Origin of the sequence: Pseudomonas sp. NY15463 (genome assembly GCF_048068415.1) — a bacterium.
GTDB classification, from domain to species: domain Bacteria; phylum Pseudomonadota; class Gammaproteobacteria; order Pseudomonadales; family Pseudomonadaceae; genus Aquipseudomonas; species Aquipseudomonas mosselii_C.
On record NZ_JBLUQD010000001.1, the window covers coordinates 55,535 to 275,970 of the forward strand.

The 220,436-nt window shown below is 62.6% G+C and carries 219 protein-coding genes, 4 tRNA genes and 1 pseudogene (2 of these 224 running past the window's edge); 109 read left to right on the top strand and 115 right to left on the bottom strand.

What is annotated here, in order from left to right:
* The 3 genes from uvrC to ACNFIC_RS00285 form a co-directional block, all read left to right on the top strand.
* On the top strand, window positions 1-479 hold the 3' portion of the coding sequence (gene uvrC / locus ACNFIC_RS00275; protein WP_416779206.1) for an excinuclease ABC subunit UvrC. It extends 1,345 nt beyond the left edge of the window; only the last 479 of its 1,824 coding nucleotides appear in the window; its start codon lies off the left edge, out of view; its stop codon occupies window positions 477-479.
* Between the two features lie 32 nt (window positions 480-511).
* Window positions 512-1,072 carry a CDP-diacylglycerol--glycerol-3-phosphate 3-phosphatidyltransferase gene (pgsA, locus tag ACNFIC_RS00280; protein ID WP_011534581.1) on the top strand — a complete coding sequence of 187 codons (561 nt, stop codon included), beginning with the start codon at window positions 512-514 and terminating at the stop codon, window positions 1,070-1,072.
* Window positions 1,073-1,134: 62 nt separating this feature from the next.
* Window positions 1,135-1,210: transfer RNA gene (locus tag ACNFIC_RS00285), tRNA-Gly, on the top strand.
* Between the two features lie 103 nt (window positions 1,211-1,313).
* Here ACNFIC_RS00285 and ACNFIC_RS00290 read toward each other — a convergent pair.
* The 4 genes from ACNFIC_RS00290 to ACNFIC_RS00305 are packed head-to-tail and all read right to left on the bottom strand — an operon-like array spanning window position 1,314 to window position 4,511.
* Complete coding sequence (locus tag ACNFIC_RS00290) at window positions 1,314-1,571, bottom strand: PAAR domain-containing protein (RefSeq protein ID WP_416779208.1); 258 nt, start codon at window positions 1,569-1,571, stop codon at window positions 1,314-1,316.
* Window positions 1,568-2,461: a DUF6708 domain-containing protein gene (locus ACNFIC_RS00295; RefSeq protein WP_416779210.1), complete on the bottom strand. Its 894-nt coding sequence runs from the start codon at window positions 2,459-2,461 to the stop codon at window positions 1,568-1,570. The genes ACNFIC_RS00290 and ACNFIC_RS00295 overlap by 4 nt, the downstream gene beginning before the upstream one ends.
* Window positions 2,462-2,463: 2 nt before the next feature.
* The gene (locus ACNFIC_RS00300; protein WP_416779211.1) at window positions 2,464-4,350 is read right to left on the bottom strand and encodes a T6SS effector BTH_I2691 family protein; all 1,887 of its coding nucleotides are present in this window, start codon (window positions 4,348-4,350) and stop codon (window positions 2,464-2,466) included.
* Window positions 4,347-4,511 (bottom strand): bacteriophage T4 gp5 trimerisation domain-containing protein, encoded by a 165-nt coding sequence (locus tag ACNFIC_RS00305; RefSeq protein WP_416779213.1) that lies wholly within the window; start codon window positions 4,509-4,511, stop codon window positions 4,347-4,349. The genes ACNFIC_RS00300 and ACNFIC_RS00305 overlap by 4 nt, the downstream gene beginning before the upstream one ends.
* Between ACNFIC_RS00305 and tssM the strand changes: the two genes are divergently transcribed.
* Complete coding sequence (gene tssM / locus ACNFIC_RS00310; RefSeq protein ID WP_416779214.1) at window positions 4,504-8,391, top strand: type VI secretion system membrane subunit TssM; 3,888 nt, start codon at window positions 4,504-4,506, stop codon at window positions 8,389-8,391. The genes ACNFIC_RS00305 and tssM overlap by 8 nt on opposite strands.
* A gap of 264 nt (window positions 8,392-8,655) precedes the next feature.
* Here the strand turns inward: tssM and ACNFIC_RS00315 are convergent.
* Window positions 8,656-9,168 (bottom strand): annotated as a pseudogene (locus ACNFIC_RS00315) (chloride channel protein); the annotation flags it as partial.
* Between the two features lie 317 nt (window positions 9,169-9,485).
* Here ACNFIC_RS00315 and ACNFIC_RS00320 point away from each other — a divergent pair.
* From ACNFIC_RS00320 to tcuB, 4 genes are all read left to right on the top strand, one after another.
* Entirely contained in the window at window positions 9,486-10,205 is a 720-nt protein-coding gene (locus ACNFIC_RS00320; protein WP_138218142.1) for a TorF family putative porin, read from the top strand.
* A gap of 238 nt (window positions 10,206-10,443) precedes the next feature.
* Entirely contained in the window at window positions 10,444-11,364 is a 921-nt protein-coding gene (locus tag ACNFIC_RS00325) for a LysR substrate-binding domain-containing protein (protein WP_416779217.1), read from the top strand.
* Window positions 11,365-11,504: 140 nt separating this feature from the next.
* The gene (tcuA, locus tag ACNFIC_RS00330; protein ID WP_138217254.1) at window positions 11,505-12,959 is read left to right on the top strand and encodes an FAD-dependent tricarballylate dehydrogenase TcuA; all 1,455 of its coding nucleotides are present in this window, start codon (window positions 11,505-11,507) and stop codon (window positions 12,957-12,959) included.
* Window positions 12,940-14,118: a tricarballylate utilization 4Fe-4S protein TcuB gene (tcuB, locus tag ACNFIC_RS00335; protein WP_138217255.1), complete on the top strand. Its 1,179-nt coding sequence runs from the start codon at window positions 12,940-12,942 to the stop codon at window positions 14,116-14,118. The genes tcuA and tcuB overlap by 20 nt, the downstream gene beginning before the upstream one ends.
* Before the next feature lie 42 nt (window positions 14,119-14,160).
* On the opposite strand, the gene ACNFIC_RS00340 is transcribed toward tcuB, so the two are convergent.
* Window positions 14,161-15,054 (bottom strand): LysR family transcriptional regulator, encoded by an 894-nt coding sequence (locus tag ACNFIC_RS00340; RefSeq protein ID WP_138217256.1) that lies wholly within the window; start codon window positions 15,052-15,054, stop codon window positions 14,161-14,163.
* Window positions 15,055-15,201: 147 nt separating this feature from the next.
* Between ACNFIC_RS00340 and ACNFIC_RS00345 the strand changes: the two genes are divergently transcribed.
* From ACNFIC_RS00345 to ACNFIC_RS00365, 5 genes are all read left to right on the top strand, one after another.
* On the top strand, window positions 15,202-16,281 hold the full coding sequence (locus tag ACNFIC_RS00345) for a 4-oxalomesaconate tautomerase (RefSeq protein WP_138217257.1): 1,080 nt from the start codon (window positions 15,202-15,204) through the stop codon (window positions 16,279-16,281).
* 75 nt (window positions 16,282-16,356) lie between these two features.
* Window positions 16,357-17,691: a C4-dicarboxylate transporter DctA gene (dctA, locus tag ACNFIC_RS00350; RefSeq protein WP_138217258.1), complete on the top strand. Its 1,335-nt coding sequence runs from the start codon at window positions 16,357-16,359 to the stop codon at window positions 17,689-17,691.
* 117 nt (window positions 17,692-17,808) lie between these two features.
* Window positions 17,809-19,113, top strand: a complete 1,305-nt coding sequence (locus ACNFIC_RS00355; RefSeq protein WP_138217259.1) for a CitMHS family transporter — start codon at window positions 17,809-17,811, stop codon at window positions 19,111-19,113.
* Window positions 19,114-19,194: 81 nt separating this feature from the next.
* Window positions 19,195-20,448, top strand: coding sequence for an OprD family porin (locus tag ACNFIC_RS00360; RefSeq protein WP_138217260.1), 1,254 nt, complete (start codon window positions 19,195-19,197; stop codon window positions 20,446-20,448).
* A gap of 24 nt (window positions 20,449-20,472) precedes the next feature.
* On the top strand, window positions 20,473-22,395 hold the full coding sequence (locus ACNFIC_RS00365) for a methyl-accepting chemotaxis protein (RefSeq protein WP_416779221.1): 1,923 nt from the start codon (window positions 20,473-20,475) through the stop codon (window positions 22,393-22,395).
* Window positions 22,396-22,445: 50 nt separating this feature from the next.
* Here the strand turns inward: ACNFIC_RS00365 and nhaA are convergent, their stop codons facing one another.
* From nhaA to dkgB, 3 genes are all read right to left on the bottom strand, one after another.
* Window positions 22,446-23,648: a Na+/H+ antiporter NhaA gene (gene nhaA / locus ACNFIC_RS00370; protein ID WP_416779222.1), complete on the bottom strand. Its 1,203-nt coding sequence runs from the start codon at window positions 23,646-23,648 to the stop codon at window positions 22,446-22,448.
* A 401-nt stretch (window positions 23,649-24,049) separates the two neighbouring features.
* Window positions 24,050-25,219, bottom strand: coding sequence for an MFS transporter (locus ACNFIC_RS00375; RefSeq protein WP_138217263.1), 1,170 nt, complete (start codon window positions 25,217-25,219; stop codon window positions 24,050-24,052).
* A 93-nt stretch (window positions 25,220-25,312) separates the two neighbouring features.
* Complete coding sequence (dkgB, locus tag ACNFIC_RS00380) at window positions 25,313-26,116, bottom strand: 2,5-didehydrogluconate reductase DkgB (RefSeq protein WP_416779223.1); 804 nt, start codon at window positions 26,114-26,116, stop codon at window positions 25,313-25,315.
* A 265-nt stretch (window positions 26,117-26,381) separates the two neighbouring features.
* Here dkgB and ACNFIC_RS00385 point away from each other — a divergent pair, with 265 nt between their 5' ends.
* The 6 genes from ACNFIC_RS00385 to ACNFIC_RS00410 all read left to right on the top strand — a co-directional run bounded on the left by ACNFIC_RS00385 (window position 26,382) and on the right by ACNFIC_RS00410 (window position 33,065).
* Window positions 26,382-27,743 carry a UDP-glucose dehydrogenase family protein gene (locus ACNFIC_RS00385; protein WP_416779225.1) on the top strand — a complete coding sequence of 454 codons (1,362 nt, stop codon included), beginning with the start codon at window positions 26,382-26,384 and terminating at the stop codon, window positions 27,741-27,743.
* 49 nt (window positions 27,744-27,792) lie between these two features.
* Window positions 27,793-28,632 (top strand): UTP--glucose-1-phosphate uridylyltransferase GalU, encoded by an 840-nt coding sequence (gene galU / locus ACNFIC_RS00390; protein WP_138217266.1) that lies wholly within the window; start codon window positions 27,793-27,795, stop codon window positions 28,630-28,632.
* A 98-nt stretch (window positions 28,633-28,730) separates the two neighbouring features.
* Window positions 28,731-30,086, top strand: a complete 1,356-nt coding sequence (gene gorA / locus ACNFIC_RS00395) for a glutathione-disulfide reductase (protein WP_416779227.1) — start codon at window positions 28,731-28,733, stop codon at window positions 30,084-30,086.
* Window positions 30,087-30,516: 430 nt separating this feature from the next.
* Entirely contained in the window at window positions 30,517-31,080 is a 564-nt protein-coding gene (ahpC, locus tag ACNFIC_RS00400) for an alkyl hydroperoxide reductase subunit C (RefSeq protein ID WP_004375926.1), read from the top strand.
* Window positions 31,081-31,205: 125 nt separating this feature from the next.
* The gene (ahpF, locus tag ACNFIC_RS00405; protein ID WP_416779229.1) at window positions 31,206-32,768 is read left to right on the top strand and encodes an alkyl hydroperoxide reductase subunit F; all 1,563 of its coding nucleotides are present in this window, start codon (window positions 31,206-31,208) and stop codon (window positions 32,766-32,768) included.
* A 105-nt stretch (window positions 32,769-32,873) separates the two neighbouring features.
* Entirely contained in the window at window positions 32,874-33,065 is a 192-nt protein-coding gene (locus ACNFIC_RS00410) for a hypothetical protein (protein ID WP_138217269.1), read from the top strand.
* A gap of 1 nt (window position 33,066) precedes the next feature.
* Here the strand turns inward: ACNFIC_RS00410 and ACNFIC_RS00415 are convergent, their stop codons facing one another.
* From ACNFIC_RS00415 to nhaR, 3 genes are all read right to left on the bottom strand, one after another.
* Entirely contained in the window at window positions 33,067-33,714 is a 648-nt protein-coding gene (locus tag ACNFIC_RS00415) for a YceH family protein (RefSeq protein ID WP_138217270.1), read from the bottom strand.
* Window positions 33,715-33,807: 93 nt separating this feature from the next.
* Window positions 33,808-35,019, bottom strand: coding sequence for a serine/threonine transporter SstT (gene sstT, locus ACNFIC_RS00420; RefSeq protein ID WP_138217271.1), 1,212 nt, complete (start codon window positions 35,017-35,019; stop codon window positions 33,808-33,810).
* Between the two features lie 117 nt (window positions 35,020-35,136).
* Complete coding sequence (gene nhaR / locus ACNFIC_RS00425; protein ID WP_416779231.1) at window positions 35,137-36,030, bottom strand: transcriptional activator NhaR; 894 nt, start codon at window positions 36,028-36,030, stop codon at window positions 35,137-35,139.
* 132 nt (window positions 36,031-36,162) lie between these two features.
* Here nhaR and ACNFIC_RS00430 point away from each other — a divergent pair, with 132 nt between their 5' ends.
* Window positions 36,163-36,399, top strand: a complete 237-nt coding sequence (locus tag ACNFIC_RS00430) for a hypothetical protein (protein WP_138217273.1) — start codon at window positions 36,163-36,165, stop codon at window positions 36,397-36,399.
* A 19-nt stretch (window positions 36,400-36,418) separates the two neighbouring features.
* On the top strand, window positions 36,419-37,171 hold the full coding sequence (locus ACNFIC_RS00435) for a TerC family protein (protein WP_138217274.1): 753 nt from the start codon (window positions 36,419-36,421) through the stop codon (window positions 37,169-37,171).
* 86 nt (window positions 37,172-37,257) lie between these two features.
* On the opposite strand, the gene ACNFIC_RS00440 is transcribed toward ACNFIC_RS00435, so the two are convergent.
* Entirely contained in the window at window positions 37,258-37,410 is a 153-nt protein-coding gene (locus ACNFIC_RS00440; protein ID WP_171030877.1) for a hypothetical protein, read from the bottom strand.
* 209 nt (window positions 37,411-37,619) lie between these two features.
* Between ACNFIC_RS00440 and ACNFIC_RS00445 the strand changes: the two genes are divergently transcribed.
* The gene (locus ACNFIC_RS00445) at window positions 37,620-38,306 is read left to right on the top strand and encodes a peptidase C39 family protein (protein ID WP_416779234.1); all 687 of its coding nucleotides are present in this window, start codon (window positions 37,620-37,622) and stop codon (window positions 38,304-38,306) included.
* 58 nt (window positions 38,307-38,364) lie between these two features.
* On the opposite strand, the gene ACNFIC_RS00450 is transcribed toward ACNFIC_RS00445, so the two are convergent.
* Window positions 38,365-39,648: an NAD(P)/FAD-dependent oxidoreductase gene (locus ACNFIC_RS00450; protein WP_138217276.1), complete on the bottom strand. Its 1,284-nt coding sequence runs from the start codon at window positions 39,646-39,648 to the stop codon at window positions 38,365-38,367.
* A 203-nt stretch (window positions 39,649-39,851) separates the two neighbouring features.
* Between ACNFIC_RS00450 and ACNFIC_RS00455 the strand changes: the two genes are divergently transcribed.
* From ACNFIC_RS00455 to ACNFIC_RS00480, 6 genes are all read left to right on the top strand, one after another.
* Window positions 39,852-39,928, top strand: a tRNA-Val gene (locus ACNFIC_RS00455).
* Between the two features lie 425 nt (window positions 39,929-40,353).
* Window positions 40,354-41,256: a DMT family transporter gene (locus ACNFIC_RS00460; RefSeq protein ID WP_138217277.1), complete on the top strand. Its 903-nt coding sequence runs from the start codon at window positions 40,354-40,356 to the stop codon at window positions 41,254-41,256.
* A gap of 273 nt (window positions 41,257-41,529) precedes the next feature.
* On the top strand, window positions 41,530-42,321 hold the full coding sequence (locus tag ACNFIC_RS00465) for a hypothetical protein (RefSeq protein WP_138217278.1): 792 nt from the start codon (window positions 41,530-41,532) through the stop codon (window positions 42,319-42,321).
* A gap of 160 nt (window positions 42,322-42,481) precedes the next feature.
* Window positions 42,482-43,210, top strand: coding sequence for a hypothetical protein (locus tag ACNFIC_RS00470; protein ID WP_416779237.1), 729 nt, complete (start codon window positions 42,482-42,484; stop codon window positions 43,208-43,210).
* Window positions 43,211-43,289: 79 nt separating this feature from the next.
* Window positions 43,290-44,072: a hypothetical protein gene (locus ACNFIC_RS00475; protein ID WP_416779239.1), complete on the top strand. Its 783-nt coding sequence runs from the start codon at window positions 43,290-43,292 to the stop codon at window positions 44,070-44,072.
* A 116-nt stretch (window positions 44,073-44,188) separates the two neighbouring features.
* Window positions 44,189-44,413, top strand: a complete 225-nt coding sequence (locus ACNFIC_RS00480) for a hypothetical protein (protein WP_138217281.1) — start codon at window positions 44,189-44,191, stop codon at window positions 44,411-44,413.
* A 36-nt stretch (window positions 44,414-44,449) separates the two neighbouring features.
* Here ACNFIC_RS00480 and ACNFIC_RS00485 read toward each other — a convergent pair whose 3' ends face one another.
* From ACNFIC_RS00485 to ACNFIC_RS00495, 3 genes are all read right to left on the bottom strand, one after another.
* Entirely contained in the window at window positions 44,450-45,979 is a 1,530-nt protein-coding gene (locus tag ACNFIC_RS00485; protein WP_416779240.1) for an MDR family MFS transporter, read from the bottom strand.
* On the bottom strand, window positions 45,966-46,619 hold the full coding sequence (locus ACNFIC_RS00490; RefSeq protein WP_416779242.1) for a TetR/AcrR family transcriptional regulator: 654 nt from the start codon (window positions 46,617-46,619) through the stop codon (window positions 45,966-45,968). The genes ACNFIC_RS00485 and ACNFIC_RS00490 overlap by 14 nt, the downstream gene beginning before the upstream one ends.
* 90 nt (window positions 46,620-46,709) lie before the next feature.
* Window positions 46,710-47,189, bottom strand: coding sequence for a cysteine hydrolase family protein (locus ACNFIC_RS00495; RefSeq protein ID WP_138217283.1), 480 nt, complete (start codon window positions 47,187-47,189; stop codon window positions 46,710-46,712).
* A 98-nt stretch (window positions 47,190-47,287) separates the two neighbouring features.
* On the opposite strand from ACNFIC_RS00495, the gene ACNFIC_RS00500 reads away from it, so the two are divergent.
* Window positions 47,288-47,806 (top strand): AAA family ATPase, encoded by a 519-nt coding sequence (locus ACNFIC_RS00500; protein WP_138217284.1) that lies wholly within the window; start codon window positions 47,288-47,290, stop codon window positions 47,804-47,806.
* Window positions 47,807-47,924: 118 nt separating this feature from the next.
* On the opposite strand, the gene ACNFIC_RS00505 is transcribed toward ACNFIC_RS00500, so the two are convergent.
* Together ACNFIC_RS00505 and ACNFIC_RS00510 are read right to left on the bottom strand one after the other, a co-directional pair.
* Complete coding sequence (locus tag ACNFIC_RS00505; RefSeq protein WP_416779244.1) at window positions 47,925-48,167, bottom strand: hypothetical protein; 243 nt, start codon at window positions 48,165-48,167, stop codon at window positions 47,925-47,927.
* A 119-nt stretch (window positions 48,168-48,286) separates the two neighbouring features.
* Window positions 48,287-48,766 (bottom strand): GNAT family N-acetyltransferase, encoded by a 480-nt coding sequence (locus ACNFIC_RS00510; protein ID WP_138217286.1) that lies wholly within the window; start codon window positions 48,764-48,766, stop codon window positions 48,287-48,289.
* 170 nt (window positions 48,767-48,936) lie between these two features.
* Here ACNFIC_RS00510 and ACNFIC_RS00515 point away from each other — a divergent pair, with 170 nt between their 5' ends.
* Window positions 48,937-49,677, top strand: a complete 741-nt coding sequence (locus ACNFIC_RS00515; RefSeq protein WP_416779247.1) for an alpha/beta fold hydrolase — start codon at window positions 48,937-48,939, stop codon at window positions 49,675-49,677.
* On the opposite strand, the gene ACNFIC_RS00520 is transcribed toward ACNFIC_RS00515, so the two are convergent.
* Window positions 49,678-50,298, bottom strand: coding sequence for a dihydrofolate reductase family protein (locus ACNFIC_RS00520; RefSeq protein ID WP_138217288.1), 621 nt, complete (start codon window positions 50,296-50,298; stop codon window positions 49,678-49,680). It abuts the gene before it with no gap.
* A gap of 90 nt (window positions 50,299-50,388) precedes the next feature.
* Window positions 50,389-51,252 (bottom strand): sensor domain-containing diguanylate cyclase, encoded by an 864-nt coding sequence (locus tag ACNFIC_RS00525; protein WP_138217289.1) that lies wholly within the window; start codon window positions 51,250-51,252, stop codon window positions 50,389-50,391.
* Window positions 51,253-51,494: 242 nt separating this feature from the next.
* On the opposite strand from ACNFIC_RS00525, the gene ACNFIC_RS00530 reads away from it, so the two are divergent.
* Window positions 51,495-52,001, top strand: coding sequence for a DMT family transporter (locus ACNFIC_RS00530; protein WP_138217290.1), 507 nt, complete (start codon window positions 51,495-51,497; stop codon window positions 51,999-52,001).
* 3 nt (window positions 52,002-52,004) lie between these two features.
* Here the strand turns inward: ACNFIC_RS00530 and ACNFIC_RS00535 are convergent, their stop codons facing one another.
* The 4 genes from ACNFIC_RS00535 to ACNFIC_RS00550 form a co-directional block, all read right to left on the bottom strand.
* Window positions 52,005-52,913: a LysR family transcriptional regulator gene (locus ACNFIC_RS00535; RefSeq protein WP_416779249.1), complete on the bottom strand. Its 909-nt coding sequence runs from the start codon at window positions 52,911-52,913 to the stop codon at window positions 52,005-52,007.
* A 14-nt stretch (window positions 52,914-52,927) separates the two neighbouring features.
* A complete protein-coding gene (locus tag ACNFIC_RS00540) occupies window positions 52,928-53,710 on the bottom strand; it encodes a hypothetical protein (protein ID WP_416779251.1) in 783 nt (260 codons plus the stop codon).
* Window positions 53,711-53,819: 109 nt separating this feature from the next.
* A complete protein-coding gene (locus ACNFIC_RS00545) occupies window positions 53,820-54,803 on the bottom strand; it encodes a D-2-hydroxyacid dehydrogenase family protein (RefSeq protein ID WP_138217293.1) in 984 nt (327 codons plus the stop codon).
* Window positions 54,804-55,171: 368 nt separating this feature from the next.
* Window positions 55,172-55,861 (bottom strand): YoaK family protein, encoded by a 690-nt coding sequence (locus ACNFIC_RS00550; protein WP_416779253.1) that lies wholly within the window; start codon window positions 55,859-55,861, stop codon window positions 55,172-55,174.
* A 359-nt stretch (window positions 55,862-56,220) separates the two neighbouring features.
* Here ACNFIC_RS00550 and ACNFIC_RS00555 point away from each other — a divergent pair, with 359 nt between their 5' ends.
* From ACNFIC_RS00555 to chrA, 3 genes are all read left to right on the top strand, one after another.
* Window positions 56,221-56,883: a helix-turn-helix transcriptional regulator gene (locus ACNFIC_RS00555; RefSeq protein WP_416779255.1), complete on the top strand. Its 663-nt coding sequence runs from the start codon at window positions 56,221-56,223 to the stop codon at window positions 56,881-56,883.
* Window positions 56,884-57,017: 134 nt separating this feature from the next.
* Entirely contained in the window at window positions 57,018-57,836 is an 819-nt protein-coding gene (locus ACNFIC_RS00560) for a molybdenum cofactor biosynthesis F family protein (RefSeq protein ID WP_138217296.1), read from the top strand.
* A gap of 157 nt (window positions 57,837-57,993) precedes the next feature.
* Window positions 57,994-59,361 carry a chromate efflux transporter gene (gene chrA / locus ACNFIC_RS00565; RefSeq protein WP_416779257.1) on the top strand — a complete coding sequence of 456 codons (1,368 nt, stop codon included), beginning with the start codon at window positions 57,994-57,996 and terminating at the stop codon, window positions 59,359-59,361.
* 33 nt (window positions 59,362-59,394) lie between these two features.
* On the opposite strand, the gene ACNFIC_RS00570 is transcribed toward chrA, so the two are convergent.
* Entirely contained in the window at window positions 59,395-60,666 is a 1,272-nt protein-coding gene (locus tag ACNFIC_RS00570) for a diguanylate cyclase domain-containing protein (protein WP_416779259.1), read from the bottom strand.
* Window positions 60,667-60,892: 226 nt separating this feature from the next.
* On the opposite strand from ACNFIC_RS00570, the gene ACNFIC_RS00575 reads away from it, so the two are divergent.
* Window positions 60,893-61,297, top strand: coding sequence for a DUF2946 family protein (locus tag ACNFIC_RS00575; RefSeq protein ID WP_138217298.1), 405 nt, complete (start codon window positions 60,893-60,895; stop codon window positions 61,295-61,297).
* 78 nt (window positions 61,298-61,375) lie between these two features.
* Complete coding sequence (locus ACNFIC_RS00580) at window positions 61,376-63,436, top strand: TonB-dependent receptor (RefSeq protein ID WP_416779262.1); 2,061 nt, start codon at window positions 61,376-61,378, stop codon at window positions 63,434-63,436.
* 248 nt (window positions 63,437-63,684) lie between these two features.
* Here ACNFIC_RS00580 and ACNFIC_RS00585 read toward each other — a convergent pair whose 3' ends face one another.
* Window positions 63,685-63,867 (bottom strand): hypothetical protein, encoded by a 183-nt coding sequence (locus ACNFIC_RS00585; protein ID WP_416779264.1) that lies wholly within the window; start codon window positions 63,865-63,867, stop codon window positions 63,685-63,687.
* Window positions 63,868-64,876: 1,009 nt separating this feature from the next.
* On the opposite strand from ACNFIC_RS00585, the gene ACNFIC_RS00590 reads away from it, so the two are divergent.
* Window positions 64,877-65,068: a hypothetical protein gene (locus ACNFIC_RS00590; RefSeq protein ID WP_138217300.1), complete on the top strand. Its 192-nt coding sequence runs from the start codon at window positions 64,877-64,879 to the stop codon at window positions 65,066-65,068.
* Between the two features lie 121 nt (window positions 65,069-65,189).
* On the opposite strand, the gene ACNFIC_RS00595 is transcribed toward ACNFIC_RS00590, so the two are convergent.
* Window positions 65,190-66,107 carry a LysR family transcriptional regulator gene (locus tag ACNFIC_RS00595; RefSeq protein ID WP_138217301.1) on the bottom strand — a complete coding sequence of 306 codons (918 nt, stop codon included), beginning with the start codon at window positions 66,105-66,107 and terminating at the stop codon, window positions 65,190-65,192.
* Window positions 66,108-66,206: 99 nt separating this feature from the next.
* Here ACNFIC_RS00595 and ACNFIC_RS00600 point away from each other — a divergent pair, with 99 nt between their 5' ends.
* Window positions 66,207-66,968: a sulfite exporter TauE/SafE family protein gene (locus tag ACNFIC_RS00600; protein ID WP_416779265.1), complete on the top strand. Its 762-nt coding sequence runs from the start codon at window positions 66,207-66,209 to the stop codon at window positions 66,966-66,968.
* A gap of 1 nt (window position 66,969) precedes the next feature.
* Here the strand turns inward: ACNFIC_RS00600 and ACNFIC_RS00605 are convergent, their stop codons facing one another.
* From ACNFIC_RS00605 to ACNFIC_RS00630, 6 genes are all read right to left on the bottom strand, one after another.
* Window positions 66,970-68,394, bottom strand: a complete 1,425-nt coding sequence (locus ACNFIC_RS00605; protein ID WP_416780022.1) for a diguanylate cyclase — start codon at window positions 68,392-68,394, stop codon at window positions 66,970-66,972.
* A 143-nt stretch (window positions 68,395-68,537) separates the two neighbouring features.
* The gene (locus tag ACNFIC_RS00610) at window positions 68,538-70,367 is read right to left on the bottom strand and encodes an SLC13 family permease (RefSeq protein ID WP_416779267.1); all 1,830 of its coding nucleotides are present in this window, start codon (window positions 70,365-70,367) and stop codon (window positions 68,538-68,540) included.
* A 142-nt stretch (window positions 70,368-70,509) separates the two neighbouring features.
* A complete protein-coding gene (locus ACNFIC_RS00615) occupies window positions 70,510-70,905 on the bottom strand; it encodes a glycine zipper domain-containing protein (protein ID WP_416779269.1) in 396 nt (131 codons plus the stop codon).
* A 71-nt stretch (window positions 70,906-70,976) separates the two neighbouring features.
* On the bottom strand, window positions 70,977-71,147 hold the full coding sequence (locus tag ACNFIC_RS00620) for a hypothetical protein (protein WP_416779271.1): 171 nt from the start codon (window positions 71,145-71,147) through the stop codon (window positions 70,977-70,979).
* 141 nt (window positions 71,148-71,288) lie between these two features.
* Window positions 71,289-71,435 carry a hypothetical protein gene (locus tag ACNFIC_RS00625; RefSeq protein WP_171030881.1) on the bottom strand — a complete coding sequence of 49 codons (147 nt, stop codon included), beginning with the start codon at window positions 71,433-71,435 and terminating at the stop codon, window positions 71,289-71,291.
* A gap of 140 nt (window positions 71,436-71,575) precedes the next feature.
* On the bottom strand, window positions 71,576-71,872 hold the full coding sequence (locus ACNFIC_RS00630; RefSeq protein WP_416779273.1) for an RcnB family protein: 297 nt from the start codon (window positions 71,870-71,872) through the stop codon (window positions 71,576-71,578).
* A 117-nt stretch (window positions 71,873-71,989) separates the two neighbouring features.
* On the opposite strand from ACNFIC_RS00630, the gene ACNFIC_RS00635 reads away from it, so the two are divergent.
* Complete coding sequence (locus ACNFIC_RS00635) at window positions 71,990-72,340, top strand: hypothetical protein (RefSeq protein WP_416779275.1); 351 nt, start codon at window positions 71,990-71,992, stop codon at window positions 72,338-72,340.
* Between the two features lie 51 nt (window positions 72,341-72,391).
* On the opposite strand, the gene ACNFIC_RS00640 is transcribed toward ACNFIC_RS00635, so the two are convergent.
* The 4 genes from ACNFIC_RS00640 to ACNFIC_RS00655 all read right to left on the bottom strand — a co-directional run bounded on the left by ACNFIC_RS00640 (window position 72,392) and on the right by ACNFIC_RS00655 (window position 75,545).
* Window positions 72,392-73,159 (bottom strand): SDR family oxidoreductase, encoded by a 768-nt coding sequence (locus ACNFIC_RS00640; RefSeq protein ID WP_138217308.1) that lies wholly within the window; start codon window positions 73,157-73,159, stop codon window positions 72,392-72,394.
* A gap of 32 nt (window positions 73,160-73,191) precedes the next feature.
* Window positions 73,192-74,259: a phosphotransferase family protein gene (locus ACNFIC_RS00645; RefSeq protein WP_138217309.1), complete on the bottom strand. Its 1,068-nt coding sequence runs from the start codon at window positions 74,257-74,259 to the stop codon at window positions 73,192-73,194.
* Between the two features lie 201 nt (window positions 74,260-74,460).
* Entirely contained in the window at window positions 74,461-74,778 is a 318-nt protein-coding gene (locus tag ACNFIC_RS00650) for an SCP2 sterol-binding domain-containing protein (RefSeq protein ID WP_003257405.1), read from the bottom strand.
* 56 nt (window positions 74,779-74,834) lie between these two features.
* The gene (locus tag ACNFIC_RS00655; RefSeq protein WP_416779278.1) at window positions 74,835-75,545 is read right to left on the bottom strand and encodes a histidine phosphatase family protein; all 711 of its coding nucleotides are present in this window, start codon (window positions 75,543-75,545) and stop codon (window positions 74,835-74,837) included.
* Between the two features lie 414 nt (window positions 75,546-75,959).
* On the opposite strand from ACNFIC_RS00655, the gene ACNFIC_RS00660 reads away from it, so the two are divergent.
* From ACNFIC_RS00660 to ACNFIC_RS00735, 16 genes are all read left to right on the top strand, one after another.
* Window positions 75,960-77,366 (top strand): tyrosine-type recombinase/integrase, encoded by a 1,407-nt coding sequence (locus ACNFIC_RS00660; RefSeq protein WP_416779280.1) that lies wholly within the window; start codon window positions 75,960-75,962, stop codon window positions 77,364-77,366.
* 95 nt (window positions 77,367-77,461) lie between these two features.
* Window positions 77,462-77,893 carry a hypothetical protein gene (locus ACNFIC_RS00665; RefSeq protein WP_416779282.1) on the top strand — a complete coding sequence of 144 codons (432 nt, stop codon included), beginning with the start codon at window positions 77,462-77,464 and terminating at the stop codon, window positions 77,891-77,893.
* 274 nt (window positions 77,894-78,167) lie between these two features.
* Complete coding sequence (locus ACNFIC_RS00670; protein ID WP_416779284.1) at window positions 78,168-78,491, top strand: hypothetical protein; 324 nt, start codon at window positions 78,168-78,170, stop codon at window positions 78,489-78,491.
* Between the two features lie 91 nt (window positions 78,492-78,582).
* On the top strand, window positions 78,583-78,960 hold the full coding sequence (locus ACNFIC_RS00675; protein WP_416779286.1) for a hypothetical protein: 378 nt from the start codon (window positions 78,583-78,585) through the stop codon (window positions 78,958-78,960).
* Between the two features lie 433 nt (window positions 78,961-79,393).
* Complete coding sequence (locus ACNFIC_RS00680) at window positions 79,394-79,951, top strand: hypothetical protein (RefSeq protein WP_416779288.1); 558 nt, start codon at window positions 79,394-79,396, stop codon at window positions 79,949-79,951.
* A gap of 325 nt (window positions 79,952-80,276) precedes the next feature.
* Window positions 80,277-80,792, top strand: coding sequence for a KilA-N domain-containing protein (locus tag ACNFIC_RS00685; RefSeq protein ID WP_416779290.1), 516 nt, complete (start codon window positions 80,277-80,279; stop codon window positions 80,790-80,792).
* 337 nt (window positions 80,793-81,129) lie between these two features.
* The gene (locus ACNFIC_RS00690; RefSeq protein ID WP_416779291.1) at window positions 81,130-82,047 is read left to right on the top strand and encodes a Rha family transcriptional regulator; all 918 of its coding nucleotides are present in this window, start codon (window positions 81,130-81,132) and stop codon (window positions 82,045-82,047) included.
* Window positions 82,048-82,239: 192 nt separating this feature from the next.
* The gene (locus ACNFIC_RS00695; protein ID WP_416779293.1) at window positions 82,240-82,458 is read left to right on the top strand and encodes a hypothetical protein; all 219 of its coding nucleotides are present in this window, start codon (window positions 82,240-82,242) and stop codon (window positions 82,456-82,458) included.
* Window positions 82,458-82,688 (top strand): hypothetical protein, encoded by a 231-nt coding sequence (locus ACNFIC_RS00700; RefSeq protein ID WP_416779295.1) that lies wholly within the window; start codon window positions 82,458-82,460, stop codon window positions 82,686-82,688. Before ACNFIC_RS00695 ends, ACNFIC_RS00700 begins: the two co-directional genes overlap by 1 nt.
* 232 nt (window positions 82,689-82,920) lie before the next feature.
* Window positions 82,921-83,964, top strand: coding sequence for a hypothetical protein (locus tag ACNFIC_RS00705; RefSeq protein ID WP_416779297.1), 1,044 nt, complete (start codon window positions 82,921-82,923; stop codon window positions 83,962-83,964).
* A 70-nt stretch (window positions 83,965-84,034) separates the two neighbouring features.
* Entirely contained in the window at window positions 84,035-84,358 is a 324-nt protein-coding gene (locus ACNFIC_RS00710; protein ID WP_416779299.1) for a hypothetical protein, read from the top strand.
* Window positions 84,359-84,530: 172 nt separating this feature from the next.
* The gene (locus ACNFIC_RS00715; protein ID WP_416779301.1) at window positions 84,531-84,983 is read left to right on the top strand and encodes a hypothetical protein; all 453 of its coding nucleotides are present in this window, start codon (window positions 84,531-84,533) and stop codon (window positions 84,981-84,983) included.
* A 174-nt stretch (window positions 84,984-85,157) separates the two neighbouring features.
* Window positions 85,158-86,249 carry a hypothetical protein gene (locus ACNFIC_RS00720; protein ID WP_416779303.1) on the top strand — a complete coding sequence of 364 codons (1,092 nt, stop codon included), beginning with the start codon at window positions 85,158-85,160 and terminating at the stop codon, window positions 86,247-86,249.
* 1,001 nt (window positions 86,250-87,250) lie between these two features.
* Window positions 87,251-87,481: a hypothetical protein gene (locus ACNFIC_RS00725; RefSeq protein ID WP_416779305.1), complete on the top strand. Its 231-nt coding sequence runs from the start codon at window positions 87,251-87,253 to the stop codon at window positions 87,479-87,481.
* A 1,144-nt stretch (window positions 87,482-88,625) separates the two neighbouring features.
* Entirely contained in the window at window positions 88,626-89,645 is a 1,020-nt protein-coding gene (gene sohB, locus ACNFIC_RS00730) for a protease SohB (RefSeq protein ID WP_138217311.1), read from the top strand.
* A gap of 144 nt (window positions 89,646-89,789) precedes the next feature.
* Window positions 89,790-89,863, top strand: a tRNA-Cys gene (locus ACNFIC_RS00735).
* Window positions 89,864-90,064: 201 nt separating this feature from the next.
* On the opposite strand, the gene ACNFIC_RS00740 is transcribed toward ACNFIC_RS00735, so the two are convergent.
* A complete protein-coding gene (locus ACNFIC_RS00740; protein ID WP_138217312.1) occupies window positions 90,065-90,487 on the bottom strand; it encodes a hypothetical protein in 423 nt (140 codons plus the stop codon).
* 62 nt (window positions 90,488-90,549) lie between these two features.
* Here ACNFIC_RS00740 and ACNFIC_RS00745 point away from each other — a divergent pair, with 62 nt between their 5' ends.
* Together ACNFIC_RS00745 and ACNFIC_RS00750 are read left to right on the top strand one after the other, a co-directional pair.
* Window positions 90,550-90,693 carry a hypothetical protein gene (locus ACNFIC_RS00745; protein WP_416779307.1) on the top strand — a complete coding sequence of 48 codons (144 nt, stop codon included), beginning with the start codon at window positions 90,550-90,552 and terminating at the stop codon, window positions 90,691-90,693.
* Window positions 90,694-91,002: 309 nt separating this feature from the next.
* A complete protein-coding gene (locus tag ACNFIC_RS00750) occupies window positions 91,003-91,191 on the top strand; it encodes a hypothetical protein (protein WP_138217313.1) in 189 nt (62 codons plus the stop codon).
* A gap of 27 nt (window positions 91,192-91,218) precedes the next feature.
* Here ACNFIC_RS00750 and ACNFIC_RS00755 read toward each other — a convergent pair whose 3' ends face one another.
* The 3 genes from ACNFIC_RS00755 to ACNFIC_RS00765 form a co-directional block, all read right to left on the bottom strand.
* Entirely contained in the window at window positions 91,219-91,632 is a 414-nt protein-coding gene (locus ACNFIC_RS00755) for a DoxX family protein (RefSeq protein WP_416779310.1), read from the bottom strand.
* A gap of 163 nt (window positions 91,633-91,795) precedes the next feature.
* Window positions 91,796-91,880: transfer RNA gene (locus tag ACNFIC_RS00760), tRNA-Leu, on the bottom strand.
* A 134-nt stretch (window positions 91,881-92,014) separates the two neighbouring features.
* Window positions 92,015-92,227 carry a hypothetical protein gene (locus tag ACNFIC_RS00765; RefSeq protein ID WP_138217315.1) on the bottom strand — a complete coding sequence of 71 codons (213 nt, stop codon included), beginning with the start codon at window positions 92,225-92,227 and terminating at the stop codon, window positions 92,015-92,017.
* 242 nt (window positions 92,228-92,469) lie between these two features.
* Between ACNFIC_RS00765 and ACNFIC_RS00770 the strand changes: the two genes are divergently transcribed.
* From ACNFIC_RS00770 to ACNFIC_RS00780, 3 genes are read left to right on the top strand one after another with little or no spacing between them, the layout of a single operon-like run.
* On the top strand, window positions 92,470-93,630 hold the full coding sequence (locus tag ACNFIC_RS00770; protein ID WP_416779312.1) for a two-component system sensor histidine kinase NtrB: 1,161 nt from the start codon (window positions 92,470-92,472) through the stop codon (window positions 93,628-93,630).
* Window positions 93,631-93,636: 6 nt separating this feature from the next.
* Complete coding sequence (locus tag ACNFIC_RS00775) at window positions 93,637-95,082, top strand: ATPase domain-containing protein (protein WP_138217316.1); 1,446 nt, start codon at window positions 93,637-93,639, stop codon at window positions 95,080-95,082.
* A gap of 12 nt (window positions 95,083-95,094) precedes the next feature.
* Window positions 95,095-95,454, top strand: a complete 360-nt coding sequence (locus tag ACNFIC_RS00780; protein ID WP_138217317.1) for a response regulator — start codon at window positions 95,095-95,097, stop codon at window positions 95,452-95,454.
* A gap of 77 nt (window positions 95,455-95,531) precedes the next feature.
* On the opposite strand, the gene csrA is transcribed toward ACNFIC_RS00780, so the two are convergent.
* From csrA to ACNFIC_RS00820, 8 genes are all read right to left on the bottom strand, one after another.
* Window positions 95,532-95,726, bottom strand: a complete 195-nt coding sequence (gene csrA / locus ACNFIC_RS00785) for a carbon storage regulator CsrA (protein ID WP_138217318.1) — start codon at window positions 95,724-95,726, stop codon at window positions 95,532-95,534.
* A gap of 257 nt (window positions 95,727-95,983) precedes the next feature.
* A complete protein-coding gene (locus ACNFIC_RS00790; RefSeq protein WP_138217319.1) occupies window positions 95,984-96,994 on the bottom strand; it encodes a DNA topoisomerase IB in 1,011 nt (336 codons plus the stop codon).
* 55 nt (window positions 96,995-97,049) lie between these two features.
* Entirely contained in the window at window positions 97,050-98,141 is a 1,092-nt protein-coding gene (modC, locus tag ACNFIC_RS00795; RefSeq protein WP_138217320.1) for a molybdenum ABC transporter ATP-binding protein, read from the bottom strand.
* Window position 98,142: 1 nt separating this feature from the next.
* A complete protein-coding gene (gene modB / locus ACNFIC_RS00800) occupies window positions 98,143-98,823 on the bottom strand; it encodes a molybdate ABC transporter permease subunit (RefSeq protein ID WP_416779316.1) in 681 nt (226 codons plus the stop codon).
* A complete protein-coding gene (gene modA, locus ACNFIC_RS00805; protein WP_416779318.1) occupies window positions 98,823-99,581 on the bottom strand; it encodes a molybdate ABC transporter substrate-binding protein in 759 nt (252 codons plus the stop codon). The genes modB and modA overlap by 1 nt, the downstream gene beginning before the upstream one ends.
* Window positions 99,582-99,682: 101 nt before the next feature.
* Entirely contained in the window at window positions 99,683-100,747 is a 1,065-nt protein-coding gene (locus ACNFIC_RS00810) for an NAD(P)H-dependent flavin oxidoreductase (protein ID WP_416779320.1), read from the bottom strand.
* Window positions 100,748-100,770: 23 nt separating this feature from the next.
* Window positions 100,771-100,941: a hypothetical protein gene (locus ACNFIC_RS00815; RefSeq protein ID WP_171030883.1), complete on the bottom strand. Its 171-nt coding sequence runs from the start codon at window positions 100,939-100,941 to the stop codon at window positions 100,771-100,773.
* Between the two features lie 7 nt (window positions 100,942-100,948).
* Window positions 100,949-101,251: a DUF1883 domain-containing protein gene (locus ACNFIC_RS00820; protein WP_138217324.1), complete on the bottom strand. Its 303-nt coding sequence runs from the start codon at window positions 101,249-101,251 to the stop codon at window positions 100,949-100,951.
* A 155-nt stretch (window positions 101,252-101,406) separates the two neighbouring features.
* On the opposite strand from ACNFIC_RS00820, the gene ACNFIC_RS00825 reads away from it, so the two are divergent.
* The 3 genes from ACNFIC_RS00825 to ACNFIC_RS00835 all read left to right on the top strand — a co-directional run bounded on the left by ACNFIC_RS00825 (window position 101,407) and on the right by ACNFIC_RS00835 (window position 103,460).
* The gene (locus ACNFIC_RS00825; protein WP_416779322.1) at window positions 101,407-101,769 is read left to right on the top strand and encodes a hypothetical protein; all 363 of its coding nucleotides are present in this window, start codon (window positions 101,407-101,409) and stop codon (window positions 101,767-101,769) included.
* A gap of 123 nt (window positions 101,770-101,892) precedes the next feature.
* On the top strand, window positions 101,893-102,552 hold the full coding sequence (locus ACNFIC_RS00830; protein ID WP_416779324.1) for a c-type cytochrome: 660 nt from the start codon (window positions 101,893-101,895) through the stop codon (window positions 102,550-102,552).
* Window positions 102,549-103,460 carry a c-type cytochrome gene (locus tag ACNFIC_RS00835; RefSeq protein ID WP_138217327.1) on the top strand — a complete coding sequence of 304 codons (912 nt, stop codon included), beginning with the start codon at window positions 102,549-102,551 and terminating at the stop codon, window positions 103,458-103,460. Before ACNFIC_RS00830 ends, ACNFIC_RS00835 begins: the two co-directional genes overlap by 4 nt.
* 106 nt (window positions 103,461-103,566) lie before the next feature.
* On the opposite strand, the gene ACNFIC_RS00840 is transcribed toward ACNFIC_RS00835, so the two are convergent.
* From ACNFIC_RS00840 to ACNFIC_RS00850, 3 genes are all read right to left on the bottom strand, one after another.
* Entirely contained in the window at window positions 103,567-105,144 is a 1,578-nt protein-coding gene (locus ACNFIC_RS00840) for a hypothetical protein (protein ID WP_416779325.1), read from the bottom strand.
* Window positions 105,145-105,295: 151 nt separating this feature from the next.
* Window positions 105,296-105,790, bottom strand: a complete 495-nt coding sequence (locus tag ACNFIC_RS00845; protein WP_138217329.1) for a DUF934 domain-containing protein — start codon at window positions 105,788-105,790, stop codon at window positions 105,296-105,298.
* Window positions 105,774-107,426: a nitrite/sulfite reductase gene (locus ACNFIC_RS00850; RefSeq protein ID WP_138217330.1), complete on the bottom strand. Its 1,653-nt coding sequence runs from the start codon at window positions 107,424-107,426 to the stop codon at window positions 105,774-105,776. The genes ACNFIC_RS00845 and ACNFIC_RS00850 overlap by 17 nt, the downstream gene beginning before the upstream one ends.
* Before the next feature lie 215 nt (window positions 107,427-107,641).
* On the opposite strand from ACNFIC_RS00850, the gene ACNFIC_RS00855 reads away from it, so the two are divergent.
* Window positions 107,642-108,718: an ABC transporter substrate-binding protein gene (locus tag ACNFIC_RS00855; RefSeq protein ID WP_416779328.1), complete on the top strand. Its 1,077-nt coding sequence runs from the start codon at window positions 107,642-107,644 to the stop codon at window positions 108,716-108,718.
* A 280-nt stretch (window positions 108,719-108,998) separates the two neighbouring features.
* On the opposite strand, the gene ACNFIC_RS00860 is transcribed toward ACNFIC_RS00855, so the two are convergent.
* The 3 genes from ACNFIC_RS00860 to ACNFIC_RS00870 all read right to left on the bottom strand — a co-directional run bounded on the left by ACNFIC_RS00860 (window position 108,999) and on the right by ACNFIC_RS00870 (window position 110,542).
* Complete coding sequence (locus tag ACNFIC_RS00860; RefSeq protein ID WP_138217332.1) at window positions 108,999-109,217, bottom strand: DUF2970 domain-containing protein; 219 nt, start codon at window positions 109,215-109,217, stop codon at window positions 108,999-109,001.
* Window positions 109,218-109,322: 105 nt separating this feature from the next.
* Window positions 109,323-110,045, bottom strand: a complete 723-nt coding sequence (locus tag ACNFIC_RS00865) for a UDP-2,3-diacylglucosamine diphosphatase (protein ID WP_138217333.1) — start codon at window positions 110,043-110,045, stop codon at window positions 109,323-109,325.
* A complete protein-coding gene (locus ACNFIC_RS00870; RefSeq protein WP_416779330.1) occupies window positions 110,042-110,542 on the bottom strand; it encodes a peptidylprolyl isomerase in 501 nt (166 codons plus the stop codon). Before ACNFIC_RS00870 ends, ACNFIC_RS00865 begins: the two co-directional genes overlap by 4 nt.
* Window positions 110,543-110,753: 211 nt before the next feature.
* Here ACNFIC_RS00870 and ACNFIC_RS00875 point away from each other — a divergent pair, with 211 nt between their 5' ends.
* Both ACNFIC_RS00875 and cysS read left to right on the top strand, forming a co-directional pair.
* Complete coding sequence (locus ACNFIC_RS00875) at window positions 110,754-112,457, top strand: glutamine--tRNA ligase/YqeY domain fusion protein (RefSeq protein WP_138217335.1); 1,704 nt, start codon at window positions 110,754-110,756, stop codon at window positions 112,455-112,457.
* Between the two features lie 9 nt (window positions 112,458-112,466).
* Window positions 112,467-113,849 carry a cysteine--tRNA ligase gene (gene cysS, locus ACNFIC_RS00880; RefSeq protein WP_416779332.1) on the top strand — a complete coding sequence of 461 codons (1,383 nt, stop codon included), beginning with the start codon at window positions 112,467-112,469 and terminating at the stop codon, window positions 113,847-113,849.
* A 155-nt stretch (window positions 113,850-114,004) separates the two neighbouring features.
* On the opposite strand, the gene ACNFIC_RS00885 is transcribed toward cysS, so the two are convergent.
* The 4 genes from ACNFIC_RS00885 to ACNFIC_RS00900 all read right to left on the bottom strand — a co-directional run bounded on the left by ACNFIC_RS00885 (window position 114,005) and on the right by ACNFIC_RS00900 (window position 119,377).
* Window positions 114,005-115,396: a sensor histidine kinase gene (locus ACNFIC_RS00885; protein ID WP_138217337.1), complete on the bottom strand. Its 1,392-nt coding sequence runs from the start codon at window positions 115,394-115,396 to the stop codon at window positions 114,005-114,007.
* Entirely contained in the window at window positions 115,374-116,054 is a 681-nt protein-coding gene (locus tag ACNFIC_RS00890; protein ID WP_138217338.1) for a response regulator transcription factor, read from the bottom strand. Before ACNFIC_RS00890 ends, ACNFIC_RS00885 begins: the two co-directional genes overlap by 23 nt.
* Before the next feature lie 227 nt (window positions 116,055-116,281).
* Entirely contained in the window at window positions 116,282-117,655 is a 1,374-nt protein-coding gene (gene ppnN, locus ACNFIC_RS00895; protein ID WP_138217339.1) for a nucleotide 5'-monophosphate nucleosidase PpnN, read from the bottom strand.
* Window positions 117,656-118,003: 348 nt separating this feature from the next.
* Window positions 118,004-119,377, bottom strand: coding sequence for an MFS transporter (locus tag ACNFIC_RS00900; protein WP_138217340.1), 1,374 nt, complete (start codon window positions 119,375-119,377; stop codon window positions 118,004-118,006).
* Between the two features lie 461 nt (window positions 119,378-119,838).
* Here ACNFIC_RS00900 and quiC point away from each other — a divergent pair, with 461 nt between their 5' ends.
* The gene (gene quiC / locus ACNFIC_RS00905) at window positions 119,839-121,746 is read left to right on the top strand and encodes a 3-dehydroshikimate dehydratase QuiC (RefSeq protein WP_138217341.1); all 1,908 of its coding nucleotides are present in this window, start codon (window positions 119,839-119,841) and stop codon (window positions 121,744-121,746) included.
* Window positions 121,747-121,810: 64 nt separating this feature from the next.
* Here the strand turns inward: quiC and ACNFIC_RS00910 are convergent, their stop codons facing one another.
* The 3 genes from ACNFIC_RS00910 to ACNFIC_RS00920 form a co-directional block, all read right to left on the bottom strand.
* Window positions 121,811-122,461 carry a TIGR04211 family SH3 domain-containing protein gene (locus ACNFIC_RS00910; protein WP_416779336.1) on the bottom strand — a complete coding sequence of 217 codons (651 nt, stop codon included), beginning with the start codon at window positions 122,459-122,461 and terminating at the stop codon, window positions 121,811-121,813.
* Between the two features lie 222 nt (window positions 122,462-122,683).
* Complete coding sequence (locus ACNFIC_RS00915; protein ID WP_138217343.1) at window positions 122,684-123,703, bottom strand: branched-chain amino acid aminotransferase; 1,020 nt, start codon at window positions 123,701-123,703, stop codon at window positions 122,684-122,686.
* Between the two features lie 238 nt (window positions 123,704-123,941).
* Entirely contained in the window at window positions 123,942-124,292 is a 351-nt protein-coding gene (locus ACNFIC_RS00920; protein ID WP_138217344.1) for a hypothetical protein, read from the bottom strand.
* Between the two features lie 368 nt (window positions 124,293-124,660).
* Here ACNFIC_RS00920 and ACNFIC_RS00925 point away from each other — a divergent pair, with 368 nt between their 5' ends.
* The 12 genes from ACNFIC_RS00925 to ACNFIC_RS00980 all read left to right on the top strand — a co-directional run bounded on the left by ACNFIC_RS00925 (window position 124,661) and on the right by ACNFIC_RS00980 (window position 134,600).
* Window positions 124,661-125,407 (top strand): urease accessory protein UreD, encoded by a 747-nt coding sequence (locus ACNFIC_RS00925; RefSeq protein ID WP_240791714.1) that lies wholly within the window; start codon window positions 124,661-124,663, stop codon window positions 125,405-125,407.
* Between the two features lie 10 nt (window positions 125,408-125,417).
* The gene (locus ACNFIC_RS00930) at window positions 125,418-125,720 is read left to right on the top strand and encodes an urease subunit gamma (RefSeq protein WP_138217346.1); all 303 of its coding nucleotides are present in this window, start codon (window positions 125,418-125,420) and stop codon (window positions 125,718-125,720) included.
* Between the two features lie 10 nt (window positions 125,721-125,730).
* Entirely contained in the window at window positions 125,731-126,048 is a 318-nt protein-coding gene (locus ACNFIC_RS00935; protein WP_138217347.1) for an urease subunit beta, read from the top strand.
* Window positions 126,045-127,748, top strand: coding sequence for an urease subunit alpha (ureC, locus tag ACNFIC_RS00940; RefSeq protein WP_138217348.1), 1,704 nt, complete (start codon window positions 126,045-126,047; stop codon window positions 127,746-127,748). The genes ACNFIC_RS00935 and ureC overlap by 4 nt, the downstream gene beginning before the upstream one ends.
* A gap of 45 nt (window positions 127,749-127,793) precedes the next feature.
* Window positions 127,794-128,285, top strand: a complete 492-nt coding sequence (gene ureE, locus ACNFIC_RS00945; RefSeq protein WP_138217349.1) for an urease accessory protein UreE — start codon at window positions 127,794-127,796, stop codon at window positions 128,283-128,285.
* Between the two features lie 17 nt (window positions 128,286-128,302).
* Complete coding sequence (locus tag ACNFIC_RS00950; RefSeq protein WP_138217350.1) at window positions 128,303-128,848, top strand: HupE/UreJ family protein; 546 nt, start codon at window positions 128,303-128,305, stop codon at window positions 128,846-128,848.
* The gene (locus tag ACNFIC_RS00955) at window positions 128,848-129,522 is read left to right on the top strand and encodes an urease accessory protein UreF (RefSeq protein ID WP_416779340.1); all 675 of its coding nucleotides are present in this window, start codon (window positions 128,848-128,850) and stop codon (window positions 129,520-129,522) included. Before ACNFIC_RS00950 ends, ACNFIC_RS00955 begins: the two co-directional genes overlap by 1 nt.
* Window positions 129,523-129,533: 11 nt before the next feature.
* Complete coding sequence (gene ureG, locus ACNFIC_RS00960; protein WP_138217352.1) at window positions 129,534-130,157, top strand: urease accessory protein UreG; 624 nt, start codon at window positions 129,534-129,536, stop codon at window positions 130,155-130,157.
* A 148-nt stretch (window positions 130,158-130,305) separates the two neighbouring features.
* Entirely contained in the window at window positions 130,306-130,545 is a 240-nt protein-coding gene (locus tag ACNFIC_RS00965) for a hypothetical protein (RefSeq protein WP_416779343.1), read from the top strand.
* Window positions 130,546-130,655: 110 nt separating this feature from the next.
* Complete coding sequence (locus ACNFIC_RS00970) at window positions 130,656-131,171, top strand: sigma-70 family RNA polymerase sigma factor (protein ID WP_138217354.1); 516 nt, start codon at window positions 130,656-130,658, stop codon at window positions 131,169-131,171.
* Window positions 131,168-132,109, top strand: coding sequence for a FecR domain-containing protein (locus ACNFIC_RS00975; protein WP_416779345.1), 942 nt, complete (start codon window positions 131,168-131,170; stop codon window positions 132,107-132,109). The genes ACNFIC_RS00970 and ACNFIC_RS00975 overlap by 4 nt, the downstream gene beginning before the upstream one ends.
* A 115-nt stretch (window positions 132,110-132,224) precedes the next feature.
* Window positions 132,225-134,600 carry a TonB-dependent siderophore receptor gene (locus ACNFIC_RS00980; RefSeq protein WP_416779347.1) on the top strand — a complete coding sequence of 792 codons (2,376 nt, stop codon included), beginning with the start codon at window positions 132,225-132,227 and terminating at the stop codon, window positions 134,598-134,600.
* A 383-nt stretch (window positions 134,601-134,983) separates the two neighbouring features.
* On the opposite strand, the gene ACNFIC_RS00985 is transcribed toward ACNFIC_RS00980, so the two are convergent.
* From ACNFIC_RS00985 to ACNFIC_RS01000, 4 genes are all read right to left on the bottom strand, one after another.
* A complete protein-coding gene (locus tag ACNFIC_RS00985; protein ID WP_416779349.1) occupies window positions 134,984-135,286 on the bottom strand; it encodes a bacteriocin immunity protein in 303 nt (100 codons plus the stop codon).
* 164 nt (window positions 135,287-135,450) lie between these two features.
* Window positions 135,451-135,702 carry a bacteriocin immunity protein gene (locus ACNFIC_RS00990; RefSeq protein ID WP_416779351.1) on the bottom strand — a complete coding sequence of 84 codons (252 nt, stop codon included), beginning with the start codon at window positions 135,700-135,702 and terminating at the stop codon, window positions 135,451-135,453.
* On the bottom strand, window positions 135,674-137,404 hold the full coding sequence (locus tag ACNFIC_RS00995) for an S-type pyocin domain-containing protein (protein WP_416779353.1): 1,731 nt from the start codon (window positions 137,402-137,404) through the stop codon (window positions 135,674-135,676). The genes ACNFIC_RS00990 and ACNFIC_RS00995 overlap by 29 nt, the downstream gene beginning before the upstream one ends.
* Window positions 137,405-137,849: 445 nt before the next feature.
* Complete coding sequence (locus tag ACNFIC_RS01000) at window positions 137,850-139,274, bottom strand: PLP-dependent aminotransferase family protein (protein ID WP_416779354.1); 1,425 nt, start codon at window positions 139,272-139,274, stop codon at window positions 137,850-137,852.
* 429 nt (window positions 139,275-139,703) lie between these two features.
* Here ACNFIC_RS01000 and ACNFIC_RS01005 point away from each other — a divergent pair, with 429 nt between their 5' ends.
* On the top strand, window positions 139,704-141,113 hold the full coding sequence (locus ACNFIC_RS01005; protein WP_416779356.1) for an amino acid permease: 1,410 nt from the start codon (window positions 139,704-139,706) through the stop codon (window positions 141,111-141,113).
* A 171-nt stretch (window positions 141,114-141,284) separates the two neighbouring features.
* Entirely contained in the window at window positions 141,285-142,061 is a 777-nt protein-coding gene (gene tam / locus ACNFIC_RS01010; RefSeq protein WP_138217364.1) for a trans-aconitate 2-methyltransferase, read from the top strand.
* A 115-nt stretch (window positions 142,062-142,176) separates the two neighbouring features.
* On the opposite strand, the gene ACNFIC_RS01015 is transcribed toward tam, so the two are convergent.
* From ACNFIC_RS01015 to ACNFIC_RS01055, 9 genes are all read right to left on the bottom strand, one after another.
* Window positions 142,177-142,740: an NUDIX hydrolase gene (locus ACNFIC_RS01015; RefSeq protein WP_416779358.1), complete on the bottom strand. Its 564-nt coding sequence runs from the start codon at window positions 142,738-142,740 to the stop codon at window positions 142,177-142,179.
* Between the two features lie 2 nt (window positions 142,741-142,742).
* Window positions 142,743-143,495, bottom strand: a complete 753-nt coding sequence (locus ACNFIC_RS01020) for a GntR family transcriptional regulator (protein WP_138217366.1) — start codon at window positions 143,493-143,495, stop codon at window positions 142,743-142,745.
* Between the two features lie 89 nt (window positions 143,496-143,584).
* Window positions 143,585-143,974 carry a carboxymuconolactone decarboxylase family protein gene (locus ACNFIC_RS01025; RefSeq protein ID WP_138217367.1) on the bottom strand — a complete coding sequence of 130 codons (390 nt, stop codon included), beginning with the start codon at window positions 143,972-143,974 and terminating at the stop codon, window positions 143,585-143,587.
* A 151-nt stretch (window positions 143,975-144,125) separates the two neighbouring features.
* Complete coding sequence (locus ACNFIC_RS01030) at window positions 144,126-144,611, bottom strand: flavin reductase family protein (protein ID WP_416779361.1); 486 nt, start codon at window positions 144,609-144,611, stop codon at window positions 144,126-144,128.
* 14 nt (window positions 144,612-144,625) lie between these two features.
* On the bottom strand, window positions 144,626-146,107 hold the full coding sequence (locus ACNFIC_RS01035; protein ID WP_416779363.1) for an aldehyde dehydrogenase: 1,482 nt from the start codon (window positions 146,105-146,107) through the stop codon (window positions 144,626-144,628).
* Complete coding sequence (locus tag ACNFIC_RS01040) at window positions 146,104-146,937, bottom strand: alpha/beta fold hydrolase (protein ID WP_138217370.1); 834 nt, start codon at window positions 146,935-146,937, stop codon at window positions 146,104-146,106. The genes ACNFIC_RS01035 and ACNFIC_RS01040 overlap by 4 nt, the downstream gene beginning before the upstream one ends.
* Window positions 146,938-147,005: 68 nt before the next feature.
* Window positions 147,006-147,602 (bottom strand): amino acid synthesis family protein, encoded by a 597-nt coding sequence (locus tag ACNFIC_RS01045; RefSeq protein WP_133327025.1) that lies wholly within the window; start codon window positions 147,600-147,602, stop codon window positions 147,006-147,008.
* Window positions 147,603-147,870: 268 nt separating this feature from the next.
* On the bottom strand, window positions 147,871-148,911 hold the full coding sequence (locus ACNFIC_RS01050) for an LLM class flavin-dependent oxidoreductase (protein ID WP_138217371.1): 1,041 nt from the start codon (window positions 148,909-148,911) through the stop codon (window positions 147,871-147,873).
* 69 nt (window positions 148,912-148,980) lie between these two features.
* Entirely contained in the window at window positions 148,981-149,466 is a 486-nt protein-coding gene (locus ACNFIC_RS01055) for a flavin reductase family protein (RefSeq protein WP_138217372.1), read from the bottom strand.
* A 318-nt stretch (window positions 149,467-149,784) separates the two neighbouring features.
* Here ACNFIC_RS01055 and ACNFIC_RS01060 point away from each other — a divergent pair, with 318 nt between their 5' ends.
* Entirely contained in the window at window positions 149,785-151,188 is a 1,404-nt protein-coding gene (locus ACNFIC_RS01060) for a purine-cytosine permease family protein (RefSeq protein ID WP_138217373.1), read from the top strand.
* A 120-nt stretch (window positions 151,189-151,308) separates the two neighbouring features.
* Here ACNFIC_RS01060 and ACNFIC_RS01065 read toward each other — a convergent pair whose 3' ends face one another.
* From ACNFIC_RS01065 to argC, 3 genes are all read right to left on the bottom strand, one after another.
* Entirely contained in the window at window positions 151,309-152,934 is a 1,626-nt protein-coding gene (locus ACNFIC_RS01065) for a methyl-accepting chemotaxis protein (RefSeq protein ID WP_416779367.1), read from the bottom strand.
* Window positions 152,935-153,258: 324 nt separating this feature from the next.
* A complete protein-coding gene (locus tag ACNFIC_RS01070) occupies window positions 153,259-153,945 on the bottom strand; it encodes a GNAT family N-acetyltransferase (protein ID WP_416779369.1) in 687 nt (228 codons plus the stop codon).
* A gap of 73 nt (window positions 153,946-154,018) precedes the next feature.
* Complete coding sequence (argC, locus tag ACNFIC_RS01075) at window positions 154,019-154,948, bottom strand: N-acetyl-gamma-glutamyl-phosphate reductase (protein WP_138217376.1); 930 nt, start codon at window positions 154,946-154,948, stop codon at window positions 154,019-154,021.
* Between the two features lie 106 nt (window positions 154,949-155,054).
* On the opposite strand from argC, the gene ACNFIC_RS01080 reads away from it, so the two are divergent.
* The 3 genes from ACNFIC_RS01080 (at window position 155,055) to ACNFIC_RS01090 (ending at window position 157,742) form a co-directional block, all read left to right on the top strand.
* Window positions 155,055-155,936, top strand: a complete 882-nt coding sequence (locus ACNFIC_RS01080; RefSeq protein WP_416779372.1) for a LysR family transcriptional regulator — start codon at window positions 155,055-155,057, stop codon at window positions 155,934-155,936.
* Between the two features lie 116 nt (window positions 155,937-156,052).
* On the top strand, window positions 156,053-156,994 hold the full coding sequence (locus ACNFIC_RS01085) for a 5'-nucleotidase (RefSeq protein ID WP_138217378.1): 942 nt from the start codon (window positions 156,053-156,055) through the stop codon (window positions 156,992-156,994).
* 85 nt (window positions 156,995-157,079) lie between these two features.
* The gene (locus tag ACNFIC_RS01090) at window positions 157,080-157,742 is read left to right on the top strand and encodes a TetR/AcrR family transcriptional regulator (RefSeq protein ID WP_138217379.1); all 663 of its coding nucleotides are present in this window, start codon (window positions 157,080-157,082) and stop codon (window positions 157,740-157,742) included.
* A 15-nt stretch (window positions 157,743-157,757) separates the two neighbouring features.
* On the opposite strand, the gene ACNFIC_RS01095 is transcribed toward ACNFIC_RS01090, so the two are convergent.
* Complete coding sequence (locus tag ACNFIC_RS01095) at window positions 157,758-158,456, bottom strand: FadR/GntR family transcriptional regulator (RefSeq protein WP_138217380.1); 699 nt, start codon at window positions 158,454-158,456, stop codon at window positions 157,758-157,760.
* 264 nt (window positions 158,457-158,720) lie between these two features.
* Between ACNFIC_RS01095 and ACNFIC_RS01100 the strand changes: the two genes are divergently transcribed.
* The 4 genes from ACNFIC_RS01100 to ACNFIC_RS01115 are packed head-to-tail and all read left to right on the top strand — an operon-like array spanning window position 158,721 to window position 161,546.
* Window positions 158,721-159,506 (top strand): transporter substrate-binding domain-containing protein, encoded by a 786-nt coding sequence (locus tag ACNFIC_RS01100; RefSeq protein ID WP_138217381.1) that lies wholly within the window; start codon window positions 158,721-158,723, stop codon window positions 159,504-159,506.
* An 11-nt stretch (window positions 159,507-159,517) separates the two neighbouring features.
* Window positions 159,518-160,183: an amino acid ABC transporter permease gene (locus tag ACNFIC_RS01105; RefSeq protein ID WP_416779375.1), complete on the top strand. Its 666-nt coding sequence runs from the start codon at window positions 159,518-159,520 to the stop codon at window positions 160,181-160,183.
* On the top strand, window positions 160,184-160,831 hold the full coding sequence (locus ACNFIC_RS01110) for an amino acid ABC transporter permease (RefSeq protein ID WP_138217383.1): 648 nt from the start codon (window positions 160,184-160,186) through the stop codon (window positions 160,829-160,831). It abuts the gene before it with no gap.
* Window positions 160,818-161,546 carry an amino acid ABC transporter ATP-binding protein gene (locus tag ACNFIC_RS01115; RefSeq protein ID WP_138217384.1) on the top strand — a complete coding sequence of 243 codons (729 nt, stop codon included), beginning with the start codon at window positions 160,818-160,820 and terminating at the stop codon, window positions 161,544-161,546. The genes ACNFIC_RS01110 and ACNFIC_RS01115 overlap by 14 nt, the downstream gene beginning before the upstream one ends.
* A gap of 48 nt (window positions 161,547-161,594) precedes the next feature.
* Here ACNFIC_RS01115 and ACNFIC_RS01120 read toward each other — a convergent pair whose 3' ends face one another.
* Entirely contained in the window at window positions 161,595-162,443 is an 849-nt protein-coding gene (locus ACNFIC_RS01120) for a shikimate dehydrogenase (protein ID WP_138217385.1), read from the bottom strand.
* Complete coding sequence (gene aroQ / locus ACNFIC_RS01125) at window positions 162,440-162,889, bottom strand: type II 3-dehydroquinate dehydratase (protein ID WP_138217386.1); 450 nt, start codon at window positions 162,887-162,889, stop codon at window positions 162,440-162,442. The genes ACNFIC_RS01120 and aroQ overlap by 4 nt, the downstream gene beginning before the upstream one ends.
* Before the next feature lie 188 nt (window positions 162,890-163,077).
* Between aroQ and ACNFIC_RS01130 the strand changes: the two genes are divergently transcribed.
* Genes ACNFIC_RS01130 through ACNFIC_RS01140 form a run of 3 tightly spaced genes read left to right on the top strand, consistent with a single transcriptional unit; the run spans window position 163,078 to window position 168,698 of the window.
* Window positions 163,078-164,280 carry a TolC family protein gene (locus ACNFIC_RS01130; protein ID WP_416779378.1) on the top strand — a complete coding sequence of 401 codons (1,203 nt, stop codon included), beginning with the start codon at window positions 163,078-163,080 and terminating at the stop codon, window positions 164,278-164,280.
* Window positions 164,281-164,328: 48 nt separating this feature from the next.
* Window positions 164,329-165,537, top strand: a complete 1,209-nt coding sequence (locus tag ACNFIC_RS01135) for an efflux RND transporter periplasmic adaptor subunit (RefSeq protein WP_416779380.1) — start codon at window positions 164,329-164,331, stop codon at window positions 165,535-165,537.
* Window positions 165,538-165,551: 14 nt separating this feature from the next.
* The gene (locus ACNFIC_RS01140) at window positions 165,552-168,698 is read left to right on the top strand and encodes an efflux RND transporter permease subunit (protein ID WP_416779382.1); all 3,147 of its coding nucleotides are present in this window, start codon (window positions 165,552-165,554) and stop codon (window positions 168,696-168,698) included.
* Between the two features lie 163 nt (window positions 168,699-168,861).
* Here the strand turns inward: ACNFIC_RS01140 and ACNFIC_RS01145 are convergent, their stop codons facing one another.
* The 17 genes from ACNFIC_RS01145 to ACNFIC_RS01225 form a co-directional block, all read right to left on the bottom strand.
* Entirely contained in the window at window positions 168,862-169,437 is a 576-nt protein-coding gene (locus ACNFIC_RS01145) for a TadE/TadG family type IV pilus assembly protein (protein WP_416779384.1), read from the bottom strand.
* 2 nt (window positions 169,438-169,439) lie between these two features.
* Window positions 169,440-169,949, bottom strand: coding sequence for a TadE/TadG family type IV pilus assembly protein (locus ACNFIC_RS01150; RefSeq protein WP_138217391.1), 510 nt, complete (start codon window positions 169,947-169,949; stop codon window positions 169,440-169,442).
* A gap of 4 nt (window positions 169,950-169,953) precedes the next feature.
* Window positions 169,954-170,805 carry a tetratricopeptide repeat protein gene (locus ACNFIC_RS01155; RefSeq protein WP_171030885.1) on the bottom strand — a complete coding sequence of 284 codons (852 nt, stop codon included), beginning with the start codon at window positions 170,803-170,805 and terminating at the stop codon, window positions 169,954-169,956.
* 14 nt (window positions 170,806-170,819) lie between these two features.
* The gene (locus ACNFIC_RS01160; RefSeq protein WP_138217393.1) at window positions 170,820-171,782 is read right to left on the bottom strand and encodes a type II secretion system F family protein; all 963 of its coding nucleotides are present in this window, start codon (window positions 171,780-171,782) and stop codon (window positions 170,820-170,822) included.
* Window positions 171,782-172,771 (bottom strand): type II secretion system F family protein, encoded by a 990-nt coding sequence (locus ACNFIC_RS01165; RefSeq protein ID WP_416779387.1) that lies wholly within the window; start codon window positions 172,769-172,771, stop codon window positions 171,782-171,784. The genes ACNFIC_RS01160 and ACNFIC_RS01165 overlap by 1 nt, the downstream gene beginning before the upstream one ends.
* Window positions 172,771-174,144: a CpaF family protein gene (locus ACNFIC_RS01170; protein ID WP_416779389.1), complete on the bottom strand. Its 1,374-nt coding sequence runs from the start codon at window positions 174,142-174,144 to the stop codon at window positions 172,771-172,773. Before ACNFIC_RS01170 ends, ACNFIC_RS01165 begins: the two co-directional genes overlap by 1 nt.
* An 11-nt stretch (window positions 174,145-174,155) precedes the next feature.
* Entirely contained in the window at window positions 174,156-175,364 is a 1,209-nt protein-coding gene (locus tag ACNFIC_RS01175) for an AAA family ATPase (protein ID WP_138217396.1), read from the bottom strand.
* Window positions 175,365-175,396: 32 nt separating this feature from the next.
* Window positions 175,397-176,041, bottom strand: coding sequence for a CpaD family pilus assembly lipoprotein (locus ACNFIC_RS01180; protein ID WP_138217397.1), 645 nt, complete (start codon window positions 176,039-176,041; stop codon window positions 175,397-175,399).
* Between the two features lie 11 nt (window positions 176,042-176,052).
* A complete protein-coding gene (locus tag ACNFIC_RS01185; RefSeq protein ID WP_138217398.1) occupies window positions 176,053-177,585 on the bottom strand; it encodes a type II and III secretion system protein family protein in 1,533 nt (510 codons plus the stop codon).
* 54 nt (window positions 177,586-177,639) lie between these two features.
* Window positions 177,640-178,536, bottom strand: a complete 897-nt coding sequence (cpaB, locus tag ACNFIC_RS01190; protein ID WP_138217399.1) for a Flp pilus assembly protein CpaB — start codon at window positions 178,534-178,536, stop codon at window positions 177,640-177,642.
* 15 nt (window positions 178,537-178,551) lie between these two features.
* Window positions 178,552-179,112 (bottom strand): prepilin peptidase, encoded by a 561-nt coding sequence (locus tag ACNFIC_RS01195; protein ID WP_138217400.1) that lies wholly within the window; start codon window positions 179,110-179,112, stop codon window positions 178,552-178,554.
* A gap of 20 nt (window positions 179,113-179,132) precedes the next feature.
* On the bottom strand, window positions 179,133-179,327 hold the full coding sequence (locus ACNFIC_RS01200) for a Flp family type IVb pilin (protein WP_138217401.1): 195 nt from the start codon (window positions 179,325-179,327) through the stop codon (window positions 179,133-179,135).
* A 200-nt stretch (window positions 179,328-179,527) separates the two neighbouring features.
* The gene (locus ACNFIC_RS01205) at window positions 179,528-180,919 is read right to left on the bottom strand and encodes a sensor histidine kinase (RefSeq protein WP_416779393.1); all 1,392 of its coding nucleotides are present in this window, start codon (window positions 180,917-180,919) and stop codon (window positions 179,528-179,530) included.
* Window positions 180,906-181,571, bottom strand: a complete 666-nt coding sequence (locus ACNFIC_RS01210) for a response regulator transcription factor (protein WP_138217403.1) — start codon at window positions 181,569-181,571, stop codon at window positions 180,906-180,908. Before ACNFIC_RS01210 ends, ACNFIC_RS01205 begins: the two co-directional genes overlap by 14 nt.
* Before the next feature lie 303 nt (window positions 181,572-181,874).
* Window positions 181,875-182,330 (bottom strand): VOC family protein, encoded by a 456-nt coding sequence (locus ACNFIC_RS01215; protein WP_138217404.1) that lies wholly within the window; start codon window positions 182,328-182,330, stop codon window positions 181,875-181,877.
* A 138-nt stretch (window positions 182,331-182,468) separates the two neighbouring features.
* A complete protein-coding gene (locus ACNFIC_RS01220; protein WP_416779395.1) occupies window positions 182,469-182,780 on the bottom strand; it encodes a hypothetical protein in 312 nt (103 codons plus the stop codon).
* Window positions 182,738-183,862 (bottom strand): XAC2610-related protein, encoded by a 1,125-nt coding sequence (locus tag ACNFIC_RS01225; RefSeq protein WP_416779397.1) that lies wholly within the window; start codon window positions 183,860-183,862, stop codon window positions 182,738-182,740. Before ACNFIC_RS01225 ends, ACNFIC_RS01220 begins: the two co-directional genes overlap by 43 nt.
* Window positions 183,863-183,934: 72 nt before the next feature.
* Here ACNFIC_RS01225 and ACNFIC_RS01230 point away from each other — a divergent pair, with 72 nt between their 5' ends.
* The gene (locus ACNFIC_RS01230) at window positions 183,935-184,102 is read left to right on the top strand and encodes a hypothetical protein (protein ID WP_171030886.1); all 168 of its coding nucleotides are present in this window, start codon (window positions 183,935-183,937) and stop codon (window positions 184,100-184,102) included.
* 34 nt (window positions 184,103-184,136) lie between these two features.
* Window positions 184,137-184,337 (top strand): DUF1289 domain-containing protein, encoded by a 201-nt coding sequence (locus ACNFIC_RS01235; protein ID WP_138217406.1) that lies wholly within the window; start codon window positions 184,137-184,139, stop codon window positions 184,335-184,337.
* A gap of 72 nt (window positions 184,338-184,409) precedes the next feature.
* Here ACNFIC_RS01235 and ACNFIC_RS01240 read toward each other — a convergent pair whose 3' ends face one another.
* Together ACNFIC_RS01240 and xthA are read right to left on the bottom strand one after the other, a co-directional pair.
* Window positions 184,410-184,727 carry a DUF2388 domain-containing protein gene (locus tag ACNFIC_RS01240; protein WP_138217407.1) on the bottom strand — a complete coding sequence of 106 codons (318 nt, stop codon included), beginning with the start codon at window positions 184,725-184,727 and terminating at the stop codon, window positions 184,410-184,412.
* 140 nt (window positions 184,728-184,867) lie between these two features.
* Complete coding sequence (gene xthA / locus ACNFIC_RS01245; RefSeq protein ID WP_138217408.1) at window positions 184,868-185,680, bottom strand: exodeoxyribonuclease III; 813 nt, start codon at window positions 185,678-185,680, stop codon at window positions 184,868-184,870.
* A gap of 164 nt (window positions 185,681-185,844) precedes the next feature.
* Between xthA and ACNFIC_RS01250 the strand changes: the two genes are divergently transcribed.
* Genes ACNFIC_RS01250 through ACNFIC_RS01260 form a run of 3 tightly spaced genes read left to right on the top strand, consistent with a single transcriptional unit; the run spans window position 185,845 to window position 191,961 of the window.
* The gene (locus ACNFIC_RS01250) at window positions 185,845-186,495 is read left to right on the top strand and encodes a GNAT family N-acetyltransferase (RefSeq protein WP_138217409.1); all 651 of its coding nucleotides are present in this window, start codon (window positions 185,845-185,847) and stop codon (window positions 186,493-186,495) included.
* A 52-nt stretch (window positions 186,496-186,547) separates the two neighbouring features.
* A complete protein-coding gene (locus tag ACNFIC_RS01255; protein ID WP_416779401.1) occupies window positions 186,548-188,290 on the top strand; it encodes an autotransporter assembly complex protein TamA in 1,743 nt (580 codons plus the stop codon).
* Window positions 188,287-191,961 carry a translocation/assembly module TamB domain-containing protein gene (locus ACNFIC_RS01260; protein WP_416779403.1) on the top strand — a complete coding sequence of 1,225 codons (3,675 nt, stop codon included), beginning with the start codon at window positions 188,287-188,289 and terminating at the stop codon, window positions 191,959-191,961. The genes ACNFIC_RS01255 and ACNFIC_RS01260 overlap by 4 nt, the downstream gene beginning before the upstream one ends.
* Window positions 191,962-192,050: 89 nt before the next feature.
* Here the strand turns inward: ACNFIC_RS01260 and ACNFIC_RS01265 are convergent, their stop codons facing one another.
* Window positions 192,051-192,431: a Mor transcription activator family protein gene (locus ACNFIC_RS01265; protein WP_416779405.1), complete on the bottom strand. Its 381-nt coding sequence runs from the start codon at window positions 192,429-192,431 to the stop codon at window positions 192,051-192,053.
* A 405-nt stretch (window positions 192,432-192,836) separates the two neighbouring features.
* Here ACNFIC_RS01265 and ACNFIC_RS01270 point away from each other — a divergent pair, with 405 nt between their 5' ends.
* The gene (locus ACNFIC_RS01270; RefSeq protein WP_138217413.1) at window positions 192,837-193,025 is read left to right on the top strand and encodes a hypothetical protein; all 189 of its coding nucleotides are present in this window, start codon (window positions 192,837-192,839) and stop codon (window positions 193,023-193,025) included.
* 36 nt (window positions 193,026-193,061) lie between these two features.
* On the opposite strand, the gene ACNFIC_RS01275 is transcribed toward ACNFIC_RS01270, so the two are convergent.
* Window positions 193,062-193,424 (bottom strand): fe2+ zn2+ uptake regulation protein, encoded by a 363-nt coding sequence (locus tag ACNFIC_RS01275; RefSeq protein WP_138217414.1) that lies wholly within the window; start codon window positions 193,422-193,424, stop codon window positions 193,062-193,064.
* A gap of 202 nt (window positions 193,425-193,626) precedes the next feature.
* Between ACNFIC_RS01275 and ACNFIC_RS01280 the strand changes: the two genes are divergently transcribed.
* Window positions 193,627-195,939 (top strand): acylase, encoded by a 2,313-nt coding sequence (locus ACNFIC_RS01280; RefSeq protein WP_138217415.1) that lies wholly within the window; start codon window positions 193,627-193,629, stop codon window positions 195,937-195,939.
* A 344-nt stretch (window positions 195,940-196,283) separates the two neighbouring features.
* Here ACNFIC_RS01280 and metH read toward each other — a convergent pair whose 3' ends face one another.
* Entirely contained in the window at window positions 196,284-199,991 is a 3,708-nt protein-coding gene (gene metH / locus ACNFIC_RS01285; protein WP_416779408.1) for a methionine synthase, read from the bottom strand.
* Window positions 199,992-200,164: 173 nt separating this feature from the next.
* Between metH and ACNFIC_RS01290 the strand changes: the two genes are divergently transcribed.
* The 5 genes from ACNFIC_RS01290 (at window position 200,165) to ACNFIC_RS01310 (ending at window position 205,663) form a co-directional block, all read left to right on the top strand.
* Window positions 200,165-202,465: a fatty acid cis/trans isomerase gene (locus ACNFIC_RS01290; protein WP_138217417.1), complete on the top strand. Its 2,301-nt coding sequence runs from the start codon at window positions 200,165-200,167 to the stop codon at window positions 202,463-202,465.
* A 162-nt stretch (window positions 202,466-202,627) separates the two neighbouring features.
* Window positions 202,628-203,662, top strand: a complete 1,035-nt coding sequence (locus ACNFIC_RS01295; RefSeq protein WP_138217418.1) for an acyltransferase family protein — start codon at window positions 202,628-202,630, stop codon at window positions 203,660-203,662.
* A 57-nt stretch (window positions 203,663-203,719) separates the two neighbouring features.
* Entirely contained in the window at window positions 203,720-204,304 is a 585-nt protein-coding gene (gene nfuA / locus ACNFIC_RS01300; protein ID WP_138217419.1) for a Fe-S biogenesis protein NfuA, read from the top strand.
* Window positions 204,305-204,580: 276 nt separating this feature from the next.
* A complete protein-coding gene (locus ACNFIC_RS01305; RefSeq protein ID WP_138217420.1) occupies window positions 204,581-205,189 on the top strand; it encodes an SCO family protein in 609 nt (202 codons plus the stop codon).
* Window positions 205,190-205,663 carry a copper chaperone PCu(A)C gene (locus ACNFIC_RS01310; protein WP_416779411.1) on the top strand — a complete coding sequence of 158 codons (474 nt, stop codon included), beginning with the start codon at window positions 205,190-205,192 and terminating at the stop codon, window positions 205,661-205,663.
* A 35-nt stretch (window positions 205,664-205,698) separates the two neighbouring features.
* Here ACNFIC_RS01310 and ACNFIC_RS01315 read toward each other — a convergent pair whose 3' ends face one another.
* Window positions 205,699-206,682, bottom strand: a complete 984-nt coding sequence (locus ACNFIC_RS01315; RefSeq protein WP_138217422.1) for an AraC family transcriptional regulator — start codon at window positions 206,680-206,682, stop codon at window positions 205,699-205,701.
* Window positions 206,683-206,892: 210 nt separating this feature from the next.
* Between ACNFIC_RS01315 and ACNFIC_RS01320 the strand changes: the two genes are divergently transcribed.
* Window positions 206,893-207,681: an EAL domain-containing protein gene (locus tag ACNFIC_RS01320; protein WP_416779414.1), complete on the top strand. Its 789-nt coding sequence runs from the start codon at window positions 206,893-206,895 to the stop codon at window positions 207,679-207,681.
* Between the two features lie 153 nt (window positions 207,682-207,834).
* On the opposite strand, the gene ACNFIC_RS01325 is transcribed toward ACNFIC_RS01320, so the two are convergent.
* The 8 genes from ACNFIC_RS01325 to ACNFIC_RS01360 form a co-directional block, all read right to left on the bottom strand.
* Window positions 207,835-208,059 (bottom strand): hypothetical protein, encoded by a 225-nt coding sequence (locus ACNFIC_RS01325; RefSeq protein ID WP_416779416.1) that lies wholly within the window; start codon window positions 208,057-208,059, stop codon window positions 207,835-207,837.
* Window positions 208,060-208,135: 76 nt separating this feature from the next.
* Window positions 208,136-209,017: an AraC family transcriptional regulator gene (locus tag ACNFIC_RS01330; RefSeq protein ID WP_138217424.1), complete on the bottom strand. Its 882-nt coding sequence runs from the start codon at window positions 209,015-209,017 to the stop codon at window positions 208,136-208,138.
* Window positions 209,014-209,328, bottom strand: a complete 315-nt coding sequence (locus ACNFIC_RS01335) for an AzlD domain-containing protein (RefSeq protein WP_138217425.1) — start codon at window positions 209,326-209,328, stop codon at window positions 209,014-209,016. The genes ACNFIC_RS01330 and ACNFIC_RS01335 overlap by 4 nt, the downstream gene beginning before the upstream one ends.
* Window positions 209,325-210,023: an AzlC family ABC transporter permease gene (locus ACNFIC_RS01340; RefSeq protein ID WP_138217426.1), complete on the bottom strand. Its 699-nt coding sequence runs from the start codon at window positions 210,021-210,023 to the stop codon at window positions 209,325-209,327. Before ACNFIC_RS01340 ends, ACNFIC_RS01335 begins: the two co-directional genes overlap by 4 nt.
* A 92-nt stretch (window positions 210,024-210,115) precedes the next feature.
* Entirely contained in the window at window positions 210,116-210,844 is a 729-nt protein-coding gene (locus ACNFIC_RS01345) for a sel1 repeat family protein (RefSeq protein WP_240791696.1), read from the bottom strand.
* Between the two features lie 103 nt (window positions 210,845-210,947).
* Window positions 210,948-212,048, bottom strand: a complete 1,101-nt coding sequence (locus ACNFIC_RS01350; RefSeq protein ID WP_416779419.1) for a hypothetical protein — start codon at window positions 212,046-212,048, stop codon at window positions 210,948-210,950.
* A gap of 19 nt (window positions 212,049-212,067) precedes the next feature.
* Window positions 212,068-212,700, bottom strand: a complete 633-nt coding sequence (locus ACNFIC_RS01355; RefSeq protein WP_138217428.1) for a LysE family translocator — start codon at window positions 212,698-212,700, stop codon at window positions 212,068-212,070.
* 2 nt (window positions 212,701-212,702) lie between these two features.
* On the bottom strand, window positions 212,703-213,479 hold the full coding sequence (locus tag ACNFIC_RS01360; protein ID WP_138217429.1) for a YqcI/YcgG family protein: 777 nt from the start codon (window positions 213,477-213,479) through the stop codon (window positions 212,703-212,705).
* A 163-nt stretch (window positions 213,480-213,642) separates the two neighbouring features.
* Between ACNFIC_RS01360 and ACNFIC_RS01365 the strand changes: the two genes are divergently transcribed.
* The 4 genes from ACNFIC_RS01365 to ACNFIC_RS01380 all read left to right on the top strand — a co-directional run bounded on the left by ACNFIC_RS01365 (window position 213,643) and on the right by ACNFIC_RS01380 (window position 219,363).
* Window positions 213,643-214,563, top strand: coding sequence for a LysR substrate-binding domain-containing protein (locus ACNFIC_RS01365; protein WP_138217430.1), 921 nt, complete (start codon window positions 213,643-213,645; stop codon window positions 214,561-214,563).
* 96 nt (window positions 214,564-214,659) lie between these two features.
* The gene (locus ACNFIC_RS01370; RefSeq protein ID WP_416779421.1) at window positions 214,660-217,020 is read left to right on the top strand and encodes a DNA polymerase II; all 2,361 of its coding nucleotides are present in this window, start codon (window positions 214,660-214,662) and stop codon (window positions 217,018-217,020) included.
* A gap of 344 nt (window positions 217,021-217,364) precedes the next feature.
* A complete protein-coding gene (locus tag ACNFIC_RS01375) occupies window positions 217,365-217,919 on the top strand; it encodes a DUF4174 domain-containing protein (RefSeq protein ID WP_138217432.1) in 555 nt (184 codons plus the stop codon).
* 265 nt (window positions 217,920-218,184) lie between these two features.
* Window positions 218,185-219,363: a sensor domain-containing diguanylate cyclase gene (locus ACNFIC_RS01380; protein WP_138217433.1), complete on the top strand. Its 1,179-nt coding sequence runs from the start codon at window positions 218,185-218,187 to the stop codon at window positions 219,361-219,363.
* A 41-nt stretch (window positions 219,364-219,404) separates the two neighbouring features.
* Here the strand turns inward: ACNFIC_RS01380 and ACNFIC_RS01385 are convergent, their stop codons facing one another.
* Together ACNFIC_RS01385 and ACNFIC_RS01390 are read right to left on the bottom strand one after the other, a co-directional pair.
* Entirely contained in the window at window positions 219,405-220,403 is a 999-nt protein-coding gene (locus ACNFIC_RS01385) for a transketolase family protein (RefSeq protein ID WP_138217434.1), read from the bottom strand.
* A protein-coding gene (locus ACNFIC_RS01390) for a transketolase (RefSeq protein ID WP_138217435.1) crosses the window boundary here: on the bottom strand, window positions 220,400-220,436 show its 3' portion. Its footprint extends 812 nt past the window's final position; 37 of the gene's 849 nt are visible here — the last part of the coding sequence; its start codon lies off the right edge, out of view — the gene reads right to left on this strand; its stop codon occupies window positions 220,400-220,402. The genes ACNFIC_RS01385 and ACNFIC_RS01390 overlap by 4 nt, the downstream gene beginning before the upstream one ends.

Consider the following 220,436-nt stretch of genomic DNA (forward strand, 5'->3'; position numbering starts at 1 on the left):
ACGGACGCATCAAGGACGGTGAGGGCAAGCTGCCAGATGTGCTGTTGGTGGACGGCGGCAAGGGCCAGTTGAACATGGCCCGTGAGGTCATGCAGGCGCTGGGTTTCGCGGACCTTACATTGCTGGGCGTGGCCAAGGGCGTAACGCGCAAGGCCGGTTTCGAGACGCTGTACCTGAACGATGTTGCCCATGAATTCACTCTCAAGGGCGACAACCCCGCGCTGCACCTGATCCAGCAGATCCGCGACGAGGCTCACCGCTTTGCTATCACCGGCCACCGCGCTCGACGTGGCAAGGCCCGTCGTACGTCAAGTCTGGAGGATGTAGCTGGGATAGGGCCCAAGCGTCGGCGTGACTTGCTGAAACACTTCGGCGGGTTGCAAGAGCTCAACCGCGCCAGTATCGACGAAATCGCCAAAGCGCCGGGCATCAGTAAAAAGCTTGCCGAGTCGATTTATGCGAGCCTGCATAGCGAGTAGAATGCCTGTTCAACTCGCAGCCAGTCGTACCGATGAATATTCCAAACCTGCTCACCGTTCTACGCGTCCTGCTCATCCCGATCTTCATCCTGCTGTTCTATGTGCCCTATCACTGGAGCTACATGGCCGCCAGCACGGTGTTCGCCATCGCCGCCGCCACGGATTGGCTGGACGGCTACCTGGCCCGTCGGTTGCAGCAGAGCACGCCGTTCGGCGCCTTCCTCGATCCCGTAGCGGACAAGCTGATGGTTGCCGTGGCCTTGGTGTTGCTGGTGCAAGTGCACGCCAACTTCTGGCTCACGTTGCCCGCAGCGGTGATCATTGGCCGTGAGATCGTGGTTTCGGCGCTGCGCGAGTGGATGGCCGAACTCGGCGCGCGTGCGCACGTGGCGGTGTCCAACCTGGGCAAGTGGAAGACTGCGGCGCAGATGCTGGCGCTGGTGATCCTGCTGGCCAACCCGCCGGTGCTGACGTTCTGGGTGGTGCTGGGCTATGGCCTGCTGCTGGTGGCGGCGGGGCTGACGCTGGTGTCAATGGTGCACTACCTGCTGGCTGCCTGGCCGCACCTGCGCGAAGGCTCGGAGCAGAAATAAAAGTTTTTGAATCAAGGGGTTGACGCCATTGCGCAATGCTTTAAAATGGCGCCCATCACGACGCGGGAATAGCTCAGTTGGTAGAGCACGACCTTGCCAAGGTCGGGGTCGCGAGTTCGAGTCTCGTTTCCCGCTCCAAATATTGGCTCACAGATTTCTACGAAATTCTTTGAGCCCTCGAAAAAAGACGCTTCGGCGTCTTTTTTCGTTCTCGTGTCAAAGTCGTTTGCCGGTTTTGCTGTCAATCAATCAGCCAACCCGAGTCGCCCTCGACCAAGGTTCCGCCATGGCTGGTGGTGTCTCCCTCCCTTGCCGCCGGTTGGCCCTCGATGATCGTGCCGCCAGCACCGGCTTCGATGACAGCGTCACAACTGATCCGGTCGCCGACGCGTGCTATTGCCCTGCCATCCACGAATGCTGCGCTTGCGCCCGTTTCTACTGTGCCTTCGCCATGGATAGGGCAAGTATGACGATGGCCTACGAGTACGATGGGCTTCATTTGCGCTTTCCTTTTTTGGGTTGAATAGGGGCTTGCTCGAAGGCCTCTGGCGGCGGCGGTGCTGCCCGGACATTGAAGAGTCGACATACGCCATACCAGCAGAGGGCGAGGCCGAGGTTGTAAGGGAACAACACGGCCCAGAACGGCAGTTGCCAGTTTTTTTTGCCCTGCATTTCTCCGGGCTCGCCGGTTCGCCAGGGGGCGTAATGGCGCCAGGCTTCTGCCGGGGTCAGGCAAATGGCATGAAGCGGCCGGTGCCACCAGTTGGGTTCGCCGGGAGGAGGAAGTTTGGCTGGGCCGTGGTTCATGAAGTGGCGAAGGTATTCCCAGACTTCGGCGACGTGTTTGATGCCGGGTTCGGTGGGTTCGTTGCTGTCGGTCCAGAGGCAATCTTTTTGATGGAGGCTGCCGTCTTCTCGACGGGGGGCGAATGCGAGTGCATAGGAGGTGCTGAAGGATGAGCCACCAAACTCTGTGCGCTTGAAAAGCCCCCCTCCGGTATTGTGCCATTCGAAGACGAATACCCTTCTGAAACGTTGGTAGTAGATTTTTTTTGTTGAGCGGTTGAAGCAAACGCTTGATAAGCCTTTGATGAGAAATATTCGATAAATGAGAAATGGGAGAAATATGAAAGGTCCTAGTGCTGTGCCGATGATCAATATCGGATTGAGAGTATAAGGATTCCAGGCTTCTTCGGACAACAAAATAGGATAGAGGCCAATCATCAAAGTGACAATTGCTGCACAGTACAGCTTTCCCATAAATATGGAGTCTGTTACCCAAGGGTTATGCAGGTGCAGAGTGTTTTCGGATACGCTCAATAGCTGGCCACCAATTGCGGGTTTATACCCTGAGCATAAGTTTGAGTTGAATAGCCATATAGTTGCCATGATCAGCGCTCTAGATGAAAGTTAGAATGAATCTCAGCACCTTCGGTAAGTCCTCGGTTGGAGCTGTAGGCGAGATGAAGTGAGACATGGTTTTGGTGGTGCAGCGTGAGCTTTATATGAAGGATCAAGCCGGCGTCTACAACGTAGGCAGCAGGATTGATTGGAAATACGTCGATTCCTCCATCGTCACGAAGGCTGCTCGAACCTCCTGACCATTGGCTGGCGCCTATAGCGAAGCCCGGCAGCAGTACTGTGAACTCAGCCGTGGTTTCAGACGTGATCGCATACTTATATTTTATAGCTGACCAATTTGGCTGATTCCAGTGAGTGTGTTGGTGCCATTGAGTATCGACATTAGTTACGCCAAGTGATTGCGCTTCCTTGGCTGATAATAGTCTTGGCCTATAGTGCTCATCATGCCAAGCTTTGATTTCTGCGTGCAAGGAGTGAAATGGAGGAAGTTTTTTGTAATGATCCAGAATGATTTCAGAACGAATCTCTCCATCATTGATGCGATTGCCAAAGATGCTACGTGCTGTCCATAGCTCAATCGGACTGTGAAGGCGCTCATGTGCTTTGGCGTGAAGATACAGGCCCCCAGCAAGGATCGCTGCTCCCGCGAGCACCAATGCTGCTGCGGCCCACCCGGCGAAGGGGACGAATACCGTGGGCCCTGCTATTGCAAGCCCGGCCTCAAGAATGACCGCAGAACCAATGGCCGTGGTTACCCCGCCCGTGAATGTGTATGCGGCGGCAGCTGAGTTTCCGTTTTCGTTTTGGCGCCAAGCTTTAAAGGCGTCCGAGGAAAAGCCAAAAATTATTGCAGGATAGCCTGCCAATCGCGCAAAAAGATTACTGCTCAGGAACTTGACCACGCCATTACCAAACCCCATCCCCGGTGCCGTCGAACTCAATCTCAGCATCACGGCCTTCTGCGTAGCCCGCACGCTGACCAATGTCGCCGCGGCCGCTCCAATTACACCGAAAATCGACGCCGCAAACCCCAACGTATATTCCGGCGCACTGCTTTTTTGCAGGCTGTTGTAAGCCGTCTTCAGCGAGATCACGTTGAACCACAGCATTCCGGCGTTCGCACCACCGCCCATCAGATCGCGCAGTTGGTGCTGATAGGCCGAGACCGACAGGCTCAGGTCCAGGGCTATCCCTTCAGCATCGGCCAGCGCCACTACCACCGGTATTTTCGGCTGGGTGCTGGGGTAATCCCGGGCAATGGCGTTGAGTCTGCCGACGGACAAGATGCCGGTGGACGCGTGGCTGCTCCAGGTCAGGGACATCCGCCGGCTTGCCGGTTTGTAGTCTTCGACCCAATTTTGCAGGGCGCTGAGCGGCAGGACATGGGGCTGGGTGGAGGGTGCTTGGTTACCGGCAATCAGCTCGGCCATGTCCAGCTTGCGCATGTGCCGTTTGCGCAGGGCTGCCGAAGCGGTGATGCGGGCAGTCGTGGCGTTGGTCCAAAGGTGAGGGCTGTAGCCGATCCACACTTCCTTGGCTGTGTCCTGGCAGGTATCGGCCCATACCCAGCCCATGCTCTGGCTGGACAGGTAGCGTTGGCGCAGGTGATAGCCTTCGAGCCCTTGATAGCGCAGCTCCTGATAGCGTCCTTCGCCGTCGTACTCATGAATGACCAGCTTTTCGCCCTGAGGACCTTTCATGAACACGTAGATGTAGCCTGGGCGCAGTGCGCGCAGGGTGTAGGACGAGTGCAGCAGTGGGGCGAAGCCGTGTTCGAGATTGAAGCCTGCGTCTGCGTAGCGGCAGGCAGGGGCATCGCCGGTACGCGGCACGATGGCATAGCGCACCGGCAGGATGGGCACGCGCGGGCTGCAGGCAGGGCCGGCTGTGGCGCTGTCGACGGCGGCGTCAGTCATGGGTGGATTCCTTGATTTGGACCAGTGCGTGCAGCTCGCGAAGACGGGCCTGGGGCGACTCGTTGAGGTTGGTGGATAAACACTTCCTGACGATCCAGCTCGTCCTCGAACCGCAGCTCGTTGAAGCCATCGCCCTTGTGCGTCTGGCTCTTGATGGTCAAGCGTCAGGGCATCGATCAATATGAGCTTCGCGCAAGCATGGACCATCAGGTGCGCGAGTTCTGTGTGCAAGCGGGCGAGACTGACCTCGACTTCATCGCCCGCTTGGCGGCTGAAGAGGGCTTCGTCTATCGCTTCGAGCACAGCGAAAAACGGCATAAGTTGATCATCACGGATCAATTGCTATCCCTTGGGCTGATCAGCCATGGCGTGCTCAAGACCAAAAACGATGACGAGAATTGCTTCGAAGGCGAAGACGCTATCGACCCCAACACGGTCTTATATCAATCCAACAGTGGTGGCGATCAGGCCACAGCTTGCCTTCGGCGCTTGCGCTATAGCGAGCAGGTACGAACCTCTCGTCAGGTCCAGCGCGACTACACCTTCACCCATCCGGCGTATCGCCAGGAACACCGTGCTTCAGGCCCCTTCCTGGAACACCAGTCCAGTGACTACGAGCGCTTCGATTACCCCGGCCGCTACAAGCGCGATGCCGCGGGCAAGCCGTTCACTGAAAACCTTATCACTGCCCTGCGCCATGATGCGCGCATCGCAGAAGTGCAAGGAGATGACGTCAGGCTGCAGCCTGGCCTCAGCTTCACGCTCACAGGCCACCCACGTGACGACCTGAATGTTCATTGGCGCGTGAACAGTGTCGTTCACAAAGGCAGCCAGTTCACCAGCTTGCAGGAAGAAGCCTCCGGCGCCGACCAGAGCACGCGCTACGAGCAAACCGCTCAGCTCGTTCCCGGCAGAACCGAATGGCGCCCTGCTCCGCTGGCAAAGCCCCGCGTCGACGGCCCTCACATGGCCACCGTCGTCGGACCGCCTGGTGAGGAGATTTATTGCGACGAATGGGGACGGGTCAAAGTCAGCTTCCCCTGGGACCGGGAGAGCAATAACAACGAGTTCAGCTCCTGCTGGGTGCGGGTATCCCAAGGCTGGGCAGGTGGTAGCTGGGGATCGATGGCCATCCCGCGCATCGGCCAGGACGTGATCATCCAGTACGTCAATGGCGACCCTGACCAGCCGATGATCACAGGGCGCACCTATTGCGGCGACCAGTTACCGCCCTACGACCTGCCCGACCACAAGACCCGCATGCCGCTGTACGTGGTGCTGACCAAGTTCGACCTGTTGGACGGATTCGACCAACTCTATGCCGGTCTTTCCGTCGCCATGCGGGAAAGAATGCTCGGTTTCACGTTCAAGCTGGATGCGATAGGCACATTCGACGCTTGGCTGGAGGAGTATGGCGACCACTACGAGCAGTTGATCAGCCAGCTGTTTGAGCAGGTGGTGGATCGGCTCGATGCGCTGGACAGCGCTGCCCAGCGCGCGCGCTTGTTCTCATTGCATGCGCAGTTGATCGGCTTGCGCCCAATATTGCTGGGATTCCTGAAAGAAGCGCTGGCCAGTGATCGCTACACCACGCCGGCCTTGGTACGCGGTGTGTACTGGTCCTCGGTCATCCAGCAAGGTGAGATGTTCAATGCGTTCGTGCGCGAGGCCGCGCAGCCCTACAAGACGAAGCTCCCTTTGCTCGAGGGCAAGGTACAAGGCAAGGCGCTACCGTACTTCATCCAGCATGCTTTCGGGCGGGTCATCTATAAGGAAGCCGGACTTGCCGGGGACAACATCAAGGTGGCGCGCAGCAAGCGTCAACTCCTATGGGTCGGCTCTGGGGTGGGCATACTGGCTTTTTGTGTTGCCATCGCCAGTTGGCAGCGCTTCTTCGATATCAATGGCGCCAAAGCCACCAACGTGCTTGCCAAAAGCCGGGAATACAGCCATCACGAGGTTGATCAGCGCCTGGATCCTACCGGACGCAATCTGCTGGAGCCGCTGGACCAGATTCGTGATGCGGTATCGGTATTTGGCGATTATCGCTCTGCATGGCCGGGTGTTTCCGATTTTGGCCTGTATCAGGGGCGCGCTATCGGCCCGCGTGTCGATGAGGCATATCTCAGCTTGCTCTCCAGGCGGTTCCTGCCGGCCTTGGCCAGTGGAGTGATCGATGCCATGGATGCTGCGCCCCCGGGCAGTGAGCAGCAAATGGCTGCCCTCAGGGTTTACCGCATGCTGGAAGACCGCCACAACCGCCGCGCCGAATGGGTCGAAGCGTGGATGGCCCGACAATGGCAGCAGAAATTCCCGGGCCAGGGGCAACTGCAGCGCGACCTCATGCGGCACCTCAAGTACGCCTTGACCTACGCCGATACCGACCTGCCGCAGTACAGCCAACGTGTCGCCGCAGTGCAGGACGCGTTGCGCAAGGTGCCGCTACCCGAGCGGGTTTACGTTGGCCTCAAACAACAGGCGGCGGAGCAGTTGCACACCGGGCTGGACTTGCGTCATCAGGTTGGGCCGGCCTTCGACGTGGTGTATCAGCCGTCCATGAGCGCCAGGCAGGGCGATGATGTGCTGTTAGCGCCGATGCTCACTGCCAAAGGTTTCAAGGAGTACTTCGAACCACGCAGTCAGAGCTTCGCCGATTTGGCGATGATCGACCAATGGGCGCTGGGCGAGCGTAGTCAGCTCGATTATTCGGATGCCGACCGGGAGGTGTTGAGCGAACGGCTACGCAACTTATACAGCGCCGATTACATTGACAGTTGGCGCCGTGCCCTCAACGCGTTCAGCGTGGCAGACTTCCGTGACCTGGACCATGGTGTCGCGATCCTGCAGCAGTTGACGGGGCCTGCGGCGCCGCTGCATCGATTGCTCGACACGGTCCGGGAGAACACTTCGCTCTCAGCGGCCGGCGTTGTTGAGGTAACAGATCAGACCAAGACAGTGCTGCCGATAAGTAGTAAGCCTGAGCATCAGCAGGCGTGGACTATTCAAAGGGCCTTTGCCGGGCTGAGTGCGATGCTGCAGGGAGCCGCAGAGAAGCCTAGCTACTACGATGAAACCCTGGTTGCTCTCACAGCCGTACACGACTATGCCAAGGCGGTGCAGGACAGCCCGGACCGAGGCAGGGCAGCACTGCAGGCCGTGCATCAGCGTTTCTCGATGACTGGGCATGACCCCATCGGCACCTTGCAACGGGTATCGACCGGCTTGCCTGAACCTATCAACCGCCAGGTGCGAAAGGTGGCTGATCAAACGGCGCAGGTATTGAATGTTGAAGCACTGCGCGAGTTGGAGCGGCGCTGGGATGCTGAGGTGTATAGTTTCTTTCAGCAGCGCCTGGCAGGCCGATACCCCTTCGTGGCCAGGGCGCCGGACGCGTCGCTGGATGACTTCGAGGCGTTCTTCGGGCCGAAGGGCCGGCTGCAGCAGTTCAATGAGCAATATCTGAAGGTGTTCCTGAAGGACAACCTCGAAGCCCTGCAAACCGGCCAGCAGGGGCAGTCCCTGATCCGTAGCGATGTGATCGAGCAGTTGGAGCTGGCGGACCGCATTCGCGAAACGTTCTTCGATCAGCGCGGCAACTTGAGTGTGCAGTTCAGTATCGAGCCGTTAGGGCTGAGTGCGAACCAGCGCACGAGTTTGCTGGATCTGGACGGTCAGTTGATTTCCTACACCCATGGCACGAGTCAGATCACCGGTGTCATCTGGCCCAATACGCTTGGGCAGCATGTGCGTAGCAACCTGACGCTGCTCAGGCAGAGCGGCAATAGCAGCAGCCTGGAGTATCGAGGCCCCTGGTCCATGTTCCGCCTGCTCAGTCGTGGTTCGCTCAATGGGCGGACGGCGACCAGTGTGGACTTGAGCTTCAGGACCGGTGATGGCGTGATGCGCTACCGGCTGAGCGCGCAGAAGGCTTTCAATCCCATTACCCAACAACCGTTCAAAGGCTTCCGCTTGCCACGCGGGTTGCTGCAACAGCCATCCAGGATGGTTCAGGCCGGGCAGACGGGCGCACCTGTCATGTAAATCTATGAAAAGCCGAAAGGCTAATGCCTGTCAGTTAATCCTTCGTTGCAGTAGTTTGGGCCGTTCCAAGACCGTGCAAGCCGGCATTCAGAGTGCTCACGCGGACTTTGAGCGGCCTTGTGCCGCGAAAGGGCCGCAAAGCGGCCCCATTGGCTTAACTGGCCTGCATTAGCCAAAAGGCTCTTTTTTCGTTCCGGCGAAAGCCACCACAAAGACCGCTTGAGCTTCAACTGAGCGCCGCCAGGGCTGGTAGTGTCGAGTGATTCATTTGTCGATAGCGTCAACTCTGGAAACGGACGGCGCTGGAGTATGAAGCTTGTCGATAATCTGCTTGGCCAAGGCATGGTAAAGAGAGACCGGAGACACCCATCCCGAGATGGCTGCTGCCATGAGTGTTGCGGCCAGCATGGGAATGGCCAGATCCGGGCTGTGTGTAAGCTCAAGCACGATGACCGAGGCGGTCAGCGGCGAGCGTGTAACACCGGCCAGGTACGCGCCCATTCCGAGTAATGCGCATGCTTGAGGATCAACATCGGGTAGCACGCTCAACACAGGCGCAAAGGCAGCACCGATGCTCAGAGAGGGCGAAAAGAGACCGCCCGGAATCCCGGAGAGATAAGAAACGACACTGGCCAGAAACTTCCACAGCAGAAAGCTTTGGTCCGTGATTGGCTGACCCTCCAGCAAGGCACGCGTTTCTTCATATCCGGTGCCGAATACATGATTGCCGGAGACGAGCCCCAACGTGCCCAGCAGCAGCCCACACATGGCTGACTTGGAAAGTCGTGAGTATGGCGTGCTTTACCGGGCAGGCCTATCCGACACAGGTGGTAGTGGTGCCAGATGTGGCGATCTACTTGCCCAATTGCAATGGGTCGCCAGCGCGAGATCGTTGCCAGGTGGTCCAGCGTGCTTTGGTGGCAGCAAGGTGTCTTGTCGTCAGGCGCATGCGCGGGGTCGCTACCTACCGCAGAGTAATGGCATCACGCCTGCAACTCACCCAACCACGGGTAGCGTTGATGGCGTAGGGTTTTCCTCGTCAATCGATGCCGTTATGCTTCTCGTTCCAGAGCGGGTTTACCAGGATTGTGCACATGGTCAGACACCTGCTAATGCTGACGGCGGCCTTGCTGTTCTGTGCGCCGGTGTCCGCCAAGCAGATTCAACGTCAATTGGGTGATTTTGCCTTCAAGCTCAGTACCCAAGGCTCCCGCTCGATGGCACAGGGGTTGATTTCGCCCAGCGCCGTCGGCGCATTCCATGGCGGCGTGGATGTCAGTCACTCCAGCGGTTTGTACATGGGGCAGTTCGCACCCAGCCTGGGTCTTTCACCCAACTCGACTCTCAAACTCGACAGTTATTTCGGCTACAAGCGCCGATTCGATGAAAGCCTGGGCTTCGAGGCCGGGCTTATTCATTACAGTCAGCCAAACCTTTCCAACAGTGAAAGCTATGCCCTGTATGGTGGTTTTTCGACGTTGGACAGTCGCTTCGCAGGTGCCTGGAGAAACGATCCAGACAACCGCACGGGGACGTTATTCGTCGATGTGGGCCGCCTTCCGTTGTTCGAAATGGACCTGACGCTGAAGGTCGCTCACCACCGCCTGGGCACGCCTTTCACGATCGGCGATGGCAGCCAAGTGGATCATTTCAATGATTGGTCGGTGGCGCTGTCTCGCCCTTGGCTGGGGGTCGACCTGGACCTCATCTACAGCAGTTCCGACCTGCAAGGCGCCGGTTGTGTCGTGTATGCAGGCATGAACAACTACTGCGAGAGCATGCTGATGTTGAAGGCGCAGCGAAGCTTTTTCTAACGCTCAGCCAGCGTCGCTCATGTGCATGTGGTGGTTTTTCATAGGCACTTGCGAGGGTGGACGATCTCTGCGCGCCTGATCGCCATCCAGGTGTCGCCGATGCCCGTGGAGGGAGACCCCTCATGAGCAGCACTTCAGATAAAGTAAAAGGCTTGGCTAACGGAGCGCTCGGCAGGGCCAAGCAAGCTGCTGTGACTCCGGTTAAGCCGTCGACATTGCTGAATGGGAGGGGGCTTCGATGGAGCTACGCCAGCTACGTTATTTTCTGAGTGTGCTGGAATGCGGCAGCCTCGGCAGGGCTGCGCTCGAAACGGGCGTTGGAGTCTCTGCGTTGAGCCAGCAACTGACGAAGCTCGAATGTGAGTTGAGTACCCGTTTGCTGACACGCTCAAGCGTTGGCGTCACGCCTACCGCAGCAGGCTTGGCATTCGAATACCATGCGCGTTTGACGCTGCGCCAGGCCGATTACGCCGTACTGGCCGCGCGCAGTGGGCGTATGAGCGGGTACGCCAGTGTCGGCATGGCACCGACTACGGCTTCGGTGCTGGGCTTGGCGCTGATTGCCAGGATGCGCGAGCGTTACCCGGATATCCGTCTTCATTTGGTCGAGATGCTGTCCGGCTACCTGGTGAATCAGCTCAATACGCGGCATCTGGATGTGGCTGTGTTGTTTCAGCAGGAGGCCGGCATGCGTCTGGATGTGCGGCCGCTGCTGGAGGAGCGTTTGTTCGCGCTGGTGCCACTCGCGCTGGTCAAGGCCGACTGGGGGCCGTCGCTGACGTTGCAGCAGATCGCCTCGCTGCCGTTGGTGATGCCCAGCGCCCAGCATGGTCTGCGCGCCACGTTGAGGGCGATTCTGGAGCGCGTTGGATTGGACGCGACTATCGTCATGGAGGTGGACGGCTTGTCGCTGCTCATGGAGTGCGTCAGTGCTGGCCACGCCGCGACGATTCAACCCGGCGCCACGGTGGCTCGGGCTACGCAGGCAGGCTTGCGGGTATTTTCGATCGACGATCCGCAAGCGCAGCGGCGCAACCTGGTGGTAAGCCTGGCCGATGATGAACTTTCGCCTGCTGCGCTGGCTACGCGGATCGTGCTGCATGAAGTGTCCCGCGAACTGGTGCAGCAAGAGCGCTGGCCGGGCGCGCGCTTGCTGTGAGTGCCTGCACGCAACCCAGCCTTTAGAAAAACTGAAGACCTCCCCCCAGTGAGCGCGTTTCGCCCAGGGTACGCGAAGCCCTAAATTCCGGGCTTTGCGAGAAGCCGCCCAACCCAGGCTTCTCGCTTCCTGGAGGCGACATGATCGATGTGCTTGTCATCGGCGGCGGCAACGCTGCCCTGTGCGCTGCGCTGATGGCGCGCGAGGCCGGCGCCAGCGTAATGCTGGTGGAAGCCGCACCCCGCGCCTGGCGAGGCGGCAACTCCCAACATACGCGCAACCTTAGGTGCATGCACGATGCCCCACAGGATGTGCTGGTGGACGCTTATCCCGAAGAAGAGTTCTGGCAGGACCTGCTCAAAGTCACCGATGGCCAGACCAACGAGGCCCTGGCGCGCCTGGTGATTCGTGCCTCTGGCGACTGCCGCGGTTGGATGCGCCGACATGGCGTGCATTTCCAGCCTTCGTTGTCCGGTGCGTTGCACACCGCGCGGACCAACGCGTTCTTCATGGGCGGCGGCAAGGCCTTGGTCAATGCCTACTACCGCAGTGCCGAGCGGCTCGGCGTGCAGGTGCGCTACGACAGCCCGGTAGCTGACGTGGAACTGCGCGATGGGCGCTTCATCGCGGCCCACCTGGCGGCCCGTGACGTCAACGGACGGCACGTACCCGTCGAGCGCATCGAGGCACGCAGTTGTGTGTTGGCGGCCGGCGGCTTCGAGTCCAACCGCCAATGGCTGCGCGAGGCCTGGGGGCAGAACGCGCGCGGCGAATGGCCGGCCGATAACTTCCTGGTGCGCGGCACGCGCTTCAACGACGGCGCGCTGCTACGCCGGATGATCGAGCTGGGCGCCGACACGATCGGCGATCCAACCCAGGCCCACATGGTCGCCATCGATGCCCGTGCGCCGCTCTATGACGGCGGCATCTGCACCCGTATCGACTGCGTGTCGCTGGGTGTGGTGGTCAACCGTGACGGCCAGCGTTTCTACGACGAAGGGGAGGACTTCTGGCCCAAGCGCTATGCCATCTGGGGGCGCCTGGTGGCCCAGCAACCTGGTCAGGTGGGTTTCTCGATCATCGACCGCAAGGCCCTCGGGCGTTTCATGCCGCCAGTGTTTCCCGGTACTCGCGCCGACAACCTGGAGTCCCTGGCGGTTGCCCTCGGGCTGCCGGTGCCTGCGTTTCTCGACAGCCTGCGCGCCTACAATGCGGCATGTCGTCCCGGCACGTTCGACCACACCCGTTTGGACGATTGCCGCACCGAGGGCGTGCAGCCGATCAAGAGCCACTGGGCCTTGCCAATCGACACACCGCCGTTCTTCGGCTACCCACTGCGCCCAGGGGTGACCTTCACCTATCTCGGCTTACGCACCGACGCTACGGCTGCCGTGCATTTCGGTGGGCGCCCCAGCCCCAATCTGTTCGTCGCCGGCGAGATGATGGCCGGCAATGTGCTGGGCAAGGGCTACACAGCCGGTGTCGGCATGTCCATCGGGACCGCGTTTGGGCGCATCGCCGGCACTCAGGCGGCAGCTGCCGCTGGCCATTCTGTCAACCCTCTGGAGGCCCAGCATGACTGTGCAAATGCCTGAACCCCATACGTTCGATCCCGTCCCAGCCCAGGCTGAACTGATCCCGCTCCTTGACCTGCACGAGCAGGAGGTGGACCGGCAGATGCGCATCTGCAACGCTTGCCGTTATTGCGAGGGATTCTGTGCAGTGTTCCCGGCGATGACCCGCCGGCTCGACTTTGCCAAGGCCGACATTCACTACCTGGCCAACCTCTGCCACAACTGTGGAGCCTGCCTGCATGCCTGCCAGTACGCCGCACCGCATGCGTTCGCCGTGAACGTGCCGCAGGCCATGGCCAAGGTGCGTGCGCAGACCTACACCGAGTACGCCTGGCCGGCGCGTTTCGGGCTGCTCTACCGGCGCAATGGCACGTTCGTCGCCGTGGCGTTGGCAATCGCACTGTCGCTGTTCCTGCTGCTCGCCTTGCAGGTTAACGGCACTTTGCTGCCGGGGCGTCTGGCCGGTGACTTCTACGCGGTGTTCCCGCATAACACCCTGGCGCTTCTGTTCGGTGGTGTGTTCAGTGCGGCCGGGGTAGCGTTGGTCATGGCGTTGCGGCGCTTCTGGCGCAGCGTCTCGCCTGGCCAGGCGCGACAACCGGCCAGTGGTGCGCTGAGCGAAGCGGCCAGCGCGGTGCTTACGCTCAAGTATCTCGATGGCGGCCATGGCCAGGGCTGCAACAATGCCGATGATCGCTACACGCTATGGCGCCGGCGCTATCACCACCTGACCTTCTACGGCTTCATGCTGTGCTTTGCCGCCACCGTGGTTGCCACCGGTTACCACTACCTGCTCGGGCTGCCGGCACCTTACCCAATGACCAGCGTGCCGGTGCTTCTGGGTACCCTGGGCGGTATTGGCTTGATCGTCGGGCCTGCGGGTCTGCTGGCGTTGAACCTGCGCCGCGCGCCTGAGCACGGCGACGTCGCGCAGCGCCCGATGGACCGGGCGTTCATCCTGCTCTTGCTGTTGGTCAGCGCCACGGGGCTGGCACTGCTGGCGCTGCGTGACAGTGCGGCGATGGCGATCTTGCTAGCCGTGCACCTGGGCACCGTGATGGCCCTGTTCGTGACCTTGCCCTATGGCAAGTTCGCCCATGGCCTTTTCCGCAGTGCCGCGCTGCTGAAGTTCACTATCGAAAAGCGCCGGCCAGATCCTCACGGCCTGGGTGGGGACTGACCCATGCACGGCTCGCGACGCGACCCTGCGTGCTGGCGCCGTTCAGCGGTTGGGCCATTGCTCCAGCAGGATCGACACGAACTTCTCGGCGGCGGGCGACAGCGAGGCGCCCCGGCGATAGACCAGGCCCAGTGTACGGGTAACCTCCGGTTCGCACAGCGGCACGCTGACCAAAGTGGGGTGGTCGGCGCTGGGCATCGCCAGGCTTGGCATCGCCGACACGCCCAGCCCTGCCTCGACCATGCCCAGCGACGTGGACAAGTGCTGCACTTCGTAGAACCATTTCGGTCGCAGGCCCAGGCCGGACAACGCATGGTCGAGCAGCATGCGGTTGCCGCTGAGCCGGCCGACCCCGATCAGTCGGTAGTCGGCCAGTTCCGCCCAGGTCACCGATGCGCGGTTGGCCAAGTCATGGTCTCGACGGCAGGCCAGCACGAAATGTTCCTGCACCAACGAGACGAACTCGATGTCGGGATGCTGGCCGCTCATCATGTTGATGCCAAAGTCGGCCTCGCCGCGCAGCACCGCTTCGAGGCCGTCGTTGGCGCTGAGGTCGAGCAGGCGAATGCGAATTTTCGGGTACTGCGCGTTGTAGTCGCGAATCACCGAGGGCAGGAAGTAGAACGCCGCCGTTGGAATGCAGGCGAGGGTGACCTGGCCGGTCTGGCGCTCGGCCAGTTCGCGGATGCTCAGGATCGAATCCTCGAAGTCGTCCAACAGGCGTCTGGCCTTGGGCAGGAAGTCCCGTCCGACGCTGGTCAGGCTGACCCGACGCGTGGTGCGCTCGAGCAGCGAGATACCCAGGCCTTCCTCGAGTTTCTTGATCCGCCTGCTGAGGGCAGGCTGGGACAGGTGCAGGGCCTCGGCAGCCTCGTGAAAACTGCCAAGTTCGGCGATTTTCACGAACGATCGGATATCTTGGAGCTCATATTCCATGACGCTGTGCTCTCCTCGGGTGGCTATTTATTATTTTGTATTTCGCAAGAATGGCTACGATATTTGCATTGGATTGATTTATCCATCCCTGTCACTCTTTTGCTCACAACATCAATGATGTCCATTGATCAACAAGAGTGCGATAACATGCAACGAATTCCCTGCGTGCTCATGCGTGGCGGTACCTCCAAGGGACCGTTTTTCCACGCTTGGGACCTGCCTGCCAATGTGGTCGAGCGCGACGAACTGCTGATCAACCTGATGGGTTCCGGCCACGAGCTGGAGATCGACGGTATTGGTGGTGGTAGCCCGCAGACGAGCAAGGTCGCGATCATTAGCCCTTCGTTGCATGCCGACGCCGACGTCGATTACCTGTTCGTGCAGGTCATGGTCGCCCAGCGTCGTGTCGACACTGCCCCCAATTGCGGCAACATGCTGTGCGCCGTCGGCCCGTTCGCCATCGAGCAGGGCCTGGTCAAGCCGCAGGACGGCAAGACCCTGGTGCGTATTCGCAACCTCAACACCAACACCTTCGTCAACTCGTTGGTCGAGACCCCCGGTGGGATCGTCCGCTACGAAGGCCGCACGGCGATCGACGGCGTTCCGGGGACTGCCGCCCCGGTACACCTGACATTCCTCGATGCGGTCGGTAGCAAGACCGGCAAGTTGTTCCCCACCGGCCAAGCCCAGGATGTGATCGATGGCGTAGCGGTGACCTGCATCGACATGGCCATGCCGATGATGATCGTACAAGCCCGTGACATGGGAGTGACCGGTGCCGAAAGCCCAGCCGAGCTGGATGCCAACAGCGAGCTGCTGCAGCGCCTGGAAGCCCTGCGCCTGAAGGCCGGCAAGGCCATGGGCCTGGGTGATGTCAGCGGTATGGTGATTCCCAAGCCGGTACTGGTGTCGCCGCCGCGCTACGACGGTACCGTGCAGGTACGCTACTTCATGCCGCACAGCTGCCACCGTGCGCTGGCGATCACCGGAGCCGTGGGCCTGGCGACTGCCTGCGTCAGCCCCGGCACCGTGGCCGCGCAGATGCTCGGCGACGGCGCGCAGCACCTGGACCAGGTGCGTCTGGAACACCCCAGTGGGGGTATCGACGTTGCGCTCTCGCGCACGGGTGCCGAGGGCAAGACCCTACAGGCGTCCGTGGTGCGCACCGCGCGCCGGCTGTTTGCCGGGTTCGTCTATGCACCAACCTTGCGCAGGCTGGCCGGATAGGCTCAGGCCTTCATCCAACCTGCGTTGCCGTAAAGCAACAAGCGCATCCGCACAATTTCAACAATGGGTGATGCCATGAGACTCGCTAAATCACTGTACTTCCAGATCCTCTGCGCCGTCCTGCTAGGCGTATTGGTCGGCCACTTCTGGGCGCAACAGGCCGTTGCGCTCAAGCCGCTGGGCGATGCTTTCATCAAGCTGATCAAGATGATGATCGCCCCGGTGGTTTTCTGCACCATCGTCACGGGCATCGCCGGTATGACCGACAAGCGTTCGCTCGGGCGCTTGATGAGCAAGACCTTGCTGCTGTTCCTGGTGCTGACTGTGATCAGCCTGGTGATCGGTTTGGTGGCGGTACATCTGTTCCGTCCAGGGGTGGGCATGAACATCGACCCGGCCACCCTGAGCACCGCCGGACTGAGCCAGTACGCGGCTTCCGCGGCGCAGCTGAGCGTGGTGGATTTCTTCATGCACATCATCCCGGACACCTTCATCGGTGCCTTCAACAAGGGTGAAGTGCTGCCGGTGCTGTTCATCGCGGTACTCAGCGGTTTCGCGCTGTCTTCGATGGGTGAGAAGGGCAAGCCGGTGCTGAGCGTGCTCGAGTCGGCCTCGACTATGGTGTTCCGCATCTTCGGCTACCTGATGCGCTTTGCGCCCATCGGTGCCTTCGGCGCGCTGGCGTTCACCGTCGGGCAATACGGCGTGACCTCCCTCGGCGCGCTGGCCAAGTTGGTCGGTACGCTGTACATCGCCTGCGCATTCTTCGTACTGGTGGTGCTGGGCGGTCTCTGCCGCGCCTACGGGTTCAGCCTGTGGAAACTGCTGCGCTACTTCCGCGAGGAGTTCCTGGTGGTGCTCGGTACGTCCTCCACCGAGCCTGTGCTGCCGCGCATGCTGGAGAAGCTGGAGAAGCTCGGCTGCAAGAAAGGCGTGGTAGGCCTGGTGTTGCCGACCGGTTATTCGTTCAACCTCGACGGTACGGCGATCTACCTGTCGTTGGCCGCGATCTTCATCGCCCAGGCCTGCAACATCGACCTGAGTCTCGGCCAGATGGTCACCATGCTGGCGATCATGCTGCTCTCCTCGAAAGGCGCCGCTGGTGTCACTGGCAGTGGCTTCGTGGCCTTGGCCTCGACCCTGACGGTGATCCATGACATTCCGCTGGCGGGCCTGGCCTTGCTGATCGGCATCGACCGCTTCATGTCCGAAGCCCGTGCGCTGACCAGCCTTGCGAGTAATGCTGTAGCCACCGTGGTGATCTCGCTGTCCGAAGGGGCCTGTGAGCGCGACACCTTGTTGCGTCGCCTCGACGGTGCGCCGGCAGTGGCCTCTGCGCAAGACACCGACGTGGTGCAAAACCACGCCGCACCGGCCGACTGGTCTGCCGAGCCGCCACGCCACGGCTGACCGACCTTACACCTCACAGTGACATAAACTCCTACCTGGCATTACGCGATGCCGGGTGGGGCAGGGGCCGCCTGCCTGTTGGGCGGCCAGGCACAATAAAAACAAGAGAATCTAAACATGCTCGCACTCCTGGGCCTGGTCATGGTGGTGACCTTCACCTACCTGATCATGAGTAAACGCCTTTCCCCGATCGTCGCGCTCACCGCGGTGCCTATCGTCTTTGCACTCATCGGTGGCTTCGCCCCGGAACTTGGCAAGATGATGCTCGATGGCCTGAAGATGGTCGCGCCCTCTGCGGCGCTGCTGTTGTTCGCCATTCTGTTCTTCGGCCTGATGATCGACGCCGGTCTGTTCGACCCGCTGATCCGCAAGATCCTCAAGCGCGTCAACGGCGACCCGATCAAGATCGCCATCGGCACCGCGCTGCTGTCGCTGCTGGTAGCCCTGGACGGTGACGGCACCACCACCTACATGATCACGTGCGCGGCGATGCTACCGTTGTACAAGCGCATCGGCATGAACCCTATGATCCTCGCCACGGTGTCGATGCTGTCATTGAGCATCATGAGTGGCATGAGCCCCTGGGGTGGCCCGGCGACCCGTGCGATCGCGGCGCTCGGCCTGGATGCCACCGAGTACTTCATCCCTATGTTGCCGACGGTGATCGGCGGTGCCGTGTGGGTGGTGTTCACTGCCTACCTGCTCGGTCGCGCTGAGCGTCGGCGCATCGGCAATGTGGTGTTGGAGTCCGGTGGCGGCAACTGCTACATCAAGGAAATCCTCGGTGACGCTCCTTACAAGCGCCCGCGCATGGCCTACGTGAACCTGGCCCTGGTGGTGGCCGTCATGACTGCGCTGGTGCTGGGTGTGATGCACGCGGCAATCCTGTTCATGATCGGCTTCGTCATCGCACTGATGATCAACTATCCGCAGCTGGACGTGCAGAAAGAGCGCATCCTGGCCCACTCGGGTAACGCCATGACCGTGGTGCTGCTGGTGTTCGCCGCCGGTATCTTCGCCGGTATCTTCTCCGGCACCAAGATGGTCGATGCCATGGCCCAGACCCTGGTGAGCTGGATTCCGCAGGCGTGGAGCCACTGGTTCCCGCTGGTGGTGGCGTTGACCAGCATGCCGCTGACCTTCGTGCTGTCCAACGATGCCTACTACTTCGGCGTGGTGCCGATCCTGGCGAACGCCGCCGCAGCCTACGGTATCGATCCGATCGAGATTGCCCGTGCCTCGGTGCTTGGCCAGCCGGTCCACCTGATGAGCCCGCTGGTGGCCTCGACCCTGCTCCTGGTGGGGATGGTCGACCGCGATATCGGCGATTTCCAGAAGGCCACCGTGAAATGGGCGGTGCTCACCTCCCTGGTGATTACGGCGCTCGCACTGCTGACCGGTGCCGTGTCCTTCATGGTCTGAATGTCCCGGGCGCCGCATGGCGCCCAACCAATGTACCTAAAAACAGCACTTATCTAAGAACAACAATTAGAGCAATCAATCATGTACCCAACGCTTTTCCGTGGGGCCACCTGTGGCCTGCTGTGCAGCTGGCTGCCTGTCGCTGGCGCTGCCGGTTTCATCGAAGACAGCAAACTCAAGCTGCAGCTGCGCAACGTGTACTTCAATGAGAACTTCCGCGACGAACAGGGCATGAGCGCACGCGCTGCGGCCAATGCCAAGAGCGAGCGCGTGGAGTGGGCTCAGGGGTTCCTGCTCGACTACCAGTCCGGCTTCACCCAAGGCACCCTGGGCCTGGGCGTCGACGCCATGGGCCTGGTGGGCGTCAAGCTCGACTCGGGCCGTGGGCGCAGTGGCACGGGCTTGTTGCCGGTGCACGACGATGGCCGTGCGGCGGATGAGTTCGCCAGTGCCGGGGTTACCGCCAAAGCCCGCCTGGGCAGCACCGTGGTCAAGCACGGCACCTTGCTGCCCAAGACTCCAGTACTGGTCTACAACGACGCACGTTTGCTGCCGCAGACCTACCAGGGCACTCAGCTGACCAGTACCGACATTGACAACCTCACCCTGACCGCCGGACACCTGGATCGCTTCAAGCAGCGTGACTCATCTAATAGCACGGGGTTGTACCTGGACGGTTATGGCGGCCCAGAGTCTGGCGATTTCAGCTTCGCCGGTGCTGATTACGCGGTCAGCAAGCAGCTGCGTCTGAGCTATTTCCATGGCCAGCTGGAGCACTTCTACCGTCAGGACTTCGCCGGGCTGGTGCATGACCTGCCGCTGGGCGGCGGCGTGCTGACCACTGACCTGCGTTATTTCCGCAGCCGCGACAGCGGTACGGCGTATGCCGGTGGTATCGACAACGACATGTTCAGCGGCCAACTCTCGTACGCCCATTCCGGGCATACCGTCGGCGCCGGTTACCAAGTACTTAATGGTGAAGCCGGGCTGCCGTACATCAGTGGGGCAACGGTCTATTCGTTCAGCAACGTTGGCATTGGCAAGTTCATCGAGGAGGAAGAGAAGACCTGGATGGCCAGCTATGCCTACAACTTCGCTGCTGCCGGGGTGCCGGGGCTGACCTTCATGACGCGCTACCTCAGTGGTGACAACGGTCGCTCCGGCGCAGCGGGAATCAAGGAATGGGAACGCGATGCCGAGCTGGCCTACGTGGTACAGGGCGGCACCTTCAAGGGGTTAGGGGTGAAGCTGCGCAACTATGTCTATCGCTCGGACTTCTCGCGCGGTCGTGACAGCAACCGGATCTATCTCACTTACGACATCGCAATCTGGTAACCGAACGCTAAGGAATGCACGGACATGTCTATCTGGCTTACCAACCTCACTGTTGCCAGGAAGCTGATGATCGGCTTCGGTTTACTGTTGCTGATGGGCGTACTGAGCTTTGCGGCAGGTTGGAACGCCATCCACAATTTGGCTTACCGGATGGATCGCATGAGTGTGGTCAACCGGTTGATGGAGGACTTTTCCAAACTGCGCCTGGAACGTGCGGCGTACGTGCAAAGCGAAGGCGACCAACAGGCTGCCAGAGCGCTACAGGAAAAAATTGTCGCGATTGGGCAAACCCTGGACGCGCTCAAGGGCTTTTTCAAGAATGAAATCAATGTCCGGCGCATCGCGGCCATGTCCGAGCACCTCATCGCCTACCAAGGTGGTATCGAGGCGCTCGGACAGACCTATCAGCAGATCGAGCAGTCGCGTGCTGTGCGTCGAAGCAGCGGCGATAGCACGCTGAAAGGCTTGGATGAGCTTAATGGACTACTGGGCAATGATGATGGCTCAGGGGCTACCAGCCTTTACAAGGCGATCAAGGACCTGCAGATGCAGTTTTTGTATGCGCGCTTTGAAACGCGTGCGTACACCTATGCTGGCAATGGTAGTGCCAAGCAGTACAGCGCGGCCATGGATGCAGTCAACGCAACGTTGACTCGCTTGCAATCGCTGCGTGACGCGTTGCACGGCACGCGTGCAACGTTGCTCGATGAGTTGGCGCAATCCATCCAGGCCTATCGTGACTCGCTGGATACCCATCGTGCGGCACTGACGCGTATCGAGGGGGCGCTTGGCGACATTCAGAAGCACGGCGACGCGTTGCTGGGTACTAGCCAGGAACTGTATGAGCAGCAAATGCAGTCGCGCTTGGACGATACCCGGGATGCGACCTGGACACTGCTCACCTGCCTTGTCCTGGCGCTGTTGTTGGGTGGGGCTGCTGCCCTGCTGATCACGCGTCAGATCGTGCCACCGCTGCATGCTGCGTTGAACCGCGTGCAACGTGTAGCCGAAGGCGACCTGACCCTCCAGCCCCACACGTTGCGCAAAGACGAAATAGGGCAGTTGGAAGAAGGGTTGCAACGCATGACCAGCAGTTTGCGCGCGCTGGTTGGCCATATCGATGATGGAGCAACGCAAATTGCCAGTGCTACCGAGCAGTTGTCGGCGATTACCCAGCAGACCCGTGCAGGGGCCGACGAGCAAATGAAGGAAACTGAGCAAGTGGCCGCAGCCATGCATGAAATGACCACCTCGGTGCAGGATGTAGCACGTAATGCGGTCGAAACCGCGCGCTCGGTCGATCAGGCAACGCAAGAGGCGCTCAGCGGTGCGCAGATCGTCAAAAATGCCATTGATCGCATCGAAAACCTGTCTGCCGAAGTCGATCTGACCAGTGCCGCCGTTGGCACCCTGGCGCAGGAAAGTGGGCGGATCGGCAGCATGCTCGATGTGATCAAGTCCGTGGCTGAGCAGACTAACCTGCTGGCCTTGAATGCTGCCATCGAGGCTGCGCGTGCGGGCGAGGCGGGTCGTGGCTTCGCCGTGGTGGCCGATGAAGTCCGCGCCTTGGCGCAGAGGACGCAGCGCTCCACCGAGGATATCGAACAGCTCATCGCGGCGTTGCGCCAAGGAACCCTCGAGGCCGTGCAGCGTATGGAAACCAGCCGTGGCCTGACCGGCGAAAGTGTCCAGTTGGCCCGCGATGCAGGGTTGGCGTTGGACAATATCACCGACAGCATGGGCGGTATCCAGGGACGGACGCAACAGATCGCCGCTGCCGCCGAAGAACAGGGCGCCGTGGCCGAGGACATCAACCGCAATATCTTGAGTGTTCGTGACATTACCGAGCAGGCGCATACCGCCAGCGAACAGACCAGTACCGCTAGCCTGGAGCTGGCTGGGTTGGGCAGCGCCTTGCAGGCGCAGGTGCGACGGTTTCAGGTGTAACGTCAGCCTTGGCGTGGGCCCACCCTGCTGTGGGCCCGGATACGCGTGATTCAGTGCTTGGGCATGGGCGCCAGACGCAAGATCAGGCAGCCAATCACCGCCGAGAGCAGCGAACCCAGGAGGATGCCGATCTTTGCCGCATCGACCTTCTCCGGCTGTCCTGGGAACGCCAGTTCACCGATGAACAGGCTCATGGTGAAGCCAATGCCACACAGCATCGCCACGCCGTAGATCTGTAGCCAACTGGCGCCCTGGGGCTTGCTGGCAAGGCCGCTCTTGACCGCCAGTAGCACGCCAGCGAATACCCCCAACTGCTTGCCCAACAGCAGGCCCAGAGCGATGGCCAGGGGCAGGGGAGCAAACAGATCGCCCAGGCTCAGGTTGCCAAACGACACACCCGCGTTGACAAATCCGAAGGCCGGCACGATCAGGAACCCCACCCACGGCGCGAGGCTGTGTTCCAGGCGCAGTAAGGGGCTGGCACCGGTCGGCTGGCCCGTGCCTGGGCGATAGGGAATCAGCAGCGCGCCGACCACCCCGGCGATGGTTGCGTGCACACCTGACAGCAGGGTGAAGTACCACAGGACCATGATCGCCAGCAGATACGGCCACAGCGCGACTACCCGCAGGCGGTTGAAGGCCAGCAGCAGCCCTACCACGGCGCCTGCACCGGCCAGTGCCATTAGGTCGATCGATGAGGTGTAGAACAACGCGATGATCGCTACTGCGCCCATGTCGTCGATGATCGCCACCGAGACCAGCATCACCTTGAGCGACAACGGTGCATGCCGGCCGAGCAGCGCCAGGGCGCCGACCGCGAAGGCGATGTCGGTGGCGGCGGGTATCGCCCAGCCGCTGGCCAACTCCGGCTGGCCATTCGATACGGCCAGGTAGATCAGTGCGGGGGTGGCCATGCCCATCAGCGCGGGCAGCGCAGGCAGGCGACGTTGCTCCCAGCTGGCCAGGCGTCCATCGACCAGCTCGCGCTTGATCTCAAGCCCCACCAGCAGGAAAAACACGGCCATCAAGCCGTCGTTGATCCATAGATGAACGGTCATCGGGCCAAGTTTTTCGGTCAGCGTCGGGCCCACGGCCAGGTGCAGCAAATGCTGGTAGGCGCTGGCTGCGGGGCTGTTGGCAAGGATGATGGCCAGGGCGGCGGTAATCATCAGCAGTACGCCGCCGGTGGCTTCGCTGCTGAGCAGGCGGCGCAGCACGGAGCGTTGTTGCAGGGAGGTCAGTGGTGCATTCATGCGCGGGTCCTCGTTCATGGCGTCGCCCAAACCAACGCGGCGCGACGAACGGCGGACACGACAAGGCGCTGGCTCCGACGGTGACGGGCCACGATGGCGCAGGGCGAGAAGAAGGAAAAGTGGGATAGCGCAACATGCCTTGCCGTACAAGAACGGCAAGGGCAGGGCCATAGCGAAAGGAGGCATGCGTGCAACATGGACGGATCTCACGGAAAACAAATGAATGTTCTCCGTATTCGGGAAAGCTCCCGGGCGCACGCAGCACACGCCTGGCGACGATCTTAGCCAAGTAGACAAGATTTTACCCTGTCTAATTGCATCCAAATATTGCGGTAGTTATTTACCTCCGCCCCCATGGCCGGGCCGCGGACTTTGCCCGAGTGCTTGGGCGCAAGACGGCGCTACGGCACGCTGACTGCCAGCTTGGCGCGGTTGCCCAGCCACACCAGCAGCAGTCCCAGCGCCGCCAGCATGCCGCCTGCCATCGGCACGGCTGCGTAACCCAGGTCCAGACTGATCACTGCACCGCCTAAGGCTGCGCCCAGGGCATTACCCAGGTTGAATGCGCCGACATTGATCGACGAGGCCAGCCCAGGTGCTTCGATGGCTGCGGTCATCACCCGCATTTGCAGCGGTGGCACCACGGCGAAGGTGAACACGCCCCACACCAGCAGGGCGATCGCTGCACCGAGGTGGCTGCCAAGCGCCAGCGGCATCAGCAGCATGATTACCGCCAGTACGCCGAGGAAGATCCGCGCCGCGCCATCGAGCGACCAGTCCGCCAGCTTACCGCCCAAGCTATTGCCCAGCGTGAAACCGACCCCGATCAGCACTAGGCCGAGGGTGACGAAGCTGGCAGAAGCACCGGTCAGCTCGGCCAGCACGGGGGCGACGTAGGTGTACAGGGTGAACATGGCGCCAGCACCCAGCACCGTAGTAGCCATGGCCAACAGCACCCTGGGGCGGGCGATCACCGCCAGCTCCTTGCGTACATGCGGCACCTGGCCACGCTCACCTTTGGGCAGGGCGTACCACAGCGCGGCAATGGCCAGTAAACCTAGCACGGCGGTCCCGGCGAACGCCATGCGCCAGCCCACCTGCTGGCCGAGCCAGGTGGCTGCTGGCACACCGCCGATGTTGGCGATGGTCAGGCCCATGAACATCGTGGCCACGGCGCTGGCCTGCTTGTCGCGGGGCACCACGCTGGCGGCCACCACTGCACCCAGGCCGAAAAAGGCGCCGTGGTTGAGGCTGGTGATCATGCGCGAGACGAGCAGGGTGTAGTAATCCGGTGCCAGTGCCGAGAGCAGGTTGCCGAGGGTGAAGATACTCATCAGCAGCATCAGCGCGGCGCGCTTGCCAAAACGGCTGAACAGCAGGGTCATGATCGGCGCGCCGACCATCACGCCGATGGCGTAGGCGGTGATCAGCATGCCGGCGCTGGGGATGCTCGCACCAACGCCTTCGGCGATCACCGGCAGCAGGCCCATGGGGGTGAACTCAGTGGTGCCGATGCCAAAGGCGCCGATGGCCAGGGCTAACAGGACACGTTTGGGGTGAAGCGCGTTCATCTAAAACTCCGCGATGAAAATATCATGGGGGCGCGCGAACAGGGCTGGCGGGCGAAACGTTTGCTGCCGCCAGGCCCATACTGGCGAAGTGGTTCAGTCCCAGACCGGCGCCAGGTTATCCGGGCTGACTTCACGGCCGTTGCGTTCCAAACCTTCGATACGTGCCATGTCGTCGGCATCCAGACGCAGGCTCTGGGCGAGCAGGTTGCTGGCCAGGTTTTCGCGTTGGGTCGATGACGGGATCACCGCATAGCCCAATTGCAGGGCCCAGGCCAGTGCCACTTGGGCAACCGTGGCCTTGTGCTTGGCGGCGATCTGAGCCAGGACCGGGTCCTTGAGCACCTTGCCGTAGGCCAGGGTCATGTACGAGGTGACGGCGATGCCTTGGTCCTTCAGGAAGGTGGCCAGCTTGGTGTTCTGCAGGTACGGGCTCAGCTCGATCTGGTTGGTGGCGATTTCACCCTGGCCGACCACCTCGATGGCCTGGCGGGTCAGCTCGATGTTGAAGTTGGAAATACCAATCTGGCGGGTCAGACCGAGCTTTTTCGCTTCGGCCAACGCGCTCATGTATTCGCGCAGTTCAACCCCGTTATTGGGGGCCGGCCAGTGGATCAGCAGCAAGTCGACCTGATCGGTGCGCAGCTTTGCCAGGCTCTCGCGCAGGCTGGGCACAAGCTTGTCGGCGGCATAATTGTCGACCCAGATCTTGGTGGTGATGAACAGTTCCTCGCGCGGTACGCCGCTTTCGGCGATGGCTTGGCCGACTTCGGCTTCGTTCTTGTAGATCTGTGCCGTGTCGATGGCACGGTAGCCCAGCGCCAGTGCGGCCTTGACCGAGTCGATGACAGTTTGACCGGTGAGGCGGAAGGTGCCGAGGCCGAAGGAAGGGATGCTCATGGGTATACTCCTGACCAGTGAAGAGGGCTGCGAACCCTGGCCCGTGTGCCATGGGTTCGGGTATATGGCCGGCAGTGTGCGGGTTTGGTTCAGGTTGATTAAGCCTGCGTGGGGCCAAGGTCCTTTGATTTGAAGTCACGAATCGATTGCAGGAGCGTGAGTGAGGCGGCGTAATGCCGGCTGTCATGTGTTCGCCGCATAGCTGTCACCGCCCTGCAACTCGCGCCCGGTGCAATGGCCGCATCGTGAATTCAGGAGCGTGGCCATGGAACTGTGTGTCATCGGGGCAGGGTACGTGGGGCTGGTGACGGCGGCCTGTTTCGCCGAAATGGGCAACCGCGTGGTGTGCCTGGAGCATGACCAGGCACGTCTGGCACAGTTGCGCCAGGGTCAGTGCCCAATCTACGAACCGGGCCTGCAAAGCCTGCTGCAGGAGGGCCTGCACAGCGGCCAATTGGCTTTCACCGACCAGTGGCGCCAGGCCCTGGCCAAGGCTGAGGTGGTGTTCATCGCGGTCGGTACGCCCAGTCAGGAAGACGGCTCGGCCGACCTGCAACATGTGTTGGCTGTAGCCGACAGCCTCGGGCGGCACCTGCTTCGTGCCTGCCTGGTGGTGAACAAGTCGACGGTGCCGGTGGGCACTGCCGAGCGCGTGGCCCGGCAGGTTGCAATTGGCCTGCGCGAGCGCGGTGTGCGTTTTACCGTGGAGGTGGCGAGCAACCCCGAGTTTCTCAAGGAGGGCAGCGCCATCGAGGACTTCCTGCGTCCCGACCGGATCATCATCGGGCGCGACAGCGAGCAAGCCGGGCAATGCCTGCAGCGGCTGTACGCGCCGTTCGTGCGCAACCGCGAGCGTATCCTTTTGATGACCCCGCGCGCCGCCGAATTCACCAAGTATGCGGCCAACGCTTTTCTCGCCACCAAGATTTCCTTCGTCAACGAACTGGCGATGTTGTGCGGGCACCTGGGGGTGGATATCGAGCAGGTGCGCCATGGCATCGGCAGTGACCAGCGCATTGGTAGCCATTTCATCTACGCCGGCTGTGGCTATGGCGGCTCGTGCTTTCCCAAGGATGTCCGTGCGCTGGTGCATTGCGCTGAGCAACAGGGGTTCGAGCCGGCGATCCTGAAGGCGGTGCAGGCGCGTAATGCCGAGCAGAAAACCGTGCTTTTCGCAGCGCTTTACCAGCATTTTGGCGGTTTTTTACGCGGGCGGCAGGTCGCGCTGTGGGGGCTGGCCTTTAAGCCAGGGACCGATGATCTGCGTGAAGCGCCGAGCTTGGTGCTGCTCGACGCCCTGCTGGCTGCCGGAGCGAGGGTCCAGGCGTGCGATCCTGCGGCCATCGCCGGGGTCGCGGCCCGCTATCCGCAGGCCCTGGCCAGCGGCCAATTGCGCCTGGGCGAAGACCCTTATGCCTGTGTCGAAGGGGCAGATGCGCTGGTGTTGCTGACCGAATGGAAGCAGTTTCGCCAGCCCGATTTCGTGCGTGTACGGGGCCTGATGCGCATGCCGGTGCTGTTCGATGGACGCAATATTTACGATCCGTCGGAACTAACTACACTGGGATATCTCTATCATGGCATCGGTCGTCCGCAGGCGGGGCATTGTAAGGTGACCGCCGCCTGATTAGACTGCGCCGAATTTCGTACGCAAAGCCCTTCGTTAAAGGACGTATATGATCAAGAAATGCTTGTTCCCGGCCGCCGGTTACGGCACCCGCTTCCTGCCTGCTACCAAAGCCATGCCCAAGGAAATGCTGCCGGTGGTCAACAAGCCACTGATCCAGTATGGCGTTGAAGAGGCATTGGCCGCCGGCCTGAACGAGATCTCCATCGTCACCGGTCGCGGCAAGCGTGCCCTTGAAGACCACTTCGACATCAGCTACGAGCTGGAAAACCAGATCAAGGGCACCGACAAGGAGAAATACCTGGTCGGCATCCGTCGCCTGCTTGACGAGTGCTCCTTCGCCTACACCCGCCAAACCGAGATGAAAGGCCTGGGCCATGCGATCCTGACTGGCCGCCCACTGATTGGCGACGAACCGTTCGCGGTAGTGCTGGCGGACGACCTATGCGTCAACCTCGACGGTGACGGCGTGCTCGCGCAAATGGTCGCGCTGTACAAGAAGTACCGCTGCTCGATCGTCGCCATTCAGGAAGTCGATCCGCAAGAAACCAACAAGTACGGCGTCATTGCCGGTGAAGAGATCAAGGACGGCATCTTCCGCGTTGACTCGATGGTCGAGAAGCCCAAGCCAGAAGACGCCCCGTCCAACCTGGCGATCATCGGTCGCTATATCCTGACCCCTGACATCTTCGAGAAGATCGAGCAGACCGAACCGGGTAAAGGCGGCGAAATCCAGATCACCGACGCGCTGATGAAGCAAGCCGCTGAAGGCAACGTGATCGCCTACAAGTTCAAGGGCCGTCGTTTCGACTGCGGTGGCGCCGAAGGCTACATCGAGGCGACCAACTTCTGCTTCGAGAACTTCTACAAGACTGGCAAGGCTTACTGATCGAGCCTGGCAAGTCACGGAGCCACCCCTCGGGGTGGCTTTTTTGTTTGCGGCGGCCAACGGCGCTATGCTGGGCGCCTGCCTAGGAGACTCAACGCATGGCTTACGATTTTGATCTGTTCGTGATTGGCGCCGGTTCTGGCGGTGTACGTGCGGCGCGCTTCGCCGCAGGCTTCGGCGCCAAGGTGGCGGTGGCTGAAAGCCGCTATCTGGGGGGCACCTGCGTCAACGTGGGGTGTGTGCCCAAGAAATTGATGGTCTACGCTGCACACGTGGCCGACGAGCTGGAACAGGCCGCAGGCTTCGGTTGGACCCTGGAAGAGGGGCATTTCGACTGGGGCACGTTGATCGCCAACAAGAACCGTGAGATCGAGCGCCTCAACGGCATCTACCGCAACTTGCTGGTCAATAGCGGCGTTACCCTGTTGCAGGGCCATGCCCGCATTACCGGCGCCAACGAAGTGGAAGTCGAGGGCCAGCGCTACAGCGCGGCCAACATCCTCATCGCCACCGGTGGCTGGCCGCAAGTGCCGGACATCCCGGGCAAGGAGCTGGCCATCACCTCCAACGAGGCGTTCTACCTCAAGCAACTGCCGCGTCGCGTGCTGGTCGTGGGCGGGGGCTACATCGCCGTGGAGTTCGCCGGGATCTTCCAGGGTCTGGGCGCCGACACCACGCTGCTGTACCGGGGTGATCTGTTCCTGCGCGGCTTCGACGGCTCGGTGCGCACGCACCTGAAAGAAGAGCTGGAAAAGCGCGGCCTGAACCTGCAATTCAACGCTGATATCCAGCGCATCGACAAGCTTGAGGATGGCAGCCTCAAGGCCACCCTCAAGGATGGCCGCGAGCTGGTCGCCGATTGCGTGTTCTACGCCACTGGGCGCCGCCCGATGCTGGATAACCTAGGCCTTGAGAACACAGGCGTGGAGCTGGATGAGCGCGGCTACATTCGCGTGGATGAGCAGTACCAGACCACCGCGCCGTCGATCCTGGCCATTGGCGATGTGATCGGTCGAGTGCAACTGACCCCGGTTGCGCTGGCTGAGGGTATGGCCGTGGCCCGCCGCCTGTTCAAGCCTGAGCAGTACCGCCCGGTGGACTACCGCAACATCCCCACTGCGGTGTTCAGCCAGCCGCCAATCGGCACCGTGGGCCTGACCGAGGAGCAGGCGCTGGAAGCCGGGCACAAGGTACAGATCTTCGAGAGCCGCTTCCGAGCCATGAAGTTGTCCCTCACCGACATCCAGGAGAAGACCCTGATGAAGCTGGTGGTGGATGCCGAGACCGACAAGGTGCTGGGCTGCCACATGGTCGGGCCAGATGCTGGCGAGATCGTCCAGGGCCTGGGTATCGCGCTCAAGGCCGGGGCGACCAAGCAGCAGTTCGACGAGACCATCGGCGTGCACCCGACTGCTGCTGAAGAGTTCGTCACCATGCGCAGCGTGACACGCTGATAGCGCCGCTCCCACAGGACTGTGCAATGCCTGAATCCAGCGCTGCCCCCTGTGTAGGAGCGGCCTTGTGCCGCGAACACCGGCGCAGCCGGTGCCATCCACCGCGTCGCCTGCTTCGCGGTGGTCCGGCACTCCGGTGAACCCGCTCCCACAGGATTGTGCAACACCTGAATCCAGCGCTGCCCGTGTGTAGGAGCGGCCTTGTGCCGCGAACACCGGCATAGCCGGTGCCATCCACCGCGTCACCTGCTTCGCGGGCGACATGACGTGTCCGCACAAGCCTTTGCTCAGCAACAATCCTTCTATTAATAATCCTGCCTTATAGCCAAAACCAATCAGCAGCATGAGCTTTACCAATGAGCCTTCATCGGCATCAGTCGGTAGGATTCACTCCATCAACTGATTCCAACCCCATGAAGGAGTGTCTCTCATGCCAATCATCAACAGCCAAGTCAAACCGTTCAACGCCACCGCCTACCACAAGGGCGAGTTCGTCCAGGTCAGCGAAGCCGACCTGAAAGGCAAGTGGTCGGTAGTGTTCTTCTACCCAGCTGACTTCACCTTCGTGTGCCCGACCGAGCTGGGTGACCTGGCTGACAACTATGCCGAGTTCCAGAAGCTGGGTGTGGAAATCTACGGTGTGTCGACCGACACCCACTTCACCCACAAAGCCTGGCACGACACCTCGGACACCATCGGCAAGATCCAGTATCCGCTGATCGGCGACCCGACCCACGTGATCTCGCGCAACTTCGACGTGCTGATCGAAGAAGCTGGCCTGGCCGATCGCGGTACCTTCGTGATCAACCCGGAAGGTCAGATCAAGATCGTCGAACTCAATGACGGCGGTGTTGGCCGCGATGCAGCCGAGCTGCTGCGCAAGGTCAAGGCTGCCCAGTACGTTGCCGCTCACCCAGGCGAAGTCTGCCCGGCCAAGTGGAAAGAAGGCGAAGCTACCCTGGCGCCATCGCTGGACCTGGTCGGCAAGATCTAAGCCGATGAGCCTGTCGCGGGCGGTGAGCAGCCGCCAAAGCTGAAGCACTGACCGCCCCGTCAAACGCCCGGGTGCTATCGCCTGGGCGTTTTTGTATCCGAGTTTTGAAAAAAGGAATCGCCCGTATGTTGGACGCCACGCTTAAATCGCAACTGAAAACCTACCTGGAGCGGGTCACCCAGCCGATCGAGATCGTTGCCTCCCTCGACGACGGCGCGAAGTCCCGCGAATTGCACGACCTGCTGGTGGAAATCGCCGGCCTGTCGAACCTCATTACCTTCAGTGCGGACGGCACCGACGCACGTCGCCCTTCGTTCTCGCTGAACCGCCCGGGTGAAAGCATCAGCCTGCGCTTTGCCGGCATTCCCATGGGCCACGAATTCACCTCCCTGGTGCTGGCGCTGCTGCAAGTCGGCGGCCATCCGTCCAAGGCCAGCCGCGAGGTGATCGAGCAGATCCAAGGGTTGCAGGGTGAGTTCAACTTCGAAACCTACTTCTCGCTGTCGTGCCAGAACTGCCCGGACGTGGTCCAGGCGTTGAACCTGATGGCGGTGCTCAATCCCAATGTGCGTCACGTGGCCATTGATGGTGCGCTGTTCCAGGAAGAAGTCGAAAGCCGCAAGATCATGGCAGTGCCGAGCATCTACCTGAACGGCGAAGTATTCGGCCAGGGCCGCATGGGCCTGGAAGAGATCCTTGGCAAGATCGACACCAGCGCCGGGGCTCGCCAGGCCGAGAAAATCAATGCCAAGGATGCCTTCGACGTGTTGGTGGTCGGTGGCGGCCCGGCCGGTGCTTCGGCGGCCATCTACGCGGCGCGTAAAGGCATCCGCACGGGTGTTGCTGCGGAGCGTTTCGGTGGCCAGGTGCTCGATACCCTGGCTATCGAGAACTTCGTTTCGGTGCAGGAAACCGAGGGACCGAAGTTGGCCACGGCCCTGGAGGAGCACGTCAAGCAGTACGACGTCGACATCATGAATCTACAGCGCGGTGAAGCGCTGATCCCGGCTGCCGAGGGCGGCTTGCACGAAGTACGTCTGGCCGGTGGGGCCTCGCTCAAGGCTAAGACCGTGATCCTCGCCACGGGCGCCCGTTGGCGCGAAATGAACGTACCCGGCGAGCAGGAGTACCGTGGTCGTGGTGTCGCCTACTGCCCGCACTGCGACGGCCCGCTGTTCAAGGGCAAGCGCGTGGCGGTGATCGGTGGCGGTAACTCGGGTGTGGAAGCGGCCATTGACCTGGCCGGTATCGTCGCGCATGTGACGCTTATCGAGTTCGACAGCCAACTGCGCGCCGACGCTGTACTGCAACGTAAGCTGCACAGTTTGCCGAACGTCAAGGTGATCACCCGTGCGCTGACCACTGAAGTGATCGGCAATGGCGAGAAGGTCAGTGGCCTGCGCTACCAGGACCGCGCCACCGATGAGCAACACGAACTGGCGCTCGAAGGCATCTTCGTGCAGATCGGCCTGCTGCCGAACACCGACTGGCTCAAAGGCACCGTCGAGCTGTCGCCTCGTGGCGAGATCATCGTCGATGCCAAGGGCCAGACCAACCTCCCAGGCGTGTTCGCTGCGGGTGACGTGACCACGGTGCCGTACAAGCAGATCGTCATCGCCGTTGGCGAGGGGGCCAAGGCGTCGCTGGCGGCGTTCGATCACCTGATCCGGACCTCGGCACCGGCGTAAGCCTGCTCGGGCCTCTTCGTGGCGTCAGCGGCGAAGAGGCCCGCTCAAGCAAAGCCTGACCTGAAGGTGTCTATGCTTACGCTAGACCCTTGAGGAATCCTCCGCATGACCCTGATCAGCCGCGAACCCTGGTGGCTCGTACCACCCCAGCCCGGGCAGAAAGAGCAGGACCTGCACTGGGGTTATCTGGAAATCTACGCCGACGGCCATACTGTGTTCGTTGACCAGCGTCCCAGCGAACGGGAGTTGGCCGAACGTAAGAGCTGCCGCAACTTCCCCGACGTCGAACAGCCCTGATTCAGCCCTCCAGCTGGGCCAGACGTGCCTCCAGCGCGGCGATCCGCGCTTCCAGCGCTTCGATGCGTTCCTCCGACACCGCACCACCTGCGCTGCGGGTGACGCCTTCGTGCTGGCGTGCAGCAAGTATCGCCTCGATCTCGGCGGGATCGCCCAACGCGTGGGTGTAACGGTCTTCGCGCTGGCCGGGCTGGCGTGGCAGGTGCAGGGCCAGGCCACGGGAAATCAGGCGCTCGAGCTGGTGCTGGATCTGCTCGGTGTCATCGAAGTCGTGCAGGCGGTTGCTGCGGGTCAGCAACTCGTTCAGCGTCTGTGGCCCGCGCAGGAACATCAGGCCCATCAGCACCAGTTGCGCCGGCACCAGTTCCAAGGCCTTGTCCACCCGCTGTTCCCAGCGGTCGGCGCGGCTGCCCATCTGCAAGCGCGTCATATCCTGCCCTTCGAGGGCGCGCAGGGCCTGGCCGACCTGGCCTGGGGAGAGGTTCATCACCGGCTCGCGGCTGGTCTTCTGGTTGCAGGCCAGAACCAGGGCATTGAGAGTCAGGGGATAGGTTTCTGGGCTGGTGGCTTGTTTCTCGATCAGCGAACCGAGCACACGGATCTCGATGCTGCTGAAACGGCCTTCGCCGATGGTTTCGTGTTCTGACATGGCCCTGTCTCATTGCGAGGAAAAGGCCACTAGCCTAGGTAAAGCGCCTTCGCGGGGCAAGCGCGGTATCAGGCTTGCCCCGCGACCGGGCTATCAGGCGCTACGCGGTGCCATGCGCTCGCACGCCGCTGCGGTGAACAGCACGTCGGTCGAGGAGTTCAGCGCCGTTTCGGCCGAATCTTGCAGCACGCCGATGATGAAGCCCACCGCTACCACCTGCATGGCGATTTCGCTCGGAATACCGAATAGGCTGCAAGCCAGCGGGATCAGCAGCAGCGAGCCTCCGGCCACGCCTGAGGCGCCGCAGGCGCAGACGGCCGAGACCAGGCTGAGCAGCACGGCTGTCGGCAGATCCACCGTGATACCCAGGGTGTGCACGGCAGCTAGGGTCAGCACGGTGATGGTGATCGCCGCACCGGCCATGTTGATGGTCGCACCCAGCGGGATCGACACTGAATAGGTGTCCTCGTGCAGACCGAGTTTTTCCGACAAGGCCAGGTTGACCGGAATATTGGCGGCCGAGCTGCGGGTGAAGAACGCCGTGATACCACTCTCGCGCAGGCACAGGAGGGTCAGCGGATAGGGGTTGCGGCGAATTTTCCAGAACACGATCAACGGGTTCATCACCAGCGCCACGAACAACATGCAGCCGATCAGCACCCCTAGCAGGTGCAGGTAGCCCAACAGCGCTTGCAGCCCCGATTGCGCCAGGGTCGAGCCGACCAGTCCAAAGATCCCCAGCGGGGCGAAGCGAATCACCACGCGCACGATCAGCGTCACGCCGTTGGACAGGTCTGCGACCACGCCGCGGGTGGTTTCGCTGGCATGGCGCAGGGCGATGCCCAAGCCGATGGCCCAGGTCAGCACACCGATGAAGTTGGCGTTGATCAGGGCATTGACCGGGTTGTCGAGCGCACTCAGCAACAGGTTCTGCAACACCTCACCGATACCACCTGGTGCACTGAGCTGCACCTCGCTGGTGTGCAGCGCCAGTTGCGACGGGAACAGCAGGCTGGCGACCACGGCGACCACTGCTGCGGCGAAGGTGCCTAACAGGTACAACCAGAGAATCGGGCGGATATGTGTTTGCTGGCCGTGCCGATGATTGCCGATCGAAGCCATCACCAGGATGAACACCAATACTGGCGCCACTGCCTTCAAGGCGCTTACGAACAACTTGCCGAGCAATCCGAGGTCGCTGGCCACGCTCGGTGCGAGCAGAGCAAGGGCGATACCGGCCACCAGGCCGATGCAGATCTGCGTCACCAGCCCAGTGCGGTTGACGAGACGGAGGATGGGGGACATGTGCTGCCAATCTCTATTGCGTTAAAGGGCGCGACTCTAGCACAGTTGCCGGGTTGGCTTTGTGGGCGCGGCGCGCCCCTGGCACCCGAGCGCCAGGCGCCGGCCTAGGTTGCGCCTTCACCAGTGAAACAGCTCCCGCCGCGCGCCTTCGGTGATCGCCATGATCCCTGGATGTTTGACCTTGCGCTCCACCGAAATGGCATAGAACGACTCCTTGACCGCTTCGGTCTGCCCGATCAGCCTAACCCCGTACTGCTGGCACACCTCCTCGGCGATCACGCTGGGTGCCACGAAGATACCGCTGCCTGACTGGCCAAAAGCCTGCATCAAGGCGCTGTCGTCGAATTCGCCGACGATACGCGGCTGCACCTGCTGTTCGGCCAGCCAGCGCAGCAGGCGACTGCGCAGCACGGTTTCCTGCCCCGGAATCAGCAGCGGCGTATCGTCCAGGCAGGCCGGGAAGGGTTTGGCCAGGCGCTCGGCCAGCGCCGATGTGGCAAAGAAGCTCAGCCCGCATTCACCGAGCTTTTGACTGTAGCCTTTGATGTCCAGATGGCTGGGCATGGGGCTGTCGGAGATCACCAGGTCCAGGCGCTGGATTGCCAGGTCTGCCAGCAAGCGTTCGAGCTTGTCCTCGCGGCAGTTGATACGCAGTACCTCTTCCAGCTCCATGGTCGGCGCCAGCAGCCGGTAAACGATGGATTTGGGCACCACGTCCGCCACCCCGACGCGGAACAGGATCTGCTCCTGGGGGCCGGCGCGCAGCATGGCTTCCAACTCGCCACCGATCTGGAACATCTGCTCGGCGTATCCCAGGGCCTGGCGCCCGGTTTCAGTCAGCTCCAGTTGGCGGCCTACGCGCTGGAACAGTTCTATGTTCCACGTCTGCTCGAACAGGCTGATCTGCCCGCTGATGGTTTGCGGCGTTAGGTTCAGTTGCTCGCTGGCGCGGGCAATGCTGCCGGTTCTGGCCACGGCCCAGAAGTAATGTAGCTGGCGGTAATTGAGCATGGTCTTTGCCGATTCGTAAAAACCGAAGTATATACGCTGAAAATACGAATTTTATGGATGTTTCAGCCTCTTTAGAATGCGGCCTTATCGAGCGCACCCCGCGCCGCCCGGTTATTGACCAACGAGGCCCCCATGCTACAACTCAAATCCATCGGCACGCCTTTGGTGCTGGCCCTGGCGCTGTTCGCCATGAGTGGCTGCGACCAGGCCGAGAAGTCCGCCCAGCAGATGCTCGACCAGGCGGCGCAGTCGGCCAAGCAGGCCATCGACCAGACTCACGAAGCGGCTCAGCAGGCGCTGAACGATGCCATCGGCAGCGACGGCAAGGCCAAGGCCGAAGACGACAAGAAAGACACCCAGGACATCTGACCGGAAGCAGGACTGAACCATGGAATATTTGCTGGAACTCGCCGCTAGCCCCACCGCCTGGGTCGCACTCGCCACCTTGGTGGCCATGGAAGTGGTGCTGGGTATCGACAACCTGATTTTCATCTCCATCCTTACCAACAAGCTGCCAGAGGCTTATCGTTCCAAGGCCCGCCGTATCGGTATCAGCATGGCCTTGATAATGCGCCTGGCACTGCTGAGCACCGTGGCCTGGATCGTGCAGTTGACCGAGCCGGTGATCGATGTGTTCGGTCATGCCTTCTCGTGGAAGGACATGATCCTCATCGCCGGTGGCCTGTTCCTGTTGTGGAAGGCGACCAAGGAGATCCACGAAAGCGTCGATCCGCATGGCGCCAAGGAAGAGTCCAAGGTGGGCAGCACCGTGACCATCGGCTTCACGGCGGCAATCTTCCAGATCCTGTTGCTGGACATCGTGTTCTCGATCGACAGCATCATCACCGCCGTGGGCATGACCGAACACCTGCCGATCATGATCATCGCTGTGATCAGTGCCGTGATCGTGATGCTGGTGGCCGCCGACCCGCTGGCCAAGTTCATCAACGACAACCCAACCGTGGTCATGTTGGCCCTGGGCTTCCTGATCATGATCGGTATGACCCTGATTGCCGAAGGCTTCGGCGCGCATGTACCGAAAGGCTACGTGTATGCGGCCATGGCATTCTCGACCGCTATCGAGGTGCTTAACATCATGGCGCGCCGTGCGCGGTTGAAGCGCGAAGCAGCCGAAGGTTGATCTGACGGTAGTCACAGCGGGGCAAGCGTGTTCTCACGGCTGCATGAAGCGTGGGGGCGGGCTTGCCCCGCTGTGCTGTGGCTCGCTCAGTGCGCCGTAGCGTGGCGCGGTGCGGCTTTGGGAGCAGGGCGGTGGGGCTGGGCATGCCGCCGTACGATACGCAGCACACCCCAGAGCATGGCGGTCGCGACACTCAACCACATGCCAACCAGCATCAGGATTGCCATCGTCAGGCTCATAGTGCCTCCTTCTTTTCGGCGAGCCAGGCTCGCGCTTCTGACACAGCTTTAGTCTAGCGTGCGGCCTGTGACGTTCCATTGACCGAAGGTCGAGTGCTTGGATCGTTTGGTCGCAAGTCTGCACCGGGCTATACCCGCGCGCCCTGGCGTCCTATCATCGGCGCCAGGGCCGGGCGTCGCCTGCCTGGCATCGGAACAAGCGAGTGTCCATGTTGCAACCATCGTCCAACTCCTGTGTCTTCGGTCCACGTCGCCTGCTGGCCGCCTGCCTGCTGGCTACCTTGTTGAGCGGCTGCGCCAGTGCGCCCGCGCCAGTGGTCAAGGGCCAGCCCCAGCGCACCGAACTCAGCAGCGTGCCGTTCTACCGCGGCAATGCCAACCACAGTGGCGCCATGGCCCTGGCCGCCGTGCTATCGCAGCAGGGCGCACCGATCACGCCGGGTCTGCTCGACCAGTCCTTGGGGCTGCCTCAGGCTGTCGACTCACTGGACACCGCGATTCCCCGTGTAGCCCGCCAGTTCGGCAAGGTGGTGTACCCGCTGGACAAGCAGTTGGACGCGCTGTTTACCCAGGTGGCGGCAGGCTACCCGGTGCTGGTGCGCTACCAGGAAGGTTCGATCTTGTGGAGCGAGCCGCGTTATGCGGTGCTGATCGGTTACGACCGCTACAAGAAGCGCGTGTTGTTGCGCAGCGGCATGCACCGGCGCCAGTTGATGGGGTTCGGTGACTTTGCCTCGGCGTGGGCGAAGGAGGGGAGCTGGGCGGTGCTGGTGCAGTCGCCGCGCCAATTGCCTGCCCAGGTGGATCGCCAGCGCTGGTTGATGGCGGCCGACGAGCTTTTCCGTTCAGGGCAGGAGATTGCCGCCAAGCAGGCGGTCAACAGCCTGGGGCCGTGATTGCGGCAAAAGACTCGGGCTGCTAAGCGGCCCGAGTCAACTCTGCCGGATGGGCCTTTTAGAAGCCCAGGCGGTCACGCAGGCTGTAGTACCAGGCGCCGATGGCGCTGAATGGCACGCGCAGCAGTTGCCCGCCCGGGAAGGGGTAGTGCGGCAGGCCGGCGAAGGCATCGAAACGTTCTGCCTGGCCACGCAGGGCTTCGGCCAGGACCTTGCCCGCCAGGTGGGTGTAGGTCACGCCGTGACCTGAGCAGCCTTGCGAGTAGTAGATGTTGTCGCCAATGCGGCCAACCTGCGGCAGGCGCGACAAGGTCAGCAGGAAGTTGCCGGTCCAGGCATAGTCGATTTTCACGTCCTTGAGCTGCGGGAATGCCTTGAGCATCTTCGGGCGGATGATCGCTTCGATGTTGGCCGGATCACGCGCACCGTACACCACGCCGCCGCCGAAGATCAGGCGTTTGTCACCGGTCAGGCGGTAGTAGTCGAGTAGGTAGTTGCAGTCCTCTACGCAGTAGTCCTGTGGCAACAGGCTGCGCGCCAGTTCCTCGCCCAGCGGCTCGGTGGTGATCACCTGGGTGCCGCAGGGCATGGACTTGGCGGCCAGCTCAGGCACCAGGTTGCCGAGGTACGCGTTGCCGGCGACGATGATGAACTTGGCGCGAACCTTGCCCTGAGGGGTGTGTACCACCGGATTGGCGCCCCGCTCGATGCGAACGGCCGGGGTCTGTTCATAGATGATGCCGCCCAGCGACTCCACCGCTGCCGCCTCGCCCAGGGCCAGGTTGAGCGGATGGATGTGGCCGCCGCTCATGTCGAGCATGCCACCGACATAGGTGTCGCAGGCCACCACTTCACGAATGCGTTTCTGGTCCATCAATTCCAGCTGAGTGTGGCCGAAGCGCTCCCACAGGCGCTTTTGCGATTCCAGATGGCCCATCTGCTTGCTGGTCAGCGCGGCGAACACGCCACCGTCTTTCAGGTCGCACTGGATGTCGTACTTGGCCACGCGCTCACGAATGATGCGGCCACCTTCGAAGGCCATCTGGCCCAGCAGTTGAGCCTGCTTGGGGCCGACAGTGCGCTCGATGACGTCGATGTCACGGCTGTAGCTGTTGACGATTTGCCCGCCGTTGCGGCCCGAGGCGCCGAAGCCGACCTTGGCGGCTTCGACGATGCTCACCTTGAAGCCGTTCTCCAGCAGGAACAGGGCGCTGGACAGGCCGGTGTAGCCGGCACCGATGATGCACACATCGGTTTCCACCTCACCCTGCAGCGCCGGACGTGGCGGCACCGGGTTGGCCGAGGCGGCGTAGTAGGACTGGGGGTAGGGGGTGTTAGCCATGCTCGAGAAACCTCGTGTTTTATATTTTTAACGAATGTACCGATGCTATCAATAATAATAAACACCCGCTAGTCGTCCGGTGAAAATCCTTTACGCCTCGGTTGCCGTCTATATTCCGCTAAATATTTTTTAGATTCAGTAGCTTAGCTTCAAAAAAAATGTTGACAGGGATTTCTCTATCTGTAGAATGCGCCCCACACGACAGGCACATAGCTCAGTTGGTTAGAGCACCACCTTGACATGGTGGGGGTCGTTGGTTCGAGTCCAATTGTGCCTACCAAACATCAGAAAGGGCGATCCGCAAGGGTCGCCCTTTTTGCATTCGGCGTTTTGCACCGTGCCGCGTGGGATCACTCAGGCAGGCGGGCTATGCCGCTATCGCCTCTTCCTCCTACGAAGTTTGCCGCGCCTTTACCCTGACTGTCGTGTCCTGCCATTGCAGACGTCGCAAACAGACAAGCGCATGTCTTCGGCAATCTGCTCGCTCTGCTCGCGAATCCGAATAATTGATTCATCGGTCAACCCTGCGCCAAGGGCCTCCGACGCGACACTTACGAGTAAGCAGCCTCGTCTCACAATTCCAACGCTGCGGCGCCCCGTGCTCCGGTCAACCGGCACGCACACATAACTACAAAGCCCAAATACCAACAGCACGCACCTGGCCGCCAACGGCGTGATTGCGCGCTTTTGTGAGACTTGACTGCCATGATCGCTACCTCCATCACTGCCGCCGATTCGTCGGGCGGCCACCGTAACGCATTGCTCGCTGCCCACATCGCCGCGGTATTGTTCGGCTTGACCGGCATCCTCGGTCACCTGATCGAAGCCGACGCCAGCCTGATCACTTTTGGTCGCGCCACCTTTGCCTTCATCGCCCTGGGGTTCGTCGCCGGCCTCAAGGGCACCCGTCTGCTCGATGCGTTGAAGTGGCGCAATATCCCGGTGCTGGCCCTGACCGGTGGCCTGCTGGCCGCCCATTGGCTGACCTTCTTCGTCGCCGTCAAGGTCGGCGGTGTGGCCGTGGCCACCCTGGGCTTCGCCAGCTTCCCGGCGTTCATCGCACTGATTGACCTGAGCGTGTTCCGCGAACGCATCGGTGTCGTCGAGTCCGCGCTGCTGCTCATGGTCACGACCGGTTTGGTGCTGGTGGTGCCATCGTTCGACCTGCTCGACAGTGGCACCGTAGGCCTGTTGTGGGGATTGGCCTCAGGCCTGTCGTTCGCGCTGCTGGCAGTGGCCAACCGCCGTCGCCCGGCAGGTATGAATGCCATGCAGGTGTCGTTCTGGCAAAACGTGGTGGTGGCTGTGGTGGTTGCACCCCTTGCCTTCAGTCATCTGGGTAGCACCAGCCTGGGTGCGCCTGACTGGGTCAACCTGGCATTGCTGGGGGTGTTTTGCACCGGGCTTTCCCAGTTTCTCTTCGTCAAAAGCCTCGAAGGCCTGGAGGCGCGCACCGCAGGCATGATCATCGCCCTGGAGCCGGTCTACGCCATCGCCTGCGCGGCGTTGCTGTTCGACGAGCAGCCTTCGTTGCGCATGGCTGCGGGTGCTGCGTTGATCGTGCTGGCTACTGTGTGTTGCGCCTGGCGCAAGGCCCCGACGCATTGACGCTGGCTCTGGCTTGAGCCTACCCAACGCGGGCTGGGTCGGTGGAGCCTGATGGGCGGTCTTTCCCGTCTTGTGCAAGGGTCCACAGGGGCTACGGTAACGTTACTCCTTGGCGCTTACCCTGGGTTGTAAACTATGGCCAAGCGCCAGTGCGCTCACCCGAGGCAACGGGAGACGCTGTGTGGCTGTCGCCGAGCTACTCAGGATGCAGCGCGTTCAGTCACACGGCATGCGCAGCGTTTTCCCAGTAAGGACGCAGAGGAAATTCATGCCATGGCTGATGCACAAATGCAGTGTGTTGGGCGCGACCGTATTGCGGTCGAAGAAGTCAAAGCCGCCAAGGATGCGCTGCTGGCCAGCGTAGCGTTTTGTAAGTCACCGCGCATGAGTCGGTTGCTTGATTACTTGGTCGAACAGGCGATCGCCGATTGCCCGCGAGACACCAGCGAGTACGCCATTGGCATTGCTGTATTTGATCGTGACCCCCGTTGCTACAGCCCAGGCGAGGACCCGGTGGTAAGGGTCCAGGTGGGGCGCTTGCGAACCAAACTCAAGAGTTACTACTGCGCCGCAGGGCGTCTGGCCAGCATCGAAATCGAGGTGCCGCTAGGTTGTTACATGCCACAGTTTCGCCGTCGAGTGGCTACAAGTTGTACATCGGTGCCCGCCAGCGCGTTTTCCATCTGCCCCTTCAAATGCGTCTCTCAGTTCGGTCAGTGGGAGCATTTCGCCCTCGGCCTGCATGAGGAGTTGACCCATCTGCTGTACAAGAATCTTGGCCGACGAATCATCCTGGAGCCCTCGGGCGAGCGTGAGCCCCGGCGGCAGGCGGACGACAGCCTCGGCCATCGCCTGGAAGGCAGTGTACATGTCGATGCCGAGCGCATCCGTGCTTCGGTACGGCTGATCGAGGTACAGACCGGCTGCGTGGCTTGGTCGGAGCAGTTCGACGGCGCCGCCTATATGGCCATCACCTATCAGGAGGCCATGGCCTCGTCTATCTGCAGCGCACTGCAGAATTTTCTGGATACGCCCCATGAAGGCAGGCCTTGCCTGCGGCTGTAAGCGTTACGGTAACGATACTTAATCGTTGGGTGCTGCATGGCTAGAGTGGCAATCGAGCCATCGGCAAGGGCCAGGGAGTGGGGAGGGCCGTCCGGTGGTTGCGTCGTCAGTCGGTTTCGGCTGGCTAACCCAAACGTGTTAAGGATCGACAGGTGACACAATGACTACGTTCTCGATGGAATTCGACTTCACCTCGGCCGCCGATATGGCCGTGCTCTCACAGTTGCAGCAACAGGGCTATAACCTGTTGGGCTACAAAGGGGCTGTGGGGCCCAACCAGTTGACCAGCGGTGTGCCAACCTGGTTCTCGGTGCCGTTCGGCAACATGTTCGGCTTGGTGGACATCGACTATCAGCCGCTATACAAACTGTACATCACCACCCAGGCCAACATCGCTGCCAACACCACGATTCAGATGCAGAGCATCTCCAGTGCGGTGCCGCTGGGCAGCGCACAGACGTTCAATGCCGATGGCAGCTTCGTTTCCGGCGGCGTTGGCAATGTTCCAGCCGACAGTTTGGGCCTTTACAACAATCGTCCTGCCGGCACGCCGCCGCTGACCGTTGGCCTGGCAGGTCTTGTCAATACGCCTCAAGGCGCCCAGTACCTGCCGTTCTGTGCGTTCACGCTCAATCCGCAGGGGTCGATCGTCATGAAGCCGCTGGACACCATTCTGCTGGTGGCTGCCCAGCAGAACCTGCAGTCGGGTAACGTGCAAGCCAATGTGGCGGCGCCTGGCTGCACTTTCTCGTTCTCGGCCAGCACCATCGAGTACGATCTGCAGATCCTGCCCAGCACCTACGCCATCACTAACCGGCCTGGCACGGCACCGGTCAGTCCAGTGAGTTCTGGCTCGAGCATCGGCGTGATCATCAACTCCGCCGGTTGAGCACCAACCTTGAAGAAATGAACACCCACATGCGCTGGGCGCATGTGGGTGTTTTCCGTTTGCGCAGGAGGTTTAGCGGATGACTTATGTCCGATGGACTGCCGCTCTGCTGGCCTGGGTGGTGCTGAGCGTGCAGGCTGTGCTGGCGGCGCCGTTGCAGATGACCTTGTACCTTGACAATGGGGCCAGGCAGTTCCTCTACGAAGCCAACCAGCAGATCCTGATCGTGCTGCCGGTGCCGGCATCGCAGGACAATGCCGTGGTGGTGGCGATGGCGCTGGATCCTCCGTTAGCCGACAGCACCACGCTGCTGTTCGAGCTGGATGCCGAGCTTTACGTGGCCAATGGCCGGGTGGTACCCCTGGGCGTCATTGCGATTGGCTTGGCGCAGCAGGTGGCGGCTGGGCAGATCTACAGCTTCAACGGTCAACGCATCAATGGCGATGGCGATGGGTTCGAGGGACATGTCTGCGTGTACTTCGACGCGTCACGCAACGCGTTGCCGGTGACGGTCGGCATGGCGGGGTATATCTACGATCGCGCGCAAGGCAAGCCGACACAGCCGTCGCCGACCAACTTTTTTATTCTGCAAATGTTCCAGACCCAGATCATCGCCCGCACGACAGCGCAGGTCTGGGTGCTGGTGGGCAGTGGAATCAGTGCCGGCAGTGTGCTGCCGAAGTCGATCCTCAGGCCCGTAGTGCCAACCGCAGACAGTGCCGGGGACGCGTTGGCGGCATCCTCGAACCTGCAGCTTGGGCGCTATCGCGAGGTGATGCTGGGTGGCTCCAACAGGACCAGCCTGCATTACGATCCTGCAATCAGCGCCTTCAGCGAAGGGCCATACCCCGCTGATCGTTGAGGCCTTGGCGAGGTTACGGTAACGACACTTACACCCTGGCTGCTACACGCTCACTCTAACCCCCGCAAGCGCTTGGTGCGTTTGCTTCAATTGAGCTGAACAGGAAGGAATCCGATATGACCCAAGTCTACAGCGCTTCACTCGATACCGTGGTTGCCAACGGTGACCCCTATGTTAAAACCGGGCAGTTCCTGTACGACGTCCCGAACTGCCTACCCCTGAATGGGCCTCAGGTTGGCGAGCGCTATATGTTGATACAAAATGGCAAGCCGCAAATTTCGGTGATCTGTACCGCGCAAGGTATGCCGGGCATCCAGACGGCAAGCTTCCGGGAAGTCTGACGTGCCTGCCAGCCCCAGGCGCGCGCCTGGGGCTCTTCAGCGCGACCCCTTGCGCAATGGCACTTCGCGCAGCAGCCAGCTCAGGGCGAAGGCCAGGCACGTCACGGCGCAGGCGCTCAGGAAAACCCCGTGCATCGCCTCGGCGAAGGCTTGCAGGTAAGCCTGCTGCTGGGGCGCGGCCAGGGCGTGCACCTGGGACGGTGACAGGCTGGCGGGTACGCTGCCGGCAGGCAAGCTGTCTGCCAGGCGCGTGAGCAGCGTGTGCGAGAACAGCGCACCGAACACCGATACCCCGATGGTCCCGCCAATGGTGCGCAGCAGCGTCGCCCCTGAGGTGGCTACGCCCATGTGGCGTGGCTCGACACTGTTCTGCACCGCCAGCACCAGCACCTGCATGACCATGCCCAGGCCCGCGCCGAGCAGGCCCATGTACAGGTTCATGACCACGCTCGGGGTGTCCAGGTCGAGGCGGCTGAGCAGGGCCAGGGCGACGGCTTGTAGCAGGGTGCCCAGGATCGGGAACACGCGGTAGCGGCCCCAGCGGCTGATCAGCCTCCCGGAGATCGTCGACACCACCAGCAATCCGCCCATCAACGGCAGCATCTGTAGCCCAGCGCTGGTTGGCGTGGCGTTTTTCACCACTTGCAGGTACAGCGGCAGGAAGGTCACCGCGCCGAACAGCGACACGCCGACGATGAAGCCGATCAGCCCAGCCAGCACGAAAGTGCGGTGGCGAAACAGGTGCAGTGGCATGATCGGCTCTAGGGCGCGACGCTGCTCGTAGATGAAGCCCGCCAGCCCGATCAGGCAGAGCAGCGCCAGGCACAGTACATCCAACGAGGCCCAGGGCAGCAGGTTGCCGCCAAGGCTGATCAGCAACACCACGCAAGACAGGGTCAGGGTGAGGAAGAGCGCCCCGAAGTAGTCGATCGCATGCTTGACCCGCGCCACGTGCGGGCGAAACACGCTGCCGATCACCAGCAGCGCCAGCAGCCCCAAAGGCAGGTTGATGTAGAAGATCCAGCGCCACGACAGGTGTTCCACCAGAAACCCACCGATCAACGGGCCGATCACCGTGGCCAGGCCGAACACGCCGCCGAACAGGCCCTGATAGCGGCCCCGCTCGGCCGGCGGGATGACATCGCCCACCGCCGCCATCGCCACCACCATCAGGCCGCCGCCGCCCAGCCCTTGAAGGGCGCGCAGCAGCACCAGCTCGGTCATGTTCTGGGCCATGCCGCACAGCACCGAGCCGGCCAGGAACAACACGATGGCCACCTGCAATACGCGCTTGCGGCCGTACAGGTCGCCGAACTTGCCATACAGCGGCACCACCACGGTGGACGCCAGCAGGTACGCGGTGACCACCCACGACAGCCAGCGCAGGCCGCCCAGGTCGCTGACGATGGTCGGCAGGGCGGTGGAGACGATGGTCTGGTCGAGGGCGGCGAGGAACATCACCAGCAGCAAGGCGCTGAGCAGCAGCGGGATCGGTGGGTGCGCATCGTGCTCTACGGGGGTAGCGGTGGTATTGGGCATGGGCTGGCCTGTATCAGTGTCGGGCATGATGGCGACCCGCGTCCTGTAGGCCGGCGAGGGCGAAACGGTGCAGTTGCTCGCACACCTGCGCATGGGGCATGCCGAGGATCTGTTGCACGGCGCCGCCACCGCCACGCGGGCCGATCAGCAGCATCGCCCAGGGCGCCGTGACGCAGAGGATGCAGCGGATCAATGCCGGATCGTCGGCGGGAATGCCGCTGATTTCGCTGAACAGCCCCTTGAGCAGGGCCAGCTTCTGTGGCGCCGCGCCTTGCAGAGGCGCCTGGCCCTGGCTGCTGGGCGTCAGCAGTTCTGCGGCAAGCACCCGCAGGTGCCAGCCTTCGCGGCCACTGGCAGCCTTGTGCAGGACCTGTTCGATCAGCGTGCGCAGCCTGTCGCTGGCAGGCTGTGGCGCCTGGACGATGCGCTGCAGGTGGGTGATGTCGAGAAAGCGTCGGCGTGCCTCGTCCAGCACCGCCAGGTACAGGCCGTTGCGGCTGCCGAAGTGGTAGTTGATCGAGGCCAGGTCGACCTCGGCCAGGGCGGCCACGGCCTTGTTGCTGGACGCGGCGAAACCGTGGGCGGCAAACAGCTCGCCGGCGGCGTCGAGGATGCGCTTGCGGGTGGCTTCGCCATCCTTGCGCGGTTCGCGGGTAGGGGTGGGCATGCGCGGTCTACGTGGCAGTGGATCGTGCAGACGAGGGTGTGTTGGAGTTAGTCTAAATTCAATTTAAATTTAATTAATATTTCGCCTGGCTCATCCATCCAGCTCGGCCAGCACCTGCGCGGCGGTCGTGACCTGGCCGAAGTGGTGCTGCCACAGCGTGATACCCAGTTGCCCTGAGCGGTCCAGCGACGAGCCTTGGGTCAGGTCGGTGACCAGTGTCGGGGCCAAGCCTGCATCGAACAGCGCAAACCCTGCGGCCAGTACGCAGGTTTCGGTCTGCAACCCGCACACCAGCACACGTTCGACGCCCAGGTCCTTGAGGTAGGCCAGGGCCTCGGCGGTTTGCCCGTAGCCATGCTTGACGAACACTTTGTCGGCCTCCACCAGCACGCTATCGTCACCGGCCGGGTGCCAGCCGAGCTGGCGCTGGAAGGGCGTGACCGACTCGTCGTGCAGCTCCAGGGAGGCGACGGTGGGGATTTTCGCCGACAGCACGCGGATGCCATCTACCAGCTTTTCCGAGGGGCTGAAGGTGGATTGCACGTCGACGATGAGCAGGGCTTGGCGCATGGTGGGCGGGTCCAGAGGCAAAGGGCGCGAGTATACCGGTGGCAGTGCCATGCCGGTGCGGCTAGAATCGCCGGCTTTTTTGCCGCGAGGGAGCGCACATGCAGCGGATCGTGATTTTGGGCAACGCAGGCGCCGGCAAGTCGACGCTGGCCCGGGCCATTGGCGCGCGGTTGGGGTTGTCGGTGGTGCATCTGGATCGTTTGTTCTGGTCGCCCGGCTGGGTAGAGCCAGATGCTGATACGTTTCGCGAGCAAGTGCGCGAAGCAGTGGCGGGGCAGACCTGGGTGTGCGAGGGCAATTATGCCCGGCGTACCTTCGACCTGCGCTTGCCACGCGCCGACCTGGTGATCTGGTTGGACATGCCACGTTGGCTTTGCATGCAGCGGGTGCTGCTGCGCTCGCTGCTCGACCGGCCGCGCGCGGATCGCCCGGACGGCTGCCGGGAGCACTTGGACCGGGCGTTTCTGACGTTTCTCACGTTCGTCTGGACCTTCGATAAGGCCTATCGCCCGGGCATCGAGGCGGTACGTGAGGCCGTGGGGCCGCAGGTGCCGGTGGTGCGCCTGCACGACCGGCGAGCGGTTGGGCGGTTTCTTGACAGCCTGGGGCGTGAATAGGCGTGCTCGGCGCGGTGCGGGTCTATGGTGGAAACCTGCATTGGCCTGCACACGCCACTGCGGCTCAAGGTCCACGGTCTAAGAGCGCTTGGCCTGTCAGAGGGTCTGAGGCGGCGCCTCAGCTGCGCACGTCCAGGTTGGCGGGTTGGACCTGGGTCAGGGCCTGCTCGCTGTCGGCGCGCAGCACGGCCAGCCTGCGCTGCTCGTACTCTTCCAGGCTCAAGCCTTGGCGTTGCAGGGCTTCAAGCTGCAACTGGCGTTTTTCCTCGGCGGTATAAGGGCGCAGTTCGGGGTGATTGGCGCAGCCGCTGAATACCACGAGGGCGAGGGCAGCGAGCAGCAGGCGGGCGGTGGTATTCATCGGGCGCTTTCCATGATCGGTGAGTCGATGTGGAAAGGTTATGGCGTGCTCCGCGCGCTGAGAAATTGCCACGCTCGATAGTGACTATCGAGGTTGCCGGGGCACGCCCCGGCAGGCCGCTAGCGGCGAGGCATGGCCAGTTGCTTGCGCATCGGCACGCACAGCATTTGCAACCCCGAGGGCGAGTGATAGACCCCTTGGTTGTCCCCCACATAGCCGCAGCGCCGATAGAACGGCGCTGCATTGAGGGTCGCGTCGAGGTGGATTTCGTCGAGCCCGGCCGCCACGGCGATGGCTTCCAGGTGCCCGACCATGGCCCGGGCAATCCCGCGTCCCATGTAGCCTGGCAGCACGAACAACGCGCCGAGTTCGCCGCTGTTCAGGTCGATCATGCCGGTGGCGACGCTCTGGCCTTGTAGGCAGGCGAGGTGAAAGTGTTCGGCGACCAAGGCGGTGAAGCCTTCGCTGTGTGGCACATGGGCCCAGGCATGCGCCAGCTGGGCGCCATAAAACGGCGGGCATTGCGCAAGGATGGCCTGGCAGCGGATGGCGTAGGCGTCCTCGGCGTCATCTTGGGTGGCGCGACGGATATCAGGCATCGGGATCCTTCCCTGTGGGCTTCGCCGGCTCGGCGGGCTTGACAGCTTACGGCAAAAACAAGGGCGTTGCGGCAAAGCCTGGATTGTCCGTGGGCAATCAAGCGCCGCTACCCAAGCCGGGCGCCGCGGCCCATGCTGCGGCTTCCCTTTGGCAGGTAGCGAGGCAGGCGATGGAACTCGACATTCCGGTGGTGCTGGTCAATGGCTTGATTGGTTGTCTGGATCACCCGGCGCTGCACGCGGCCCTGCAACCGCGTGCGCTGATCGCCCCGGACCTGCTTGGCTATGGTGCCCTGCAAGGCATCCCGCCAGCACGCATCGACATCGACGCCCAGGTGCAGCACCTGCACCGCCAGTTGCAGGCGCGCCAGGTGGCGCGGGTGTATTTGGTCGGGCATTCGGTGGGCGGGGTGGTGGCGATGCTGTATGCCCTGCGCTATCCGCAGCAGGTGGCCAGCGTGGTGAGCATCGAGGGCAATTTCACCTTGAACGATGCGTTCTGGTCGGCTTCGGTGGCGCGTATGAACGCCGAGCAAGCCGAGGCCATGCTCGACGGTTTTCGCGAAGACCCCCGCGCTTGGCTGGGCGGCGCCGGTATAGCTGCCAGCGCGCCGCGCCTGGCATTGGCCCAGCGCTGGCTGGCCCACCAGCCGGCCACCACCTTGCAAGCCATGGCACGCTCGGTGCTGACGGTGACCGGTGCGGCGCGCTACCACGCGCAACTGCAAGCGGTATTCGCAGCGACCCCGGTGCACCTGCTGGCCGGCGAACACTCCCGCGCAGGCTGGGACATGCCGCACTGGGCCGCGCAGCAGGCCGCCAGTGTCAGCGTGTTGGCCGGTGTCGGGCACTTGATGATGCTCGAAGATCCCCAAGGCTTTGCCCAGGCCCTGGCGCGCCTGCTCGACTGATCAGGCGAACGAACCGGTCTGCACTGGCCCGCTGCGTACATAGTGGGCAAGCAGCACGCCGGTGCTGGTGCTGACGACGGGCTCGCGCAGAGTGAACGCCGCAGCCTGGGCGTCATCGCCGAACAAGCGCTTGCCTGGGCCCAGCAGCAGTGGGTGGATAAGCAGGCGCAACTCGTCCACCAGCCCCGCCGCCAGCAGTTGCCGGACCAGCTCGGCGCTGCCTTGGGTCAGCAACGTGGTGCCCGCTTGTTGCTTGAGTGCGTGGATCGCTTGTACAGGATCGGCGCCCAACGCATGGCTGTTGTGCCAGGCGAGCGATTCGGGATGGTGGGTGGCGACATGCTTGGCCACGCGGTTGAACAGCTCAGCCATCGGTTGGCTCTGTGATTCGGCGGCCACGTGTGGCCAGTAGCCGGCGAAGATGTCGTAGGTGCGCCGCCCCAGCACCAGTTCGAACGGCTGGCTGAACAGTGCCTGCATGGCCTGGCCGAAGGCTTCGTCGGCGTAGGGCGGCAGCCACCCGCCATAGCTGAAGCCGCCGCTGGTGTCTTCCTGGGGGCCGCCGGGGGCCTGCATGACACCATCGAGGGTGACGAAGGCGGCGACGATGAGCTTGCGCATGGGGAGGGCTCCTCGGGTGTGTGTGCCGAATAGTCGATTTGAGCGTGGCCCGGATCGACAAGCTTCGCTAGCCTACTCGAGCGCAGGTGGTCAGCCCGCGGCGTAGCGACGTCGCTTCTTTTGGTACATGTCGCCATCGGCGTGGCTGAGCAGGGTGTCGGCATCACGGCCATCGGCCGGATAACACGCCAGGCCGATGCTGCACGACGGCATGGGCAGCCCGCCGAATTCATCCCCGAGGGGTTCGGCCATGACCGCGAGGATCTCCCCCAGCTTTTCGCTGACCGCGGCGGGTGTGGCGCTGGCGGTCAGCAGCACGGTGAACTCATCGCCGCCCATGCGCGCCACGGTGTCGGTAGTGGATACGCAGCTTTCCAGGCGGCGGGCGACGGTGCACAGCACGCGATCGCCCAAGGCGTGGCCGTGCAAGTCGTTGATGGCTTTGAAACCGTTCACGTCCAAGAACAACAGCGCCAGTGGCTGCTGCTCCTGCTGTGCGGCTTGCAGGGCGGCACTCAGGCGCTGGTTGAACAGCGAACGGTTGGCCAGCCGAGTGAGCGGGTCGTGGTGCGCGAGAAAACGCAGCTCCTGCTCGGCCTCGGTGAGGGCCGTGACATTCCGTGCGACGCCAATACGCGCGCCCACCTCATCGGACCAGAAGGCGGCCCAGAGAATATGCACGACACCGCCGTCCTTGCGCAGGTAGCGGTTGCGAAAGTCGAAATGCGGTTGGCCGTTCATGACCCGCATGATCGACGCCTGGGTGGCTTCGAGATCCTCAGGGTGCATGTAGCGGGTGATCGGGGTGCCGATGAGTTCGCTGGCCGTGTAGCCGAGCAGCGCCTGGCAGGCATCGCTGACGAAGACAATGATGTTGTCCTGGTCGACCACGAACACGGTGTCCAGCATCAGGTGGATCAGCCGGGGATAAAGGGCTTTGAGGTCAACGGGCATGGATAACGAAGTCCGGGGCGTGGGGCAGGAGCGTGGCCAGCATACACAGGGCGGGGGTGGTTTCACCATGGGGCAGTGATGGCCTTGTGTCGGATGCGTGTGCTGTGGCTGGCTGCGCGGCAGGGCCGTGGCAGGTATTTTTGATTATTCGTCTGGCGAATGCAGGGCGTGCACAGGTTCGATTTCCATCGAAAATCCATATCCCGCATCCTGTGCGCATTCCCCGCTCACGGAGGCTACCCATGTTCAGCAAAACCGCGCTTTTAACCGTTGTTCCCGCCGGCCTGGCCTTCATGGCAGGGATGGCGCTACCGTTCCAGGCCGCCAGCAATGCGGCGGTAGGCAAGGCGCTGGGCCATCCGCTGTGGGGCGCCATGACCTCGCTGCTGGTCAGCGGCGTGGTGGTGATATTGGCGTTGCTGGTGCTGCGCGTACCGCTGCCGTCACTGGGCAAGGCCTTGCAGGGGCCTTGGTGGCTGTGGATCGGTGGCGTACTGGGCGCGCTCTACGTAGCGGGCGCGGCGGCGCTTACGCCGAAGCTTGGGGCTGGCGGATTCCTGATGTTGGTGGTGGCCGGGCAGATCATCACCGCCGTGGTGGTGGACCATTTCGGCCTTATGGGGCTGGCTAGCAAGCCCGTCAACTGGGCCAAGGTCGTCGGGATCGTGCTGATTCTGGGGGGCGTGCTGCTGGTACAGGGCGTTGGCGCATCGGCCCCTGCGAGCGTGACTGTGCAGGCCGGTCAGTAGGGCTTACGCCGGCTGCGGCTGGCTGATGGTGTACAGCGCCTCACGCAGCCAGCGGTGGGCCGGGTCATCCTGCTTACGCGTGTGCCAAGCCTGCTGGTAGGCGATACGCGGGCTGGCAAAGGGCGGGGTGAAGGTGCCCAAGGTCGTGAAACGCTCCACCGACGCTGCCGCGCGGCTGGCCACGGTCAGCACCAGGTCGGTGCCGGGTAGCACCTCCAGCGCTGCGCTCCAATGTGGCAGTGCCAGCGCAATATGGCGGCTGAGCCCCTGCGCGGCCAGGGCGCGCTCGATTTCGTCGAAGGCATCGGGACGCATGGCCAGCAGCACATGCGGGCGCGCCAGCCACTGTTCGAGAGTCAGAGCACCGTCGCTGAGGGTGCTTTTGTCGGCGACACTGATGAAGTCCTCGCTGAACAGGCGTTGCACGACGATGTTGGCCGACACGTCGTCGAAGACCCCCAGCGCGAGGTCCAGTTCGCCATCCTGCAACTGCGCCATCATCACCTTGCGACTGGCCTGGCTGATGGCCAGGTCGATGCCCGGCGCGGCTTGGCGCAGATAACGCACCAACGGTGGCAGGATGATGCGTGAGGCGTAATCCGACAGCGAAAGGCGAAACCGGCGCCGTGCCAGGGCCGGGTCGAAGGCCGCAGGGGCGAGCAGGCCGTTGAGGCTGGCCAAGGCGTCTTGCAGGGGGCCAGCCAGTGACTGGGCGCGCGCGGTGAGCACCATCTGTCCATGCTGGCGGACCAGCAAGGGATCGTCGAAATGCGTGCGCAACTGGGCCAACGCGTGGCTGACCGCAGGCTGGCTACGGTGCAGGCGCAGCGCGGCGCGGGTGACGTGCTTTTCGATCAGCAACGCGTTGAGGGTCAGCAGCAGATTGAGGTCGATCTTGCGCAGTTCGTCCATGGCAAGCCAGGTTGTTACCGTCCGATAGTCTGCTCGATCAGCAGCTTCCAGTTCTGTGCCTCTTGCCAGTTGTCGGCGAAGGGCATTTGTACCCAGAACGGCGGGTGGCCTTCGCACTGCAACTGCACGTGCAGGGTGAAGGTGCGCACGGTGCTGCTGGTGGTGGTGGTCGTGGAGCGCGACTTGCCGCTGCCGATCATGCCCCAGCTATTGGTGAACCCAAAGACATGGCGGCGGCCATGTTTGGTGGTGGTGTTGCTGGTGGTGCTGGTGACGGCCTGTTCATCGACGCGCACGGCCTTGACCACCCGTGGGGCATCCATCAGGGCATGCTGTTCGCCACTCTCGGCGGCCAGCAGGTACAGCGTACGGCTGTCGGGGAATACGCCGAGCATACGCCCGCCGCGGGTGATCCAGTGGTACGCGCCCAGGGCCTGGCTGGACATGAACGCTTTGCCCGCCTCGCGTCGTACTTCATCGGCTTGTCGCCAGGCCTTGTCCACCGCCCATTGCTGCGGACGCCAGAGCAATGAGACCGGGCGGTACAGGAACCCCATAAGGCAGAAGATCACCCCGGCCAGAATCGGTCCACCAATGTAGTGCCCGGCCCATACCCATTTGACCAGCAGCGCGAGGCAGAACACCGAGGTGACGATCAGGAACGCTTTGCTGATCACGCGGACGCGCTCGGCCAAGCGATTTTCGGCGTGTTGCAGCTGGCTCAGGGCTTGACTGAGCGGGGCTGGGGTGGCGCTGAGGGTGGTATCGGGAAGGGGGGACAGTTGCTGGGTCGACATGGTGCATCCTGCAAGAATGGACAACGCACCGCTCGGGCGCGGCGGGGTCGGCCAGTATACCCCGCGATGCCGATCGGTTCGACCTTTGCAGGGCCGGGCCTGCGCGCCTTCAGCAATCGCTCCGGCCCTTCAGGGCATCGGGATTGGCCACCTGGGTCGGTGCACCGTCGAAGAACGCTAGCACATTGTCGAAGGCATCCCCGAAATACAGCTCGTAGCCGTTTTTCTCCACATAACCCAAGTGCGGGGTGCTCAGTACGCGTGGATGGCGCAGCAGGGGGTGGTTGGGGTCGAGTAACGGTTCATGCTCGAACACATCCACAGCCGCAAAGCCCGGCCGTCCGCTGTCGAGCGCTTGCAGCAAGGCGCCTGGCGCGATCAGTTCGGCGCGGCTGACGTTCACCAGCAGGGCGTCGGTCTTCATGTGGCCAAGGTCCGTGGCGGTCACCGCATGCCGGGTGGTGTCCGACAGGCGCAGGTTGAGGCTGAGGATATCGGCTTGGGCGAAGAACGCCTCGCGACTGCTCGCTGCCTGGTGGCCATGCGCTTGGGCGGCGGCGCGGCTGGCCGCGCTGCCCCATACCAGCACCGGCATGTCGAATGCCTGGGCATAGCGCGCCAGGCGCTGGCCGATCTTGCCGTAGCCCCAGATCCCCAAGGTTTGGCCGGCGACAGCCTGGCCGAGGTTGACTTGCCATTGGCCCTGGCGAAACGCATCGATGGCCGGGACCAACTGTCGACGAGCGTTGAGGATCAGTGTCCAGGCCAGTTCCGCCGGCGCCACCGGCGAGCCACGACCCTCGGTCACCACGACGCCGTGGGCGGTGCAGGCGGCGAGGTCCAGGTGGCTGGAGACCTTGCCGGTTTGGCTGATCAGCTTGAGCTTGGGCAGGCGCGCTAGCAAGGCCGCGTCGATGCGCGTGCGTTCACGGGTAAGCACCAAGGCGTCGGCGTCGGCGAAGCGCTCGGCCAGTTCGTCGGTCGAGGCGGGTTGCCGGTCATGCAGCACCGTAACCTCATACCCGGCGAGGCGGCTGAAGCAGTCGAGGGTGTGGATCACGTGCTGGTAGTCGTCGGGGATGACAATGCGCATGCTGACGGGCCTAGCGTAGGAAAGAAAGGCATGACGATAGCCCAGGCGCGGGTCTGTTTGCGAGCGGGTGTTCGTGCGGGGCGCAAGTGTGACCTGCCGCGCCGGGCGGCGGCCCAAAAAAAGAAACCCGCCAGCTGGGGCGGGTTGAACAGAACGTATCGAAGCAACGCGAATTTGCCTGCTTCAATGTCAGCATTGTGTGAAAACGCCTGGCCACGGCTTCCTCAAAATGTTACTGATTCTTACAGGGCGCGTGACGCATGCGTGGCTCAGGCCCTGCATCTGGGCAGTCAGCGCACGCGGAGCTGATGTTCAGGGCAAGCGCACGAAGGGTTCGGCGGGAAGAACCGCTTCGCGAACCCTGTGCATCAACGCATGTATGCCCTTTGCCAACTGCGCGGAATGATGAGCGAAGCGCCGGCTAGCCCCGCTGCAACCAATCCGTTGATCGCAAGGGCGGCGGTGCCGAACTGGTTTTGAACCAGCGCGCCGGCCACCGCGCCCAGCAACATGCCAAGCCAAGGCACCAGTTGTACCCGCCAGCCAGGCTTGCGCTCGCCGAGTAACCATCGGCCTAAGCCCCGCCCGAAGCGGGACAGGGCGCCGGTCACGTAGGTCAGTCCGATTGGCAGCCCGTTGACCTCTTCCACGACCGCATTGATCATGCCCATCGCGATCACGGCGCCTATCAGCGCAATCAGCGACGCAGGTATCGCCGCTGCAAGGCCCAGGAGCGCGGCTACGCTCACAAGCAACGGCCAAGACCGTCGGCCCACCCAGCGCGCGATGATCACGCCCAGGGCATTGCCCGCGATGAACGCCGCGATCAGCGTGGCGATACTGAAGGTGGCGTGCAGGTCGCCCTGGCTGATCGACACGGCAAGTCGCGTGGTATTGCCGCTCATGAATGAGACGAAATCGCCCGTTGCGGTGAAACCTACGGCGTCTGTCATGCCCGCCAGAAACGAGAGCGCTGCGACGAAGGACAAGCCTACCTTGCCGCGTATGCGCGCAATTCGTCTTCCTCGAGCGGTATAGAATCCGGCGTCAGGCAGCATTGTGCGCACTCCTTTTCATGACTTCTCCAGCATTTGCCGCCTCAGCCTATCCCGCCCGACGCGTCACCTGCGCCTGCCTCACTGGGCAAGTCAGGCCCTGCCGGGTGCTCGACTCACTTGCAGCAACGTGTTGCTCCAAGGTCGCCGGTGCGCCTGCGCAGACAGGCTAACCAATTCACGGCGTTGTGAGCAATTGCACTAAAGTCCTTGCGTGCGCTGCGCTGTGGGGAACGTCCAGCGGTGCAAGCTCGCTGGCAGGCAAGTACAAGACCTGAGGCATGCAGCGTGCATACAGTCAGTGGAGCTGCGAGCTAGAAAGCGCAGCGGCCGCCTGGCCCAGGTATCGGTGAGGAGGACCCATGTATCCGACCAGCTTCCACGATTTTGCCCAGCAATGCCTTGGCGCCTTCAGTCACTTCGTCCCTGACGCCCTTGCTGCTGTTTACCGTATCAACGCGCAACGTGAAGCCCATGATTTCCAACTGCGTGGCATGCAGCCACGCATGCATGAGCGATACCTTGAGCATTACCGCGACCTCGATCCGCTGAGTCCCCTTGCGTGCGAAGCTGCAGGGTGCACGGTGATGACTCTCCACCAAGGGCTGCACCGCCGGCCTTCGACGGACAACGCGATTTACCTGGGATTTTTGCAGCGGCACGCAGTCGTCGATGTCGTTGAGGTGATTGCAATGGATGGCGCCTGCCCTGTAGCAGGGATCTCGCTGTTTCGCATGGCAGGAACATGCGCCTTCAGCCCGCAGGAGCAGGCCAACTTGCGGCCCTTGCAGGGGTTGATGCAATTGGCCGCGCGCAGTCTTGCCCCGGACAACGCGCTGTTCGACAGCCTTACCGCCCGAGAACAGCAGATCGCTTTGTTGCTGCGTGACGGCGCGAGCAACAAGGTGCTGGCGCGTGCGCTGGGTATCGGGCTTGCGACAGTCAAGACGCATCTGATCAACCTTTTCCGAAAGTTGCAGGTGGCCAGCCGCACGGAACTCGTCGCCCGGCTCTTCGTGAGGTGATCTGCGCGAGCGACGCCGCAATGTCGCGAGCCTACCTGCCCGGTTGAATCCTGGCACTCAACCCTCTGGTTGATACCCGCGCGGCATCACGCCAGGCAGCATGGCGGCACTTCCATCACAGCAGGTAGGCCCCCATGAACTCACACCACGACTGGATCACCGTTGGCGCGCTCGCTGACGGATTCGCGACGCAAGCGTTCATCTTGCCGAACCTGGCAGATCTGGCAGGCAAGCGTTTCAATCTGTGCTTCGAAAACGGTTGGCAAATCGATCATCGTTTTGACGCGCAGTACGTCAGCTGGGCTCAAGCGGGTGATGACTGCACAGGTCGTGCAGCGTATCGGGCCACGTCGGTACGGCCCGGCATCTACCTGGTTGACTTCCTCAAGCATGAACGTGGCAACGACTACTCTGTGAGCCTGGTGCTCGATACGCTCACTCAGTCCTTCACCGCTGTCATTGCGACCTTGCCTGACGCTGAGCAAGCCAGTGAAGGCCTGTATGCTCGCGCCCTGGCTGGCCAGCAACTGACCGGCGTTCAGGTTGAGTTCTACCACGGAAGCCTTGATCGACCTTGGGTAACCGGTGCATGCCCACATGCACCGACCTCAGCGTTGGTGGGCATCCGCAACCTGTACCGCTACAGCCCGACAGAGGTGTATGAGCATATCTACCTCAATGATGATTTCTACACCTGGCACTGCATCAAAGGGGTGGAGCAAGGCCTGTGCGACACTGATCGCTGCCATTACTACAAAATCGCCGACGAACTGTATTTGTTCGTCTGGCGCGAGAAGATCGTACCCACGCTTGGCCTGGTGATGATCGACATGCAGCACCACCGTAGCGATGGCAAGATTTTCGGCTACGCTGGCGACAGCTTCGATCAACTGTCGAATTTCCCGGTGGCGTCCTACTGTCGTGTGTTGGGTAAAACCGATTACGGCCTCTAGAGGCCGAGCACGTCTCGGTAACCCGCGTTGTAACGACGCGCCCGGCCATCGTGTTGGGCGCGTCGGCGCTTTTGAGGGGGCAGGTCGGTGGTGTACCTTTGCAAGCCGATTCGACCCGCTCAAGGTCGGACGGTCTTTGCTCGTGAGGATGCCCAGCATGCTTGATAGCCCCAGCACTCTGAAGGCGCCGCCGCAGGCCGCGCCTGTGCAGCCGATTGCTGTGCTTGAGGCTTTGCGGTTCTGGCTCAAGTTAGGCTTCATCAGCTTTGGCGGGCCTGCCGGGCAGATCTCGATCATGCACCAGGAACTGGTCGAGCGCCGGCGCTGGATCAGCGAGAAGCGGTTTCTACACGCGCTGAACTACTGCATGTTGCTGCCCGGCCCTGAGGCTCAGCAGCTCGCCACTTACATCGGCTGGCTCATGCACCGCACCTGGGGCGGCGTGATTGCCGGCGTATTGTTCGTGTTGCCTTCGCTGTTCATCTTGATCGGCTTGTCCTGGGGCTATATGGCCTTTGGCGAGGTTCCTGTAGTCGCCGGGATCTTCTATGGGATCAAGCCGGCGGTCACTGCCATCGTCGTCCACGCCGCCTACCGGATGGGCTCGCGTACCCTGAAAAATGGCTGGCTGTGGGCAATGGCTGCGGCGTCGTTCGTGGCCATTTTCGCCCTTGGCGTGCCGTTTCCGCTGATCGTGCTGGCGGCCGCCAGCATCGGCTACCTTGGCGGTCGCTGGGTCCCCGGCGCGTTTACCCTTGGCGCTGCGCAGGCGGGCGCCAAGCGTGGTTATGGGGCGGCGCTGATCGATGACGACACGCCCATCCCGGAGCACGCCCGTTTCGCTTGGCGGCGGTTGGTTCGCCTGCTGGTGGTCGGAGCGGGGCTATGGGCGCTGCCCATGGGCTTGCTGACGTTGACGTTTGGTTGGGAGGGCAGCCTGACGCAGATGGGCTGGTTTTTCACCAAGGCGGCACTGATGACCTTCGGCGGCGCATACGCGGTGCTGCCGTATGTCTACCAAGGGGCGGTCGGGCATTATGGATGGCTGAGCCCAACCCAGATGATCGATGGCCTGGCCTTGGGCGAAACCACGCCAGGCCCGTTGATCATGGTGGTTGCCTTCGTTGGCTTCGTTGGGGGGTATGCGCACCCGATGTTCGCTGCGCAGCACCCTTGGCTCGCGGGGGCAGTCGCGGCGAGCCTGATCACCTGGTTCACCTTCCTGCCGTCTTTCATCTTCATCCTTGCCGGTGGGCCAGTGGTGGAGTCGAGCCACGACGCGCTGACCTTCACTGCCGCGCTGACCGGGATTACCGCCGCAGTCGTCGGGGTGATCCTTAACCTGGCTCTGTTCTTTGGCTACCACGTGCTCTGGCCGCACGGTTTGGATGCCGCATTCGACTGGCCTGCTGCGCTGATCGCAGGTGCCGCCATGCTTGCGTTGGTACGCTTCAGGCGCGGTGTGATTCAGGTGCTGCTGGCCTGCGCACTGGCAGGCCTGGCCGTCTACAGTGTGCGTGCGTGAGGCTGCAAGGCCTCGTTCCTAGGCGTTTGCACCTCAGCCGTTGCGGGCGCGCAGGGCCTGCGCCTGCCCCAGGCGGTACTGGTTATCGCCGCTACGCTTGGCTTCGTACATCGCCAGATCGGCGACGTGGATCAGTTGGTCGCGGGTCTGCGCGTGATCGGGGAACATAGCGATGCCCAGGCTCACGGCGACCCGTTGCTGCGCGTCGCCCAGGCGTATCGGCGCGTCCAGTGCCCCGAGCAAGCGCTCGGCGATTACCCGTGCCTCGTCCTCGGGGAGGCGATCGGTAGGCAAGCCTTCGAGCAGCGTGACAAACTCATCGCCTCCCAGGCGCGCCACGCTGTCGGCGTTGCGCAGTGCACCATGCAGGCGGGTCGCGGTCATACGCAGGACCTGATCGCCGGCTGCGTGGCCGAGGCTGTCGTTGATGGCCTTGAAACCGTTCAGGTCGATGAAGGCCAGCGCAACACGGCTGTGATTGCGCTTGGCCAAGAGCAAGGCGCTCTCCAGGCGTTGTTCGAACACCAGGCGGTTGGGCAGGCCGGTCAGCGGGTCGTGATGTGCCAGTCGGTGCAACTGATTGGCCCAGGCTTTTTCTTCGGTGATATCACGCACCACGCCCATCATTTTGATCGGCGTGCCGCGTTCGTCCTTGACTACGTTGCCGGTTTCGCGAAGCCAGTGCAGCGTGCCGTCCGGCCAGACTACCCGATACTCTTCATCGTGATTCTCACCGGTCTCGATACAGCGCAATTCACCGGCGCGCACGCGCACGCGATCATCCGGGTGAACCGCATTGCAAAACAGTTCGTAGCTCGGTGTCACTTCGTTGGCCGAATAGCCAAACATGCCGTAGATGGCATCGGACCAGTACAAGCGGTTGGTGTCGATGTCCCAGTCCCAGGTCCCGATCCGGGCGAAATACTGGCTGCGCTGGAAACGTTCGGCGTCGACCAGCAGCGGGCGGATCAGCAGCCAATGTCTGGCATGGGTGCTGCCTTGCTGGGTGATGTGCAGGGCGCGCGGCTGGCCGTCATCACCGCTGACTTGCACTGAGCCTGTGGGGGCAGCCATGTGCGGTAGACGCTCTTGCAGGCACTGGCCGCGCAATGGGGTACGGGTACAGCCAAGCAGTTCAGCCGCAGCCGGGTTGTGCCAGAGCACCCGGCCATCACCCGCCCGCTGCACGAGGCCCACGTCCAGCGTCGCCAGCAGGGTACGTTGTTGCTGGCGGTGACGATGCAGGATCCACAGCAGGATTAGGCTGGGTAGGCTGGCGAGCAGGACAACGAACAAGGCAGTCATCGGGCAGTGGCTGATCTAGGGCGGTAGGGAATGCTTGCATTATGCCAAGCTGATGATGGCGATTCGCCCACAAACTGTGTGAGCGTTTTCAATTGCCGCTCGCCACGCCTGAGCCTAGCCCCGGCGCAATATCTCTGACGAATGTGCGACAAAATAGCACGGGCTGGAACTTTTACAGAGTGCCCCTGATGCGGCTTAATACGCGCCTTACTTCATGGGGCGGTCCATGCTGTCACGCGTTCGCACTCACCTCTGGCTGCTCGCCTGTTTCGCAGTGGTATTCAACCTGCTGGCGATGCCGCTCGACCGTTCCCTGCGCGCCCCGGCGGTTGAGCCGTCACTGATTCTTGGCAGCTTTTGCAGCCTGCATGGTGTGCAGAGCTTGCCCAAGTCGCTGTTGGCGCAACTGAAACTTGACCAGCCCGAACTGGCCGATCACGCCGACAGCAAGCTGCAAGCTGGCGATTGCTGCTGCGGCCACGCCGGCCAGGCACTGTTGGCCGGCGACTACTTCAAGCACTTGTTCCCGCGCTTCTGGCCCGCCGCGCTGCTGCTCGGCCATGCCCCGGCCTTGCCGCTACCCCGTGAGCAGTGGCCCAACCTCAATCCACGTGCTTCCCCCTTGGCTTGATTTGTCGATCACTTCGCGGTCCCGCGCAGCGCGCGTGTGATGACCGTGCCCGACTTTTCTTGCCAGGAAGCCTTCTCCATGCCTGCGTTGCATAGCACCGCCCGTGCGGTATTGCCGCTGTTTGCCGTTACCTGTATTTCAACCCTGACCCCTCTGTCGATGGCTGTGGCCGAGACGTTGACCAGCCAAAACGCGACCTTGACCCTCGGAGCGGTCTCCGTGACCGGCACCCAGAGCGGCCCGCTGGCCACCAGCAGCGTGCTCAGTTCGGTGGACATCCTGGGGGGCGATATCCTCGAAAAGATGCCCGTTACCTACAGCTGGGAACTGTTCAGTCGTGCGCCAGGGGTGTTGTTGACCGAGTTCAACCAAGGCACCACCTCAGGCAAGTTGTCGTTTCGCGGTTTCAATGGCGAAGGCGAAGTGAACGCGGTGAAGCTGCTGATCGATGGCATCCCCAGCAACACCAACGACGGCAACATGCCTTTCATCGATTCGGTGTTCCCCATGGACATCGACAGCATCGAAGTGGTGCGCGGTACGAGCGACCCGCGTTATGGCCTGAACAACATCGCCGGTAACGTCAACATCAATACCCGCACAGGTGGCAACTACAACAAGGCGCGACTGCGCTACGGCAGCTTCAACACCCGTGAAGTGCAACTGGCCAAGGGCATCGAGACCAGCAACTGGACACAGAACTACTTCTTCGGCCGCCAGCAGGTCGACGGTTATCGCGAGCATGGCGATACCGAGCGCTACAGCTTTGGCGGCAAGTGGTTCTACACCCCTGACGATGGCAACTACCGTGTAGGGCTGATCGCGCGTCATTACGAGTCCGAAGCCCAGGAGGCCGGTTACCTGACCGAGGATGACGCCCGCCGCCATCCGCGCATGACCAATGACTACAACGCCACGGACAAAGGTACGCGGCGGATGAATCAGGTCAGCCTGCACTTCGACACCGACCTGGTCGAGACGCTGTCCTGGTCGGCCAAGACCTACCTCAACACCTATGACGACCGTCGCTGGACGCAGTACTGGCGCACCAGTTCACAGCAGGAGCGCGACACCTACGAGGATCAGTACGGCGCCATCACCTCGCTGACTTGGCGGCCCCAGGTGGACTGGCTGCACGCCTTCGCCCTGGAAGGTGGCAGCGATGTGCAGAAGCAGCAGAACCGCAGCGAACGCTACCGCACCTTGGAGCGTGTACGCACGGCGCAAACCCGCGATCAGGACTTCGACTTCAACACGCTCGGTGCCTACGTGCAGGCGCAGATCGAACCGTTCGAATCACTGAAGATCGTGCCGGCCTATCGGGTGGACAAGATCAGTGGTGACTTCACCAACAAGATGACCGGGCAGGACTACGACATCAACGACTATGGGCTGATCAAGCAGCCCAAACTCAGCATTGTCTATTCGCCGTGGACATTCGCCAGTGTGTACGCCAACTGGGGGCGCACCTTCCAGGTCGGGACAGGCGCTGCCGCCTACAAAGTGCCGCCGCGCAATGAGGACCTGGCCCCATCGATCAACGAAGGCTGGGAAACCGGCGTCAAGTTCACCCCGTCCAGCTGGGTCGATGGTCGCGTGGCTTACTGGCGTCAGGATGCGACTGGCGAAGTGAGCCGTCGCCTGAACGACCCGAGCGGCGAGTCGGACAACGTCGGCGAAACCCGTCGCTGGGGTTACGATTTGCAGGTCAACTTGCACCCGGACGAGCGTACCGAAGTGTGGATGTCGTACTCTTGGCAGTACTCCAAGATCCTTGAGCCCAGCAGCGCGTTACCAGCCAGCAAGGGCAAGGAAATCGACCATGTGCCGCACCATCTGTGGAACACCGGCATCAGTTATCAGGCGACGCCTGCGCTGCAACTGACCGCCTGGGCGAACGGCCAGACCAACTACTACCTGGAGCGGGAGAACACGCAAGGCACCTATGGCGGGTACGTGCTGATGAACCTCGGGGCCACCTACAGGCTCAGCGAAACCCTGAGCGTGGACCTGCAACTCAAGAACCTGACCAACCGCTACTACGAATACGTCTGGTATGACCCGGATGGCGCCGACGCCTCGCTGCATTCGCCGGGCGACGGGCGAGCGCTGTATGCGGGGCTGACCATCGACTTTTGACGTGAGTGCATAGTTGATTGTCACGTAGGCGTGCATGGGGTGGATAAGGGCATGAGCGGTGCAGCAGCCCATATCTGCCTGTCGGCCAGGCTGACACGCGCATACCGATCCACTCCAAAAAACACCGCCACCCATCACGGGCGGCGGTGCATACGCGGTGCAGCCGGTCGATCCCATTGCGGGTTGATCAGCGTCAGTGGCCGAGGTTTGTCACGGGCTCGCCAGTACCTTCGGCCGGCTGCGTCATATCACTGCAAGCTGGGCGGCTTGAGCGTTGCCGGCAGGCTGGACAAGGCCTGTTCGATATGCGCGATCAGGGCGGCGAGATGCTCGGCTTGCGCCTGTTGGTGGGTCTCAAGGGCTGCCAGCTCGCGGCGAAGGTTCAGTAAGTGCCTCTGCAAAGCGAGGGCAGCGGTATGCAACGGTTCCATGTCGGTCTCTGCGTCTAGGCATCCATGCCGTTGTAGGAAAACCAGCAAGTTATCAGCACAGTCTTGTGCAAAATACTGATTATTCATACATGATCGCTGTAGATCGGATGTTGCCTACGGGCTAGCAGGAATAGTCCTGCACAAAAATCAGGCGAGCCTGAGAGCTCGCTATGCGCCTACCTAACCCGTGGGCCTTATGAATTAAGGGGCGTAGCGATAAACAGGGTGTTTTCAACAATACCGGGCGAGTATCCGGTTAAGGTTCACTTAGAAATGAAATGTTGCAAATGCTGCAGCTGCCATCCGGGTCCCCACAAATCGCCGCCCGTGGTGCATTGACGCACGGCGGTGAGTGGCTCACTGAAAGACTTTCCATGCAGTGGTTACGGCGCCAAGAGGGAGTATTGGCCCAGGCGCCAGGATGAAGAGTCGACATAGGCTTACCAGGCACAATGCGGCGCGTTGAGCGTCGCGGAGGTTCGCCACAAAGTCATCTGATATGGTTTTTTTCCTTGAACCTGAATCTGTAACCGTATCAGCTGTCGGCCCACAATCCATCCCAGGCCCAGCCTTGCGAAGCGGCGTGCTGGGCAGGCTGGCCATCATCATCAGCGGCCAGCACCGCCGTTCAGCCATCACACTGTAGAGGTTCCGATGGGCAAGCTCGCGCTGTTTCTGGGTGGTTTCCTGTTTCTGACAATTCTGATCGGCCTGCTGGGGACTATCCCGCCAAGCTGAACCGTCTGTTCGCGATCGCTGTGAACAGGCCTATCGCAGGCGCAGGACAAACCGCTGGCAGGAGTGTGCCCATTGCCCAAGCGGCGCTGACCTCATAGGCGGTAGACACATTGTCCATCTCGCCCCTCCAGCGTTGTGGCTCAAGGCCATTACTGCTGGACAAGCGGTAGTTTCCAATCGTTCTCAAGGTTCAGGTGCTCGTGTAATCTCCGCGGCCGTTACAGGCCCGGAAACACGGGTCGATCCACCTGCCTTGGAGTCGATGAACACTATGGAACGCAATAAGGGCACTGCAGCGATGCTGGAGTGGCGCAGTCGTTTTCTCGGCGAAGGCATCCTCCATGAAGATGACTACGACCAGGCGTTGCGCCGTGCCGAAGAGCTGGAACATGCTGGAGTCATCAGCACCAGCGAGTGGGTGGAATTGGTTCGACTGGCTAATGCGGCGTTGCTGCGCCTGTAAAAATTCCTTCGAGCTACGTTGAAACTGTCCACAAAAATCGTGGGTAGGTCTGTGGATAAAACGCTACAGGCCAAGTTTCACAGGGCTTCCGTTAGATTGAACAGAAATTGAGCAGCCCTGTTCAGGGCTGTTTGGACTCCAGCGGGGCACCTGCGCGCAGGGCCTGCAGCAGCTCGCGAACCCGTGGCGCTAGCGCACCTGCGGGGTACACCGCATGCATCTGTGGGTCATGGCCAGTACTGGAGGTGAGGCGGTAGTCCGGGCATACCCGGACCAGCCGCCCGGCCTGGACTTCAGGCTCGGCCAGCCAGTCGGCCAGGCGCGCGATACCGGCCCCAGCCAAGCAGGTATGCAGCACCGCGACACCTGAACCCAAGCGCAACCTTGGCTGTGGCCGAAGGCTGGTGATCTGCCCGTCACGACAGAAATGCCAGGCCTTGAGGATGCGTGGCGCGGTATGCAGGATCAGCGCGTGCTGCTTCAAGGCGTCGATGTCCGGGGGCGTGCCTTCACGGGCCAGATACTCGGGGCTGGCATACAGATGACGTGAGTAGTGCCAGAGTGGGTAGCCGATCAGCTCGCTGGATTGGGCAAACGCGCCGCGTATCACGACGTCGAAGCGGCCTTGCAAGGGGTCGAGGGCCTGGTCGCTGAATTGCACGTCCACAGTCATCTGGCGATGGCGCGCGCAGAACCCGGCCAGCACCTGAGGCAACACCCGACTGGCCAATACCTCGGGCGCTGCCAGGCGAATCCAGCCTTGTGCGGTTCCGGTTAGCGCTGCGAGTTCGTCAGCCGCATCGCGTTGCACATCCAGCAAGCGTTCGGCATGTGGCAGCAGGCGCTCGCCCGCTTCGGTGAGTGTCACCGCCGTGGCGTTACGGTTAAACAGCTTGGCCCCGCTGTTGTCTTCCAGCGCCTGTATCGCGCGCGTAACGGCGCTGGGTGAGCGCCCCAAGGCACGCGCGGCCGTGACGAAACTGCGTTTGTGCGCAACGCTGACGAACGCTTGTATCTCGCGCAGCATGTCCAGCGCCATGGTCGATCCTCGTTGCAGTTATTGCAACGTGGCATTTCAACACAAACGCTGCGCTTTGATTAGTCTGGCAAGCCTGTTTCTCGCCACCCGGACACCCGTATGATGGATATCGCCCTGCTTTCACTGCTCGCCTTCGCCGCTGGCCTGATAGACGCTGCCGTCGGCGGCGGTGGACTGATCCAGATTCCGGCGCTGTTCAATGTGTTGCCCGCCGCGCAACCTGCGGCGCTGCTGGGTAGCAACAAGCTGGCTTCGGTGTGTGGCACAAGCTTTGCGGCGCGTTCATTCATTCGCAAGGTGAAGTTGGACTGGGGCTTGATCGTGCCTGCCGCGCTGAGCGCGTTCGTCATGTCGTTCTTCGGCGCAGCGACCGTGTCGCTGGTGCCGGCCAGCGTGATGCGGCCGATGGTGCTGGTGCTGATCGTATTGATGGCGATCTACACCTTCTGCAAGAAGGATTTTGGCACCCTGCACGCGCCCAGCGTGATTGGTCGTCGCGAGCAATGCCTGGCGGTGCTGATCGGGGGCGCGATTGGCTTCTACGATGGCCTGTTCGGGCCGGGCACTGGCAGTTTCCTGATTTTCCTGTTCATTCGCTTCTTCGCCCTGGATTTCCTCCACGCCTCGGCCTCGGCCAAGCTGGTCAACATCGCGACCAACCTGGCGGCGCTGGTGTTCTTCATTCCCTCGGGCAACGTGCTATGGGCCATCGCCTTGCCCATGGCCGTGTTCAACATCCTCGGTGCGCTCACTGGAACCTGGCTTGCGGTGCGCAAGGGTGCCGGTTTCGTGCGTGGGCTGTTCCTGGTGCTGCTGTGCGTGCTGATCGCCAAGCTGAGTTGGGACCTGCTGATGGCCTGAGTCAGCCCTGCTGGCGGCGGCCTTCAGCCTGCTCGACGCGGTTGCGGCCGTGGGCCTTGGCGCGGTACAGCGCCCGGTCGGCTTCGGCCAGCAGCACGTCGAGGCTGGGGGCGTTGGTATCGGTGGCGCAGCCAGCAAGGCCGATGCTCACCGTGATCGGCAGGCGCTGGCCGGCTTCGCTGATATGCAGGTCCTGCACGGCGCGGCGCAGGCGTTCGGCGGTGAACTGCGCCAGCTCCGGCGCCAGCCCCGGCACGATGATGGCGAACTCTTCACCCCCAAGCCGGGCGAACAGTTCGCTTTCATGCAGTTGCTCACCCAGGGTCAGGGCGAACTGGCGCAGCACTTGGTCGCCCACGGCATGGCCGTATTGGTCGTTGATGCGTTTGAAATGATCGATGTCGAGCATCATCAGGGTCAGCGGCGCCATCGGGGTACACTGCTGTCGGCTCTCCAGCAGCTGATTGGCGCGGCGGGTGAATGCACTGCGGGTAAGGGTGCCGGTCAGGTGATCGACGGTGGCCTGGTGGGCCAGGCGGGCCATCAGGCTACGGTTGGCATGGCTGACACACGACACCACCAGGGGGCCGAGTACCAGCATGGCGATACCTAGGCGTGCCGACATCAGAGCATTCACGCCTGGTTCGCTCTGCGGCACGCTGAAGTGCATGAGGTTTTGCGCCACCGCAACGATCAGCGTGCTACCGGCGGTCAACGCCTGCAGTGCGACCAGAAACGGCGAGTAGCTCAGCGCGCACCACAGCAGCGCGGCAATCGGGAAGGCAATCGCGCCAGGGCCGCCAAAGGCGATGCTCAGTGTCAGCGAGGCCAGCAGCACCAGCAACGGGGCCAGGCGGATCCGCTGCGCGGCACTGCGGCTGAACGCATGCGGCGAAGGTGCGGTGAGCAATACCGGCAGTACCAGTACGCTGGTGGAGAACTGCTCGCTGAACCAGGCCAGCCATGTGGCACGCAGTGACTCCTGAAACCAAGGCGCGGCCATCACGCAGGCCAGGCTCGCCGCGACCGCCGCGCCGGCAGCGCAGGCACCGAACAGGCAGAGGGTGCCATGCGGTGTGCGCAGGCGTCGGTGAATACGTGGCAGGCGCGCCATCGCGAACCAGATGGTGACGATTGCGCCAAGGTTGCACAGGTTGAACCACAGGGCGGGCCGCCACGCGCTGGCACAGGCAAGGTCAGCGATGACCATGCCTAGGTAAATCAGGGCGAAACCGCTTGGGCTAGCCAGGCGGGGGTTGCGCAGCAGTACCCCGGCGAGCACCGCATTGACTGGCCAGAACAGCGAGAGGGATTCGATTGGACGGGCCAGAATCCCCGCCAGCGTCAGGGCGAGGGTCAGGCCGAACAGGGCCAGGGGCAGCAACAGGCGTGATGGAACGGGAAACACCATGGGCTCGACCGGCAGGCAAAAACTGAATCCAGGAAAACGACCAGAGGCACCTGGGGCGATATCGTGTCAGTGTGTTTCAAGTAGGTAATTGATGTCAATTCGCCGCAATCGGCGGTTAATTGCTCAGGAATGAAGGTTTCAAGCAGTGGCTTGGGGTGTCAGAACCCGAATAGCCACGGCACCATCACCACGGTCACCGCCATCACCAGCAGTGTGAACGGCACGCCGAGTTTGACGAAGTCGGCGAAGCGATACTGTCCAGGCCCAAGCACCAACGTGTTGACCGGCGACGACACTGGCGTCATGAACGCCGCCGACGCTGCCAGTGCCACGGTCATGGCGAAGGGGTAGGGCGACAGGCCCAGCTGCTGTGCGGTACTGACCGCCACAGGGGCCATCAGCACGGCTGTGGCGGTATTGGAAATGAACAGGCCAATCACTGCCGTGAGCGCGAACAGGCAGGCCAGCATCGCTTGGGGGCCTGCGCCGCCCAGCACATTCACCAAGCCACTGACCACCCAGTCGATGCCCCCAGTCTTCTGTAGCGCGAGGGCGAAGGGCAACATGCCGACGATCAGTACCAGGCTTTGCCAATGGATGGCACGGTAGGCGCTGTTCATGTCAATGCAACGTCCCGCGCCCATAAGCAGACAGCCAATCAGGGCAGCCAGTACGTTTGGCACCAGGCCGCTGACCATCAAGGCCACCATCACTGCAAGGCTTAACAGGGCCAGTGGTGCCTTGGTACGTGCCGGGGCCACTTGGTCGACTTCGGCAGGCAGGCTCAGGACTAGGAAGTCGCGTGGCTTGGCTTGCAGTTGGCGTACCGCTTTCCATGGCCCGACCACCAGCAAGGTGTCGCCCAGGCGCAGTTTCTCCTCCACCAGTTGTTCGTCGATGGCGAGCTGATCACGGCGCAGGCCAACCACGTTGAGGTCGTAGCGCGTACGAAAGGCCAGTTCCAGAATGCTCTTGCCGATCAATTGCGAGCCCGGTGGCAGGGAGACTTCCGCCATACCCAATTCCTGGGATTGGTCGATGAAATAGGCGGCCTTGAAGTGCAGTGGCTCAAGCCGCATGGTTTGGCACAGGTTGCGCAGGTCGTCACGGTTGGCGAACAGGTCGAGCAGCAGGATGTCACCTTGTTGAAGCAGCGTGGCCGAATCGGCGCTGATCACCCGCGTGGTGAACTTGTGCTGGCGCTCGATGCCGATCACGTTGGCGCCGTGTCGCGTACGCAGCGCCAACTCGCCCAGGGTGTGGCCGATGAGGGGCGAATGTGGGCGGATGCGCAGGCGCCGTTCGCGGCCGCTGAGCTTGTAGTCAAGGACCAGATCCAGCAGGGTACGCCGGGTTTCCGTACGACCGTCCTTGCGCACTTCACCCTTGAGCCAGTGGCGGGTCAGCAGCATGTAGCCGATGCCCAACACCAGCACCACCAGGCCGAATGGGGTGAAGCTGAAAAAGCTGAAGCCGGCCTGGCCATGGCGCACCAACTCGCTATGCACCACCACGTTTGGCGGTGTGGCCACCAGGCTGAGCATCCCGCTGATCAATCCGGCGAAGCTCAGCGGCATCATCAGCCGGCTGGGCGAGAGTTTCAGGCGCGCGGCGATGCTCAGCACCACGGGAATGAAGATCGCCACCACGCCGGTCGAACTCATCACCGAACCCAGGCCGGCCACCGCCAGCATGAGCAGCACCAGCAGCCGCGCCTCGCTGTTGCCGGCCCGTTCGCTCATCCACTCGCCGATGCGCAAGGCGATGCCGGTGCGCACCAATCCCTCGCCGATCACGAACAGGGCGGCGATCAGCACCACGTTAGGATCGCTGAAACCGGCCAGCGCCTGTTCCACGCTGAGGATGCCGGACAACGGCAGCACCAGAATCACCAACAGGGCGACCACATCCATGCGCGGGCGGTTGATGATGAACAGGATGACGACGACGCAGAGCAGGCCAAGGACCCAGAGCAGCTCATGGTTCATGGGGAGGGGTGTTCCTTCACACAGGGCACGATCAGGCAATGCACCAGTGTGGCAGCTCTAACGAGAGGCGTCGTTGACGTGCTGCAATGTTTTTACCGGCAGGGTGCCTCGCAGGCTCGCCCGCGAGGCGTGAAGCGTGCGATCAGTGGCGGTGGTGACGTTTGTGCTTACGGTTGCTGCCGTCGTTGTCGCCCATGTGGTTGCCGATCGCGCCACCGGCAGCGCCACCCAGGCCAGCGCCTATGGTGGAGCCGGTCGAGCCGCCAAGCTTGCCGCCGATGAACGAGCCACCTGCAGAGCCTAGGCCGCCACCGAGGGCCGCTTCGGTACGGTTGCCCTTGTTCGCGCCGACCGCGCTGCCGGCGGCGCCGCCGAGGCCTGCGCCAATCAGGGCGCCGGTGCTGCCACCGATCTGCTTGCCGACCACGTTGCCCAACGCACCACCCAGGCCGCCGCCAATTGCCGCAGTACCGTCTCCGGCAAAGGCGCCCTGGCATAGCAGCAGACCAAGAGCAAGGGAGGGCAGAGTCAGACGCATGTTGTGAACCTCGGAGGAATCATCAGGGAGAGTGGTCGCCGTGCGCGGCGAGCGGTGAGGGAAAAGACGCTTCAGCGGTAATCGCGGTCACGGTACGCGCGACGGTCGTCATCGCGGTCGTAGCGGTGGTGAGGGCGATGGTCGCGATCACGCCAGCCGTCGTCGCGGTCGTGGTAGTGATAGCAGCCACCAAGCGACAGCAAGGCGGCGATCAATGAAAGGCTCGCAAGGCGCGGGAGCATGATAGAGGTCCTTGATCTGCAAGGGTTTACTGGACGCACCCTGAGACCTGGATCGTTCGATTTGGTTCTATGCCGCACAAAATTATTGCGCGGCCTAGAACCGTTGCTCAATTGGCGTGGAGGGAGAAGAGAGGCGCGGCTTCAGCGGCGATAATAGCCGTGATCGTAATAGTGCGGATGGCCCCAGCCGCGCCAGCCGTGATCGTGATGATGATAGGGGTAGACGACGCAGCCGCCGAGGCTGAGCAAGGTGGCGAACAGCGAAACGCAAACGATGCGCTTGATCATGATGGGTTCCTTGAACGGTAAAGGTTTACCGGACACCTCATCAGACCCGAACGCGTCGATCTGGTTCTTGCGTACAGCGGCGCGCACCGCGCCAGCCGATGACCGGCGCGGTGTCGTGCTGGCGTTGCAGCGCCTGAGGTTCAGGACGCGGGGTGGATGGCCAGCACGACGCCGTTGGTGATCTGCACCAGCACGTAGTGTTCGCCCATGCGTACCCAGTGGCTTTCCTTTTCCGGGGCAGGCAAGCCTTTGGCGTGCCAGTCACGTATGGCTTGGTCTTCGCGCTTGTACTGATCGGGTGCTTTATCACCGACCTTGAGTTCGCGATTGTGGGTTTCGGGGGCTTGGACGCTTTCTTCGCGGGATTCAGCCGCGGTGGCGGCCAGCGGGACGGTGCTGGTCAGCAGCAGCGCGCAAAGCAGGGTGCGTGGGGTCATGTGCAGTCCTCTGGATTCAAGGGGGTGTTGTTGTGCGACAGCATCTGGCGCCGAACAATTCACTCCAATGCGGCGCGGTGCTAGAGTCGCTTTCTTTTTTGCCCCTGAGGATGGAACATGCGAGCGATTCTGCCGATGACTGTGGCGCTGCTGCTGATGGGCTGTGCGTCATCGACCATGGAGGCGGCCCGCAATGGCGCGCCGAGCGCACGACTGGACTCGCACAAGACCCCGGACGTGGTTGCCCAGTGCATCCAGTTCAGTTGGCAGGAAGAAAACGCCTTTGGCGTCGATGCCAGCGGCTACTTGCAGGCGCGTAAGGCCGGTGGCTTCACCGTCTATACGCGTGAGGCCGAGTCGTTCGTCGATGTGTACGCCCAGGCCGGGGGAACACGGATCGACTACTACGCGCAGAAGGACGACCAGATGTCCCTGCGCCGCCGCGCGGCAGCGGCGACCTGCCTGTAACGGCCAGGCAACGCCCACAGGTTTATGGTGTGACGCTGTGGGCGTGGTCCCTCAGCTCAAGAACCCGCCATCCACATTCAACGCAGTGCCTGTGGTGTAGCTGGATGCCTCGCTTGCCAGGTACAGCACCGCGCCGGCCATCTCGCTCGGGTCGGCCACCCGCTTGAGTGGGATTTGCTGCAAGGCCGCCGTGAGAATCGCGTCATTCTTCACCAGTGCAGATGCGAACTTGGTGTCGGTCAGCCCTGGCAGCAAGGCGTTGCAGCGAATGCCGAACGGCGCGCACTCCTTGGCGAACACCTTGGTCATGTTGATCACCGCCGCTTTGGTCACCGAGTAGATACCCTGGAACAACCCCGGTGATACGCCGTTGATCGACGCCACGTTGATGATGCTGCCCCCGCCGTGCTCGCGCATCAGCTTGCCGGCCTCCACCGACATGAAGAAATAGCCGCGGATGTTCACATCGACGGTCTTCTGGAAGGCCCCCAGGTCGGTGTCCAGCACATTGCAGAACTGCGGGTTGGTTGCTGCGTTGTTGACCAGGATATCGAGACGCCCGAACTGTTCGCGGATACCGGCGAACACCTGCTGGATCTGCTCGATTTCACCGATATGGCAGGCTACTGCGGTGGCCTTGCCGCCAGCGGCAATGATCGCCTCGGCCACTTGCTGGCAGCCGTCGAGCTTGCGGCTAGAAACGATCACATGGGCACCTTGCTGAGCCAGCAGGTGGGCGATGGCTTCGCCGATGCCGCGACTGGCGCCGGAAACGAAGGCTATCTTGCCGTCGAGGTCGAACAGATGGGTCTTGGACATGCCGGGTTTCCTTGTGTAGGGCGCTGCCAGGGTTACAGGCCGGATTTGTCGATCAGTTGCAGGCTCATCTGCTCCAGCAGGCGGTTCATGTGGATGAACTGGGCGAAGCGCTTGTCCTGCGTCTGGCCGTGGAAGTAGCGGTAATAGATCTGCTGGACGATGCCCGCCAGGCGGAACAGGCCGTAGCCATAGTAGAAATCGAAGTTGTCGACAGCGATGCCGGCGCGCTCGGCGTAGTAGTCGACGAACTGCCGGCGTGTGAGCATGCCAGGGGCATTGCTGGGCTGGCGGCGCATCAATTGCACCGGCGCCGGATCGCCTGCCTCGATCCAGTACGCCAGGCTGCTGCCCAGGTCCATCAGCGGGTCGCCGATGGTGGCCATCTCCCAGTCCAGCACGCCGATGATGCGCATGGGGTTAGCGCTGTCGAGAATCACGTTGTCGAAGCGGTAGTCGTTGTGAATGATCCCCGGATGCGGGTGGTCAGCCGGCCGCTTCTCGCGCAGCCAGCCGATCACCTGCTCCCAGCTCGGTGCATCGGGGGTCAGCGCTTTTTCGTAGCGTCCGGCCCAGCCTTCGATCTGACGTTCCACGTAGCCTTCGGGTTTGCCTAGGTCAGCCAGGCCGCAGGCGCGGTAATCCACTTGATGCAGCTCGACCAGGCGTTCGATGAAGCTCTTGCACAGTGCTTCGGTGCGGCTGGCATCTAGGTTCAGCGCTGCCGGGATGTCCGAGCGCAGGATGATGCCCTTGACCCGTTCCATCACATAGAACTCGCTGCCGATCAGCGCTGCGTCGGTGCAGTGCGCATAGGCCTTGGGGCAGTAGGGAAAGCCTTCGTTGAGCTGGTTAAGGATGCGAAACTCGCGGCCCATGTCGTGAGCCGACTTAGCCTTGTGTCCAAACGGTGGGCGGCGCAGAACGAATTCGCGATCCGGGTAGGCCACCAGGTAGGTGAGATTGGAGGCGCCCCCAGGAAACTGGCTGACGGTCGGATAACCTTGCAGGCCGGGCACATGTGTCTTGAGGTAGGGGTCGATGACGCTTGCATCGAGTTCTTCGCCGGGGCGTACCTGGGTGGACTGGTCGGTAAGCGTCATGCGATTTCCTTATGATTCTGAGCAAGGACTATTGGCTAATCTAATTTCCTGCCAAGACTGGTACAAGCGTACCAATGGCTTATTGGCCAGGGTGTTGCTGGGCAATCACTGCCCCTGATGAATGCCAGCCTTTGGCCAAGCCAAAAAAAACCGAAGCGCAGGTGGCTTCGGTTTTCTTGGAGGGGCGATGCGCCGCGCCGATCAGGACGGGAACAGTTCGCTCAGTTTCATCGACAGCATCATGTCGCCTTCGACGCGCAGTTTGCCGCCCATGAACGCCTGCATGCCGTCGGTTTCACCGCTGACGATGCCTTTGAGGGTTTCGCTGTCCATCACCAGGGTGCAGTTGGCGTCTGGGTTTTCGCCTTCCTGCAAATCGCAGGTGCCGTCCTTGACGATCAGCGCGTAGTGCTTGTCTTCGTCGGTGATGTTGAAGCCGAATACCAGGTCCAGGCCAGCGGCCGCGGAGGGGTTGAACTTCTCTTGCATCTTCTTCACGGCATCAGCTACGGAGGTCATGGTGCATTCCTTATAGAGTGATATTCACATCCCCGCAGGGACAAAACAGGCCGGGCTCATCGATAGGTAATGAGTTCCGGCGCCCTCAACAACTGCACATGGGCTTGGCTGTTGAAGGAAGCCAGTGCCACGTCGCGGCCGCGGAATTTCAGCTGGCTGAGCGACGTGTTGATGATTTGCCAGTTCAGGGCGAATGCCTGGACTGGGGTAATACCGGTGGTCAGGTGGAGCAGGGTGGCAATCGTGCCGCCGGAGGTGAACACGGCGATATCGTCGCCGCTGGCTGCGCTGTCCAGCAGGCGTTGCAGCCCCGCGCTGACGCGGCCGGTGAAGGCCTGCCAGGTTTCCAGTTGAGGGTCCTCGGCATGCTCTGCGGTCAGCCAACGCTGCACCATCAAGGCGAACAGGCGCTGGAACTCGCTGCGGTGCGCCGCGCCGTTGCGCAGTACGTGCAGGGCCTCGGGCTCGTCCGGCAGCAGGGCAGGCAGCAGGGCACGGATGACCCCATCGGCGTCGAACTCGTTGAACGCCGCATCGGTTTCGATGGCAGGTACTTCAGCCTGCTGGCCCATGGCCTGCAGCGTGAGCCGGGCGGTGTCCTGCTGGCGGCGCAAGGTGCCGGCCACGCAGCGATCCAGGCGTAGGCCGAGCCGGCCCAGGTACTCGCCGAGGGCGACGCTCTGGCGTTCACCCACGTCAGACAGGACGTCGTAGTCGTCGGCACCGAAGGAGGCTTGGCCATGTCGGATCAGGTAGAGGTTGCCCACGGAGAAGTCCGGCCCGGTTGAAGGTTGTTGCGAGGTTAGGATGCCCCGGGCAGGCTGTCAACGAAAAAGCATACAAGCGTTTGAAAAGGTTGTTTGAACTGTGTTGCCGGCGTTTTCCCTGGCTGGCAGCGAGGTTGGCGCACCGGTATGCTTGGAATCGTTTCGTGCCCAGAAGGGCGTTGGTCTATCAAGGAGTCAATGTGGAGTTTCTTGCCAACTGTCTGGGGGCCCGCAACCACTGGACATTGACCCTTGAGCACATCAGCCGCGTCACAACCTGTCACAACCACTACCCTCGCTAAGGCCTATGTGTACCGTCGAGGACCACAAGGTCTCTTCAGTCTCCGTGTGCGCCTGTTGGGCTCGCACAGGTCCTATACGCTTGCCTTGAAGACCAGTCACCGAGCTACTGCCATGTCCACCTCCCACGCGATGCTGACTGCCCTGAAGGCATTCCACCTCGACAACCCTGAGGCCACCTTTGAGGAACTGACTGAGCACCTGCGCGATATCGCCGAGAATGCTTTGGAGCAGCCACAAGGCGACGTATACGGGCTGGTCCTGTCTGACCTTGCTGAAGGTCTCGCTGAGGCTGAGTACAGCGCTTCACTGACCGTGCCCCAAGCGAAGGCCTTGAAGCTTGCCTATCGGGTCCTAAAGGCTCATAGGGACCGCGTGGAGGGGAACGTAGGGACCTTGCTGGACCTCTTGGACAACGAACTGGCGACTCAAGGGCCCGCCGAGGCTCCGTCCACTGAGCGCCTGTCTGTCTCCCAATCTGTAAATGCAATTCCACTGGGTCACCCTGAAGGTCTCCCTCATGCCAGCCCTGAAGTCATCGCAACGGCCCATGACCCTAAGGACCATCTGAAGGTAGCCCTGAGCGCCCACGCTGAGGCGCCCACACAGACCCATAACGAGCCATTGAGCGGGCGGGAAGGGCGCTCTCAGGGCTTGACCTATATGGCCCTCTTTGAGGCGTACATGCTTGAGCGTGCTAATGACATGGCTCCTGCCACCATCAAGAACTTGACCAGTTCCGCTAAGTCGGTCGCCGAGATCCTTGGAGGCGTGGACATGAAGTCCCATACAAGGGCCGACATGCTGGGCCTACGGGGGACCCTGTTAGAGACCCGTAAACCCTCGACAGTGAACAAGGTGCTGACTAACGTCGGTTCAGTTGTGTCCTGGGGTGTCGCCACAGGGATGATTGAACGAGACTTCACCAAGAAGCTGACCATCATTAAGGGCTCTGACAGTGACCGCCAAGCCTTCGCACCGGGTCAGATCAAGACCATCAAGGATGCCGTAGGCGGATACCTTAAAGGAGACTGGAAGGGTGCCGCTCTGAGCCTGGGCGTGGCCACTGGAGCCCGTATCGGCGAGATCCACCAGTTGTGTGGTTGTGATTTCATCCAAGGTGATGATGGTCAGTGGGCTGTCTCGATCAACGACGACAACGGCAAGACCCTTAAGAACTCGTACAGTCGCCGTATCGTCCCGCTGGTTGGTATCCCTGAGGCGACCTTGAAGGCCCTTGCGGGGGCCAATGGGCGTATCTTCAAGATGTCCATGTCGGGGTTCTCCGCCCAGCTCAATACCGTTATAAGGGACCTGCTCGGCACCTCAACGGGCGAGGGGCTGTCGTTCCATTCTCTACGCCACTCGATGGCCTCTGACCTGAAGGCAGTAAGTGTGGCCTTGGGCGTGAGTCAGGAGATTCTCGGGCATAGCAGTGGATCGATTACCTACGACCTCTACGGGAAGGGTAGCGGGGTTGACCTTGGGCGACTTCGTGAAGCGCTGGAGTTGGTCCGTTAGGTTCGAGGGCACTGAAAGGCAGCCTTTACCCGATTGTTAGGCCATGGTTGCTCATGGGCGGGTGTGGCGCTTCCGTATGTTTGAGGATTGGCTGGATGGTGAAAGGAAGGGCCGCCCTTAGCCACATCGCTAATGCCAAAGTGAAATCAAAATGGCATGATGGATGCAGGGCCTGTGTAGGCGTAAGAATTTGGAAGGGCGGATGGAAGATGAAAGGGATTTTGAAAGAACTGGCAATGTTCAACGTCAAAGCGGTATTCATATTTTTCGTTGTTGGATTGATTATTTACTTTCTGGATACAAAGGCAGGTAACACTAAGGTTGCATTGTTTCTTATGCTTCTGAGTGGCTGGTATTTGCTTGGGAATCTAAAGATAATCTATCGGTCGCGGCGCGTGATTGTGGATTGCTTTAAAAGGGGCAGTGTAGAGGTGGCTGCTGGGGTTATAGAGTTCAAAGAGCACGCATCTGCCAGGGCTAAGGAGAGAATGAGAGAGAAAATGAAGAGCGATAGTGAGTCGCGATGATTTTTCTTGAGTCTATTCTGGTGTGGGTCACCATTTCGGCGTGAGCAGGGTGGGGTGAGCAGTCGGTGAGGTCACTTAAAGCTACGGTCCATGAAGGCCATCAATTTTCTATCGAGTCTGTCGTGGGCTGTTCTTTCAGGATGGTCTGTTAGTTTTCCAATTTATCCGGTCGCTGACATACCTCCATGGTTGAATATGACCCTGCCGGTTGTCTGTATGGCTATTTGCAATAAAGAAATTCGGGCGCAGCCGTAGCTGTTCTCAAGGAGGTTAGATGAGTCCATTCACTGAGTTGGCTATATGGGTCATCGGTGCAGGCGTGGTCGTCAAGGGTGCTCACTTTTTGTGGGTCGAGACCAAGGAATATCGACGCAAGATGATGCACGAACTCGCTTTGGACGTCCGTTATGAGGGCGCCAGGGAAGCTACGAATGTGATGCTTGATCGGCTTGCCCCAATGGCAACGCTGGAGCAGCGTGAGGAAATCGTCAGAGAGGTGCTGAAGACCATCCGTGCCAATGATGCGGCCGTATTCACGGAGAGGGCTCAAGTAAAAGCAAAAGAAGAGTCCGTGAAGCAGCCGGGCAGTTGGACCTGACATGCCTTTGTCAGTTTCATTGATTCGAGTCAAGCGGGATCTTGCATGAGATTAGTGGTGTTTATTGAGTTACCAAGGAGTGGGGTGGCTAATGAATAATGTTGAATTGTACGGTTGTGAAAAAGTAAATAGAGAGTTGCGCGCGCGCTCTATGGATATAGCTCGTCTTTCCTCGTCCGGAGAGAAGTCGGCCCGATCAATGGCGTGGGATCTATTTGTTGCGGATCATTTGAAGCTTGATGACTCTAATGAGCGTACTTCGAATCTGGCTAAGTTGAAGTATTCGGAGGCTAAGGAGCGACTGCCAGAGTATGGTCTGCAAATGGATATTGATTCTGATGCCTTTGTGAGGTACTTCTTTGATGAGCTTTTCATAATCAACAAAAAAGTCACCAATAAAGGTGTGCAGATCGTATTTTATGTTTTCGTAGCGCTTGGGCTTTTCGGCATCTATCAATTGTTTCGATAGGCAATGAGAGGTGGTAGGCCTATCGGGTATCGTCACTCAGGCAACGAGCTGACCTGAATAGTTGAGGCCATTCGGTCACCGCCCAGGATAAGCTTTGCCGCCCTGTGGTCTCCCTGGAGTTCGACCATTTGGTCACCATTGTGGCTGTTTTAACGTAACGCAACCGAGCGGCGGTCGCTGTGAGAGCCACTAAGGTGGCCGTCCGTAAACCTGGGTAAAGCTCGTAATAGGGCACCTATACCCATACCGACACGATGAACATAGAGGCCCTGGCGGGTGACTGCTGGGGCCTTTGTGCATTCTGGGATTTAAAAACCCTCACTACAGACAACAGACCACGCCAGCACCTGCTGAGGTGGCCGACCTGGGCGCGATTAAAAGCCCTCACAAAGACGAGGACACCACCACACCACCACACAAAGGAGACGCCATCATGACCCACACTACCACCATGACCCCGCAAGAGGCCTTCCGCCTTGACCGCATGCTGACCCCTGGCGAGCTTGCTGCCCTGGATGCACGATTGGGTGCCCAGGCTGACGCCGTGATTGCCCAGGTCCCTGAGGTCGCCCAAGAGTCTGGCCCTAAGTCCTCCCGAGGTCGCCCGGCAATGGTCGTACAGAACCCGTTCCACACCCACTATGGCTGCATGACGGACGATGGTCGTTACCCGGCCTGGGCCTTGTCGGTCCTTGAAGGGGTCGCCCGCCTGGACTGGCACGATAGACCTCAAGGGAAGGGCGGCAAGTCTATGCCCCTGCGTGTGTCCCTGCTGGCCCGCCTGCTGGAGACCCTGCCCGAGATCACCAATGAGGCCGTGCGAGCCCTGACCGGCTACGGTGTGCGCCATGCCCGCCGCTACGTCAAAGCCCTATCGCTGATCGTACCTCGCCTGATGGAAATCAGACCTCACCGTGTGGTCGCCGAGATGGCTACCGCGCAGGACCTTGACCGTGACCTATTCGGCGAGCTGGTCGGCTGCCCTAAATAAAGGCCGCATATATGAATAGACCCTAACGGACCTCTGAGGCTGGACTGAATAAAGGCCGCATATATGAAAGGACCTAACGGACCACTGAAGGGCTGACCACCTGATGACCCAATTGGAAGAGTTCGATTTAAAGGGACTCTGTCAAGGACTCATTGGGACTTTGAGTGACCCATGGGTTAGGGATTTGCTATTGCAAAATTAATCCCTACTCACTGAGTCACCGTAAAGGGTCTCTTAGAGGTCCCTTTAAGTCGAAGCACAGAGGCACGTAACGCACGCAGAAAGTGCATTCACAAACCGCCACCACCACACAGGAGACCAACCGATGGACATCAAGCACAAACACTCTGGCCACCTCATCATCATTGAGGGTCACGCCTTCAAGGCCGACCACTCGGGCCGCTGGGACCTCACCGATATCTGGCGCACCTTGGGGCTCCATAAAGGCAAGGCCCCGTCACAGTGGCGTACCAGACAGGCCCAGCGTATGGAAGCTATGCAGAATTTGCACAGCTCTAACGGCACCGGGTCCTGGGCCACTAAGAGAGCGACCATCGCATACGCTGCCTGGGTCTCTGATGAATTCGAGACCACGGTCTATGACGCCTTTGAGGCGATCCTTGAGTCACCCGAGGTAGCCGCCCTGGTCGCCGACAAGATGGCCGCATTGGGCAATGCTCACAGCGCCACGATCCTCAGACGCATGACCTTCAATGACCGTTGCGACTGGAAGGCCCTCAAGGGCTCGCACAGGAACACACAGCAGGGTCTCAAGGCAGCCGTAGAGCTGGGCCATATCAGCCACACCAAGGCCGTAGAGCTGGGCCTGAAGGTCTCTTGAAGGCTGAGCCGTGATGCGCTCGGATTTAAAACCCTCACTATAGACAGACACCCCAAGCATCACCGCTGACGCGCTCAACTCTGAGCCGGTTAACGCATCCAAATCTGGATCGGTTGGCTCCCCAAATCTGGGGCACCACCCTGGCCCTGAATGCTCTCGGATTTAAAGCCCTCACTATAGACAGACACCCTGTCACCCTCTGTGCCCGTCGCTGGGCTGACCCTAAACATCAAGTCTTTCTGAATGCTCCTTGTGCCACAGCCGATGCCCTTGTCGGGGTCTTGATGGTCGGCCCGTGGGAGCGAACTCAGGGAGCATTCAAAAGGAAAACGACAACATGCAAGCCACCGATATGAAACCTGAAGTCACTATGACGACCCGTGAGATCGCCGAGATGACCGGCAAGGATCACCGCAACGTGCTGCGAGATGCTGACCGCATGATTGCCGCTGTAAGGGAAGCCCAAAGAGGACAGCTCAAATCTGAGCGCTCATCAGGGGACCGAACTCAGCTCAAATCTGAGCAGTGTTCAAAAAGTGAACAGCCAGAATCTCGTGGCCCAACTCTGGGCTGCCAGGGAGGACACCTCAGATTTGAGGTCTCATTGCTGGGCGTCACGGAGGGCACCTATAAGGACGGGCGCAACGCCACCCGCCGCATGCTGGTCCTGAACAAGCACGCCGTGTTCACCCTCATTACCGGCTATGACACCGCCCTACGCTTTGCCGTGGTCGGTCGCTGGATCGAACTTGAGCAGGCTGCCAACCCGGCCTTTAACGCCCAGTCCATCGCCGAGACCCTGACCGACCTACAGTCCCGCGTGGACATGATGGCACCGGCCTACAAAGAGCACGTACGTAAGGGCACCTCTGGGTCTGGCATCTTGATTGACGAAGCGGCCCGTATGGTCGGCCTTACCGGTCCTGTGGTCCGCGCATGGTTCCTGCACCGCAAGGTCATCCAACGGAGAACCGTAGGGCAAACCGTAGAGGGTGCCCAGTACGCCTACACGCCTTCGTCACGGTTCATTGACCTAGGCCTGGGCAAGGATAGTCGTCGGACCATCAAGCATGGCGGCGATAAGTACGGCCTCAAGTTGACCCTAAAGGGCGTCGAATGGCTGCGCTCCCAGGTCGCCGAGGTCACCGCATGGGACACCCAGCGCAAGGCCGTAAAGGTCCACACAGACGCTGACGGTTTCGTCGTGGCGGTCACCGGCGAAGGGACTGAAGGCAAGCGCCTGGATCAACTCTGATAGTGAGCCGGGATTTAAAACCCTCACTATAGACAGACACCCAGCAAAACCACTCACAGAAACAGAGACACCCGACACACCCGAGACCTTAACGGGCTGGCCTTACCGCTGGCCCTTGTTGTGCAACGTAGGGTTACAACCCCTGAAGCCGAATAGGAATCCCACCACACCCACCACAAAGGAGACACTGCTATGTCCGCTCATATCCACCACCGCACCGTCCTCACTGGCACCCTGGCTGCCGCTCTCAAGCTGGACAACCCGGACCTGCTGAAGGTCATTCCCGAGGCTCTGCCTGAATTCATCCCCGGTCAATTGCTGACCCGTGCCGAGGCCTTCAAGGTCGCTGAGGTAGCCGCCCCAGGTCACAACCAGATGACCCTTATGGCTGCCCTGCGAGGTGACGTCTGATGAACGCTAAGCGCTGCCCAGACGGTTACACCCTGAGCCCTCGAAGTGCCCTCACTGGCACCCAACGGGAAGCACTGGAGTTCTATCTGACCCTCTCGCTTGAGCCCCGTATGGCCCTGCGTAAGGTTCGCCATGCCATGCGCATGTACCGCATTGCCGCCAAGAAAGAGCGCAACCGCGTAAGGGTCGCTAAGAAGGCCGAGCGCCGCGCCCTGGAGACCTCCAATTAAGGGGCCCGCACAGAGACACCGTAAGGCCGCCAGAGCTGCGTTAGGCCGATACCTGACCGATGCCTTGACGGAGACCAGACGGACCGTAGAGGCGAACCAGTGGCCGCCCATGCCACACCCTAAACGACCTGAGCTGACCCACACACCAGACGCCCAGGTCACCCACTTCTGAGACACACCAGACGCCCGGCCCCAGGAGGACCGCGACGACACACCGATAGGAGATCCCACTATGTCCACTCAAGAGAACCGCACCCACTTTCAAACCTTCACCGCTGAACACCTCGACACCATCCGCTCCCAGATCCTTGCCCGAGACGGCTGCCTGAACATCCAGCCCCGCCGAGTCCCTGACGCTATTGTCGAGATGGGTCCTGACGCCGTGGCCATGTTCCTGGTCGAGCCCGAGTCAATCGAAAGCCTGCTCAACCGTTACGCCTCGCTGCCGACCGCGCAGCACCTGTGCATTGCCATGGGTCGTGGCCGTGTGGGCGTAGGCAACGATACCGCCCGCCTGATGAGCCATTGGGTTGACCACTGGGCACAAGCCCCTGCCGACCTCCTGGCCTCTCCTGGCCTGGGTCCTATTCGCCGGTCCATTCAGGCCCGAGCCGTAGAGGCCCGCAACGTCCTGCCCGAACTGCCGCCCCTGGAGGTCATCCGTACCCTGTGGATGCTGGACCCTGAGTCCCCTTCAGGTCTGGCCAGTGTGCGCACCGGTAAGGCCCTCAAAGGTGAGTTCCGTAGTGGGTCCCTATGGGTCACCTACCGGGCAGCCGGGCAGGGCAAGACCTTATACCCATGCGCTGACATCGTGGACGCCTTGAAGGGTGACCTTGAGGGTGACGCCCTGGACCTTTACGAACGCCAGGAGCTGGCTCGCAAAGCACAACTTAAGGAGGAACGAGAAGCCGTGACCATCATCAATCAGCACGAGCTGGACGCAATCAATGAGGCATTCCCGGCCAGTGCCCGGCTGCCCCTGATCGAAGCCCGCAACAAGTACAACAGCCGACACTGTGTCTTTCGCACCTGGGACCCGGTAGAGCGCCGCGTGGTGTTCGATGCACCGGCCCTAATCGCTGACGCCCGTTTCAGTGTGGGTGACCGCTTTGCCAAGCGCCTGGAGACCCTGACCGAACAAGGCATAGACCTGTCGGCCCTGCTGTGCTCCCACCTGCGCATCCCCATGACTAAGGGGTCCCTGGTCTATCAGGACGAATACGCCAAGACCAAGGTACGCATGGCTCAGGAGGCCGCCGCTAAGGCCGCTTGAAGTCACCCACCGGCAAGCCATGACACGGGCCCATAGAGGCGCCCATAGGACAACTCAAGGAGACCACCAAATGAACCTCACCCCGAGCCACGTTATCGCCACCACCTTGGCCACTGAACACCGTGTCATCAAGTCCCGCGCTGAGTCGCACCTGAAGGCACTCGAAAGCCTGGGCCTGCTGGTCCGTACTGACAGCCGTCACGGCTCGACCTGGGCAACCGCAAAGGACCTCCCAGGCCTGCCGAGTGGCGTAGTGGCCCAGCATGACACCTACTTGAACCAGCGTTCGGCTTCCTATCAGACCCTTTTGCTCTGCCCTCTGATGGTCATGATGCTGGGCGCCTCGACCCGTAAAGACGCTGGGGCTCTCAAGGTCTTCAAGCTGGCCCTGTAAGTCCTCAATGGGAGCCGTAGAGAGCTTGCTGAATCTCAGTCCCATATCAACCTCACTATAACAGCGACACAGGAGGACCCAGTGGCCCTAAGTCTGGAGCACCGAGCGACCAGCAGGCGCGACCCGTCCCCGGTCACTACACCTCACACCACCTTCAAGGAGCCACCACACTATGAAACTGAACATCATCCCGCTGGACACCAACGAATTCAGCGTACAAGGCCAGACCGTTAGCCGTGAGTTCGCTGAGGGCGCCATGCTGTCGGGTCTGCTCGCATCGGCTGGCAAATCCGTACCGGCCATGGCCAACATCATCGACCAGTATGAAGCCGTGGGCCTGCGTGCCACCAACTTCCCCGACCAGTTGCGCAAGGTCCAGATTGACCGTGCTGCCCGTGCTCGTGAAGAGGCACAGCGCAAGGCTGACGCCGAGTATTTCGCTGAGCGTGCTCGTGAGATGGCTACCGCCCACGATCCTCTGGTGCTGGCCCGTAAGAAGGCCGAGCGTGAACGTCGAGCGTCCCAGGCCCGCCAACATGGCGAGGCTATCCGTGCTGCCCGTGGTGGCCGCCCATATGCCCTGGAAGGCTATGACCCGGATGAGTCGAGCGGCTGGGGCCTCTAAGGCCTCACTGAGTCACCACAACCGATACGCCTCCCTTCAAGGGGCCCCATGCGAAGCCCGTACAGGCTCGTTTGAGGTGGCCCTGACACCCCTCCCAAAGAACCCCAAGACCTCTGTATGGGCTCATCACGAGACCACAGGGGCCCCTCATTGACCGACCTAAGGAGACACGCCATGACCATTCGCGACGAAGTAAAATTGAACGACAATACCGCCCTGAGCGCTGCCAGCAAGGCTACCGATCACCGCCACCTGCAAGACCGTTACGTTGTTCCTGACCGTATGACCAGCGTGGCCACTTTCGGCGACTCGACCGAGGCCCGTTTCGGTCACTCTTCGATCCGTAGCGGTGACGCACATGACCCGCAAGCCTGGGTCTCTTTCATGGCCAAGACCATGGATGGCTACCTGAACAGCGATGAGTGGCGCGAAGCTGCCCTTGAGAACATCTCGTGCGAGTTCCGTCCGTTCGGCACCGAGGCCACCGCGCAGCAACTGGTAATGCTGGATGACCGCAACGTCGAGTTCGACCCACGTACCAGCCTGTACGACCGCACCCAGGTCATCACCAAAGGCAAGGCGATTGCCGGTGACGTAGTGTTTAGCGAAGCGTGCGAGCGTGCCGCTATGTTCTCTGCCCGTGTCACCCTGTTGGATGCCAACATGGTCGGCGGTATGACTGAGGCCGCTGCCGAACAGACCATTGCCCATGCCCTGGCTGAATTCCAGATCAAGGCAAACACCACCGTTGCCAAGGTCCTGGCGACCAGCTCAAACCTGCGTAAGGTAAGCGCTGCCATGCCTACCGGCTCGCCACGCGAAGTGGCTGAAGACCTGATCGACATCCTGGCCGTGAACGTTGATACCTCGTTCGGCCTGTCCATCGGTGACTTCACCCTGTTGGTCCCTAAGCGTCTGTCCCCAATCCTTGACCGTGCCGCGCAGCGTGCAGGCCTGGAAGAGGTAGACGAGCTGATCGGTGCGGGCGTTCTGTATCACACCGGCCCTGAGGTCATCTTTGTGATCCCTCGTTCGATGGCCGCTCTGTCGTTCCGTGAGAAGCGCGATGGCGACATCTGGACCGTACGGGTCTCCCGCAATAGCTCCCTGCAAGCCTGGGAACTGGAGATCAATGGTGTGGCTGACGTAATGGCTAACGCCCTGGTCCGCCTGAAGCTGGCCAACCCTGAAGACCCAACCGAGAAGCTGCAAACCGAAGTCGTGCCTATGCCGATCATCACCATGATTGACCTGCGCGGCGAGTAACACCCGATAACCTTCCTGGGCCCGTAATGGGCCTGGGAGGGCTTCGCAAAGGAACCACTACGTGACCCGTTCAACAGTCATCTGCTCATGATGCTCACCAGCACCGTGAAGAGGCCTCGAAGGGGCGTAAGGTTTCACCACCCAAAGCGATGCACCCTAACGTGGGGCGCGTGGCGGTTCCTTTGCGAAGTCCTCTCACCTGTCCCAAGTGTCCACCTCAAAGCGCCCCTTGCGGGATGACCCTACGTGCCCCTTGCGGGCTTTCTCCTTGCTGCACCGCTTAGGCCACTGGTCCTGGCTGGGCCGTAGAGGGAGGCCGTAGTGGGCGCTTTGTGGTGGGCACTGGTGACTGTCTCCCACCCGATCAACCTACCTACAGGAGCCTGACCGATGGAACCTAACGAACTACCTGAAGACCCAGGCCCGGCACCTGTCGGTGATAGCCCGATTGTCCTGCACGCGATGCCGTTGGTCTGTGCTGGGGTCACCGTCCTGGCCTCGCATACATCGTGGGGTCTGCCACCTATGTACTCCGAAAGGGCTGTCGTAGAGGCAACCCCAGGTGCGACCTATGACCAGCGCTCTATGTTGGCCGAGCTGGGCCACCCTGTGGAGGTCCCGTTCTACACGGGGGACCTTATGGGTGCCGAGGCTGCTGCCTTCCTACTGACCCGGCGCCTTGTGCAACTCAAGGTCATTGACCGTACGAAGCACCTCGAAGAACTGATCTCAGACTATGAGGCCATGACCCGAGAGAACAACAAGCGCATTCAGGACTTCATTCGACTGCTCCCGCTGACGTACCGAACGTGGTCCGCTGTGGCTGCTGTCATCGGTGACGGCTCACTTGTCTATGACGGCCCTGTCGCCCGGCCATCCTGGGGAGCACCTACCCGTTAGGCTGCTGACCCTTACCCCAATCCGCCAGTGACCTTACCTCTCTCAGAAAGCCAAACCCCATGGCGGGTCCCTGGCTCTGTCCCTAAAGGAGGGCATACACGATGAAAGAGGAAACAAAGCGCACTGTGTGGGCTGTGGTGAAAGCCATGCTCAAGAGCAAAGCAACGTGGCGCCTACTGGCGTCCCTACTGGTCATCGCTGGGTTTACCCTGCCGCCTGACCTGCTGGAGATCCTACGGGCCTTCGTGGCTGACCTGCTGGACGCCGTAGGTGTTGAGGTCGTTACGGCCCTTGTGGTTGACCCTATGGTCTCCCTGGTGGCTGGACTGTGAGGGGCCTTTGTGGGCTCCAGGGCGGCGCACCATCAGAGGACCATAAGTCAAGAAAATCTCGATCCCATTTCAACCTCACTATAGACCGTTAGGGCCCTTACCCTATGATCCTTAATGAGCCTTACAGACCCTCACCTTATGGTCCCCCAATGGGAGCCTTTACGTAATGGTTCGTGACGATCCCTCTATGGGGTCCTTTGTGATCCCGTCACGGTCTCATTACCGTCTACTGAGTGAAGGGTGTTTATTGCTGATAAGCACACCCCACCATAAAGCACCCCTCTATGCCCTCTGATAGATAGACCTCATCGGTGAGGCTACTGCCCGTCCTGCTCTACAGTGCCCGTGTATGGTCTCCCTCGGGTGGTTGATCGTGTGGTGCGATAGGTGGCGCAGTGGTGATCGTATGTCGGCCCTGAGTGGTTGACGTGCAGTAGCCTCACCGATTCGGTCTGCTGGACACAGCCGGGTCTCTTGAAGTTAGTGTGAGCGTGCACCGTGTGGTGACCCTGTGATGACTTTGTGTGAGGTCTGAGGGTCGCCCGCGCTGTGTTCCATAGCCTTTATTTCGTTCATAGCCTTTGTGAGAGTGACCAGCAGGAGCGGCCAGCCATAGCCTCACTCGCCTGTCGGTCATTCCCACAAGGCCTGTGCGCCACCTGTCTGGGTCATTAGGCGCTCTTTGGGTCTGCTGGCCCGCTGCGCGCTCCGATAGACCCAGGTCATTGTGGCCCTTAGTTTTGATTGTTTACGTCCAAGCACATAGGTCCGCTGCGGTCCGCTAAGGCCCATCCTAAGCCCATAGGGTCACCCTCTGAGTCACTGCGCAGCCTGGAGCTGTGAGGCACCCATAGGGGAGGGCTTTGGGAGGTCTTAGCGGTCATGGGGCTTTCAAAAATTACCGCAAATTTTCGTGGCGCCACCTGTCATATAGTACCCAGGCAAGTACCCCCATAGGGCTCGCGTAGGCCCCTGAGCGTGCCCGTGTGCGGATGCCTGTGCGGGCGAGGGGTCCTTATTCGCGTGGGCCTGTCTGCGCGCGCAATACTGCCCAAGCGGTGACTTGGCGGGGTGTCACAAGCATGTTCCAATGCGTCACAAGTCATGGCATTATCTACGCACATTCAAAGGACAACCGGACATTATGGAGTTTCTTGCCGAATACGCAAGCTTTCTCGCCAAAACCGCCACGCTGGTGATCGCCATTCTGGTGGTGCTGTCGGCTATTGCCGGCCTGCGCGGCAAGGGGCGGCGCAAGCCGGGTGGGCAGTTGCAGGTCACTCGCCTCAACGAGTTCTATAAAGAGCTGCGCGAGCGCCTGGAATCGGGCCTGTTCGACAAGGTCGAACTCAAGGCCCTGCGCAAGCAGCAGGCCAAGGCCGAGAAGCAGCAGAAGAAGAAAAAGCCGGAAGAGAAGCGTCGGGTGTTCGTGCTCGACTTCGACGGCGATATCAAGGCCTCGGCCACCGAAAGCCTGCGTAACGAGATCACCGCGCTGCTGACCCTCGCCACCCCTCGTGACGAGGTGGTGCTGCGCCTCGAAAGCGGCGGTGGCCTGGTGCACAGCTACGGCCTGGCGGCCTCGCAACTGGCGCGTCTTCGCGAGGCGGGTATCCCACTGACGATCTGCATCGACAAAGTCGCTGCAAGTGGCGGCTACATGATGGCCTGCATCGGCGAGAAGATCGTCAGCGCGCCGTTCGCCGTTCTGGGCTCCATCGGCGTCGTCGCGCAGCTACCTAACGTCAATCGCCTGCTCAAGAAACACGACATCGACTTCGAGGTGCTCACCGCGGGCGAGTACAAGCGCACCCTCACCGTGTTCGGCGAAAACACCGAGAAGGGGCGGGAGAAGTTCCAGGAAGACCTGGACATCACCCACCAGTTGTTCAAGGACTTTGTCGCCCGCTACCGCCCGCAGCTGCACATCGATGAGGTGGCTACGGGCGAGGTATGGCTGGGCATCGCTGCGCTGAACCGCCAATTGGTGGACGAGCTGGGCACCAGCGACGAGTACCTGAGCAAGCGAGCCCGCGAAGCCAACCTGTTCCACCTGCGCTTTGCCGAACGCAAGAGCTTGCAGGAGCGTATCGGCGTCGCCGCCAGTGGCGCGCTGGAGAACACCCTGGTCGGTTTGTGGAGCAAGCTCGGGCGGCTGCGCTAACACCTTGAACCCCTTGAAGATTTTTTTCTGAAAGGGGGTTGCAAGGTGGGCCGAATGTGGACATAATGGCGTCCATCGAAACGCAGCTGACTTGAAAAAGAACAGCGGTTTCAAGGAGATAGCGAAAGCTGTATCCGACTTTGAGGCCGAGTAGCAAAGTGGTTATGCTCCGGATTGCAAATCCGTCTACGCCGGTTCGATTCCGACCTCGGCCTCCACTATTCGAAAGCCCCGCAGATTAACGTCTGCGGGGTTTTTCTTTGGGCGATAGAAAATCTGATCGTTTCCGCATCCCAAGGCATCGTTTCGGCATCAGCCCTCTACTTGGTCGGGCTCACTACTTTGCCGACCCGACGATAAACGCGCTTGGTGATTTCCTCTTTGGAGTGCCCAAGCAGCCGACAAGGTTGATGAGGCTCTCAATCGGGTAGTGCCGTAAGCTCGCCCCTCTCACCACTCTTACGACTGCGGTACTCAGTGACGCCGAGCATGATTGCTGCTGTCAAGCCCGGCATCAGGAATGTGAGTAAGACCGTGAGATCCCAGTTCACTGCCGCGCTGCATGGAAAGGCCCAGAGAGTCGCCACGATCACCGCGGCGATAACCCGCCAGTCACGCGGGTGTTTGGGGTGGCTCGCCATCGATGCTGCATAGGCTTTCCAGCAGCCCCATAGGCTCGGTATAGATATGACGATTACCGCCACTGGCAAAGCGGGGTTGTTCAAATAAAGGATTGCGGTGACCAAATAAACTAACCCCCAAACGAAGATGAGTGTCACCGGAGCAATTCCGACGATCGCGCCAAGCGTGAGGGTAATGCGAATCTTGGTTAGTTTGGTCATCCCGATCCCTTCGGAGCCATCTCTTCGCGGGTAGCATAAGTCCGCCGCGCCAAAAAATCGACATGCGCCATTTTGTGGTGCCAACACGGCGAGAGGGCTTCACCATGGGCAACCAGCGCAAGAAGATCGCCGGCTACCGTGACCTCACCTATAACGAGATCGACAGCATGCACTCGATCAAGGCCTTGGAGCCCGATGTCGGGTGAGCTGTTCGGGTAGATCGGCAGATTGAAGGCGTGGATCAGCGTACCTTAGCTACGTACACGGCGGTTCAAATTATGCGGTTAAGCCGGTTGATCGTATCAGCGGGGCGCAGCAGCGGTGGAAGTCGGTGCAGAGCTTTTGTCGGACGACGCTTTTTAAAAAAAGCCCGCCACGCAAGGGCGGGCAAACGTCGTTTTGAAGGGAGAGGCTCAACACTGCGCCTTGGCGGTTAAGCCAGGGTTAACGCCCATGGGATTGACCGGCTGCCGTGATCGGCTTATACAGGCGGGCTGTAGCCACCGGAGCCTGCGATGCACGACGAAGACGACCTGCACGAACCCGAGCACGATCACCTGCTTGACCCTGAATTCCATGACGCTTTCCAGCCTGAGGCTGATGCCTATGGTGCACTCGACGACGCCGAGGAAGACGAAGCCGGGTTGGACGACTTCGACGACGAAGACGATCACCCCGCCTGGCACGACGACTGCGACGACTGAATCGGCAGGTGTGCGTGCTGGTGTGGTTCAGCGTCGGTCAAGGGAATAGCGGCCTGGCCCTGAAACGGCTAAGGCCAGTAGCCCGCCGATGATGCTGAGGTTTTTCAGGAATTGAGTCATGTTGGCACTGCGCTCAGGGTCCACCATGTTCCAGAAAGGGTGGCCGATCAGGGCGGTGCCCAGCACGAACAGGGCGAACAGCAAGGCCAGTGGGCGGGTGTAGAAGCCCAGGATCAGTACGATACCAACCACGAACTCCATGATTACCGCGACCGCTGCGGCGAGGGTGGGCATGGGGGCACCGAGCGAGGTCATATAGCCGACGGTGCCTTCGAAGCCGTTCAGCTTGCCCCAGCCGGCGAGCACGAACAGGGTCATCAGCAGGATGCGGGCGAGCAGCAGGATGATGTCGCGTTGCCCTTCAAGCAGTGCATGGCGCATGGCGGCGCTCCGGTGGACGGTGACACTGTCCACTCTAGCAGCTGGGCGGCGGATTTCCGGCGTTTAGGCGGGCAAGTGCTGTAAAGATCAAAGGAAAAGCAGCGTTGGCGGCGAGTAGTCTCGCAGAGACAGCCAAGTGCGGGTCGCGAGGGGGTGCGAGCGATGGTGCCCCGAGCCGGACTCGAACCGGCACACCTTGCGGCGGCGCATTTTAAGTGCGATGTGTCTACCAATTTCACCATCGGGGCGCGATGGGCAAGCTGCCGATTAGACACGAAATGTATGCGCAAATCAACGTCTTAGGGTGCAAGCAAGGCTCAGGCAGCCGACCATCGAGGTCTTCGCCGGCGCTCGCATTGCAAACCCTCACGAGCGCGGGTCCTCAGGGGGTGATCCCCTGGGCGATATCGCGCATTTCACTTGCGGTTTCCCGCAGATCCTGGGCGTGGCCATCGAGGGTGCGCGCCTCGTGCCGGTGGATTGAATAACGCAGGTAGCGGGCGTGGCCATCGAGGGCTTCGGACAGGCTTTCCAGGTCGCTTGCGGTACTCAAGAGGTCGTCCTGCAGGTCTTGCATGCGGGGTTTGGCGGGCATGTGACATCCTTGTATGCGGACATGGCAGCTCACTATAGGGCAATTGGCAAAGCGCAGCTATGACACTAATACCCGCCGACCGCCGCCCTTCGAATACATCAGCATGCGTGCTTGTTGCACGGCCAAGTGGCACAATGTCCGGGCGTCCCGAAGGCGGGGGCGGACTGTCATCGATAGTCACGATGGGGGGCGTTGCTTTTGGCTACGCTCAACGGTGTCCTTCGCGGTACATGGGGTATTTCATGGTTTCAACGGACCGCACCAGCCCCACGGTCATGTCTGAAACGCGCTATGAACAGCTGGTTCAGGCCGTGGTCGATTATGCCATCTACATGCTCGACCCCACAGGCCATGTGGTGTCGTGGAACGCCGGCGCGCAACGGATCAAGGGCTATTGCGCTGACGAGGTGATTGGCCGGCATTTCTCGTTGTTCTTCAGCGACCACGACTGCGCCGAAGGGCGCCCTGAACGCTTGTTGCGCCAGGCTCTGGAGCAGGGCGTGGCGCAGGACGAGGGCTGGCGGGTGCGTAAGGATGGCACGCAGTTCTGGGCGTTGGCGGCGCTGGATGTGATTCGTGATGAGCATGGCGAGGTCATCGGCCTTGCCAAAATCACCCGTGATATCACCGATAGGCGTGAATCTAGGCTGCAGCTGGATGCCATGCGTGCGCAGCTGTTCCAGGCGCAAAAACTCGAAGCGCTGGGGCAACTGACCGGGGGGCTGGCCCATGATTTCAACAACCTGCTGACCATCATCCTGAGTTCCGCCCGGCTGGCGCTGGCTAGCCAGGATCCGGCCCGCGCGCGGCGTTTGCTGGAGCACATACTCGCCGCCGGCCAGCGAGGCACGGACCTCACCCAGCAACTGCTCAGCTTCGCCCGGCATCGGCAACTGAGCGTGACCTGCATCGCACCGCTACAGGTGGTCGCCTCTACCCGAAGCATGCTGGAGCATGCCTTGCCCCGGAACATCGATCTGATTGAACAGGTACACGCCGACCTGCCTCTGATCGAGGTGGATGCGGGCCAGTTGCAGATGGTGTTGCTCAACCTGGTGTTCAACGCCCGTGATGCGATCAGCGGGCGGGGTCAGATCCGCCTGGTGGTCGAGCAGGTGCGCTTGGCTGGCGAAGTGGAGGGCCTGCATGGCCTGTTCGTGCGCTTCGAGGTGCAGGATGATGGGCAAGGCATCGATCCGCAGGTATTGCCGCGCATCTTCGAGCCCTTCTTTACCACCAAGGCGTTTGGCAAGGGCACCGGTCTTGGCCTGAGCCAGGTATATGGTTTCGCCAAGCAGAGCAATGGCGCCATCAGCGTGACCAGTGCTCTGGGCGAGGGGACCTGCATGAGAGTGTACCTGCCCGCATGCGTGGGCACCGATCAGCCTTCCACTGATGGATAGACAGCCATGGTTGAACAACTCAAGCGCTTGCGAACGGGCATCACCGGACTCGATGCTTTGCTCAAAGGGGGGTTGGTGGTCGGGGCGGCTTATGTCGTGCAGGGCCATCCGGGCTCGGGCAAGACCATCCTGGGCAACCAGCTGGCGTGCAACCATGTGCGTGACGGCGGGCGCGTGCTGGTAGCGACCCTGCTTAGCGAGTCCCACGAGCGCTTGTTCCAGTACCTTTCGACACTGAGCTTTTTCGATCGCCAGTTGGTGGGGGACAGCATTCAGTTCCTCAGTGCCTTCGATACCCTTGAGCAGGACGGATTGGATGCTGTCGTGCGCCTGCTGCGTCAGGAGATCGCCCGTCAGCAGGCCACGCTGCTGGTGGTCGACGGAGTGCTGAACGCGCGAAACCGCGCGTCCAGCAGCCTGGATACCAAGAAATTCGTTTCCGAGCTGCAGGGCCATGCCGCTTTCGCCGGCTGCACGGTGCTGTTGCTGACCAGTGCCCGCCTGGAGGAGGGCAGTCCAGAGCACACCATGGTCGATGGCGTGATCGAACTCAGCGAGCAGTTGGTCGGCAATGCCGCCGTGCGCCACGTGCAGTTGCGCAAGACACGTGGTAGCGGCGCCTTGTCGGGACGCCACGAATGCCTGATCGACGAAGATGGCCTTCGGGTGTTCCCGCGTCTGGAGTCGTTGTATGGCCATCCCAGCCAGCACGGGGCGCAGACTCTGGATAAAGTGAGCACCGGCGTGGCGGACCTCGATGCGATGCTCGGCGGTGGCCTGACGCGCGGCTCGGTAAGCTTGCTGATGGGGCCGTCCGGGGTGGGCAAGACGGCGTTGGGCATTGCGTTTCTAGCGGCATCCACCCCACAGTCGCCCGGCTTGCACTTTGGTTTCTACGAAACGCCGGTGCGGCTGCGGCACAAGGCTGCCGCGCTGGGTGTGCCGCTGCCGGCGCTTGAGCAGAGCGGCGCTGTGCGCCTGTGCTGGCAACCCACTACCGAAGGCTTGCTCGATCAGGTCGGCCAGCGTCTGCTTGACCAGGTGCAGGCCAGCGGCGCCCAGCGCGTCGTCATCGATAGCCTTGGCGCCTTTGGCCGCTTGGCGCTGGATCCGACACGGCTCAATAGTTTCTTCCGCGCGTTGACCGGCGAGCTGCGGGCGCGCGATGTGACGGTACTGCTGACGTGGGAGATGCGTGACATCTTCGGTGCCGAGATCACCGCGCCAGCGCCTGATCTTTCGAGCATCGTCGACAATTTGCTGCTGCTGCGTCTGGCCGAACTTGAGGCGCGCTTGCACCGCGTGATGTCGATTGTCAAAGTACGTGACAGCGACCACGATCCTACCTTGCAGTCACTCTCCCTTGGCCCGCACGGCATCAGCCTGGCGCGCGCCTTCGAGGGGGCTGCCGGGGTCCTTAGCGGTACGGCGGTTACCCAGGAGGATCGCTGATGCGATGACGCCATGTACACCATCTTGATCGTCGATGACGAGTACCTGATCGCTGATATCCTGGGTTTTGCCCTGGAAGACGAAGGCTTTCTGGTGGAAAAGGCCAGCAATGGTCGTAAGGCGCTGGACGCGTTGAAAGAGAAACGCGTAGACCTGGTGATCACGGACTACATGATGCCTGTGCTCAACGGCAAGGAGCTGGCCGAAGCCATCCGTGGCGAGTTGCAGCTCGCCGACTTGCCGGTGGTGTTGATGAGCGGTGCGCAAGCCAGCCTGGGGCGTGTATGCCCGGAGCTGTTCGCGGCAGTGTTCGACAAGCCCTTCGACATGGACACAATGATCGCCACGGTGCGTGAACTCCTGGGCACCTGAGGTTCAGGGGGAGGCTCCCCGCGTGGGCGGGCAATCGATCAGTCGCGTCCGTGCGGCTCGATGTTGTAAAGGTGGTATTACTGATCGTTGTGTTTCTCCGGTGCTGGACTGCCAGCCTGGATGCGTTTGAAAATCTCTTCACGGTGCACCTGAACATCCTTGGGTGCATCGATACCGATCCTCACTTGCATACCCTTGACGCCCAGAATGGTGACTTTGATGTCATCGTTGATAACGATGCTTTCGCCAACTTTGCGGGTGAGTATCAGCATGTAGTTCTCCTTGGTGGTGTAGATGGCCGCGAGCCGTTTGCCCTGCGGTGGGAGCTTGTCCCTCTTCCCTCTCATTAAAGACGCTTTCGGCGGATAAGAATTCCCCGACAGACAAATTCTGTAGCTTCTCTGTGCAGCAGGTGTCGATGGCTGATTGCACGCCACCGGCGAAGGTGCTCGGTGGCAAGGATAGGGGGATTGGTTGAATATGGGAAATTTCGTTGTTCAATAGGGTAAATAGTTGACCTGCATGATCGTTAGGGCGACAGCGCTTGCAGAAAGCGCAGCAAAACCACTTCGTCGGCTTCCAATCCTTTGCGTTGCCGAGCGCGGGGCAACGCTGCCAGTCGCCCCAGATGGAAGTGCTCCAGCACCGCTGGGTGAATGTAGCAGCGCCGACACACCGCTGGGGTGTTGCCCAGGCGTGAGGCCACCTGGCGTACGATGGCTGCGGCCTGGCGTCGGGCCTCGACATCGGGTTGCCAAGCCAAGGGTCTGAGCAGGCTCAGTGCCAGGCTGCTGCCGGCCCAGGTACGGTAGTCCTTGGCCGTGAAGTCGGCGCCGGTCAACTGTTGGAGAAACTGGTTGACCTCGGTGGAGCCGACGCTATGGCGTTGACCTTCTTCGTCCAGATACTGGAACAACGCTTGCCCTGGCAGTTCCATGCAGCGCTTGAGCAGTGCAGCCAGGCGCCGGTCGCGCAGGGTGACGTCGTGCTCGACGCCACGTTTGCCGCGGAACTGGAAACGGATGCTGCTGCCGCGTACCTCGACGTGGCGGTTGTTCAGGGTGGTCAGGCCATAGGAGCGGTTGTCGCGCAGGTACTGGCGATTGCCAATGCGAATCAGCGTGCAATCGAGCAGGCTGATCACCAAGGCCATCACTTTCTCCCGATCCAGGCCAGGCCGGGACAGGTGCTGCTCCAGTTTTAGGCGCAGGCGTGGCAGCGCTTGGGCGAAGGCGAGCATGCGCGCGTACTTGTGCTGATCGCGCAGCTCGCGCCATTGCGCGTGATAACGGTACTGCTTGCGGCCGCGGGCGTCACGCCCGGTAGCCTGCAAATGCCCCTGCGGGTCGGCGCAGATCCACACCTCGGTATATGCAGGCGGAATGACCAGTGCCGCGATGCGTGCCAGGGTTTCTGGGTCGTGGATGCGTGCGCCGTCGGCGTCGAAATAGTGGAAGCGGTCACGCCAGCGGCGTCGGCTGAAGCCTGGCTGGGTATCGTCGACATAGTGCAGGCTGGCGGGCAACGGGCAGTCGTTCATCGGCGCAGTCCATCAAGTGGCTCTGCTCAATGGACAACGCGCGCTCCGGGGTTGCTCAGCCTAGCAGCGCTACCGACTTGATCTGGGCCCATAGCCGCTGTCCGGGGCGCAGCGCCAGTTGATCGGCCGAGTACCGGGTGATGCGCGCCAGCAATGCACTACCGCCAGCATCCAGATTGACCAGCAGGTGGGCTGGGTTATCGGCCGCACGGCATTCACGCACGTAGACCGGCAGCCGGTTTAGGATGCTTGAGGCACTGTCGGCATCCAGTGCCAGGCTGACGTCACGGGCCTGTACCTTCAGTCGAAGGGTCCTGCCCACCTGCAGGCCGGGATGCGCGATGCGCAGTTGCGGGCCATCACCTCCCGGCAAGCGCAGGTCGAACAAGCCGTAGTGCGGATCGTGCCTGATTACCAGGCCTTCAAGCACGACGCCTGCGTCTTCTCCTTGGGCCAGCGGCAGGTCCAGGCGTGACAGGGTCTGGCCGATCGGACCGCTGGCCAGCGCCTTGCCTTGCTCCAGCAGCACCAGATGATCAGCCAGTCGGGCGACTTCGTCCTGCGCGTGGCTGACGTACACCAGCGGGATGTCCAGCTCATCGTGAAGGCGCTCCAGGTAGGGCAGGATCTCGCGTTTGCGCGCGCTGTCCAGGGCGGCCAGCGGCTCATCCATCAGGAGCAGTCGTGGGCTGCTCAGTAGCGCTCGGGCGATGCCCACGCGCTGTGCCTCGCCACCGGAGAGGGTGGCCGGTTTACGTTCGAGCAGATGGTCGATGCCGAGCAACTGGCAGGCCTGGTCCTGGCTGATCTTGCGCTCGCGCGCAGCCACGCGGCGCCAGCCAAACGCCAGGTTGCCGCGCACTGACAAGTGCGGGAATAGGCTGGCCTCCTGGAACACGTAACCTACGGGGCGCTTGTGCGGGGCGACGAAATGGCCGCGTGCGCTGTCTTCCCAGATCTCGCCATTGACCTCGATGTAGGCGCTGGTCGCGCGCTCCAGGCCAGCCAGGCAGCGCAGGCAGGAGGTTTTGCCGGAGCCTGAAGGGCCGAACAGCGCGCTGATGCCGCGCCCCGGCAGTTGCAGGTCGACGTCCAGGGTGAAATCGTCGCGGGCAAGGCGCAGGCGCGCCTGTATCGATGCACTCATCTTAGCTCCAGCCAGCCTTGCCACGGCGGCCAGCGTAAAGCACCAGCAGCACCAGGAAGGAGAACACCAGCATCGCCCCGGCCAGCCAATGGGCCTGGGCGTATTCCATGGCCTCGACGTGATCGTAGATCTGCACCGAGACTACGCGCGTCTTGTCCGGGATGTTGCCACCGATCATCAGTACCACGCCGAACTCGCCGACGGTGTGGGCGAAGCCGAGGATACTGGCGGTGATGAAACCGGGGCGGGCCAGCGGCAGTACCACGTGGATGAACGTATCCCAAGGACTGGCGCGCAGGGTGGCGGCCACTTCCAGCGGACGCTGGCCGATGGCGCTGAAGGCATTTTGCAGCGGCTGGACCACGAACGGCATGGAGTACACCACCGAACCGATCACCAGCCCGCTGAAGCTGAATACCACGCTGCCCAGCCCCAACGCCTGTAGGCTCTGGCCGATCCAGCCGTGCGGGCCGAGGGCCAGCAGCAGGTAGAAGCCGATCACCGTCGGCGGTAGCACCAAGGGCAGGGCCACCACCGCACCGATCGGTCCGCGCAGCCAGGAGCGGGTGCGCGCCAGCCACCAGGCGATGGGCGTGCCCAGCACCAGCAGGATGGCGGTGGTCAGGCTGGCCAGTTTGAGGGTCAGCCAGACCGCACCCAGGTCACTGGCATCTAGCGGCATCAGATTTCATAACCGTACGACTTGATCACCGCAGCGGCTTTCGGGCCCTTGAGGTACTCGACCAAGGCCTTGGCTGCTAGGTTGTCCTTGCCCTTGTTGAGGATGACCGCGTCCTGGCGGATCGGGTCATGCAGCGTGGACGGCACGATCCACGCTGAACCTTCGCTGACCTTGCCATCCTTGTAGACCTGCGACAGGGCCACGAAACCCAGTTCGGCATTGCCGGTGGAGACGAACTGGAAGGCCTGGGTGATGTTCTGGCCTTCGACGATCTTGGCCTTGGTGGCCTCGGTCAGTTTCAGCTTGTCCAACACTTGGGTGGCGGCCAGGCCATACGGGGCGGCCTTGGGGTTGGCAATGGACAGGTGCTGGAACGCGTTGTGCTTTAGCACTTCGCCCTTGGCATCGACGTAGCCGGGCTTGGCCGACCATAGGGCCAGGGTGCCGATGGCGTAGGTGAACCGCGAACCGGGGACGATCTCGTTTTCCTGCTCAAGCTTGGCTGGGGTGGTGTCGTCGGCTGCCAGGAACACTTCGAACGGCGCCCCATTCTTGATCTGCGCGTAGAACTGGCCAGTGGCGCCATACGCGGCGACCAGCGTGTGGCCGGTGTCCTTCTCGAAGTCCTTGGCGATAGCCTGGATGGGCGCGGTGAAGTTGGCTGCCACCGCAACCTGCACTTCATCGGCCCAGGCGCTGTTCAGAGAGATCACGCTGACCAGAGCGCTGGCGACCAGGTGGGGAAGGCGAATACGCATCAAGATGGCTCCTAGGGACGGCTTATCGTTATAGCGCAAACTATATAGCGATGCGCCATGTGTCGGAAAGCGTCCTTTCGATTTAAAAGCCTATCTGGTGGTCAGGTTTTTATGTGGTGCCCGGCAATTGCGCAGGTCAGCTCGGCTGCCGACAGGTGTTTGCCCAGGCCTAGCCCCTGGCCCGCCCAGAGGTTGCTGAAATCGCTGTTGCCCTGTGGGTCGGTGATCGCTCGCAGCGGCATCAGCGCGCCGCCTGCCAAGGGAAAACGCGGTGCCAGTGGGCTGATCGGGCCCAATTCGCGCATCAGGCGGTTGTTGATGCCACGTGCGGGGCGCCCGGTGAACAGGTTGGTCATGGCGGTATCGCTGGCTGGCACGTTGTCCAGTGCATGGCGATGGGCCGCTGAAACCTTGGCCTCGGGGCAGAACAAATAGGCGGTGCCGGCCTGCACGGCCGAGGCGCCCAAGGCCAGGGCAGCGAGGAGTCCGCGATGATCACCGACCCCGCCAGCGGCGATCACCGGCACATCCACCGCATCCACGACCTGCGGCACCAGGGCGAATGTGCCGATCTGGCTGTTGAGGTCCTGACTCAGGAACATGCCACGGTGCCCGCCGGCCTCGCTGCCCATGGCAATGATCGCGTCGCAGCCGTGCTCTTCCAGCCAGCGCGCTTCTTCTACCGTGGTGGCGCTGGAGAGTATCTTGGCGCCGCAGGCCTTGACCCGCAGCAACAGGTCGGGCGCTGGCAGGCCGAAGTGGAAGCTGACCACTTCCGGGCGTAGTGCTTCGACCAGTTGGCACGCCTGTTCGTCGAACGGCGCGCGGTTGGACACCGGCGTAGGGGCGTTGAAATCGGCGCCAAGCTCGTCGTAGTAGGGCTTGAGCGCCTGCTTCCAGCGTGCATCCTGCTCAGGATCTGGCGCCGGCGGCTGATGGCAAAAGAAGTTCAGGTTGAGCGGACCGCTGCAAGCACTGCGAAACGTCTCGACCTCGGCGCGCACCTGCGCATGGGTGAGCATGGCGCAGGGCAGGGCGCCCAGGCCACCGGCATTGCCTACGGCAATCGCCATGGCCGAGCCACTGGCGCCGGCCATGGGCGCCTGGAGAATGGGCAACTCGATACCTAGAAGGTCGAGGATGCGGCGGTCTTGCCAGGGGCTCATGGGCGACTCCTTGAGTGCGGGGGTTACAGGGCCTTGCTGACCTGGATATCGCTGATCTTGTTGGCGTCGTCGCCGTGAATCTTGCGCAGGGCCTCTTGGGCTTGCTCGAGCGAGGCGTCGGGCATCAGCGCGAAATCCCAGCGGCGCTGGCCGTCGAGCTTGTATTTGATGACGTACTTGGTGGTCTGGGTCATGCGAGTCTTATCCGAGTTTCGACGACGAGCGACGAATGATCTTGATCTTGTGGGTGAAGGCCGGTTTGCGGGTTACCGAGATCGGCCGTGTCGTCACGGTGTCCAGGGTGATGTTCCAGAAACCGGTGCTAGGCACGGTGATCTTGGCGGGAAAACGCTCGAAGTGCCCACCGTGGTAGGTGTGGCGCCCGCCGTTTTTGAAACTGCGGAAGTTGGCGTCGTTCATCAGGCGGATATTGCAGCGCTGGGAGCACTCGACGACGACGATGTCGTCCTCGTTCAGGTGCTCGCGCTGGTGTACGAATTTCATGGGTTGCTCCGCAAGGATTGGTTCAGCGAACGGGAAAGATACCACGATGTGGGGGCGACTTCCCTCCGCTGGCATGCTCGCGATTTGCACCCTTTGCGGGAGCTAATCGGCCGTTGCGCGGTCACAGGAGGCATTTGCAATGGGAGAGCGTGTACATGAAATGGCTGGTGGTCGGTTTGTCGTTGCTGGTAGGCGGTTGCGTCAGTGTGTCGGAACTGGAGCGCTCGCATGAAACCATGGACGTTATTTCGGGCAAGGCGCCCCGTGAGTATGCCGACTGCGTGAAGCACCTGCTCGCTGACAGCCGTGGTGAGCTGCAGGTGCAGGTGCGCGGCGACGAAGACTTGCGCCTGATCGTGCCGCAGAAGCTGTCGAGCCTGGGCGGACCTGCGGCGCTACTGGACATCGACAAGCGCGGTAATGGCAGTTCGATCAAGGTCTACGAGCGGCTGAACAATTTCCCGCTGCGCCTGGGCGATGTACGCACGGCTGCGACCGCCTGCATTTCGGGGAATTGATCCAGCTCAGTAGAAGTCGGGTTAGCCTCGCGGTGGCATGTTCCTGAGTGGCACATAGGCCTACTATTTCCTTGCTTATGCTTTTGGGGCCTAAGCTTATAACAAGGAAATGGAGACTCCGTGATGAAACCCCTGAGCCATGCCCTGATCAGCAGCCTGCTGATACTCGGTGGGTCTTCGGCGTTTGCCGCCGATGGCCAGCGTATTTACAACCAGGGTGGGAATAACCCCGCCGCCATGGCCTGCATGGGCTGCCACGGCCCGGATGCCAAGGGCATCGCTGCCGCAGGTTTCCCCCGGCTGGCGGGCCTGCCGGCCGGCTACCTGGCCAAGCAATTGCGCGATCTGCGCGGTGCCAGCCGACAGCAAGCGGTGATGACGCCGTTAGCCAAGGCGTTGGACGACGCCGAAATCGATGCCGTCAGCGCCTACCTCGCGCAGTTGCCCAGCGATTCGCCGCCTGAGCTGCGCCGGCAGCAGATCGCGGGCGACCCCACCACTCGCCTGGCGCTGTATGGCGACTGGAGCCGTCAAGTGCCCGGTTGCGTGCAGTGCCATGGTCCGGGTGGCGTCGGCGTGGGTGAGCACTTCCCACCCCTTGCCGGGCAGCCCGCGGGCTATCTGGTTGCGCAATTGCAAGCCTGGCGCAATGGCACGCGCAGCAACGACCCCAACCGTCTGATGGTCGAGGTGGCCAAGGCGTTGACCGATACCGAGGTCACGGCCCTTGCCGAGTATTTCGCCAACGCCGGTGTGCAGCCTGCCCAGGAGGTCAAGCCATGAAAGCCCTGATTGCAAGCATGTGGCTCGTACTGGGCAGTGCCCAGGCCGCTCCCGTCGCCATGGACGATCAGTCGCAACTGACAGTCACCCCAGCAAGCGTCGCACCGCAGTTCGTGCCACCTGCTGAAACGACCATTCCTGACAACGCGTTTGGCAAGATGGTCCGCGAAGGCCATGCGTTGTTCGTCGATACCCGGCGATTGATGCCGGATGCGGTCGGCAATGGCATGAATTGCAGTAACTGTCACCTCGATCAGGGGCGCATGGCTCACTCCGCGCCGCTGTGGGGCGCCTATCCGATGTATCCGGCCTATCGCAAGAAAAACGACAAGGTCAACACCTTCGCCGAGCGGATCCAAGGCTGTTTCCAGTTCAGCATGAACGGGCGTCCCCCGGCGGCGGACAGCCAGCAGATGACTGCGCTCAGCGTTTACGCCTACTGGCTCTCGACCCAAGCACCTACCGGTGTCGAGATCGCAGGGCGCGGATACCCGGAAGTGGCGCAGCCAGCGGCGGGTTACGATTTCAAGCGTGGCGAGCAGGTGTACCGCGAACAGTGCGCGATCTGTCATGGCAGCCAGGGCGAAGGGCAGAAGGTGGCTGGCGAGTATGTGATGCCGCCGTTGTGGGGGAGGGATTCCTATAACTGGGGGGCGGGCATGCACCGGATCAACACCGCAGCGTCGTTCATCAAGTACAACATGCCATTGGGCAAGCCCGGCAGTTTGAGTGACCAGCAGGCGTGGGACGTAGCGGCTTGGATCAATCGCCACGAACGTCCCCAGGATCCGCGTCTGGTCGATGGCTCGATCGAGAAAACACGTGTGAAGTTCCATGCCAAGGATGGTGTCAACCTCTATGGGCAAAAGGTTGACGGCGTGCTGCTAGGCCAAGGCACTGAAGGCTGACGCAGGCGATCGCTCCAATGGCCGGCATCGGGCCTGATGCTGTTCACTTAAGATTGAGCGAACAGCATTACGGCTTCGTGCCGGCCTGCGTATCGGACGCGTCGCCTCAGATCTTCGACGGATTGCCCTGTAGCAGCCAGTGGCGGCTGTTGTCCGCCATGTCCTGGGCGAAGGTCGAGATGCCGTTGGCGCTGCGCGACTTGGCGTCACGGCTCAGGAGCGTGGCGATCAGCTTCAACTGATCCTGCGACTTGCGCTCGGCATCGGAGGTGGTGTTGTCGGACTTCAGCACCCCTTCCTGGTACACCCGCACCCGCTCGCTGCGGCTGGCCTGCTGGGCGGAGCTGGCTTCGCTGAGTATGCCGTTGACGATCGATGTCCGGGTGGTGTTGCGGGCGTCGTCGTTGACCTGATGGTAACGGTAGTTCTGCGAGGCGTTATCGCGCGTCAGTTGCAACCCCACCAGCGGGTTGAGACTTGAGTGCCAGGCTGCGCTGAGGCTCGATTGCTGTTCCTGCTCCAGCGAGAAGCTTGTGCCCTTGCCTGTCTTGGTCGTGGTCTGCGACACCGTGTAGTCGAAGCGGTCCGCTTCCTCGGGGCGCATCGGGTTGCTGTGCTCGACGGTTTGCTTGATGGACGCGTTGAAGTCGGCCAGCCCGCTGAGCAGCGAGCGGCTGAGGGTATTGATGGTCGAGTTGTGCCGGGCAGGGCGTGCGCTGCTGTCATCCACGCTGTTGAGTTGGCTGAAGGCATCCTTGAACAGGGTGTTCAGCTGCTCATCGCCTTTGCCCCGTTGGCGAGCCGCGTCGAACTGCTCGAGGTAGTTGCTAAGCGCTGCCTCGCGCTGGGCCTTGCTGCCAAGCATGGCGCCGTCATGGCTGTCCAGCTCCAGCTGCAATTGGCCGCTGGGGCCCTGCAAGCTCAGGCTTCGGGTCGAGCCGTCAAGGCGCAGGTCGAACGTCTGCTGCTCGCCACTGACCAGGTCGAGCTTGGCCGTCATCTGCAAGCCGGTGAACAGGCGTTGGTCGACGCTGAGCAGGTCACCAAGCTTCAGGCTCGGTGGTTCCTGGTTGAGGCCGTCGACGGCGCTCTGAAAACCATCAGCCAAGGCGGCCAGGGCCTTGAGTTCGTCGTCATTTAGTTCGCCGCCCGTGACCGAAGCCTCGACGGCCAAGCCCTGTTCGCCGCTGTACAGGCCGAGGGTGATGGTGGCGCCGGAAGCGCTGGTGAGGTTGAGGGTGACACTGTTGCTGGCGTGTTCGCGCAGGTTCGCCCGTTGCAGCTCGAGGATGGCTGGGTCGGTCGCGCTGTTATCGCTTGCCGCTAGCGCCGATTGCGCGACGCGCTGGCCACCGTTGGCTGCCAGTTGTTCGATCAACGCGGCGCCCAGCCCCTGGAAGCGACTGCCGATGCTGGTGCTGGCGATGCCAGTGAGCATCTGCGTGGTCAACCTGTCCTGGGTACCTTCTTTTTCCCAGATGTAGCGCACCACCGGGGTGCCCAAGGTGCCCTTGAGCGAATAGGTTTCGGCGTCCGCGACACGGTTGTCCTGGCCTAGGGTGACCTGGCTGCTGGGCGTGTCGGTCACGCTACTGGCTTGCGATACGCTGACCGTTGGCGTGGGTGTGGGCGTAGGGGCGCTGTAGGCGGGGGAGATCCGCAGTGCGGAAGTGACAGGGTTCATCATCGCTTTCCTTGCGCGTTGAATGAGTCCCCATTGATATCGGCTTGATATCAATAAAGCTGAGGCAGGCACTGAAAAATCTTTCGGGCCTGCAAACGCAACGCGGGGCAAGTCGGGATAGTCTCCCGGCTTGCCCCGCGTGCAGGGACGCTTAGCGGCGACGGAACAGCGGCAGCGGTTCGTCAGTGGCGGCCTGGTAGGTGACAGAGAAGTCCTTCAGGCTTTGCAGTGCGTCTTCAGGGTCTTTGTCGGCGCGAATGGCGAACGCATCGAAGCCGCAGCGAGCCATGAAGAACAGCTGGTCGCGCAGTACATCGCCGATGGCGCGCAGCTCGCCCTTGAACTTGTAGCGATCACGCAGCAGGCGTGCGTTGGAGTAGCTGCGCCCGTCGGTGAAGGCTGGGAAATTCAAGGCGATGACCTGGAAGTGCTCGACGTCTTCGCCGATTTCCTCGGCTTCTTCGTCGCTGTCCAGCCATACGCCCAGGCCGCCGTCGCGGGCCTTGAGCACGTGACCATGGTCGCGCCACAGGTGCAACGGGACGATGTAATCGTCGCAGTTGGTCAGCTCGTCCAGCGACGTTTCCTTGGGCAGCAGGTGCCAGGTTTCGTCGACGATCTGGTTGTTCTTAATGATTCGCTGCATAGACGCGTTCCTTGAAGGGGTCGATGCCGATACGCTGGTAGGTGTCGATGAAACGCTCTTCCTCGGTACGTCGTTCAACGTACACGGCGATCAGCTTCTCGATCACGTCGGCCATGTCGTCCTGGGCGAAGGATGGGCCAAGGATCTTGCCCAGCGATGCGTCGCGTGCGGCATTGCCGCCCAGCGAGACCTGGTAGAACTCCTCGCCCTTTTTGTCGACACCCAGGATGCCGATATGGCCGACGTGGTGGTGGCCACAGGCATTCATGCAGCCAGAGATGTTCAGGTCGATCTCGCCGATGTCGAACAGGTAGTCCAGGTCATCGAAGCGGCGCTGGATCGATTCGGCGATCGGGATCGACTTGGCATTGGCCAGCGAGCAGTAGTCACCGCCCGGGCAGCAGATGATGTCGGTCAGCAGGCCGATGTTCGGCGTGGCGAAACCGTTCTCGCGCAGCTCCAGCCAGAGGGCGTGCAACTGGCGCTGCTCGACGTCTGCCAGAATGATGTTCTGCTCGTGGGAGGTCCGCAGGAAGCCGAAGCTGTAGCGCTCGGCCAGGTCCGCGACGGCGTCCAGCTGTTTGTCGGTCAGGTCGCCTGGGGCAACGCCGGTGGGCTTGAGCGACAGGGTCACGGCCACGTAGCCAGGGCGCTTGTGGGCACGGGTGTTGCGCGAGCGCCAGCGGGCGAAACCTGGGAATTCGGCGTCCTGGGCGCTGTAGTCGACGTTGTCCAGGGCCAGGTAGGCAGGGTCGACGAAGTGACGCGAGACGCGCTCGACTTCGGCTTCGGTCAGCGTGGTGCTGCCACCGCGCAGGTGGACCATCTCGGCCTCGACCTTCTCGGCGAAGACTTCCGGGGTGAGTGCCTTGACCAGGATCTTGATGCGCGCCTTGTACTTGTTGTCACGACGACCGTAACGGTTGTACACACGCAGGATGGCATCCAGGTAGCTGATCAGGTCCTGCCACGGCAGGAACTCGTTGATGAACGCACCGACTACTGGCGTGCGGCCCAGCCCGCCGCCAACCAGCACTCGGAAGCCCAACTCGCCAGCGGCGTTGCGCACCGGCTCCAGGCCGATGTCGTGCACCTCGATGGCCGCGCGATCTTGCTCGGAGCCATTGATCGCAATCTTGAACTTGCGCGGCAGGTAGGCGAATTCAGGGTGGAAGGTAGTCCACTGACGGACGATCTCGCACCATGGGCGCGGGTCGATGATCTCGTCGGCGGCCACGCCAGCGAACTGGTCGGTGGTGGTGTTGCGCAGGCAGTTGCCGCTGGTCTGAATCGCGTGCATCTGCACGGTGGCAAGCTCAGCGAGAATATCCGGGATGTCTTCCAACGCCGGCCAGTTGAACTGTACGTTCTGGCGGGTGGAAATGTGAGCGTAGCCCTTGTCGTAGTCGCGAGCGATCTTGGCCAGGGTACGGACCTGGTTCGCGTTCAGCTGGCCGTAGGGCACGGCGACGCGCAGCATCGGGGCGAAACGTTGGATATAGAGGCCGTTCTGCAGGCGCAGAGGGCGGAATTCTTCTTCGCTCAGCTCCCCGGCCAGGTAGCGGCGGGTCTGATCACGGAACTGCTTGACGCGGTCCTCGATGATCCGCTGATCGTACTCGTCGTATACGTACATAAAAGTCCTGTCTCAGGCTGCATGCAGCTATTCGCGCGCACGGCCGCGCACTCCGGTTCGGAGCCGGGGCACGATATCAGGTTGGAGTTATGCGCTAAAGTGATGTTTTTGCATATGAAAAGAACTAAAAGAACTAAGTGAGATTGACTGGCATTTGTGCGCCCGTCAAAGCAAGGGGTTTATAATCTTGCGTTTGTTCCAAAAGGTGTAATCGCATGCTCAAGGCGCTGTGCCAAAGCTTGTGCCTGAGCCTGCCATTGGCAGCCACCGCTCAGGCAGCGTCGGTGGTGTTCATCAATCCAGGCTCATCAAGTGAAGTGTTCTGGACCAGCTATACCCGGTTCATGCAGGCCGCCGCGCACGAACTGGGCATGAACCTGCGGGTGGAGTACAGCGAGCGTCGTGCCGACCTGATGCTGAGCCAGGCGCGAGCCGTGCTCAAAGGACCTGCGCGCCCGGACTACCTGGTGTTGGTCAACGAACAGTATGTAGCCCCCGAGATCTTGCGCCTGTCTCGCGATACCGGGGTAAAGCTGTTTCTGGTCAACAATGGCCTGACGGCGAGCCAGGCCCAGAGCATCCAGGCCCAGCCCGGCAAATACGCCCCGCTGCTGGGGACACTGACGCCCAATGATGAACAGGCCGGCTACCAGATGTTGCAGCAGATGGTCGCGCTGTTGCCGCGCGATAGCGGGCCGGTGGACTTGGTTGCTTTTGTCGGGATAAAGACCACGCCAGCCTCGCAACTGCGCGAGCAGGGCATGCGCCGGGCCCTGGCGGACTTCCCCCAGGTGCGTTTGCGCCAGGTGGTATACGGAGGCTGGAGTCGCGAGCGCGCCTATGAGCAAGCGCGCCTGTTGCGCGAACGTTACCCGCACACCCGGCTGGTATGGTCGGCCAACGACGAAATGGCGTTCGGTGCGATGCGCGCGTTCGAAGAGGCAGGGCAGGTTCCGGGGCGCGATGTGCTATTTAGCGCCGTCAACAGCTCGCCACAAGCTCTGCGCGCGCGCATCGACGGGCGCCTGAGCGTATTGATGGGTGGGCACTTCAGCTTGGGCGGTTGGGCCATGGTCATGCTGCATGACGATGCCCATGGGCTGAACCTGGCCGGTGATGGCGTGCGTGAGCACCAGGTCCCGGTGTTGCAGTTGATCGATGCGAACAAGGCGCGGCGCTGGCTGACACTGCTCGAGCGCGACGATTATGGCATCGACTTCAAGCGCTACAGTGCCGAAGGCCAGGCGACTGGCTTTCGCTACCCGTTCCTCACGTCACCCGTCGATTACTGAAAGCCCCTGCTTGAGCAAAGGGCATTGCTGGACTTAACTGCTGCTTGAAGTGCATTCCTGATAATCACTACAAGAGGCAATGCAATGGGCAACCCAACCAAGGTCCGCAAAGCTGACAGCAGTGTCGATGCCTGGGCGATCCTATGTCTGATCGTGCTGGTGGTGGTCACTGCCGTGTACTGGGTCAGTCACCAGTAGCCTGATCGCCCTCGCATCGACACCGTGATGCACACAACGACGCCTGCGCGAGGCAATCGTGCAGGCGTCGTTGTGCGTGGCCTCAGCGCGCGGTCAGGTGCAGGGCCAACTGCACCAGCCCCACCAGCACCAGGATAAACACCAGCGTGAACAGCGTACCCAGTACGATGAAGTGGCTGGCCTTGCCATAGGTGAAATCGCGGGCGCGGTTCTTGCCGCTCTGCACGCCGAAGGCGGCGGCGAGGATGCTTTGCAGCATTTGCCAGAAGGTAGGCGGTTTGCCTGGGGAGTGGTCGTCCATGCTGGGCTCCTGTTGGAATCAGCGGCAATCAGCTCCAGTGTAGAAGATCGTCAGGGCAAGGGCGGGGTTGGTGGGAGCGGGCCTTGCGATGCTCCCACGCAAGGGTCAGGCGAATTCGAACGGCGCCAGTTGGAAGCCTTGCTCGTCCACCTGCAGCGTCCAGCCGCGGCGGTCCCAGTCACCCAGCACGATGCGCCGGGCCGGTTCGCCATCGACCATCAGCTTGTGGATCGCCGGACGGTGGGTGTGGCCATGCACCAGGGTGCGTACGCCATGGGTCGACATCACCTCGGGGATCTGCTCGGGCGTCACGTCGACGATCTCGGTGGCCTTCATGCGCGTTTGCGTGCGGCTTTCGCTGCGTAACTTGCGCGCCAGCTTCACGCGTGCGGACAGCGGCAGGTGCCGCAAAATCCACAGGCTCAGCGGGTTGCGCAGATAGCGCCGCAACTTCATGTAGGCCACATCGCGAGTGCATAGGGTATCGCCGTGCATCAGCAGCACCGGCTCGCCGCCCAGTTCGACCACGCACGGGTCGGCCAGCAGCGTGCAGCCGGCGGCCTCGCAAAAGGCCTGGCCGATGAGAAAGTCGCGGTTGCCGTGCATCAGGTAGATCGCCGTGCCGCTGTCGCTCAGCTGGCGCAGGGCCTCGCAGATCGACTGCTGGAACGGCGTCATCGCATCGTCGCCGATCCAGGCCTCGAAGAAATCGCCGAGGATGTACAGCGCCCGGGCGTGGCGCGCGCGGCCGTCGAGCAGATCAAGAAACGCCCGGGTAATGTCCGGGCGTTCTTCTTGCAGGTGCAGATCGGAGATCAGCAGGATCACTCAATGATCTCGGCTTTCTCGATGACCACGTCGTCCTTCGGTACGTCCTGGTGGCCCGCTTTGGAACCGGTGGCCACACCCTCGATGGCGTCGATCACTTCACGGCCTTCGATCACTTCGCCGAACACCGCGTAGCCCCAGCCCTGCACGTTCTTGCCACTGTGGTTGAGGAAGTCGTTGTTGCTGGAGTTGATGAAGAACTGCGCGGAGGCCGAATGCGGCTCCATGGTACGGGCCATGGCAATGGTGTACTTGGCGTTCTTCAGGCCGTTGTCAGCTTCGTTCTGGATGCTGGCGCGGGTTTTTTTCTGGCTCATGCTGGCATCGAAGCCACCGCCCTGGATCATGAAACCCTTGATCACGCGATGGAAGATGGTGCCGTCGTAGTGGCCGTCCTTGACGTACTGAACGAAGTTCTCGGTGGTCAGTGGCGCTTTTTCGGCGTCCAGTTGCAGGACGATGTCGCCATGGTTGGTGCTCAGTTTGACTTTGGACATGCTTAAGTTCGCTCTCAAGGCATTCGGAAAGAGTGAGCGCAGTGCGCTGGGCGGCCATTCTGCCGGTTTCGACCGCTCAGGGCGACAAAATGCTGCGACAAATCGCGTTAGATTGGCCCTGCGCGGCTGTCGGCGGCTTGACTGCTTCGGCTATGATAGGCCCTTTGATTCAATCGGCCTACCCGGCCGGCTACCAGCATTCAAGGACACTATGAGCAAGCCCACTGCCGACAACGCGCCCAACGCCGCTGCCAAAGGCGCCCCCGCCGTCCCTGCGAACTTCCTGCGGCCGATCGTCCAGGCCGACCTGGACTCGGGCAAGCACAGCAGCATCGTCACTCGTTTTCCGCCAGAGCCCAATGGCTACCTGCACATCGGTCACGCCAAGTCGATCTGCGTGAACTTCGGCTTGGCCAAAGAGTTCGGTGGTGCCTGCCACCTGCGTTTCGACGACACCAACCCGGCCAAGGAAGACCAGGAATACATCGACTCCATCCAGCGCGATGTCAAATGGCTGGGCTTCGAGTGGGCGGGCCCGGTGCGCTATGCCTCGGATTACTTCGAGCAGTTGCACGACTGGGCGGTGGCGCTGATCAAGTCGGGTGATGCCTATGTGTGCGACCTCAGCCCGGAGCAGGCCAAGGAGTATCGCGGCAGCCTGACCGAGGCGGGCAAGAACAGCCCATTCCGTGAGCGCAGCGTCGAGGAAAACCTCGACCTGTTCGCGCGCATGAAGGCGGGCGAGTTCAAAGATGGCGAGCGCGTGCTGCGGGCCAAGATCGACATGGCTTCGCCGAACATGAACCTGCGCGATCCGATCCTCTACCGCATTCGCCATGCCCACCACCACCAGACCGGTGACAAGTGGTGCATTTACCCTAACTACGACTTCACCCACGGCCAGTCGGATGCCATCGAAGGCATTACCCACTCGATCTGCACCCTGGAGTTCGAAAGCCACCGTCCGCTGTACGACTGGTTCCTCGATAAGCTCCCGGTGCCGGCGCGTCCACGTCAGTACGAGTTCAGCCGCCTGAACCTGAACTACACCATCACCTCCAAGCGCAAGCTCAAGCAGTTGGTCGATGAAGGCCATGTCGATGCCTGGGACGATCCACGCATGTCCACGCTGTCGGGCTACCGTCGCCGTGGCTACACCCCGGCCTCGATCCGCAACTTCTGCGAGATGATCGGCACCAACCGTTCCGACGGCGTGGTTGACATGGCGATGCTCGAATTCAGCATCCGTGACGATCTGGATCGCACCGCGCCACGCGCCATGTGCGTGTTGCGTCCGCTGAAAGTGGTCATCACCAACTACCCCGAAGGTCAGGTCGAGCAGCTCGAACTGCCGCGCCACCCGAAAGAAGACATGGGCGTGCGCGTGCTGCCATTCGCCCGCGAGCTGTACATCGACCGCGACGACTTCATGGAAGCGCCGCCCAAGGGCTACAAGCGCCTGGAACCTGCCGGCGAAGTGCGTCTGCGTGGCAGCTACGTGATCCGTGCTGACCAGGCCATCAAGGATGCCGACGGTCACATCGTCGAGCTGCACTGCTCGTACGACCCGGACACCCTGGGCAAGAACCCCGAGGGCCGCAAGGTCAAGGGTGTGATCCACTGGGTTCCGGCCGAAGGTAGCGTCGAGTGCGAGGTGCGTCTGTACGATCGCCTGTTCCGCTCCGCGAACCCGGAGAAGACCGAAGACGGCGGCAGCTTCCTCGATAACATCAACCCCGATTCGCTGCAGGTGTTGACGGGTTGCCGTGCCGAGCCGTCGTTGGCTCAGGCCCAGCCCGAAGACCGCTTCCAGTTCGAGCGCGAAGGTTACTTCTGCGCCGACCTCAAAGACAGCCAGCCGGGCCGCCCGGTGTTCAACCGCACTGTCACCCTGCGTGACTCCTGGGGCAGCTGAGGAATCGCCGTGCTCAACATCTACAACACGCTGACCAAGACCAAGGAAGCTTTCAAGCCCCTTGATGGCAACAACGTGCGCATGTACGTCTGCGGCATGACCGTGTATGACTACTGCCACCTGGGCCACGGCCGCAGCATGGTGGCCTTCGACCTGATTACCCGCTGGCTGCGCAAGAGCGGTTACGCGCTCACCTACGTGCGCAACATCACCGACATTGACGACAAGATCATCAATCGGGCCAACGAGAACGGCGAGTCGTTCGACGCGCTGACCGCGCGCATGATCGACGCGATGCACGAGGATGAGCGCCGCCTGAACATCCTCAAGCCCGATCTGGAGCCGCGTGCCACCGACCATATCCCCGGCATGCACGCGATGATCCAGACCCTGATCGACAAGGGTTATGCCTACGCACCAGGTAACGGTGACGTGTACTACCGGGTCGGCAAGTTCGTCGGCTACGGCAAGCTGTCGCGGCGCAAGATCGAAGACCTGCGTATCGGCGCACGTATCGAAGTGGGCGAGTCCAAGCAGGATCCGTTGGACTTCGTGCTGTGGAAGGGCGCCAAGCCCGGCGAGCCGTTCTGGGATTCGCCGTGGGGTCCGGGGCGTCCGGGTTGGCACATCGAGTGCTCGGTGATGTCCACCTGCTGCCTGGGCGAGAGCTTCGACATTCATGGCGGCGGCAGCGACCTGGAGTTCCCGCACCACGAAAACGAGATCGCCCAGAGCGAGGCCGCCACCGGCAAGCAGTACGCGGCGGCCTGGATGCACTGCGGGATGATTCGTATCAATGGCGAGAAGATGTCCAAGTCGCTTAACAACTTCTTCACCATCCGCGATGTGCTCGAAAAGTATCACCCGGAGGTGGTGCGTTACCTGTTGGTAGCCAGCCACTACCGCAGTGCGATTAACTACTCCGAAGACAGCCTGCGCGATGCCAAGGGCGCGCTGGAGCGCTTCTATCACGCCCTGCGTGGCCTGCCCCGTGTAGCGCCTCAGGGCGGCGAGGCGTTCGTCGAACGTTTCAGTGTGGCGATGAACGACGACTTCGGCACGCCCGAGGCCTGCGCCGTGCTGTTCGATCTGGTGCGCGAGATCAACCGTGTGCGCGAAAGCGACCCTGAGGCCGCTGCGGGCCTGGCCGGTCGTCTGCGCGAGCTGGGCGATGTACTAGGCGTGCTGCAACTTGAGGCCGACGACTTCCTGCGTGCAGGCGCCGAAGGCAAGGTCGATGCGGCGCAAGTGGAGGCCCTGATCCAGGCGCGTTTGCAGGCACGTGCCGACAAGAACTGGGCCGAGTCTGATCGCATTCGTGATCAGATCACCGCCATGGGTGTGGTGCTCGAAGACAGCAAGGGCGCGACGACCTGGCGTCTGGCTGACTGATCGAGGTCAGCCAGTTAATCCATTCGGGCTGCTTTGCAGCCCATCGCGGCACAAGGCCGCTCCTACAACGACCGCGTAAGCCTTCCGTTACATGGCGCACGCGGCCTCTGTAGGAGCGGCCTTGTGCCGCGAAAGGGCCGCAACGCGGCCCCACTTTATTTGCTCGGCAGCGCCAATGGGCAATGCAGCACCAGCTTCGCCCCGCCTAGCTCGCTACTGCCTACCTCCAGCCCGAAGCCATGCAGATCGACGATCGCCGCAACGATCGACAGCCCCAGCCCGAAGCCTGCGTGGCGATGACCTTCCTCGCTACGGTAGAAGCGCTTGAGCACCGCCTCGCGCTCATCCACCGGAATCCCCGGCCCGCTGTCCTCGATGGCGAGGTGCACGCCTTTTTCGTCCTGGCTGGCCTTGATGCGCACTTGGCCGCCTGCGGGGGTGAACTTGATTGCATTGCCGACAAGGTTGGCCAGCGCTTCGAACAGCAACTCGCGGTCACCATGCAGCGGCGCAAGTTGCTCCGGCTGCTGCAATGCCAGGCGAATACCGCCATCTTCGGCCAGCGGTAGGTAGAAGTCGTACATCTCGCTGAGCAGCGCCTGGGGGTCGAGCTGCTGGAAGCCCGCGCGGCGACGGCGGTCCTCCAGTTCGCTGATACGCAACAAGCCGCGAAAGCGCGCCATCAACGTGTCGGTTTCACCGATCGCCTGGTCCAGCGCCTGGCTTTCGGCCGAGTCCGCGGGGCTGTGCTGGCGGATGCGGTACAGCTGGGCGCGCAAGCGCGTCAGCGGAGTGCGTAGGTCGTGCGCGATGTTGTCGCACACGCCCTTGACCTCGTGCATCAGCCGCTCGATACGGTCGAGCATGGCATTGACGATGGCCGCCAGCATGTCCAGCTCATCGCGTCGGGCCGACAGTGGCAAGCGGTGGGTGAGGTCGCCTGCGACGATCAGCTCAGCCTGGGCCTGAATCGCACGGATGCGCTTGAGCGGGCGCCGACGCAGCAAGTACCAACCGGCAAAACCTGGGATCAGGGTCAATGAGATCCCCCACAGCAGCGCATGCAGGATGATCCGGGTGACCACGAACAGCGAACCGTTGTCACGCACCAGCACCAGCCAGCGGCCATCCTGCACGCGGATCGCCACGGCATCGCAACTGTCGCGTGGCAGGCGAGGATCATCGGCGTCCAGGCAACGCTTGAGTTCGTGAATCTTGCCGTCCAGGCCCAATTCGGGCGGGATCGCGCGGATGCGTCCGCCGAGGGGGTTGAGCTGTGGATCGAACAGCCCGTAGGCATCGAAGCTGCGTTCCTCGAAGGCTTGGCTGGCGATCAGAGCGTCGTCCAGTTGCTTGCCGCTCATGTGGGTGAACAGGTGCTGGCGTTGCAGCATCGAGTGGCGGGTGAGCTTGTTCAGGTAGTTGGATACCTCGAAGTACAGCACCCCCATGAGGATGCTGCTCCAGGCCACGAAGAGGAAGCTGTACAGGGCCAGCAAGCGGCTGGTGGATGAACTCCAGCCCTTAGACGGGTTCGGCAATGGCATAGCCTGAGCCCCGCACGGTACGGATCAGCGGGGTCTGGCCGGGTGAGTCGATTTTCTTGCGCAAACGGCCGATGTGGACATCGATCAGGTTGGTGCCGGGGTCGAAGTGGTAGCCCCAGACCTCTTCGAAGATCATCATCCGGGTGATCACCTGGCCGGAATGCCGCATCAGGTACTCCAGCAGTTTGTACTCGGTGGGCAGCAGGTTCAGCGCCTGCTCGCCGCGTCGGGCTTCGTGGCTGATCAGGTCCAGTTCCAGGTCTGCCACGGTCAGGCGGGTCTGGGTCATGGGAGTGCTGTTGCGGCGCAGCAGCACTTCGACCCGGGCGGCCATTTCATCGGAAGCGAATGGCTTGGTCAGGTAATCGTCGCCGCCAGCACGCAGGCCACGCACACGCTCATCCACGTCCGACAGGGCGCTGATCATCAGGATCGGTGTCGCGATCTTCAGGCTGCGCAGGGTGGTGACGATGGTCAGGCCGTCTACCTCCGGCAGCATGCGGTCCACGGTGATAAGGTCGTAGCCCCCGGCGATGGCCTTGGCCAGACCCTCCCGGCCATTGTCGGCCCAATCCACTTCCAAGCCGTGGCTGGTCAGTTCGGCGACAATCTCCTGGCCGGTGACGGCATCGTCTTCAATGGTCAGTACGCGAGGCATGCGGGTTCCTGGATGGCAAATGTGTGGTTCGATTGTGCCAAAGAATAGCCAAGCGGCGATTTAAGAAAAATTCATCTGGCGGGATGCCGTGCAATCGCTGGCCGAGTACATCGCCAGGTCGGCTTGAACCGCGCATCGTAGACGGGATACGCCCACTCCCGCTGGGCCTGAGTTGAATCAACCTGTCGCGATTCGACCCAGGGGAGGGCGGTTGGTGCAAAGTGGGCTCAGCTCACCACTTGATAGCACGGTACATAGGCCGCGCCGCCTGGCAGTTTCATCCGGTGTTGATCGACGAAGGCCTGCAACAAGCGGCCCAGCGGATCGAGGATCGCTGCGTCGCCGCGGATCTGGTACGGCCCGTGCTCTTCGATCAAGCGGATGCCCTTGTCCTTGACGTTACCCGCGACGATGCCAGAGAAGGCCCGGCGCAGATTGGCAGCCAGCTCGTGGGGCGGCAGGTCGCGGCGCAGGGCCAGGTTCGCCATGTTCTCGTGGGTTGGATCGAACGGGTGCTGGAAGCCCTCGGCGATTTTCAGCAGCCAGTTGAAGTGGAAGGCGTCGTTGCGTTCGCGGCGGAACTGCTTGACCGCCTTGAGCCCTTCGACCATGTGTCGGGCCACTTCGGCCGGATCGTCGATGATGATCTGGTAGTGGCGCTGGGCGGCTTCGCCCAAGGTGGCTCCGACGAAGGCGTTCAGTTGCTGCAGGAACGGCTCGGCGCTGCGCGGCCCGGTCAGGATGACCGGGAAGGGTAGGTCTTGGTTGTCCGGGTGCATGAGGATGCCGAGCAGGTAGAGGAATTCCTCGGCGGTGCCGGCCCCGCCGGGGAAGATGATGATGCCGTGGCCCACGCGGACGAAAGCTTCCAGGCGTTTTTCGATGTCCGGCAGGATGACCAGTTCGTTGACGATTGGGTTGGGCGCCTCGGCGGCGATGATGCCCGGCTCCGTCAGACCGAGGTAGCGGCTGCCGTGCATGCGCTGCTTGGCGTGGGCGATGGTCGCGCCCTTCATCGGGCCTTTCATCACTCCAGGGCCGCAGCCGGTGCAGATGTCCAGCTTGCGCAGGCCCAGCTCGTGGCCGACTTTCTTGGTGTATTGGTACTCTTCGCTGCTGATCGAGTGACCGCCCCAGCACACCACCATTTTCGGCTCCACGCCCGGGCGCAGGGTGCGGGCGTTGCGCAGCAGGTGGAAGACGTAGTCGGTCAGGCCTTGGGAGCTTTCCAGATCGATACGCTGGCTGGCCAGCTCACTTTCTGTGTAGACGATATCGCGCAGGGCGCTGAACAGCATTTCGCGGGTGCTGGCGATCATCTCGCCATCGACGAAGGCATCGGCCGGGGCGTTGAGCAGTTCAAGGCGTACACCACGATCTTGTTGATGAATGCGTACTTCGAAGTCCTTGTAGGCTTCGAGGATGGTCTTGGCATTGTCGACATGGGCGCCAGTGTTGAGGATGGCCAGGGCGCATTGGCGGAACAAGGTATAGAGACTGCCGGTACCGACTTCGCTCAGTTGCTGGACTTCACGTTGCGACAGCGTCTCCAGGCTGCCTTTGGGGCTGACGGAGGCGTTGATGACATTGCGTTGGGGCATCTAAGTCTTTCCTGTGCAGGTAAAACATCCTTCTTTGACAACACCATACAAGCAAATCGGCGTTGCAACGAGGGGGGCTTTGAAAAAGCCTGCGCAGTGTCGGGTGTCTCGATCAGCCTGCGCGTGCCGGTGGCGATGAACGTGCCAGGAACGGCTGGGGCGGATGCGCGGGGAAGGGGCTTGGAAAAGCCGCAGACGGGGGCATTCGGTGACGAAGCGAACAGAGAAGGGGGCATTGCCTAATGCCAGTCAGTTAAGCCTTTGTTGCAGTAGTTGGGGTCGCAAAGCGGCCCCATTGGCTTAACTGACTTGCATCAGGGCATTGCCCCCTTCCCATCGACAAGGCTCTTAGTGGCTGAGCACCTTCAAGCTATCGCGGCGGCTGGCCTCGTAGGCTTCGCGCTCCATCGGCTTGGCCTGTGGATTGCCCAGGTCTTCCATCGCCAGGCGATGCGTCTCGGGTGCCAGGTACGCGGCAAAGGCGCATACGCACGTGATGAAGAATGCCAGGCTACCTACAACCAGCGGAATGTTGTCCGAGCCAGGCGGGGCAACGGCGGCGAACAGCGCCGGCAGCATGGCGGTCAGCATGGTGCCGATGTTCTGCGCGATGGCCATCGCCGACACCCGGTAGCGGGTTTGGAACAGCTCAGGGTAGAAGCTTGGGAACACCGCGTTGTAGCCCTGGTAGACCATGCCCCACATGACGATCGAGGCGGCGAATGCCAGCGGCACGTTTTGAATGCTGATCGCGTACAGGTAGACGAACGCCAGCAGGCCCGAGCCCAGGCATCCGGCGATCATGGTTGGGCGACGGCCGATCTTGTCCGACAGATTGCCCACGAACGGAATGACCAGTACCGCGACGATGTTGCCCACCACCGGAATCCACAGGTACACGCTCTTGTCGAAGCCGATGCCATAGGCCGGTTGCACGGCATAAGCTGCACCGAAAATGGTCGCCACCACCGGGATCACGTTCATCAGGGCCATGAACATCACCAGCACCATATGCCGGCCACTGTGACGGAACGCTTCGCCGATTGGCGACTTGGCCACTTTGTCCTGTTTCTCTTCCTGGACGAAGGCGGGCGTCTCGTGCACTTCCTTGCGGATGATGAAGCCTGCGATCAGCACCAATGCGCTCATCAGGAACGGAATGCGCCAGCCCCAGTCGTTGAACGCCTCGCTCGGCATGAAGTAAGCCAGCGGCAGGAATACCGCGGCAGCCATCACCTGACCGGCCTGTACGCCCTGCAGTGTGAAACTGGCGTAGTAGCCTCGACGTCCGAACGGCGCATGCTCCATGATCATGGAGCTGGCCCCGGAGATCTCGCCGGCCACCGCGAAGCCCTGGATCAGGCGCAGCACGACCAGCAATGCCGGGGCCAGCATGCCGATGTCGTGGTAGGTGGGCAACAGGCCCACGGCCATGGTCGAAATACCCATGAGGAACATGCACAGCAGCAGCACGTTCTTGCGCCCGCGGGTATCGCCCCAGTGGCCGAGCACGAAGGCACCAACCGGGCGTGCCAGGTAGCCCACGCCATAGGTGGCCAGCGAGGCGATGATGGCCATTTTCGGGTCGGTGGAGGGGAAGAATATCTGCGGGAAGATCAGCGCCGCCGCTTGGGCATAGATGAAGAAATCGTAGTATTCGAGGGCAGAGCCGATCCATCCGCTGGCGGTGGCTTTCTTGGCTTGGGAGCTTGAGCGGGCCATGTTGTCTCCGTTGTTCTTGTCAGGGGCCGTGGGATCAGCGTGCGCAGCGGCTACGCGACATACCAGGGCGCGGGCTGTGAGAAGAAGACGAACGAGGCGATGCGGATCGCAGGGCGAAGGAGGTGTGCATAGGTCGGTACCCGTTTTATTGAACTTATTATGTGGTGACGCTGGGCTTTGCGGCGCAGGACCTGCCGAACGACCGGCGTGGCAGCAAGAAGGGGCGACAGGCCCTGCGACTGGTGATCATGGTTGTTCACGGGATGCAGCGAATCAATTCACCGAAACGGGTTTTGTGCGGTAATCGAACAAAAACTAACTGTTTCGTACAAAGTGCATTGCGGGCCTGACTTTACCTGCGAATAATCGATCATGCCAGTTGATAGGGCGCGTTTTACAGCCTTGCCTTATCGCGGGGCAAGCCCGGTTTCCTGCACACGCCAATAACAAGGAACTCCTCCATGCAGCGTTCGATTGCCACCGTGTCCCTCAGCGGCACCCTGCCAGAGAAGCTCGAAGCCATCGCCGCTGCGGGCTTCGACGGCGTCGAGATCTTCGAGAACGACCTGCTGTACTACGCAGGCAGCCCCCGCGAGATCCGCCAGATGTGCGCCGACCTGGGCATTGCCATCACCTTGTTCCAGCCGTTTCGCGATTTCGAAGGCGCGCCCCGTGAGCGCCTGCAAAAGAACCTCGACCGGGCCGAGCGCAAGTTCGACCTGATGCAGGAGCTTGGCACCGACCTGGTGTTGGTGTGCAGCAACGTGCAGCCTGATGCCCTGGGCGACGAGGGCCTGCTGGTGGACGATTTGCGCCTGCTGGCCGAACGTGCCGGCCAGCGTGGCCTGCGTATCGGCTACGAGGCCCTGGCCTGGGGGCGCCACGTCAACACCTACCAGCAGGTCTGGAACCTGGTGCGCCAGGCCGACCATCCGGCCCTGGGGGTGATCCTCGACAGCTTCCACACGCTGTCGCTCAAAGGGGATCCGGCGGCGATCCGCGACATTCCGGGAGACAAGATCTTCTTCGTGCAGATGGCCGATGCGCCGATCCTGGCTATGGACGTGCTGGAGTGGAGCCGTCACTTCCGCTGCTTCCCCGGGCAGGGCGAGATGGACCTGTCGGGCTTCCTGGCGCCGATCCTGGCTACCGGGTATCGCGGGCCGCTGTCGTTGGAGGTGTTCAACGATGGTTTTCGCGCCGCGCCGCCTCGGCAGAACGCCGCCGATGGCCTGCGTTCGCTGCTGTACCTGGAGGAGAAGACTCGCCTGCAATTGCAGCGCGAGGCGCGCGAGGTCGAGCCGGGCGTGTTGTTCGCACCGGCGCCTGCCAGCCGCTACGAGGGCGTCGAGTTTCTTGAGTTCGCTGTCGACGAGGCGGTCGGTGCGCGCCTGGGTTCCTGGCTCAAACGCCTGGGCTTCGCCGAGGCTGGCGCACATCGTAGCAAGGCGGTGAGCCTGCTACGCCAGGGTGATATCAATATCGTGCTCAATGCCGAGCCGTATTCGTTCGCGCACAACTTCTTCGAGGCCCATGGCCCTTCGCTGTGCGCCACCGCCTTGCGGGTGACCGACAGCCAGACCGCCTTGCACCGCGCCACCGCCTATCGCGGCCAGCCGTTCCGTGGCCTGGTGGGCCCCAACGAGCGCGAAATTCCAGCCGTGCGCGCGCCTGACGGCAGCCTGCTGTACCTGGTGCAGCCCGACGCCAGCGGTCAGACCATCTACGACACCGACTTCCGTCTGGACGGCGTGGCCGAGGCCAGTGGCGGCCTGCTGCGCATCGATCACATGGCTTTGGCGCTGCCGGCCGAGGCACTGGACAGCTGGGTGCTGTTCTACAAGAGCCTGTTCGATTTCACCGCGGATGACGAAGTGGTGTTGCCTGACCCGTATGGGTTGGTCAAGAGCCGCGCCTTGCGCAGCCCATGCGGCACCTTGCGCGTGCCACTGAACATTTCCGAGAACCGCAACACTGCCATCGCCCATGCGCTGTCCAGCTATCGTGGGTCGGGCGTGCACCATATCGCCTTCGATTGTGCGGATATTTTCCGGGAGGTGGCACGCGCCAAGGAGGCGGGCGTACCGCTGCTGGACATTCCGCTGAACTATTACGACGACTTGGCCGCGCGCTTCGATTTCGACGACGAGTTTCTCAGCGAGCTGGCGTATTACAACGTGCTCTACGACCGTGACGCGCAGGGCGGCGAGCTGTTCCACGTGTACACCGAGCCGTTCGAGGGGCGTTTCTTCTTCGAGATCCTGCAACGCAAGGGCGGGTATGCCGGTTACGGTGCGGCCAACGTGGCGGTGCGCCTGGCGGCGATGGCCAAGGCGCGCAGTGGCGCGGGGCGCTCGACCAAGCTTTGAGGGGGCAGGGCCGTCGCCCGCCTGGATCGCCCCGGCCAGGGCGCTCCAGGCAAGCGCAGCCGGTTCAGAACCAGCGGTCGTTGCGCTTGCGCCCGCGGCTCAGCGCCGGCAGGATCAGCCCCGCCAGCAGGCCTGCTCCGGCAATGCTGCCGCCGTACACCATGTAGCGCATCATCACTTGCTTGTTCTCGTCACCCAGCCGCGCCTGGGTGTCGCGCAGGCTCGACTGGCTCTGTTCCAACTGCTCGTTAAGTGCTTTGTTGCGGGTTTCCAGCTCGTCGATCAATGCCTTGCGCGAGTCCAGCGTCTCCTGCATGCCTTGCACACGCTGTTTCCAGCTGTCATCGATAGTCTTGAGCTGGCCCGACAGTTCGGCGACCTGCTGGTCGAGTTGCGGCAAGCGCTCGGCCTGGCCGGGCTCGGCCTGAAGGTCGCTGCTCAGGATCCACACCAGGTCGCCACTTTGGCCACGCACCTGACTGTAGTTACCCTGGCTGGCGACGAGGGTGACTTTCTGCCCGGACTTGAGCGAGCCAACGATGCGGTGGCCGTCGGTAGGGCCACTGCGTACGTACGTGCTCAGGCTGTCGCTGACCCAGCGTGCGTCGCTGGCCGACTCTTCGGCGTGGACCGGAGCGGCGAGGCCGATCAGGGCGGCGATCAGGCCGCCGCGCAGGGCGGGAAGGGCGGAGTTGGCGGGCTGCTTGTCTGGCATGGTGGTCTTCGCTGAAACAGGACAAATGTAGGCCCGGTGAATGGGCCGGCGAACGGGTCTGGTGAATTGACCGTCAGCCAAAGACCGTTTTTTTGTAAGCAGGTTCACTGCTTGGCGTAGGAAATGCCCTCAGAGTTCCAGTGAAGTGTTGCCGGATGTGCGCAGAAACGAAAACGGGGCAGGCCATCGCTGGCCTGCCCCGTTCGTTGTGTTTCAGGTGTCTTAGGCGACCTTGACGATCCAGCCAGCCGGTGCCTCGATGTCACCGCTCTGGATGCCGGTCAGCTCGTTGTAGAGCTTCTGGGTGACCGGACCTACCTTCTCCAGGTCGTGGAACACATGCAGCTTGCCGTTGTACTCGATGCCGCCGATCGGGGTAATCACTGCAGCGGTGCCGCAGGCGCCCGCCTCGACGAAACGGTCGAGCTTGGCAATCTCGACATCGCCTTCGATGACCGTCAGGCCCAGGCGCGATTGAGCCAGTTCCATCAGCGACAGTCGGGTGATGCCTGGCAGCACCGAAGCCGATTTCGGCGTGACGAACTCGTTGTTGGCGGTGATGCCGAAGAAGTTGGCCGAACCGACTTCTTCGATCTTGCTGTGGGTCAGCGGGTCCAGGTAGATGGCGTCGGCGAAGTTGGCTTTCTTCGCTTCGGCACCCGGTTGCAGGCTAGCGGCGTAGTTGCCGCCGACCTTGGCGGCGCCGGTGCCTTGCGGTGCGGCGCGGTCGAAGCTGGAAATCTGGAAGTTGTGCGGCTTCATGCCGCCTTTGAAGTACGAGCCGACCGGGATGGCGAACACCGAGAAGATGAACTCCGGGGCGGTGCGCACGCCAATGTTGTCACCCGTGCCGATCACGAACGGACGCAGGTACAGGGCACCCTTGCCATGCGGCGGGACGAAGCGTTCGTTGGCCTTGACCACTTGTTTGCAGGCTTCGATGAACACATCGGTGGGCACGGCCGGCATGAGCAGGCGCGCGCAGCTGCGCTGCATGCGCGCGGCGTTCTGGTCGGGACGGAACAGGTTGATCGAGCCATCCTTGCAGCGATAGGCCTTGAGGCCTTCGAAGCACTGCTGGCCATAGTGCAGGGCCGTGGAGCCTTCACTGATGTGCAGCACGTTGTCTTCGGTCAGGGTGCCCTTGTCCCACTCGCCGTCGCGCCATACGGACAGGTAGCGTTTGTCGGTCTTGATGTAGTCGAAGCCCAGCTTGTCCCAGTTAATGCTTTCGTTGCTCATGACACCCTCATTGCTCAACGCCCGAACACGGCGGGCTGCTTATATATGCGCACCCCGCCACCTTAATACATCCCGGGCGTATCGGAAACGTCCGGTCGTAGAATCTACGGGGCGTGCATGCGCAGGGTCATTCGGTGTCGAGGTAGCGATGGCGATGATGGAACAGGCTTGAGCCGGTGCAGATCAGAAAGGGCACGGCTATCAACCACTCCAGGCCCAGATATTGTGCGCAGCGATTTCAACGCAACCGCCGGTTCCAGTCCCCGCCCTGGTCGCGCCAGCACGCCTCTTCGCTGTCGAAGCGCACATGCCAGGCCACATGGTCGAGGTGGATGCCGGCATCCTTCAGCGCTTGTCCGGTCAGTCCGAGCATGCGCGCCCGCGCTTCACCGGCCAGGGCTTGGGCCTTGGCCGTGTCGTCGCTGAACACCCAGGTGATGCGCAGGCTGGCGGGGAAGTCGTCCAGGTCGACGCGGTGGGTGAGCCAGGCGAAACCGACGATCTCGGACTGGGCGGTGGTGCAGGCCTCGGTCAGGCAAGCGATCATCTCGCGTTCCAGGCGTGCCAGTGCGCGTTTGTTGCCAGCCATCGATCAGTTCTCCGGGGTGTGCCTTGTCGCGGTGCGTCAGTGTAGCGGCGTTGGCACCGCACTGGGGCGCTGATTGCCCCTCGATTGCACAGGTTTGGCTGTGCGCAGGTAGCCATTCGCACCCATGTACGAAAATTCATTTTGATTAATCCGGCGACTTGGCCTGCAACCTGCAATATCCCGTTCCAAGAATTTTGATCGAATGGTCAGGCGCGTGCCCTGGCGGGGTGCCTTGTGCACCAAGGCATGGCGCGTAGGGCCAAGGATTACAGGGGTAGGGCATGTCGTTGCCGGAGCACATCGAGTCACAGGGCCAGCATGAGGGATGGCGTGCGCATCTGCATTTGCGCTTCGTCCTGCGTGAGGGTGTGACCCGCCTTGGTGCGCGTCGCCATTATGGACCTCTTTTGGTGCAAAGACCGTTTTACCCGGAAGGCGGTCCTTGCCATGTCTACGTCTTGCACCCACCAGGCGGGATCGTTGCCGGTGACCGCCTGGAGCTGGACATCCACCTCGAACCTAGCAGTCATGCGTTGCTGACCATGCCCGGCGCGAGCAAGTTCTATCGCAGTATCGGCCCCACCGCGTACCTGGCCCAGCACTTTCACCTGGCCGCTGGCAGCGTGCTGGAGTGGTTGCCCCAAGACAGCATTTTCTTCAATGGTGCCCGCGCCAGTCTCGACAGCCGCTTCACCCTGGAGCCCGGCGCCCGTCTGCTGGCCTGGGAGACCCTGTGCCTGGGCCGCCCGGTGATGGGCGAGCGCTTCGAGCAGGGCGCGCTGGACAGCCGCCTGCGCATCGAACTGCCTGACGAACCCGGCCTGCACGAACGCCTGCGCATCGCCGGCGGGCAACTGGCCAAGGTCGGTGATCACCCGCTGCTGGCGACCTTCTGCGCCGCCCCGGCAGACGCAGCAGCGCTGGAGCGGGTGCGCGAGTTGCTCGATGAACTCAACACCCCTGCCGGTGCGACCCTGCTCGGGTCGCTGCTGGTGATCCGCCTGCTCGACCACGACAACCAACATTTGCAACGCAACCTGCAGCGCCTCTGGCACCTGCTGCGTCCGGCCGTGCTCGGCCTGGCGCCGTGCCCGCCGCGCATCTGGGCCACCTGAGAGAGCCATCATGGAGCTGACCCCGAGAGAGAAAGACAAACTGCTGCTGTTCACCGCCGCGTTGCTGGCGGAACGGCGCCTGGCCCGTGGCCTGAAGCTCAACTACCCAGAGGCGGTGGCGCTGATCAGCGCTGCGGTGCTCGAAGGTGCTCGCGACGGCCGCACTGTCGCTGAGCTGATGAGCCTGGGCCGCGAGGTGCTGGGGCGCGAGCAGGTCATGGACGGGGTGGCAGAAATGCTCCACGACGTCCAGGTCGAAGCCACATTCCCCGACGGCACGAAGCTTGTGACCGTGCATGACCCCATCGTCTGAGGAACTGCCCATGATTCCCGGAGAAATCCAGGTCGCCGATGGCGACATCGAACTGAATGTCGGCCGCGCTACCGTCAGTGTCAGCGTTGCCAACCACGGCGACCGTCCGGTGCAGGTCGGTTCGCACTACCACTTCTATGAAGTCAACGACGCCCTGGTGTTCGAGCGTGAACCGACCCGTGGTTTTCGCCTGGACATTCCAGCCGGCACCGCGGTGCGCTTCGAGCCGGGTCAGGCGCGCAGCGTGCAACTGGTTGCGTATGCCGGCAAGCGTGAGGTGTACGGCTTTCAGGGCAAGGTGATGGGCGCGCTGGAGGAGCAGGCATGAGCCGTATTTCAAGGCGCGCCTACGCCGACATGTTCGGCCCCACCGTGGGTGACCGCGTGCGCCTGGCCGACACGGCGCTGTGGGTCGAGGTGGAAAAGGACTTCACCGTCTACGGTGAAGAGGTCAAGTTCGGCGGTGGCAAGGTCATTCGCGACGGCATGGGGCAAGGCCAGATGCTGGCCTGCGAGGCCATGGACCTGGTGCTGACTAACGCCCTGATCATCGACCACTGGGGTATTGTCAAAGCCGACATCGGCGTCAAGCATGGGCGTATCGCAGTCATCGGCAAGGCCGGTAACCCAGACGTTCAGCCTGGCGTGACCGTGCCGGTGGGGCCGGGCACCGAAGTGATCGCCGCCGAAGGCAAGATCGTCACCGCCGGCGGCATCGACTCACACATCCACTTCATCTGCCCGCAGCAGGTCGAGGAAGCGCTCACCAGTGGCGTCACCACCTTCATCGGGGGTGGAACGGGCCCGGCCACCGGCACCAACGCCACCACCTGCACGCCGGGGCCTTGGTACCTGGCGCGGATGCTCCAGGCCGCCGATAGCCTGCCGATCAACATCGGCTTGCTGGGCAAGGGCAACGCCTCGCAGCCCGAGGCGCTGCGCGAGCAGATCGCCGCTGGCGCCGTGGGCTTGAAGCTGCACGAGGACTGGGGCTCGACCCCGGCGGCTATCGACTGCTGCCTGGGCGTGGCCGAAGAGATGGACGTCCAGGTGGCGATCCACACCGATACCCTCAACGAGTCCGGCTGTATCGAGGACACCCTGGCGGCCATCGGCGATCGTACCATCCACACTTTCCACACCGAGGGTGCCGGTGGTGGCCACGCCCCGGACATCATCCGCGCGGCGGGGCAGGCCAACGTGCTGCCATCGTCCACCAACCCGACCTTGCCGTACACGGTCAACACCGTGGACGAGCACCTGGACATGCTCATGGTGTGCCACCACCTGGACCCGAGCATTGCCGAGGATGTGGCCTTCGCTGAATCGCGCATCCGCCGCGAAACCATCGCGGCCGAGGACATCCTTCACGACATGGGCGCGTTTGCCATGACCTCGTCCGACTCCCAGGCCATGGGCCGGGTCGGCGAAGTGGTGCTGCGCACCTGGCAGGTGGCGCACCAGATGAAAGTGCGCCGCGGCCCGCTGGCACCGGACAGCAGCTACAGCGACAACTTCCGGGTCAAGCGCTACATCGCCAAGTACACCATCAACCCGGCGCTGACCCATGGCATCGCGCATGAAGTGGGCTCGATCGAGGTGGGCAAGTTGGCCGACCTGGTGCTCTGGGCGCCGGCGTTCTTCGCGGTCAAGCCGGCCTTGGTGATCAAGGGTGGAATGATCGTTACAGCCCCCATGGGCGATATCAACGGCTCGATCCCGACCCCGCAACCGGTGCACTACCGGCCGATGTTCGGCGCGTTGGGCGCGGCGCGGCATGCCACGCGCATGACTTTCCTGTCGCAGGCCGCGATGGATCGAGGCCTGCCCGAGCAATTGAAGCTGCAAAGCCTGATTGGCGTGGCCCACGGCTGTCGTCGGGTGCGCAAGGCCGACATGCTGCACAACACCTTGCAGCCGCTGATCGAGGTCGACTCGCAGACCTACCAGGTGCGCGCCGATGGCGAGCTGCTGGTGTGCGAGCCGGCGACCGAGCTGCCGCTGGCGCAGCGCTATTTCCTGTTTTGACGGTATGCCCCAGCGCCAGCCTGATTTTGTGTGAAAGGAGTGAACATGATCGTACTTACCCGCAGGCTCAGCGACGCCGACACCGTGACCGGCAGTGTCACCTTGAGTGTTGACAGCCGCATCAAGAGTCGTCTGCGCGTGACCCTGGACGATGGCCGGGAAGCCGGGCTGATGCTCGAACGCGGGCACCTGCTGCGCGGTGGCGAGTTGCTGAGCGACGCCGAAGGCGTGCAGGTGATTCGCGTACTGGCAGCCCCGGAGGCGGTATCCACGGTGCGCTGCGCCGACCCCCACCTGTTGGCCCGCGCCGCCTATCACCTGGGCAATCGCCATGTGCCGTTGCAGATCGAACCGGGTTTGCTGCGCTACCAGCACGACCATGTGCTCGACGACATGCTGCGTGGCCTGGGCCTTGAGGTACAGGCCGAGCAGGCGCCGTTCGAGCCTGAGGCCGGCGCTTACCAGAGTGCGCCGCACGGCCACAGTCATTCGCATGGCGACGATCATCCGTTCGTGCGCCTGCCCGCCCATAACTGAACCTCCCGGAGTCCATGATGAAGAAGACCCTCGCTGTGTTGCTGCTGATGGTGGCCGTCCCGGCCTTCGCCCACCCTGGCCACGATGCCAACCCGCTACAAGATGGCCTGCTGCACCCGCTGACAGGGCTCGATCACTTGCTGATGTTGCTCGGCACCGGCGTGCTCGCGGCGCTGACCGGCCGCACCCTGGCGCTGCCGCTGGCGACCTTGGCGGCGATGTTTGGCGGTGCCGTGTTTGGTCATTTGTTCGGTGACGTGGTGGGCATGGAACAGATGATCCTCGGCTCGTTGGTGGTGGCGGCCGCGGCCATGCTGCTGCCCCGTCGTCAGCTGTTGCTGTCGCTGATCATGCCGGTGTTCGCCCTGTTCCATGGATGGGCCCACGGCGTGGAAGCGACCCCGAGCGCGTTCTGGCAGTTCAGCGCAGGCTTCGTCACCGTCAGTGGCCTGCTGCTGGCCGCAGGCTTCGCCTTGGGCTGCGTGCTGCGCAGGCATGCTGGCTTGCAAAAGGCCTTCGGCGGTGGCCTGCTGGCGGGCGCTGCACTGGTCATGGCCGGCTGATGAACGCCGACCTTGCGCTGCTGCGCCTGTTGCAACTGGCCAGCCCCGGCCTGCCGGTGGGTGGCTTCACCTACTCGCAGGGCCTGGAGTGGGCGGTGGAGGCCGGCTGGGTGAAAGACACCGCAGGCTTTGCCGCCTGGCAGCGCGAGCAGTTGCACGACACCCTCGGACATCTCGACTGGCCGCTGCTGGCGCGGCTGTACCACGCCAGCCTTGCCGACGACGCCGAGGCGTTCGCTCACTGGAGCCGTTTTCTGCTGGCCAACCGTGAAACCGCCGAACTGCGCCTGGAAGAACAGCAACGCGGCAGCGCCCTGGCGCGCCTGCTCGATGGCTGGCAATTGGGCCAGGACGCGCCGTGGCGCAGCAGCCTCGAACTCAGCCAACTGGGCGGCATGGCCTGGCTCGGCGCGCATTGGGGTATCCCACTGCGCCAGCTCGCTCTGGGCCATGGCTTTGCCTGGCTGGAGGGGGCGGTGATGGCCGGGGTCAAGCTGGTGCCGTTCGGCCAGCAGGCGGCCCAGACCCTATTGCGCGACCTGGGCGAGGAATTGCCCGCTGTGCTCGAACAAGCCTTGCTGCTCGGTGACGACCAGCTCGGCGGCGGCCTGCCGCTGTTGGCCATCGCCTCGTCACGCCATGAAACCCAATACACCCGTTTGTTCCGTTCCTGAGGACTGCCTAGATGGAAAACTACCAGCAACCCCTGCGCGTCGGTGTCGGCGGCCCGGTCGGTTCCGGCAAGACCGCGCTGCTCGAATGCCTGTGCAAGGCCATGCGCGACCACTACCACATCGCCGTGGTGACCAACGACATCTACACCAAGGAAGACCAGCGCATCCTCACCGAAGCCGGTGCGCTGGAGCCTGAGCGTATCGTCGGTGTAGAGACCGGCGGTTGCCCGCACACCGCGATCCGCGAAGATGCCTCGATGAACCTGGCAGCCGTCGAAGGGCTGGCGCGCAAGTTCGGCAACCTAGAGGTGATTTTCGTCGAAAGCGGCGGCGACAACCTCAGCGCCACCTTCAGCCCGGAGCTGGCTGACCTGACCATCTACGTGATCGACGTCGCCGAAGGCGAGAAGATCCCGCGCAAGGGCGGACCGGGCATCACCAAGTCGGACTTCCTGGTGATCAACAAGACCGATCTTGCGCCGTACGTCGGCGCCTCGCTGGAGGTGATGGAGCGCGATACTAACCGTATGCGCCCCGAACGGCCATGGACCTTCAGCAACCTGAAGAAGGGCGAAGGTTTGCAGGCCGTGATCGACTTCATCGTCGAGCGCGGCATGCTTGGCGTCAGGGGCTGAAACGGCTGTCGATTGCTTGCCGGGTAGGGCGTCCCGGTGCCTATGGGGGGGCTGCGCACGTTACGGTCGCCAGCAGGTTCGGGGCGGCCTTGCGACTCCTAGCAGGTGCCGTGTCCTGGGCCTTGGCAGCCCTACCAAGGAGTAAATCATGAGCATGAAAGTACTGGCCTTTATTGCATCGCTGATGCTGGCTGGCGCAGCGGTCGCCCAACAGTCGGATGACCCAGAGCCACTGGATCCAACAAGCGTAGAAGCCGATAGCGCGCAGGGGCACGAGCCGCGCTCGCGTGTACGGCGGGGAGTTGGGCCTGTCGTTTCCATGGCCTGCGCCTCTGGCCTTAAGTCGATTGGCGACGACTGCATTCCAGTCAGCATCGAGTTCGAATGATTTTTTGAAGCACGGTGGGGCCGGGCGTTTTGCCTGGCCTCACCCCTTGGCAGGTATACGACAACAAAATATAATAAGTCGCATTTACATTTTGTTCATGTGCCGATCCGATGACCAACCGCTACGCGGTACCTGACCCCAGCATCGATACCCTCTACCGCGAACACCGCAGCTGGCTTCACAGCTGGCTGCAACGGCGTCTGGGCGATAGTTGGGCCGCCGCGGACCTGACCCAGGACACTTTCGTACGCGTGCTCGCCGCGCAGCAGGCGCGCACCTTGCCCAGCCTGCGCGAGCCGCGCGCCTACCTGCTGACCGTGGGCCGACGCCTGTTGGTCAACCATTTCCAGCGCCGCGACCTCGAACGGGCCTACCTTGAAGCCCTTGCGAACCTGCCCGAAGCCTTGGTGCCATCGCCCGAACAGCGCTGGCTGTTGCTGGAGACCCTGCACGCCCTCGACGAGTTGCTCGATGGCTTGCCGCGCGCGGTGCGCCAGGCGTTCCTCTGGTCGCAGCTCGAAGGACTGGGCTATGCGGCCATCGCCGAACGGTTGCGGGTGAGCGAGCGTACTGTCAAGCGCTACATGGCCCAAGCCTACGAGCACTGCCTGCTGGTGGAACTGTGAGCCGCGACGCTACGGCGCGCCAATTGGCACGAGAAGCGGCGCAGTGGCTTGCGTTGCAGGACGCCGGCACGCTGAGCACTCAGCAGGCCCAGGCGCTTGCCCGCTGGCGCCAGCGCAGCGCCGCGCATGAGGCGTTGTGGCAAAAGGCCGAGGCCTTGCGTCGGCGCTTTGCCGAGGTGCCCGCACCGCTGGCCGTGGCGTGCCTGGATCGTCCCGATCCAGGCCGTCGCCGCCTGCTGGGCCAGGCCCTGGCCTTGGGGGGGATGGCGCCATTGGCTTGGCTGGCGTACCAGCAACTGCCGCTGGCCAGCTGGCGCGCCGACCTACATACGGCCACCGGTGAACGACGCGGACTGACACTGCCCGATGGCAGTCGTCTGCAGCTCAATACCGCCACGGCGGTAAACCTGGATTTCCGCCAGGGGCATCACAGCCTGCAATTGGTCGAGGGCGAAATCGCGGTGGACGGCAGCGGACCGCTGCAGGTGGAAACCGAACAGGGGTTGCTGCGGGCCTGGGGGGCCAGTTTCTGCGTGCGCCAGGTGCCAGGGCAATGCTGGGTATCGGTTAGCCGTGGGCAGCTCGATCTGCAACCGCTGGCCGGCCCGACGCTGCGCCTGGTGGCCGGGCAACGGGCTGTGCTGATGGCCAATGGGGTGGGCACGCGGGAGGCATTCGATGTGCAGTTGCCGGGTTGGCAGCAAGGTTTGCTGATTGCCGACAACCAGCCGCTGGGTGAGGTGCTGCGCGAGCTGCGCCGCTATCGTCCGGGCCTGTTACGTTGGGATCCGGCGCTGGAGCCGTGGCGGGTGACCGGCACGTTCCAGCTCGACGATATTGATCGGATCTTCGCGTTGCTGGCTGCCAGCCTGCCGCTGGAAGTGCGTTACCGGACGCGCTACTGGGTGTCGCTGGCGCCCCGGCAGTTGGCCGGCTGAGCCGTTGGACTGGCCAAGCGGCCCGGACCTCTCTTTTACAAAATCACTGTCCCTTTTTTTTCGCTCGCCTGTCATTCAGGGCATCACTCCGTCAACACGAGCATTCTGGATGTCCATGAGCCCTCTGCTGCGCCCGCTTTCCACGCCCCTTTTATTGCTTGCTCTGGGCTTGCCCGGCGCCGTCCAGGCCGCTGACAGCGCACGGCGCAATGTCGATGTACCGGCCGGCAGCCTGGCCGGCGCGTTGACCCGCTTCGCCGGCCAGGCCGGTGTCAACCTGTCGGTGGACCCGGCGCTGGTGGCAGGGCGCAGCAGTGCCGGGCTGCGTGGCGAGTACAGTGTCGAGGAGGGCTTCCAGGCTCTTTTGCACGGCTCGGGACTGCAACTGGTGCCGGCCGGGCAGGGTGGCTACACCTTGCTGCCACAGGTCCAGAGTGAGGAGGGCGCGCATCAGTTGCCCAGCACCACCATCAACGGCCAGGGCTATGCTCCAGCCGATGACGCCTATGCCGGTGGTCAGGTGGCGCGGCGCGGCAACCAGGGCTTGCTGGGCGAGCGCGACTTCATGGAGACGCCATTCAACATGACCTCGTACACCAGTGAGGCGCTGCAGAACCAGCAGGCCCGCACCCTTGCCGATGCCGTGGCCAATGACCCCTCGGTGCGCACCACCAACCCCTCGGCTGGGCGTTTCGAGCAGTTCTCGATACGCGGTTTCAGCTTGTATAACAGTGATGTTGCCTACGGTGGTCTGTACGGGGTGCTGCCGACCTATTCAATCGACATGGAACTGATCGAGCGGGTCGATATCCTCAAGGGGCCGGGCGCCTTGCTCGGCGGTCTGGCGCCCAACGGCAGCATTGGAGGCGGGGTCAACATCGAGCCCAAGCATGCCGGCGACGCCCCTTTGACTGAGTTCACCGCCCTGTATGCCTCGGCGGGGCAGGGCGGCGGACACGTGGACATTAGCCGGCGCTTTGGCGAGGACCAGCGTTTTGGCCTGCGCCTGAACGCTGTACGCCAGTCGGGCGATACCGAATGGGATCATCAGCGCCTGGAGCGCGACGGCGCGGTACTGGGTTTCGATGTGCGCGGCGAGCGCGCGCGGGTGTCGCTGGATATCGGGCACCAGGCGCGAGATGTCGATGCACCCATGGAGCGGGTTGCCCTGAACCCTGGGGTGAAGGTGCCGGATGCCAAGGACGTACACCACAACTTTGCCCAGCCCTGGAGCTATTCCAAGGCCCAGGACACCTTCGGCGCCTTACGCGGCGAGTACGATGTCAGCGACAGCTGGATGCTCTACGGCGCCGTGGGCGCGCGCAAGGGCGACTACGATTTTTTGCGCCACAACGTACAGGTGGTCAACGATGCCGGGCGCTTCACTGTCAGCCCACGGGCGTTCCAGCGTGAGGAGGACGTGCGCACCGCAACGATTGGCGCGCGCAACTGGTTCAGCACTGGCGCTGTCGCGCATACCCTGAACCTGAGCTTGAACCGTTTCGAGTTGACCTTCGACAACAGCGGTGCCCGCTATGCCACTGGCGTGAGCAACCTGTACGACCCGGTCGCGCTGCCGACGCCGGGCATCGCGACCCGCGCCGACGATCCGACCCACACCGAGACCGTGCTCTCCAGCCTGGCCCTGGCCGACACCCTGAGCCTGGCTGATGATCGCGTGCTGCTGACCCTCGGCGCTCGCCTGCAGCGGGTCGAGGTGGACAGCGACACCGACGGCGTGCCTGAGCAGGCCTACGACGAGCGTGCCACCTCGCCGGCCATGGGCCTGGTGTGGCGCACCACCGAGCAACTGTCGCTGTACATGAACTACATGGAAGGCCTGACCCAAGGCCAGACCGCAGGCGAGGGCCTGGACAACAATGGCCAGGTGTTCGCGCCATTTCGCAGCAAGCAGCTGGAGGTTGGCGCCAAGTACGACATGGGCCGCTTTGCCGCCACGCTCAGCCTGTTCCGCATCGAGCGGCCGATGTACTACACCGAGCAGAACGTCCTGCGCGACGACGGCGAGCAGCGTAACCAAGGCCTTGAGCTGAATCTGTTCGGTGAGCCGCTGGACGGCGTGCGGGTACTGGGCGGTGCGATGTTCCTCGACGCGACCCAGGTACGTACCGCAGGCGGTCGCACCGACGGTAACCGGCCTATCGGCACCCCGGTGGTCAACGCCAACCTGGGCGTGGAGTGGGATATCCCTGCTGTGCAGGGCCTGACCCTGAGCGCGCGGATGATCCACACCAGCAACCAGTACCTGGACCTGGCCAACACCCAGAAGCTCGACGCCTGGCAGCGTTACGACCTGGGTGCGCGCTATGCGCTGAAGCTTGGTGGCAAGGACGTGACCCTGCGCGCCAGCGTGGAAAACGTGCTGGACAAGGCCTACTGGGTGTCGGCCAACGTACCGGAAGGCACCGCCACCGGCTTGACGATGTCGACCCCGCGCACCTGGCTGATGTCGGCCACCGTGGGCTTCTGATCGATCAGCGGCGCCGGGGCTGGCAGGGGTCCGGCGTATTCGCAAGGCGCCTTTGATCTTGGTCGGGTATACCTGTGCTTGGGGGCAGTGCAGTTAAATTTATGCTGTAGGATGTTCGGCGCTTTTTTCCCCTCAATAGGCATGGCGACCTGGCTAACTTCTACCCATGCGTTGCGGGTTTTGAAGACAAGCGTGGCAGCGGCGCGGGGGAGGGGTAAATCTCAACCTGCCCACCGCGCCAGCGAGGCTGAGTTCATGGTCCAGCTGTAGGTGGCGCTGGCTGCGGTGACGACCGATAGATTTGCCCGTTCAAACTGATCCCAGTCACCAACGCCGCTTCGAATACGAAGCGGCGTTGGCCTTTTTAAGGCTGCATGACAGATTTAATCTTGTCGGAATCCCGGCTTTCCATTTGCAGCAAGCCATTCCTTAATCACCGAGATCACTCCGGCAGGGCTATCTTCTACACCCTCGGCAGGATAGTAAATGAGGTCGCTTTTGTCCGGGTGATCAATAAGGCTTTCAAAATGATCGATGAGCTGATTGATATGCACGCCCAGTGCATCGCCTTTGAGTTGACTTGGATTTTCGAAGAATTCTTTTAGAAATTCGGTAAGCTCAGCTTCTGAGTATTCATCGATTTTATATTTTAGAATTATTTCACGATTTTCTGTTGGGTTCGACATTGTAGGGTCCCGTTGGCCTTGGTCGAGTCGACCTTTGCTTGGGGCGGCGAGGTTAAATCTATGTTGTAGGGTGTTCGGCGTTTTTTCTCGGCGCTCGAGAGGGTGTTCCTGATGACGCAAAGCCCCTCATCACTTGGGTTGGGCTTTGCGTCGATTGTGAAGTTTTATTCGGTTTTGAAACCTGGTTTGTTGTTTGCTAAGCGCCACGCTTTTATCACTGCGACGACAGCTTCTGGGCCATCCTCTCCAGGGTTTGGATAATAAAGTAGGTCGGACTTTCTCGGGTGTTCGGAAATTCGTTCGAACTCGAATATTTCATCAATGTGAGCTTGGTCGGTTGGGTAGTCGCCTTCATAGATTTCTGAGACGTATTTTAAAAATTCGCTCTCAGTGAAGTCGCTGATTGTCTTTTTCATTGTTTTCGCCGTAATGGATTGTATGATGCTGTTTGGGCGTGACTATTGTTAAGTTCTCTGAGTTGTAGACGTCGCCACCTTCGGAAATCGGTATTTTGTGATGAATTTGAAGCGAAGCGATGTTTCCTACCCGCTCATGCACGCGGGCCAGAGGGGGCCTTCCTCTTCTCATCCTCCCAATGCTGCCGGGGCCAAATTGGGCACTTAGAAATGGATCATCCGCCACCGCCTTCCACAGTGCATTCCTGTAAGCGGTCCAGTTCCTGAATGACAATCCTTTCAGCAGGGTGGCTACTTGAGCAGGTATGGGAGCACCCTCAAGTGTTTCAACGTGCTTAGACCAAGACTCGCCAACCTCAACTCCGTTACCGTTACCAGTCCCCGGCTCCTCCCGCCGATCCCGAAACATTACATACAGCGGTGGCAGCCCCGAGTCTGCCGGAAACACGATGATGTAGTCATCCAGGCTAGCGTCGGCGACCTCTGGGTAGCTGTCGATCCTCACCTCGACAGGTGTCAGCGTCGCCCCTTCATAGACCGGAGGCTCCGGTCGCTCGGCAGGCAGCGTGGTGGAGGCATCAGGTGGTTGTGCGATCGGTGTCCACGTCAGTGTCCGCGATGGTATGTCCGCAGTGACTACGCTGTAGACGTTGCGTTGTGGGTCGTGAGTGGCAGCCAGGATGCGCACCTGGGCAGGCACGGTTTGTCCGTCGGTCTTGACGACGAAGATTTCCGAATCACCCGCTGCCGTGGTCCGAGAGCCGAAACGAAAAGGAAGGTCGGCATGACTGGCTGTCGGATTGCCGGGCGCCATTGCTTTGCTGAGGTCAGGATCCAGCCCCTCGAGCGGGGTTTGCAGAAGATAGCGTTCCGGCAGTTCACCGTTGCCCAGCCGGGATGGCACCAGCATGGCAATGGTGCCGACCGCGAGCCCTGCTGCGACACCTGCACCGAGTCCGACCAAGGCGCCAATGGCCGCTTGAATCGCGCCGAGCAGGGAGAATCGGGCGATGTTGGTGATTACCGTTCCGGCTGCGGTGACGATGACCGGGCTGCTGACTGCAATGGCCGAATAGCTATTGGCTCGCCTGATGGCTTCGGCAATGGCGGCTTCGGCTACTTGTTGTGCGTTCTGAGCATGCAGCAGCGCCACCGTTGCGGTAGCGGCTTGTTCTTGTTGCTGAAGAAGTTGCACCACCTGGGCCAGGGTCTTGGCGTCATAAGCGGTATAGAGCCCGTCGGTGAACGATTGGACAGCGGAGTGCTCAAGGCTTGCCCCTGCGTGTCGAATGAATTCGCCGAACAGGGTCGAGTCTGTTGCGGATACAGGATCGAAGTTGAAATACTTGCTCAGCGCGCCACGGAGTTCAGACAGTTCTGATTGTTTTTCAGTGATGAGGCGTTGGAGGACCTGTTGCCGGGTGGTCGCGATTTCAAGTTCGCTTCCACTGGCGCTGGATAGTTCTGCTTCTACTTCTTCGGTGACGATATTTTTCAGCAGTAATATATGCCGCTCGTGTGCCTGGCGCACTTTATTTCGAATGGCAACGCCTATTTTTCCGGCATGGTGGCGCCGGATGGCATTGTCGGTTGCGCCAGGATCAAACGAATTTGATAACAAACCTTCCAGGTCGACGGGCGTGATCCGGTATTTGCCGTCAGCACGGACAAGTTGAGCGGGGAGTATGACAGGGTCCTGCATGGGGTTCCTCCATGTAACGCTAGGCAGGTGGTTTGGCGAGCGTTCTTATTGCACGGAAGTGCATGGGAACGCCTGCTTGATAAGGGCTAAAGCTAGATTCTCAATGGTGGTTTAAATGATGGATGTGCGCCGGAAGACGGTCCCTGGCTGACGAGTTTATTGTTGTTTTTGGAAGCTCTAAATAGGTGTTTGGCACAGGCGAATTGATGCTTCCAGACATAACGGTTTAAAGCCATGCTGCGGAGAAAGTTTTTATACTTTGCCGCTCAGATGGCTGTTGGAATAGTCAGGAATTTCCAATCTGCCTTGAGAGAATTTTCCCGCAGAGCTGGATGAAAACTGGAAGATAAGTGTTGGAGCTTTCGCTGCGCGTGCTCCTGGGGCCTGGCGGAACGGCGTCAGTCGTGTATTGCGGTCCTTGAGTTCGAGATCAATACGGCGGTATTTACATCCCACCACGCCGCACATGCTTGACCAATACCTTCTCCAGCAACTCCCACATCGCCGGATCCGTACTGAACGCCACATTGAAGCGCATCCATCCAGTGGCCTTGGCATCGACCATGAACAACTGCCCAGGCCCGAGCATGATGCCTTTTTCCAGCGCATCGTCGAGCAGCGCGGCGCTGTCGGGGATCGCCGGGTGGCGGGTCCAGATGTACATGCCTTCGTCCGACTCGATGAACAACTCGAAACCCAGTCGGTGCAGGTGCCGGCCGACTTCCTGATGCGCCTCGGCCAGGCGCTGGCGCAGGCGCTTGAGGTGCTTGCGCCAGCGCCCGTCGATGATCGCGGCGTAGACCACGCGCTCCATCACCTGCGAGGTGGTCAGGCCTGAGCGCATCTTCAGATGAACCAACTGCTGGGTAAGTTCGGGATTGGCCAGCACGTAGCCCACGCGCACGTTGGGCGAGATGCTTTTCGAGTAGCTGCCGACGTACACCACCTGTTGCAGGTGGTCGAGGCTGGCCAGGCACGGCAGCGGGTCGGCGATCATGTCGGCGTACAGGTTGTTCTCCACCAGCCGAAAACCGTGCTGGCTGGCCAGTTGCAACAAGCGGTGCAACTGCGTCAGCGGGGTGCGCGAGCAGGTCGGGCTGTGCAGGTGCGGCTGGGTGAAGAAGGTCGTGGGCCGGTGGTGACTGAGCAGGCGTTCGAGCTGGTCGAGGTCGTAGCCGGCCGGGGTGCGTGGCACACCGACCAGGGTCGCACCCTGGGTGCGCAGGATGCTCATCAGGTTGGGGTAGCCGGGGTCGTCCACCAGCACCACGTCACCCGGACGCACCAACGTGCGTACGGCCAGATCCAGGGCCTGGCTGGCGCCGTGGGTGAGCATCAACTGCGCAGGGTTGGCAACGATCGACAACTCTTGCTGCAGGTTCTGCGCGGTCAACGCGCGCAATTCGGCAAGGCCCATCGGGTCGCCGTACCCGGACAACTCCAGTGGGCTGCCAGCTACCTGGCGTAGGCCACGGCGCAGGCCTTCCTCGTACATCCAGTCGTTGGGCAGCCAGCCGCACCCTGGCTTGTACGGCAGTTGGCGGATTTCGAAGATCTGTTGCAGGTACCACTCGGAATTGAACGTTGGGCGCGAGGTGTCGGTTTCGACGCTCTGAGTCTCCAATAGCTCGCTTGCCGCACGATTGACGAAGAACCCCGCATTGCCCTTGCTGACCAGCAGGCCCTGCGCCACCAAGCGGTCGTAGGCTTCCACCACGGTGAAGGTGCTGACCGAGTAGGTCGAGGCGAACGCGCGGATCGACGGGACCTTCGCGCCGGGCTTGAGGGTCTGGTTGTCGATCAGCTCACGCAGCCCGTCGATGATCTGGTTGACCAACGGGGTAGGGGAATCCGGGTGTAGCTGGAGCATTCGAAGGTGCCTTCAGGGGTGCGTAACGCCAAGCGCCTGCAGGGTGTATTGCATTGGCGGCCTGTACAGTGCAGTGAGGATTTCATGCCACTGTGCATGGCTCTCTGTGTCAGACATTTTTACATTACGTGTCAGATATATCCAACACAGCGCGTACCAGCGTCATGAACAATCACAAAATCGCCGCTTTACCGTCGAGGCATGCCTCGCATCTTCTTTCTGCCCGGTCGGCCGCCTTCGGGCCGCCCCCAGCATGGTTCAGTTCGTTCAGAGGGCAACCTCTGACGGCGTAAGCAGGCCGCCACGGATGGCCTGCGTGTGCACTGCACACCTCCCTGCCCGCATTAGCACTGATGTACAGGTGAGACCGACGACCATCGGGGTTTCACAGTTTTCCTTGGATAAAAAGAAGCACGGGGTACACAACTGATGGACGCAACATCCACATCCACCACCGCGAATGGCGGGCACGAGAGCAAGCTCAGTGCCTCGCTGAAGTCGCGCCACCTGACGATGATGTCCATCGCCGGGGTTATCGGCGGCGCGCTGTTCGTCGGTTCCGGCAGCGTCATACACAGCGCCGGCCCAGCCGCCGTGCTGGCTTACCTGGCGGGCGGCATCCTCGTGGTGCTGATCATGCGCATGCTCGGGGAGATGGCGACGTCCTCGCCAGACACCGGCTCGTTCTCCACCTACGCCGACCGCGCCATCGGTCGCTGGGCCGGTTTCACCATCGGCTGGTTGTACTGGTGGTACTGGGTGATTCTGATGGCCTGGGAAGCCTACGTGGCTGGCAAGATCCTGCACGGCTTCTTCCCTGATGTCAGCGTCAACGTGTTCGTGCTGGCCACCACGCTGGTGCTGATCACCGTCAACTTCTTCAACGTCAAGCACTACGGTGAGTTCGAGTTCTGGTTCGCGCTGATCAAGGTGGTGGCGATTGTCTGCTTCCTGGTGGTGTGCACCGCGGCGGTGATGAACATCTGGCAGTTTGGTGAAGTGCGCGGCATCACCCACCTGACCGCCGAAGGCTTCATGCCCAACGGCATCACCACGGTGATCGGTGCGCTGCTTGGGGTGATGTTCGCGTTCCTGGGCGCTGAGATCGTGACCATCGCGGCCTCCGAAGCTAAAGACCCGGCCACCCAGATCGTCCAGGCCACCAACTCGGTGGTGTGGCGTGTATGCCTGTTCTATGTGGGCTCGATCTTCCTGATCGTCTGCCTGGTGCCGTGGAACGACCCGCAACTGGGCGTCTCCGGCTATGGTGCCTACCGTCGTACCCTGGAACTGCTGGGGGTGCCTTACGCCGAGTTGCTGATGAACTTCGTGGTGCTGACTTCGGTGAGCAGCTGCCTGATCTCCGGCCACTACACTGCTTCGCGCATGCTGTTCTCCCTGGCCCAGCGTGGCGATGCGCCGCGCCTGTTCAAGTTCACCCGCACTGGCACCGGTGTACCGGTGAACGCGATCATCGGCTCGTGCCTGGTGGCGGTGTTCTGCGCCCTGATCAACTTTAGCGACGCGCTGCGTCCGAAGGACGTGCTGGAAACCCTGATGAACACCACCGGCATGATTGCCCTGCTGGTGTACCTGGTGATCGCCTTCTCGCAGCTGCGCATGCGCCGCAAGCTGATCGCCGAAGGTAAGGAAGTGCGCTTGAAGATGTGGCTGTTCCCGTGGCTGACCTACCTGGTGATCGCGTTCATCGTGGTCTGCCTGGTGGTGATGGCGTTCCTGCCTGACTACCAGATCCTGGTGATCTCCACCGGCATCGCTGCTGCGGTGGTGGTGGCCATGGGGGTGGTGCACCAGATTCGCTGCGCCAAGCGCCAATAAGCGTTTGAAGCGATGACCGACGGCCGGGCCCTGTGCGGGGGCCGGCCGTTTTTGCAGTTGCTGGTGTGGTCTTGCGGCGGTTGTGCAATGCCTGCCCGTAGGTGTGGCTGTGCGCCGCGATAGGGCGGTTTCTGGCGTATGCTAAGCGCAACGCTACCCAAGGAGCCCGCCATGTCTTGGTCTGCCACTCAGTACTCGCTCTTCGAAGACGAACGCACCCGTGCCGTGCGTGACTTGCTTGCTGCCGTTCCGCCGCGTCCGGTACGCCACGCCACCGATTTGGGCTGCGGCCCTGGCAATTCCACCGAAGTGCTGCTGCAGCGCCATCCCGATGCTCAGGTCACCGCGTTGGACAGTGACCCTGACATGATCGACAAGGCCCGTCAGCGGCCACGCCTGAGCATCCCACGGGTGCGCTGTGAAATCGCTGACATCGCCAGTTGGCAGGCTAGCGAGCCCCAGGACCTGATCCTCGCCAATGCCTCGCTACAGTGGGTGCCCGACCACGGCAGCCTGTACCCGCATCTGGTGCGTCAGCTCAGTGAAGGCGCAAGCCTGGCGGTACAGGTTCCCGACAACCTCGATGAGCCGGCTCATCGGCAACTGCGCGAGATCGCGGCGCGTGGGCCCTGGGCCGACAAGTTCGCCGACTTCGCGTTGCCGCCCCGGCATAACGCCGCCTTCTACTACGACCTGCTGAGCCCGCTGTGCGCGCGGGTGGATGTCTGGCGCACCACCTACCATCATCCGCTGCTTGGCGGCGCCGAGGCGGTGGTGCAATGGTTCAAAGGCTCGGCGCTGCGGCCTTATCTGGCGCGACTGGATGATCAGGAACAGGCCGACTTCCTGCAGTTGTACCTGCAAGCCATGCAGCATGACTACCCGCAGGCTACGGATGGCAAGGTGTTGTTGCCGTTCCCGCGTCTATTCGTGGTGGCGACGCGTTAGGCGCCCGCGCGGCTGGGTAGCACAGGGTTTTCGTTGAGGGCGGCGTCGGATCGGCGAGGGTGTCTGGACGTTGTTTGCGTTGACGGGCCTGCGCCCGTCACGCCAGGGCTGCTCATCAGCGAATGAAGTGCACCTTGCCGGTATTGTCATTGCCCATGTAGATCCCGTAGACACCCGCCTGACGTTCGAGGATGTAACGTTCGAGGATCTGTCGGATGGCTGGGTAGTAGATCTCTTCCCACGGAATTTCATCAGGCTCGAAGAACCGGTAGGCTAGGGTTTCGGGCCCGAAATCGCCGGTCTCCTCGGTGGCGATGGCGCGGAAGATGATGTACACCTCGCTGATTTTCGGCACGCTGAAGATCGAGTAGGGCGAAACGATCTCGGCGCGCACGCCACTCTCTTCCCAGACTTCGCGCAGCGCCGCCTGCTCGGTGCTCTCGCCGGCCTCCATGAAGCCTGCGGGCAGGGTCCAGGTGCCGGGACGCGGTGGGATCGCGCGCTGGCACAAGAGGTACTTGCCATCGCGTTCGATGATGCAGCCGGCGATGATCTTCGGGTTGACGTAGTGAATGTAGCCGCACCCGGCGCAGTGCAGGCGTTCGTGGGTATCGCCGTTGGGCACGCCCCGGGCCAGTTCCGTGGTGCAGTGCGGGCAGTAGCGCGGGGCGGTGGGCATGGTCAGCGGCCTATGCGAGGGTCCTTGAGGGGCAGGGGTTCGACGATTTCGCGGACCTTGGCGTTGTCGTCCTGTTTCTGGCGCAGGTAGTCCAAGGCGACCTTGGCAGCGGCGCGTACGTGGTCGACCGAGGCCTGATGGGCTACTTGCGGATCACCGCCCTTGATGGCTTCGACGATCTTTTCCATTTCGCGGTTGCTGGCGCCGCGGCGGTTTTCCTGCGACACCGAGGTTGCACGCAGGTAGCTGATGCGCGCCTGCAACTGGCGCAGCTGTTGGGCTGCAACCTGGTTGCCGGAACCTTCGAGCAACACATCGTAGAAGCCCTGCACCGAATCCAGCACCTGGGCCAGTTCGCCTTCTTCGAGCGCTTCGCGATTGACTTCGAGTGCTCGCTCCAAGGCGCGAATGTCCTTGCTCTTGGCATTGAGGGTAAACAGCTGGACGATCAGGCCTTCGAGCACGCAGCGCAGCTCGTAGATGTCGCGGGCATCTTCCAAGGTGATGATGGCGACCCGTGGGCCTTTGGCGTCGGCGAACTCCACCAGGCCTTCGGACTCCAGATGGCGCAGGGCCTCGCGCACCGAAGTACGGCTGACCCCGAGGCGGTCGCAGAGGTCACGTTCGACCAGGCGGTCACCTGGCAGCAGGTGGAAGTTCATGATCGCGTTGCGCAGTTTATCGAGCACGATTTCGCGCAGCGTGACCGGGTTGCGGTTGACCTTGAAACTGTCGTCGAGGGGTTGGCGTTTCATCAGGGGCGCTCTTTTATGAGGCTGTTGCGCCAACATCGCGAAGTGCCACGCAGCGCGGCACTCCTTGCAGTGGTTCGAACAGCCCGCTGTTAACGGGTTGAATCCGCATCGGCTTCGGCGAACGCTTCGCGGGCCAGGCGGAAACTGTCCACCGCCGCAGGTACGCCGCAATAAATACCGACTTGTAGCAGAATCTCGCGAATCTGTTCGCGGCTCAGGCCATTACGCAAGGCACCACGGATGTGCAGCTTGAGTTCGTGGGGGCGGTTGAGCGCGGAAATCATGGCCAAGTTTATCATGCTGCGCTCTTTGAGCGACAAACCATCACGGCCCCAGACATGCCCCCAGCAGTACTCGGTAACCAGCTCCTGGAGCGGCTGGGTGAAATCGTCGGCGTTCTGGATCGAGCGGTTGACGTAGTCCTCGCCCAGCACCTGGGTGCGGATCTTGAGGCCTTTTTCGTACTTTTCGTTGCTCATCTGCCGAAGTCCTTGAACGTGGAATAAAAATGGGGGCCGCAACCGAAGGTGAGGGGGTATGCGCGGCCCCCGGAAACGAGGGGGATCGGTGTTGGCTTCTTTGCGGGGTTGCCCGCGAAGAAGCCAACAAACACCGATTGCCGATCAGGCCTCAGCCCAGTGGCGGCAGCGAGCCAAGCTTGCCCTTGTGATACACCATCGGCGTTACCGGCTGCTCGGGCAACACCAGGTTTTTCACCGCGCCGACGATGATCGCATGATCGCCGCCGTCGTACTCGCGCCACAGCTCGCACTCAATGATCGCCGTGGCCTTGGGCAACAGCGGGTTGCCCAGTTCGCTCAGGTGCCACTCGATGCCTTTGGCCTTGTCCTTGCCCTTACCGGCGAAGGCATAGGCTTCGGCGGTCTGGTCGGCGGACAGCAGGTGGATCGCGAACTGCTTGCTGTCACGCAGGATCGGGTAGGTGTCGGAGGCGTAGTTGGGGCAGAACAACACCAGCGCCGGGTCGATCGACAGCGCGCTGAACGCACTGGCGGTGATGCCGACGATGCCGCCGTCGGCGTCCAGGGTGGTGACCACGGTGACACCGGATGGGAACGAGCCCATCACGTCTTTGTAGATGCCTGGTTCGATCATCTTGTGCTACCTCATCAACGCATCACGAACGGGTCGGGCATGGGCGCGGTGGAGAGGTTGATCCACACCGTCTTCAGCTCGGTATAAGCAAGCACCGAATCGATGCCGCTCTCGCGGCCGTAGCCGCTGTTCTTGAAGCCGCCGATCGGGGCCATGGCCGACACGGCGCGGTAGGTGTTGACCCAGATGATCCCCGAGCGCACGTCGCGAGCCAGGCGGTGAGCGCGGCTCAGGTCGCGCGTCCAGATGCCGGCGGCCAGGCCGAATTGCGAGTCGTTGGCGATGGCCAGGGCTTCTTCTTCGGTCTTGAAGCGAATCACCGCAGCGACCGGTCCGAACACCTCTTCCTGCATGATGGTCATCGAGTTGCTGTCGCACTCGAACAAGGTGGGCTCGTAGAACCAGCCGTCACCTTCGACCTCGGCACGCTTGCCGCCCATGTGCAGCTTGGCGCCTTCGGCCTTGGCCGCCGCGACCAGGCCTTCGACCACGGCCAGTTGCTGGGCGGTAGCCATCGGGCCCATTTCGCTGGCGTCATCCTGCGGGTTGCCGATGCGGATGCGCTTGGCGCGGGCGATCAGGCGCTCGACGAATTCGTCGAAGATCTCATCCTGCACCAGCAGTCGCGAGCCGGCCACGCAGCTCTGCCCGGAGGCGGCGTAGATGCCCGCCACCGCGCCGTTGATGGCGCTGTCCAGGTCGGCGTCGGCGAAAATGATGTTCGGCGATTTGCCGCCCAGCTCCAGCGACAGCTTGGCGAAGTTCTCGGCGCTGCTGCGCACCACATGGCGTGCCGTGGCGGCACCACCGGTGAAGGCGATCTTGCGCACCAGCGGGTGGCGGGTCAGCGCCGCGCCGGTGCTTGGGCCGTAGCCGGTGACCACGTTGACCACGCCAGCTGGGAAGCCGGCTTCCAGGGCCAGGCGTGCCAGTTCGAGGATGGTCGCCGAGGCGTGCTCGGACGGCTTGAGCACGATGGTGTTGCCAGCGGCCAGGGCCGGGGCGAGCTTGATCGCGGTCAGGTACAGCGGGCTGTTCCAGGGGATGATCCCGGCCACCACACCGATCGGCTCGTGCACGGTGTAGGCAAACAGGTCGGGCTTGTCCAGCGGCAGGGTGCCACCTTCGAGCTTGTCAGCAAGGCCGGCGGTGTAGTGGAAGAACTCCGGCAGGTAGCCGACCTGGCCACGGGTTTCGCGGATCAGCTTGCCGTTGTCGCGGCTCTCCAGCTGGGCCAGGTGCTCTTTGTTCTCGGCGATCAGGTCACCGAGGCGGCGCAGCAGCTTGCCGCGCGCGGTGGCGGTGATGCTGCGCCAGGCCTGGCTGTCGAAGGCGCGCTGGGCGGCCTGCACGGCCAGCTCGACATCGGCTTCGTCGGCGTCGGGCAGTTGTGCCCAGGCCTGGGCGGTGGCCGGGTTGAGGCTGTCGAAGGTCTTGCCGCTCTGCGCATCGAGCCACTGGCCGTCGATGCACATCTGGAAACGAACGAGGGTCATGCAACAATCCCCTTGGCAGATTCGGTAAGGATGCGAGCTTGCTTGAGGAAGTCCAGCAGCATCTTGTTGACTTCGCGGGGTGCTTCCACCGGCATCATATGCCGTTGCTCGGCCAGCACCACGCTTTGCGCACCTGGAATACTGGCGGCGAGCTGGCGGGTCATGGCCGGGGTGGAGCCTGCGTCAAGTTCGCCGGTGGCGATCAGCGTCGGCACCTGGATGTTGCCCAGGTCGGCGGCGCGGTACATGTCCTGGGTGGCGAACAACGAATAGGTGGTGTGGTAACCCTGCGGATCGTTGCTCGCCAGGATCTGGCGGATGGCGGCGACCTGCGCGGGGTTGGCGGCTTTGTATTCGCGGCTGAACCAGCGGTCCAGGGCGGCGTCGACGTTGGCGTCGGGGCCTTGCTCGAAGGCTTGTGCAGCACGTGCGATAACCCCAGCGCTCTGCTCGGGGGTGCGGTTGAACACGCTGTTGAGCACCACCAGCGCAGCCAGGCGCTGTGGGTAATTGAGGGCGAAGGCACGTGCCACCAGGCCGCCCATGCTGAAGCCGATCACCGTGGCCTGCGCGATCTGCAAGTGGTCGAGCAGTTCAGCAAGCTGGTCGGCGTAGCCTTCCAGCGGCGTGTCGACGGTCGGTACGCGGCTTTGGCCGTGGCCGAGCATGTCATAGACGATGACGCGGTAGTCGTTGGCCAGGCCCACGATCTGCCCGCCCCACATTTCCTTGTTCAGGCCTACGCCGTGGATCAGTACCACGGGCTGGCCTTGGCCGTGGACGGTGTAGCTGGTCCCGGCCGGTGTACGTTCAGCGACAGGCTGAATCATGGAGGGCGCTCCTTGAAGGTCGGGCGCGGCGGGTATGCACGCCACGCCCCGGCCCGTCTTGGTTGTTGTTATTGAGCGTTGGCTTTTTCGGCGGCCAGTTCTTCCAGGTCGATATAGCGGTTGCCAATGCGCGGGTGCAGGCGGCCACCGTCGGAGGCGCCCAGCACCACCACGATTTCGTCGGCGCGCGGGGCGTCTTCGATCTGCATTTCCAGGGTGATGTAGTGCGAACGCAGGCCTTCGTCGTCCTTCTGCATCATCGGGATCTGGATCGAGGTGCCTGGGCCGCCGCGCTTGTTGGTGAAGCTCAGGTAGCTCTTGGCTTGCACGGCTTCACGGTAGTGGTTGCCGAAGCGCAGGGTGTGGATGACCGCCGAGGCGTGCTCGATCTCGCCGTCCGCACCGACCACAGCCGCCTTGCCGTAGGCCTCGATCTTGTCGGCGCCACCAATGGCAGCGGTCAGGCGCTCGACCATCAGTGCACCCAGCTCCGAGCAGTTGGCGCGGATTTCAGGCTTCAAGTCTTCGACGAAACCGCGACCGGCCCATGGGTTCTTGATCACCACGGCCAGACCGACCATGGTCACCGGCTTGTCGGTGGCCTTGCCGCCTTCGATGCGGGTCTCTTCGGAGTAGGTGACGATCTTGCGGATTTCGAAACTCATGGGGGGCTCCTGGTTAGGGTTATCAGCTCTTGTTGTCTGATGGTATACCATAATATTTGTTCTGCAAGAGCAGACTGAAAAAATCCTTTGGGAGGGGACGAAAGGTGCTGAGCCGCAAGCCGAACGCGGTCCCGCTCTTGCTTGCCGCTTGCCGCTTGCCGCTTGCCGCTTGCCGCTTGCCGCTTGCCGCTCAAAAAAAGCCCGCTCACGCAGACCGCAGGGCCCACGAGAGCGGGCTGGTTCCCGCAAGGTTTCAGGCAATGGGAATTCAGGCGAACGCCGGCACCACTTCCTTAATGAACAGTTCAAGGGATTTTTTCTTCTCGGCGTGGGGCAGGCTGTTGTCGCACCAGAAGCTGAACTCGTCGACGCCAAGTTCCTGGTAGTACTTGATGCGCGCAATGATCTCTTCTGGCGTGCCGATCATGGTGTTCTTGCGAATGTTGTCCAGCTCGAACGCCGGGACTTCGGCGAACTTCGACTCAGGGCTTGGCTCCAGGAAACCGTTGACCGGGGTGGTCTTGTTGCCGAACCAGGCATCGAAGGTACGGTAGAAGCGCGAGATGGCCTGGGCGCCGACTTTCCAGCCGTCAGGCTCGGCCGGGCTGTGCACGTGGGTGTGGCGCAGCACCATCAGTTGCGGGCGCGGCACCTCGGGATTGTTGTCCAGGGCTGCCTGGAACTTGTTCTTCAGGTCCAGGACCTCTTCGTCGCCCTTCATCAGCGGGGTGACCATGACGTTGCAACCGTTGGCCACGGCAAAGTTGTGCGAGTCCGGGTCGCGCGCGGCGATCCACATCGGCGGCTGGGCGTTGAACGGTTTCGGCACGCTGGTGGAGGTGGGGAACTTGTAGACTTCGCCGTCGTGGGCGTAGTCGCCTTCCCACAGCTTGCGCACCACGGGGACCATTTCGCGTAGTGCCTTGCCGCCGTCGGTGGCGGGCATGCCGCCGGCCATGCGGTCGAATTCGAACTGGTAGGCGCCGCGGGCCAGGCCCACTTCCATGCGACCGTTGCTGATCACATCGAGCAGGGCGCATTCGCCTGCCACGCGGATCGGGTTCCAGAACGGTGCGATGATGGTGCCGGCGCCCAGACGGATCTTCTCGGTGCGCGCGGCAAGGTACGCCAGCAGCGGCATCGGGCTCGGCGAGATGGTGTACTCCATGGCATGGTGTTCGCCGATCCACACGGTACTGAACCCGCCGTCTTCGGCCATCAGGGTCAGTTCGGTCAGGTCTTCGAACAGTTGGCGGTGGCTGACCTGTTCATCCCAACGTTCCATGTGTACGAACAACGAAAATTTCATGGGGCTTTCCTCGGAGCTTGTTGTTGTCGCCTGCCCGTAAGGCAAGCTTCGGTAGCGTAGCGGTGCGTCTCAGGCGAAGGCGGGCAGGCTGGCCATTTTGCCGCGGCAGTAGACCATCGGGCGTGGAGCCTCTTCAGGCACGATCAGGTTGTGCACCTTGCCCACCATGATGGCGTGGTCGCCGCCTTCGTATTCGCGCCACAGTTCGCATTCGATGACGGCGGTGGCGCCGGCCAGGATCGGGTTGCCCAACTCGCTGAGCGTCCACTCGATGCCGGCAGCTTTGTCCTTGCCTTTCTTGGCGAACGCGTAGGCTTCGGCCTGCTGCTCACCGGAGAGCAGGTGGATGGCGAAGCGCTTGTTCTTGATCAGGACGGGGTAGGAGTCGGAACTGTAATTGGGGCAGAACAGCACCAGCGGCGGGTCCATGGAAAGCGAGGAGAACGCGCTGGCGGTGAGGCCGACGATCGAGCCGTCGTCGTCCAGGGTGGTGATGACGGTTACGCCGGAGGGGAAGGAGCCCAGGACGTGCTTGTAGACAGTTGCGTCGATCATCTCGTGTACCTCGGAAGGGCTGCGGTGGTCCGCGGTTTTTATCGTTGATGTGTCTGATGGTATACCGTAATACCTATTTTGCAAGTGGAATTTTCCACCTGCCGATTTACACGATGAACGGCTCGGGCCCTTGAATAATGGGGCTTTGAGCCTGAGCTGCGGTTGCTGAACGGGTTGCGCAAGCAGATCAGTTGCGGTTTTTTCGAGCGGGTCAGTGTTGTCAAAAGTTTGGAATACCATAATATGGTCTTCAGCTGAGAGGCCGCCTTGATGCGGTTTCCTTACAAAGATAAAAACGACCTTTCGAGCTGAATTCCTATGTCCCAACCGTCGTCGCAACACCAGTTTGTCGAGAATCACACGGTCGATTACGTTCCACCTGCCGAGCGCCATGGGAAGGCGCGTGACCTGTTCACCCTCTGGTTCAGCACCAACATCGCGCCGCTGCCCATCGTCACCGGGGCGATGGTGGTGCAGGTGTTCCATCTGAACCTGCTGTGGGGGCTGATCGCCATCGTGCTGGGCCATCTGCTGGGAGGGGTGGTGATTGCCCTGGCGTCTGCCCAAGGCCCGCAGCTGGGCATTCCGCAGATGGTGCAGAGCCGTGGCCAGTTCGGCCGTTATGGCGCACTGCTGATCGTGTTCTTCACCGCGCTGATCTATGTCGGCTTCTTCATCTCCAACATCGTCCTGGCTGGCAAGTCGATCCACGGCATCGCCCCCAGCGTGCCGATGCCCAGCGCCATCGTCATCGGCGCGTTGAGCGCCACCGCCATTGGCGTGATCGGCTATCGCTTCATCCATACCCTGAACCGCATCGGGACCTGGGTGATGGGCACGGCGCTGCTGGCCGGTTTCATCATGATGTTCATTCAGGATCTGCCGGCTGACTTCTTCAGCCGTGGTGCGTTCAACCTGTCCGGCTTCGTCGCCACGGTGTCGCTGGGCACCATCTGGCAGATCAGCTTCTCGCCGTACACCTCCGACTATTCGCGCTACCTGCCGCGCGAAATCGGTATCGCCAAACCGTTCTGGGCCACGTATTTCGGGGCCACCCTGGGCACTATCCTGTGCTTCAGCTTCGGTGCGGTGGCGGTGCTGTGTGTGCCGCAAGGTACCGACGCCATGGCGGCGGTCAAGCAGGCTACTGGCTGGCTGGGTCCGATCCTGATGGTGCTGTTCCTGCTCAACATCATCAGCCACAACGCCCTTAACCTGTATGGTGCGGTGTTGTCGATCGTCACCGCGATCCAGACCTTCGCAGCCCAGTGGACCCCGAGCATCAAGGTGCGCGTGGTATTGGCTGCGTTGATCCTGGTGGGCTGTGGTTTGGTGGCACTGAACGCTTCGGCCGACTTCATCGGCGAGTTCATCGGCCTGATCCTGGCGTTGCTGCTGGTCCTGGTGCCGTGGGCATCGATCAACCTGGTGGACTTCTACCTGATCAAGCGCGGCGAGTACGACATCGCCTCGATCTTCCGCGCCGATGGCGGCATCTATGGCCGCTTCAACCACCACGCGATCGTCGCCTATGCCTGCGGCATCCTGGTGCAACTGCCATTCGCCAATACTTCGCTGTATGTCGGGCCGTATTCCAACATCGTCGAAGGGGCAGACTTGTCCTGGCTGTTCGGGCTGCTGGTGACAGTACCGCTTTACTACTGCCTGGCCAGCCGTAGTCAGCCGGTGAAGGCGGGGCGTGTGGTCGGGGTGAATGACTGACCTGTAGCGTTACTTCGCCACTTACCATCGCGGGGCAAGCCCGCTTCCACAACTCCCGGTGTTCGGGGTGTGGAAGCGGGCTTGCCCCGCGATGTTTTCAAGTGGCGTAAAGGCGTCGATTCAGAGCTTGAACTGCGCGACCATCCCGTTCAGCTCCACGGCCAGGCGCGACAGATCCTGTGCGGCCGCACTGGTCTGGTTGGCGCCGGCGGAGGTCTGCATCGCCAAGTCGCGGATGTTTACCAGGTTACGGTCCACTTCCCGTGCTACCTGCGCCTGTTGCTCGGAGGCGCTGGCGATCACCAGGTTGCGCTGGTTGATCGAGGCGATGGCTTCGGCGATCACTTCCAGTGCCTGGCCTGCGGCCTGGGCCACTTCCAGGGTGCCGCTGGCGCGTCCCTGGCTGTTGTGCATGGCGCTGACGGCCCGCTCGGTTCCGCTCTGGATGCCACCGATCATCTGTTCGATCTCGGCGGTGGATTGCTGGGTGCGGTGAGCCAGGGCGCGCACCTCGTCGGCGACCACGGCAAAACCACGGCCGGCTTCCCCTGCGCGGGCTGCTTCGATGGCCGCGTTCAGGGCCAACAGGTTGGTTTGCCCGGCGATTGCGCCGATCACATCCAGCACCTGGCTGATCTCGTTGGCGTTGTTGGCCAGTTGTTCGATTTCCTGCGAGGTGCCGGTGACGTCCTCGACCAGGTGCTGGATCGAGTTGAGCGCCTGATTGACCTGGTCGCGACCATCGCGGGTGCTCTGGTCTGCGCCTTTGGAGGCGTCGGCGGTGCTCACCGCGTTATTCGCCACTTCCTCGACCGCAGCGGTCATCTGGTTGACCGCGGTGGCGGCTTGGTCGATCTCGGCACTTTGCTGGTGCAGGCCGCGGCTGGTGTCTTCGGTGACCGAATGCAGTTCTTCGGAGGCCGAGGCGAGTTGGTCCGAGGATGCGGCGATCTTGCGCAGGGTCTCGCGCAGGCTTTGCTGCATCTGACTCAGGGCGCGCAGCAGCAGCGCCGGCTCGTCGCGGCCGCTGATGCTGATCTCGCGGGTCAGGTCGCCTGTGGCCACGCGCTCGGCCACGGCCACGGCTTCGGCCAACGGACGGACGATGCTACGGGTGAGCAAGGTGGCGATGGCGATCAGCGCGAGCATGATCACCACCAGCGAAGCGATGATCACATTGAAGGCTTCGTCGGCTACATCGCTGCTGCGCTGGGAAGCGTCTTCGGCACCCTTGCCGTTGTACGCGATCAGCGCTGCCATGGCGTTCATCATGGCATCGGCTTCCTGGGTGAGTGGACCGCTGATGTGGCGCTTGGCCTCATCCAGCTTGCCGGCGAGGATGTCTTTGAGTACGTCCTGCTGCTGGGTGTAGTACTGCTGGTAGGCTGTATTGAAGGTGTCGAACAGGGCACGGTCATCGGCTTCAATGATCGTGTCTGCATAGGTCTGGAGACCGTTTTTCAGGGCTTCGTCAACCTTTCCAGCCATGGCGATGGTGCGTTCGCGTTCGGCGCTGTCGTCGTCCAGTGCGCTGCGCAGGGTGAGCGCGCGGACGCGTCCGAGGTTGCTGTTGATGTCGTTCAGGGCGACCACCGCTGGCATCCAGGTGATGCGAATCTCATCGGTCGCGCTGTCCATTTGGCGTGTTTCGTACAGGGCTAGCAGGCCCATGACCAGCACCAACCCACCGAGCAGTGCAAACACGGCGGCGGCTCGCTTGCCGATCTTCATATTCCGAAACTGCATGAATGCTCCTTGACGTGATTTGGCAGGCGTCAAGAGCTGGTCTTGAGGGCCTTGTGGCGACGGTCGCCAGGCTCTCGATGCGCTGCGGCTAATTAGGTATTCCCCACCTTCTACGGTTTTTTTGACGTCAATAATGTCACGGTGCTGCTATTGCTGACCAGTCATTCGATGTAACAACCAGTATGAACGGTTTCGTCATGGACTGACCGATACGTCAGGTTTTGTGCCTTCAGGCGACAGCGCCTGGGGGCTGTGGCCGGTAGCGCCTGTTCACGATTGGCCGCCAGCTCAGGCTGGGACCGCGCTGTGAAGGGCCCGGCTCTTTTAGTGACGGGTCATTCTTTGCGCAACGCAGGCCTGGGATTGCCGGGTCAGCTCATCGAGCCGGGCATCGCGTGTCCGTTCCGCCTCGCGCATCGCCGCTTCGCCATGCTGCTTGAGCAGGTAGGCGTGGATTTGCATCACCTCGACCGTCTGGTAGATCGGCGCGATGTCCAGGCGCCCGATCAACGCACCGCTGGCGCGCCCGCTACTGCTCATCAACACCTGCGGGCCGGCAGTGGTCACCACTTGTAGCCCCATCGCCTCGAACCAGGGCACCTGCTCGGCGAAGGTGCTCAACTCGACACAGGCAAAGCGGCCACGTAACGCGTCCACCAAACCACGGGCGATGCCTTGGCGACGGTAGTCGGGGTGCACGGCGAGGTAGGCCAGGGCGCAGGCTTGTGCATCGTCCTGGGCGGGTAGGGCCAGGGCGAAGCCCAGCAAGCGGTCGGGCGACTCGGCATGCAGAGCCAGCGTGAGCTGTACTGCCAGGCCGCGCTTGCCATCCAGAGCCATCAGGTATTGGTGCACCTCCAGGCCTACGCCGTACTGGTACAGCGGATAGAGCGGGTTGTCCGCTGCGATGGCGACACTGCTGAGCTGGCCGACATGCTCGATCACCAACTGGCGGATCTGGTTCTGGAAGGCTTCGGGCGGCACGCCGTCGAGGCGGCGAAGGATGAACATCGCGGGTAGGGCTCCGGGGTGTACTGAAACGCAGCGCCTTCAGCGAGGCGGTGGCACAGTCTACCCGTGAAGGTTAGTTCAGCCCAGCCAGCAGCAGGTCGAGATTCTGCACCGCCGCCCCCGAGGCGCCTTTGCCGAGGTTGTCGAACACTGCCGTCAGCAGCACTTGCCCGTGTTCGGGGTTGGCGAACAGCGCCAGGCGCAGGTCGTTGCTGTCGTTCAGCGCCTGCGGGTCGAGGGTCGGTGCCGGGCCGTGTTGGTGCAGCGGCATCACCTGCACATGACGGGCGCCTTGGTAGTGCTGCTCAAGACAGGCCTGCAAGTGCTCGGCGCGTACCCCTGGGAGCAAGCGCAGTTGTAGCGGGATGCTCAGCACGATGCCCTGGCGGTAGTGGCCATAGCCCGGGATGAAAACCGGCCGCGTGGCGAGCCCGGCGTGTTGCTGGATCTCCGGCACATGTTTGTGTGCAAGCTCCAGGCCGTAGAGTTGCAGCGCTGGCAGGTAGCTGTCGCCAGGCTGCTCATGGCGCTCGACTGCCGCCCGTCCGCCGCCGGAATAACCCGAGATGGCGTGGATGCTCAGCGGGTAGTCCGTTGGCAGCAGCCCGGCAGCGATCAACGGGCGCAGCAAGGCAATCGCACCGGTGGGGTAGCAGCCGGGGTTACTGATGCGCGTGGCGCGGGCAATGCGTTCGGCTTGTTGCTGGTCCAGTTCCGGCAGGCCGTACACCCAGCCCGGCGTGGTGCGGTGTGCGGAGCTTGCATCGATCACCCGCACCGCGCGATTGCGCACGGTCGCCACGGCATCGCGGGCGGCGGCATCGGGCAGGCACAACAGGGCGATGTCGGCGCTGTTGATAGCCTCGCTGCGACGTGCCGGGTCCTTGCGCTCGGTCTCGGGCAGGGTGAGCAGGCGCAGGTCCTGGCGACCCTGCAGGCGGGCGTGGATTTGCAGGCCGGTGGTGCCTTGGTCGCCATCGATGAAAACAAGCGGCTGATTCATGAAAGGTATCCGTGCAAGAAGGGCGTTGGTCTATCTTCGTGGGTAGCGTGTATAAAGAAAATTTGAATATCATGATGCTCTTATTCAGAAAAACTGAATTACGACCATGCGCGAAATCAGTCTTGACCGCTTGCGTACCCTGGTGGTGATCGCCGACCACGGCTCGTTCGCCGACGCCGCCCGTCAGCTCAACCTGGCGCCACCGACCATCAGCCTGCACGTGGCCGAGCTTGAAGCCAGGGTTGGCGCGCCGTTGTTGACGCGCACCCGTGGTCAGGTGCGCCCGACACCGGTCGGCCAAACCCTGCTGGCGCGTGCCCGGCGCCTGCTGGCCGATGCTGACCAAGCACTGGATGAGGTACGCCGGCAGGTCGAGGGCCTGACCGGCCGGGTGCGCCTGGGGGCCTCCACCGGCGCTATCGCGCACCTGCTGCCGCAGGCGTTGCAGGCATTGCGGGTGGATCACCCCGGGATCGACGTGCAGGTGCAGGTGCTCACTTCCCAGGCGTCCCTGGCGCGCCTGCGCGAGGGCACTCTGGATATCGGCTTGGTGGCCTTGCCGCAGGTGGCGAGCAAGGGCGTGAGGCTTACGCCCTGGCGGCGCGATCCGATCATGGCTTACCTACCTGCCGACTGGCAGCCGCCGGCACGCATCACCCCGGCGTGGCTGGCGGGGCGCGCGCTGATCCTCAATGACAGCACCACGCAGCTGTCGCGGGTGACCTCGGAGTGGTTCGCCGGTGCTGGGCTGTACCCTGAGCCGCGCATCGAGCTGAATTTCAACGATGCGATCAAAAGCCTGGTGGCGGCGGGCTACGGGGCGACCTTGTTGCCTCAGGAGGGCCAGGTGCAGGCCCAGGATCCGCGAATCGTCCAGCGTCCCTTGCGGCCAGGGTTGTGGCGCCAGTTGGGGATCGCCAGCCGCGATGCAGAGATTGAGCGGGCGACCGGGCATGTGCTGGAGGCCCTGGGGCGGTTGTGCCAGTGAACCGGTGTTGATCGGCTTCGGTCAGCCGCGCCAGTCGCTGGTGTCTGGTGTAAGCTCGCCCTGGCGCCCCCGACCCTGGGCGGCGTTCTGATTCCTTTGCCCACAAGGATTGCAGCATGCCTTTCGAACTGGACGATCGCCTGGTAATCGGCGTCGCCTCAAGTGCGGTGTTCGACCTCAGCGAGTCGGACGCGGTGTTTCGGCGTGATGGCGAGGCGCAGTATCGCAAGTATCAGGAGCAGCACCTGGACATGCCGCTGGGCAAGGGTATCGCCTATCCGTTCATCAAGCGCCTGTTGGCGCTCAATGATCTGCGCAGCGACCCGGAAGACCCGTTGGTCGAGGTGGTGCTGTTGTCGCAGAACGACCCGGACACCGGATTGCGGGTCATGAAGACCATCAAGCATTACGGCCTGAACATGACCCGGGCGATCTTCACCCAGGGCCGATCCCCCTACGAATACATCCCGGCGCTGAACATCGCGCTGTTCTTGTCTGCCGACAAGCAGCACGTCGATGCCGCGATCCAAGCCGGCTATCCGGCCGGTCAGGTGCTCGATTCACAATTCGATGATGACGAAAGTGACGCCAACCTGCGCATTGCCTTCGACTTCGATGGCGTGCTGGCCGGGGATGAGTCGGAGGCGGTGATGCAGGCCGGCGGGCTGGACCATTTTCACGCGTTCGAGGTCAAGAACGTCGCCCAGCCGCACAATCCAGGGCCGTTGAAGGCGTTTTTCGTGCGCATCGCGCGCATTCAGGCCGAAGAGGAAGCGTATAAGCTGCGGCACCCGGACTACGTCAACCGCGTGCGGGTGTCGATCGTCACCGCGCGCAACGCGCCATCCCACGAGCGTGCGCTCAATACCCTCAAGAGCTGGGGGGTGATGGCCAACGATGCGTTCTTCCTGGGCGGTATCGACAAGCGCCGGGTGCTACAAGTGCTCAAGCCGCATATCTTCTTCGACGATCAGTCCGGGCACCTCAAGCGCACCAGCACCGTGGTGCCGTCGGTGCATGTGCCATTTGGCGTGACCAACCGCGCAGTTGAAGGCTGAACGTTCGCGACCAACAGCGCGCTTCCCTGTGCCGCCCGGCTCACGGATAATCGTACGGATTCGAATAACGAGCCTGTGAGTTGGTATGAGTGAGTCGCACGTCCAGCCTGAAGCCGAGGGCACGCGCAAGACGCGCAAGAACAACCCGGAGAAGACCCGCGAGAACATCCTCCAGGCGGCCATCACCGAGTTCGTCCAACAGGGCCTGGCCGGCGCCCGGGTGGATGCCATCGCCGAGCGCACCGCCACCTCCAAGCGCATGATCTATTACTACTTCGGCAGCAAGGAGCAGCTGTACGTCGAGTGCCTGGTCAAACTCTACGGCGATATTCGCAAGACCGAGCACGGCCTGGACCTGGAGTCGCTGCCGGCCGAGCAAGCGATTCAGCGCTTGGTGGAGTTCACGTTCGATCACCATGCCAACAACGTCGATTTCGTGCGCATCGTCTGCACCGAGAACATTCACTATGGCGAATACGTCAAGCAATCACCGGCGATCCGTCAGATGAGCAGCATGGTGCTTGAGGCCTTGGGCAAGATCCTCGCCCGTGGCGTCGAGCAGGGTGTGTTCCGTGCCGGCATCGAGGTGATCGACCTGCACATGCTGATGAGCTCGTTCTGCTTCTACCGGGTATCGAACCGCCACACCTTCGGCGACATCTTCCAGATCGACTTGTCGGATGAGCAGATCAAGCAACGCCAGAAGCAGGTGATCTGCGAGGCGGTGATGCGCTACATCAAGGCCTGAGCCAGCGCAGAGGCCTTAGCCAGCAAACACCACCCCGGTGCGTGCTGCGGCATTGCGAATGTGCTCCTGCATCGCGCGCTGCGCCCCAGCTTGTGAACGACGGGTGAGGGCGCGCAGGATCTTGCGGTGCTCCTGCCAGGTTTCCATGGCCCGCTCTGGCCGGATGAAGGGCAGTTTCTGGCTCTCCAGAAAGATTTCCTGGCTGGCGGTGATCACCTGCAGCATCGCGCGGTTGCCGCTCGCTTGCAGCAGCTTCTGATGGAAGATGAAATCCAGCCGCGCCGCGGCTTCGAAGCGCCCGGCGCGCAGCTCGATGGCCATGGCCTCGACGTTGGCCTGCAAGGCGTCCAGGTCGTCCGCCGTGAGCGCCAGGGCCGCTTGGCCTGCGGCAAAACCTTCCAGGGCGTAGCGCAACTGGAAGGTATCGGCGGCCGAGACCTGCTCGGCATACGGCCAGGCAAAACCGCCAGACGCAGGCGCCCCCGAGGCCGGTGATTGGACGAATACGCCCTTGCCCGGTTGCACGCTGACCAGCCCCAATGCACTGAGCGAAGACAGCGCCTCACGCAGCGACGCCCGGCTGACCCCCAGACGTTCGGCCAGGTCACGCTGCGAGGGTAGGGCGTCGCCGGGCTGGTAGCCGTCTTCCTCGATCAGTTTGCGGATCGCTTGCAAGGCGACTTCCGGGACGGGGCGGGCGGGGGTGGCAAGCATGCTGAAGGAACCGGTCTGAGGGCAATGGGCACCCTTTTACGGCGAATTCGCCCAGCCTGGCAAGCCTTGCTTCGTTGTGGCGCAGTGCTGCTGGCGGCTGCGCGAAAGCAGGGCAAGGCCGCCCCGGATCGGTTCAACTGTTCAGACCAGTAAGACCTCGGTGATGACGCCCGACCCGCGTCGTTCGTGGGTTTTACCCAGTCTGGCATGACCCGTGCACTAGCCCTGTGGTCCCTTTCCTGGATTCCTGCGCGAGGCCTTTCGATGAAAATGATCCGTTCCCTTTTCCTGGCAACCCTGTTCTGCGGCACCAGCCTGGCGCTGCCTGTGGTCCAGGCCGATGCGCTGGCTGATATCACCGCCCGTGGCGTGCTCAAGGTCGCCGTGCCCCAGGACTTCCCCCCATTCGGTTCGGTCGGTCCCGACCTCAAGCCTCGTGGGCTCGACATCGACACCGCGCAACTGCTGGCCGATAAGCTCGGTGTGAAGCTGGCGTTGACCCCGGTCAACAGCACCAACCGCATTCCGTTCCTCACCACTGGCAAGGTCGACCTGGTGATCTCAAGCCTTGGCAAGAACCCCGAGCGCGCAGCGGTGATCGATTTCTCGCGCCCCTACGCACCTTTCTACCTGGCTGTGTTCGGCCCGGCCGACGCACAAATCGGCAGCATCGACGCCATCGCTGGCAAGACCATCAGCGTCACCCGTGGCGCTATCGAAGACATGGAACTGAGCGCCGTCGCGCCCAAGGGCACGGTCATCAAGCGCTTCGAAGACAACAACTCGACTATCGCCGCGTACCTGTCCGGCCAGGTCGAGCTGATCGCCAGCGGCAGCGTGGTCATGGCGGCCATCGCCGAGAAGAACCCGGCCAAGGTCCCGGTGATGAAGGTCAAGCTCAAGGATTCGCCGGTGTACGTAGGCCTGGCCAAGAACGAGCCGGCGCTGCTGGAGAAGGTCAACGCCACCCTGGAGGCCGCCAAGGCCGACGGCAGCCTGAACCAGAATGCCGAAAAATGGCTCAAGCAGCCGCTGCCAGCCGACCTCTGAGCACCTGACCGATGGCTTATCAATTCGATTTTGCCCCAGTGCTGGCCCAGGCCGACCTGTTGCTCAAGGGGGCACTGTTCACCTTGGAGCTGACGGTGGTCGGCACCGTGTTCGGGGTGGCCATCGGCGTTGTCGGCGCGGTGGTCCGCGCCTGGCGCCTGCGGCCGTTCGATGGGGTGTTCGGTTTGTATGTGGAGCTGATCCGCAACACCCCGTTCATCGTCCAGTTGTTCTTCATCTTCTTCGGTTTGCCGGCGCTGGGCGTGCGTCTGAGCGAATGGCAGGCGGCCTCGCTGGCGATGGTGATCAACCTGGGGGCGTATTCCACCGAGATCATCCGTGCGGGCATCCAGGCGATTCCAAAGGGCCAGCTGGAGGCCGCTGCGGCGCTGGCCATGAGCCGTTTCGAGGCGTTTCGCTACGTGGTGCTGCAACCGGCACTGGCCAAGGTCTGGCCGGCGCTGTCGAGCCAGATCGTGATCGTCATGCTGGGTTCGGCGGTGTGTTCGCAGATCGCCACCGAGGAGTTGTCGTTCGCCGCCAACTTCATTCAATCCCGCAACTTCCGCGCCTTCGAGACCTACCTGCTGACCACTGTGCTGTACCTGCTGATGGCCATTGTGGTGCGCCAACTGCTGGCCTGGATCGGCCAGCGTTTGCTGATGGGGAGACGCTGAATGGATTTCACCCTATGGGATATCGTGCGCAACCTGTTGACCGGGTTGCAGTGGACCTTGCTGCTGTCGCTGGTGGCGTTCGCCTGCGGCAGCCTGGCCGGGCTCTTGCTGCTGGTGGCGCGGATCAGCGACAACACGCTGCTGCGCGGCGTCGCGCGTGGTTACATCGAGCTGTTTCAGGGCACGCCGTTGCTGATGCAGCTGTTCATGGTGTTCTTTGGCATCGCGCTGTTCGGTATCGACGTGTCGGCGTGGATGGCAGCGGCCATCGCCCTGACCCTGTTCAGCAGCGCGTTTCTCGCCGAGATCTGGCGCGGCTGCGTGGAGTCGATTCCGCGCGGGCAGTGGGAGGCCTCCGGCAGCCTGGCCCTGAGTCGGCTTGAACAGTTGCGCCATGTGATCCTGCCGCAGGCGCTGCGCATCGCGATTGCCCCGACCGTGGGCTTTTCGGTGCAGGTGGTCAAGGGCACGGCAGTGACGTCGATCATCGGTTTCACCGAGTTGACCAAGACTGGCGGCATGCTCGCCAACGCAACCTTCGAACCCTTCCTTATCTACGGCCTGGTGGCCGTGGGCTATTTCATCCTCTGCTACCCGCTCTCGCTGAGCGCCCGTTACCTGGAAAGGAGGCTGCATGCCCCTGCTTAGAGTGTCTGCGCTGCACAAGTACTATGGCGACAATCACGTGCTCAAGGGCGTGGACCTGAGCATTGAGGAGGGCGAGGTGGTGGCCATCATCGGCCGCAGTGGCTCAGGCAAGAGCACCTTCCTGCGCACCCTCAATGGCCTTGAATCGATCAACGACGGGGTGATCGAGGTGGACGGCGAGTACCTCGACGCCAGCCGCGCCGACTTGCGCGCGCTGCGTCAGAAGGTCGGCATGGTGTTCCAACAGTTCAACCTGTTCCCGCACCTGACCGTGGGCGAGAACGTGATGCTCGCACCGCAGGTGGTCAAGCGCGCCAGTAAGGCTGATGCGCGCCGCCTGGCCGAGCAGATGCTCGAGCGGGTGGGGTTGGCCGACAAGATCGATGCCTACCCGGATCGGCTGTCTGGCGGGCAGCAGCAGCGAGTGGCGATCGCCCGGGCCCTGGCCATGTCGCCCAAGGTGTTGCTGTGTGACGAGATCACCTCGGCGCTGGATCCCGAACTGGTCAATGAAGTGCTTGGGGTGGTGCGCCAGCTGGCCAAGGAGGGTATGACCTTGATCATGGTCACCCATGAGATGCGCTTCGCCCGCGAGGTCGGTGACAAGCTGGTGTTCATGCACCAGGGCAAGGTGCATGAAACCGGCCACCCACGCGAGGTGTTCGCCGCGCCGCGCACGGCGGAGCTGGCGAACTTCATCGGGGCGGTCAGCTGAAATTAGCCAAGTTGTGCGGGGCAAGGCGCGGCCCCGCAATCGCGGCTATCACACGAGACGTGCGAAATGCGCCTGCATGCGTTCAGCATCGGCTGGGCGCCCGCTGAACAACTCGAAGGCTTTGACGGCCTGGAACACCGCCATGGTGCCGCCATCCAGGGTGCGGCAGCCCAGCGCGCGCGCCTGACGCAGCAACTCGGTTTGCAGTGGGAAGTAGATGATCTCTGCCACCCACAAGCGCGCGTGAAGCAGCCCCTCCGGCAGTGGCATGCCTGGCAGCTTGGCCATGCCGACCGGTGTGGTGTTGACCAGGCCATCGGCGTCGCCCAGCACTGCGGCCAGATCACTGCCCAGCACCGCGCGCCCGGGCCCAAAGCGCGCTGCCAGGTTTTCCACCAAGGCTTGGCCGCGAGCCGCATCCACCTCGAACAGCACCAGTGTCTGGACGCCTTCGGCCAGCAGCGCATGCGCCACCGCAGACCCCGCGCCGCCTGCGCCCAACTGCACCACCAGGCCTTTGTTCACCCCCGGCAGGCCGCGTCGAAAGCCTTCGGCAAACCCCAGGCAGTCGGTGTTGTGGCCGACGCGCTTGCCGTCGCGCAGGACCACGGTATTCACCGCACCGATACCCCGTGCTTCATCCGACAGTTCATCGAGCAGCGGCAGGATCGCCTGCTTGAACGGAAACGTGATGTTTAGCCCGGTGAAGCCGGTGTTCTGCGCGGCGTCCAGCAACTGGGGCAGGGCGCTGTCGTCCAGCCCCAACTGGTCAGCGTCGATCAGCCGGTACAAGTAGCGAAGCGCCTGGGCGTCACCCTCATGCTCGTGCAGCGCCGGCGTAAGTGAGGCTTGGATGCCGCGACCGATCAGGCCGGCGAGGATGCCTGTGCGGCTCATGCGTGTTGCTCCTTGAAGTGTTCGCCGAACCAGGCAAGGGCCATGCGGTAGCCCTGACTGCCCAAGCCGCAGATCACTCCCACGGCGATGCTGGAGACGAACGACAGGTGGCGGAAGGGTTCGCGTTTGTGCACGTTGGACAGGTGTACCTCGATCACCGGCAGCTCGGCAGCCACCAGGGCGTCGCGGATGGCCACCGACGTGTGCGTCCAGGCGGCGGGATTGATGACGATGCCGTGGCAGCGGCCACGGGCGGCGTGGATCCAGTCGATCAACTCGCCTTCGTGGTTGGTCTGGCGGAACTCCAGCTCCAGGCCTTGGGCGCGCGCGCTGTCGGCGCACAGGTTGGCCACATCAGCCAGGGTTTCGTGGCCGTACTGGGCCGGTTCTCGGGTGCCCAGCAGGTTCAGGTTCGGGCCGTTGAGCACGAGGATTCGGGGTGTCATGGCGGGGGTATCGCTTTGTTGTTTTTGGTTATCCCGAGTTTTGTACTATCCGGTTAGTTTCGTCAAATCCTTGATCTTGGAAAATGGGCGATTATCGGACTGGATGACAGAATTGTAATGTTCATGCCACCGCGCCGATAACCGCGCCTGCCTACAGTCCCTCGCCCATGTCGACGAGGACTTTAGCCGTGCCCTTACCCCGCAAGATCGCCTTGCTCTGCCTGTTGCTGAGCGGCCCTGCCGCCGCCGATGGGCTGAGCCTGGCCCAGGCGCTCGACGCTGCGTCTGCACAGAACCCCGAGCTTGCGGCAGTCGGCCGTGAGATTGGCATGGCCGAGGGCGAGCGCCTTCAGGCTGGGTTGATTCCCAACCCCGAGCTGTCGTGGGAGGTCGAGGACACGCGCCGCGACAGCCGCACCACCACGCTCATGCTGAGCCAGCCGCTGGAGCTGGGCGGCAAGCGCCGTGCGCGTGTCGACGTCGCCGAGGCAGGCCAACTGATCGCTCGGCTGGCACTTGAACGCCAGCGCAACGTTTTGCGCGCCGAGGTGATCCAGGCCTACCACGCGGCACTGCGCGCGCAGACCGCACTGGAGCTAGCGCAGCAGTCCCAGGCCCTGACCGAACGCGGAGTGCGGGTTGTCGAGGGGCGGGTCAAGGCCGGTCAATCGTCGCCGGTCGAGGCCACCCGCGCCCAGGTCCAGCTGGCCCAGGCTCAAGCTGCGGTACGCCGCGCGCAGAGTGCACGCAGCATCGCCTGGCAAGCCTTGGCGCGGCTGACCGGCAGCGCCGAGGCCGGTTTCGAGCGCCTTGACGACAACACCCTGTCGCCAGGCCCTGCGCCAGAGGTCGAGAACCTGCTGGCCAAGGTCGAGCAGACCGCCGAATGGCGCCTGGCCGCTGCACAGATCGAGCGCAGCGAGGCCAGCCTGGGGTCGGAGAAGGCTCAGCGGATTCCCAACCTGACCGTCAGCCTCGGCAGCCAGTACAGCCGCGAGGAGCGCGAGCGCGTCAACCTGATTGGGCTGTCGATGCCGTTGCCGTTGTTCGACCGCAACCAGGGCAACGTGCTGGCCGCTGCCCGGCGTGCAGACCAGGCCCGTGACCTGCGCAATGCAGTGGCCCTGCGCCTGCGTAGCGACACTCTCAGCGCGGTGCAGCAGTGGGCCACGGCCATGGGCGAGGTGCAGGCCTATGACCGCACCATCCTGCCCTCGGCGCAGCAGGCCGTGGACACCGCCACCCGTGGTTTCGAGACGGGCAAGTTCGCTTTCATCGAGGTGCTCGATGCCCAGCGCACGTTGATCGAGGCACGCGGGCTGTACCTCGATGCACTGGCCCAGGCCGTCGATGCGAAGGCGCAGGTGGAACGCATCTACGGCCAGCTTTAAGCCCCACGACGGCGTGCGAACCGACCCCATTACCCAGCAGGAGCCCCCATGACCACCCCCCGCAAACTCGCGATTCTCGCCACCGCCCTGGCCGCCCTCGGCCTCGGCGCTCTGGCCTGGACCGGCACCCTCGGCCAGGCCAGCAGCCAAGCCCAACATGACGACCATGGTGACGAAGGCCATGGTCATGACGACGAAAAAAACGGCGTTGGCCAAAGCGCGGACCACGCCGACGCAGAAGGCCAACTGCACTTGTCCGCCGAGCAGATCCAGGCTGCTGGCGTGCAGGTGGTCACTGCCGGTCCCGAGGCGCTAGGCAGCGCCATCAGTTTTCCAGGTGAGATCCGCTTCGACGAGGATCGCACGGCCCATGTGGTGCCACGGGTGCCGGGTGTGGTCGAGTCGGTGCACGCTGAACTGGGCCAGATAGTCAAGCGGGGCCAGGTGCTGGCGGTGATTGCCAGCCAGCAGATCTCCGAGCTGCGCAGCGAGCAGCAGGCCGCCCAGCGCCGCCTGGAGTTGGCACGCCTGACCTTCAGTCGTGAGAAACAACTGTGGCAGGAGCGTATCAGCGCCGAGCAGGATTACTTGCAAGCGCGCCAGGCCTTGCAGGAGGCCGAGATCGCCGCCGCCAACGCCGGGCAGAAGGTCGCCGCCGTGGCCCCGGCAGGCCGTGGCAATCGCTTCGAGCTGCGCGCACCGTTCGACGCGGTGGTGGTGGAAAAGCACCTGGCCGTAGGCGAAGTGGTCGGTGAGGCCAGCAATGCCTTTACCTTGTCCGACCTGAGCCGGGTCTGGGCCACCTTCGCCGTGGCCCCGCGCGACCTGGAAAAAGTGGTCAGCGGTAGCGGTGTGACCGTCACCGCCCCCGATCTCGGCGCCCAGGTACAGGGTACGGTCAACTACGTCGGCAGCCTGTTGGGCGAGCAGAACCGCGCCGCCACCGCCCGCGCCACCCTGGCCAACCCCAACGGCGCCTGGCGTCCGGGGCTGTTCGTCAATATTGCGGTCAGCGTCGAACGCTTCGACGCGGCCGTGGTGGTGCCGCAGAGCGCCCTGCAGGTGTGGGAGGAGCAAACCGTGATCTTCGTGCGTACCGACGAGGGCTTCGAAGCCCGTCCAGTGACGGTGGGGCGACGTGATGGCGAGCGGGTAGAAATTCGCCAAGGCTTGAGCGCCGGCAGCCTGGTGGCCGCCGCTGGCAGTTTTGTCCTGAAGTCCGAGCTGGGCAAAGGCTCGGCTGCGCACAGCCACTGACAGGGATGCCTGATATGTTCGAACGCCTTATCCAGTTCGCCATCGAGCAACGCCTGGTGGTGATGCTCGCCGTGGTGCTGATGGCTGCCGTGGGCATCCACAGCTACCAGAAACTCCCCATCGACGCGGTGCCTGACATCACCAACGTGCAGGTGCAGATCAACACCGCAGCGCCCGGCTATTCGCCGCTGGAAACCGAGCAGCGCATCACCTATGCCATCGAAACTGCCATGGCTGGCCTGCCGGGCTTGCAGCAGACCCGTTCGCTGTCGCGCTCGGGGCTGTCGCAGGTGACGGTGATCTTCGATGACAACACCGATGTCTTCTTCGCCCGGCAACTGGTCAACGAGCGCCTGCAAGTGGCCCGCGAACAGTTACCCGAGGGCATCGAGGCGGCCATGGGGCCGATTTCCACGGGCCTGGGCGAGATCTTCCTGTGGACCGTCGAAGCGCAGGAAGGCGCGCTCAAGGACGATGGCACGCCTTACACCGCCACCGACTTGCGGGTGATCCAGGACTGGATCATCAAGCCGCAGTTGCGCAACGTGCCCGGTGTCGCCGAGGTCAACAGCATCGGCGGGCATGCCAAACAGTACCTGATCGCCCCGGAACCCAAGCGCCTGGCCGCCTACAAGCTGACGCTCAACGATCTGGTCTCGGCGCTCGAGCGCAACAACGCCAACGTCGGTGCCGGCTACATCGAGCGCAACGGCGAGCAGTTGCTGATTCGCGCCCCAGGCCAGGTGGCCTCGGCCGAGGACATCGCCAACGTGGTGATTTCCAGTGTCGACGGCACACCGATTCGCGTCAGCCATGTGGCGCAGGTGGGCCTGGGCCAGGAGCTGCGCTCCGGCGCGGCCACCGAGAATGGCCGTGAGGTGGTGCTGGGCACGGTGTTCATGCTGATCGGCGAGAACAGCCGCACGGTGTCCCAGGCCGTGGCGGCCAAGCTCGAAGAGATCAACCGCAGCCTGCCCAAGGGGGTGATGGCTGTCACCGTGTATGACCGCACCCATTTGATCGAGAAGGCCATCGCTACGGTCAAGAAGAACCTCATCGAAGGCGCGATCCTGGTGATTGCCGTGCTGTTCCTGTTCCTGGGCAACATCCGCGCGGCACTGATCACGGCCATGGTGATCCCGCTGTCGATGCTGTTCACCTTCACCGGCATGTTCAGCAACAAGGTCAGCGCCAACCTGATGAGCCTGGGAGCGCTTGATTTCGGCATCATCGTCGACGGCGCGGTGGTGATCGTGGAGAACGCCATTCGCCGCCTGGCTCATGCCCAGCAGCGCCATGGGCGCATGCTCAGCCGCGCTGAGCGCTTCCATGAAGTATTCGCCGCCGCCCGCGAGGCGAGACGCCCGCTGATCTACGGGCAGTTGATCATCATGGTGGTATACCTGCCGATCTTTGCCCTGACCGGGGTCGAGGGCAAGATGTTCCACCCCATGGCGTTCACCGTGGTGCTCGCGTTGCTGGGGGCGATGATCCTCTCGGTAACCTTCGTGCCAGCGGCCATCGCGTTGTTCGTCACCGGCAAGGTCAAGGAAGAAGAGGGCGTGGTGATGCGCACCGCGCGTCGCCGTTATGCACCCGTGCTGGGCTGGGTGTTGCGCCGGCGTAAGCTGGCCTTCGCCGGGGCTGCCACGTTGGTGGTGTTGTCTGGCGTGCTGGCCAGCCGCATGGGCAGCGAGTTCATCCCGAGCCTGAGCGAAGGCGACTTCGCCTTGCAGGCCTTGCGCGTACCGGGGACCAGCCTGTCGCAGTCGGTGGACATGCAGCAACGTCTGGAAAAAGCCATCATCGAGCAGGTGCCGGAAATCGAGCGGGTGTTCGCCCGTACCGGCACCGCCGAGATCGCCGCCGACCCGATGCCGCCGAACATCTCCGATGCTTACGTGATGCTCAAGCCGCGCGCGCAGTGGCAGGATCCGAACAAGCCACGCGAGGCACTGATCGCTGACGTACAGCGTGCTGCTGCCGGTGTGCCGGGCAGCAACTACGAGCTGTCGCAGCCGATCCAACTGCGCTTCAACGAGCTGATCTCAGGCGTGCGCAGCGATGTCGCGGTGAAAGTGTTCGGCGACGATATGGACGTGCTCAACCGCACGGCTGCGCAAATTGCCACGCGCCTTGAGCAGGTGCCGGGGGCTTCGGAAGTGAAGGTCGAGCAGACCACCGGCCTGCCGGTGCTGACCATCGACATCGACCGCGACAAGGCCGCCCGTCTCGGGTTGAACGTGGGCGATGTGCAGGATGCCATCGCCATCGCCGTGGGCGGACGTACCGCTGGCACGCTGTACGAGGGGGATCGGCGCTTCGACATGGTGGTACGCCTGTCGGAGAAGCTGCGTACCGATGTCGAAGGGTTGTCCGGGTTGTTGATCCCCGTGCCTGCCAGCGCGGCCAATGGCGCCGCGCAGATCGGCTTCATCGCGCTCGGCCAGGTGGCCACGTTGAACCTGCAACTGGGGCCCAACCAGATCAGCCGCGAGGACGGCAAGCGCGTGGTGGTGGTCAGTGCCAATGTGCGCGGGCGCGACTTGGGCTCGTTCGTCGAGCAGGCCTCGCAGGCGCTGATCGACCAAGTGCCGATTCCGCCTGGCTACTGGACCCGCTGGGGTGGTCAGTTCGAGCAGTTGCAGTCGGCGGCCGAACGCTTGCAGGTGGTGGTGCCGGTGTCGCTGCTGTTGGTGATGGCGCTGCTGCTGATGATGTTCAACAACCTCAAGGATGGCTTGCTGGTGTTCACCGGGATTCCGTTTGCCTTGACCGGCGGTGTGCTGGCGCTGTGGTTGCGGGACATTCCGCTGTCGATTTCGGCAGGTGTGGGTTTCATTGCATTGTCCGGTGTCGCCGTGCTCAACGGCCTGGTGATGATCGCCTTCATCCGCAACCTGCGCGAGGAGGGCCGTGGCCTGCGCTCGGCGGTCGAGGAAGGGGCGCTGACGCGCCTGCGGCCGGTGCTGATGACAGCCCTGGTGGCATCGCTCGGCTTCATCCCGATGGCCCTGGCTACCGGCACGGGTGCCGAGGTGCAGCGACCATTGGCGACGGTGGTGATCGGCGGGATCCTGTCGTCGACCGCGCTGACCTTGCTGGTGTTGCCGGCGCTGTATCAGTGGGCGCATCGGCGCGAGGAGGACGAGGAGGTGTAGCCGGAGCGGGCTTGCCCCGCGAAGCAGGCGACTCGGTGCCATGCACCGAGTCGCCTGCTTCGCGGTGGTCCGGCACTCCGGCAACCCCATTCCCACGGGATTGTGCAAGGCCCGAATCCACGCTACACGTAAGGGCAGCTAGATCATCGCACCATGCACAACCTCATTCCTCGTCCAGCCCGATCTCTTCGGTCAGTTGCTTGTCGAGCGTCACGTCGTTGTAGACCATCCGCGCAAACGCCAACGCCTGCATGTCCTTGTCGACCAGCAGGTTGCTGCTCAGCGCAAGGTCGGCACTGCGCCGGCACAGCTGCACCACCAGCATCGATGAGTCGATCATGTCCTCATCGTCACGGTTTTCGGTGATCGTGCGTTCGGGTAGCTCGCCGTCGTAGGTGGTGCCGGTGGAGTAGACCGGGCACAGGTCCTGCTCCCTGCCGCGCATCAGTGGTTTCCATTGCAGGCTGCGGTCTAGCCCGACCTTGCTGATCACCACTTGATAATGGCCGAATACCGCGCCGGGTACGGCGGTGTCCAGCAGTGTCTGAAGACCGTCGTAGTCCAGCCGGTTCTGCAGCGCCAGGGTGCTGGCCAGGGTGTGCGCGGCACGCTCCAGGTGCGCACGCGCCTGGCTGACGTTGTACAGGTCGGCGATCACCAAGGTCGCGCCGATCAGCAGCGGCAGGACCAAGGCAGCCTCTACCAGCGCATTGCCGCGCTGTCGCTTGGGCACGCGCATGCTCAGTAGTCCTCCGCCTTGTCACTGGTCAGGTTGCCCAGCAGTTGTCGGTACTGGTACTGAAACGCATCGCCAATGCCGAACAGCATCGGCAACGGCGTCATGAACGGCTGGGTGAGGTCGACGGTGACGCTCAGCACCGGCGGTGAGCGGTCCTGCTCGTCGATCTCTGCATCGGGCTGACCGCCACCGAACTGGCGCAGGGTGTCGAAGGTGAAGATCTCGACCACGAAGTTGTCCTTGTCGAGCAGGCCGTAGGCGTAGTCCACCAGGCGCGCCTCGATGGCGTCCTGCAGGGCCTCGGGGCCTTGCTCGTAGAACGCCTTGTCGCTGCGAAAGTCCTGTAGTGCACGTTCCAGCCCCAGGTTACCGATACCGATCATCAGCGAGATGCGCGCCAGTTCGAACAGCATCATGATCCCGAATAGGAGCACCGGCAGGATCAGTGCGGTTTCCACCGCAGTGACGCCGTGCTGCTGGTTGAGCAACTCGCGCAGGCGGACAGCGATCATCGGCTCATTCCTCGACCAGCTTGAGTGGATGCTGGCTGGCGGCAAGCAACTCGCTGGTCAACGGCGCCCCTGCAGCGACCCGCGACTGGGCGGTGCGAAAACCCGCCAGGATCGCCTCGGCCTGGGCCGGTGCCAGGTTTTCCAGCAGCACGTTGCGCGCGGTGTCGTCATGGCCGGCCAGCACGTAGGCCAGCGCTAGGTTCAGTTGCAGCGAGATATCGCCCAGGCCACGGGCCTGATTGAGCAGGCCGATGGCGCGAGGGATGTCGCCAGCGGCGAGCCAGTTCAGGGCGAGGTTGTTCAGGGCTGGGGCGTAGCCGGGGTCGATCTGTAGCGCGGCCTCGAACTGCTGGCGGGCCTGCTCGCCTTGGCCTTGCAGGTTCAACGCAACACCCAGGCCATTGAGCGCCTGGGTGTTGCGCGGGTCGGCCTGCACGGCGCAGCGCAGGTCGCGTTCGGCCTGGGCGCTCTGGCCCAGGGCCAGGCGTGCACGCCCCAGGCCGTTGCACAGGGCCAGGCGCTGGGCGTCGGGCAGCGCCTTCAGGTCGCCGCCCAATGACAGCCGGGCGCGTTCCAGCAGGCCCAGCGCTTCGCGCGGCGGGCGCACCGCCGAGGCGATGCTGGCGTATTCGAGCAGGTAAGTGCCACTGAGTTGCTGGCGCTCGTCCATGCGCGCGTATACGCCGTGGGCGGCTTGTAGGCGCTGGGCGTCGCGCAGCGTGTGGGCGAGCTTGAGGGCCTCGCGGCCTTGTTTGTCCAGTGATGGCTCGTTACCGGCCATGGAGCCGAGGTTGGCACAGCCACTGAGGGTCAGGGCCAACAGGGAGCACAGCAAGGTGGAGCGATGGGTACGCATGTTCGGGTCTCGTTTCATTGGCTGAGCAGGCGGATGACGCGCACCATGGGGGGAGCGCCCATCATCGCCACGATAGGCGGCAGGATCAGGGTCATCAGCGGCACGCTGAGCTGGGCCGGGAGCTTGCCGGCGCGTTCCTCCAGGTTGAGGATCAGCGTCTTGCGGCTCTCTTCGGAAATCGTGCGCAGGGCCTGGGACAGCGGTGTGCCGTAGCGCTCGGCCTGGATCAGCGTCGCTACCATGCTTTCGATGCCGCTCACCCCGGTGCGCTCGGCCAGGTTGAGCAGGGCGCGCGGGCGATCGCTCAAGATTTGCAGCTCGGCGCAGGTGTAGCGCAGTTCTTCGGCCAGCTCCGGCGCTGACAGCGCCAGCTCCTTGGATACCACTTGCAGCACCCGGCCCAGCGGCAGGCCGGCCTCGGCGCAGATCACCATCAGGTCGAGGGCGTCTGGCAGGTTGCGGGCCAGACGCTCGCCGCGTCGGGCGCTGCGCAGGCGCAACCAGAACTCCGGCAGGGTGGTGCCGGCGAATAGCGCCAACAGCCCGCCGGCCAGGCCGTTCAGGCCCAGGCGCGAACCCGCTGGCACCAGGCCGAACAGCACCACCAGCGCGAGGCTCAGGCCCAGTGCCAGCTTGCCGGCCATCAGCAGCCCCAGGCCCTGACGGCTGCGCAATCCCGCCATGTTCAGCAAGCGCCGCAGTTTTTGTTTGTCGCTGTCGCTGCCGGCCAGTTGCTCGCCAAACCGCGCCACTGGCAACAGCAGCGCTTGCAGGCGCGGCGGCAATTGCAGGCCTTGGTCGCGGGTCAGGTGTTCGGCCTGCTGTTGCGCCTGCCTGGGGTTGCCGGCCTCGCCCTGCAAGCGGGCGCGTAGCGGGGCAGGCTGGGCGCGGCGGTGCAGGCCGATCAGCAGCAGGCCAATGCCCGCCAGCAATACGGCCAGGGCAAGGGCTACCCAGGGATCGTCGTACCAGGCCATCAGGACACTCTCCTTACCATCAGCTGGGTGATCGTCAGGCCCAGGGCGACGCTGCCGAAGGCGTAGAACAGCACGGCATTGCCGGTGGGGTCGTTGAGCAGGAACTTGAAGTCGTTCGGCGCGCTCATGTACAGGTAGCCCAGTGCCAGCGGCACCAGCGAGGCGACGATCTTGGCCGAGGCGCGGGCCTCGGAGGTCTTGGCCTGGATCTTCAGGTTCAGTTCCTGGCGCTCACGCAAGGTGGCGGCCAGGCGGTCGAGGGTTTCGCCCAGGCGCCCGCCGGCCTCCTGGTTGATGATCAGAATCACCGCGAAGAAACGATACTCGTTGAGCGGTACGCGCTTGGCCGAGTCCTGCATGGCTTGGCGCAAAGGCACGCCCAGGCGCAGCCAGTTGTCGATCAAGGCAAATTCCCGCGACAGTGGGCCCGGCAGGTTTGGCGCCACCAGGGCGAAGGCGTTGCTCACCGGCACCCCGGCGCGGGCGGTGCGGGTGATGGCGTCGATGGCCTCCGGCAGGCTTTGTTTGAGTTCGCTTAGGTGGCGGGCCATGCCCTTGCGGTAACCGACGTTGGCCAGCACGCCGAAGGCCAGCAGGGTCAGCAGCAGGCTGCCTAGCAGCGGAAACGACGTCTCGCGGCCCAGCAGCACACCGATCATCAGGCTGGCCATCAGCGTGAGCCCTGCGCGCAGCACCAGGCTCTGGCGCCAGCCCAGCACTTGCAGGCCTAGCCATAGGCGGGCCAGGTGCGCGCCAAACAGTGGCAGCTCGGCGAATGGGGTGTGCTCCAGGTCCTTGAGGATCCCGCTAACTCTGGGCTGCGCGGCGCTGTCGCGGGCCTGGCCGGCGAGTTCCTTCTTGAGCTGTTCCAGGCGCAGGGCCAGCGCTTTGTCGTCCGGACCACGGGCGCGTAGGCTGCGCGTCGCGAGTACCGCCAGCAGCACGGCGAGGAACACCAGCACGGTGAGCAGATCGAGCAGGGCGTCCATCAGGCGTGGCCCCCGAACAGGTGCGCGTGGGAGGTATAGAACTGCGGGCGCTGGCCGCTGGCCACGTACTGGCCGATCAGCTTGCCGTTGGCATCGACGCTGGTGGTCTTGAAGCCGAACAGCTCCTGGGTCTGGATCACGTCGTTCTCCATGCCGCAGATCTCGGTGATCGAGACGATGCGTCGGCCACCGTCGCGCATGCGCTCGACCTGTACGATCAGGTTCACGGCACTGGCGATCTGCCGGCGGATGGCTTCCAGCGGCAGCTGCATGCTGGCCATCATCACCATGTTTTCCAGACGCATGATCGCGTCACGTGGGGTGTTGGCGTGCACGGTCGACAGCGAGCCGTCGTGGCCGGTGTTCATTGCCTGGAGCATGTCGAAACACTCCCCGCCACGCACCTCGCCGAGGATGATGCGGTCGGGGCGCATGCGCAGTGCGTTGCGCACCAGGTCGCGCTGGTCCACCTTGCCGGTGCCTTCGGCGCTGACTGGACGGGTTTCCAGGCGTACCACGTGGATCTGTTGTAGTTGCAGCTCGGCGGCGTCCTCGATGGTGATCACCCGGTCGGCGTCGCTGATGTTCTGCGACAGCGCGTTGAGCAGGGTGGTCTTGCCCGCACCGGTCCCGCCCGAGACGATGATGTTCAGGCGCGCCAGCATGGCCCGCTTGAGCACCTCGACCATCTCCATGGACAGCGCGCCGCGCTCGGCGAGGATCTCCAGGGACATGTTGCGGCGCATGAACTTACGGATCGAGATGCTGGTGCCGTCGATTGCCAGTGGGTAGGTGATGACGTTGACCCGACTGCCGTCGGCCAGGCGTGCATCGACCATCGGGTGGCTTTCGTCGATGCGCCGGCCAACGGCTGCGGCGATGCGCTGGGCGGTGTTGAACACGTGCTCTTCGTCGACGAAGGTAATGGGCGAGAGTTCCAGCTTGCCGAAGCGCTCGACGAACACTTGGCCAGCGCCGTTGACCAAAATGTCGTTGACCGAATCATCGGCCAGCAGTGGCTCGATTGGGCCGATGCCGACCATCTCGTTGAGGGTTTCCTCGGCGATGGCTTCTTCTTCGGGGCGCGACAGTTGCAGGCGGTGCTCGTCGCAGATGCGCCGGATCAGCGTCTCGATCTGCAAGCGCAGCTTGTCACGGCCCATGGCTGCGGCCTTGAGCGGGTCGATCTGGTCGTACAGGTGATGGCGCACCAGCTTGCGGTTCTGCGCCCCGGGGGTGTCCAGCGGGCGCAACTGGGCGCTGCGCTGGGTGCTGCTGGCGCGCAGCTCTGGTTGTGCAGGCGCCGCCTGTTCAGCGGCGTGCTTCACATCGGCGCGCACCGGCCGGGGTTTGTGCGGTTGCTTGATCAGCATCGAAGGCTCCTTCAGGCGGCGCGCTGGCGGCTCAGCGCCTGCTTGAGACGGGCCAGCAGGCCGTTGCCGGCGTGGACGCGTTGCGGCGTGTGGCCGGTGGCCAAGTCAGCCAGGTCGAGCAGGGCATTGTGGAACGCCGGGGCCCCCGCCAGCTTGAGCGGGCCAGCCAGCAGGCTGCCGGGCAGCGCTGTGCCGGCCCACGGCAGGGCCAGGTCGATGCGCCGTTCGACGAAGTCTTCGAACTGGCTGCGCTCGATGATGCCTGGGTGCTGGCCACGCGCGGCGTTGCTCACCAGCAACAGGTGCTGGCCTTCGCTTTCATCGCCGATCTCGCGCAGCAGGCGGTGCAGGTTGCGCGCGTCCTGTACGGTCAGGTCGGTCAGCAGGATGCGCGTCTGGGCGTGGGCCAGCACGTCCAGGCTGCCGTGCTGGCGGCCAGCGGGCAGGTCCCAGATCACTTGGTTGAACATGCTGCACAGGGTACTGCCCAGTTCCAGCACGTGCTCGGCGCTGAAGGTGTGTGTCGGGCGCAAGTCAGGGGCCTGGGCCAGCAGGTGCAGGCGCTCGTTGATACGGCCCATGGCCCGTTGCAGCAGGCGGCTGTCCAGTTCGGTGGTGGTCAATGCACTGGCAAGGCCGGCTTCGCCCTCGTAGCCCAGCAGCAGACTCTGGTCACCGTTGCAGCGGTCGAAATCCACCACCGCAGTGGGCGTATGACGCTGTTCGGATAGCAGCAGCGCAAGGCTGGCGGCCACAGTGCTGGTGCCTACGCCACCGGACGCACCGCTGATGGCCAGGGTGCGCCCACTGCGCACGCCCTGGGCGATGCTATGGCCGTTGCGCGCACGGGCCACGGTGCTGGCCAGCAGGTCCAGCGGCACGGGCTTGGCCAGGTAGTCGAAGACGCCACTGTGCAGCAGGGTGCGGTACAGGTCGATGTCCTGCTTGCGGCCCAAGGTCACGATAGGGCAGGACGGGTCGCACACATGGGTCAGTTCTTCGAGCGATTGCAGCGGCAGCGGGTCGCCGTCGATATCCACCACCAGCACCTCGGCCGGTGGGTTGCTGCGACACCAGGCGATGGCGGCGGCAATGCCACCGGGTTGGGCCTGCTCGGGCGACTGGCCCAGGCGGGCGAGCATTTCGCCAAAGCGCGCCGCCTCTTCGCGGCTGGCGGCAAACAGCATCAGGTCCTGGGCGGGGAGGGTTGTGTCGTTCATGTCGCGGTTCTCTCTGCGAGCGGCCGAAGCGCTCAGTCCTGGAAGTCGATGTCGAGCAACTCGCGCACTTCATCCTCGTGGTAGCGCTGCATGGCGCCCACCGCATGGATGCCGTCGGCGCTGTCGAGGACGCGTGGGCGGGCCAGGTCGCGCGGGTCGGCGACCATCGCGGCGATGTTGGCGCGCACCGCGCAGCCGGGCTGGCCGACGGCATGGAACGGCTGTACGGTCCAGGTCTGGGCGTTGGCCACGCTGCAATCGGGGATCTTCGCCACGATGGCCTCGGACACCACCTGCAGGTCCCAGTCGTGGGCCTCGCGGGCATCCAGGCGGGTGGGGCGCACACTCACCTCGGCAACCCCTTGCTCGCGCAGCACGATGGCCAGACGTTGGGCCAGGCGGTCGCCGCTGGGGGTGTAGGGTTGCAAGGTCAGGTGCTGGTTGTGCAGGCGACCTTGGGCGTTGAGCAGGCTGTTGAGGTTGTCCAGCGACTCGGCGGTAAAGCCGCCGCTGGCACTGGCCTTGAGCGCAGCCACCAGCGCCGAAGGCGCGACGCTGGCCTGCGGCACGGGGGTAAAGGGCGCGAAGCGTTGTTCGCGGTATTGGTTGACGTGACGATCACAGCCGCTGACCAGCACCGCCAGCGTCAGGAGGGGCAACAAAGCGCGCTTGGACATGATGGTTCTCCTCAGAACAGGTAGCCGGCGGTGGCCACGGTGGGCAGTACGGCGTCCATCGAGCGGATGCCGCGCCCCGGGTTTTGCAGCTCGCCCGGTGCGGTGGGCTCGACCACGTAGGCGGTGGCGATGATCACCAGTTCGGTGTCTTCCTGGGTGCTGGTCTCGGTTTCGAACAGTCGGCCAAGGCCTGGGATGTTCTTCAGGCCCGGAACGCCCGTGTTGCTTTGCCCAACGTTGCTGCGCAGCATGCCGGCCAGGGCGAAGCTCTGGCCGCTGGCCAGTTCCACGGTGGTGTCGGCGCGGCGCACCTTGAAGGCCGGGATGGTGAAGCCTTGCAGGTCGACCGCGCCGTCGTCGGATAGGTCGCTGACTTCGGGGGCCACGTGCAGGCTGATACGGTTGGGCGAGAGCAGTGTCGGCGTCATGCGCATGATCACGCCGTACTGCTTGTAGTCGATGGTCACTTGGTTGTTGTTCATGATCACGATCGGCACTTCGCCCCCGGCGGCGAAGCCTGCGGTCTCACCGGACATGGCGGTGAGGTTGGGTTCGGCCAGCACGGTGGCCAGGCCGTCCTCGGACAGTGCGGTGAGCAGCCCGCCGACAGTCAGCGAACCACGGGTGCGCACGCCGCCGGCCACTGCGTTGGTGACCGTGCCACCGGTGAACGCACCCGTGGTGGCGTCGAACAGGCTCGCGCCACTGCGGAAGAAGTAGTTGCCGTCCTTGAGTGCAACGTCCCAGTTCAGGCCCAGGGAGGTGGTCATCGAGCGCGATACTTCGACGATACGCACGCTGATGTTGACCTGGGCAGACAGCTCGACCTTGAGTTGGTTGACGATGCGCGGGCTGTCGCCACCGGCACCACCGCCAGCACCACCACCACCGCCGCCACCGCCACCTGCACCATCGGTTTCGGCGCCCACGTAAGCCTGCACGGCGTCGATCACCTGCTTGGCCTGTTGCGGGGTGCGAACATGCCCGCGCACGATCAGGCCATTGCCCGAAGACGGGCCAAACTCCACCTGGGAGCCGGGCACTTCTTCGGCGATCTGCTTGCTCAGGGCCGCCAGGTCATAGTGGCTGTTCAGGGTAATGGCACTGATCACCTGATCGTTGCCATCGAGCGCGTACAAGGTGGTGCTGCCGGCGCCCTTGGCGTAGACGAACACGTTGCCCGGCGAGGGGATCTGGAAGCTGGCTATGGTCGGGTCGGCCACCAGCACGTTGGCGGCATAGGCCGGCAGTTGCAGCAGGCGGCCCTGGCGTACGGTCAGCTCGACGGTCTCGTTGGCTTGCACCTGGGTCAGCTTGCGTGGCAGCACACGCGCAGGTTTGCGCGGCGCAGCTTGCGGCTCTGGATCGGCGTCGGTCGCCGGCAGGTTGGCGTAGATCGACGGGTCGCCCCAGTTCTCGAAGTTATCGGCTGGGTTTTCCTGGGTGCTGGCTTGGCTGTCTTCGGCCAGCACGGCAGGGGGAACCAGGGCGCAGCCGAGGGCCAGGGCCAGGGAAGAAGCGAGTGTTGCGTGGGCGAACTTCATCGTGGGACTTCCAGAAGAGCTGCTGTGTCAGGTGGCAGGCGTGGTTGTTAGCGCTCAGCGGGGCAGACGCTTTTCCTCGAAGGCGTCGCCGCGGAACAACTGCAGCTTGCCTTCGCGTTCACGCAGGGATGTGTAGATGCCGGTGGCCTGGCCAAGGGTGGTAACGCCGTAAGCCTCGGTAACTCCGGGCTGACGCGGCTCGCGGGCGCCGCGCAGTACCAACTGCAACGTGCCGATTTCCTTGGCCAGGGCCAGGCGCTCGGCCTGGGCCGGGGTCACTTCCAGGGTTACGGTCTCGAAGGCGGTGTAGCGCTTCTTGTCCTTTTCCTCAGGCTGCGTTTCGCGCACGGTCAGGGCGCCACGGGTGACGTTGTTCAAGGCCAGCACGCGCACGTTGCGCAGCAGCGTTTGCGAGGCCAGGCGTGGCATGCCGGAGGCGGCATCGCCGGTGGATTTTTCCTGTTTGCGCTCAAGGCTCAGCACCACGTCGACGCGATCACCGGTAGCGATCATCCCCGAGTTGCTGGCCACCGCACTGGTTGGCACCGAGATGGCTCGCAGGCCTGGTTGCAGCACGGCGGCAATGAAGCCCGATTCGCCAGGTTTGATCAGCAGCGTGCTGGTCAGCGGCTGGCCTTGGCGCAGCGGGCGGCGCACGGTGCCGCCGACGGCCACGGCGAGGTTGTCGCGGTTGTCGAGGAAGTACAGCAGCGCCGAGTGCTCGCCTTCCAGTTGTTGCCAGCGTACCGCTGAGGGGTCGAGGAACTCGCCGGGGTGCAGGTCGCGCGCGGCTACCAGCACCGATGGCAGCGCCGGTGGCGCCGGTGGGGGCGCTACTACCACTGCCGGGGCGGGCGCCGGTGCCGGCTTGAGCATGACCCGGACCAGCAGCGCGGCGCTGCCAGCGACCAGCAAGGTGCCGGCCAGCAGAAGGACTGAAGGGGTTTTCATGGTGAAGTCACGTGCTCAGGAATGGATGGGAATGAACAGGATGTAGAAGGCACCGGTGACGATGGCCAATCCGTAGGGAATGCCCTGCGGGCACTGTTCGGTGATCACCACCGGGGTGTGGATGCCCAGTCGCGGAAAGCGTTGCGCCAGACGCTGCACGGCATGTCCCAGCACCTGCTCGACTCGGCCCAGCAGCGGTAGACCCAGGGCCAGCAGGCCGCCGGCCAGCGCGGTGACGATCAGGAACGCCAACTGGTCATGTGGCCCTACCCACAGGCAGATGACCGCCATCAGCTTCACATCGCCTGCGCCGACCCGGCCCAGGAAGAACAGGCCGCAACCGACCAGCAGCACCAGCGCAGCGCCCAGCAGGCACCCACCCATGGCGGCGAACACCGCGAGGGTGTCGAGCTGACGCCAAGGGCCTACGCCCAGCAGGCCTGCAACCGGTTGTACGCACCACAGCGCCAGCAGGACCAGCACCAGCAGGTTATGGATGCGCCGGTAGAGCAGGTCGGAACCGACCACGAACAGCAGCGCCGGCAGCAGCACGAGTACGGCGAGGGAGTTGTCCATGCTGCGCTCCGGGCTCTGGGTTACTGGCCGGGGGCGTTGGTGTTGGTGATCTGGTCGGCGATGGAGGAGAAGCGTTCCTTCAGCGCGGTGACGAACACCCCGTCGGAGCCGAAGATCACGCCAATGGCCGCAGCCATGGCGGCGGCGAGGATGCCGTACTCGATCGCGGTGACGCCGCTTTCATCGGCGAGGAAGTGTTTGAATCGCTTGAGCATGGCAGGCTCCATTGAAAAGCAGTGGATGAGAATTGGTTGGTATTAAGATTTATTCTCATGTGCCGGACAAGCGTGGGTGTATTAAGAATGCTTAAGGAAGCGGACGTGGGCGATGGTATGCGCGCAGGGACGGCGCTCTGTTCAACCGCGATGCAGGCGGTGCAGTCGCCCCTGGCATGGCCGTGGATCGAGACGCCGCTTCAATCGGCCGGCGCTTTGATCTCCAGCGTTGCGCACAGCCCCGGCTGGTTGTCGACCAACAGCAATTGCCCGCCATGCAGGTCGCAGATGGCGCGGGTGAGGGTAAGGCCCAAGCCGTTGCCCGGTATATCGCCGCTGGTGTCCAGGCGCTGAAAGCGCGCCATGGCGCGGTCGTTCAGGGCATTGGGGATGCCACGGCCACGGTCGGCCACGCTCAGGCGCGAGCGGTTGCGCACTTGCTCGCCACGCAGGGTCACCGGCGAGCCGCGCGGTGCGTATTTGAGTGCGTTGTCCACCAGGTTGGCCAGGGCCTGGAACAGCAGCGCGCGGTCGCCGTACACCCGGCATTGAGCACTGCACTGCACCACCAGCAGGCAGTCGCGCTCCTCGGCCAGCGGCTGGTAGTACTCGGCGATATCCTGCAACAGCGCTTGCGCGGCATGGCTCTCGAACTGGTGTGCGCAGCGCCCGGTTTCCACTTCGCCGATGCGCATGACCGCGCGAAACAGGCTCTGGATCCGCTCGCTGTCGGACACTGCCTGCATCAGTTCGGCGCGCGCCGGCTCGTCTTGTAACTGCTCGGCCACGTCCAGCAAGCGAGCTTGCAGGCGGGTCAGCGGCGTGCGCAACTCGTGGGCAATATGACTGGTGATGTTCTTCACTTCCTCCATCAGCCGATCAATGCGTTGCAGGCTGTGGTTCACCTCGCTGCCGAGCTGGTCGAACTCGTCGCCGTCGTTGTGACAGGCCACCCGCGAGCCGTGATCTCCACTGGCGTAGCGGGCGAGGGTGTCGCGAATGTGGTTGATGCGTTCGAGATTGCGACGGCTGAACGGCAAGCTGGTGAGCAGGATCAGCAACAGCACCAGCAGCATGGTGGCGCCGGTCATCAGCGGGATGATCCGCGTGCGTTCGAGCATCGGGCGCAGGTTATAGGCGCTGAAATAACTGCCGCCGTCGGCCAGTGGCACCAGCAGGCCAAGGATCTCTGCCGGGCCGTTGGCCGCCGGCACCACGGCGTGGCGCCAATTGCCCAGGCAGCCGCTGGTGCAGTCGAACTGCGGCACCAGCCAGGCATTGCCATAGCGCAGCCTGCCCTGGGCGTCGACCACGGTGGGCAAATGCTCCTTGCGCGCCTCGGTAGGTTCGCGTTGTTGCAGTGCCGTTACGACCTGCGTGGTGCTGCGCAGGCTGCCATGCAGCTGTTGGGCGCGCACGTCGTTGAGAATCATCTCGCGCACATGGCTGCGGGTCACCACTTCCAGCAGGTGGTTGCTGCAGATGATCGAGATCAGCGAGATGAGCAGGCAGACGAAGGCAATGGTGGAAGCCTGACGGAAATTGCTGGTGCCCAGCAGCTGGCGCAGGCTATAGGCGTTAACCAAGGACATAGCCGATGGCGCGGATGGTGCGGATCATCTGGCGGGCGAAGCCTTTGTCGATCTTGGTGCGCAGCTTGGACAGGTGCACGTCGATCAGGTTGGTCTGTGGATCGAAGTGGTAACCCCATACCCGTTCGAGCAGCATGCTGCGGGTGACGGTCTGGCCACGGTGCTCGGCCAGGACCTGGAGTAACTTGAACTCCTTGTCGGTAAGGTCGATACGCTGACCGTCGCGTCTGACGGTGCGCCGCCCCAGGTCGACCTGCAGGTCGTCGATCAGTAGCAGTTCGTCGTGCGAGTGCTGTTGGTGGCGGCGCGCGAGCAGCTCCAGGCGCAGCAGCAGTTCGGTGAAGTCGAACGGTTTGCCCAGGTAGTCATCGGCACCGGCACGCAGGCCCTCGACACGGTCTGCGGTTTGATCGTTCGCCGATAGCACCAGGATCGGTGGGCGGGGCTTGCCGGTGAGTTGGTTGAGCACTTCGATGCCATCCATTTTCGGCAGCACTCGGTCGAGGATCACCACGTCGAAGGCTTCGCGCTGGATCATGTCCAGGGCACCTTCGCCGTTGTCGGTCATCCTGCAGTTGTGGCCACAGGCGTGCAGCTTGCTGCCTAACCAGTGACTGACCGAGGGGTCGTCTTCCACCACCAATACGCGCATGGCGTTGATCCTTTAAATAGCGTCGAAGGAGTGTTGCATTCTCACGGCTGGCCACTGACCAACTGAGTTAAGAATTATTAAACAGAATGAGAATACTTATCAATAAGATTTGATGTTATTTTGCGATTACGTTCCATTACTCGCAATTTTCGAGGTTCTATGGCGTGCGAATCAGGTAAAAACCCTTGGTATAGCGAGGTTATACGCAAGGAGATTGCGCAAGTGTGGGCGCATCCGTAGGTGGCTGCTCGCGCGATGAGGGCGGTGCATTGTGTGCTGGGGTAGCCGATCAATTGGCAGCCGTTACGCAAACGCTGCGTCCATGAACACCTCCAGACCGGCCGCCTCGATGATCTCGATGGAAAAGTGCCCGAAGCGTTTGGGCAGCCAGATGATCCGCGCTCCGGCTGGAGACGTCAGGGCTTCACGGGGCAGGGGTTGGCCGTTCTCGTCCTGCGGTTGCACGCCATTGGCTATTAGCTCGTCATAGGCCTGTTCGATGTCTGGGGTGCTGTAACAATGGCGGTAGATCATCCCCTCGCCATGTTGATCGAGCAGCACTTTCAGGTTGCCGGCCAGCGGCTGCACCAGCATGAAGCGCTCCTTGCCGATGCGGGCGACGGCGTAGCGCACGTGCAGGCCGCCTCGCTCCCAGACCTGCGTGGAGGAAATCTCGGCACCGAGTATCTGCCGATAGTAGTCGCAGGCGTGTTCGAGCTGGCTGACCAGTACATCGACGTGGCTGAAGGTAAGCTGCATGAGTGGGCTCCTGGGTGCTCGGCGAGCATAACCCAGGCGCCCGCCCGGCGGGGTCTGGGTTATCCGTCGCGGTTGAGCATGGACCAGGGTGCTGCATGTGCAGGGCACGTCCAGCGTCAAGACCGAGCAGGCCCCCGCTCAAGGTTGCTTGCGGTAATACCCGCTCATCATCAGCGGCGAGTCGGCTTCGGCGTTGTAGTTGAGCACGGCGAAGCCCTTGACCAACTGGATGTGATACGGGCCGGTAAGCTTGGGATAGAGCGGATCCTGCACGATGATCAGGTTTTCGGTCAGCATGGGGACGCGGTGCTGCTCGGTGATGATCGGTTCGCCGGTCTTGCTGTTGGTCAGGCTGATCGTGAACTCCGCCACCTCGCGCCCTTGCTGGTCGCGCTCGGGTAGGATGGTCAGGTCGAGCACGCCGTCACGGCCCAGGAAGTCATCGAGCATCTGGTAACGGCCGCTGCGCTGCGCGGCAGGCAGGTCGTTGAGCTTTTCCAGGGGGGCTCGGCGTCGCTGGGTGCCAGGTCGATGGTCAGTTCGGTGTTGTCGGTTCGGTCCGGCTTGACCCATTCGCCAGTGAAGCGCAGTGGATCGGCTTGCCCGAGGGTGATCCGCCAGATCCCGGTGCGTCGGCCATCGTCGGTGAACTCATGCAGGTAGACGTACGGCGTGTCGTTGTATTGGCTGCGGTTGCCCACCAAAGTGATCGGCTTGCCATTGCCGCTGCGGGTGTAGCGCACCTCGCCGATGAGCACCGCGCCTTGCTCCTGGTACCACAGCTCGACCGGCAGCTTGCCGGCTAGGGTGCCGCTGAACGATTGCGGGTGCTCGATGACCGGGCCTTCGACTCTGGGCGTTTCGACCCACCGGCCGGCCTGCCACTCGCCGCGGCTGCGGAGCATGTAACCGCTGGGCATGCTGGTGCTGTCGTCGAGGCTGGCAGGTATCTGTTCCTGGGTGAAGCTGCTCAGGCGTATCGGCACATCACCCTGCAAGCGCCAGCGCGTGGTGCGGGTCCAGCAGCAGCCACGGTCGGTCTGCTGGATCAGCGTGCGGTCCTTCTGGCTGGTGTCGAACATCTGGCCGTCGGGTTGGCGTGCCAGGTCCGTCAGCGGTTGGCTCAAGGTCCAGCGCGGCGGTTGCGCAGTCTGTAGGTAGACATCGTAGGCGTAGCGTTCATTGGCCAGGTTGCCGTTGCGGATGGCCAGGTCCAGGTGGCCGTCGAAGTTGAAATCATTGAAGTACAGTAGGCCGCTGGGGCCCAGCAGCCAGCCGTTATCGGCCTGCGCACCGGCGCGCGGTGCGTTGCCCGCATCGCTGTACAGTTGCTGGATGACCTGCAAGGTGCGACGGTCGCGCAGGGTGATGTGTACCGGGGCCAGCTGGTTTTCCACGGCAGGTGCATCGGCGAACAGCACCTCGACCAGGTACTGGCCGCTGGGGTCGTTGACCGCGAACGAGCGGGGTTCGGCCAGTGCCGGCACAGCGCCGGCCGTGCACAGCAGTACACCGCAGTAGAGCCTGCGCATGGGTCGCTTCCTTGCTGAAAATGGGCGGCGAGTATAGCGGTAACACGATCGGCCGTAGGAAATTTCCCGCCAATGGCGTGTGACGTTCTGAGGGTGGCGATTACCCTACGCGCGATTCACCTGCAAGGGGGAAGCCTCTGCGCGGTGGCGGCCAAGCGCGCGGGCTTGCAGGTGCAGATGGACTTGCCTGCCGAGGCTTGGCGCCGGTCTGGACGGCGCTCGATCAACGTTCTGCCATGACGTATGATTGCGCGCCCGCCCTTGGAGCTGCGCCATGGCCAAAGATATCGAAAACCCCTGCGTATCGCTGTGCCAGCTCAACAGCGAGCTGTGCGTGAGCTGTGGCCGAACCCGCGAGGAGATTCGCAAATGGCGGGGTATGAAACGCCCTGAAAAGATGGCCACCGTGCAGCGCGCGGCAACGCGGATGAAAACCATCGTCAAGAAAAACGCCAAGCGCGAGGGGCGCCAATAGCCGATCCTGTGTACCCCATCACCGGGTCAACGGACAAGGCAGCACCGTCGATGCCGCCTTGCCGGGCGTGACTCAGTGATCGAGCTTCAGGTCGTCCTGCGACAGCAACGCCCTGGCTAATTCCTCATCGCTGACCTGCATGCCAGGGTTGGCCTGGCGCGCTTGCTCCAGCGCCGACTCAAGGTACGCACCGCGAATGGCGCCGCCGCTGGCGACGAAGGCGCTCAGTTCGTCACGGGCCGGAATGATCCGTTTGTCGTCCTTGAATGTCGAATACAGCGAAGCGGAAACCCCTGCCGAGGTGGCGACGTCGCCAGCATCGACGCGGGCCAATGCGGCACCTGCTGGGAGCAGGAGCAGCAATGAGGGAACAAGCAGTAAGTGGCGCATGGTGTGACCTCCGGTGGTGAAGCCCAAGGGAACTACTGCATGAGGGTTGGAGATACAGTGTAGGCCCGGAGTTCCGCAGCAGCGTACGCGGATGCAAAAGAATCACGCGTCGGGCACAGGGTCGGTGCCCGGCGTCGGCATCAGCTCAGTTCGAGCCAGATCGGCGCGTGGTCCGACGGTTTTTCCATGCCGCGCAATTCGTAGTCCACGCCTGCGGCCTTGAGCCGTGGCAGGAGCCCTTGCGAGGCCATGATCAGGTCGATACGCAGTCCGCGCTTAGGCTCGTCCTCGAAGCCGCGACTGCGATAGTCGAACCAGCTGAAACGGTCGGCCACGTCGGGGTGCAGGTGGCGGAAGCTGTCTACCAGGCCCCAGCCCTTGAGTCGCTCCATCCACTCACGCTCCTCCGGCAGGAAGCTGCACTTGCCGGTCTTGAGCCAGCGCTTGGCGTTGTCCGGGCCGATGCCGATATCGCAGTCCTGGGGCGAGATGTTCATGTCGCCCATCACCAGCAGGGCCTGGTCGTTGCTGAACTGGCCTTCGAGCAGGGCTTGCAAGTCGCTGTAGAAGCGCTGTTTGGCCGGGAACTTGGTGGGGTGGTCGCGGCTTTCGCCCTGTGGGAAGTAGCCATTCATCACGGTGACCGGCTTGCCATTGGCGTCGGCGAAGGTGCCCCAGATGAAACGGCGCTGGGCGTCTTCTTCATCGCTGGCGAAGCCCTTGAACAGCGCCAGCGGTGCCTGGCGCGAGAGCAGCGCGACGCCGTAGTGGCCTTTCTGGCCATGGTAGTGGACGTGATAGCCGAGCGCCTCGACCTCGGCGAGCGGGAACTGCTCGTCGCTGACCTTGGTTTCCTGCAGGCCGATAACGTCTGGCTGGTGCTTGTCGATCAGCGCGGCCAGTTGGTGCGGACGGGCGCGCAGGCCATTGATGTTGAACGAGACGACTTTCATGGAAAGACAATCCTGGTAAAAGCCTCCGATGCTAGCCGACATCGGCCTTCGCGGCCAGCATGGCAGGGGCAGGTCGGCGCTGCTAGGGTGCTCTGGAAAGGTGAACCAAGCGCGTACCTGCGCCTCCAAGGCTGTGTACGCCCATTCCAGGAGGAACACCCGCAATGCCCGACGCCTCGGCCGCACCGGCCCGCATTTGCCTGCTCGACGAAGGCTACGCCCGCGAAGCACGCTCGTTGCTCTACCACGCCTACCGCCACGAACCGACCTATGGCTGGTTGTTGGACAGCCAGCGCCCTGGCTACGAGCGGCGTCTGCGCGTGGTGATCCGCGAATGGCTGCGCCAGCACTTCTACCTGCAACTGCCGGCCATCGGCTTGCTGGTGGAGGACCGCCTGGTGGGCCTGGCGTTGATCGTGCCGCCGCTGCGCAGGCTGGGGGTGGCCGACAGCTGGGCCTGGCGCTTGCGCATGATCCTGGGCACTGGCCTGCGTTGTACGCGCCGCTACCTCGACTATCAGGCCGCGCTGGCTGGCGTGTTGCCGAGCGCGCAGGTGCACGTGTTGCCTCTGTTGGGGGTGCATCCGCAATTTCAGGGCCAGCATTATGGCGAACAGCTGTTGCAGGCGGTGCACGATTGGTGTGCCGACGATAAAGGCACCCAGGGCGTGGTGCTGGATACCGGCAACGCCCATTACCTGGATTTCTATCAGCGCCAGGGCTATCAGGAAATCGGCGAGATTGCTGTAGGGCCTATCAGGGAGCGGGTGTTCTTTCATCCGAACCCTTCGTCGGGCAAGGTAACAATAGTGTGACTGAAATTACCTGCGGCTCCGCAGGCCGCTTCGCTCTGGTAGCATGCCCGGCATGACGTATTCAGGAAGACTAGGCTGGGGCCTGCTGCTGCTGGCCGCCAGTTCCATGGCATGGGCCCAGAGTGAACTGCTGGTGCGGGTCAAACCGGCCAACAAGGCGCTCAAGGGCAATATCGAAAACTACATCGGCAGCCTGGGTGAGCGCGACGAAGAGGCCTTGTTGCGCTTCAGCCGTGGCGCCGAAGAGCAGGCGCGAAAGGCGGCTCAGGCCCTGGGCTATTACCAGGCGCACATCGACACCGAAGTCAAACCGCCTGCCGAGGCGGGCAAGCCTGCGCAGTTGCTGATTCGGGTCGAGCCTGGAGAGCCGGTGCGCTTGCGCAACGTTACCGTGCGTATCAACGGGCCGGCCAGCGAACTCAAGGCGTTCCGCATCCCCAACAGCAAGGCTCTGCGCCCGGGCGAGCCACTCAATCATGGCCACTACGAGGACGCCAAGCGGCTGATCCAGAACCAAGCCTCGCGCTATGGATTCTTCAGCGGTCGCTTCGAGCGTCAGCGCCTGGCGGTCGATCCCCAGGCGGGTGTTGCCGATATCGAACTGATCTACCAGAGCGGGCCACGCTACCGCCTGGGTGCTGTGACCTTCGGTGGCGACACGCCTCTGGACAACGACCTGTTGCAGCGCATGGTGCCGTTCAAGCCTGGCACCCCCTACGACTCGGAACTGATCGCTGAGCTGAACAACGACTTGCAGTCGAGCGGTTACTTCGAAGGCGTTCGGGTTGACGCAGCGCCCACCGCTGCGGTGGCCGAGCAGATACCGGTAGAGGTTCACCTCGATACCCGCAAACCCCGCACGATGGGCCTGGGTCTGGGCTATTCGACCGACGTCGGGCCCCGCGCCAAAGCCAACTGGACGCGCCATTGGGTCAACCCCCAAGGCCACAGCTACGGCTGGGAAGCAGAACTGTCGGCGCCACGCCAGAACGTCGGGCTGTGGTACGACGTTCCGTTGGATCCACCGCTGACCGACAAGCTGCGTTTTGCCGGTGGCTACCAGAACGAGGAAATTTCTGGCACCGACACCCTGAGCAAGCTGCTGACAGTCGGCCCCGAGTGGCACAGCAAACTGCCCAGTGGCTGGCAGCGGGTGGTTTCGCTCAAGTACCAACGCGAAGAGTACCGTCTGGGGGACGATTCGGGCCTGAGCAACTTGCTGATGCCAGGGCTGAGCTACTCGTACTTGCGCAGCGACAACCGCATCGATCCACATCAAGGCTACCGTTTGCAATTCGATGTACAGGTGGCTAAGCAAGGCTTGGGTTCGGACACCAACCTGGTGCATGGCAACGTATTGCTCAAGGGCCTGACCACCCTTGGTCAGAACCACCGTTTCCTCGGTCGCGTGCAGTTCGGCGGCAGTGCCACCAATGGCTACCAGCAGAACATTCCGCCATCGCTGCGCTTCTTTGCCGGTGGTGACCAGAGCGTGCGCGGCTACGACTACCAGTCGCTGTCGCCGGAAAACAACCAGGGTGACCGCATCGGTGGCCGTTATCTGGTCGCCGGCAGTGCCGAGTACCAGTATTCGATCGCCGAAAAGTGGCGCGTGGCGACCTTCATCGACCAAGGCAACGCGTTCAATTCGCTGGAGTTGCCCAGCCTCAAGACCGGTGTCGGTATTGGCGTGCGCTGGGTCTCGCCGGTGGGGCCGCTGCGCCTGGACCTGGCCCGGGCGCTGGATGACGACGGTGGTTTTCGCTTGCACTTCTCCATGGGGCCTGAGCTGTGATACGTGTGTTCAGATTCATCCTGCTTGGCCTGGGCGTGTTGCTGGTACTGGCCGCCCTGGCGTTGGCTTCGGTGCTGGGTACCCAGGCGGGCAGCCGCTGGGCGCTGGGGTTGGTGCCAGGTCTGGAGGTCAGCGACTTTTCAGGGCGTTTGGGCGGCAGTTGGCAAGCCAGCCAGCTACGTTGGAGCAACGCCACCGACCAGGTTGAGCTGCTGGCGCCACAGCTGAGTTGGTCGCCTGGCTGCTTGCTGCGTGGGGCGCTATGCATCGAACGCTTGCAGGCGACCCGCATCGACATGGCGTTCGCTCCCGGCGAGCCTGCGTCTGACGATACGCCGCTGAGCCTGCCTGCGTTGAACCTGCCGCTGTCCATCGAGCTGGGCGAGGCCAGGATCGGCCAGTTGCGCCTGGACGGCAGCGATCTGCTGGGCGAGCTGCAACTGGCGGCCCACTGGACGGCGAGCGGGCTGCACATCGACACCCTGCAACTGCGCCGCGATACCCTGCAATTGAGCCTGCAGGGCGATGTGCAGCCGCAGGGGGATTGGCCGCTGCAACTGCAAGGTTCGCTGCAATTGCCCGCGGTTGACGGCCAGGATTGGCAACTGGCCCTTGACCTCAAGGGCCAGTTGCAGAAAACCCTGGCGCTCGAGGGCATCAGCAGCGGATATCTCCAGGCGCGTCTGACGGGTGAGGTTCAGGCATTGGCCGAAGGCTTGCCGGCCAAGCTGAGTCTGCGCAGCGAGTCGTTCAAACCGGTCGCCAGCCTGCCGGATACCCTGCAATTGAACCAACTGCGATTGGACGCCCAAGGCGACCTGCAAGCGGGCTATCGGGTGTCCGGCGATGCCACGTTGCCTGCCGAGCAAGGCCCGTTGGCTCTTGTCCTTGCGGGCAAGGTCGACGCCAACGGCGCGCGGCTCGATGCCTTGAACCTCGATGCCAGTGACACCCAGCGCCTGAAGCTGCAAGCCAGTGCCGACTGGCAGCAGGGCCTGAGCGCCGAGGCGAACGTCGACTGGCTGGATTTCCCTTGGCAGCGCCTGTACCCACTGGAAACACCGCCGCAAGTCAGCCTCAAGCGCCTCGATGCCCAGGTGAAGTATCAGGACGGCACCTACAGCGGTCGCCTCGACGGCGATCTCGATGGGCCGGCCGGCGCCTTCAAGCTGGTCAGCCCGTTCGACGGCGACCTCACCCAAGTGCGCCTGCCGCAACTGGTGCTGACGGCAGGGCAGGGCAAGGCCGCAGGCAGTGTCGAGCTGCGCTTTGCCGATACCCTGGCCTGGGATGTCGACCTGCAACTTTCAGCCCTTGACCCCGCGTACTGGCTGGCCGAGTTGCCCGGCACCCTGGCCGGCCCGCTACGCAGCCAGGGACAACTCAAGGGCGAGCATTTGCAACTCAAGGCCCAGCTTGACCTCAAAGGGCGCCTGCGCGGCCAGCCGGCCATGCTCAAGGTGGATGCCGACGGCGCCGGTGAGCAATGGACCCTGGGCAGCCTGGCGGTACAACTGGGTGACAACCGCATCAACGGCAGCGCCAGCCTGCAACAGCGCCTGGCCGGGCGCATCGACCTCGACCTGCCAAGGCTGGGCCAGCTGTGGCCGCGCTTGCAGGGGCAGGCCAAAGGCCGTTTGGACCTGGCCGGAACCTTGGCGGCCCCGCAAGGCAGTTTGGTGCTGCAGGGCCAGCAGTTGGCGCAGCAGGACAACCGCATCCAGCGCCTGAACTTGGACGCCCGCCTGGACAGCGCCCAACGGGCCCAGGTGTCGCTCAAGGCGGTGGGTATCGGCGCAGGCGACACGGCGTTGGGGGCACTGACCGTGCAAGGCACGGGCGATATTCGCCAACAAGCCGTGACGCTGGCGCTGGACGGTCCGCAGCTCAAGCTCGATCTGGCCCTGGACGGCACCCTGGCCAAGGGCGACTGGCGTGGTCGGCTGGCCAGCGGACGTATCCAGGCCGGCGGCCAGGACTGGCAGCTCCAGGCGCCGGCGCGCGTGCAGCGCCTAGCCAGCGGCCAGCTGGACTTCGGCGCCCACTGCTGGCGCTCCGGGCAAGCCAGCTTGTGTGGCGAGGACCAACGCCTGGCGCCGGAGCCGCGTCTGCGCTACCACCTCAAGCAATTCCCTCTCGACAGCCTGGCGCAATGGCTGCCCAAGGATTTCGCCTGGCAGGGCATGCTCAATGCCGACATCAACCTCGACATCCCGGCCAGTGGACCCAAAGGCAGCCTTCACATCGATGCCAGCAGCGGCACCTTGCGTGTGCGCGATAGCGGGCGCTGGATCGACTTCCCTTACCAGGTGCTGCGTCTGGACAGTACGCTCGCGCCACGCCGGATCGATACCCGCCTGGATTTTCGCGGCGAGCGGTTGGGGGAGCTGGCGTTGAATACCCGGCTTGACCCGCTCGGGCGTAACAAGCCGCTCTCAGGTGACTTCCGCCTGAGCGGTCTGGACCTGTCGATCGCTCGGCCCTTCCTGCCCATGGTCGAGCGCCTGGCCGGCCACCTCAATGGCAGTGGGCGGCTGGCGGGAAGCTTGATGGCGCCCGAAGTGGTCGGCAATATCGCCCTCAGTGGTGGGGAGGTCAGCGGGGCCGAGCTGCCGTTGAGCGTGCAGGGATTGGCGGTGCAGGCTCAGATCGCTGGCGAGCAGATGCAGCTCAAGGGCGACTGGCGCAGCGGTGAGGCGGGGCGTGGGCAGTTGTCGGGCCAGGTGACGTGGGGCCAGGCATTGGGCATGGACCTGCGCCTGCAAGGCACGCAGTTGCCTGTGATGGTCGAACCCTACGCTGCCCTGGAAGTGGCGCCGGACCTGAGCATACGACTGCTCGGCGAGCAGTTGGCAGTGACGGGCAAGGTGCTGGTGCCCAAGGGCAAGATCGAGGTACGCGAACTACCGCCTTCAACGGTCAAGGTCTCCGATGACACGGTGATCGTTGGGCACCAGACCGAGCAAGGCGCGCCACCGATGGCCATCTCCATGGACATCGACGTCGACGTGGGGCGCGAGAAACTGTCGTTCAGCGGCTTTGGCCTGACCGCCAACCTGCGCGGACAAGTGCATATTGGCGATAACCTCGATACCCGTGGCGAGCTGAGCCTGGCCGATGGCCGTTACCGTGCCTACGGCCAGCGCCTGACCATACGCCGCGCACGCCTGCTGTTCGCAGGACCCATCGACCAGCCTTACCTGGATATCGAGGCGATTCGTCAGGTCGATGAGGTCGTTGCCGGCATCCGCCTGAGCGGTAGCGCCGAGCAACCGACCACCACGGTGTTCTCGGAGCCTGCGATGAGCCAGGAACAGGCGCTGTCGTACCTGGTGATGGGACGGCCGTTGGGCACTTCCGGCGAGGACAGCAACATGTTGGCCGAAGCCGCGTTGGGTCTGGGCTTGGCTGGCAGCGCCGGGGTTACCGGCAGTCTGGCATCGAACTTGGGTATCGACGACTTCCAGCTCGATACCCAAGGATCGGGCAACCGCACCAGCGTGGTGGCCAGCGGCAACCTGACCGAGCGCCTGAGCCTGCGTTATGGGGTAGGGGTGTTCGAGCCGGCCAATACCATCGCCTTGCGCTATAAGCTCAGCCGCAAGGTCTATCTGGAGGCTGCCAGTGGGCTGGCCAGCTCGCTGGACATCTTCTACAAGCGCGACTTCTGATCGCCTGGGACCCTTTCGCGCCGGCCAACATGGCCGGCGACGAGTTGTGCGTTGGGGGCTTGGTGCTCTCGCACCTTTACAGGCGCGGTTCAACGGGCAGGGCATTCCAGGCGGCGGATGTTGCCGATCTGGCGCAAGCTCAGGCCGTACTTGTCAGCCAGCAGGCTACGTGACAGGCCGTTGGCGCTTTCTTTCTGAATCTGCAGGTTGCGTAGCTGACGCTGGAAATGGTCGGCCTTGGGAATTTCCAGGGCCATGCCGGCATAGCGCTTGATCAGCGCATCGAGTGCCTCGGCCGGCAGGACGTCGGCCAGTTTGGTGCGCTCGCGATGCTTGGGAATGTACTTGGGACGACCGCCGAATGCGCACGTCAGGTGGTAGGCGTTTTCCAGGCCGATACATTCGATCAGCGATTGCAGAGAGTGGGGCAACTGGCTGACATCGATATTGTTGAGATCGGGCGTTTCCATGCAAGGCTTCCTTCTGCTGTGTGGGGGACGCACCGCAGGGGTGTGTCTGAACGTCGCCGGGAGGACCCGGTGGCTTGATTGGATTTTCGAACAGCATCAGAAAGCGTCGCTAGGCGCGAATCGGGCCGGGAGTTGTAGCCACAAACGCTCGGCGTTCGCAGGGATTGTTTTCACGCGTTGTAGGAAAAACACCAGCTCAATGCGTGCAAGCCGCTAAACATCCAGAGAAGGCGTTCCATGATGGCGAAGTGGGTGCATACCCTATGACAGTCGTCTGACCGTACGCCATGCTGGCCAACCTACCGGGGTATTCGGGCAGGAAAGTCAGCGTCTCGGCTGGCTGCGCGGTATCATGGCGCCGGCTCCCAAGGAGCCACATGTCCCTGATGTTGCAAGGAACCTTCGATGACACACGTGCAGCGCCTGAAATATTCGATCCTGATCATTGTGGTGGTCCTGGGCATGATGCTCGGGCTGAGTTACCTGCAGAAGCAGGGCACTATCAGCGAGCAGACATTCCAGTACTTCGCCATTGCCATCGCGGTGGTCGTGGTGGTGATCAACGGGATCCTGCGGCGTAAGGTCAAGCCCTGACGGGTGAGGGCCGGCTGACAGCGGCCGGCCGCGCACTCAGCGCGCGGCGGGTTGTTCGAGGACGGCCTTGGCCTGCGGGTTGAGGCTGTAGCACTTGTCGTTGCCCAGGCTGATCACGCCTTCGGCGCACAGCCGTTTGAGCACCTCGCGCACGCTCAGGAACGACAGCGGGATGTCCAGCTGTTCAAGCTGGGCATGCACGCCACGCACGCCGATGCTGCGACCATCGCGGTCAGCCTTGTGCAGGGCATCGATCACTTTCAGGCGAATAAGACTGGTGCGCAGGCCGAACGTGCGCAGCAGCTCGCGAATCTGCTCATTGCCCACGCGCTCGTTCTGCGCACAGGGCATGGCTGCTGGGTTTGGCGGCGTCTGCAGCGAAGGGTGCGGGTTGTACATTGTGAATGCTCCTTTTCGTGGACTGTCCCAAAAACAGGGGGGCCTCACTACTTAAGACGAATGGGAACGGTAAAACTGCAGGCCTTGGTGAAAAAAAACCGGCACGCCTTGTTCAAGACGTTGCCAACCCGGCAAAGGCGTAAAATTTTCATCAAGCTATTCGTCTGATCGGGATGATCCCCGATGCGCACGAGGAGTGCCTGTGAACCTTTCTTCATCTGCTGTTTTGCGCGTGTGCCTTGTCGCTGCGCTGGCAGCTTCGAGTCTTGCCAGCCAAGCCCAGGAAACGGTCGGCGATGCTTCGGCAGAGATCCGCCGCACCCGTTTCGGCACCCCGCACATCTTGGCCAAGGACGAACGCAGCCTGGGCTACGGCATCGGCTATGCCTACGCCCAGGACAACCTGTGCCTGCTGGCCGACGAGGTGCTGACGGTCAATGGCGAGCGTTCCCGGTATTTTGGCGCCGACAGCAAGACCACCGACCAGCGCGACAACCTGCCCAGCGACCTGTTCTTCACCTGGCTCAACCGCCCGGCAGCGGTCGAAGAATTCCTCCAGGCGCAGCCAAGCGCTGTGCGCGACCTGTTGGGCGGCTACGCAGCAGGTTACAACCGAGCCCTGGGCGAGCGTCGTGCCCAGGGCTTGCCTGCTGAGTGCGGCAACGGCGACTGGGTGCGCCCGATCAGCAGCCAGGACTTGGTCAAGCTCACCCGACGTCTGTTGAGCGAGGGGGGCGTGGGGCAGTTCGCCGAGGCCGTGGTCGCGGCGACGCCGCCGACGTTGGCGGCGCAGCGGCCTGCCGTCGACTATGGGCAAGCCCTGGCGCGCCAGGAGCATTTCGCCCAGGCCCGTGGCAGTAACGCCGTGGCGATTGGCGCCGAGCGTGCAGCTTCGGGCCGTGGTCTGCTGCTGGCCAATCCGCACTTTCCGTGGATGGGCGGCATGCGTTTCTATCAGATGCAGTTGACCATTCCAGGCCAACTGGATGTCATGGGGGCTGCGTTGCCGGGCTTGCCGATGATCAACATCGGTTTCAACCAGCACCTGGCCTGGACCCATACTGTCGATACTTCCAAGCATTTCACGCTGTACCGCCTGCAGATGGACCCTAGGGATTCGACCCGCTACCTGTTCGATGGCCAGTCGCTGCCGCTTGAACGATACAAGGTCAGCGTCCTGGTCAAGGGCGAGGCGGGTAGTCTGCAAACGGTCGAGCGGGTGTTGTACCTGTCGCGGTTCGGCCCAGTAGTGCAATGGCCTGGCCGCCTTGACTGGGATGCACAGGCTGCCTACAGCCTGCGTGACGCCAACCTGGACAACACGCGGGTGTTGCAGCAGTGGTACCAGATCAACCGCGCCGATAGTCTCCAGGCGCTTAAAGCCTCGGTCGGTCAATTGCAAGGGATCCCCTGGGTCAACACCCTGGCTGTGGATGACAGCGGCAGCACCTTGTACCTGAATCAGTCCGTGGTGCCTTTCGTGGACCAGGCCTTGCTGGCGCAGTGCGGCAACCCGGGCTTGCGTGGGCCGCTGGTGGTGCTCGACGGTTCGCGCAGTGCGTGCCAATGGAAAGTCGATCCGCAGGCCGCTCAGCCGGGCATCTTTCCCGCCCGTTTGCTGCCCAGCCTTGAGCGTCGTGATTTCGTCCAGCATGCCAATGACTCGGCCTGGCAGGCCAACCCCAGCGCGCCGCTGACCGGCTTCTCGCCACTGGTCAGCCGTGCCGACCAGCCGTTGGGCTTGCGCAGCCGCTTTGCCTTGCAGCGTTTGCAGGGCAACGCCAAGCTGGCCGCGGCCGATTTGCAGCGCATGGTGTTCGATGACGAGGTGTACCTGGCTAGCTTGCTGCGGCCGGACTTGCTGCACTGGTGCCAGGGCGTGCAAAGCGACCTCAAGGCGCTGTGCGCCAGCATTCAGGCTTGGGACGGCAAAGCCGACGTGCAGGCCGGACTTGGCCTGGTGCACTTCCAGCACATCGCGGCGGCCTTGGCCAAGCATCCAGAGAGCTGGCGCGTGGCGTTCGATCCAGCCGACCCGCTGCACACCCCGCGTGGTCTTGCGGTTGAGCAGGCGGCGGTACGCCAGTGGCTGCGCGAGGCGGCGCTGGCGTCCCTGGAACGCGTGAAGGCGGATGGCCTGACAGACGATACGCGCTGGGGCCAGGTGCAGCAGGCCATGAGCGGCATCCCGGTGCCAGGCGGGCCGCAGGAGCTTGGGGTGTACAACGCGATGCTCAGCGTGCCGGTGGCGCCGGGCAAGCGCCTGGTGGTCAGTGGTTCGAGTTACTTGCAGGTGGTCAGCTTCACCGAGCAGGGGCCCAAGGCTGAAGGCCTGCTGGCGTTCTCGCTGTCGAGCGAGGCGGCTTCCAGGCATTTCGCCGATCAGACCCAGGCCTTCGCGGCAGGGCAATTGGCGCCGATTCCGTTCACCGAGGCGCAGATCAAGGCCGACCCGCAGTATCAGTTGCTGGTGATCCGCGAGCAGGAAAAGCCGGCGTTGGCCAGCCAGCGCTGATGTGAGTGAATCCAACGCTGCCTCTGTAGGAGATCACCCAGCCCTTAAGGGCTGCGCTGTCGCGCAGAGAACTGATTTCGCAAGCGCGCAGCGTACCCTGTGGGAGCGGCGGTTCGGCGCCCCGATTTACCCGCGAAGCAGGCGACTCGGTGTATGGCACCGGCTTCGCCGGTGTTCGCGGGTAAACCCGCTCCCACAGGTCTCTGCTAAATCAACAAGTTATATGTAGTTCTATGAGAGCGTCTTTAGCCGCGAACACCGGCGCAGCCGGTGCCATACATCGCGTTGCCCACCCACAGGAATCGCATGCGCCGAGCCTGTGGGGATGGGTTTGCTCGACTCAATCAGCTGTCGTAGCCCAGGTTCGGCGCCAGCCAGCGCTCGCTCAGGCTGACCTCCTGGCCTTTGCGCGCGCTGTATTGCTCGATCTGGTCCTTGTCTACCTTGCCCACGGCAAAGTACTGCGCCTGCGGGTGGGCGAAGTACCAGCCGCTCACGGCAGCTGCCGGGAACATGGCGAAGTGCTCGGTGAGGAACACCCCGCTCGGGCCGGTTTCGCCGATCGCGCTGCCATCGAGCAGGCGGAACAGCGTTTCCTTCTCGGTGTGATCCGGGCAGGCTGGGTAGCCGGGAGCAGGGCGGATACCGCTGTACTGCTCCTTGATCAGCGCTTCGTTGTCCAGGTGCTCGTCCTTGGCATAACCCCAGTGCTCTTTGCGCACCCGCTCGTGTAGCCATTCGGCGCAGGCTTCGGCCAGGCGGTCGGCCAGCGCCTTGACCATGATCGAGCTGTAGTCGTCGCCCTTGTCCTGGTAGGCCTTGGCGACTTCTTCGGCACCGATGCCAGCGGTGGTGATGAAACCACCGACATAGTCGGTCACGCCGCTGTCCTTGGGCGCCACGAAGTCGGCCAACGACCAGTTGGGCTTGCCGTCGGGCTTGATGGTCTGTTGGCGCAGGTGATGCAGGGTGGCCAGGGTCGCGCCATCGTCAGCGTAGACTTCGATATCGTCATGGTTGACCTGGTTGGCCGGCCAGAAGCCGAATACCGCGCGGGCACTGATAAGCTTTTCGTCGATCAGCTTGTCGAGCATCTCACGGGCATCCTGGTACAGCGCCGTAGCGGCTTCGCCGACCACTTCGTCGGTGAGGATGCGTGGGAACTTGCCAGCCAAGTCCCAGGAAATGAAGAACGGCGTCCAGTCGATGTAGGCGGCCAGCTCGCGCAGGTCGATGTTGTCCAGCACCTTGACGCCGGTGAAGGCAGGTTTTGCCGGCTGGTAGCTGGCCCAGTCGTACTTCGGCTTGGCAGCGATGGCCTGGGCGTAGCTCAGGCGCTCGGTGCGGGCGCTGCGGTTGGCGGTGCGCTCGCGCACCTCGACATACTCGGCACGGGTCCTTTCGACGAAGCCGGCTTTCAGTTCCTTGGACAGCAACTGCGTGGCCACACCGACCGCGCGCGAGGCATCGGTGACGTAGATCACGGCATCGTTGGTGTACTTGGGTTCGATCTTCACCGCCGTGTGGGCCTTGGAGGTGGTGGCGCCGCCGATCATCAACGGCAGGTTGAAGCCCTGACGCTGCATTTCGCGGGCTACGTGGACCATTTCGTCCAGCGAAGGGGTGATCAGCCCGGACAGGCCGATGATGTCGCAGTTCTGCTCGCGGGCAGTCTGCAGGATCTTCTCGGCCGGTACCATCACGCCGAGGTCGACGATGTCATAGCCGTTGCAGCCCAGCACCACGCCAACGATGTTTTTGCCGATGTCGTGCACGTCGCCCTTGACCGTGGCCATGAGGATCTTGCCCTTGGCCTCTGGCTTGTCGCCTTTTTCTGCCTCGATGAAGGGGATCAGGTGCGCCACGGCCTGCTTCATCACGCGGGCTGACTTGACCACCTGCGGCAGGAACATCTTGCCGGCGCCGAACAGGTCGCCGACCACGTTCATGCCACTCATCAGCGGGCCTTCGATGACCTCGATGGGGCGTGCGCATTGCTGGCGGCACTCTTCGGTGTCTTCGACGATGTGCGCGGTGATGCCCTTGACCAAGGCATGCTCCAGGCGCTTGTCGACCGGCAACGAGCGCCAGGCTTCGTTCTCCACTTCCTTGGCCGCGCCGCCGCCCTTGTAGTCGTCGGCGATGGCCAGCAGGGCGTCGGTGCCTTCGGGGGTGCGGTTGAGGACCACATCTTCGACTTTCTCGCGCAGCTCGGCGGGGATCTCGTCGTAGATCTCGAGTTGGCCGGCGTTGACGATACCCATGGTCAGGCCGTTGCCGATGGCGTGGTAGAGGAAGACCGAGTGGATCGCCTCGCGCACCGGGTTGTTGCCGCGGAACGAGAACGACACGTTGGACACGCCGCCTGAACTCAGGGCGTGGGGCAAGTGGTCGCGGATGTAGGCACAGGCCTCGATGAAGTCCACGGCATAGTTGTTGTGTTCTTCGATACCGGTGGCCACGGCGAAAATGTTCGGGTCGAAGATGATGTCTTCTGCTGGGAAGCCCACTTCATGGACCAGGATGTTGTAGCTGCGCTGGCAGATTTCTTTCTTGCGTGCGGCGGTATCGGCCTGGCCGACTTCGTCGAAGGCCATGACCACCACGGCGGCGCCATAGCGCTTGCACAGGCGGGCGTGGTGCTTGAATTGCTCGACGCCTTCTTTCATGGAGATCGAGTTGACGATGCCCTTGCCCTGGATGCACTTCAGGCCCGCTTCGATGACTTCCCACTTGGAAGAGTCGATCATGATCGGTACGCGGGAGATATCCGGCTCGCCGGCGATCAGGTTGAGGAAGCGGACCATGGCCGCCTGGGAGTCGAGCATCCCTTCGTCCATGTTGATGTCGATCACCTGGGCGCCAGCCTCGACTTGCTGCAGGGCCACCTCCAGCGCTTCGGTGTAGTTCTCCTCGCGGATCAGTCGGGCGAACTTGGCGGAACCGGTGATGTTGGTGCGCTCGCCGACGTTGACGAACAGCGACTGGCGATCGATGGTGAACGGCTCCAGGCCCGACAGGCGGCAAGCCTTGGGGATATCCGGGATGGCCCGCGGCGGATACTTGGCCACGGCCTCGGCGATGGCCTGGATATGCGCTGGGGTGGTGCCGCAGCAGCCGCCGATGATGTTCAGGAAGCCGCTGGCAGCGAACTCCTCGACCACTGCCGCCATTTCGGCCGGGGTCTCGTCATATTCGCCGAAGGCGTTGGGCAGGCCAGCGTTGGGGTGGGCCGAAACGTGGGTGTCGGCCTTGCCGGAGAGTTCTTCCAGGTAAGGACGCAAGTCCTTGGCGCCCAGGGCGCAGTTCAGGCCGACGGAGATCGGCTTGGCGTGGCGCACCGAGTTCCAGAAGGCTTCGGTGGTCTGCCCGGACAGGGTGCGGCCGGAGGCGTCGGTGATGGTGCCGGAGATCATGATCGGCAGCTCGACGCGGTCCTCTTCGAACACCTGTTGCACGGCGAAGATCGCCGCCTTGGCGTTGAGCGTGTCGAAGATGGTCTCGATCAGGATCAGGTCGGCGCCGCCTTCGATCAGCCCGCGGGTCGCCTCGACGTAGTTTTCCACCAGTTCATCGAACGTGACGTTGCGATAGCCCGGATCGTTGACGTCGGGAGAAATCGAGCAGGTCCGGCTGGTCGGGCCGAGCACCCCGGCGACGAAGCGCGGTTTGTCGGGGGTTTCGCGGGTCTTGGCGTCGGCCACCTGGCGGGCGATGCGCGCACCTTCGACGTTCAGCTCATAGACCAGCGATTCCATGCCGTAGTCGGCTTGCGAGATCTGCGTGGCGTTGAAGGTATTGGTTTCGAGGATATCGGCGCCGGCGTCCAGGTACGCTTTCTCGATGGCGGCGATCACATCCGGGCGGCTGAGCAGCAGCAAATCGTTATTGCCCTTCACGTCGCTTGGCCAATCGGCGAAACGCGTGCCACGATAGTCGTGTTCCTCGAGGCGGTAACTCTGGATCATAGTACCCATGCCGCCGTCGAGGATCAGGATGCGCTCCTTGAGTGCGTTCTGGAGTGCTTGGTAACGAGCGCTGCGGTCGGACATAGGACTACCTGGTCGGGCGAATATCAGAAGGTGCCGAATAATAACAAACCTGCACGGTTTTTAGACGCACCGCCAATTTGCATGAATTTCTCTCATGTTGGCACCTGCTCGATAGCACCCAAGGACCCGCTCAGGCATATCGTGATGGCTTCAAGAACCAGGACTTTCGGCACATGTCGCTTCGCATACTTGCCAGCGCCTTCGCACTGTTGATCAGTGGCGCGGCGTTCGCGCAGGCCCCCCAATCGAGCCCGGCGATTTCGTATGCCCGGGATATTCAACCGATCTTCACCGAGAAGTGCGTGGCGTGCCATGCCTGCAACGACGCCGCCTGCCAGCTCAACCTGGGCAGCGCCGAGGGGGTCGAGCGCGGCGCGTCCAAGGTGCCGGTCTATCAGGGTGAGCGCAGCCAGGCGGTGGCCACCACGCGGCTGTTCTACGATGCCCACGACGAGGCCGGCTGGCGCAAGCAGGGCTTCTACTCGGTGCTGGACCAACAGGGTAGCCAGGCCGCGCTGATGGCACGCATGCTCGAACTGGGCCATCAAGCACCGCTCACCCCCAACGCCAAGCTGCCGGACGACATCGTTCTGGGGCTCGAGCGCAACAACATGTGCCCTTTGCCCCACGAGTTCGAGGCCTATGCCGGCGTGCATCCCAAGGAAGGCATGCCGCTGGCGGTGACCGGCCTGACCGACCAGCAGTACCAGACCCTGCAACGTTGGCTGGCGGCCGGTGCGCCGGTGGAGAAGAATCCGATCAAGCCCAGCGCCACCGAGGCGCAGCAGATCGGCGAATGGGAGGCACTGCTCAACCGCCCCGGCTCCACCGAGGCGCTGGTGGGGCGCTGGCTGTACGAGCACCTGTTCCTGGCGCATATCTATTTCGTCGGCGGTGAGCAGGGTCACTTCTTCCAGTGGGTACGCTCGCGCACGCCGAGTGGCCAGCCGGTGGACCTGATCGCCACCCGCCGCCCGAATGATCCGCCCGGCACCGATTTCTACTATCGCCTGATCCCGGTGCAGGGTGTGATCGTGCACAAGACCCACATCACCTACCCAATGGGCCCGCAGAAGCTCAAGCGGGTCAAGCAACTGTTCTACGCCGGCGACTGGCACGCCGCCTCGCTGCCTGGCTACGGTCCGCGCCACCGTGCCAATCCGTTCGAGACGTTTGAGGCAATTCCGGCGGTGGCTCGCTACCAGTTTATGCTGGATAACGCCGAATATTTCGTGCGCACTTTCATCCGTGGCCCGGTCTGCCGCGGGCAGATCGCCACCGACGTGATCCGCGACAACTTCTGGGCCTTGTTCCAGGAACCGGCCCACGACCGTTACCTCACCGACGCCAAGTACCGCAGCGAAGCCACGCCGTTGCTGGCCATGCCGGGGCAGATCGACGATGTGGGCAGTGTGCTGAGCCTATGGCATGCCTACCGCGACAAACGCAACGAGTACGAAGCGCTGCGCCGCGAGGCCTACGCCCAGATGCCGGCGCCGAGCTGGTCGACGCTGTGGGCGGGCAACGACAACGCGCTGCTGACCATTTTCCGCCATTTCGACAGCGCCTCGGTGACCAAGGGCCTGATCGGTGACGTGCCCCTGACCCTGTGGCTGTTCGACTACCCACTGCTGGAGCGCACCTATTACCAACTGGCGGTGAACTTCGACGTGTTCGGCAACGTGTCGCATCAGTTGCAGACGCGCCTGTACTTCGACTTGATCCGCAATGGCGCCGAGGTGAACTTCCTGCGCCTGATGCCGGCCGACCGGCGCGGGCATATCCTCAGCGACTGGTACCAGAATAGTGGCAAAGTGAAGATGTGGATGGACTACACCGACATCGACACCAGCACCCCGAGCGCGCTGAAGCTGAACGAGCATGATCCGAAGCGCGACTTCGGCCTGCAACTGCTACAGCGCAGCGCCAGCCTCAATGCCGCCCCCGACCCGATCAACCGCTGCCAGGGTGCCTATTGCTCGCGGCCGCAGATGAGCGAAGTGTTCCGCGATGTCGAGCAGTCGCTGAGCCGTCTGGTCTCGCGTCCGGCTGCTGGCTTGAAGGTGATCGGCCAGTTGCCTGAGGCGACCCTGCTGCGCATAGAGGCCAAGAACGGCGAGCGTCAGGTCTACAGCCTGCTGCGCAACCGCGCCCACAGCAACGTCGCGTTCCTGCTGGGTGAGGCCTATCGCTATGAGCCTGGGCTGGACACCCTGACCCTGTACCCCGGCGTGCTGAGCAGCTACCCCAACTTCATCTTCAATGTTCCGGCCAGCGATGTCGCGGAATTCGTCGAGGACTTGGAGGCGGCGCGCGACGATACCGGTAAATTCGAGCGCATCGTCATGCGCTGGGGCGTGCGCCGCAGCCACCCCGAGTTCTGGCGTTACTTCCATGACTTGACTACCTACATCAAGGAGACCGAGCCGGTAGAGGCGGGGGTGTTGGACATGAATCGCTACCAGAACCTCTAATCGGGCCGTCTGACCTTTCCGGCATCACTGCGGTCGGACACGGTGGATGGGCCAGGGTGGGCTGCTGACCCTGCGCCTCGAGGATTCGCGCGATCCTCGAGGCAGCAGCGGCTTGGCCGCACTTGCCTTGGCTTCAATGCACCGAAAACCGCAGGGTAACTCATGCTGTATTCGCTCCAGGCTCTCCGGGCATTCGCCGCCTGGGTGGTGGTCTGTCACCACTTCATGCAGATCTTCTTCGACTTCCATGCCAGCGGCCCGATTGGCCGGCTGTTCGCCGAACGCGGCGCGGTGGGCGTGGACATTTTCTTCGTGATCAGTGGGCTGGTGATCTATCTCTCGACCCGCGACAAGGCCATCGCCCCCGGCGAGTTTCTGCTCAACCGCGCCTTGCGCATCGTCCCCGCCTATTGGTTCTACACCTTGCTGATGGCGGTGCTGATGCTGGTCGCCAGCCGCTGGATGCCGCATCAGGTATTCGAATGGCAGCACCTGCTGCTGTCGCTTCTGTTCATTCCGGCCGAGAACCCGGGCGGCTACGGGTTGTACCCGACCCTCAACGTCGGTTGGACGCTGAATTTCGAGATGTTCTTCTACCTGCTGTTCGGCTTGGCCTTCCTGGTGCGCCAGCGCCACCACCTGTTGCTGGTGACTGCGGCGTTGTTGCTGGTGAGCGAGGTGCTGGGCCGGCTCGGGGTGCTCAGCCGGTTCTATAACAACGACATCATCTACGAATTCCTGCTCGGGATCGGTCTAGGCGTGCTGTATCGCCGGGGCCTGATCCGCGAAGGCGTGTGCCTGCCACTGGTGCTGCTGGGGCTGGCGGGGTTCGCGCTGTTCCAACTGGACGCCTCCCAGCGCCTGTTGCACTGGGGACTGCCCAGTGCGTTGGTGGTACTCGCGTTCGTTGCCCTGGAGCCGTATTTCAAGGGTAGCCGCGTGCTCAAAGCGCTCGGCGACTGTTCCTACTCGGTGTACCTGATCCACGTGCTGGTTTTGTACGCGGGGTTGTTCGCCAGCGAGCGCCTGCGCCTGAACCCGTACCTCGTATTCGCCCTGTGCATCCCGTCAATCGGACTAATGTCGTGGTTGAGCTACCAGTGGCTGGAACGCGGCTTGTATCGGCGCCTGAAGGCTGGCTTCGCGGCCCGACAGGGTATGGCACCTGAGTCGGCGCTATCCCGAGTCAAATGCTAGGACTTTGTTCGGGGCACGGGTTGGCGTACACTGCCGACAAGTCTGTGAGGAACTTACATGAGCGCTATAACCATTACCGACGCCGCGCATGATTACCTGGCTGATCTGCTCTCCAAGCAGAACACGCCTGGCATCGGCATCCGCATTTTCATCACCCAGCCAGGCACCCAGTACGCCGAGACCTGCATCGCCTACTGCAAGCCGGGCGAAGAAAAGCCTGACGATGAGCCGGTCGGCCTGAAAAGTTTCACGGCCTACCTCGACGCTGTCAGCGTGCCCTTCCTGGAAGACGCGCTGGTGGACTACGCCACCGATCGCATGGGCGGCCAGCTGACCATCAAGGCACCGAACGCCAAAGTGCCGATGGTCAATGAAGACAGCCCGATCAACGAGCGCATCAACTACTACCTGCAGACCGAAATCAATCCGGGGCTGGCGAGCCACGGCGGCCAGGTCAGCCTGGTGGATGTGGTCGACGACGGCATCGCGGTGCTTCAGTTCGGTGGCGGCTGTCAAGGCTGTGGCCAGGCTGACGTGACACTTAAGGACGGCATCGAGCGCACCCTGCTGGAACGTATTCCAGAACTCAAGGGCGTGCGTGACGTGACTGACCATACCCAGAAAGAAAACGCCTACTACTAAGGCGTTCGCCGCCTTCGCGGGGCAATCCGGCTTCCACGTTCAACCCGTGGGGGTAGGTTTGCCCCGTGATGCGTTTGATGAATCGCGCATTGATCCTTAGCAACAAACTGTTACGGATTCAATCCCTGCGACAACCGGTCGCGCCCCGTATTCAAAGGGCTGGAGCCCGATCTGACCTGCGTCGGGTGGATGGTCAGGGGGTGTCATGACAGAATGCGCCGGTTTTCTGGCCGACCCACCCCAAGGGCCGGCACCTTCCCTGTAAAGGATGGTTCCATGACTGATCTGTTGACCCGGCGCGCGGTCGTCGCCGGGATGGGCGTTCTGGGGCTGGGCCTGTTGGCCGGCTGCAACCCGGCGCGCGGCCTGGACTTCAAGTACGGCAAGAACATGAGCAACGAGATCCTCGGGCGCAAGTTCAAGCTCAAGGACACCCAAGGCAACGAGCGCACCCTGTCGAGCTTCTACGGCAGTATGCCGATGATCTTCTTCGGCTTTACCCAGTGCCCGGCAGTGTGTCCGACTACGCTCGCGCGTGCGGTACAAATCCGCAACATGCTAAGAGGACGTGACCGCGAACTATTCCAGGTGGTGTTCATCACCCTCGACCCGGAGCGCGATACCCCCGAGGTGCTGGATGCCTACGTCAAAGCGTTTGACCCGAGTTTCGTCGCGCTCACCGGCACCCCGGAAGAAATTGCCGAAGTAGCGCGAGAGTTCAAGGTGTTCTACGAGAAGGTGCCGGCCGGCGATACCTACACCATCTCTCACTCGTCCACCAGCTATGTCTACGACACCCGTGGCACCCTGCGCCTGAGCCTGGGTCATTCCCTGAACGCCAAGGAATGCACCGAGGACCTGCTTACCCTGATGGAGATCTGCTAAATGTCGATGCAACCGATCAAACGTGCCCTGGCAGCCTTGGCCCTGTTGGGCCTGGCCCTGCCGGCGTTCGCCGAGACCCGCGTGAGCGATGCCTGGGTGCGCGCCAGCGTGCCGCACCAGCAGTCCACCGGTGCCTTCATGACCTTGACCGCGAGTACTGACAGCAAGCTGGTGGGCGTTGCGTCGTCGGTGGCCAAGACCGTGCAGGTACACGAGATGACCATGAACGGCGACGTGATGGGCATGCGTGAAGTCAAGGCTGTCGATCTGCCGGCCGGCAAGCCGGTCAAGCTCGACCCGAACGGCTACCACGTGATGCTGATGGGGCTTAACCAGCAGGTGAAGGAGGGCGAGCAGGTGCCGCTGAGCCTGACCATCGAAGATGCCAATGGCACGCAAGAAACCGTGCAGGTGCAGGCTGGCGTACGCGCCCTCAACGCCGAAGCCGGGCAAGATCACGCGCACATGCACTGAGTCTGAGGGCAGGCGGGTAGGTGTGCACCTATCCGCTAGGTCGCTTCGCGCAACTTGCGGTATTCGCCCGGCGGTACGCCGAACCAGCGCAGGCAAGCCTTGTGAAAGCTGCTCGGGTCACGAAACCCTAGCGTGGCCCCGATGTACTTGATGCTGCGTGCGGAGTCATGCAGCAAGCTATGTGCCTGGGTCAGGCGCGCTTCATCAAGCAGGGCGCTGTAGCTCACCCCCTCACGCTCCAGGGCGTTTTGCAGGCTGCGCCGGCTCAGGCGCAGGCGCTCGGACAGGTATTCCAGCGCAGTAGGCTGGCCCATGGTCAGCTGTTCGGTGAGGGCACGGCGTACGCGCGCTGTGGTTGAACCTTCGATGCGCTCCTCGAGCCTGGCTGCTGCGTATTCCCCGTGTAAACGGTCCAGCGTTGGCGAGGCCGTGGGCAGTGGCAGGCGGCATACCTCGGCGGACAGCCGCAGGCTGTTGTATGAGCGGCCGAACACCAGTCGTTCGCCGAATAGCTCGCGCAGCACCGTGGTATCGGCAGGCTCTGGATAAGCCAGCTCCACCTCCAGCGGCACGAAGCGGCACGCTGGCGTCAGCCATTGCAGCAGGCCCAGGGTCATGGCAGCACCGGCGTCGATGAACACGCGGGGTGCGCAAGGACCCACTTCGAAACCGATCAGCCGCATTTCATCGGCGCTCTGTTCAAGGCGCAGGATCGAGCCGTTGGTGGTCAGCGGGTGCAGGCTTACCAAGCGCTCCAGCGCATCCCCCAGCGTGGCGCAGGACATCACCGCGTAGCCCAGTTGCCCGAGCATCGCCGGGTGTGCGTGGGCATGCACGCGCACGCCGATGTCCGCATCGCCGCTGCGTTGCACCACCTCCTCCAGCCACTGGTATACCCGCACCAGACGAATGTGGCGGCCGCTCTCGGCCAGGATCGGGTCGTGCGGGTCGACGACGGCGCCAGCACGGATCAAAGCCTGGGCCAGGGTGGTGAAGTAACTGCGGGAAACGGTATGCATGACGCTGTCCTGGAAACGCGTTAGTTCGCTGCGAAGGTGTGGTGGTCCTAACGGGGCCTGCGGGTCAGTATCCGCCGGGGTGGGTCAGGGGACAACCGATGAGGGCCGGGGAACACTGTTCGGTCCAGTCGGTGGATGGGACCATGCGTGCCAACATGGACGGTGTGTTTGCCAGCAGGAAGCCGGCTGATCGTTGGAGCCAACAGACTGATGAACACCCCCCTGGATGCAGATCCCGTACAAGACCGGGATGACCTGCGTCGTGCACGCCTGGTCTACCAGCAACTGGCCTTGAGCCACTTCATGCTGGCCTTTCAGCCTGTGGTCGATGGGCGCGACCCCACCTGTGTGCTGTACCACGAATGCCTGCTGCGCCATGACGGCCCGCCCTTGGGCTTCAACCCCATCGCTGTTCTGGAGCGCCGGCAAGCCATGGGCCTGCTCGACCGCAGCGTGCTGGGCTGCGTTATCGATATCCTGGAGCGCTATCCCGATCTGCAGCTGGGGTGCAACCTGTCCGCCCAAAGTGCCTGCGATGGTTTGCTTTGGCAGCCGCTGTGGGCGCGCCTGCGCCAGCGGCCAGAGGTCGCTGCGCGGCTGGTGCTGGAAATCACCGAAAGTGCCGCGCCAGCAGACCCTGAACGCGCGTTGGCCTTCATCGCCCAGGCTCAGGCACTGGGCTGTCGCGTGGCAATTGATGACTTTGGTGCAGGATTTGCCAGTCTCGCGTTCGTGCGCCAGGCTCGCCCGGACGTGCTCAAGGTGGACCGCGGTTATCTGCACAGGGCCCGTGAGTCGGGGACTGAAGCCCAGGTGTTCCATCATCTGGTCAGGCTGTGTCAGGGGCTGGCTCCGCAGGTGGTGGTCGAAGGGGTCGAGGATGAGCAGGATTACGCATGCGCGCTATCGGCCGGTGCCGTGGGAATGCAGGGCTTCCACTTTGGCCGACCTTCGTTGCAGTCTCCGGTGGCAGGCTGCCGCGTATCGTTGGAGCGCTGAGGGTAGCAACTGCCCGATTGATGCCTAAGTGCCATTATCGCGATTATGCCCAGCTACAACAATGGTGTGGGGCGGTTCGAGAGCGTCAGGTATAGGCACTCGCGCGCCGAATGGGCGGGCGAGTGCTACACGCTGAATATGCTCGCGATGGGCTCAGCGGAAACGCGGCAGTGGGCGATCGACGGTCAGTGACGTCAGGGTTCGACGGACTCTGGCTTCATCGGCCTCGAGCGCCTTCAGGCTTTCGCGGATCTTGCCCGCGACCGGGATATCGCCTTGGCGGTCGATCCAGTCGGCGATTTCCTTGCAGGCACTGCTCAGACAAGCCTGGCGCTGGTTCATCAGAGACAGGAGCGTGGTGATTTCTCGTTCGGACATGATGGGCTCCTCCGTTCGACCTGATCAGTGTAGCAGTGCTTGGTGCAGGTCATTGCTCCAGGTTGCGAAGCAAGCGTTATGGGCGGACGGTGCGCTTGTTAGGTGTAGGTGCAATGTGAACGGCCGTGCTGAGTAGGCATGCCTGTCGATAGGTCCCAGGCGTCACACCATACGCCTGCTTGAACTGCCGGCTGAGGTGGCTCTGGTCAGCAAAGCCCAGGGTCACGGCGACCGCGAGTGCAGGCAAGCCGCTGCGTAGCAGCTCCCGCGCCCGTGCCAGACGACGCTGCTTGAGCCAAGCGTGAGGCGCAAGGCCGGTGGCTTGGCGAAATACCCGGGCGAAGTGAAACGGCGACAGGTTAACGGCAGCTGCCAAGTCCTCCAGCGAGGGGGGCTCGGCGAGTCGGCTTTCCAGCAACTCGCGGGCACGCGCCACGGCCAGCGGCTCGTTGCCGGGTGTGGCCGGCTCCAGGCGTTGGCCGTGGCGCTGCACCAATGCCAGCACGGCCTGGCGCCAGGCGGTCTGTTGCTCCAGGGCACTGGCACCGGCCTCGCAGCGTTGGTTCAGCTGGCTGAAGGCGCGGGCCAGGATCGGGTCGTGGATCACACTGTCCTTGAAGTACGGCATTCCATGGCGCCCCAGCTCCAGCTCATCAAGCACCCCGGTCACTCGCGCAGGCTCAGGGTAGCAGCCCCTGTAACGCCAACCGGCCTCGTGGGCCGTTGCGCCGGTGTGCAACTCGTCGGGGTTGATCAGTACCATGCTGCCGACCGGTGCCAGGTGCTCGCCACCACGATGCCAGAAGCGCTGTGCGCCTGCCTCGATCACGGTGAACACATACCCTTCATGCACATGCGGTGCGAAACGTTGCTGCAGGTAGCGCGCATGCAGCATCTCCACGTCGCCGAGCGCCGTGGACTGCCACAGGTGGGCCTGTTCGCGCAGTACGGCGGTCATGCCAGCCAGCCGCGCAGAAGGAAGAAAATCAACATGCTCGCCAGCATGCTCAGCAATACGCTACGGGTCAACAGAACCAAGGCTATGGCCACCAGCGCGCCGAGTAGGTAGGGGTTGAGCAAGCTCAGATCGAGCTGACGGTCAGGCAGGAAGATAATGGGTCCGCAGATTGCCGTGAGCATGCCGGGCACGGCGAAGCCCAGGAACTGCCGGGCGTTCGAACTCAGCCGCAATGGCAGGCGCGGTTCGAGAAAGGCGTAGCGGTTGAGGAATACCACCGCGCCCATGGCGAAAATCAGTAGCCAGATCATGCACGCGCTCCGCAATGTTTCTGACAAGCGAACCCTGCGCTCATACCTAGCAGGCCAGCCGCCACTAATGCGGTTTCCCAATGCCAGTAGCTGAACAGCACCGAACAAAGCAACGACACGCTCACGCACACTACCGTGGAGAGGTTGCGTACCCGCGGCGCGATCAGCGCCACGAAGGTGGCGACGATGGAAAAATCCAGGCCTAGTTGGTCAAGGTGTGGGATGTTCTGGCCCAGCACGATGCCGGCTAGGGTGAACAGGTTCCACGCCACGTAGAACGTCAGGCCCACGCCCAGCGCATACCAGCGATTGAACTGCTGCTGGTCGTGATGGCTGGTAAGGGCAAAAAATTCATCGGTGAGCAAAAAGCCCAGGCCCAAGCGCCAACGGGTTGGCAAGCCCGACAGATGCGGGCGCATCGACAGGCCGTAGAGCAGGTGCTGAGATGTCAGCAGCAAGGTCGTGAGCAGGATCGACACCAGGCTCGCGCCGCCTTTGAGCATTCCGATGGCCACCAGTTGGGCGGCGCCGGCAAAGACGATGGCCGATAGGCCTTGGCCTTGCCAGGCCGAGAGGTTGGCCTCGATGGCCATCGAGCCGGCCAGTAGGCCCCAAGGGGCGACGGCCAGAGACAGCGGCACAATGGCGATGGCGCCTCGCAGAAAGGCATGACGGGCAACAACGATGGTGGTCATAGGCAGGGCAACACATCGACAAGGCAGGTCAGCATGCCAGAGGACGCCTGGGCCAAGCTTGAACGATCTTGCTCAAATGCGTGAAAGGGGCTTTATCGGCTGCTGGTGAGCTGCTGCGCCGCGTCCACGCAGCCGTTGATCTCCACGGCCTTGCGCAGCAGGGTCTGGCGGTGGGGCAGGTCGAGGTCACCCAGCAGCCGATATACCTCGGCCTGGTAGTCGCGTTGGCGTCCCCACTGCATTTCAAGGCCCTTGGGGCGCGCGCGATTGCACGCCAGACGTGCGGCCGGTTGAGGGTAGTAGGCAGCGTACAGCGTCGCCATGCCGGCCACCGCTTCCAGCGCCTGACGATAATCCGGGCTGGCATTGTAAGGTTTGCACCAGTGGGCGATGGCCAGTGCTGGCGGCGCGAAACCCTGATGCAGGCTGGCTTCCAGTAGCGGGCAGGCGGCTTCGGCAATCTGCGTGGCGGGCAGGTACGTGGTGTAGTACAGCGCCAGGCGATACTGCGCCACTGGATGGCCTAACGCCACGGACTTCTCCAGCAATGCCACTGCACTGGGCAAGGTACGCGCCATGGCCTGGCCTTGACGGCTCAGTTCGGGATCGTTCTGGTTGGCGGCGCGCAATGGACTGGGACTGTCATCCAATTGGTCGGCCTGTTCCAGCAGCGGCAGCGCCTGGCGGTACAACAGGTCGGCGTGAGGGTCGATGCTTACCTCCGCGGCCTGGGCGGCGAACGCTGGCAGCAGCGCCAGGGCGGCGATGCGCACGCTGCGAGAGCGGGGGCGAACAGCAGGGCAAGTTGCTTCGACAGTCATGGCGGTACGCGTATGTCTCGGGCGAGTCAGGGGCGATGGCGTATTCTAGCCAGCCACTGCCTCAGACCGAAAGCCCAGCGCAGATCAAATCGGACGAAGCCCCTCAGGGCAGCTTGTCCACAGTTGATTTACGCTGGCCTGGCTTGTCCAGGGCAAGCCCCAGCTTGGCGGTGATCACCTTGGCCAGCGCGTTGTTACCACGGTCATTGAAGTGCAGTCGGTCGATGAATAGATGCTCGCCGAAGACCGGCGAACTGCTGAGCATGCCATTCATGTCGTAGCACGGCACAGGGTCGGCCTGGCACTTGATCCGGCGGAAAAAGGCCGAGTGCAGCTGGCGGTCGAAGGTGGCAGCAAGCAGGCGGTCGAAATGACTGGGGTTGTGATCCAGACCTTGGAGCATCAGCTGTTCACCGGCAGGCACGGTTTCACGGCACCACGGCAGCAGGGGTTGGAGGATGAACGTAAGAGAACTGTGGCTGTTGGCCAGTAGGCGTTCCCACTGGCAGAGGGTGCGCGCGATGCAGTCGGCAGCACGTCCCAGACGTTTGTCGGGCGTGGGCAGTGTATCCAGCGTCGGCCAGGGTTGTTGTTCACGGGGCGCGAACACTTGCGTCAGGCGTCGCCACACCGAGTCATGGTGCTGTGCTTCAGGGACCTTAATACCTTCATTGAAACGGTTCAGAAAAGCCTGGTAGGCCTGGGCCCGGTGTGGTTCATGGCTGCCTGCCAGCAACTCGTCCAAGGTGTCCTGGGCCAACGTGTTCAAACCGCTGAGCAACACCACATGGCCAATCTGGCCAAGGCGGTGCTGGTGGGTGAGGAACATCAGCAACTCCTGGGGAGCGCTCAGGCCGCAACCGGCCAAGGTTAGCCATACCTCGCCGGTAAGCGCTGACAGGTAGGAGGCTACGGTGTGCTCATCGGAGCTGGCACCGATGCCCATGGCGCTGGAGCCGCCCACCAGCAGGTTAACGCGCGCCGCGCCACCGCGCTCTGCCAGTGAATAGCGCTTGCCCGCACAATGGCTGTAGCGCATGCCCAGTGCGTCGGTATTGATGGTTGCGGAGCGATAGCCGCGCTCGTGCGCATGGGTTGTCTGTGGGGCGCGGCGGCTGCCCAGCAGCAGAAAGCGCTGATAGTCCTGCTGCAACGGGAAGGCGGCGCCCACGCAGCCTGCCGGGAAGGTATCGAGGGTGCTCATGGGCGCTCCTTGGGCGGTTTCAGGCCGTCAGTTCCCGCACGTTGTAGGCAAGGCCCACAGCAGCGATCAGCAGCAGTGCGACCCCCGAAGCCAGGCTGATGATACGGCTGCTGCGCTGCGAGGCGATGCGGCCGATGGCGAAGATGTACAGGCTCAGCACGGCGAAGTCGATGGCGCACCACAGCAGTGACAACACCACCATGCTCTTGCCGAACGACTCGGTGATCTGGATGAACTGGGGGAAGAACGAGATGAAGAAGATGATGTCCTTGGGGTTGGAGATCCCTACCATGAACCCTTGCAACAGGCCGCCACGGCCCGGTTGTGCATCGACCTGAGCGGCAGCGGTGGGGACCGATGTGGCCTGCATCGCCTCGCGCAGGGTGCCCACGGCGATGTGGCCAATGAACAGGCAGCCCAGCAGGCTCATGCCGTTGAGCCAGGCCTTGTCGATGGCGGCGCTGGTCATGATGACCCAGGCGGCGGCGCCGATCAGCACCAATGAGGCCCAGTTGGTTCCGATGGCCGTGAACACGGCCTTGCGCGCGCCTGAGGCCGCAGCGGTGTTGACGATCAGTGCCACCACCGGGCCGGGTGTGGCGATCAGCAGCAGGACAGTGAGGGCGTATGTGGCGGTCAGGGCGGTATTCACGTTCAGTTCTCGCTCAGTGAGTCAGGTACAGCAGCGGTGTGGAACGGGCAGCGTGGCGGATTCAGCGAACCGGGCTCCTGCAACTGGTACTGCTTCCATTCGTAGTTGTCGTGGTGGCCGAAAAAGCCCAGCGAATCGGGCATGACGCCGTTGTTGTAATGGCGTACCCGGTCGCGGATACGCGCACGGATACGTTGGCCGCTTTGCGTGTCGGCGCTGGCCACTTCGTCGAAACTTTCGCGTGGGTTGACGACCCAGGCGATATGCGGGCCCAGGTTGCGGCTTTTCATCAGCCTGTGGGCTGGGAAGTTCATGTTGATGAACAGGGGCACGCCGTCGAAGCAGAACGCCCACTGTGCGTCATGCGGGTCGTGGGGCATGTCGGCGGGCCAGGGTTGCGGGTCGCGAGCGTGGACCTCGCACAGTACCTCCCAAGCCAGCGCCTGCTGTTGCATAAGGTCCGTGTCGCGTGCGGTTTCCAGAAAGACCAGCAACGGATTGCCGACCCGCTGCTTGAGCGGGATCTGCTTGATCGTGCCTATGTAGTCGGTCAGGCCTCGGGCGATGTCGCCGGCCAGGTCGCCTGCGTGGGCGAAGATGATGTGGCAGGTGCGTGCGTTCACCGCTTTACGCCCGAACAGGCACGGGAAGTCGGGGTTGGCGAGGGTTTCCTTGAACTGCTGTAGGGTCTTGTACGTCCAGTGGTGCTTGTTCTGGACATGTTCATCGGCAAGCTCGAGCGCATCCAGGCGATAGCAGTTTCCATAACCCGTAAACATGATTTCCCCAGGGGTATAGCAGTTAATAGAGTTTTTCCGGCTTATCCATACGGTTTTGCCCTCTATAGTCATTGTTTACAGCATTTTCCGAGACCGGACCCAGGTTGTAAAACGCCTGGAACTATGACCTACTATTAGTCTCGCTCATGCTCTGGAAGCCAAGATGTCCGAACGGATTCAAGCCCTGCACGCCTTACGTGCATTCGAAGTGGCGTCGCGCTATGGCTCGTTCACCCGCGCTGCCCAGGAGTTAGCGCTCACCCAAGGTGCGGTCAGCCACCACATCAAAACCCTTGAGGCCCTGTTCGGTTGCGATTTGTTCGAGCGCCGCGGCCCCAAGCTGCGCCTGACCGAGCATGGCAGCCTGCTGGCCCAGGAGCTCAAGGTGGGCTTCAAGATCATCGAGAACGCCTGCGCGTTGTTGCGCCAGGACCGTCACGGCTTGCGCCTGAAGGCGCCGTCGACGCTCACCGTGCGCTGGCTGTTGCGGGCCTTGGACGGCTTCAAGAAACTCGACAACAGTTGCCCGGTACAGCTGTCGAGCGTGTGGATGGACATCGATGCGGTAGACTTCTACTCAGAGCCCTATGACTGCGCGATCCTGCTCGGTAACGGGCGTTTCCCGGCTGATGTCGAGAGCCTCAAGTTGTTCGATGAATGGCTGATTCCGGTATGCCATCCCGATTACCTGGCTGAGCCTGCCCCCTCGCTTGCGGTGCTGCATGACTGCGAATTCCTCCACCCTTCGCCGGACCGGCGTGACTGGCGCCGCTGGTTGGCGCGGGTCGACGCGTTGGATGTCGGCATCGATCGGGGTCAGGTGTTCGACACCCTTGACCAAGGCATTTCCGCCGCCCAGCAGGGGCTGGGGATCTCGGTGGTGGACCTGGTGCTGGCCAGCGCGGACCTAGCCGCCGGCAGCTTGGCCACGCCGTTCCCCCAGGCGGTGGCGACCGGCGATGGGTATTACATGGTCTGGCTCAAGTCCAGCCCCAAGGCACGCCAGATGCACAGGCTGCGCGACTACCTGCTGACCCAGGTGCCGCCGCTGTCGCGCAAGGACATCAGTTACCTTTATGGCTGAGTGCCGCGCCCGCTGAGCATGGCGCGAGCGTCGCTGGCATGGGCTATTGCGATACACTGGCGGCCTCGCATCCCTTCTCCTGCCGAGGTTCTCGCGGTGCAGCTGCAACAGGGCTTTGTCCTTACTCGCCATTGGCACGACACGCCCGAAGGCACCTGTGTGGAATTCTGGCTGGCCACCGAGCAGGGGCCGCGGCGCGTGCGCCTGGCGCCGCAACCGTCGGTGGCGTTCATTCCCGCCGCCCACGCCGAGCAGGCCCGGCGGCTGTTGGCGGGCGAGTCCGGCGTGCAACTGCGGCCCTTGCAACTGCGCGATTTCGAGCAGCGCCCGGTGCTGGGGTTGTACTGCACCCAGCATCGCCAGATGATCGCCCTCGACAAGCGTTTGCGCGCCGCAGGCGTGGAGGTGTTCGAGGCTGATATCCGTCCGCCGGAGCGTTACCTGATGGAGCGCTTCATCACCGCCCCGGTGCGCTTCGAGGGGCGGCCCGATGCCCACGGCACGTTATGCGATGCCCAGCTCAAGCCTGACCCGGACTACCGTCCCCCCCTGCGCCTGGCTTCGTTAGACATCGAGACCAGCGAGCGTGGCGAGCTGTACAGTATCGCCCTGGAGGGCTGCGGCCAACGCACGGTGTATATGCTCGGCCCGGCCAACGGCAGCGCGCTCGAGGTGGATTTCGATCTGCATTATTGCCAAGACCGCGCCGGGCTGATCGACAGCCTCAACCAATGGCTGGTGCAGCATGACCCGGATGCGATCATCGGCTGGAACCTGATCCAGTTCGACCTGCGCGTGCTGCATGAACACGCCAAGCGCCTGAACGTGCCGCTGTGCCTGGGCCGCGATGGTGCGCCGATGCACATGCGCGAGCACGGCAGCCGCAGCCACTTCTTCGCCGAGGCGCCAGGCCGTCTGCTGATCGACGGTATTGAGGCGCTGCGTTCGGCGACTTGGAGTTTCCCCTCGTTCAGCCTGGAGAGCGTCGCCCAGCAGTTGCTGGGGGAGGGTAAGGCGATTGCCACGCCCTACCAGCGCATGGACGAGATCAACCGCCTGTTCGCTGAGGACAAGCCGGCCCTGGCCCGCTACAACCTCAAGGACTGCGAGCTGGTGACGCGGATCTTCGCCCACACCCGGCTGCTGGCGTTCTTGCTCGAACGGGCCAGTGTGACCGGGCTGCCCGTGGACCGCAGCGGTGGTTCGGTGGCAGCGTTCTGTCATCTGTACATCCCGCCGATGCACCGCCTGGGTTTCGTAGCACCCAACCTTGGTAGTCGCGAGGGCGAGGCCAGCCCCGGTGGCTTTGTCATGGACTCACGCCCAGGGCTTTACGACTCGGTGCTGGTGCTGGACTACAAGAGCCTGTATCCGTCGATCATCCGTACCTTCCTGATCGACCCTGTGGGCCTGGTCGAAGGCCTGCGCCAGCCCGACGACACGCATTCGGTGGAAGGCTTTCGCGCAGCGCGTTTCTCGCGTAGCCAGCACTGTCTACCGGCTATCGTCGAGCGCGTGTGGCAGGGCCGCGAAGCGGCCAAACGCGCCGGTAATGCGCCATTGTCCCAGGCGCTGAAGATCATCATGAATGCCTTCTACGGTGTGCTGGGTTCCAGCGGTTGCCGGTTTTTCGATCCGCGCCTGGCCTCGTCGATCACCCTGCGCGGGCACCAGATCATGCGCCAGACCCGCGCGTTGATCGAGGCCCGTGGCCTGGATGTGATCTATGGCGATACCGACTCCACCTTCGTCTGGCTCAAGCATGCCCATAGCGAGCAGGATGCTGCGCGCATCGGCCGGGAACTGGTGGCCGAGGTCAACCAGTGGTGGGCCCGCCACCTGCGTGAAAGCCTGGGGCTGGAGAGCGCGCTGGAATTGCAGTTCGAGACTCACTACCGGCGCTTTCTGATGCCGACTATCCGCGGTACCGATGAGGGCAGCAAGAAGCGTTACGCAGGCCTGGTACAGCGCGCCGACGGCAGTGCAGAGATGATCTACAAGGGCCTGGAATCGGTCCGTACCGACTGGTCGCCCCTGGCTCGCCAATTCCAGCAGGAACTCTATGGCCGGATATTTCGTGGCCAGCCATACCGCGAGTACCTGTGCGACACCGTGCAGCGCTTGTTGGCTGGCGAACTCGATGAGCTGCTGGTGTACCGCAAGCGTCTGCGCAGACCGCTGGCGGACTACCAACGCAACGTGCCCCCGCATGTGCGTGCTGCACGCCTGGCCGATGCGTACAACGCGCGCCAGGGGCGGCCCCGGCAGTACCAGAACGGTGGCTGGATCAGCTACCTGATCACCACCTCTGGCCCTGAGCCGCTGGAGGACCTGCGCTCTGCGGTCGACCACCAGCACTATCTGACCCGGCAACTGCAACCGGTGGCTGATGCCATCCTGCCGTTCGTGGGGGATGATTTCGGCGCGCTGATAGACCGTCAGTTGCCGCTGTTCTAGCCCTGTGCGCCGAGCACGCAGGCGCGGCTGCCTGCAAACGATGCAGGTGCAAGCCCGAAAAATCCTCGGCACGCAGGAACCGGTGGGCGGGCTGACGATCAGAGCAGTCAATCGCGTAAATCCTTACAGGATGTGAACGAGCGCGCCGTCGGACGCTGCCGTCGGGGGCGCTTCGGCCTTTACCCGCAAGGGCTTGGGCTATGCTCAAGAAGGCCGCACCGTGCCCCGGCGTGGACACCGGAAGTTACTTTTCCGCAGGCTGTCGGACAGGTTTGGTGGTTTAGGCTCGCGTGTCGGACTTTTCGCACAAGTCTGTAGTCATGAGAATTAACAAGGAGATGCCCATGCTCGTCAGGTCACTGACACTCGCCACCCTATTCGCCTTCGCCGGGCCTGTGCTCGCCGCCGACAGCGATGCGCCCTTGGCCAAGGAGCAGGGCAAGGCGCGGCCGCTGGTGGTGATCGCGCCCAGCAGCGCCGACCCGACCCTGCGCGGCCTGCAAGAGGCGCTCAAGGACCCGGCCACCCAGGCCGGCTTCAAGGAACGCGGGCTGGTCCTCTACAGCGTGGCGCAGATGATGGGAAAGCGTGAAGACAAGAACCTCGAACAGCAGACCACCATGGCCCTGATCCGCGAGCTGAAGCTGGGTGCCAGCAAGGGTACTAAGGTCATCCTGGTGGGCAAGGACGGCGAGCGCCATGTGCTCAAGGATGACGACAGCGGCGAAAAACTCGACCCGCAAGTGATCTTCAAGGCCGTCGATGCGTTGCCGGCCAGTGAACAGGCGGTAACTGCACCCGAGCCGGTGGCGGCTGCTCCAGACGAACCCAAGGCCAAGGAAAGCAAACCCGCCAAGCCCAGCAAACCCATGGCGCCGCCCAAGCCACTGGACGACTGAGGCGCGCCGTCCTCGCCGTTTGCCCTGAAAGATCGGCGGCGGTAGGGCACCGGTGCAGATCTGCGCCGTTGCTTGCCTGGCAATGGCGTGTCGGGGCGCTTCGTTGAGGATCGCCCCGGACGTCTGCACTTTAAACGCAAGGCACTCGAATGAAGTGGGCGAGTCGCTGAATATCTTCATTCGGGTGGTTGTCGGTCCTGTGAAAATCCGTGCGAATGCTTACAATCAGCGCTCTTTTGAATGTAAGTCACAGGCACCCGTTTCCATGGCGTTCGATGCGTCCACCCTTCTCACGCTCACCATCGCCCTCGCGGCGGCCTCGGCGCTGTATCTGGCCATCGAGTGGCGCAGCGTACGCGAGTCCTCGTTGCTGTGCTGGAGCACAGGTTTTGCGATTATCAGCATCGGTTCGTCATTGGCGCTGCTGCGCAGCAGTGGCTATTTGTTCATCGGTATCTGGTTCGCCAACGGCTTGCTGATCCTGGCCCACTGGTTGTTTTTGCTTGGGGTCGTGCGTTTTACCGAGACCCGCCTGTCACGGGCCTGGTACTTGGGCATCGTGGTCTGGCTGGCGATGCTGACGTTGCCGGATTGGGCGAGCTGGTCGAAGAGCCTGTTGGTGGTGCAGTCCATGCTGGTGGCGTTGCTCACCTTACAGGCCAGCTGGCTGCTGCGTGCGCATGGTAAATCGCTGAGTGTCGGGGCGGCACAACTGCGTTTCATCCTGCTGCTGCATGGCCTGTTCTACCTGGGCAAGACCCTGCCGGCGCTGGTGCCCGGCACGCTGATCGAGCTTGCCGCATTCCGTGGCCTGATCATCCAGGTGTCCTTGGTGGAGGGCGCGATGGCGATCATGCTGATTGCGCTGTCGATGACCGGCACCGTGCGCTACCGCCGTGAAGAACGCATCGAACGTCTGGCTGCGCGCGATCCACTCACCGCGCTGTACAACCGCCGCGCCCTGGAAGTGCGCGCACCGAGCCTGTTTGCCGAGGTTTCGCCGCATCGCCCGGGGGCGCTGCTGCTGATCGACATTGACCACTTCAAACTGGTCAATGACTGTCATGGCCACGCGGCTGGCGATCGTTTGCTGGTCGCGTTGAGCGAGATGATCCGCGCACTGTTGCCGGAGCGCGCGATTGCCGCGCGCCTGGGTGGGGACGAGTTCGTGATCTTGCTGGGCGGCGCTTCCCGTGGGCAGATCGAAACCCTTGCCGCGACCTTGCGCCAGCAGTTTCAGCACGCGGCAGCGCAGAGCTGCGCGACCCCTGAGGCGGTGACCTTGAGCATCGGCGCGAACCTGTTCGACCGGCCGCCAGCGAGCCTGGCAGCCTTGTTGGAGCAGGGCGATGTATTGCTCTATGCCTCCAAACGCAGCGGTCGCAACAGCGTGCAGTTGGTGGATGGGTCGCGTAATACGGCTTGGCGAGCCGAGGTGAGGTAGGCTGCGCCAGCGCAATCGCCAGCGCAGGCCTACCCACGCGGTTACAACCAGCCTTTGATCTGGCGTGCCACCGCCTCGCTGGAAATGCCATAGCGGTCGTGCAGGGTGGGCAGGGCGCCGGCGTCGAGGAACGCATCGGGCAGGGCGATCTGGCGGAAGCTCGGGGTCACGCCATTGCGCAGCAGCACGCTTGCCACGGCTTCGCCCAGTCCGCCGATGACTGAGTGGTTCTCTGCGGTGACCACCAGCCGCCCTGACTTGCGCGCCTCGGCCAGGATCGTCGCTTCGTCCAGCGGTTTGATGGTCGGCACATGCAGCACCGCCACGTCCACCCCATCCTTTTGCAACTGCTCGGCGGCCTCCAACGCGCGCATGGTCATCAAGCCGCTGGCGATCAGCAGCACGTCGCGTCCACCGCGCAGCACCTGGGCCTTACCCAGCTGGAAGCGGTAGTCGTAGCGGTCCAGTACCAGTGGCACGTTGCCGCGCAACAGACGCATGTACACCGGACCTTGATGGGCCGCGATGGCCGGGACGGCCTGTTCGATCTCCAACGCATCGCATGGGTCGACCACCATCAGGTTGGGCATTGCGCGCATGATCGCAAGGTCATCGGTGGCCTGGTGGCTCGGGCCGTAGCCGGTGGTCAGGCCTGGCAGGCCGCAGACGATCTTGACGTTGAGGTTCTCCTCGGCAATCGCCATGCAGATGAAGTCGTATGCACGGCGCGAAGCGAACACCGCGTAGGTGGTGGCGAACGGAGTCATGCCCTCGCGGGCCATCCCCGCCGCAGCGCTCATCAGCAATTGCTCGGCCATGCCCATCTGGTAGAACCGCTCAGGGTGGGCCTTGGCAAAGATATGCAGGTCGGTGTACTTGGACAGGTCGGCGCTCAGCCCGACGATGTCCTGGCGTTGTTCGGCCAGCGCCGCGAGGGCATGGCCGAATGGGGCCGGGCGGGTCGGTTGGCCTTCGGCTGCGATCGAGGCGATCATCGCCGAGGTGGTCAGGCGTTTTTTCGCGGTGGTTGGGCTGTTCATGCTTGGCTCCCGGCGTCCAGTGCTTGCAGGGCG

Bases quoted from the DNA above. Each gene is read 5' to 3' on its own strand.
- ACNFIC_RS01140 (WP_416779382.1), top strand. From the start codon at position 165,552: ATGTTCGAACGCCTTATCCAGTTCGCCATCGAGCAACGCCTGGTGGTG.
- ACNFIC_RS01315 (WP_138217422.1), bottom strand. From the start codon at position 206,682: ATGCATACCGTTTCCCGCAGTTACTTCACCACCCTGGCCCAGGCTTTG.
- ACNFIC_RS01250 (WP_138217409.1), top strand. From the start codon at position 185,845: ATGCCCGACGCCTCGGCCGCACCGGCCCGCATTTGCCTGCTCGACGAA.
- ahpC (WP_004375926.1), top strand. From the start codon at position 30,517: ATGCCAATCATCAACAGCCAAGTCAAACCGTTCAACGCCACCGCCTAC.
- ACNFIC_RS00435 (WP_138217274.1), top strand. From the start codon at position 36,419: ATGGAATATTTGCTGGAACTCGCCGCTAGCCCCACCGCCTGGGTCGCA.
- ACNFIC_RS01335 (WP_138217425.1), bottom strand. From the start codon at position 209,328: ATGATCTGGCTACTGATTTTCGCCATGGGCGCGGTGGTATTCCTCAAC.
- ACNFIC_RS00980 (WP_416779347.1), top strand. From the start codon at position 132,225: ATGAGCCCTCTGCTGCGCCCGCTTTCCACGCCCCTTTTATTGCTTGCT.
- xthA (WP_138217408.1), bottom strand. From the start codon at position 185,680: ATGAAAGTCGTCTCGTTCAACATCAATGGCCTGCGCGCCCGTCCGCAC.
- ACNFIC_RS00870 (WP_416779330.1), bottom strand. From the start codon at position 110,542: ATGTCCAAAGTCAAACTGAGCACCAACCATGGCGACATCGTCCTGCAA.
- ACNFIC_RS00415 (WP_138217270.1), bottom strand. From the start codon at position 33,714: ATGTCAGAACACGAAACCATCGGCGAAGGCCGTTTCAGCAGCATCGAG.
- ACNFIC_RS00860 (WP_138217332.1), bottom strand. From the start codon at position 109,217: ATGGACGACCACTCCCCAGGCAAACCGCCTACCTTCTGGCAAATGCTG.
- cpaB (WP_138217399.1), bottom strand. From the start codon at position 178,536: ATGAAAACCCCTTCAGTCCTTCTGCTGGCCGGCACCTTGCTGGTCGCT.
- ACNFIC_RS01000 (WP_416779354.1), bottom strand. From the start codon at position 139,274: ATGCTCCAGCTACACCCGGATTCCCCTACCCCGTTGGTCAACCAGATC.
- ACNFIC_RS00470 (WP_416779237.1), top strand. From the start codon at position 42,482: ATGACTACGTTCTCGATGGAATTCGACTTCACCTCGGCCGCCGATATG.
- nhaR (WP_416779231.1), bottom strand. From the start codon at position 36,030: ATGCTCAATTACCGCCAGCTACATTACTTCTGGGCCGTGGCCAGAACC.
- ACNFIC_RS01175 (WP_138217396.1), bottom strand. From the start codon at position 175,364: ATGAACGACACAACCCTCCCCGCCCAGGACCTGATGCTGTTTGCCGCC.
- ACNFIC_RS00530 (WP_138217290.1), top strand. From the start codon at position 51,495: ATGTTCAGCAAAACCGCGCTTTTAACCGTTGTTCCCGCCGGCCTGGCC.
- ACNFIC_RS00660 (WP_416779280.1), top strand. From the start codon at position 75,960: ATGTCCACCTCCCACGCGATGCTGACTGCCCTGAAGGCATTCCACCTC.
- argC (WP_138217376.1), bottom strand. From the start codon at position 154,948: ATGAATCAGCCGCTTGTTTTCATCGATGGCGACCAAGGCACCACCGGC.
- ACNFIC_RS00300 (WP_416779211.1), bottom strand. From the start codon at position 4,350: ATGACTGACGCCGCCGTCGACAGCGCCACAGCCGGCCCTGCCTGCAGC.
- ACNFIC_RS01290 (WP_138217417.1), top strand. From the start codon at position 200,165: ATGTCGCTTCGCATACTTGCCAGCGCCTTCGCACTGTTGATCAGTGGC.
- ACNFIC_RS00970 (WP_138217354.1), top strand. From the start codon at position 130,656: ATGACCAACCGCTACGCGGTACCTGACCCCAGCATCGATACCCTCTAC.
- ACNFIC_RS01345 (WP_240791696.1), bottom strand. From the start codon at position 210,844: ATGACTGTCGAAGCAACTTGCCCTGCTGTTCGCCCCCGCTCTCGCAGC.
- aroQ (WP_138217386.1), bottom strand. From the start codon at position 162,889: ATGACACCCCGAATCCTCGTGCTCAACGGCCCGAACCTGAACCTGCTG.
- ACNFIC_RS00875 (WP_138217335.1), top strand. From the start codon at position 110,754: ATGAGCAAGCCCACTGCCGACAACGCGCCCAACGCCGCTGCCAAAGGC.
- ACNFIC_RS00440 (WP_171030877.1), bottom strand. From the start codon at position 37,410: ATGAGCCTGACGATGGCAATCCTGATGCTGGTTGGCATGTGGTTGAGT.
- ACNFIC_RS01040 (WP_138217370.1), bottom strand. From the start codon at position 146,937: ATGATTCAGCCTGTCGCTGAACGTACACCGGCCGGGACCAGCTACACC.
- ACNFIC_RS01025 (WP_138217367.1), bottom strand. From the start codon at position 143,974: ATGAGCAACGAAAAGTACGAAAAAGGCCTCAAGATCCGCACCCAGGTG.
- tssM (WP_416779214.1), top strand. From the start codon at position 4,504: ATGGTCAAGCGTCAGGGCATCGATCAATATGAGCTTCGCGCAAGCATG.
- dkgB (WP_416779223.1), bottom strand. From the start codon at position 26,116: ATGAGCATCCCTTCCTTCGGCCTCGGCACCTTCCGCCTCACCGGTCAA.
- ACNFIC_RS00510 (WP_138217286.1), bottom strand. From the start codon at position 48,766: ATGCCTGATATCCGTCGCGCCACCCAAGATGACGCCGAGGACGCCTAC.
- ACNFIC_RS01375 (WP_138217432.1), top strand. From the start codon at position 217,365: ATGCTCGTCAGGTCACTGACACTCGCCACCCTATTCGCCTTCGCCGGG.
- ureE (WP_138217349.1), top strand. From the start codon at position 127,794: ATGATCGTACTTACCCGCAGGCTCAGCGACGCCGACACCGTGACCGGC.
- ACNFIC_RS01185 (WP_138217398.1), bottom strand. From the start codon at position 177,585: ATGAAGTTCGCCCACGCAACACTCGCTTCTTCCCTGGCCCTGGCCCTC.
- chrA (WP_416779257.1), top strand. From the start codon at position 57,994: ATGCTTGATAGCCCCAGCACTCTGAAGGCGCCGCCGCAGGCCGCGCCT.
- ACNFIC_RS00545 (WP_138217293.1), bottom strand. From the start codon at position 54,803: ATGCGCATTGTCATCCCCGACGACTACCAGCACGTGATCCACACCCTC.
- ACNFIC_RS00705 (WP_416779297.1), top strand. From the start codon at position 82,921: ATGTCCACTCAAGAGAACCGCACCCACTTTCAAACCTTCACCGCTGAA.
- nhaA (WP_416779222.1), bottom strand. From the start codon at position 23,648: ATGAATGCACCACTGACCTCCCTGCAACAACGCTCCGTGCTGCGCCGC.
- ACNFIC_RS00830 (WP_416779324.1), top strand. From the start codon at position 101,893: ATGAAACCCCTGAGCCATGCCCTGATCAGCAGCCTGCTGATACTCGGT.
- ACNFIC_RS00740 (WP_138217312.1), bottom strand. From the start codon at position 90,487: ATGACCAAACTAACCAAGATTCGCATTACCCTCACGCTTGGCGCGATC.
- ACNFIC_RS01220 (WP_416779395.1), bottom strand. From the start codon at position 182,780: ATGCTCGATGACTTCCTGGGCCGTGACGGCGTGCTCGACCTGACCATC.
- ahpF (WP_416779229.1), top strand. From the start codon at position 31,206: ATGTTGGACGCCACGCTTAAATCGCAACTGAAAACCTACCTGGAGCGG.
- ACNFIC_RS01330 (WP_138217424.1), bottom strand. From the start codon at position 209,017: ATGACCGCCGTACTGCGCGAACAGGCCCACCTGTGGCAGTCCACGGCG.
- ACNFIC_RS00620 (WP_416779271.1), bottom strand. From the start codon at position 71,147: ATGCTCCCGCGCCTTGCGAGCCTTTCATTGATCGCCGCCTTGCTGTCG.
- ACNFIC_RS00835 (WP_138217327.1), top strand. From the start codon at position 102,549: ATGAAAGCCCTGATTGCAAGCATGTGGCTCGTACTGGGCAGTGCCCAG.
- ACNFIC_RS00595 (WP_138217301.1), bottom strand. From the start codon at position 66,107: ATGGCGCTGGACATGCTGCGCGAGATACAAGCGTTCGTCAGCGTTGCG.
- ACNFIC_RS01275 (WP_138217414.1), bottom strand. From the start codon at position 193,424: ATGTACAACCCGCACCCTTCGCTGCAGACGCCGCCAAACCCAGCAGCC.
- tam (WP_138217364.1), top strand. From the start codon at position 141,285: ATGTCTTGGTCTGCCACTCAGTACTCGCTCTTCGAAGACGAACGCACC.
- ACNFIC_RS01135 (WP_416779380.1), top strand. From the start codon at position 164,329: ATGACCACCCCCCGCAAACTCGCGATTCTCGCCACCGCCCTGGCCGCC.
- ACNFIC_RS00790 (WP_138217319.1), bottom strand. From the start codon at position 96,994: ATGAACGACTGCCCGTTGCCCGCCAGCCTGCACTATGTCGACGATACC.
- ACNFIC_RS00375 (WP_138217263.1), bottom strand. From the start codon at position 25,219: ATGAACGCGCTTCACCCCAAACGTGTCCTGTTAGCCCTGGCCATCGGC.
- ACNFIC_RS00570 (WP_416779259.1), bottom strand. From the start codon at position 60,666: ATGACTGCCTTGTTCGTTGTCCTGCTCGCCAGCCTACCCAGCCTAATC.
- ACNFIC_RS00550 (WP_416779253.1), bottom strand. From the start codon at position 55,861: ATGCTGCCTGACGCCGGATTCTATACCGCTCGAGGAAGACGAATTGCG.
- ACNFIC_RS00480 (WP_138217281.1), top strand. From the start codon at position 44,189: ATGACCCAAGTCTACAGCGCTTCACTCGATACCGTGGTTGCCAACGGT.
- ACNFIC_RS00770 (WP_416779312.1), top strand. From the start codon at position 92,470: ATGGTTTCAACGGACCGCACCAGCCCCACGGTCATGTCTGAAACGCGC.
- ACNFIC_RS01030 (WP_416779361.1), bottom strand. From the start codon at position 144,611: ATGATCGAACCAGGCATCTACAAAGACGTGATGGGCTCGTTCCCATCC.
- ACNFIC_RS01045 (WP_133327025.1), bottom strand. From the start codon at position 147,602: ATGAGTTTCGAAATCCGCAAGATCGTCACCTACTCCGAAGAGACCCGC.
- ACNFIC_RS01365 (WP_138217430.1), top strand. From the start codon at position 213,643: ATGTCCGAACGGATTCAAGCCCTGCACGCCTTACGTGCATTCGAAGTG.
- ACNFIC_RS00700 (WP_416779295.1), top strand. From the start codon at position 82,458: ATGAACGCTAAGCGCTGCCCAGACGGTTACACCCTGAGCCCTCGAAGT.
- ACNFIC_RS01360 (WP_138217429.1), bottom strand. From the start codon at position 213,479: ATGTTTACGGGTTATGGAAACTGCTATCGCCTGGATGCGCTCGAGCTT.
- metH (WP_416779408.1), bottom strand. From the start codon at position 199,991: ATGTCCGACCGCAGCGCTCGTTACCAAGCACTCCAGAACGCACTCAAG.
- ACNFIC_RS00820 (WP_138217324.1), bottom strand. From the start codon at position 101,251: ATGAAATTCGTACACCAGCGCGAGCACCTGAACGAGGACGACATCGTC.
- ACNFIC_RS01180 (WP_138217397.1), bottom strand. From the start codon at position 176,041: ATGTCCAAGCGCGCTTTGTTGCCCCTCCTGACGCTGGCGGTGCTGGTC.
- ACNFIC_RS00840 (WP_416779325.1), bottom strand. From the start codon at position 105,144: ATGAACCCTGTCACTTCCGCACTGCGGATCTCCCCCGCCTACAGCGCC.
- ACNFIC_RS01325 (WP_416779416.1), bottom strand. From the start codon at position 208,059: ATGTCCGAACGAGAAATCACCACGCTCCTGTCTCTGATGAACCAGCGC.
- ACNFIC_RS00345 (WP_138217257.1), top strand. From the start codon at position 15,202: ATGCAACGAATTCCCTGCGTGCTCATGCGTGGCGGTACCTCCAAGGGA.
- ACNFIC_RS00520 (WP_138217288.1), bottom strand. From the start codon at position 50,298: ATGCGCAAGCTCATCGTCGCCGCCTTCGTCACCCTCGATGGTGTCATG.
- ACNFIC_RS01080 (WP_416779372.1), top strand. From the start codon at position 155,055: ATGCGCGAAATCAGTCTTGACCGCTTGCGTACCCTGGTGGTGATCGCC.
- ACNFIC_RS00615 (WP_416779269.1), bottom strand. From the start codon at position 70,905: ATGCGTCTGACTCTGCCCTCCCTTGCTCTTGGTCTGCTGCTATGCCAG.
- ACNFIC_RS01310 (WP_416779411.1), top strand. From the start codon at position 205,190: ATGTCGATGCAACCGATCAAACGTGCCCTGGCAGCCTTGGCCCTGTTG.
- ACNFIC_RS01035 (WP_416779363.1), bottom strand. From the start codon at position 146,107: ATGACCCTCGTTCGTTTCCAGATGTGCATCGACGGCCAGTGGCTCGAT.
- ACNFIC_RS00495 (WP_138217283.1), bottom strand. From the start codon at position 47,189: ATGCGCCAAGCCCTGCTCATCGTCGACGTGCAATCCACCTTCAGCCCC.
- ACNFIC_RS00600 (WP_416779265.1), top strand. From the start codon at position 66,207: ATGATGGATATCGCCCTGCTTTCACTGCTCGCCTTCGCCGCTGGCCTG.
- sstT (WP_138217271.1), bottom strand. From the start codon at position 35,019: ATGTCCCCCATCCTCCGTCTCGTCAACCGCACTGGGCTGGTGACGCAG.
- ACNFIC_RS00920 (WP_138217344.1), bottom strand. From the start codon at position 124,292: ATGGCTGGCAACAAACGCGCACTGGCACGCCTGGAACGCGAGATGATC.
- ACNFIC_RS00575 (WP_138217298.1), top strand. From the start codon at position 60,893: ATGCTGTCACGCGTTCGCACTCACCTCTGGCTGCTCGCCTGTTTCGCA.
- ACNFIC_RS00815 (WP_171030883.1), bottom strand. From the start codon at position 100,941: ATGACCCAGACCACCAAGTACGTCATCAAATACAAGCTCGACGGCCAG.
- ACNFIC_RS00675 (WP_416779286.1), top strand. From the start codon at position 78,583: ATGAATAATGTTGAATTGTACGGTTGTGAAAAAGTAAATAGAGAGTTG.
- ACNFIC_RS01170 (WP_416779389.1), bottom strand. From the start codon at position 174,144: ATGCTGATCAAGCAACCGCACAAACCCCGGCCGGTGCGCGCCGATGTG.
- ACNFIC_RS00710 (WP_416779299.1), top strand. From the start codon at position 84,035: ATGAACCTCACCCCGAGCCACGTTATCGCCACCACCTTGGCCACTGAA.
- ACNFIC_RS00340 (WP_138217256.1), bottom strand. From the start codon at position 15,054: ATGGAATATGAGCTCCAAGATATCCGATCGTTCGTGAAAATCGCCGAA.
- ACNFIC_RS01160 (WP_138217393.1), bottom strand. From the start codon at position 171,782: ATGGCCTGGTACGACGATCCCTGGGTAGCCCTTGCCCTGGCCGTATTG.
- galU (WP_138217266.1), top strand. From the start codon at position 27,793: ATGATCAAGAAATGCTTGTTCCCGGCCGCCGGTTACGGCACCCGCTTC.
- ACNFIC_RS00720 (WP_416779303.1), top strand. From the start codon at position 85,158: ATGACCATTCGCGACGAAGTAAAATTGAACGACAATACCGCCCTGAGC.
- ACNFIC_RS00585 (WP_416779264.1), bottom strand. From the start codon at position 63,867: ATGGAACCGTTGCATACCGCTGCCCTCGCTTTGCAGAGGCACTTACTG.
- ACNFIC_RS00685 (WP_416779290.1), top strand. From the start codon at position 80,277: ATGGACATCAAGCACAAACACTCTGGCCACCTCATCATCATTGAGGGT.
- ACNFIC_RS01145 (WP_416779384.1), bottom strand. From the start codon at position 169,437: ATGCGCGTGCCCAAGCGACAGCGCGGCAATGCGCTGGTAGAGGCTGCC.
- ureC (WP_138217348.1), top strand. From the start codon at position 126,045: ATGAGCCGTATTTCAAGGCGCGCCTACGCCGACATGTTCGGCCCCACC.
- ACNFIC_RS00765 (WP_138217315.1), bottom strand. From the start codon at position 92,227: ATGCCCGCCAAACCCCGCATGCAAGACCTGCAGGACGACCTCTTGAGT.
- pgsA (WP_011534581.1), top strand. From the start codon at position 512: ATGAATATTCCAAACCTGCTCACCGTTCTACGCGTCCTGCTCATCCCG.
- ACNFIC_RS01110 (WP_138217383.1), top strand. From the start codon at position 160,184: ATGGATTTCACCCTATGGGATATCGTGCGCAACCTGTTGACCGGGTTG.
- ACNFIC_RS00555 (WP_416779255.1), top strand. From the start codon at position 56,221: ATGTATCCGACCAGCTTCCACGATTTTGCCCAGCAATGCCTTGGCGCC.
- ACNFIC_RS01320 (WP_416779414.1), top strand. From the start codon at position 206,893: ATGAACACCCCCCTGGATGCAGATCCCGTACAAGACCGGGATGACCTG.
- ACNFIC_RS00680 (WP_416779288.1), top strand. From the start codon at position 79,394: ATGACCCACACTACCACCATGACCCCGCAAGAGGCCTTCCGCCTTGAC.
- ACNFIC_RS01205 (WP_416779393.1), bottom strand. From the start codon at position 180,919: ATGTCCTTGGTTAACGCCTATAGCCTGCGCCAGCTGCTGGGCACCAGC.
- ACNFIC_RS00780 (WP_138217317.1), top strand. From the start codon at position 95,095: ATGTACACCATCTTGATCGTCGATGACGAGTACCTGATCGCTGATATC.
- ACNFIC_RS01165 (WP_416779387.1), bottom strand. From the start codon at position 172,771: ATGGACGCCCTGCTCGATCTGCTCACCGTGCTGGTGTTCCTCGCCGTG.
- ACNFIC_RS00535 (WP_416779249.1), bottom strand. From the start codon at position 52,913: ATGGACGAACTGCGCAAGATCGACCTCAATCTGCTGCTGACCCTCAAC.
- ACNFIC_RS00360 (WP_138217260.1), top strand. From the start codon at position 19,195: ATGTACCCAACGCTTTTCCGTGGGGCCACCTGTGGCCTGCTGTGCAGC.
- ACNFIC_RS01270 (WP_138217413.1), top strand. From the start codon at position 192,837: ATGACACACGTGCAGCGCCTGAAATATTCGATCCTGATCATTGTGGTG.
- tcuB (WP_138217255.1), top strand. From the start codon at position 12,940: ATGACTGTGCAAATGCCTGAACCCCATACGTTCGATCCCGTCCCAGCC.
- nfuA (WP_138217419.1), top strand. From the start codon at position 203,720: ATGAGCGCTATAACCATTACCGACGCCGCGCATGATTACCTGGCTGAT.
- ACNFIC_RS01225 (WP_416779397.1), bottom strand. From the start codon at position 183,862: ATGCGCAGGCTCTACTGCGGTGTACTGCTGTGCACGGCCGGCGCTGTG.
- ACNFIC_RS01385 (WP_138217434.1), bottom strand. From the start codon at position 220,403: ATGAACAGCCCAACCACCGCGAAAAAACGCCTGACCACCTCGGCGATG.
- ACNFIC_RS01090 (WP_138217379.1), top strand. From the start codon at position 157,080: ATGAGTGAGTCGCACGTCCAGCCTGAAGCCGAGGGCACGCGCAAGACG.
- ACNFIC_RS00525 (WP_138217289.1), bottom strand. From the start codon at position 51,252: ATGCCCGTTGACCTCAAAGCCCTTTATCCCCGGCTGATCCACCTGATG.
- ACNFIC_RS01350 (WP_416779419.1), bottom strand. From the start codon at position 212,048: ATGAGCACCCTCGATACCTTCCCGGCAGGCTGCGTGGGCGCCGCCTTC.
- ACNFIC_RS00985 (WP_416779349.1), bottom strand. From the start codon at position 135,286: ATGTCGAACCCAACAGAAAATCGTGAAATAATTCTAAAATATAAAATC.
- ACNFIC_RS01155 (WP_171030885.1), bottom strand. From the start codon at position 170,805: ATGCGTACCCATCGCTCCACCTTGCTGTGCTCCCTGTTGGCCCTGACC.
- ACNFIC_RS00690 (WP_416779291.1), top strand. From the start codon at position 81,130: ATGCAAGCCACCGATATGAAACCTGAAGTCACTATGACGACCCGTGAG.
- ACNFIC_RS00745 (WP_416779307.1), top strand. From the start codon at position 90,550: ATGCGCCATTTTGTGGTGCCAACACGGCGAGAGGGCTTCACCATGGGC.
- ACNFIC_RS01065 (WP_416779367.1), bottom strand. From the start codon at position 152,934: ATGCAGTTTCGGAATATGAAGATCGGCAAGCGAGCCGCCGCCGTGTTT.
- ACNFIC_RS01305 (WP_138217420.1), top strand. From the start codon at position 204,581: ATGACTGATCTGTTGACCCGGCGCGCGGTCGTCGCCGGGATGGGCGTT.
- ACNFIC_RS00385 (WP_416779225.1), top strand. From the start codon at position 26,382: ATGGAACTGTGTGTCATCGGGGCAGGGTACGTGGGGCTGGTGACGGCG.
- ACNFIC_RS00775 (WP_138217316.1), top strand. From the start codon at position 93,637: ATGGTTGAACAACTCAAGCGCTTGCGAACGGGCATCACCGGACTCGAT.
- ACNFIC_RS00560 (WP_138217296.1), top strand. From the start codon at position 57,018: ATGAACTCACACCACGACTGGATCACCGTTGGCGCGCTCGCTGACGGA.
- ACNFIC_RS00430 (WP_138217273.1), top strand. From the start codon at position 36,163: ATGCTACAACTCAAATCCATCGGCACGCCTTTGGTGCTGGCCCTGGCG.
- ACNFIC_RS00450 (WP_138217276.1), bottom strand. From the start codon at position 39,648: ATGGCTAACACCCCCTACCCCCAGTCCTACTACGCCGCCTCGGCCAAC.
- modC (WP_138217320.1), bottom strand. From the start codon at position 98,141: ATGAGTGCATCGATACAGGCGCGCCTGCGCCTTGCCCGCGACGATTTC.
- ACNFIC_RS00630 (WP_416779273.1), bottom strand. From the start codon at position 71,872: ATGACCCCACGCACCCTGCTTTGCGCGCTGCTGCTGACCAGCACCGTC.
- ACNFIC_RS00295 (WP_416779210.1), bottom strand. From the start codon at position 2,461: ATGGCAACTATATGGCTATTCAACTCAAACTTATGCTCAGGGTATAAA.
- ACNFIC_RS01150 (WP_138217391.1), bottom strand. From the start codon at position 169,949: ATGATCGCTGTCCGCCTGCGCGAGTTGCTCAACCAGCAGCACGGCGTC.
- ACNFIC_RS00965 (WP_416779343.1), top strand. From the start codon at position 130,306: ATGAGCATGAAAGTACTGGCCTTTATTGCATCGCTGATGCTGGCTGGC.
- ACNFIC_RS00290 (WP_416779208.1), bottom strand. From the start codon at position 1,571: ATGAAGCCCATCGTACTCGTAGGCCATCGTCATACTTGCCCTATCCAT.
- ACNFIC_RS00475 (WP_416779239.1), top strand. From the start codon at position 43,290: ATGACTTATGTCCGATGGACTGCCGCTCTGCTGGCCTGGGTGGTGCTG.
- ACNFIC_RS00915 (WP_138217343.1), bottom strand. From the start codon at position 123,703: ATGAGCAACGAAAGCATTAACTGGGACAAGCTGGGCTTCGACTACATC.
- ACNFIC_RS01095 (WP_138217380.1), bottom strand. From the start codon at position 158,456: ATGCTTGCCACCCCCGCCCGCCCCGTCCCGGAAGTCGCCTTGCAAGCG.
- ACNFIC_RS01380 (WP_138217433.1), top strand. From the start codon at position 218,185: ATGGCGTTCGATGCGTCCACCCTTCTCACGCTCACCATCGCCCTCGCG.
- ACNFIC_RS00410 (WP_138217269.1), top strand. From the start codon at position 32,874: ATGACCCTGATCAGCCGCGAACCCTGGTGGCTCGTACCACCCCAGCCC.
- ACNFIC_RS00715 (WP_416779301.1), top strand. From the start codon at position 84,531: ATGAAACTGAACATCATCCCGCTGGACACCAACGAATTCAGCGTACAA.
- ACNFIC_RS00955 (WP_416779340.1), top strand. From the start codon at position 128,848: ATGAACGCCGACCTTGCGCTGCTGCGCCTGTTGCAACTGGCCAGCCCC.
- ACNFIC_RS00590 (WP_138217300.1), top strand. From the start codon at position 64,877: ATGGAACGCAATAAGGGCACTGCAGCGATGCTGGAGTGGCGCAGTCGT.
- ACNFIC_RS00890 (WP_138217338.1), bottom strand. From the start codon at position 116,054: ATGCCTCGCGTACTGACCATTGAAGACGATGCCGTCACCGGCCAGGAG.
- tcuA (WP_138217254.1), top strand. From the start codon at position 11,505: ATGATCGATGTGCTTGTCATCGGCGGCGGCAACGCTGCCCTGTGCGCT.
- ACNFIC_RS00995 (WP_416779353.1), bottom strand. From the start codon at position 137,404: ATGCAGGACCCTGTCATACTCCCCGCTCAACTTGTCCGTGCTGACGGC.
- ACNFIC_RS00755 (WP_416779310.1), bottom strand. From the start codon at position 91,632: ATGCGCCATGCACTGCTTGAAGGGCAACGCGACATCATCCTGCTGCTC.
- ACNFIC_RS01105 (WP_416779375.1), top strand. From the start codon at position 159,518: ATGGCTTATCAATTCGATTTTGCCCCAGTGCTGGCCCAGGCCGACCTG.
- ACNFIC_RS00320 (WP_138218142.1), top strand. From the start codon at position 9,486: ATGGTCAGACACCTGCTAATGCTGACGGCGGCCTTGCTGTTCTGTGCG.
- dctA (WP_138217258.1), top strand. From the start codon at position 16,357: ATGAGACTCGCTAAATCACTGTACTTCCAGATCCTCTGCGCCGTCCTG.
- quiC (WP_138217341.1), top strand. From the start codon at position 119,839: ATGCAGCGTTCGATTGCCACCGTGTCCCTCAGCGGCACCCTGCCAGAG.
- ACNFIC_RS00540 (WP_416779251.1), bottom strand. From the start codon at position 53,710: ATGTCGACCCAGCAACTGTCCCCCCTTCCCGATACCACCCTCAGCGCC.
- ACNFIC_RS01210 (WP_138217403.1), bottom strand. From the start codon at position 181,571: ATGCGCGTATTGGTGGTGGAAGACGACCCCTCGGTCAGTCACTGGTTA.
- ACNFIC_RS00505 (WP_416779244.1), bottom strand. From the start codon at position 48,167: ATGAATACCACCGCCCGCCTGCTGCTCGCTGCCCTCGCCCTCGTGGTA.
- ACNFIC_RS00640 (WP_138217308.1), bottom strand. From the start codon at position 73,159: ATGTCCAAGACCCATCTGTTCGACCTCGACGGCAAGATAGCCTTCGTT.
- ACNFIC_RS00855 (WP_416779328.1), top strand. From the start codon at position 107,642: ATGCTCAAGGCGCTGTGCCAAAGCTTGTGCCTGAGCCTGCCATTGGCA.
- ACNFIC_RS00900 (WP_138217340.1), bottom strand. From the start codon at position 119,377: ATGGCCCGCTCAAGCTCCCAAGCCAAGAAAGCCACCGCCAGCGGATGG.
- ACNFIC_RS01255 (WP_416779401.1), top strand. From the start codon at position 186,548: ATGACGTATTCAGGAAGACTAGGCTGGGGCCTGCTGCTGCTGGCCGCC.
- ACNFIC_RS01200 (WP_138217401.1), bottom strand. From the start codon at position 179,327: ATGCTCAAGCGATTCAAACACTTCCTCGCCGATGAAAGCGGCGTCACC.
- ACNFIC_RS00950 (WP_138217350.1), top strand. From the start codon at position 128,303: ATGAAGAAGACCCTCGCTGTGTTGCTGCTGATGGTGGCCGTCCCGGCC.
- ACNFIC_RS00750 (WP_138217313.1), top strand. From the start codon at position 91,003: ATGCACGACGAAGACGACCTGCACGAACCCGAGCACGATCACCTGCTT.
- ACNFIC_RS00825 (WP_416779322.1), top strand. From the start codon at position 101,407: ATGAAATGGCTGGTGGTCGGTTTGTCGTTGCTGGTAGGCGGTTGCGTC.
- ACNFIC_RS01120 (WP_138217385.1), bottom strand. From the start codon at position 162,443: ATGAGCCGCACAGGCATCCTCGCCGGCCTGATCGGTCGCGGCATCCAA.
- ACNFIC_RS01230 (WP_171030886.1), top strand. From the start codon at position 183,935: ATGGCGTGTGACGTTCTGAGGGTGGCGATTACCCTACGCGCGATTCAC.
- ACNFIC_RS00845 (WP_138217329.1), bottom strand. From the start codon at position 105,790: ATGCAGCGAATCATTAAGAACAACCAGATCGTCGACGAAACCTGGCAC.
- csrA (WP_138217318.1), bottom strand. From the start codon at position 95,726: ATGCTGATACTCACCCGCAAAGTTGGCGAAAGCATCGTTATCAACGAT.
- ACNFIC_RS00490 (WP_416779242.1), bottom strand. From the start codon at position 46,619: ATGCCCACCCCTACCCGCGAACCGCGCAAGGATGGCGAAGCCACCCGC.
- ACNFIC_RS00445 (WP_416779234.1), top strand. From the start codon at position 37,620: ATGTTGCAACCATCGTCCAACTCCTGTGTCTTCGGTCCACGTCGCCTG.
- ACNFIC_RS00355 (WP_138217259.1), top strand. From the start codon at position 17,809: ATGCTCGCACTCCTGGGCCTGGTCATGGTGGTGACCTTCACCTACCTG.
- modA (WP_416779318.1), bottom strand. From the start codon at position 99,581: ATGCGTATTCGCCTTCCCCACCTGGTCGCCAGCGCTCTGGTCAGCGTG.
- ACNFIC_RS01340 (WP_138217426.1), bottom strand. From the start codon at position 210,023: ATGACCACCATCGTTGTTGCCCGTCATGCCTTTCTGCGAGGCGCCATC.
- ACNFIC_RS00645 (WP_138217309.1), bottom strand. From the start codon at position 74,259: ATGACGCTTACCGACCAGTCCACCCAGGTACGCCCCGGCGAAGAACTC.
- ACNFIC_RS01215 (WP_138217404.1), bottom strand. From the start codon at position 182,330: ATGCAGCTTACCTTCAGCCACGTCGATGTACTGGTCAGCCAGCTCGAA.
- ACNFIC_RS00580 (WP_416779262.1), top strand. From the start codon at position 61,376: ATGCCTGCGTTGCATAGCACCGCCCGTGCGGTATTGCCGCTGTTTGCC.
- ACNFIC_RS00695 (WP_416779293.1), top strand. From the start codon at position 82,240: ATGTCCGCTCATATCCACCACCGCACCGTCCTCACTGGCACCCTGGCT.
- ACNFIC_RS00610 (WP_416779267.1), bottom strand. From the start codon at position 70,367: ATGAACCATGAGCTGCTCTGGGTCCTTGGCCTGCTCTGCGTCGTCGTC.
- ACNFIC_RS00515 (WP_416779247.1), top strand. From the start codon at position 48,937: ATGGAACTCGACATTCCGGTGGTGCTGGTCAATGGCTTGATTGGTTGT.
- ACNFIC_RS01100 (WP_138217381.1), top strand. From the start codon at position 158,721: ATGAAAATGATCCGTTCCCTTTTCCTGGCAACCCTGTTCTGCGGCACC.
- ACNFIC_RS00635 (WP_416779275.1), top strand. From the start codon at position 71,990: ATGCGAGCGATTCTGCCGATGACTGTGGCGCTGCTGCTGATGGGCTGT.
- ACNFIC_RS00810 (WP_416779320.1), bottom strand. From the start codon at position 100,747: ATGAGCCCCTGGCAAGACCGCCGCATCCTCGACCTTCTAGGTATCGAG.
- ACNFIC_RS00365 (WP_416779221.1), top strand. From the start codon at position 20,473: ATGTCTATCTGGCTTACCAACCTCACTGTTGCCAGGAAGCTGATGATC.
- ureG (WP_138217352.1), top strand. From the start codon at position 129,534: ATGGAAAACTACCAGCAACCCCTGCGCGTCGGTGTCGGCGGCCCGGTC.
- ACNFIC_RS00625 (WP_171030881.1), bottom strand. From the start codon at position 71,435: ATGATCAAGCGCATCGTTTGCGTTTCGCTGTTCGCCACCTTGCTCAGC.
- ACNFIC_RS00460 (WP_138217277.1), top strand. From the start codon at position 40,354: ATGATCGCTACCTCCATCACTGCCGCCGATTCGTCGGGCGGCCACCGT.
- gorA (WP_416779227.1), top strand. From the start codon at position 28,731: ATGGCTTACGATTTTGATCTGTTCGTGATTGGCGCCGGTTCTGGCGGT.
- ACNFIC_RS01240 (WP_138217407.1), bottom strand. From the start codon at position 184,727: ATGCGCCACTTACTGCTTGTTCCCTCATTGCTGCTCCTGCTCCCAGCA.
- ACNFIC_RS00910 (WP_416779336.1), bottom strand. From the start codon at position 122,461: ATGCCAGACAAGCAGCCCGCCAACTCCGCCCTTCCCGCCCTGCGCGGC.
- ACNFIC_RS00935 (WP_138217347.1), top strand. From the start codon at position 125,731: ATGATTCCCGGAGAAATCCAGGTCGCCGATGGCGACATCGAACTGAAT.
- ACNFIC_RS01060 (WP_138217373.1), top strand. From the start codon at position 149,785: ATGTCCCAACCGTCGTCGCAACACCAGTTTGTCGAGAATCACACGGTC.
- ACNFIC_RS00885 (WP_138217337.1), bottom strand. From the start codon at position 115,396: ATGCCATTGCCGAACCCGTCTAAGGGCTGGAGTTCATCCACCAGCCGC.
- ACNFIC_RS01115 (WP_138217384.1), top strand. From the start codon at position 160,818: ATGCCCCTGCTTAGAGTGTCTGCGCTGCACAAGTACTATGGCGACAAT.
- ACNFIC_RS00665 (WP_416779282.1), top strand. From the start codon at position 77,462: ATGGTGAAAGGAAGGGCCGCCCTTAGCCACATCGCTAATGCCAAAGTG.
- ACNFIC_RS01050 (WP_138217371.1), bottom strand. From the start codon at position 148,911: ATGAAATTTTCGTTGTTCGTACACATGGAACGTTGGGATGAACAGGTC.
- ACNFIC_RS00500 (WP_138217284.1), top strand. From the start codon at position 47,288: ATGCAGCGGATCGTGATTTTGGGCAACGCAGGCGCCGGCAAGTCGACG.
- ACNFIC_RS00670 (WP_416779284.1), top strand. From the start codon at position 78,168: ATGAGTCCATTCACTGAGTTGGCTATATGGGTCATCGGTGCAGGCGTG.
- sohB (WP_138217311.1), top strand. From the start codon at position 88,626: ATGGAGTTTCTTGCCGAATACGCAAGCTTTCTCGCCAAAACCGCCACG.
- modB (WP_416779316.1), bottom strand. From the start codon at position 98,823: ATGCCGCTAGATGCCAGTGACCTGGGTGCGGTCTGGCTGACCCTCAAA.
- ACNFIC_RS01265 (WP_416779405.1), bottom strand. From the start codon at position 192,431: ATGGAAACGCCCGATCTCAACAATATCGATGTCAGCCAGTTGCCCCAC.
- ACNFIC_RS01015 (WP_416779358.1), bottom strand. From the start codon at position 142,740: ATGCCCACCGCCCCGCGCTACTGCCCGCACTGCACCACGGAACTGGCC.
- ACNFIC_RS01295 (WP_138217418.1), top strand. From the start codon at position 202,628: ATGCTGTATTCGCTCCAGGCTCTCCGGGCATTCGCCGCCTGGGTGGTG.
- ACNFIC_RS01195 (WP_138217400.1), bottom strand. From the start codon at position 179,112: ATGGACAACTCCCTCGCCGTACTCGTGCTGCTGCCGGCGCTGCTGTTC.
- ACNFIC_RS01055 (WP_138217372.1), bottom strand. From the start codon at position 149,466: ATGATCGACGCAACTGTCTACAAGCACGTCCTGGGCTCCTTCCCCTCC.
- ppnN (WP_138217339.1), bottom strand. From the start codon at position 117,655: ATGCCCCAACGCAATGTCATCAACGCCTCCGTCAGCCCCAAAGGCAGC.
- ACNFIC_RS00325 (WP_416779217.1), top strand. From the start codon at position 10,444: ATGGAGCTACGCCAGCTACGTTATTTTCTGAGTGTGCTGGAATGCGGC.
- ACNFIC_RS00930 (WP_138217346.1), top strand. From the start codon at position 125,418: ATGGAGCTGACCCCGAGAGAGAAAGACAAACTGCTGCTGTTCACCGCC.
- ACNFIC_RS01005 (WP_416779356.1), top strand. From the start codon at position 139,704: ATGGACGCAACATCCACATCCACCACCGCGAATGGCGGGCACGAGAGC.
- ACNFIC_RS00850 (WP_138217330.1), bottom strand. From the start codon at position 107,426: ATGTACGTATACGACGAGTACGATCAGCGGATCATCGAGGACCGCGTC.
- ACNFIC_RS01070 (WP_416779369.1), bottom strand. From the start codon at position 153,945: ATGTTCATCCTTCGCCGCCTCGACGGCGTGCCGCCCGAAGCCTTCCAG.
- ACNFIC_RS00725 (WP_416779305.1), top strand. From the start codon at position 87,251: ATGAAAGAGGAAACAAAGCGCACTGTGTGGGCTGTGGTGAAAGCCATG.
- ACNFIC_RS00990 (WP_416779351.1), bottom strand. From the start codon at position 135,702: ATGAAAAAGACAATCAGCGACTTCACTGAGAGCGAATTTTTAAAATAC.
- ACNFIC_RS00465 (WP_138217278.1), top strand. From the start codon at position 41,530: ATGGCTGATGCACAAATGCAGTGTGTTGGGCGCGACCGTATTGCGGTC.
- ACNFIC_RS01020 (WP_138217366.1), bottom strand. From the start codon at position 143,495: ATGAAACGCCAACCCCTCGACGACAGTTTCAAGGTCAACCGCAACCCG.
- ACNFIC_RS01235 (WP_138217406.1), top strand. From the start codon at position 184,137: ATGGCCAAAGATATCGAAAACCCCTGCGTATCGCTGTGCCAGCTCAAC.
- ACNFIC_RS01085 (WP_138217378.1), top strand. From the start codon at position 156,053: ATGCCTTTCGAACTGGACGATCGCCTGGTAATCGGCGTCGCCTCAAGT.
- ACNFIC_RS00485 (WP_416779240.1), bottom strand. From the start codon at position 45,979: ATGCCCGACACTGATACAGGCCAGCCCATGCCCAATACCACCGCTACC.
- ACNFIC_RS00650 (WP_003257405.1), bottom strand. From the start codon at position 74,778: ATGACCTCCGTAGCTGATGCCGTGAAGAAGATGCAAGAGAAGTTCAAC.